Here is a 224,986-nt window from a genome sequence, read left to right as displayed (position 1 = left end):
CCGTAGGCGTGTGACCAGCCCAGTAGGTAGCGGCTGAGTAACGGCAAAATCAATAGCAGCAAACCAAGGGCGAGCAGGGTGCTGGAGGGATGTCGCAGCCAATCGCGGGTAATGCGCACGAGTACTCCTGGGGCAATTGCTATTGTTCAGTAACGGCAATGCCGGATCAGCCGCAAAGTGCGGGCTGTCATGATTCTGAAACAAGGCTGTGATAAGCACCAGAGGATGCTGCGCAAAAGGCCGAACAATTAGTTTCGAAAGGTGAGGGTTAATGCACTGGCCAGCGCCTTGTCATTGCGAGCAAAGCGCTGCGTGGCCAGAAAGCGTTATTTTTTGCCGATGGTGATCTGCTTGGTGGTGCCGTACACCTGGCCGCTTACGCCTTTGGCAATTTGTTGAATTTCCCCGCCGGATTTCAGGAAGGCTTCAATCTGGGTGTCGATTGAGGCGCTGGTTTCCACGGCTGGAGCCGGCTTGGGTTTGCTGTTAGATGCTTTTACGCGCATGACGGCCATAGACCTACTCAAAAATTAATTTGGGCCGCGCATAATACTCGAAATACTTGACAATTGCTTGGCAAATACAGCCCGGATGTATAAGTGTGTTCGGGGATTATTCTGCAGAGGGCCTGGGCGGTTATCAAAAAGACCAGTAAGTAACTGTTTTGTCAGAAATACAATGGGCGGCCGGGCTTTCAGCTTGGTTTTCGGCAGCGCTTGAGCCACTGGTCGGAATACCCTCGAAGCGGCCACTCAGCCAATACTCGCAGCCGCTAGGCCGAGAAATTCAGGGGCGAGTCGGCTAGAATGCCGGCCTGGCATTGAGGGTTGAGCATCATGGCTGTAATTGGACGAATGAATAGTTTGCAGGTCTTGAAGCATACCGACTTCGGCTTGTACTTGGATGGCGGCGCGGAGGGCGAAATTCTATTGCCCAAACGCTATATCCCAAGCGATACCCCAAGTGAAGTGGAAGACTGGTTGAACGTCTTTATTTACTTGGACAGTGAAGACAAATTGATTGCCACCACTGAAACGCCAAAAGTTCAGGTGGGTGGTTTTGCCAGTTTGAAGGTCGTGGATATAAACCGCGTGGGCTTGTTCCTTAATTGGGGTTTGCCGAAAGATTTATTGCTGCCGCACTCCGAAGAAAAACGTCCGCTGCAAGTGGGTGATTATTGTGTGGTGCACGTGTTCCTCGACAAACGCAGCAAGCGTATTACCGCCACCGCCCGCCTGGACCGTTATTTGGACAATGTGCCAGCTAATTACACCGAGGGTGAGGCCGTTGACCTGCTGGTGGCAGAGGCGACCGATATGGGCTTCAAGGCCATCATCAACGGCAAGCATTGGGGCCTGATCCATAAAAATGAGCTGTTCAAGTTTCTGCGCAGCGGCATGCAGGAAAAAGGCTTTATCAAAGAAGTGCGTGCCGACGGCAAAATTAGCCTGAGCCTGCAGCCGGTTGGCCAAGAAGCCGCCAGCAGTTTGGGTGAGCAGATCCTGGCCAAGCTGCGCGAGCACGATGGCGTACTTAAGGTGAATGACAAAAGCTCACCTGAAGAAATTGCCGGGCTGTTTCGGGTCAGCAAAGGCAACTTCAAGAAAGCCATCGGCGGTTTATACAAGCAGGGTCGTATCGTGATCCTCGAAGACCGTATCGAACTGCCCAGCAACTGAATATGAATACCGCCTAATAGATGAGCGATCCGCAATGCATGTGCAATGTCAGCATGCAAAGGCGCGGGGCGGCGACGTGACGCTGGGCAGGTGAGGGCGGTGTTCTAGCTGTATGCGCCGCGCTCAATAAGGAAATTGGCTCGGCAGTTACGGCTCAGCAAACTGTGAAAATGATGCAGGTCGGCTCGGTTTGGTTTTTTGCGGCGCAGAAATTCTGCCGGCGTAGCGCCATTCCCAAGGCGCCACGATAGCTTCAGCGGGTAGCCGCCACAGACCTTTGCCCATATTTCTGGCAAGTGTTTGCGCATCGTTCAGTTTTTCGTCCTTCAGTTGCTGGGTATAGGCCCAGGCGGCGCCTTGTTCGACTAAAACATAATTCACATCAAGGTTGCCGACATAGACGCGCGCCAGCGTGCGACGGTAGCGATCCACCTCGTGTACCTGCAGCACTACCTGCTTTTCAAGCACCAGTTCGGCGAGTGCTTGTCTGGCTTCGGCGCCATAAGGCTGTTTACGCTCGGGAGCGTCGATTTCTGCAAGGCGAACGCGCAGTCGTGCGTTGTCAGTCGTCAGGCAGGTGAAGGTGTCCCCTTCGCTGACAGTGACCACTCTGCAGGTGAGTGAGTCAGCAACGGCCCAGCTTGGCAGGCTGACAAGCAGTAATAAAAAGGTGCGGATAATCATCGGGTGGGCACTGCTCAGTATGCAAACATAGAGCCGGTGATGATAAACAATGCACGCTGTATTAAGCGGGACGGGTATCGCGAAACGTAACAAGGCTGGGTTGTGAATGCCCGAGCATGCGAGGTTAAGATCGGTGCTCGCAACTGCAGGTGTGTTCGTCCTGCCAACACTTCACGTTCGATTCGCGTTAAGAATGCAGAGGTTATGATGATGCTTTGTCGATATGTCGTCGGCTTGCTGGGGCTGTTGTTAGTCGCTCCGTTGTATGCCGAGCCACAAACCCCGCAGACGCTGCGGGTCATCCCTAAAACCTATATCAGCCCCGGTGCCAGTGGCAGTGTCGGCAGCTCGCAAGCCATAGAGAACCACAACCTGTATGGCGGGCAGCGTTTACCTGAGGGGTTGCAGCGTCATGAGCAGCGTTATGGCAGCCAATCGGTAGAAAGCCGTGGCTCGATCAAACAGTCGATTGAGTACCCTAGTGGTTATCGCGTGCAGCAGTACCCAGGTAAAAGCACGCAATACCTAGAGCGCAGCCGCTAACTCAGGCGGCTAGAGCCAAGCCCCAGCGCAGCGCTAAAAAGGCCAGCAAGCCTAGCGGTCCGAACATCAGGGTTAGCACATAGCAAGGCAGCAGTGCCCAGTGACTGATGCCCGCGATAGCGCCTTCGTGGCGGATATACAGCCCCACCACCAGATCGAAAGCCAGGATATGTATCCATGCGGCTAACGCGGCGGTGGGTTGGCGCAGCAATGAAAGCACCCCGCCCAAACTGAAGAAGCCTGGCTTGCCGCTGCCGGGTTCGGGGCGCTGGCGCATGGCGACAAATAACAGCCAGCTATAGACGATGGCCAGCAGCACCACGCTGAGAGCCAATACCAGTTCATCGGTATATGGCCAAAATGGCAAGCAGACCAGCATTAGCCAGCCGCTCAGCGCCAGCAACGACGTCAGTTTGAACAGGGGTTTCAACGGGGCCATAACGCACTCACTGAGGTACAGGTGGGCTTAACCTTAGCGGATAAGGCCACTGCCGCCTTGTTGAATCACCGGCTGAATGCTTGAGCATCAGCCGGCTGCGGGTACCTGCAGGTGCTGGTGGCTAGGGCTTTTTGCCCCAGAGCTGCTCTAAACGTTGGTCGCGGCCGCAGCCATTGCGGTAGTAGGTGTAGCGCAGTGGATTACGCAGGTAATAGTCCTGGTGGTAGTCCTCAGCCGGATAAAAGGTGCTGGCGGCGAGAAGTTCTGTGACCACTGGCGCGGGCAGGCGGGCGGATTTCTGCAGTGCGTCCTTGGAGGCTTCAGCTTGCTGCTGTTCTGCTGCATTGCTGAAGAAGATCGCGCTGCGATACTGCGGCCCGCGGTCGCAGAACTGGGCGTTAGCCGTCACCGGGTCAATGGTTGGCCAGAAGGCTTCTAGCAGTTGCGCGTAGCTGGTTTTACTGGGGTCGAAGCGCACACGCACCGCTTCAATATGGCCGCTGGTGCCGGCGGAAACTTGCTCATAGGTAGGGTTGTCGACATGCCCTCCAATGTAGCCGGAGGTGGTTTCAATCACCCCAGGTACCTTGTCAAAGTCTGACTCTGTGCACCAAAAGCAGCCGCCTGCAAAGATCGCAACGCCGGGGTTCTCAACCGTCTGTGTGCTGGCTTGTGCTTGGGGTTGTGGCTTGGTTGCTTGCGCCGCTGTCGGTTCACAAGCGGCCAATAGGCCCGCAAGGATTAGCACTGAGCTGGCCAACAGGCGACTGCTCAACGTGGTGGTCGCCGTCATATTCAACTCCGCAACTCAGGTAAAGGTTCGCCTACAGGGATAAAGCGCAACGCCACACCATTATTGCACCAGCGCTCGCCACGCGGTTTTGGGCCGTCATCGAAGACATGACCCTGGTGCCCACCGCAACGCGCGCAGTGGTATTCAGTACGCGGGAAGAACAGCTTAAAGTCGCGCTTTTGCCCCATGTGGCCTGCAATCGGTTGGGTAAAGCTGGGCCAGCCGGTACCGCTTTCATACTTATCTTGGCTGGCAAACAGTGGCAGGTAGCAGGCGGCGCAGGCATAGGTGCCCTCGCGTTTTTCTTGATTCAGCGGGCTGCTGCCTGGGGCTTCAGTGTCTTCCTCAAATAGCACGGCATACGCATCCGACGTAAGCAGCTCACGCCACGCACTGTGCGGTTTGTCCAGTGGCGTCACGCTGATGGCGAGGGCTTGCGCCAGGCTGAATGGGGCGTGACTGAGTAGAGGCAGGGCTGGCAACAAAGCTACAGCCTTGAGCAGGGCGCGTCTTTTCATGGCAGTGCTCTCGAGTAGGTGTGGGCAATAGACACAGACAGCACCGAGTTGTTACAGCGCTGTGGGCAATGGGCGTTCATTTTACCCAGTAAGTTTTAAGCGAAAATAAGCAGCGGAGTTAGGCGCTCGGCGTAACGCCTGCGGTTTCGCAGTTGTCGTTGAGTACGATGCAGTTACGCCCCGCGCTCTTGGCGCGATACAAACGTTGATCGGCACGTTGCAGCATCTCTTCCCAGTGCTCACCGCTACGCAGTATGGCGCCACCGACGGACATGGTCACGGCGCCGCCCGGCCCCCGCAGGTGCTGGTTAATGTGTTGGTGCAGGTTTCCCGCTGCAGTCTGTAGGCCGACTCTTTCGGTATTGGGCAAGAGCAGGAGGAATTCTTCGCCGCCGAAGCGGAACAGCCGGTCCTCTCGGCGAGAGGCATTTTTGATCAGCTCGACAAAGTCCACTAACACTTGATCGCCCGCTTTGTGGCCGTAATTGTCGTTAACCCGTTTGAAATGGTCCAGGTCCATAACCAGTGCGCCATAGTTATTGCCGTGACGATTTTTGAGCGAGACTGCAATTTTTAGCTCTTCATTCATCGCGCGGCGGTTGCGTGCGCCGGTCAGTGGGTCATGAATAGCCAGCAGTTGCAGTTGGTCGCGCTGGTTGTTAGTGCGGTAGGCGAAAACGAAGCTGAGGGTGCTGGCCATCATTCCGGTGACCAAAAATGAAACCATCTGATAGTCGCTTTCAAACACCGAGCCGGGCTTTAGTTGGCCATAACCGGCCAGCGTTGTGAGTACCAAGACAGTGGACAGCAACGCCAGACGGGGCGGCACCATGAAAAAGTTGAAAAGAATGACTGGGTAGACCCAGAACAGGCCGTTGACGTTAAGGTTAATGGCGACCAGCGTCGCGCCCGCAGAAAAAATCACAGCCAGGTAAATGCCTGGTTTAACCGTATCCCCTGTGCGCCAGGCGTAAAACACTGCGGTGATGGTGGAGATAACAATGAGTGCGTCAACGGCGCCGACTAGGTAGTTACCGGTGGCTAGCCGGTATACCGCGTAGGGGGTTATACCCATCACGCCGAAAAAGCCCATCAGGGTAATGATGGACAGCTGGAAATCGTTACGCAGGCGACTGATTAACCGCGATATCCGCATAAAGTTAGCCATTCTTTGAGGTTACTTGCGCACAAGCATGCAGAGCTTTGCCCGGCTATAGCAATAGCCACGTTGAGCAAAGTGCCAGTATGGCCAGCTAAGTGCTATGACTGTGCTCGGATAATCAACTGTCAGGGCTCAAGCACCAGGAGGCACTGAGCCAGCGATAAAAGGGCCTCGCGAAAAAGCCGATAAAGGTTTACGGCGCTGATAACGCGCCAGCCGCTCAGCCAATGGCCGAGGTAAATTGCTGCAGGGGGTAAAGCCTTGGCGTAGGTAAAAGTCGTTCAGTGTTGGGTCACAAAACAGCCAAACGGTTGAAGTGCAATCGGCGAGGGCCGTTTCGATCAACTGCCGGGCCACACCTTGGCGGCGTTTTGCCGCGTCCACCAGTAGGCCGGTCAGCCAATAACCGTCGGCGATAGTGTGCAGGCACAGCGCGGCGGTGATGGCTCTGTCCTCAGCCACCCACAGTTGGTCGCTGCCCTTGGCGCGCATATCTGAGCGTTGGCTGCGGTAAAACGCCTCAACAAGGGGTTTGCATGAGCTGGGGAGTTGACGGTAATGCATGGCGGCGGTGGGCGAGGTAGTGGATGAGTGTTTGAGTTGAAGTATTGGGCTCGATTCGGAATCCACACGGCGACTGTTGCGTGTAAAACAAGCCAATCGCTCATATGCAACTCGCACGTGGCCGTGCGGGTTGCTCCGCGCTGTTAAAGCGTCGGCGCTATTAGGCGTTGTTGCCGTTGCTGCCGAACAGACTTTTCGCTCCTTGTTTATCTTTTTTGTCCAAGCGCTTTTCGCTGGCGGTTTTAAGCGGTTTTTTCTTAGTTTGTTTCTTCGAGTCCATGCCTTTGCTCATGATCTTCACCTCTGACAACGTCGTGGTTGAACATTCTGCAGTGCGCCATTGCATCACTTAGCGGCAAGACTGGTCGCTGGAGTTTACGCCCAAGTGGGTCGGATAACTGATGAGTTATCTGACCTATGTTGAGTGTGTCGGGTTCGACTGGTTAACACTTCACTTGCAAAGTCATCGGGCAGCGGTGACAGCCTTCACGTGACCCCGCATCATGGGCATCCATTAGCTGCCTGCTAGAAAGCGCTTTGTGGCGTTTGAACCTTATTCGAGACGTTATGGAACCCACGTTGATCTATGCCGGCCTCAGCGTGCCTGGGCGGGTGCGTGAGCACAATGAAGATGCCTTGTTGTGCTGCCCGCAGTTAAGCCTCTGGGCCATTGCCGATGGCATGGGCGGTCATCAATGCGGCGAAGTGGCCAGTGCTTTGGCGTTGCAGGCGCTTGAGGCTAGCTGTGCCCATGGACTGGACTTGGTCGAGGCTGTGCATGCGGCCAATCGTGAAATTATCGCGGTAGCCAACACCAATGAGCAGCGCGGCATGGGCACCACGTTGGTGGCGGTGCGCGTTGATAACACGGAGTTCAGCATCGCTTGGGTTGGTGACAGCCGCGCCTACCGCGTCAGTGTCGGGCATATCGAACGGCTAACCCACGATCACAGTTGGGTGCAGACGATGATCGATGCCGGGCAGATGAGTGCTGAAGCGGCGCGCAGTCATCCACAACGTAATGTCATCTTGCAGTGCTTGGGGCGTGATGATCAGCCGTTGCAGGTGGGTGTGCAGCATGGATCGCTTGGCGAGCATGAACTGTTATTACTCTGCAGTGACGGCCTCACCGGCGAGCTAGACGATGCGCACATCCAGCAATTGTGCAGCCACGCGCAAACCCTCGATGAGCTGGTCAGCCAGCTGTTGGCGCAGGCTAACGAAATGGGTGGCAAAGATAATATCTCCTGTATCGTGCTTGGCCGTGGTGCGCCCGCGCCCAGTGTTGAAGCCAAGCCGCGTGGTTTACTCAGCCGCCTGTTTACCTCCCGCAAGCCCTAACCTGCCGACCCTCATGACTAAACAATTGCTCGAAATTCCTGGCTATCACGTGCATGGCCGCCTCGGCCAAGGCGGTATGGCTGAGGTGTACCTGGCCACTCAAACGTCGCTGCACCGTAAAGTGGCGATAAAAGTGTTGCTGCACCTGGACGACCAGGCCTTTAGCCAGCGCTTTATCAAAGAGGGTCACATCGTTGCGTCGTTGCATCACCCCTCGATCATCACCATCTATGACATCAGTCAGTTGGCCGACGGGCGCCATTACCTCGCCATGGAGTTTGTGCCCGGCGGTGATTTAGCCCAGCACAAGGGCGAGGTTTTTGACCTGCCGCGCGCCCTGCGCATCGTCCGCCAGGTGGCCAGCGGCTTGGCCGTGGTGCATGACAAGGGGTTGGTACACCGTGATATTAAGCCGGCCAATATTCTCTTTCGCGCGGATGGTACGGCGGTAATCACTGATTTCGGCGTGGCCAAGGAAGTCGAGCTAGACACCGACCTCACTCAGTTCGGTATCGCCGTTGGCAGCCCTTCCTACAGCAGCCCCGAGCAGGCGCAATGCCAAACATTAGATGCGCGCAGTGACATCTACAGTCTGGGTGTGATCTTGCTGGAGATGCTCACCGGCAGTAACCCTTTTCGCGCGGACAATTACACGCAGACGGTGATGAATCACTTACAGATGGCGGTACCGCTGCTGCCTGCGCACTTACACGCCTATCAATGGTTGCTCGAACGCATGCTGGCTAAAGACCCGGATGAGCGTTTTGCCGATTGCCGGGTGCTGCTGGCCAGCTTGGATGAGTTGCTGCAAGACGACCCCGATACTACCCGCATCGCCCCGGCGCTCAGTTTGCCTAACCCTCACAAGGCCGGGGCTGCGCGCCGGCTGCTGGGGGTTTGGCTGCTAGCTGGCGTGTTACTAGTGGTCGCGGCAGCTGGCGGTGGTTATCACCTCTATCAGCAAAAGCAGATCAGCGAATACTTAACCCGTGCCGAGGTGCGCTTGCAAAGCGGCAACCTACTGGAGCCGGCGCACGATAACGCCGATTACCTATTCCGCCAGGTGCTCGTGCTTGACCCTGATAACCCGCAGGCGGCCGATGGACTAGAGCGTGTGCTGCAAGCGCGGATTAACCTTTACCTGCAGCAAGCCGAGCAACGCTTGGCTGAGCAACAGTTGCTGCTGCCTGAAGATGACAGCGCAACGTATTACTTTCGCCAGGTGCTGGCTTGGCAGCCGGATAACTTATTAGCCCTCGCTGGAATCAACCGAGTGGCGCAGCGCTTTATTGAGCAAAGCCAGGCCGCTTATAAGCGCCGCGAGTTTGCCTTGGCATTGGTGTCGGTGCAGCAGGGCTTAGAAGTGGAGCCGGCAAACGAGCAGTTATTGCAGTTGCTTGATGGTCACGAGAGCCGGGTTCGCCAAAGCCTTGCGCCGCGGCGTAAGTCGACGGCGACACAGCAGTCAGCGCCGGTTAACCCGGTCAAACGGCTGTGGAATAACCTTTTTGACTAACCAGCCTTGCCGGCGTATTGCTAGCCGGCAGATTGGCAGGCAGCATGCGCGCCACGTTACCCCAGCCCCTGCGATTTAAAGGGTGCGGGTGCAACGGGCGCTAGCGTGTGATCTGGTTCGCCGGTGGCGGTTTAACTGACTTTGGGGTGCGGCGCAGATGCTCAGGATTCACTTCAGTGATAATCGTCAGGCCCCTATTTGGCTGGTCGACGAACGTTTCACCATCGGTCAAGACAGCCGTAACAGCCTGGTATTGGTCGACCCCAGTATCGGCGCGTTCCACGCGGAAATTCGTCAGGACCATGGCTTCTACTACCTCACGGATGTCGGCAGCCCGGGTGGCTCTTTCGTCAATGACGAGCGCATCAGCACGCGCTTTCAGCTGCGCGCCGATGACCGTGTGCGCTTGGGTTCGGTGGAGCTGCTGTTGGTTGATCCGGCGCGCAGCCAACCTAAGATTGAGCAGGCCGCGCGCTGGTATCTGCAGGTGATCCAAGGCGAGCACGAAGGCAAGAAATTCCATATCAATGGCTCCATGACCTTTGGCCGTTCGGTGAAATGCGAGTTGTGCTTTAGCGACCAGCAATTGTCGCGCCGGCACTGCGAGTTCTACCTCAAGGATAACGTGCTAGAGGTTAAGGACCTGGCCTCAGCCAATGGCTTATTGGTCAACCAGCAGAAGGTAGCAACGGCGGTGCTGCAACCAGGCGATCAGTTAAAAATGGGCTCGGTCAGCCTGCTGGTGATTGGCCCGAAAAGTACCGTGGCAGCAAGTGTGGATGAAGATGCCACGCTGTTTATGCGCGCGGTAGACCTGCCGAAAGCGCTCAAGCCAGCCTCGCTGGCCAGCTCACCGAACAGCCATGCCAACCCGTTGCGCACCGCCGCTCAAGCTAACCCGATGCATGCCGCCGCCACTTCAGTGAGTCAGCCAAAGCGCTTAAATACGCCGCTGCTCGCACTCGCGCTGGTGCTGATTGCACTGCTGGTGGTGGCGGCTGTGTATATCGCCTAGCCGCTGGTTAGGTCTTTGCCGCAAGTGCCAGCGGTGAGCGATCTGCCTGATTAGTGAGTGTGCTGACTTGATACGACAGTGCCCGCCGGCGGCTTTGCCGTTAGGCTGCGGTTTTTGTATTTAGCCGCTGTTGGAGTGCCCGTGAAGCCATTACTGCTGTTGCTATCCGCCTGTTGCTTGGCCTATCAGCCGTTGAGTGCATTGGCGTGGTCCAACCATTCGCTGGGCAGCCAGTTGGCCTTGCAGGGATTGCCGCAGTTACAGCGCACGCTTAACTATGAGCCACTAGAAATATTTCTTGATGATCAAGCATCAGCCATTGAGCAGTTGCTCGATGAGCAAGAAGATTTTGCCCGCGCTAATTTCCCCGATTATCCGGCGCGTCCCGATGCACTGCGCTTTAGCGCGGCGGCCACAGGCGATAAACGCCGCGCTTTTTTACATGCCCTGCGGGTTAATCCACAGATTCGCCTCGCCGGTTTTGTGCAGCAACTGCCCGGCCAGGCTGACGAAGGCCGGGTACGTTTGGCCGCCGAGCAGGTGCTGGTGTTTCGTAAGCTCGGCCCTTGGAGCCACTGGCGTTATCTGGCCTTACAGCCGGGCGAGGCGGTCAATGCGGTGCAGGTGCTCAGCAGTGCGGCGGATGAGCCGGATTATGGCCACGACATCAACTTGTTCAGCGACAACCCGGGCGAGGTAGGCGGGCACTACAATTTTGGCCAGCAGCCATTTGGTGATGCGCGGTTTGAGTATTCCTCGCAAGCGCCTTTCCATATCGGCTACTACCACGAGCCCGCATTAGTTTTCCAAGCAGCGCCCTACCTGCGGCGCACCTTGCCGCACTGGCGCATATACCAATACAGCGGTCTGGCGCGTCTGGCCTTGGCCAGCGGGCATGATTACTGGGGTTATCGCTTTCTCGGCTGGGCGTTGCATTACATGCAAGACCTTACGCAGCCCTATCACGCCAAAACCGTACCCGGTTTCAATACGGCCGAGTTGATGCTGATTGCCCTAAAAGGCGCGGCGGGGTACCCCGAAGATCGTCTGGCGGCCATTGCCCGCGTGGCGGATCGACACACCGCGATTGAGGCCTACCAGCTTGAACGTATGCAGCAACTCATGAATGAGCAGACACCGTCACCCCTTTTGCAGGCCTACACGCAACATCCAGCAGGCCGCTATCCGGCCTATTCGGTGACCTTCGCCCAGCAGGTTGTCGCGGCCGAGTCCTATGCCAGTGCTGATGATTTGGATGCGGCGATCGGTCAATGGCTGCTGCGTAAAACGGCCGCACCCGGCGGTTTCAGTGCGGGTAATCAACTGATCCCGGTTACAGCGGATCCGCTGCTGGAGCAGGTATTGATCGAGCTGTTTAAGCGCTTCGGTGCACACACGCGTAACGTCGTGCAAACCACCCTGGCGCAGCCACCTAAGGCCTCTGAACCGTTGGAGTGAACCACAGTTCGGGCCGCTGCAGGGGCGTGGCGTCTGGCAGTAAAGGGTTATGCAGCTCAATGATCTGACGCTGGTTCAAGTCAGCGCGCCTTAGGCTAGCGGCGAAATGCTGCTGAAATAGGCGCTCGAATGAGCCATCGGCTAAGGCGATTTCCATACCTTGGCGAACGGTCTCCGCCAGGTCTGGCCGTTTGCGCGAGAAGAAGAAATACATCGCCGTGGGGTAGTGCAGCAGCACATGGGTGTCGGCCACCAGCAGTTTGCCGCGTGGGTGCTCCAGCTCATCCCAAATTTCGATGACCGAGCGCGGAAAATAATCGAAGCGCTGTGCGCTCAGCATGCGAAAGAGGCTGCCGTAACTGGACGAGGTGGTTACCGGCAAGTCATTGCTGCGCAGAATTAGGCTGTCCGGCCAGTCATGGCCCTGACCTGCAGAGAATTGACGCAGGTCGTCGCGGGTGCGCACATCCTTTAGCAGCTGCGCACGGTTGCTGGGCAGTAGAGCGATACGCCAGCCGAACAGGCCTTTGTCCAGAGGGATACGGACTGCTAGCAGGCGCTGTTCGCGCTCGATGCTGGTCATGCTCCAGACGACATCGAGGCGTTGATTGCGCGCCAGATTAACCAGCGCGCGTTCCTGCTCCATGCTGAAGTGCGAGGGCTCTAGACACAGCGGGCTGCCGGCTTTATCCAGGGCCAGCTGCAGTTGCGCCAGCGCATAGGTTGCGCGGAACTCATCCCCATCGCCACGGCGAGGGTAGTGAATAACGCCGCTTGCATCGGCGTATTGCGACAGCTGTAGGCCGAGCAGCAGAAAGCCTAAAAACCAGCGCCAGGCTGCTGGCGAGCGCATGCGGAACATTGCAGTGAGCGTCCTTTCAATACTGGCCCAAGGCAATTGCCGGGCTGTGCGGGGACCATTATGCCAGCCTACGGCGGCGCATTTATGCCGCGAATCGTAAGCCCCGCACCTGCCTAGGTATTGCTGGGCAAAAACTGCCCGTAACCGCGTGTGTGCCCAAGGTCTGCGGCGAAGGCGTTGTGCTGGAAGGCAATGCGTCCGTTGATCAATACCGCATCCACTGCTTCGCCGCGATTGACCATACGCTGCAGGCCACCGAAGGCGTCCATGGGCGCCTCTTGGTAGCTGCTCAGTGAGTCGTCCAAGGCGCTTGGATCAATGATCACCAGATCGGCCCGGGCACCTTCGTAAAGCCTGCCGGCGTCGATGTCGAACCACTCGCCAAGCTCACCTGTTAGGCGCCAGATGGCTTTTTCAATCGGCATCACCGGTTGGCCGCGCAGTTCAGCGTCACGCACCAGTTTGAGCAGGCGCACGCCGAAGTTGTAGAACGCCATATTGCGGATGTGCGCGCCGGAGTCGGCAAAGCCGATGAGGGTGCTGGGTTCGCACACCAGCTTTGCCACAACCTCCGGGCGATGATTGGCAATCAGGGTGCGCCAGCGTAGGCGCGGCCCATGCGCCACCAGCAAATCGAGAAACAGATCAGCCGGGTGTTCGTTGCGAGCCTTAGCCAGTTCACCCACGCTTTTACCTACCACGCTGGCGTCTGGGCAATCAACGATCCAGGCGTCATCGAAGTCGCGGTGCCAGACCCGAGGGCCGAACTTCTTCTCGACATCCTGGCGAAAACGCAGGCGGTAGGCTGGGTCTTGGAATAACTGGCTGCGCAGGTCATGGCTGGCCAGGTGCAACGCTGCTTGGCCGGCCGGGAATTCCTCGAACACCACGAATTCCATGCCATCGGCGTAGGTTTCAAACGGCACTGGCAAGGTTTGCCAGCGAAAGTCAGCATGGGTCAGGCGGTTGACCCAGCGGGTCAGTGGGCCGAGCACAGGGGCCAGCCATGGGTCGGCTTTGACGTCCATCAGGGTGATCAGCGTGGTCTTCAATGGCTTGCGCCACCAGCCGCCGATGCTGTCCCAGAGAAAGGCCAGCACATTGAACTTAGTCACCAGGTTCGGTGCCCCCTGGTGGATACGCCCGCGCCGCCTGAGAATTTTGTTCAGCCGCGCATACTCAGCCCACGGCGCATACACCGACGGTAACGATTTGGAGCGCTGGCGGTCGCCGTCCAGCTTGTCCCACGGGTTGGTCATGCTCGACAAGCCAAGCAGGCCGGCATCTAGAGCGTCTTCCAGTAGGCGCTCCATATGCTGCAGCTCGCTTTCGCTGGGGCGCACACTGGCGTCGACGGCACGCTCCAGGCCGAGCACCGCAACGCGCAGGTCCGAGTGGCCGAGGAAGGAGCAAATATTCGGCCCCAGCGGGTGCTGATCGAGAAAGGCGGTAAATTCGCCGGCACTGTTCCACGTTTTGCGCGCCTGCAGCAGCGGCAGCACGTGCTCACGCGGCACCGATTCGACGCGGGTGAACAAGTCGGAGCAGTCCTCCGGGCTGGACAGCACCATGCTGATTGAGCAACTGCCGATCATCACCGTGGTCACGCCATGACGTACCGACTCTTTGAGCGCCGGCGCGGCCACCAACTCGGCGTCGTAATGGGTGTGCATGTCAATAAAGCCGGGCGTCACCCAACGGTTGCTAGCGTCAATCACCTCAGCGCAGCCGGTTTCATCCAGCGCGGTACTGCTGATGCGCTGCAACTTGCCGTCACGGATGCCCAAGTGGCTGAGCACGCCAGGCGCGCCGCTGCCATCGAAAAACAGCGCGTTCTTGATCAGCACGTCAAACATTGGCAGGCTCCTGGGCGATGAGGTTCGGCCAGTTGAGGATAGTCCGCCGCAGGTGTTGGCTGTGAAGGTGTAAGTGAAAAAGTTGGGGCTTATTCGGCCACACCCGCGTGGGCCCCAATAACCGTTTAGGCGTTTAGGCGGCGACGCTGTGCGCTGATTTGCGGCAGGTCCGCGCGGCGCATATAGACGCGCAGGGGTTCGCTGATATTTAGGCGGTCATCGATGTTCTGTTCCAGCAGCAGTTGCAGTCGCGCGCGGTCGAGGTGCATTAAGTCAGCCTCGATGCTGCGCCAAACAAATTCGCAGGTGGGCGTGATGCTCTGCTCGAGTACATCGAGGCCGAATGAGTCTTCAGAGAAACGCACGATGTAGCGCCCGGTCTTGGCATTGAAGCCGACAAAACCCTGCAATTGGTCGGCAGCTGCGCAGATACTGATGGAGGTGGTGCTCATACAAACCTCGTCGATACAGATAGAGGATAAACCCTCGGAACGTTATCGGCACAGGCTACGGCGCTATGGGCGGAGCACCTTGTTCAGGGTCAACAAATGGACTGAGTCGGCGCAATAAAAAACGGCCTGCGGCGAGCCATTGCGGCTCGCAGCTGTTTATTCAATCTTTAGCTGGCGTTGCGAATGCGCTGATCTTGCCGAACGGCGAGCTGTGCATGTCAACCTTGACCGACATCAGCGGCGAGTTATTCACCCACACATCATCGATGACGATGGTTTCACCGAGGTTGTCATTATTGGCCGCCACCAGGAGGTAATAGGTGCCATCTTCTGCCGCTTCACCTTCCCAGCTTAGGCTGATCTGCCCGACCACGGCTGAGGCATGTGAAGGCTTGTCAGCAATCACTGCGCCGTAGGCATCCAGCAGCATGGCGCGCGGCTTCAGGGCGAATTTGCTGACACCCAGGCAGGGTGCATTGCACAGCGAGTGCACGTTAAGCGTGTAGCGTTCGCCTTGCTTCAGTTGCAAGGAAAAGATCCGGTAGTTGGAGATCGAGCTACCAAAGTCCAGGCGCGGCTCGTCTGCACTGATCGGCCATTGCGGCGCCAGCAGACCGGGGTTGAGCGGCAGTGGGATGGCTTGGGTGTTATGAATGGCTTCCAGGGTACTTTTGGCCATCGGGCTGTTGCTGGCTACCACATCGTGCTGGTAGCGCGTCTGCGAGTTGCTGGCGCAGGCGCCGAGTAATAGGCAAGCGGCCAGGGTGAGAAATTTGTGCACGGTAAAACTCCTGTGTGACACCGTCCGTGTGAACACCGGGCGCTGGCGGCGCGGCGGGCGGCGATTCTACCCGCTTTGCGCGCGGCGGGTGGCGATCAATCCACAAAAGCGTGTACCGCCGCCAACCGGCTAGGCATCCGACATGGTCAGTTGGCGGCGCTGCTGTTTAGCCCGAAAGCCCGACATAGACGTTCTGCACGTCATCATGGGCATCGAGTGCCTCGAGGAACGCTTCGACTTCTTCCAGCTGCTCGGCGGTCAGACTGGTCATCGGATTTTTCGGCAGATAGCCAATTTTCGCGGCGTTGACGCTAAAGCCATGCTCTGGCAGCGCCCGACAAACGGCGTCGAGGTCAGTCGGTTCAGTGATAAACAGCGTGGCGCCTTCATCGGTGGGTTCGAAGTCCTGAGCCCCTGCTTCAATCGCGGCCAACTCGGCATCAGCGTCGCCCTCTGGCGAGGCCTCGATCATGCCGACGTGGTCGAAATCCCAGGTTACTGATCCGGAGGCGCCCATCTGGCCCTTGCGAAACAGCACGCGGATTTCTGCCACGGTGCGGTTAATGTTATCGGTTAAGCATTCGATGATCACCGGCACTTGATGCGGGGCAAAGCCCTCATAGGTGGCCGAGTGAAAAGTCACGGTATCGCCTAGCAGGCCGGCGCCTTTTTTGATTGCGCGGTCGAGGGTTTCCTTCGGCATCGAGGCTTTTTTTGCCTGATGAATCGCCAAGCGCAGCTTGGGGTTGAGGTCTGGCTCAGCACCAGTGCGGGCGGCAATCATGATTTCTTTGACCAGTCGGCCGAAGATTTTGCCTCTGGCGTTGGCGGCAGCTTCTCTAGGTTTGGCTTTCCATTGGGCGCCCATGGGATGGTCTCGTGGTTGCGGATTGATAAATAAGTAGGCCGCGATTCTAGCCCTTCAAGAGATCTGCGGCACCTGTGGCGCTGCAATCTGCTGATCGACCCCGAGCTGTATGGCCTCTTTACCGACTTGCTGTATGGGCGTTTTGATCGCGCCGGCCGCTTTAATAAGGCCACATGTTGTTGAGGCGCTGTTATGCAACCCAAAGATTTACTGTTGGCCCTGGTGGTGATCATCGTCTGGGGCATGAATTTTGTGGTGATCAGGATCGGCCTTGATGGCATGCCGCCGATGCTGCTCGGCGCACTGCGCTTTCTCTTGGCGGCGTTTCCTGCGGTGCTGTTTATCAAGCGCCCACAGATTCCGCTGCGCTGGCTATTGGCCTATGGCTTGACTATCTCGTTGGGGCAGTTCGCGTTTCTATTCTCCGCCATGACCATTGGCATGCCGGCGGGTCTGGCTTCGCTGGTGTTGCAGTCGCAGGCGTTCTTTACCATGCTGTTTGCCGTAATGCTGCTGGGTGAGCGCTTTCGGCTGATCAACCTAGTGGGTTTGCTGGTGGCCGCCGGTGGCTTGCTGCTGATTGGCGCGCAGGGTGATGGTTTGATGACGGTGGCCGGATTTGTGCTGACGCTGTGCGCCGCCGCGATGTGGGCGATGGGCAATATCGTCACGCGCAAGCTGGGCAAGGTAAACCTGATTGGGCTGGTGGTGTGGGGCAGCTTGGTGCCACCGCTGCCGTTCTTTGCGCTGTCTTGGTTTCTTGAAGGCCCCGAGGCCATTGAGTCAGCGCTGCGCGGCTTTAACTTCAACAGTATGTTGGTGCTGGTCTATCTGGCCTTTGGCGCGACCATCCTCGGCTATGGCCTGTGGAGTCGCTTGCTGTCGCGCTATCCCGCCAGTCAGGTCGCGCCGTTTTCGCTGCTGGTGCCGGTGGTGGGCATTTCGTCTGCGGCATTGCTGCTGGATGAGCACCTGAGCAACTTGCAGTTGCTGGGCGCGCTGATCGTGATGCTCGGTTTGCTGCTAAACGTCTGCGGCGGCTGGTTGCAGTCTTACCTGCGAGCGCGGCTGGCTTAAGCGGCTGCGCCGGTTCTAACGCTTGCCCATGGCGCGACGAGTACCGCTCGGCGCCGGGCCGATCTTCTTTTCATGAACCGATTTGTTGCCCTTCTGGTGCCAAGGCTGATCGTCCTGTTGGCCAGACAGCGCTTTGGCGGCGCCGAATAATGAGGCAAAGCCGCTGGTTTTTGTGGGCGTGCTGACGGCTGCAGCTGTGTCTGGGGCCGGCACTGCGCTATCCACAGGCTGGGCGGCGAGTGTGGGTTCAGCAACTGGGGTATGGGTCATGGCAATATCCGCGGGTGCGAGAAGTAAAGGCCGGCGAGTATAGCGAGCTACCGCGCGGGAGGAATCACTGTTGCGCAGGCGCAAGGCCTGGCAGATGAGGCGTAAAACGACTGCGTTCGCTGGGCCAATGCGGCCCAACGAACAGGCAGGGTCAGTCCTGGCGGCTGGTCACTTCCAGCAGGTGATAACCGAACTGGGTTTTCACCGGGCCTTGCACCACGTTGATCGGTGCGCTGAACACGACGGTGTCAAATTCCTTAACCATCTGGCCTGGGCCGAACGAGCCAAGGTCACCGCCGCTGCGGCTGGACGGGCAGCTGGAGTTGTCTTTGGCCACCTGGGCGAAGTCGGCACCGCCTTCGATGGCAGTTTTCAGTTCGTTGCACTTGTCTTCGCTGGCAACCAGGATGTGACGGGCAGTGGCGCGAGGCATGGGGAATACTCCATAAAAACAGTAGGGTGGATAAACAAGGGGCAAAGCCTACCGCAATCAACCGGCTATTCAAACGCCAGGCGACTAACGTGCAGCGCTTGGCGGGGTTCGTCGGGCGGCGGGTTAGTCGCGCTGTTCGGCGGCGATGCAGGCGGCTGCGGTAAAGAGCACGTCAGTGGAGGAGTTCAGTGCAGTTTCTGCGGAGTCCTGCACGATGCCGATGATAAAGCCGACCGCCACTACCTGCATGGCCACATCATTGGGAATGCCAAACAGGCTGCAGGCCAGCGGGATCAACAGCAGCGAGCCTCCCGCCACACCCGAAGCGCCGCAAGCGCTGATTGAGGCGAGGAGGCTGAGTAACAAGGCGGTCGGCAGATCGACAGCAATACCCAAGGTGTTAACAGCAGCCAGGGTTAGCACCGTGATGGTGATCGCAGCACCAGCCATATTGATAGTGGCACCCAGCGGGATCGACACTGAATAGGTTTCCTCATGCAGGCCTAAACGTTGGCAAAGCTGCAGGTTAACCGGGATGTTAGCCGCCGAGCTGCGGGTGAAAAATGCCGTCAGGCCGCTCTCGCGCAAGCACATCAGCACCAGCGGATAGGGGTTGCGGCGGGTCTTGAAGTAGACAATCGCCGGGTTGCTGACCAAAGCAACAAACAGCATGCAGCCCACTAACACCAGCAACAGGTGCAGGTAATCGAGCAGGGCACTCATGCCCGACTCAGCCAACGTTGCTGCCACCAAGCCAAATACTCCCAGCGGCGCCAGACGAATCACCAGTTTTACAATGCTGGTCACGCCATTGGACAGGTCAGCGAGCATGTGCTTGCTGCTCGGGTTGGCATGGCGGAAGGCAAAACCGAGGGCGATGGCCCATGCCAGGATGCCGATAAAGTTGCCTTCAAGCAGGGCGTTAACCGGGTTGTCGACCACATTCAGCAACAGTGTTTTCAACACTTCGCCGATGCCGCCGGGAGGTGACAGTTCGGCACTGTTACTCACCAGTGTCAGGCTTGATGGCATGGCATAGCTGGCGGCCACCGCAATCAGCGCTGCGCTGAAGGTGCCGATCAGGTACAGCAACAAAATGGGTTTTATATGGGTGGGCTGGCCGTGTTGATGGTTGGCAATCGACGCGGCCACCAACACAAACACCAACACCGGCGCTACGGCCTTCAGCGCTGAAACAAACACGGTGCCGAGGAAGCTGACGCTATCGGCTGCCTGCGGAAAAAACAGCGCTAAAGCAATGCCGGCCACCAGGCCAATGGCAATTTGCACCACCAAGCTGGTGCGGTTGAGCAGTTGAAGCAAGGGGTGTTGGGCGGTGGTCATCAGGCATCTCTACTTAGCGGGCAGGCCAGCGCTCGTTTGACTGCCTGCTGAGCGAGAAAGGCCGAGCGGCTGGAGGCATGGTTGCAGTGCGCGTTATGAGGGGGTTCGCGGGGATGAAATACATCACGCTGAAAAACAGCGCGCGACTCTAGCACAGCTGCGTTGGTTTACCTGCCTGGTTGCGTGTGCCGGCCTATCAACCTGCAGTTAGGCGGGCTAGGCTAGGGCTTCCCGAGAAGGCGAGGTGGTTATGTCCAATGAACATGCGAGTGATGCTGCGGTTGTCTGCCTGACTGTGGTCGAGGTGCGGGTGCTTGGGTGTCTGATTGAAAAACAATTGACCACCCCAGAAGCCTACCCTCTGACCCTCAACGCCTTAGTCTTGGCCTGCAACCAAAAAACCAGTCGCGAGCCGGTGCTGAGTCTCACACCAGGCCAAGTGGGGCAGGCCTTGCGTAGCCTTGAGGGGCGCGAGATGGCGCGTCTGGTAATGGGCAGTCGGGCGGATCGTTGGGAGCACCGTGCGGATAAAAACTTAGAACTGGTAGCGGCTCAGGTGGTATTGCTCGGTTTGTTGCTGCTGCGCGGCCCGCAAACCATTAATGAGTTGCTGACGCGAAGCAGCCGCATGCATGACTTTGATGATGCTGAGCAAGCCCAACATCATCTTGAACGTCTAATTAGCCGCGATCTGGCCAGCTTAATTCCGCGCCAAGCGGGGCAGCGCGAGGAACGTTATATGCACCTGCTGGGCGATCCTGCGGACTTGCAAGCGGCGCTGGCCGCCAAGGCCAGTGAGCCTACGCGTTCGGTTGCCAGTGCCCAGCACGACGAGCGATTAGACGCTCTGGAGGCGCGTGTAGCGGCGCTGGAAGAGCGCTTGGCGCAGTAAGAGCTCGCGACGCAATAAACAAAAAAGGTGCTCGATTGAGCACCTTTTGTTTTGCACATGGCGTGTGGTCAGCCGATGCGCTGGTTAATCGTGCGCTCTGCGCCGCCTTCAGCTATGCGGTTTAAACCGGTACGCTCGGCGCCACCTTCAGCGACACGCATACGCTGCTCTAACAATCGCTCAGCGCCACCCTCAGCGACACGCATACGCTGTTCTAACAGTTGCTCAGCGCCACCCTCAGCAACTTGCATACGTTCCATTTGCCGTTCGTGTACGCGCTCAGCACCGCCTTCGGTCTGTAGGTTACGGCCCACATCCATGAGGGTTTTTACGCTGCTGTCGTGCATCTCCCCGAGTAGCTGTTGGGGATTTTTTTGGGGCAGGGCAAGGGCGCTTATGGACAGGCTGCTGAGGATCACGGCGGTGAGGATTTGCTTTTTCATGTTCAGGCCCCTCGTAAGGGCGGGTAGTCAGTGGGTAGGGGGCCAATGATACGGATGAAAAATTGATGAAGAAGGGCAGGTGGCGCATGGTAATCATCAACAGTATCGATAATGGTATTAAATGTATTTAAATCAGGTGGTTAATCTATTTTATAAGCGATTTATCGGGTGTTAAATGGCATCTAAAGACGTGATGATTACCATCTAATTAGTTGATCTATTGCCCACTAGAAAGCCAGTTGCGAGCTGTTAGCGCTGCTTTGCTTGAAATATCGAACGCCTGCTGCGTATTTTGTACAGCCCACCGTTGATCACGGTTTTTTGCATCATTAAGGACAACAGCAAATGAGTACCCTCGACCGCAGTGCCTTGGTTGAACTGTTGCGCGGTGTTGACGAAGTTGAATGTGTGACGCCTGATCTAAACGGCGTGCCGCGCGGTAAGGTGATGACGGCGCAAGGGTTCCTTGAGGGGCGGCGGCTGCAATTGGCGCGGGGGGTGTTGTTGCAATGCATCATGGGCGGCTATCCGGCGCCGCGCTTTTATGGCAGCGATGATGGCGACTTGGCCTTGAATGCCGAGCCGAGCCAGATTCACCGACTACCCTGGAGTGAAACGCCGCGCGCGTTAGCCATCTGCGATGCCGATGAACTGGACGGACGCAGTTCGGGTTTGTCCACCCGAGGGTTGCTCAAAAAGGTGGTCGCCCGTTACGCCAGCCATGGTTGGCAGCCCGTGGTGGCGACAGAGTTAGAGTTTTTCGTGTTTGCGCGTAATGCCGATCCGCTTCAGCCATTTCAACCGCCGCTGGGTTTGGATGGTCGGCGTGAAGACGGCGGTTCAGCATTCAGTATCAGCTCCAACAACGGTTTGCGTGGGTTTTTCAACGAGGTCTATCAGTGCATGGCGGCTCTGGGTTTGCCGCGCGACACGTTTATGCATGAAATGGGCGTCAGCCAGTTCGAGATCAACCTGTGGCACGGTGATCCGCTGTTGCTGGCTGATCAAACCTTTTTGTTCAAGCACCTGCTCAAAGAAGTCGCGCTCAAGCATGGGCTTACTGTGGTGTGCATGGCCAAACCGCTGGCGCATACCCCGGGCAGCTCCATGCATATTCACCAAAGCGTGGTGGAGCAGGGCAGTGGCCGCAATATTTTCAGTGCGGCGGACGGCCAGGCGACACCGGCGTTTTATCAATTTATCGCTGGGCAGCAGGCGGCAATGGCTGACTTCACCCTGCTGTTTGCCCCGCATGTGAACTCTTATCAGCGCCTTTGCCATCCCTATGCGTCGCCGAACAACGCCTGTTGGTCAGAGGATAACCGCGCAGCAGGTTTGCGTATTCCGGCCAGTGCACCAGTGGCGCGACGGGTAGAAAACCGCTTGCCAGGCGCCGATGCCAACCCTTATCTGGCGTTAGCCGCAAGCCTTGCGGCGGGCTTGTATGGGATTGAACAGCAGTTGCAACCGACGGCGCCAATTCAAGGTGAGTTTGAGGTGCCGGATGAGTTGGCGCTACCCTGTACCATGCACGCCGCTATCGAGCGTCTTAAGCGCAGTGCACTGGCGTCGGACCTGTTTGGCGAAGAGTTTATCGAAGGCTACATCGCCAGCAAAACCTTAGAACTCACCAGTTTCTTTGATGAAATTACCCCGTGGGAACGCCGTGTATTGGCGGCTCACGCTTAGTACTTGACCGCCGAGTATGGCTTTGGCGGCCCTAAATGGAGTGACACGCGGCCCCATGACGTTGATTCTTAAATCATTCAGTTCGTTGTATTTCGCTACCCTGTTGATGCTGCTGGGTTCGGGCTTGTTGAGCACCTACTTGGCGTTGCGGTTGGCGCAAACGGCGGATGGTTTATGGGTGGGTGCGTTGATGGCGGCCAACTATTTAGGCTTGGTGCTAGGCGGCAAACTGGGGCACCGCTTGATCGCACGAGTGGGCCATATCCGCGCGTATGTTGCCTGCGCCGGAGTGGTCACCGCAGCTGTTCTGGGTCATGGGCTGAGTGACTGGCTGCCCAGCTGGTTGCTCCTGCGGGTGCTGGTGGGTCTGGGTATGATGTGCCAATACATGGTGGTCGAGAGCTGGCTCAACGAGCAGGCGGAAAACAGCCAGCGCGGTCAGGTATTTGCCGGCTATATGGGTGCGTCCTACCTTGGCTTGATCCTCGGTCAGCTGGTGTTGGTCGTGCACCCCACACTCGGCTTGGAATTGCTGATGTTGGTAGCACTGTGCTTCGCTCTGTGTTTGGTGCCCGTAGCCTTGACCCGCAAATTACACCCTGCGCCTTTGCATCCAGCCCCGTTGGAAATGCGCTTTTTTATCGAGCGCGTACCGTTATCGTTGACCGCTATCGTGGTCGCCGGGCTGTTGATTGGCTCGTTCTATGGTCTGGCTCCGTTGTATGCCACGCGCATGGGTTTATCTACAGAGCAGGTCGGTCTGTTTATGGGCAGCTGCATCATCGCCGGCCTGGTCGTGCAGTGGCCCTTGGGCTGGTTATCTGATCGGCGTGATCGGGTGTATTTGATCCGTGCGTGCGCAGCTTTGTTGGTCGTAGCTGCGTTGCCATTGGCAGTTTTACCGCAAGTCAGCCTACCGTTTTTGTTTGCCGGCGGTTTTCTGGTGTGTGCCCTGCAGTTCAGCCTTTATCCCCTAGCGGTGGCGCTGGCCAATGACCATGTCGAGGCCGAGCGGCGGGTATCGCTTACGGCCATGCTGCTGGTGACGTTCGGTGTTGGCGCCAGCATCGGGCCTTTACTGGCGGGTGTGCTGATGCGTTTTTATGGGGCAAATATGCTGTATGCCTTTGTCAGCGCGTGCTCACTGATTTTAGTGCTGTGTGTGCGGCCGGCGAAAGTGACTCACCTGCACCAAGTCGACGATGCGCCGTTGCAACACGTACCGATGCCAGACAGCACCACCAGTTCGCCGCTGACCGCAGCGCTCGACCCACGTGTAGATGAGCAGGTGGTGCATGAGCAAATGCATGACAACAGCGGCGCACAAACTGCAGATGACGCAGCGCCGCAAAGGGCTGAGCAGCCATGACGCCTTTGCTCAGCGTGGTGATCCCCGTACGTAATGAGGCGCAAGCTTTGCCGTTTTTGCTGGACGATCTGTCGGCCTTGGGTGCAGCGGGTGCCGAGCTGATTGTGGTTGACGGTGGTAGTACTGACGGCACCTGTGAGGTTGCGCATGGTCGAGTTGATCAGCTGCTGAAAACTGGCCCCGGGCGAGCCGTGCAGATGAATGCGGGCGCAGCTAAGGCCCGCGGTACCTATCTGTGGTTCTTGCATGCTGATACGCGTGTGAGCGCCGAGGCCATTAGCCGTTTGCAGCACACATTGGCGTCGCGTCCGCTGTGGGGGCGCTTTGATGTGCACTTGTCTCCAGCAGGACCGGCATTACGACTGATTGGCTGGATGATCAATCTGCGCTCACGCTTAACCGGCATCGCTTCGGGTGATCAGGGGATTTTTGTGGATCGTGCGTGTTTTGATGCGCTCGGTGGTTACGCGCATATCCCGTTGATGGAAGATTTGCAGCTGTGTCGTCGTTTGAAGGCGCAGGCTCGGCCGCACTGTTTGCGCCCGCCGTTGATCACCTCTAGCCGGCGTTGGCTGCAACACGGTGTCTGGCGCACGGTGCTGCTGATGTGGTGCTTACGCTTGGCCTATTACGCCGGTGCCAACCCGGAAAAACTAGCCCGCCAATACCGCCGAGGATCGTTGCTATGACGCTGTCTGTTTCTCTGCATATGCTCGCCCGCGCCCCAGTAGCGGGGCAAGTGAAAACGCGGATGATTCCGGCGCTCGGTGCTCAAGGTGCCTGCGACTTGCAGCAATTGTTATTGGAGCATGCCTTGCAGTTACCTGAGCAGGGCTTTAGCCAGCGTTTTTTATGGCTAGAGGGTTTACCCAGCGCAGAGTTGCGGGCACTTGCGCAACGCTTGGGCTGGACGCTGGTTGAGCAACCTGCAGGTGATCTAGGCGAGCGCATGCGTCGCATTGCTACCTTGGGGCTCAAAGAGAGCGCTGCGGTGATACTGATCGGCAATGATTGCCCGGCAATCGACGGCGATTATCTGCAGGCCGCTTGCCGCGCCTTGCACCAGCAGCCTGTGGTGATCGGCCCTGCCGAGGATGGAGGTTATGTACTGCTAGGGTTAGGCCGCGTGGACGCCAGTTTATTCAGTGATATGCCGTGGGGCACTGAGCGAGTCTTCGCTCAGACGCTACAGCGCTTGCAGCAACTTGAATGGACTCCGGCGCTGCTGCCTGCATTGTGGGATGTAGACCGGCCGGAGGATCTCGCGCGCCTGGCGACGCTTAATATCCTGATTTAGCGGCGCTAGAAAAGCCCGTCATTATCAAAGCGGCGCGCTTCACGCTGCAAATGAAAGACGAAGCGTTCGACCAAGCGCTGTTCTTGGCCGTTGATGCGATGAAAGCGTGCGCCAATAAAAGTGGTATTCAAGTTTTCTTCGTACTGCACATGGCGCACCTCGATGGCGGTTGTCATGGCGCCGAACGGGAACTTGGCGGTAAAGCGCTCATACACTTGGCCGGCTTGTAGATTACTGCCAAGAGTGCCGGCGAAGCGCAATTTGCAACCGGTGGCCGAGATGTCTAGCAACTCCCCAGGTAAAGCTGTGCGCAACTTATCGCCTGAAAGCTCTATTTTGATCGATTCGCTTGGTTGCAGTGGCGCGCGAAAAGCGCTGCGCCGTTGGTGATAAACCACTTCAAGTGGCATTGCGCTGAAATAACAACGTGCGCCTCCATGTTCAGCAATGCGCACTGTTTGCTCGCACTTCCAGGCTACGCGCACACCTTCATGGAAGGCTTCAACACTGAACGCTTCGCCATTAACCAAGTAACGTTCACCGTCGCTTGGCATCAGCTCATCGAGAACCAGCAATTTCTTATCGCGATCAACCTCAATGACATAGCTTTGAAAACGTTGATTGCGCTCGTGAAAAGTAATCACCAGCGGATCGTGGTCTTCTTGCAGCTGGCGCAGATTAGCAATTATTTCCATCGGTGCTTTGAGCACCTTGGGTGGCTGCGGGCCTTCTTCCTGGCTAAAAGGGCTGGACACGGTCCGTGACTCTCCGGGCAAATTCTATGGCACTAGCATACTGGCTATATGACAGCATGTCCCTTATGCCTTTTTGGTTTCAGGCCTGACTGAGCGGGCGCTGCTGGCCGATTCTAGCGGCACTGCCACGGCTGTCATAGAGGCTTGGGGTTTCGTTACCGCGCAGGATACCCAACATGCTGTTGGCTGAAGCTTGGCTGGAGCGAATCAGCCGGCCGTTGCGCAGGTTAGCCGCTTGGCAGCGTTCGAGTAGGGCGTTGAGTTGATCGCCGCGCTCCAACAGCTCTTCGCTTTGGCTGGATTGGGCCGCCAACGCTTGAAGGCCGACGCGGTCAGCACTAAGGCCAAGACTGATCAGCAGTTGGCTGCGCTCTTTGCCGTGCTGATCGAGCAGCGTCAGCAGCGGGAGTTTTTCAGTAAGTATGCTTTGCAGGTGCGGCAATTGGCGATCACTGAGGGCTTGGAATTCGCTGTCAATTAATTCAAGCAACTGTTCAGCGCTGCCGATATCGAGGGTGAACAGTTCAAGCAGTCTGATGGCGTGCATTGCGAGCTCTTCGGGGTAACAGATATTTCAGCGCATGGCATAAGGTATCTGTGGGCGACCAATTACCCCAGCATAGCCCTGTGACTAGCGCTGGGATTCGAAATTAAGCAGTTTGCTGGCGACGCGCTGGGTGTCAACTTGATAGCTGCCGTCTTCAAGCGCTTGCTTGATTTGAGCGACGCGACCTTTATCGACGGCAGGCTGGTCGCGCAATTTCTCGCTGACTTTCTGCAGTTGTTGCGCTTCACGACTCAGCTGAACGGATTCTCCGCTCTTGCTGGTTTGTTGCGCCTGCTCGACGGGGTTCGGTACGTTGCTAGTTTGTTTGTTGCCGATGGCTTCTTTTTGCCCGCCTGCCTGCGCACCGCCTACACGCCCCGAGTTAGCTGGGGTTGTGGCATTGTTGAGCCGGTTGATATCGATGACCATGATGCAAAACCTCTAACAGAGTTTGGACGCTTGGCTTGTTGTCGGCATTGCATGGAATAACTTTAGGCCGGAAAAGTGTGCGTCAGCTGACAGTCTAAACACAGTGCGGGTGATCGTCAGCTCACGCACTATACAAATCCTTAACAAAAACCGTGCCTACATCGCCACTTCAACTTGCCCTGGTCCAATTACGCGCGCCCTCACCACCCTGTTGGAGCGTTGATTGCGCACGCTGATCTGCTTGCCAATAATGCCGTCCGATAAGGCCTCGCCAGGCATGCGCACGCTCATGCCGCCGCTGCGCGCGCTAATAACCACCTGGTCGCCTTTGCGTATGGCTTCAGCTATTTGCACGTGAGTCGGTGCGATTACGTGGTCGGGCTGCAGCGGACGCGTCAATTTTTTGCCGAGCGCCTGTTTGAGCGCGGTTAAGTAGCCCTGATTGAGCAGTCCAACATCCCGCTCAGCCATCGCGATATCCATCTCTGTCACTAGGCTGTCACGTTTCATCGGACGGTTGGCGATGACCACCTCGCGGTATAAGCGTACTTGTGCAGGGACAAACACTGTCCACGGTGCCGCACCGTCACAGCGCACCCGCAAGGTGACGCGACCAATAGGCTCGGTTGGGCTTTCCAAGGTTGTAGTCAGCGCTTGCGCACAGGCCGCTAAGCGCAAGCGGGGGTCGAGCCGATTGATTTGAATCTCGTGGCGGCCTGCGATATTGCTACGCTGTAAATAATCGCTCACCGCTTGCTCAAGAAATACCTCAGCAGCGCCGATAAGTTGTTCAGGTCGTGTGGCGTCTGCTGCGGCCAATGCGCTATAGCCGATTGCCAGCAAAGCAGGTACAACTGCCAACCAGTTGCGGCACTTTGCCAGAGAGCGTCGTTTAGTTGTCGTTTCAATGTTCATATGGGTCAGTTAGCAAGGCGCGTGCCGCCTGCTACGCTGACAGCAATCTGTTACTCAAATAAGGAGTTTGGGTATGGCCGGTGTGATGGATTCGGTTAACCAGCGAACTCAGTTGGTTGGGCAGAATCGTTTAGAGTTGTTGCTGTTCCGTCTAAACAGCAATCAGTTGTATGGGATCAACGTGTTTAAGGTGAAAGAGGTGCTGCAATGCCCGAAACTCACCATCATGCCCAGATCCAGTCCGGTCGTCCGTGGTGTAGCCAGTATTCGCGGCGGGACCATCCCAATTCTTGATTTGTCGATGGCGACCGGTAGCGCGCCACTGGCTAATATCGAAAACAGTTTTGTCATCATCACTGAGTACAACACCAAGGTTCAGGGTTTTCTGGTGCAATCGGTTGAGCGCATCGTCAACATGAACTGGGAGTCGATTCATCCGCCGCCCAAGGGCACTGGGCGCGATCATTATCTGACGGCCGTGACCCACCTTGACGACAAGATGGTCGAAATCATCGACGTAGAAAAGATTTTGGCTGAAGTGGCCCCGACCTCTGAAGTCATCTCTGAAGGCGTTCTGGATGCTAAAACTCAAGCACGTGCAGTTACCAAGCGTGTACTGACCTGCGACGATTCATCAGTGGCACGTAAGCAGGTTACCCGATGCTTGGAGACAGTCGGTGTCGAGGTGGTAGCACTCAATGACGGCCGTCAAGCGTTGGATTACCTCAAAGCTATGGTCGCTGAGGGCCGTAAGCCTGAGGAAGAATTCCTTATGCTGATTTCCGATATCGAGATGCCGGAAATGGATGGCTATACGCTGACTGCAGAGATCCGCGCGGATCCGCGCATGCAAAAGCTGCACATCATCCTGCATACTTCGCTTTCTGGCGTATTCAACCAAGCCATGGTGAAGAAAGTCGGTGCAGATGATTTTCTTGCCAAGTTCCGCCCAGATGATCTCGCCGCACGTGTGGCCGAGCGCATCAACATTGCGGAAGGAGACTGAGGGGTTGGCCCTCAGTTAAATCTATGTTTGTCGAGGCCTCGCGAGTGTCTACAGGTAATTTGGATTTCGAGCAGTTCCGGATTTTTCTGGAAAAAGCCTGCGGCATTCTGCTTGGCACTAACAAGCAGTACTTGGTTTCCAGTCGGCTGAATAAGCTGATGGAGCAAAACAGTATTAAAACGTTGGGCGAACTGGTTCAGCGTATGCAGAACCAACCACGCAGCGGGTTGCGCGAGCAGGTGGTGGATGCCATGACCACCAATGAGACCCTATGGTTTCGTGATACCTACCCATTTGAAGTGATGAAAAACCGCGTTTTTCCGGAAATGATCAAAGCCAGCCCCGGCCAGCGTTTGCGTATCTGGTCGGCGGCCTGTTCATCCGGGCAGGAGCCCTATTCGCTGTCGATGACCATCGATGAATTTGAAAAAACTAACCTGGGTCAGCTCAAAGGTGGCGTGCAGATTGTTGCCACCGACCTTTCGCCGACGATGCTGATTAACTGTAAATCGGGTGAATACGACAGCTTGGCGATGGGTCGCGGCCTTTCCCAAGAGCGTTTGCAGCGTTACTTCGACCCGAAGGGCCCTGGGCGCTGGGTGGTTAAGCCGGCCATTCGCAGTCGTATCGAGTTTCGCCCACTCAACTTGCTCGACAGCTACTCTAGCTTGGGTAAGTTTGACGTGGTGTTCTGCCGTAACGTACTGATTTATTTCTCGGCTGAAGTGAAGAAGGACATCCTCACGCGCATGCATGCCATGTTGAAGCCCGGTGGCTATCTATTTCTTGGTGCGTCGGAAGCACTCAATGGTCTGCCTAACCATTTTCAGATGGTGCAGTGCAGCCCAGGGATTATTTACAAGGCTAAATAGTCGTCTGCAGGTATAAAAAAACGGGAGGCCATTGGTCTCCCGTTTTTATTTTCGCGGTTATGGTTTTGAGCTTTTGTCGCTGGAGCGTGCTCGCCTCGCCAGTAAGCACCCGCGATGAATTGTTCGAAAGGCCCCAATCAAGGTCTCAAGCCCGGCAAAAGCTAACAAGTCGCTATCGAGCCTGGGCGTATGCATTCACCGCTGAGGCGTGGGTTGCAGCTCAATCTTGGTTTTGCCACTGGCCAGCAGGTGCTCCGGTAAGTCGAGCAGGTCATCATCGAAGGTTTCCAGCGGCGGCGGTCGCCTTTCAAAGCGCGAGCCAAGCACCAGCAAGCAGGGCGTTAGCAGCAGCGTCAACACGGTGGCGAAACTGAGGCCGCCTGCGATGGCGCTGGACAGCTGCGTCCACCACTGGGTCGATGGCGCGCCAAAGCCTAGGCTTGGGGTTAGCAGGTCGACGTTGACCCCAATGACCATCGGGATCAGCCCCAGCACTGTAGTTACGGCGGTGAGCAATACCGGGCGCAGGCGCAGGCTGCCGGTTTCCAGCGCCGCAGCGTGCGGCTCCAAGCCTTGGCGGCGCAGCTGGTTATAGGTGTCGATCAGAATGATGTTGTTATTCACCACGATGCCCGCCAAGGCGATCAGGCCCATGCCGACCATCACAATGCCGAACGACTGACCATTGACCAGCAAACCCATCAACACACCCGCCGTCGACAGGACGATGGCTGAGAGGACCAACAATGACTGATAGATGCTGTTGAACTGGGTCACCAAGATGATAAACATCAGGAAAATCGCCACCAAAAAAGCTGTGCCGAGGAACGTGGCGGCCTGTTTTTGATCCGCGCCTTCGCCCGCCACGTTAAGGCGCACATCGCCTGGCGGCGCGCCCATGGCTTGTTCCAGTGCGCGTTGCCGCTCTGCCAGCTGGGCGCCTTCGGCTAAGTCAGCTTGTAGGGTGATGGTGCGATTGCCATCGACCCTACGAAGGGTGCCCACCTTGGGCGCTTGCTCAAGTGAGACGAAGTTACTCAGCGGGATTTGCCCGGCCGGCGTATTCAGCGTCAGGCGGCCAAGCTGGTCGAGGGAGCGCCAGTTAGCGGGTAAGCGTACGCGGATATCCACTTCGTCGGTGGCATCCTCCGGTCGATAAGTCGCCAGCTTAAGGCCGTTGGTAACCATCTGCACGGCATTGCCCACGCTGAGCACGTCTGCGCCGAAACGGGCAGCCGCTTCGCGGTCGACCTCGATGCGCCATTCGATGCCGGGCAGTGCTCGGTCATCTTCGATGTCTTTAAAACCGCCAATGCTTTGCATTGCCGCCCGTAATTTGTCTACGTAGAGGTCGGCCTGCTGCGGGTCTTGCGCGCTGATTTGCAGTTTCAGCGGTTTACCACTGCTTGGGCCATCCTCTTGCTTGCGGAACTCCAAAATAATGCCGGGCATATCCGCTGTGCGTGTGCTCATGTCCTCAAGAATTTTGCTCGCTGAGCGCCGCTCGTGCCATTCGACAAACTGGAACTGCAGGGTGCCGATTACATCGGCGCCCAACTGGCCATCGGGTTGCGCCAAGGAGCGGGCATATAGCGCTTTTACTTCACTCATACCGAGCAGGCGGCTTTCCACTTTTTGCAGCAAGGCGTCTTTTTCCTGCACCGACAGATCACCGCGGGCGCGTAGCCAAATTTGTGCGCTTTCCGGCTCGGTCTCGGGGAAGAACTCAACGCCATGGTTGAAGCGGCCGTAAGCGGTGTAGATCAACGCAATCAGCGCGAGCATACCGAGCAGGGTCAGGCCGGGACGTTTTAGCAACGCTCCCAGCAGCCGGCGATAACCGACTGCGCCACGACCGGGCCGGGTTGCTTGCGGCAGCGGCTTACCACCGGTGACGGCGCCGAGTACCGGCAGGAACACCAGTGCCATGGCCAGGGAGGCGAGCAGGCAGACGATCACCGTGGCGGGCAGGTATTTCATAAACTGCCCAACCACACCCGGCCAGAACAACAGCGGCAGAAACACCACCAAGGTGGTGGCGGTGGAGGCAATGACTGGCCAAGCCATCCGCGTAGCGGCATTGGCCCAGGCCTGGCGGGGCGTTTGCCCTTGGTGCAAATAGCGGTCGGCCAGCTCGGAAACGACGATGGCGCCGTCCACCAACATGCCGGCGACCAGAATCAAGCTGAACAGTACGACTATGTTGAGGGTGAAGCCGAGCATCCAGATCAGCAGAATGCCGGTGAGAAAGGCCCCGGGAATGGTTAGACCAACCAGCAACGCCGAACGCATACCCATGCTCGCCACTACCAGGATGAGTACCAAGACGATGGCGGTCATGACGTTGTTGAGCAGGTCGCCAAGCATGCTTTTAACCTGCTGCGACTGGTCCATGATGTAGCTGACTTGCAGGCCTTCGGGCAGCAACGGCTGGGCTTCGACCATCAGCGCTTTAACCTGCTCAATGGTGGCAATGATGTTGGCACCGCTGCGCTTGGACACTTCCAGCACGACGGCGGGTTGCCCATTAATGCGCGCAAAGCCGGTGGGGTCTTTGAAGGTGCGATGGATGGTGGCGACATCGCCGAAGGTCACCACACTGTTACCCACCACCTTGATTGGCAGGGACAGCACGTCTTCGAGGTCTTCAATCACCCCGGGCACCTTCAGGCTCATGCGGCCTGCGCCGGTGTCCAAGCTGCCGGCGGCGACTAAACGGTTGTTGCGGCTGACCAGATTGAACAGCTCGTTGTAATCAATGCCATAGCTGTCGAGCACTTGCGGGTCGACGACGATTTCCAGCAGGTCTTCGCGGTCACCGCCGATTTCCACCGACAGCACTTCGGCGATGCCTTCGACGTTTTCTTTCAGGCGACGGGCGATATACACCAGTTCGGTTTCGGCAATCGGCCCAGACAAGCCAATGGACAACACCGGAAACAGCGCCACGTTAACTTCGTTGACGGTGGGCTCTTCGGCTTCTTCCGGTAGCTTGCTGCGGGCGGTATCGACCTTCTCACGCACATCGGCCAATGCTAATTTGGCATTAAACCCAGCATCAAACTCTAGGGTCACCGAAGCTCGACCCTCATTGGCCATGGAGCGCATTTCCTTGACCCCTTCAAGGCTGCGCAACTCCTGCTCCAACGGACGCACCAACAGCCGTTCGGCGTCTTCTGGGCTGATGCCTTCAAGCGTTACCGAGACATAGATAATTGGGATGCTGACATCTGGGTTGGCTTCCTTGGGGATGACCACATAGGCGGCTACACCGCCGAGCATCAGGAACAGCAGCACCAATAAGCTCGTGCGGCTGCGGTCCAGCGCCGCAGCGATCAGGCTATGCATATCAGTTCACTCCCTTTGCCAGCTGGCTGATCACCTGCTGGCCGGGCTCGACAAAACCTTGGCCGAGGGTGATCAGCGCGACCTTGTTCGGCAAACCGCTGACCCAGGCGCCTTGGTTATCGACGCTGATCAGCTGCACCGCAGTGAACACCACCTGCTGTTGATCGTTGACCCACTTGACGCCGTGGCGGCCGGCTTTATCCAGGCTCAACAGCGCAGGCGAGATGCGCTGCGCAAGAGATTCTCCGGTCTGAATATGCAGCGTTGCACTGGCTCCAGCCAAGCGCAGAGCATCAGGGTTATCGACCTTGACCTCAATGCGAAAACTGCGTGAGCCGGGATCCGCCGCTGCGGCAATAAAGTGCAATTCACCTTGTAATTCACGGCCGTCGAGCAGTTCGACCTTAACCGGCTGACCCAGCTTAAGTTGGGTGACTTCTTGCTGGGCGATCTGCGCGCTGACCTTAAGTTGGCTGATATCGACCAAGGTCAGCAGGCCTTGCCCCGGCTGTACAAAGTCGCCCAGCTCGATCATCCGCTGGTCATAAGTGCCGGCAAAAGGCGCCTTGATCTGTGCATTCGCCAGCTGAATACGCGCTAAGTCCAACTCGGCGCGGGCCTTGGCCAGCTCGCTTTGTAGGCGAATCAATTCGTTGGCGGAAATCATATTGCGCTCACGCAGGCGGAGTGCCGCTTTGGCATCGGCATCGCGCTGGCGCACATCGGCTTCACCCTTGGCCACCTGAGCGGGTCGGTTATCAGCGGACAGGCTGAGCAATAGCTGGCCTTGCGTGACCAGGCTGCCCTTGTCTTGATCGAGTCGATTCACGGTACCGCTGATCTGTGAGCGCAACTCAACCCGGCGCCAGGCTTCAACCTGACCCTGCACCACATGCTGGCGCTGCATGGGGCTGGCCTCTAACCACTGCACTTCAACCTTAGTCAGCCCCGGCTCTGGCGCGGGCGCATCGGCGCTGGCGGTTTCTTGCGCCTGGAATAGCGAACCGCTGAGCAACCACAACAAAAGCAAAAGGCTGATGGCAACAGCGATCAACCAAGGACGTTTGGACAGCTGACTGAACATGGAGGGTTACTCGTGTAAAAGAGGTTGAGCAAGCAGTTCGGCCGCCTGCGTGCGCAGACCGGCAATGATGAAGTCGGTAACGCCGGTGAAATACGCATCCTGTGCAGCAGGCCCCGCCCAATAGGCCGAGCCACCCGAGGCAATGCGCGCCATTACACCGTTAAAGCACGCCTCTACGCCCCACAGCAGTTGCTGGCAAATCGCCTGGGAGAGCTTTTGCCCACCCAAGTTTTGCTCCAACAATTGACTGAATAACGTCAGGTAGTCGCATTCCAGAGCCAGAAACTCTTCACGGTAGGGCGCGTCTAGCCGTTCCCGGAATGCCGGGCGGTCACAGACTTGGCACAGCTGCACCAGCACCGGGTCAGCCAGCATTTGCTCGAACGCCTGACGGATCACCCGGTGCATGGACTGTGCGCCCGGTTGTGAGTCATCTAACTGGCGAAGCTGGTTGAGGTTGTGCCGCGACTGGTCGAGCACCAAGCGAGCGTAGAGCGCCTCCTTGCTGGGGAAGTGCTTGTACACCGTACCTTTACCGATGCCGGCGCTGCTGGCTAACTCAGCGATCGTCACCCGGTCCCAAGGGCCTTGGCGAAAGAGTCGACGCGCCGCATCGAGAAGGGTGATTTGGCGTTGTTCGAACTGAAGATCCTGGTAGCGCATAGGGTTGTCTTAGGGCTTGTGACCGGCGGTCATGCTATGACTGGCGGTCACGAACGGCAAGCCCTGAGTTGTTACGAGCTGTGCTGACTGGGTGCGTGAGTACGGCGGATATGCGTGCATTGGCAAGCGTTTCGGATCTTGATGCGCACGGGCGGGCTTCTAGTAATTGTTCTGAATGCTGCGCAGGAATAAACTGCCCCTCATGAATGCCTTCCGCCGAGCTTATCTGGTGTTGCTGCTGTCGCTGATTCTGCCTTTGCAGAGTGTGGCGGGGATGCTCGAGGCCGGAGAAATTTGCTTGATGGACCACGTCAGCCAAATGCAAATGGAGTGCTGCGACGATGCCGCCATGGCCGCCGCCGCCGGCAGCCAGGCCTGCCCGGACATGCTCAAGTGTTCCTCGGTCAGCTTGCCGTTGCTGAATGCCCAACGGCTTAAGCTCAAAGCACTGCCGAATGAACGTGGCCCGTTATGGCTAACCCAGTCGGTATTTCCCTCACGGCCACAGGCCGCTCCTTGGCGTCCTCCCCGCGCCTGATTCCTGCTCTGTTATGAACGCTACTGCGCGGCTATGGCTGCATGGCAGCTGTTGAGTACCCTTCCTAGGGTGCGATTTCGACAGGAACCACCACTATGTTCACGTTTTTCCCCAGCCCGCTGTGGCTGCTCGGGGCTCTGGCGACTGCTTTGTGCAGCCCGCCGGTTGCCGCCCTAACCTTAAATGAAGCCCTGCGCCTGGCCGAGCGCGAAGCCCCCTCGTTGTCCGCGCAAGCTGCCCAGGTTGAAGCCGCGCAACAGTTGACAACACCTGCTGGCGAGTTGCCCGATCCACAATTGCTGTTGGGGCTGCAGAACGTACCCATCGAGGGCGACAACCGTGGTCGCCTCAACGCTGAACCCATGACCATGCAAATGCTTGGCGTCATGCAGCAAGTGCCCAGCCGCGCCAAGCGTCGTGCACAGGTGGAGGCGGCTGAGGCTGGAGTTAAACGTGCTACCCAGACGCAGCGCGTGGAACACCTCAGGGTGCGTCGGGAAACCGCATTAGCCTGGATTGAGGCACTCGGCGTTGAGCAGAAGCTGGCGTTATTCCAAACCCTTTATGCTGAAAACACCTTGCTGGGCAACGTCGTGCGCGCCCGCATCAGCAGCGCTCGCGGGCCGGCGGCCGACAGCATTGGGCCACGCCAAGAGGCCGCCTTGCTGGCCGAGCAGGAGGACGTGCTGGTGCAGCAGCGCACCCAGCAACGTGCTGCTTTGCGCCGTTGGGTCGGGCCGCGCGGTGACGAGTCGCTGACAGGGCAGCTGCCGAATTGGCCGGTAAAGGCCGAGTTCTACCAGCAAAATCTGCAGCGCCGTCCTGAGCTGGTGCTATTTGATCCGCTGGCCGCTGAGGCGCAGGCCGAGATTCACCAGGCCGTAGCTGAGAAAACCCCAGACTGGAGCTGGCAGCTGGCTTATCAGCAGCGCGACGCCATGTTCGGCGACATGTTGAGTGTGCAAGTCAGCGTTGATTTACCGTTGTTTGCCGCCTCCCGGCAAAACCCGCGCATTGCCGCAAAGCAAGCCCAGCTGAACCAGCTGGAAGCCGAGCGTGCAGACGCCCAGCGCGAGTATGCCCAGCAGTTGGCCACTGACCTGGCCGAGTATCAGCGTTATGACCGGGCGCTACGCCGCAGCCAAGACAGCTTGCTGCCTTTAGCTGAGGAGAAAGTCGCACTGACCCTGGCCGACTATCGATCGGGCGTAAGCGAGTTGGCCAGTGTGATTGCCGCGCGCCGCGAACTGATCGAAACCCGCCTGCAGCACATCGACTTTGCCCAAGCGCGAGCGCTGACCAGCGCCCGTTTGTATTACGCGTATGAAGGGAGTGAGCAATGAGTGCGGCAACAGTAAAGGGCGCGGTGCTGATAAGCCTGCTGCTGGCCGTGGGTGCGGCGGGTGGTTACTGGTATGCGCAGAGGTCGATGCCCCATGGCGCTGATCCCGCCCAGATGGCACCGATGGCGGACAAGGGCAAGGTGCTCTATTGGTACGACCCGATGGTGCCGCAGCAGAAGTTCGATGAGCCGGGCAAATCACCCTTTATGGACATGCAGCTGGTGCCGCGCTATGCCGATGAGGGTGGCGACAGCGCCGCCGTCAGCATTGACTCCAGCATCACCCAAAACCTCGGCATGCGCTTAGCACTGGTCACTCGTGGTGCGGCGGCAAGCAGCTTAGAGGTGGTTGGTAGTCTGGCTTTCAACAGCCGTGATGTGGTCGTGGTGCAAGCGCGCAGTGCCAGCTTCGTCGAGCGTGTATACGCCCGCGCCGCTGAGGATGTGCTGGAGGCCGGCGCGCCGCTGGCCGATCTGCTGGTGCCCACCTGGGTGAGTGCTCAGGAAGATTACCTAGCCCTGCGTGATGCGGGCGATCCGGGTTTGTTGAGTGCTGCGCGCCAGCGTATGCGTTTAGCGGGGATGCCCGCCGCGCTGATCAGCCAGTTCGAGCGCAGTGGCCAGGTGCAGGCGTTGTGGACAGTCACCAGCCCTATAAGTGGCGTGCTGCAGCAACTTGAGGTGCGCGAGGGCATGACCCTGGCGGCCGGACAAACCCTGGCCACTATTAACGGTTTACGCACGGTCTGGCTGGAGGTGGCTGTGCCGGAAGCTGAGGCCAAAGGGCTACATAACGGCCAGCAGGTCGAGGCGCGTTTGCCGGCACTCCCCGGTGAAGTGCTCAGCGGCAGTATTGCAGCCATTTTGCCCCAGGCCAATCTCGATAGCCGTACCCTAATGCTGCGGGTCGAGTTAGCTAACCCCAATGGCCGCTTACGCCCGGGCCTGACGGCTCAGGTGCGGCTGACCCGTCCAGCTGAGCGTGAGGTTTTGTTGGTACCCAGCGAGGCGGTGATCCGCAGTGGTCGTCGCGCCTTGGTGATGCTCGCTGAAAGCCAAGGGCGCTATCGCCCGGTGGAGGTGCGTTTGGGCGCTGAGGCCGAGGGTAAAACCGAGGTACTTGAAGGGTTAGCAGAGGGTCAGCAAGTGGTTGCTTCTGGGCAGTTCTTGCTGGATTCCGAGGCCAGCCTACTGGGTCTTCAGGTGCAAGGCCTGGGGCAGGCCGCCGCCGAGGTGAAGCTGGAAGCGGCGCTGCACGAGGCCGAGGGGCAAATCGATGGCATTGATGAGGATGGCCTGATGCTCAGCCACGGGCCCTTTAAAACCTTAGGCATGCCCGGCATGAGCATGAGCTTCCCGCTGGCCAGCCCAACGCTGTTAGAAGGCTTCAAGGTGGGCGATAAAGTGAAGGTCGGCGTGCGGGCCGATGATGATAGTTTGCTGATTGAACGCATCGAGCATTTGTCGCCAGTGCCAAACCAGCATGACGGCCAGCAGCAGGTGCAGCCATGATTGCCGCGCTGATTCGCTGGTCGGTGGTTAATCGTTTTCTGGTGATATTGGCCACGCTGTTCGCCACGGCCTGGGGTATTTGGTCGCTGCAGCACACGCCGATCGATGCGCTGCCAGACCTGTCTGATGTGCAGGTGATCATCCGCACACCTTATGCCGGCCAGGCGCCGCAGATTGTCGAGAACCAAGTGACCTATCCGCTGGCCACCACCATGCTCTCGGTGCCGGGGGCCAAGACGGTGCGTGGTTATTCGTTCTTCGGTGACAGCTATGTCTATGTGTTGTTCGACGATGACACTGATCTCTACTGGGCGCGCTCGCGGGTGCTGGAATACCTGAGTCAGGTTCAGAGCCGTTTGCCGGCCAGTGCCAAGCCAACGCTGGGGCCGGATGCCACTGGGGTTGGTTGGATTTACCAATACGCCTTGGTCGACCGCACGGGTAAACATGACCTGGCGCAGTTGCGTGCATTGCAGGACTGGTTCCTCAAGTTCGAGCTGAAGACTTTGGCCAATGTCGCCGAAGTGGCGACCATCGGCGGTATGGTCAAGCAGTACCAGGTGCAACTCGATCCGATCAAGCTGGCCAGCCTTGGCATCACCCAGGCTGAGGTTACCGCAGCGATTGGCCGTGCTAACCAGGAAACCGGTGGCGCAGTGCTGGAGATGGCGGAAACCGAGTATATGGTGCGCGCGTCCGGCTACCTGCAGAGCCTTAACGACTTTCGCACCATCCCCCTGCGTTTGTCTGCCGGCGGCGTGCCGGTAACGCTTGGCGATGTGGCGTCTATTCAGCTAGGCCCGGAGATGCGTCGCGGCATCGCCGAACTGGATGGCGAGGGCGAGGTGGTCGGCGGCGTGGTGATCCTGCGCAGCGGTAAGAATGCTCGCAGCACCATTGCGGCGGTCAAGGCCAAGCTCGACGAGCTGAAAAGCAGCCTGCCGGAAGGGGTGGAGATCGTTACCGCCTATGACCGCAGCCAACTGATCGACCGTGCGGTGAAGAACCTTAGCTTCAAACTGATTGAGGAATTCATCGTCGTCGCCTTGGTCTGCGCGGCGTTTCTCTGGCACTTGCGCTCCTCGCTGGTGGCGATTGTCTCTTTACCGGTCGGCGTGCTGATCGCCTTCGCCGTGATGCAGCAGCAGGGCATCAACGCCAACATCATGTCACTCGGCGGTATTGCCATCGCCATCGGTGCCATGGTCGATGCGGCCGTGGTGATGATCGAGAACGCGCACAAGAAGATAGAAGCCTGGCGTGAGCACCATCCGGACGAAGAGCTTAAAGGCGAGCAGCATTGGCGGGTGATTACGGATGCGGCGGTGGAGGTCGGCCCGGCGCTGTTCTTCTGTTTGTTGATCATCACCCTGTCGTTTATTCCAGTGTTCACCCTGCAGGCTCAGGAGGGGCGGTTGTTCGGCCCGCTGGCCTTCACCAAAACCTATGCCATGGCGGCTGCGGCGGGGCTTTCGGTGACCCTGGTGCCGGTGCTGATGGGCTACTGGATTCGCGGGCAGATTCCCGATGAGGCGCGCAACCCGCTAAATCGTTGGCTGATCTGTGTCTACCAACCGGCGTTGGATGCGGTATTGGCGTGGCCAAAAGCCACTCTGGCATTTGCACTGCTGGTGCTGCTCAGCACGCTATGGCCGTTGTCGCAGCTGGGTGGTGAATTTCTACCGCCGCTGGATGAGGGTGACTTGCTGTACATGCCCTCGGCTTTGCCGGGTTTATCGGCGCAGAAGGCCGCGCAGTTGTTGCAGCAGACCGACCGATTGATCAAAACCGTACCGGAAGTCGCCCATGTGTTCGGCAAGGCCGGCCGTGCAGAAACGGCCACCGACCCGGCACCGCTGGAGATGTTTGAAACCACCATCCAGTTCAAACCGCGTGAGCAGTGGCGTGCCGGTATGACCGCTGAGAAGTTGGTGGATGAGCTGGATCGGGTGGTGCAAGTGCCGGGGCTGACTAATATCTGGATTCCGCCAATCCGTAACCGCATTGACATGCTCGCCACCGGGATCAAGAGCCCGATTGGGGTCAAGGTCGCCGGCAGCAACCTGGCGCAGATTGATGAGGCGACCCAAGCCATCGAAAAGGTCGCCAAGGCTGTGCCGGGCGTCAGCTCAGCTCTGGCCGAGCGCTTGACCGGCGGGCGCTATATCGACGTCGACATCGACCGGCCCGCTGCCGCGCGCTATGGCCTGAATATCGCCGATGTGCAGGCCATAGTGGCCGGTGCGATTGGCGGTGAGAATATCGGCGAGACCGTCGAAGGGTTGGCGCGCTTCCCCATCAGCGTGCGCTACCCGCGTGAATGGCGCGACTCACTGAGCAAGCTGGAACAGCTACCGATCTTCACCCCAGCGGGCAGTCAGATCACCCTCGGTACGGTGGCGCGCATCAGAGTCAGCGATGGCCCGCCGATGCTCAAGAGCGAAAATGCGCGGCCTTCGGGCTGGGTTTATGTGGATGTGCGCGGCCGCGACCTGGCCTCGGTGGTGGCCGATCTACGCGCCGCCATCGACGCGCAGGTCACCCTGCAACCGGGCATCAGCCTGAGTTATTCGGGGCAGTTCGAGTTTCTGGAGCGGGCCAATGCGAGGTTAAAACTGGTGGTGCCGGCCACGCTGATGATTATCTTCGTGCTGTTGTACCTGTGCTTTAACCGTTTCAGCGAGGCGCTGTTGATCATGGCCACGTTGCCGTTCGCATTGACGGGCGGCATCTGGTTTCTCTACCTGCTGGGTTATCACCTGTCGGTGGCCACCGGTGTCGGCTTTATCGCCTTGGCCGGAGTGGCAGCGGAGTTCGGCGTGATCATGCTGCTGTACCTGAAAAATGCTTGGGCTGAACGGCAAGCCCGCGGGCAAAACGGTGAGGCTGCGCTGCTTGAAGCCATTCACGAGGGCGCAGTGCAGCGGGTGCGACCCAAGGCTATGACCGTGGCGGTGATCATCGCCGGCCTGTTGCCGATTCTCCTCGGCAGTGGCGCCGGCAGTGAGGTGATGAGCCGCATCGCCGCGCCCATGGTCGGCGGCATGCTCAGCGCGCCGCTGCTGTCGCTGTTTGTGTTGCCGGCGGCCTACCTGTTGATGCGCCGGCGTAAGCTGTAGCCTGGATTAAATCCGGGGAGATGTGGAGTCCACCCCGGATTGCGCCAAGGCTTATTCGGGCTACTGCATCACGAGTCCGCAGGATGGGCTGAGCACAGCGATACCCATCAAGCAAGCGATGGCTAACACCGCCGCGCGGCTAACCCATCCTACGTTGCTGTGCTGACAGTTGGCTTAGCGCGCGACGCTGACACCTTCAAGGTTGGCGAAGGAGGTGTCCTTGGCCGTTAGCAGGAAGTCGCGCATAAACGGCGCGTCGAGCATATCGGTGCGGATACCGGCATACAGGGTGGCGAACAAGCCTCTGTCACCCAGGCGCTTGGCCGTCACATAACCGCGCGAGCTGTACTCATGCAACGCCCAGTTGGGCAGGCCGCAGACGCCACGGCCGCTGGCCACCAGCTGCATCATCATCACCGTCAGTTCTGAGGTGCGCACCTGCGCCGGCTCCACGTCAGCCGGTTCGAGGAAGCGGGTGAAGATATCCAGGCGGTCGCGTTCTACCGGGTAGGTAATCAGGGTTTCGCTGAGCAAGTCCTGCGGCTTAATGCAGGGTTTATTGGCCAGCGGGTGCTGGTTAGCCACTGCCAGCATCGCCTCATAAGTAAACAGCGGCACGTAGGTGATGCCTGCCAGCTCCAGCGGGTCGCTCGTTACTACCAAGTCCAGATCACCGCGCGCCAGGGCCGGCAGCGGGGCAAAGGAGAAGCCCGAGGCCAGGTCCAGTTCGACTTCCGGCCAGGCATCGCGGAACTGGTCGATGGTCGGCATCAGCCATTGGAAGCAGCTGTGGCATTCGATGGCCATGTGCAGGCGCCCTGCGGTACCGCCGGCCAAGCGCGCCAAATCACGCTCAGCGCTGCGCAGCATCGGCAGCACCGCATCGCTCAGCTGCAACAGGCGCAGCCCAGCGCTGGTAAAGCGTACCGGTTTGGTTTTGCGCACAAACAACGGCATGCCCAAGCGCTCTTCCAGCTCCTTGAACTGGTGCGACAACGCTGATTGTGTCAGGTGCAGGCGCTCGGCAGCGTCCACCAAGCTTTCGCTTTCACGCAGGGCATGCAGAGTTCTTAGGTGGCGCAATTCAAGCATTGGGGCTCCGGGGCATTCCGCAGATTAACGTTGGGTAGACGCGAGTTTGATCGCGATGCGGTAACGAACTTGCGTGTCTGCATGCTCGCTAGAGTAAATAGTTCAACAAGCTGTACATGAATGAAACTATAGACCAAGAAGAATAGAATGAGTTTGTTTCATTCGGAAGTGATGCTGAGAATAGTGCCATCTTATTTAGCTGATGGAGCATTTTGTCATGGCCTTGTCCCACTCTCTGGGTTTTCCGCGTATTGGTCGCGATCGTGAACTGAAAAAAGCCCTCGAAGCCTACTGGAAAGGTGAGCTGAATGAAGCGGGCTTACAGGCCGTAGGCCGTGAGCTGCGTGCCACCCACTGGCAAGTGCAAAAAGATGCCGGGATTGAACTGCTGCCGGTTGGCGATTTCGCCTGGTACGACCACGTGCTCACCCACTCGCTGACATTCGGCGTAATCCCTGAGCGCTTCCGCCCGCAAAGTGGCAAGCCAACGCTGGACACGTTGTTTGGCATGGCCCGCGGCGTTAGCCAGAACACCTGCTGCGGCGGCGCGCATGCACAGGAAATGACCAAATGGTTCGACACCAACTACCACTACATGGTCCCCGAGTTCAGCGTGGACCAACAATTCACGCTCAGCTGGGAGCAGCTGTTTGATGAAGTCGCCGAAGCGCGCGCACTGGGCCACATCGTAAAGCCTGTGCTGATTGGCCCGCTGACCTACCTGTGGCTGGGTAAAACCAAAGGCAGCGAGTTTGATCGCCTTGATTTGCTTGAGCGCCTGCTGCCGCTGTATGGCGAAATTCTTCAGCGCTTGGCCACCCAAGGCGTCGAGTGGGTGCAGATTGATGAGCCAATTTTAGCCCTCGACCTGCCGCAAGACTGGAAGAATGCTTTCGAGCGCGCCTACAACATTCTCCAGCGTGAGCCGGGTAAAAAGTTGATTGCCACCTACTTTGCCGGCCTAGAAGACAATCTTGGCTTGGCCGCCAGCCTGCCGGTGGATGGCCTGCATATCGACTTGGTGCGTGCGCCAGAGCAGTTTCCGACCATCCTTGATCGCTTGCCAGCTTACAAAGTGCTGTCGTTAGGCGTGGTCAACGGTCGCAATGTATGGCGCACTGATCTGGAAAAAACCTTGGCTGTTTTGCAGCAGGCTCAAGAACGCATTGGCGATCGCCTATGGGTCGCGCCGAGTTGCTCGCTGTTGCACAGCCCGGTGGACGTGGGTCGTGAAGACAAGCTGGATGATGAGCTGAAAAGCTGGCTGGCCTTCGCGGTGCAGAAGTGCGAAGAAGTGGCCACCTTGACCGCCGCCCTAAATGACCCGCAAAGCGCCCATGTTCAAGCCGCCTTGGCGCAAAGCCGCACCCTGCAGGCCAGCCGCGCGCAATCACCGCGCATTCACAAACCGGCCGTGCAGGCGCGTTTGGCTGCTATTACGGCGGCTGACAGCCAGCGTCTGTCGCCCTTTGTGCAGCGTATTGAGCAGCAGCGCACCCGCCTGCAACTGCCGGCGTTCCCTACGACCACCATCGGTTCGTTTCCGCAAACCGCCTCCATTCGCTTGGCGCGGCAGTCATTCAAGGCTGGCAAGCTCTCAGCGGCTGATTACACCGAGGCCATGCACAGTGAGATTCGTCATGCGGTTGTGGTGCAGGAAAACCTCGGCCTGGACGTGCTGGTGCACGGTGAGGCCGAGCGCAATGACATGGTCGAGTACTTTGCCGAGCAGCTCGATGGCTACGCCTTTACCCGTTTCGGTTGGGTGCAGAGCTACGGTTCGCGGTGCGTGAAACCGGCGGTGATTTTTGGTGACTTAAGCCGCCCGCAGCCTATGACGGTGGAGTGGATTCGCTACGCACAAACCCTCACTAAAAAAGTCATGAAAGGCATGCTGACCGGCCCGGTGACCATGCTGATGTGGTCGTTTGCGCGTGACGATATTTCCCGCGAAGAGCAGGCCCGTCAGCTGGCGCTGGCGATTCGTGATGAGGTGGTGGACCTTGAAGCGGCGGGTATTAAGATCATCCAGATCGACGAAGCCGCCTTCCGTGAAGGTATGCCGTTGCGTCAGGCGCAGTGGCAGGGCTACTTGGATTGGGCCACCGAATCATTCCGCTTGTGCGCCTCGGGCGTGCGGGATGAAACGCAGATCCACACGCACATGTGCTACAGCGAATTTAATGATGTGATCGAGTCCATTGCGGCCATGGATGCTGACGTGATCACCATCGAAACCTCGCGCTCTGACATGGAGCTGCTTGAGGCCTTTGAGGCGTTCGACTACCCCAACGACATCGGCCCCGGCGTGTATGACATCCACTCGCCGCGCGTACCGGACAGCAGTGACATGGTCAAATTGCTGCGCAAGGCGGCCCAGCGTATTCCTGCTGAGCGGCTGTGGGTCAACCCGGACTGCGGTCTGAAGACCCGCGCGTGGCCAGAGACTGAAGCTGCGCTGGTAAACATGGTCGCGGCAGCGCGTCAGTTGCGTACCGAATTGGCCTGAGCGAACTCGCGCTGAGCTGAAATCTCCCTTGTATAAAGGGGCTGCGCCCGCTGCTTATCGTAAAGATAGGCAGCGGGCGCAGTGGTTTCAGCCGGTTGAGTATTAGCGGGTGCCGAGGAAGTCGCGTTTGCCGACGGGCACGCCATTGTGGCGAAGGATGGCGTAGGCGGTGGTGAGGTGGAAGTAGAAGTTGGGCAGCACGTGATCCAGCAGGAACACTTGACCTTCAAAGTGGGTTTCTTTGTCGCGGCGCTTGAGGGTGACGGTGCGGGCTTCGCTGCCGTCGATCTGCGCAGCGCTCAGGCTGGCAAGAAAGCTCAATGTCTGGGCAATGCGCACTTGCAGCTCGGCAAAGGTGGTTTCGTCGTCGGCGTGGCTAGGGGCTGCAACTTCAGCCAATAACGCAGCACCGGCTTTGGCCCCGTCACAGGCAATTTGCACCTGACGGCACAGTGGGAACATATCCGGGGCCAGGCGCGCATTGAGAAAAACGCTCTGCTCAACCTTCTTCTCTTCGGCGTAAGCCGCAGCGATGCCAAGGATGGTCGACAAGTTGTTCAGCTGGCGGGTAAACACCGGAATCGATGCGTGGTACATGGACAGGGACAGGGACAGGGACATAAAAATCTCCAGATACGCCGAAACCAAGTGCGGCGGCGTGATTGTGTAGAAAGGCAGTGCACCGCCCCAGGCAGCAGCCTGATGCAGTCGTTGTTAGCCGATGGTGATCGGCGGCAGCTTGGTCAACTCAACAGTCTGCGCTTTGCGCGGCGCGAGGATTTCCGCTTCTCCGTCCACGACCAGTTCTTCGTTCTGGTTGAACACCCGTGTGGCCACGCGCACGCGGAACTTGGGTAGTTTTTCTAAAATTTCCAGGCGTACGGTCAGTGTGTCACCCAGTTTTACCGGTGCGGTAAAGCGCATGCTTTGGCCTATATAGATAGTGCCCGGCCCCGGCAGCTCGCAGGCTACCGCCGCGCTAATTAGCGCACCACTGAACATGCCATGGGCAATGCGCTGCTTGAACATGGTGGTGGCGGCGTATTCGGCATCTAAGTGCACCGGGTTGTGGTCGCCAGAGACTTCGGCAAACAACTGAATATCGCGTTCGGTGACGGTTTTGCTGTAATGGGCGGTCTGGCCGACCTCAAGCTCGTCGTAGGGCGTGTTGCTGCTTTGGCTCATGGATGATTCTCTTCACTCTGTACGTTGCGCTGGCGCGGTTGGCTGAGGGCCTGGTGCAACCAGTCGATGATGTAAGCGGTCACCTCGTCGCGGTTGCTCTCATTGAGCAGTTCGTGGCGGGCGCCCGGATAGATTTTTACTTGCACATGCGGGTTACCCGCAGCGCGCAAGGCATTGCCCAGGTCTTGTTGACGATGGCCGTCGCTGACCGGGTCACTGCCGCCACCAATCACCAGCAGCGGCAGGCTGTTGTCGATCTGCGCGAGATTATTCAGTGCCGTGATCTGTTGCAGGCCGCCGAGCAGGTCCAGCCATAGCTGGTTGCTGCAACGAAAGCCGCAGAGTGGGTCCTCCACGTATTTATCGACTTCTTGCGGGTCGCGGCTGAGCCAGTCGAAGTCACTGCGATTGGGCTTAAAGGCTTTATTGAATGAGCCAAAGGAGACAAATTCCAGCAGCGCGCTGTGGCCTGTCGGCCCTTGCCGCCAGCGCTCAAAACGCGCCAACAGTTGGCCTGCGCGGTACAACGCGGCGGGCTGGTAGTTGGACCCGGAGAAAATTGCTCCCTGCAGGCTGCAGCTGTGCTGCATTAAATACGCCTGGCTGATGTAGCTGCCCATGCTGTGACCCAGCAGAAAAATCGGTGTTTGCGGGTGGCTTTGACGCATGTGGTGGTTGAGCGTGGCCAGATCACTCACTACCAGCTCCCAGCCATTGCTGTCTGCGTAGTGGCCGAGTTCGCCGTGCTTGGCGGTTTGGCCATGCCCGCGCTGGTCATGTACATACAGCTCAAAGCCCTGCGCCACCAGCGCTTCAGCCAAGCGTGCATAGCGGCCGCCGTGCTCGGCCATGCCGTGAGCCACCATCACCAAGGCGTTGGGCGGTTGCTCGCTGTACCAGTGGTTTACGTAGAGGGGCGCTGCATCGGTGCTGTCTAGCCAGAATGCGTGGTGGAGCATGGCGAATCCCTTAAGCCTGCAAATGCGCGGCATTGTGCACCCCGCAGGGCGTGGAGCAAAGGTACGCGGGGCAGTTTGCCGATGCGTTCGTCTTAAAACCTAGATGCGCACAAGCCAAGGCTGGATATTCCAGCACCGCTGCGGGCTATTTGCGCCGCCACGGCGTTAGGCACATAAGCGGAAACAGAAATCTTCTCGCGCATTTAGCACGGCTTAACGTCGCCACGAGTGCTGAATGCCAATTGCCATGCGGCAGCGCGCAGGATAGCCCCACCTAGAGCGGTAAGATTCGCTAAATCAATGACGCTGCCGGGCTATTTGCCTGCCAGGCGTTAACTGTTACTTTTCAGCCAACTCCGCGCAGCGGGTTGAGATCATTTCAGGGTAAGAGGATAAAAATAATGCAGCCTGATTTTTGGAGCGACAAACGCGCCGCCGGCGTACCCAATGACATCGACATGACGGCTTATAAGTCGGTTATCGAAGTGTTTGAACGCTCCTGCAAAAAATTTGCCGACCGACCCGCTTTCAGCAACTTAGGTGTGACCCTCACCTACGCCGAGCTCGATCGACTGTCGGCAGCGTTTGCGGCTTACCTGCAAAAGCACACAGACCTTCAGCCAGGCGACCGGATCGCCGTGCAGATGCCCAACGTGTTGCAGTATCCGATTGCCGTATTCGGTGCCATGCGCGCCGGGCTGATTGTGGTCAACACCAACCCGCTTTACACCGCCCGTGAGATGCGCCATCAATTTAAGGATGCCGGCGTGCGCGCCTTGGTCTACTTGAATATGTTCGGCAAGCTGGTGCAGGACGTGCTGCCGGATACCGAGATTGACTACCTGATCGAAGCCAAGATGGGCGACCTGCTACCCACCTTAAAAGGGTGGCTGGTGAATACCGTGGTGAAGAAGGTCAAGAAGATGATCCCGGACTATCACCTGCCGCAGGCTGTGTCGTTCAAAGACACGCTCAAGCAGGGCCGGGGCCACGCGCTGAAGCCCGTGCAGATCGATCAAGGTGATATTGCCGTGCTGCAATACACCGGCGGTACCACAGGTGTGGCCAAGGGTGCCATGCTCACCCACGGCAACCTGGTGGCAAACATGCTGCAAGTCGATGCCTGCCTATCGCAGCTCGGCGATGACGGCGCCCCGCTGATGAAGCAGGGCCAAGAAATCATGATTGCACCGCTGCCGCTCTATCATATCTACGCCTTCACCGCGAACTGCATGTGCATGATGGTCAACGGCAACCACAACGTCTTGATCACCAACCCGCGCGACATTCCAGGTTTTGTCAAAGAGCTGGGTAAGTGGCAGTTTTCGGCTTTTCTGGGCCTTAACACGTTGTTTGTAGCGTTGATGGATAACCCGGAGTTCAAGAACTTGGACTTCTCCCATTTTAAGTTGACTAACTCCGGCGGCACCGCCTTGGTTAAAGCCACGGCTGAGCGTTGGCAGGCAATGACCGGCTGCCCGGTGACCGAAGGCTATGGCCTCACCGAAACATCGCCAGTGGCCAGCACCAATGCGTACGGCAACCAGGTGCGCTTGGGTACGGTCGGCATTCCTGTGCCCGGCACGGCCTTCAAAGTTATTGATGACGATGGCGTCGAGCTGGCGCTGGGTGAGCGCGGCGAGCTGTGCATTAAGGGCCCGCAGGTGATGAAGGGCTACTGGAACCGTGAGGAAGCCACGGCCGAGGTGCTCGACGCTGAGGGCTGGTTTAAGAGCGGTGATGTGGCGGTAATCGATCCAGACGGCTTTGTCCGTATTGTTGACCGCAAAAAAGACATGATCATCGTCTCGGGTTTCAACGTGTACCCCAATGAGGTCGAAGACGTGGTGATGGCTCACCCGAAAGTCGTCAGCTGCGCGGCCATCGGTGTGCCGGATGAACGTTCGGGTGAGGCCGTTAAACTCTTTGTGGTGGCCCGCGACAGCAGCCTTACCGCCGAAGAACTGAAGGTCTTCTGTAAAGAAAGCCTGACCGCTTACAAGGTGCCCAAGCAGATCGTTTTCCGTGAGTCGCTGCCGATGACGCCGGTGGGCAAAATCCTCCGTCGCGAGCTGCGCGATATCGCCTGATGGGTTGTGCGCTGCTGCCGTTTCAATCGACATCGCTGGCCGCCATGGGCTGATGATTAGGCAGCAGCAAGCCCACCAACACGCTGGAAACCCGCCTTTTTGAGCGATTTTGTAAAAGTGACCGAGCAGCTTTGCTCAGTCACTTTCGTGACTGTTACGGCGCTTATTGGTGCTAGTCGCTGTTTGGCAAAGCTGCTACTCTCGACCGGATTTTCGCGCTCTGCCCTGCGTGGCGAGGCGCATTTTCTGCCGTTCATGACGCAAGAAAAAACGCGAATTTACAATAAACAGCCGCCTACGCGCGGTGAAGATCAAGCTGTTGCTGAGGAGTGGGCTTCCATGAACGAAAACTTTTGGAAGGATAAGTATCCTGTCGGTATGGCTACCGAAATCAATCCTGACCAGTACCCGAATATTCAGGCGGTACTGAAAGAGTCCTGCCAACGTTTCGCCGACAAACCTGCGTTCAGTAACTTGGGTAAAACCATCACCTACGGTGAGTTGTACGCGTTGTCCGGCGTCTTTGCCGCCTACTTACAGCAACACACCGACCTGCAGCCTGGTGATCGCATCGCCGTGCAACTGCCCAACGTGTTGCAGTACCCGGTTGTGGTCTTCGGTGCGCTGCGCGCCGGCTTAATCGTGGTCAACACCAACCCGCTCTACACCGCGCGTGAGTTGGAGCACCAGTTCAATGATTCGGGTGCCAAAGCTTTGGTCACCTTGGCCAACATGGCCCATTTGGTTGAGCAGGTACTGCCAAAAACCGCAATCAAGACGGTGATTGTTACTGAAGTGGGCGACATGCTATCGCCACTCAAGCGCCTGCTGATTAACAGCGTGGTCAAGCATGTGAAGAAAATGGTGCCGGCCTACAACTTGCCGAACGCCATCAAGCTCACCCGTGCAATGGCCAAAGGTCGCGGTTGTGCGTTCAAAGAGGCGTGCCCAAGCAACGCTGAAATCGCTGTGCTGCAATACACCGGTGGCACCACCGGCGTCGCTAAAGGCGCGATGCTGACGCACCGCAACCTGATCGCCAATATGCTGCAAGTGAAAACGTTGATGGGCTCAGAAATGAGCGAAGGCAACGAGGTGCTGATCGCACCACTGCCGCTTTACCACATCTACGCGTTCACCTTCCATTGCATGGCCATGATGCTAGTGGGCGGGCACAACGTGTTGATCACCAACCCGCGTGACCTGCCAGCGATGACCAAGGACTTAGCCAAGTACAAGTTCACCGGTTTTGTCGGCCTTAACACCCTCTTTGTCGCGCTGTGCAACAACGAGGACTTCCGCAAGCTGGACTTCTCCACCTTGAAAGCCACTTTCTCTGGCGGTATGGCGCTGCAACTGGCGACCGCTGAGCGCTGGAAGCAAGTTACCGGCTGCTCGATCTGTGAAGGCTTCGGCATGACCGAAACCAGCCCAGTGGCGTCGGTTAACCCGTTCAGCAATATTCAGATCGGCACCATTGGTATTCCAGTGCCGTCGACCCTGTGCAAGGTCATCGATGACGATGGCGTTGAGCAGCCACTGGGCTCGATTGGCGAGCTGTGCGTCAAAGGTCCGCAAGTGATGAAGGGCTACTGGCAGCGTCAGGAAGCCACTGAAGAAATCTTGGATGCTGAAGGCTGGTTGAAAACCGGTGACATCGCGGTGATTCAGGAAGACGGTTACATGCGCATCGTCGACCGCAAGAAAGACATGATTCTGGTGTCAGGCTTTAACGTCTACCCCAACGAACTGGAAGACGTGCTGGCCACTCTGCCAGGCGTGCTGCAATGCGCCGCTGTGGGTGTGCCGGATGAGAAGTCAGGGGAGGCGATCAAAGTATTCGTGGTGGTCAAACCGGGTGAAACCCTGAGCAAAGAGCAGGTCATGGAGCACATGCGCGCTAACGTCACCGGTTACAAGGTGCCTAAGGCTATTGAGTTCCGCGACGTTCTGCCGACCACTAACGTCGGTAAGATACTGCGCCGCGAGCTACGCGATGAAGAGCTAAAGAAACTGGGTAAGAAGTAAACGCTCCGTTAAAACGAAACCCCGCCGCGGCGGGGTTTTTTGTGATCGTCTATAAAACCGGTCGTTGAAAACGTAGCGAGCGATGGCTAGGCAAGGCTGCTTTACTCGCATCGCTCGTCCTTCGGATCAGCCTTCGGCTGTTACTCCCATTGGTCGTTGCAACGCTGAATAGCCGAGTGCAGTAGCTTTCAGCGATCGGTTAGCCGGTGCGCCAAGTGATTTCCTCTACTCCATCGGCACTGATGCGCATCCAGCGGTCGGCTTGTTCATCGCTTTCTTCTTCCTGCCAGCCGCCGGGTGCGCAGCGCACTTCGACGTTCAGTGCGGCGAAGGCGGCTTGGGCGCAGGCCAGGTCATCGGCCCAGGGCGTAGCGGTACTTTCCAAGAACAGGCTGTGCCATTTGCCGACCGCTTTGGGCAGCCAGGTCACTGATACGTCACCGGCCAGGCATTTGTAGGTCTGGCCTTTCTGCTGCCAAGGCGTGCAGCTGCCAAGTGCAGCGCTCAGCCATTCACCGATGGCATTGTGGTCGGCGTCTTTTAGGTAAATCTCGATATCCGGTTGGCGCATGGTCATAGCTTCTCGATCCAGTCGTAGCGGATGGCAACGGTCACTGCACAGGGTTGGGCAATCACTGCGGCGCGGCGTTCGGCGCTGGCGCGCCAACCGTGTGGGGTCATGGCCAGCAGGTCGGCACGGGCTTCGCTGCTGTCCAGTTGTAGGTTAAACGTTAAGGTTTCGCTGTGGGCCAGGCGCATGCCTTCTGGGATCAGCTCCAGGTGCTTCTGGTCATCGTAGTCACGCACTTCGTCATAGAGGCTCTGGCGCAGCTCCATCAGGTGGGCGCGGGTCGGGCCCATGCGTAGCAGGCCACCACCGGGGGCGAGCAGGCGTCTGGCTTCCTGCCAGTCGAGCGGGCTAAATACGCTGGCGAGCAGCTGGCAGCTGGCGTCGCTCAAGGGCACGCGAGCCATGCTGGCGACCAGCCAGTTGAGCTGGGGTGCACGTTTACAGCCGCGCTTGATCGCCTCGCGGGAAATATCCAAGGCATAACCGTCTGCGTGCGGCAGGGCATCGGCAATCTGCGTGGTGTAGTAACCCTCACCGCAGCCAATGTCCAACCAGCATGCTGGGCTATAGCCTGCGGCCAGTTCGGCCAACCGCTTCGCCAGTGGGGCGTAGTGCCCTCCATCAAGAAAGCGCCGGCGGGCCTCAACCATAGCGGCATTATCGCCAGGCTCGCGGCTGTTCTTGTGCTGCACCGGTAATAAGTTGAGGTAACCCTGGCGCGCGCGGTCAAAACGATGGTTAGCCGGACACGCGACACCGTTATCAACCGCGCTGAGAGCTGCTTGGCAAATAGGGCAAATCAGCATACGAGCAGATTCACCAGAGTCTGATAATAGATGTCGGTGAGCACATCCAAATCGCTGGCCAGCACGCGCTCATCAATCTGATGGATGGTTGCATTGACAGGGCCAAGCTCAACCACCTGCGTACCCAAAGTGGCGATAAAGCGCCCGTCAGAGGTGCCGCCGCTGGTGGAGGGTTTAGTGTCGCGCCCAGTCACGGTTTTGATGCTGGCCGCCACAGCGTCGAGCAGGGCGCCGGGTTCGGTGAGAAACGGCATGCCAGATAACGCCCAGTCCAGCTGATAGTCCAAGCCGTGTTTGCTGAGAATCGCTTCGACCCGTTGCTGCAAGCCTTCGACCGTGGATTCGGTGGAGAAACGGAAATTAAACACCGTTTTCAACTCGCCCGGGATGACATTGGTCGCGCCGGTGCCGGCATTCAGGTTGGAAATCTGGAAGCTGGTCGGCGGGAAGAAAGCATTGCCCTCATCCCAGTGTTCGGCAGTCAGTTCGGCCAGTGCGGGCATGGCCAGGTGAATCGGATTGCGGGCCAGGTGCGGGTAGGCCACATGTCCTTGCTTGCCGCGCACGGTCAAGGTGCAGCCGAGCGAGCCGCGTCGACCGTTCTTCACCACGTCACCGACCAAGGTGGTGCTCGAGGGTTCGCCGACGATGCACCAGTCCAGCCGTTCATTACGCTCACGCAAGCGTTCGACCACGGCTTTGGTGCCGTGATGGGCCGGACCTTCTTCGTCGCTGGTGATCAGAAAGGCGATGCGACCCTTGTGGTTCGGGTACTCAGTAACGAAGCGCTCAACCGCGATGATCATCGCGGCCAAGCTGCCTTTCATGTCTGCCGCGCCACGGCCACAGAGCATGCCTTGCTCATCAATCAAGGCGTCGAAGGGTTGGTGCTGCCAGCTCTGCAGTGGCCCGGTCGGCACCACATCGGTGTGCCCGGCAAAACACAGCACGGGGCCGTTATCGATGCCATGGCTGGCCCAGAAATTATCCACTTCCTCAATGCGCATCGGCTCGATGCTGAAGCCGCACGCCGCCAAGCGGCGCGTCATCTGCTCCTGACAGCCTTCATCAAGCGGCGTGACGGAGGGGCGGCGAATCAGCTCGCAGGCAAGCGTCAGCGTCGGGGAGAGGGGCGTGGCGTTGGCGGTCATTACGGCTCCGGGCAGCATCAAGCAGAAAGGAGCTCATCTTAAAGCAAAACGGCGACCATTGGCCGCCGTCTGGCATTCCAGATACGTAGGGTGGATCGCGCTTCATCGATCCACCGAGCGCACTCATGGTGGATGTACAAAGCGATATCCACCCTACGGACTGCGGCTACTCAGTTGCTGTGGGCTGGGCTTGCTGTGCGCTTGTTTTAGGCGCTGGCAATGAAGACAGCAAGGCCATAATAAGCGCCGCCAAGTACGGCAGTGACTGCACCAGCAGCATGGCTACCCAGAACTTAACATCGGCGCTGGGCATGCCCTGGACGATGCTAATGCCAATGGCTGAACCCCACAGCAGCAGCATGATAAAGACCTCTTCGCGAGCCTCTGACAACGCCACCATGATGCCGTGATTACTGGCCATTTTTGGCGTGCGGAAGAACGGGATGGTTTTGGTGAACGTGCCGTACAACACCGCCTTGGCGATGGTGTGTGACAACGCCAAACCAGCGATGGCCGCCTGGAACGCGCGCACCAGATCCACGCCCATGGCCTTGCGGTAAAGGAACAAAATCTTACCCAGCTTGAAGAAAAACAACGCCAGCGGCGGGATGGCGAAAATCATCAGCGGCGGGTCAACCCGTTGCGGCACGATGATCATCGCCGCGGACCAGAGCAACGCGCCGGCGGTGAAGAAGATATTCAGGCCATCGGCAATCCACGGCAGCCAGCCGGCGACAAAGTGGTAGCGCTGGCCCGTTTTCAGCTCACTGTCTTTGCCCATAAACAGACTGCGCGCATGGCCTTTCATGATCTGAATGGCGCCATAGGCCCAGCGAAAGCGCTGCTTTTTGTAGTCGATAAAGGTGTCTGGCATTAGCCCGCGACCAAAGCTTTGGTTGGCGTAAGCCGCGCAATAGCCTTTTTCGAAGACGCGCAGGCCCAGCTCGGCATCTTCGCAGATGGTCCAGTCAGCCCACTTCAGCTCATCCATCACCGTGCGGCGGATCATGGTCATGGTGCCGTGCTGGATGATGGCATTACGGTCGTTACGGGTGACCATGCCGATATGGAAAAAACCTTTGTATTCGGCATAGCAGAGCTTCTTGAAGATGTTTTCGTTGCCGTCACGGTAATCTTGCGGTGATTGCACCACGGCAATCTGCGGGTCACTGAAGTGCGGCACCATAAACTTCAGCCAGTTTTTATCCACGCAATAATCGGCGTCGATCACCGCGACCACGTCGGCATCTGGTGCGGTGTGCGGCAGGATGTAGTTGAGTGCGCCGCCCTTAAAGCCGGCGATCGGGGACACATGGAAAAAGCGAAAACGAGGGCCCAACACTTCACAGTAAGCCTGCACCGGCTCCCACACCGCAGGGTCTTTGGTGTTGTTGTCGATGATGATGACTTCGTAATCCGGATAATCCAGCGCGGCCAATGCGTCGAGGGTTTGTTTAACCATCTCCGGCGGCTCGTTGTAGCAAGGCACATGGATTGACACTTTAGGCCGGTAAGCGCTGTCACTTTCTACCGGTTGGAAGGGCCGACGGCGTCCTTGGTTCCAAGCGGTTTCTGCCAGTTCATGGGCTTCAGTGAGCAGCACGATAAACACACCAAAGGCACCGATGCCCAGCAGCAACCCTACAAGCGTACTGAACCAGGTGCTGTATTGCTGGCTGTAGTCGTAGCCGATCCATACCAAGGCTGAGCCTCCGGCGAACGCGACCACAGTCAGGAACGTACGGCCACGCTGGCGCAGCGCGCTGCCGTCAATCAATAACAACGCCAAGCTGAGCAGCGCCAATACCACCGAGCCAATGGCCAGCAAGCGCCACTGCGGAATAGCGACCACCGGGCCTTCGAAGGCAAATTTGGCCTGACGATCGAGGTTGTAAACGCCCCAGTAAGCGCCGACGGCACCCTCATCGCTGGCTTTCCATGGCTGGTCAAAGGCTTCGATGACGAAGTAGTTGTAGCCCTGAGCGTTCAGCGCATTGACCAAGGTGCGCAAGTAGATGGCTTGATCAGCCTGCGAAGCATCGGCGCCGCCGCGCATACGGCCATTGCTTGGCCAGCCAACCTCGGACAGTAACAGCGGCTTTTTCGGGAAGAGCCGCTTCATATCCTTGGCGCGTTCGAGGACGAAGTCGGTGGAGTCCTCCATGGGTACGAATTCCCAGTAGGGCAATACGTGGGCGGCAATTAAGTCGACGTGTTGGGCCAGTTCCGGGTGGTCCTGCCAAATGTGCCACTGCTCTGAGGTGGTCACCGGCACCTTGACCGCCGCACGCACACGGTCGATGTAAGTGATCAGGTCAGCTGGGGTTATCTCACTGCGAAAGAGCGCCTCGTTACCGACTACCACGCGCACCACGCTGCGTGAATCATTGGCAATCTCGATGGCTTTAGTTATTTCGCGCTCGTTGCGCGCAAGGTCTGGGCTGATCCAGATACCCAAGGTCACACGCAGACCGAACTCTTCAGCCAGATAAGGAATTTTGCCCAGCGGGCCGTCCACCGAGTAGGTGCGGATGTTATCGGTATGGCTGCTCAGCAGCTCCAAGTCTTCGCGCATTTGCGCTTCGCTGGGGTAGGTGTCCTGCTGCGGGTTTTGGCCAATGCGAAAAGGCGAGAAGGAGAATCCGGAGATCTGTTCTGGCCAATCGGGGGCTGTCACCGGGCGGTTGTAGAGCGCCCAAATACCAGTAAACAAGGCGGCAATCGCCAGGAACATGACCAGGTTCAGTCCAAACTTACGCGAAGGCATAGTGTGCAGGTCCAGCGAAGGGGCAATGAAGAGTGACGGGCGTCGGGTGGCGCATGCTACGCCGCCGCCATTGGGCTGTATAGCTCGGCCTGTGGGCCTGAGGATGTGACGGTAGCTAGCTTCGAAGGTTCCTCAAGCGGCCATGCGCTGCTGCGTCTTGTCGGCGCAGCGCAGTCTCAGTCAACTCAGCGCTTGGGCGCAAGCGCCAGGCTACCTATAATGCCGCCCGCTTGGGGCGTGTGAGGAATAAGAATGCCTGTTGATGAACAACGCTTTGCCGGAATTGCCCGTTTATATGGCCAGCAAGGGGCCGAACGGCTGGCGGCTGCGCATGTGGCAGTGGTCGGCATTGGCGGCGTGGGCTCGTGGGCGGCGGAAGCGCTGGCGCGCTCCGGGGTGGGTGAAATTTCCCTGTTTGACCTGGATGATGTGTGCGTGAGCAACAGCAACCGGCAGCTGCACGCGCTCGCCAGCACGGTTGGCCAACCGAAGGTTGAGGTAATGGCGACGCGCATTCGCGGGATTAATCCAGCCTGTGTGGTGCATGCCGTGGCAGATTTCGTCACCCGCGAGACCATGGCCGAGTACATCACCGAGCAGCTGGATGCGGTGATCGACTGCATCGACAGCGTCAACGCCAAGGCCGCACTGATTGCATGGTGCAAACGACGCAAAATTCAGGTCATTACCACGGGCGGTGCCGGCGGGCAGATCGACCCCATGCAGATTCAAGTCGGCGATTTGAATAAAACCTGGAACGACCCGCTGGCAGCCAAGGTGCGCTCCACCCTGCGCCGCGACTATGGCTTTTCGCGCACATTAGGGCGCAATTACAGCGTGCCCTGCGTCTACTCCAGCGAGCAACTGCGCTACCCCAAGCCGGATGGCACGATATGCCACGACAAAGGGTTTGTGGGTGAAGGGGTCAAGCTTGACTGCGCCGGTGGTTTTGGCGCGGTGATGATGGTGACCGCGACCTTTGGCATGGTCGCGGCCGCGCGCATCGTGGATAAATTAGTGGCCGGCACGCGGCGACCAGCCGAGCGAAAGCCCGTCGCTTAGAGCTCGCACCGCTATTCAGACGCTTGTAGCAGCTGTTGCATGCGGATCAGCACAGCCTGCAGGCCGTTACTGCGTGAGGGTGACAGATGGCGGGCCAGGCCAAGTTGGCCGAACCAGTCGGTTACATCCAGCTGCGCCAGTTCGCGCTGGTGTATGCCGTTAACCCGAGCCAGCAGCACGGCGAGCAAGCCTCGCAAGAGCCGCGCATCACTGCTGGCGCGAAACTGCCAACGGTCACCCTTGCCCTCCGCCAATAACCAGACGGAGCTTTCACAGCCGTTCACGCGATTAGCTTCGCAGCGTTCGGCCTCGCTGAGTGGGGCAAGTTGATCACCCCACTGTATCAGCAAGCGCGCGCGCTGCTCCCAGCCTGGGCACCCAGCAAAAGCCTGCTGCACAGTTTCAGCGGCGGCGGGGAGGCTCACTGCAGTAGCTCCAAGGCTTGATCGAGGGCGTTGAAAAAACGCTGCAAGTCGCTGGCATCGTTGTACAGCCCGAGGGACACCCGAATGGCGCCACTCAGCCCAAGCCCTTGCAGCAAGGGCATGGCGCAGTGATGGCCGGCGCGCACGGCAATACCCTGCTCGGTCAGTAAATGGGCTATATCGGCAGGGTGCACCGCCTCGACCACAAAACTGGCCAGTGCGACCTCGGGCGTACCGAGCACGCGTAGGCCTCGGCGCTGCTGTAAGCCGAGCACCAGCGCGGTATGCAGGGCCGCTTCATGGCTGCTAACGGCGCTGGGATCGAGGTTGTTCAGATAATCCAAACTGGCACCTAGGGCGATTACTGAGGCAATCGGCGGCGTGCCTGCCTCAAAGCCTAATGGCGCGGTGCGAAAGGTGGCGTGTGTGTAATCGGTGTACAGCAGCATCTCGCCACCGAACTGCCAGTGCGCCAACTGCTCCAGCGCCTGGGGGCGACCATAGAGCAGGCCGACACCGTCTGGGCCGTAGAGCTTATGGCTGGAGCAGATATAAAAGTCGCAGCCCAGCGCCTGCATATCGTGGCGGCCATGCACGGCGCCTTGGGTGCCATCGACAACAGTCAGCGCACCTTGCGCCTGTGCCAACGCCAGCAATGGCTCAAGCGGTTGCCAGCCACCGAGGACATTAGACAACTGGCTGACAGCCAATAAACGCGTGCGCGGGCCGATCAACTGCGCGGCATGGGCAAGATCGATCAGCCCATCATTATTCAGCGGCAGTACCCGGAGTTTGAGCTGACGGCGCCGCGCCAGTTGTTGCCAGGGCAATAGGTTGGCGTGGTGTTCCAAGGCGCTGATGACGATCTCATCGCCAGCTTGAAAGGTCTGCTCCAAGCCGTAAGCCAGTAAGTTAAACGCTTCAGTGGCGCTGCGGGTAAAGATCAATTGCTGGGCATTGTCTGCGTTCAGCCAGCGTGCAGCTTTCTCACGGGTGGCCTCGAAGGCGTGGGTGGCACGCTCGCCGGGCAGGTGCTGCGCGCGATGCACATTAGCGGCGCCACCGGTGTAATAACCGAGCAGGGCGTCGAGCATGGTCTGAGGCTTTTGTGCAGTGGCGGCGCTGTCGAGGTAAGTCTGGCCTTGGGCTTCGAGGGCCAAAATGCCGGGAAAGTCAGTGCGCCAAGGGGAAAGTAGTGACATTGGCTTCGGCATCCAGGAACTGTCTGCTGAGTATAAATAGACAGGCCGGGCATTAGCCCGGCCTGGGGTGACTGCGCTGCGCTTAGTTGTGCGCGTGCAGGGCTTCGTTCAGCTCAATCGCCGATTTGTGGGTTTTACATTCCACGGCGCCGCTTTGCGAGTTGCGACGGAACAGCAAGTCTGGCTGGCCAGCCAGTTCGCGGGCTTTGAGCACCTTGACCAGCTTATTATCCGCATCCAACAGCGCCACCTTGGTGCCGGCAGTGATGTACAAACCGGATTCCACCGTGTTGCGGTCACCTAGTGGAATGCCGATACCGGCGTTGGCACCGATCAGGCAGCCTTCGCCAACGGAGATGACGATATTGCCGCCGCCGGACAAGGTGCCCATGGTCGAGCAACCGCCGCCCAGATCCGACCCTTTGCCAACGAATACACCCGCCGACACGCGGCCTTCGATCATGCCGGGGCCGGCCGTACCCGCGTTAAAATTGACGAAGCCTTCATGCATCACGGTGGTGCCTTCGCCTACATAAGCACCCAGGCGAATACGCGCGCTATCAGCAATACGTACACCGGTGGGCACCACGTAGTCAGTCATTTTCGGGAATTTGTCCACCGAGAACACTTCCAGCAGATCGCCTTTAAGGCGCGCTTCCAGCTGGCGCTCGGCCAGTTCAGCCAGATCAATCGCGCCCTGGCTGGTCCAGGCCACGTTTGGCAACAAGGGGAAGATCCCGGTGAGGTTAAGGCCATGCGGCTTAACCAGCCGGTGCGACAGCAAGTGCAGCTTGAGATAAGCCTCAGGCGTGCTGGCCAGCGCCGTGTCTTCTGCAAGCAGAGTGACCACCAGCGGCTTCTGACTTTCGGCTAAACGCGTCAGCAGAGCGGACTGCACGGCATCTACATTTTTCAGTACTTCGGCCAGGTCGCCGGCTTGGCTGTTGCTGATGGCAATGGCTTGGTTGCCACCCTGATAGCCGACAATACCCACTACGCTGGTGACCAGTTCGGTGGTTGGCTTTAGCAGCGGCTGGGCGTAGAAGACTTCCAGCCACGTGCCTTGGCGGTTCTGGGTGCCAACGCCGAAGGCCAGGCTAAAGAGGGTTGTGCTCATGGTGTTTTCCTTACCGCAAATTCGTCTAGGCCGAGTGGTTTAAACCAGCTCAGCGGCATAGCGGTCAGCGTTAAAGCCGACCAAGGTTTTGTTGCCGAGATCGAGCACGGGGCGTTTGATCATCGACGGTTGGGCGAGCATCAGTTCGATCGCCTTAGGCTGGTCGAGGTCGCTTTTCTGCGCCTCGTCCAGCTTGCGAAAAGTAGTGCCTGCACGGTTCAGGAGGGTTTCCCAGCCATGCTCGTTGCACCACTTTTCCAAGTGGCTGCGTTCAATGCCGCCAATTTTGTAATCATGGAAGCTATAGCTTACCCCGTGCTCATCGAGCCAAGTACGGGCTTTTTTCATGGTGTCGCAGGCTTTAATGCCGTAAAGGGTTTTGTTCATACCGGCAGGCCTTTGACAAAGTCACGGATGCGCTCAGCCGCTGCTACGCATTCAGCCAGTGGAGCAACCAAGGCTAAACGAATGCGATTAGCTCCCGGATTATGCCCATCGACGTGACGCGACAAATAAGAACCGGGCACTACGGTGACATGCTCGTGGGCAAACAGCTCGCGGGTAAATGTTTCATCGTCTATCGGCGTTTTGGCCCACAGGTAAAAGCCACCGTCCGGGTGCTGCACATCCAGCACGTCATGCAAAATCGCCAGTACCGCGTCGAATTTCTCGCGGTACAGGTCGCGGTTAGCTTTGACATGAACTTCATCGCCCCAGGCGGCCACACTGGCCAGCTGGGTTTGCACCGGCATGGCGCAGCCGTGGTAGGTCCGATACAGCAGAAATGCTTGCAAGATCTCAGCGTCGCCGGCAACAAAGCCTGAGCGCAGGCCCGGTAGGTTGGAGCGTTTGGACAGGCTGTGGAAGACCACGCAGCGCTTGAAATCGTGCCGGCCCAGCTCGCCGCAGGCCGTCAGTAAGCCAGCGGGTGGGTTTGCTTCGTCAAAATACAGCTCGCTGTAGCACTCGTCGGCGGCAATCACGAAGTCGAATTTATCCGCCAAGGCGATCAGCTTCTTCAGCGTGTCGACTGGGATTAGCGCGCCCGTCGGGTTGCCGGGTGAGCAGAGAAAAAGGATCTGGCAGCGCTGCCAAATGTCGTCACTGACGGCGTCGAAATCGGGGTTAAAACCATGCGCTTCCAGGCACGGTAAATAGTGTGGCTGCGCACCGGCGAGAAGCGCGGCGCCCTCATAGATTTGGTAAAACGGGTTGGGGCTGACCACCAACCCTGGCCCCTTTGGCGGCGCTACGTCGCGCTTAACCACCGCTTGGGTAAACGCAAATAACGCTTCGCGAGTGCCATTGACGGGCAGCACATGGCGCGCCGGGTCGAACACACCCACCGGCAGGCCAAAGCGTCTGCTGCACCAAGCCGCAATCGTTTCGCGTAGCGCCGGGATACCCAAGGTGGTCGGGTAAACCGCGAGCTGGTCGAGGTTGGCACTGAGGGCCGCGGCGACAAAGTCTGGCGAGCGGTGCTTGGGCTCACCAATCGACAGCGCTATCGGGGCTTTATCAGTTGTTATTTGAACACCGCTAAGCAAGGCACGGAGCTTTTCAAAGGGGTAGGGCTGCAGCTGGTTTAGCGCGTCGTTCATTGTTCGTTCCTGAGGTCATCCAGCGCCTGCCGTTCAACAGTCAGGCGGCTCAAGGGGAGTGGCAAGTGGTTCAGAAGGTGATTGGGTGCGGCTCGCCCTGCGGCTCTTTGGCGTCAGATAGCTGCGCGATCATGGTGGCCTGCAGGCGTGTGCACAGCTGCGGATCAGACAGCGGCTGATTGTGTGCATCCGTGACGAAGAATACGTCTTCCACCCGTTCGCCCAAGGTGGCGATCTTGGCATTCTGCAAGGACAGATCGAACTCCAGGAAGATTCGTCCTATACGTGCCAGCAGACCGGGGCGGTCGGGGGCAATGACTTCCAAAACGGTTACCGGACGGTTGGCGTCATTGTGGATAGTCACCTGCGGGGCAAAGGCAAAGTGTTTGAGTTGGCGCGGCACCCGGCGTTGAATAATGCTGGGGTAGTCGTCAGGGTGCTGCAAGACATCAATCAGGCCCTGGCGAATTTCTTCAATGCGCGCCGGGTTGTCGCCAATCGAGCCGCCCTCACTCTCAAGCACGATGTAGGTGTCGAGGGTGAATTGGCTGGTGGAGGTGAGAATCCGCGCGTCATGGATGTTCAGGTTGAGCTGGGCCATGGCCGCCACCGTTACCGCGAAGAAGTCGTGCTGGTCTTCGGCGTAAATGAAAATCTGTGTGCCGCCCTCAAATTCGCGCTGAGTGGTTTCCTTGATCAGCACCAAGGGGCTGCCATCGTTAGGGTGACGGATAATCGCCAAGGTATGCCAGGCTACATCTTCAGCCGAATGACGGAGGAAGTAATCATCACCCAGCTGCGCCCACAGTTGCTCAGCGACATCGGCATCGGTGCCGCCGCGCACCAATATGTCCAGCGCTGTGCTTTGGGTCAGGCGAATTTGCTCTTCACGGTCCAACGGGTTTTCCAGCCCGCGGTTCAGCGCGCGCTTGGTCTCGGTGTAGAGCTGACGCAGTAAGGTTGCCCGCCAAGAGTTCCACAAGCTGGGGTTAGTGGCATTGATGTCGGCCACGGTGAGCACATAGAGGTAATCCAGGCGCGTCTGATCGCCGACCAAATGGGCAAAGTCGGAGATGACCTGAGGGTCGGAGAGGTCTTTGCGCTGCGCGGTGGTCGACATCATCAGATGACTCTGCACCAGCCAGGCAATCAGCTTGGAATCCCAGCTGGGCAATTGATGACGCACGCAGAAAGCGGCAGCATCCACCGCGCCGAGTTCGGAGTGGTCGCCGCCGCGGCCTTTGCCAATGTCGTGATAGATGCCGGCGAGGTAGATCAGCTCGGGTTTTGGCAGTTTCTCGATCAGTTCACTGGCCAGTGGGAATTTTTCCGCCACCCCAGGTTTGCTCAGCTTGCGCAGGTATTTGATGACGTTCAGGGTGTGCGCATCGACGGTATAGATGTGGAACAGGTCGTGCTGCATTTGCCCGACAATTAAGCCGAACTCAGGCAGGTACAGGCCCAGAATGCCGTAACGGTTCATCCGCCGCAGGTTGCGGTGGATGCCTTCTTTGCACTTGAACAGCTCAATAAACAGGCTGGTGTTGCGGATGTCACGGCGAAAATCATCATCGATAAGGTGGCGATGTTCGCGCAGCAAGCGAATGCTATTGGCGCACACGCCGTTGATCTCTGGGTGCTGGGCCATCAGCACGAAGACTTCCATGATGGCGAATGGCGTGCGCTTAAACACCTTGGGGTGAGTCACTTCGATGTAGCCATCGCGGACCTGGAAGCGGCTGTTGAGCACCGTGGCTTCGCCGATTTCACCGGCGCGCAGGATTTGCTCTTCAAAGTGCTGAACGATCAAGTCGCTGAGCTCAGCAATGGCCATCACCACGCGGTAATACTTCTGCATAAAGCGCTCAATAGCGCGCTTTTTGTCGATGTCTTCAAAGCCCAGCAGGGCGGCGACCCTGCCCTGATGGTCGAACAGCAGCCGGTCTTCGGCGCGGCCCGCGAGCATGTGCAGGGCGTAGCGCACCTTCCAGAGAAATTCTTGGCTGGACGCGAGCAGGGCATATTCACTTTCCAGCAAAAAGCCTTGGCCGACCATGGCGTGTAAGTTGAGGGTGCCAAAATGCCGGCGTGCCACCCAGAGAATGGTTTGAATGTCCCGCAGGCCGCCCGGCGAGCCTTTAACGTTGGGCTCCAGGTTATATTCGGTGTTGTTATATTTGCTGTGGCGGGCGCGCTGCTCTTTGTGTTTAGCCAGAAAGAAGTCTGTGCTCGGCCACATGCATGCGCTGCTGGTGACGGTCTGCATGCGCTGGCGTAGGCACTCGGGGCCAGCGATGGTGCGGCTTTCCATTAGGTTGGTGATGACAGTCAGATCGGCGCGGGCCTCACTGACGCATTCATCCACGCTGCGTACGCTTTGCCCGACCTCAAGGCCGATATCCCAGAGCAGGGTAAGAAAGCGCTCAATGGGCTCGCGGAAGGTTTCGTGGTCAGCGTTATCAAGCAGGATCAGCAGGTCGATGTCAGAGAAGGGGTGCAGCTCGCCGCGGCCATAACCACCAACCGCCAGCAGGGCGATGTCTGCGTCCTCACTCCAGGGCAGGCGATCCCACGCCTCGCGCAAGATCTGATCGACAAACCAGGCGCGGTCTTCAACTAGGCGGCGCACGTCGCGACCACTCTTAAAGCGGCCGTCTAGCACCTCACGGGCATGACGGATGGCTTTTTTAAATGCGGGAATCGGGCTGGCTTTGAGGGCCAACTCTGCTTGGAACTGGCCGCGGTCAAATAACTCGGGGTCTACCTGCGGCATGGTGGTCTTCCTTCATTCTTGTCTAGCAGGCGTTGAGCAAGGTCTCAGGCCGATGTGCGGGCGATGGTGTCATCACTGCGCAGGGTGAAAATTTCGTAGCCATCGGCCGTCACCAGAATGGTGTGCTCCCACTGGGCGGAAAGCTTGCGATCCTTGGTGATCGCGGTCCAGCCGTCGCCTAATGTGCGAGTCTCGGCGCGGCCTTGGTTGATCATCGGCTCGATGGTAAAGGTCATACCTTCGACTAGCGCCATGCCCGTTCCCGCGCGGCCGTAGTGCAGCACTTGTGGCTCTTCGTGGAACACTGCGCCAATGCCGTGGCCGCAGAATTCGCGGACCACCGAAAAGCCGTTTTTCTCAGCATGTTTTTGGATCACTTCACCGATGTCGCCCAAGCGGGTCCCCGGCTTGACCAGTGCGATGCCTTTATACATGCACTCTTGAGTGATCGTGGCCAAGCGCTCAGCCCATTCTGGCACTTTGCCAACCATAAACATTTTGCTGGTATCACCGTGGTAACCATCTTTGATCACGGTGACGTCTATGTTGATCACATCGCCATCTTTCAGCGGCTTGTCATTAGGGATGCCGTGGCAGACCACATGGTTGACTGAGGTGCAGATCGACTTAGGGAAACCTTTGTAGTTAAGCGGCGCAGGAATGGCCTGCTGCACATCAACAATGTAATCGTGGCAGATGCGGTCAAGCGTTTCGGTGGTGACGCCGGCCTTGACGTGCTCGCCGATCATTTCCAGCACCTCAGCAGCCAGGCGACCGGCTACGCGCATTTTCTCGATTTCATCGGGTGTTTTGATGGTGACGGTCATATGCGGCTCTCGAGCGCGAACAGAAAGGGCGTCATCTTAACAGCTACATGCCGCTCGCCATAAGCGCCGCGTGAAAGCCCTGCAAGCCGGGTGCGTGGCGCGTGTTGCGGTTGGTGTGTAGCGTGAGGCGCCGCTTTATGGTATAAAACGCGCCGCTTTACGGGCTGCGTGCCCGAAAGCATAAACCCACACACGTATCGACACGGTTTCCTGGGTGCTTTTCGACGAGATCGAAGGGTTGGAGATCGGGATACGTGGAGGCCTAACCCGACTTATCAAGGAACTACAATGTCCCAAGTCACTATGCGTGAAATGCTGAAGGCCGGTGTGCACTTCGGTCACCAGACCCGTTACTGGAACCCGAAAATGGGTAAGTACATTTTCGGCGCGCGCAACAAGATTCACATTATCAACCTTGAAAAAACCCTGCCAATGTTCAACGACGCTTTGTCGTTTGTTGAAAAGCTGGCTTCGGGCAAAAACAAGATCCTGTTCGTCGGCACCAAGCGTTCCGCTGGCAAGATCGTGGCTGAAGAAGCAGCACGTTGCGGCTCGCCGTACGTCGACCATCGCTGGTTGGGCGGTATGCTGACCAACTACAAAACCATCCGCGCCTCGATCAAGCGTCTGCGTGATCTGGAAGTTCAGTCCCAGGACGGCACTTTCACCAAGCTGACCAAGAAAGAAGCGTTGATGCGCACCCGTGATCTGCAGAAATTAGATCGCAGCCTGGGTGGTATCAAGGACATGGGCGGTCTGCCAGACGCGCTGTTCGTGATCGACGTTGACCATGAGCGCATCGCTATCACCGAAGCCAACAAGCTGGGTATCCCGGTTATCGGCATCGTCGATACCAACAGCAGCCCGGATGGCGTTGATTACATCATCCCAGGCAACGATGACGCCATTCGCGCCATCCAGCTGTACATGGGTGCCATGGCTGATGCCGTGATCCGTGCTCGCAACCATGCCAATGGCGGCACCGACGAATTCGTCGAGCAAGCCCCGGCTGCAGAAGCTGCTGAAGGCTAAGTAAAACGCGCACAGCGTTTGCTTAGTTCGCAAAAAGGGGGCCTGGCCCCCTTTTTGCCACCTTTAAAACCATCGCCGATGTCTTGTTGCAATTGTTTCAAGCTGTGGTCGGCAATGCGTTACGAATTGAGCGCCCGTGTTGAGCGGGTGGAATGGTTAACAACCTATCCAAGAGGAATTTAGAAATGGCAGAAATTACTGCAGCGTTGGTTAAAGAACTGCGTGAGCGTACTGGCGAAGGCATGATGGATTGCAAGAAGGCCTTGACCAAGGCTGACGGCGACATCGAAAAAGCCATCGACGACATGCGTGCTTCCGGCGCGATTAAAGCTGCCAAGAAGGCTGGCAACGTGGCGGCTGAAGGCGCAATCGCTATCAAAGAAGACGGCAAAGCTGCCGTTCTACTGGAAGTTAACTCGCAGACTGACTTCCTGGCTCTGCAAGATGACTTCAAGGCATTCGTTGCTGCCAGCGTTGAGCAAGCCTTTGCTGACAAGTTGACCGATGCTGCTCCGCTGATCGAGGCGCGTGAAGCTGATCGTCTGATTCTGGTGGGCAAAGTTGGCGAGAACGTAAATATTCGTCGTCTGGTTCGCGTTGAAGGTGATGTGGTCGGCACTTACCTGCACGGTAACAAGATCGGTGTCGCTGTTGTTCTGAAAGGCGGCTCTGTTGAGCTGGCTAAAGACATCGCCATGCACGTAGCGGCCAGCAACCCAGAGTTCCTGTTGCCTTCGGAAGTTTCCGCTGAAGCCGTTGAGCGCGAGAAAGCCGTGTTCATCAGCCTCAACGAAGACAAAATCAAGGGCAAGCCGGCTGAAATCGTCGAGAAGATGGTTGCGGGTCGTATCAGCAAGTTCCTGGCTGAAGCCAGCCTGGTTGAGCAAGCCTTTGTTAAAGACCCGGAAATTAAGGTCGGTGCTTTGGCTCAGAAAGCCGGTGCTGAAATCGTTTCGTTCACCTACTTCAAGGTTGGCGAAGGCATCGAGAAACCAGTGGACAACTTTGCTGAAGAAGTTGCTGCCCAGCTGGCTGCCAGCAAGCAGTAAGACGGTTAATAGCTGTCGTCCCGAAGAGGCTGCCCGCTAACGCGCGCGGCCTCTTTGTCAAATTGAGGGCGCAGCTACGCTATTGGGTGATGGGGCTTGGGCACCAATAACTCAGAGCGCTGTCAGAGCGCTCAACAAAAGCGAACCGTGGGTTCGCGCAGAATTCAAACGCCGCAGGAGAAACTCGCAATGGCTCAGCAGATGAGTGGTCGTCAACCGCGCTACAAGCGCATTCTGCTCAAACTCAGCGGCGAGGCCCTGATGGGGTCGGAAGATTTCGGTATCGATCCGAAAGTGCTTGACCGCATGGCCCTGGAAGTCGGTCAGTTGGTTGGCATTGGCGTGCAGGTCGGCTTAGTCATTGGCGGCGGTAATTTGTTCCGTGGCGCAGCCCTGAGCGCGGCCGGTATGGACCGAGTCACCGGCGATCATATGGGCATGCTGGCCACCGTGATGAACGCCTTGGCCATGCGCGACGCGCTGGAGCGTTCTAATATCCCGGCGATCGTGATGTCGGCTATTTCCATGGTTGGCGTGACGGATCACTACGACCGCCGCAAAGCCCTGCGTCATCTGAAAACCGGTGAGGTGGTGATTTTCGCTGCGGGCACGGGTAATCCGTTTTTCACCACTGATTCGGCCGCATGCCTGCGCGCTATCGAAATCGATGCGGACGTGGTGTTGAAAGCGACCAAGGTCGATGGTGTGTACACTGCCGATCCATTCAAGGACCCACACGCCGAGAAGTTCGACCGCCTGACATACGATGAGGTGCTCGACCGTAAGCTGGGCGTGATGGACCTGACCGCTATCTGCCTGTGTCGCGACCATAATATGCCGCTGCGGGTTTTCAATATGAACAAGCCCGGCGCCTTGCTGAACATTGTCGTTGGCGGCGCTGAAGGCACTCTGATCGAGGAAGATAAGCATGATCAATGAGATCAAAAAAGACGGCCAAGAGCGCATGCAGAAAAGCCTAGAGTCGCTGGTCAATGCGTTTAGCCGCATCCGTACTGGCCAGGCGCACCCCAGCATTCTTGGTGGTGTGATGGTCCCGTACTACGGTTCGGACACCCCGCTGAATCAGGTGGCCAACGTCACGGTTAAAGATTCGCGCACCCTGCAAGTTGTCGCCTTTGAGCGCAATATGCTGGGCGCTGTGGACAAGGCGATCCAAAGTTCTGGTCTGGGCTTCAATCCAACCAACTTGGGTGAGCTGCTGCTGATCTCCATGCCTGCGTTGACCGAAGAAACTCGCAAGGGCTTCACCAAGCAGGCGCGTGACGCGGCTGAAGATGGCCGTGTGGCCGTGCGCAATATCCGCCGTGATGCCCTGAGTCAGTTGAAAGACTTGGTAAAAGAAAAGCAAATCAGTGAAGACGAAGAGCGCCGCGCTGCCGATGATGTGCAGAAGTTGACGGACAAGTTCGTGGCGGAAATCGAAGTGGCGGTGAAGCAGAAAGAAGCGGATCTAATGGCCGTTTAACGGTCAGGATATCGTCATGGAAAAGCCCAAAGACGCGAGCCCGCATGCGGTTCCACGGCATGTAGCGATCATCATGGACGGCAATAATCGCTGGGCGAAGAAGCGTCTTCTTCCCGGCGTTGCCGGACACAAAGCTGGTGTTGACGCGGTGCGTGCGGTGATTGAAGTGTGCGCCGAGGCCGGGGTTGAGGTGCTGACGCTGTTCGCCTTTTCCAGTGAAAACTGGCAGCGTCCGGCCGAAGAGGTCAGCTCGCTGATGGAGTTGTTCCTCACTGCCCTGCGCCGCGAGGCGAAGAAGCTCAATGCCAATGACATCAGCTTGCGCATCATCGGTGACCGCTCGCGTTTTCATCCTGAGTTGCAAGCAGCTATGCGTGAGGCGGAGGCGCAAACGGCGGGTAACAAGCGCTTTGTGCTGCAGGTGGCCGCTAACTACGGCGGTCAGTGGGACATCGCCCAGGCCGCCCAGCGCTTGGCGCGTGAAGTTCAGGGTGGGCATTTGCGTGCCGAGGACATTACCCCTGAACTGCTCCAGAGCTGCCTGGTGACGGGTGAGTTACCCTTGCCTGATTTGTGCATCCGCACCGGTGGTGAACACCGCATCAGCAACTTCCTGCTCTGGCAGTTGGCCTACACCGAACTGTATTTCTCCGACCTGTATTGGCCGGATTTCAAACACGACGCCATGCGCAACGCCTTGGCTGATTTTGCTAGCCGTCAGCGTCGCTTCGGGAAAACCAGCGATCAGGTGGTTGCAGAGGCCCTAAGCTGATGCTTAAACAACGAATTATCACGGCTTTGCTGCTGCTGCCATTTGCCCTCGGTGGCTTCTTTTTGCTCGATGGCGCGCTGTTTGCGTTGTTTATCGGTGCGATCGTGGCCTTAGGTGCTTGGGAATGGGCGCGTTTGGCCGGTTTAACGGCGCAGGTGCAGCGCATTGCTTTTGCTGTGTTGGTGGCGCTGTTGTTATTAGCCTTGTACCGGCTGCCCGCTTTAGCGCCTTGGGTGCTGCTGCTGGCGGTGCTTTGGTGGGCCGTGGCGACGTTGTTGGTGTTGAGTTATCCGTCCAGCAGTCGTTACTGGTCCAGCGTCCCGACTAAATTGTTGATTGGCCTGCTGATTTTGCTGCCTGCATGGCAAGGCTTGGTACTGTTCAAGCTGTGGCCTGAAGCCAATTGGCTAATTTTGGCAGTGATGGTGTTGGTGTGGGGCGCCGATATTGGTGCTTACTTTGCCGGTCGCCGCTTCGGTAAACGTAAGTTGGCTCCACAGGTGAGCCCTGGGAAAAGCTGGGAAGGTGTCTACGGTGGTTTGCTGACAACGCTGCTGATTTGTCTTGGCGTCGCCATTTATCGGGACTGGTCGCCTGTCAGCCTCGTGCTGGGTTTACTCGGTACCGCCTTGGTGGTGTTGATCTCGGTGGTCGGCGACCTGACTGAGAGCATGTTCAAGCGTCAGTCCGGAGTTAAAGACAGCAGCAGCCTGCTGCCGGGGCATGGCGGTGTGCTGGACCGTATCGACAGTTTGACCGCTGCAATCCCGGTATTTGCCGCCCTGCTGTGGTTAGCGGGTTGGGGCGCGTTGTGAGTCATTTGCAACAGATTACTGTGTTGGGCGCGACCGGATCGATCGGCCTCAATACCCTTGATGTCATCGCGCGTCATCCTGAGCGTTACCAAGTGTTTGCGTTATCGGGTTTCAGTCGTTTGGCTGAATTAGAAGCGCTGTGCATGATTTATCGGCCGCGTTTTGCGGTAGTGCCGCAAGCGCTACAGGCTCGACACTTACAGCAAGGATTGCACGCTGCGGGGCTGAGTACTCAAGTGCTGCACGGCCCTGAGGGCTTGTGTCAGGTGGCGGCGCATCCTGATGTGGATGCGGTAATGGCCGCCATCGTCGGGGCGGCAGGCTTGGCGCCAACCTTGGCCGCCGTTGAGGCGGGTAAGAAGGTGCTGCTGGCCAATAAAGAAGCGCTGGTGATGTCGGGTGCGCTGTTTATGCAGGCAGTCAGGCGCAGCGGTGCCGTGCTGCTACCGATCGACAGTGAGCACAATGCGATTTTTCAGTGCTTGCCGGGTGACTACGCCCGTGGCCTAAAGCAGGTTGGGGTGCGCCGTATCTTGCTGACTGCTTCGGGTGGGCCCTTCCGCGAAATGCCCCTAGACGAACTGCATGCCGTCACACCTGAGCAGGCGTGCGCGCACCCGAATTGGTCGATGGGGCGCAAAATCTCGGTCGACTCAGCCAGCATGATGAACAAAGGCTTAGAGCTGATTGAGGCCTGCTGGTTATTTGACGCCACAGCTGAGCAGGTTGAAGTCCTGGTGCATCCGCAGAGCGTGATTCACTCGCTAGTGGATTATGTCGACGGTTCGGTGTTGGCCCAGTTGGGTAATCCGGATATGCGCACACCCATCAGCCACGCCTTGGCTTGGCCGGAGCGGATCGACTCCGGTGTTGCGCCACTGGACCTGTTCGCCATCGCCCGTTTGGACTTCCAAGCGCCAGATGAACAGCGTTTCCCCTGTCTGCGCCTAGCGCGCGAGGCAGCGCAAGCGGGCGGTACTGCGCCGGTTATGCTCAATGCTGCCAACGAGGTGGCGGTTGCAGCTTTCCTTGAGCGGCGCATCCGCTTTACCGAGATCGCGAGTATGATCGCAGACGTCCTGCACACTGAGCCCGCTCTGGCGGTTGAAAGTCTGGACACGGTGCTGGAGGCTGATGCCCGGGCGCGTGACCTGGCTGAACAATGGCTAAATCGGCGCTGATCGCCAACTCGGAGAAGAGTAATGAGTGCGCTTTATATGCTGGTTGGCACCCTAGTCGCCTTAGGTGTGCTGGTGACCATTCATGAATTTGGCCACTTTTGGGTCGCCCGCCGTTGTGGGGTCAAAGTTCTGCGTTTCTCGGTGGGCTTTGGCAGCCCGCTGCTGCGCTGGCATGACCGTCAAGGCACCGAGTTTGTGGTTGCGGCCATTCCGCTAGGTGGTTACGTGAAGATGCTGGATGAGCGCGAAGGCGATGTGCCGCCTGAGTTGCTCGAGCAGTCGTTTAATCGCAAATCAGTGCAGCAGCGTATTGCCATCGTGGCCGCCGGCCCTGTTGCGAATTTCTTATTGGCATTGCTGTTTTTCTGGGTTGTAGCAATGTTGGGCAGCCAGCAGGTGCGCCCGGTGATTGGTGCGGTCGAGGCCGGTAGCCTGGCTGATGTGGCAGGTTTACAGGTGGGGCAGGAGATCATTGCGATTGATCACCAGCCAACCATTGGCTGGGCGGCGGTTAATTTGCAATTGGTCAGCCGTCTGGGTGAAAGCGGTCGTCTGGACCTGTTGGTGCGCGAGCCAGGATCTTCTGTCGACAGTCCTCGGCAGATCGAACTGGATAACTGGTTGCGCGGCGCCGATGAGCCCGACCCTATTGGCTCCTTAGGTATTCGTCCTTGGCGCCCTGCGTTACAGCCGGTGTTGGCCCAGTTAGATTCTGCAGGGCCTGCGTTTGCGGCGGGTTTGCAGGTGGGTGATCGATTACTGGCCTTGAATAACCAGCCGCTGGCTGACTGGCAGCAGTTGGTTGATCAGGTTAGAGGGTTGCCGAATAAAAAAATCAACCTGTTGGTCGAGCGCCAGGGTCAGCAGTTGGATGTGCCGTTGACCCTCGCCGCACGTGGCGAGGGGCAAACGCTCACGGGTTATCTCGGTGCCGGTGTGGCTGGCGGCGAGTGGCCGCCTGAGATGCTGCGCGAAGTGAGCTATGGCCCATTGGAAGCTGTCGCGGAAGGGGCCAAAAATACCTGGACAATGAGTGTTCTGACCCTTAATTCGCTGAAGAAAATGCTGTTTGGCGAGCTCTCGGTAAAAAACTTGAGCGGGCCGATAACCATTGCTAAAGTGGCGGGCGCTTCTGCTGAGTCAGGTTTGAGTGATTTTCTTAAATTCCTCGCCTACTTGAGCATTAGCTTGGGGGTTCTTAATTTGCTGCCTATCCCTGTGTTGGATGGCGGGCATTTGCTGTTTTATCTGGTTGAGTGGGTGCGTGGCCGTCCACTATCGGATCGGATACAGGGTTGGGGAATGCAGATTGGCATCAGTCTGGTGGTTGGGGTGATGTTGCTGGCCCTAGTAAACGACTTGGGTCGTCTGTAACCGTAACTGTAATACGCTCTCCTTACGTACCAAAAGTGCCGCCCTGTGCGGCAGATTTTTTATTGTCAGTTGAAATAAGAAAGGACTTCATGAAACGTCTGCTGCTACCTGTGGTGCTTGCCGCACTGATGATCACCGAAGTTCACGCTGAGTCCTTCACCATCTCCGATATCCGGGTCACCGGCTTGCAGCGCGTCTCTGCGGGAAGCGTGTTCGGTGCCTTGCCGCTGAATGTCGGTGCGCAGGCGGATGATCGCGCATTGGTTGAGGCCACTCGAGAACTGTTCAAAACCGGTTTCTTTCAGGACATCCAACTCGGCCGTGATGGCGACGTTCTGGTTATTACGGTGGTGGAGCGCCCTTCGATTTCCGGTATTGAGATCGAGGGCAACAAGGCCATTACCAGCGAAGACCTAATCAAAGGCCTGAATCAGTCTGGTTTGGCCGAAGGCGAGATTTTCCAGCGGGCAACACTTGAAGGTGTGCGTAACGAGTTGCAGCGTCAATACGTAGCCCAGGGTCGTTACTCTGCCGAAATCGAAGCTGAAGTCATTCCTCAGCCGCGCAACCGCGTAGCGTTGAAGATCAATATTAATGAAGGCTCAGTTGCTGCCATTCAGCATATCAACGTGGTCGGCAACTCGGTTTTCTCTGACGAAGACCTGATCGACCTGTTTGAGCTGAAGACCACCAACTGGTTGTCTTTCTTTAAAAATGACGACAAGTATGCCCGCGAGAAACTCTCCGGTGACTTGGAGCGCTTGCGCTCTTATTACCTCGATCGTGGTTATATCAATATGGATATCAGCTCGACGCAGGTGTCCATTACCCCAGATAAAAAGCACGTCTACGTTACGGTCAACGTCGATGAAGGCGAAAAGTTCACGGTGCGTGAGGTCAAACTTAGCGGTGCGCTAAAAGTGCCAGAAGAAGAAGTCCGGGCATTGTTACTGGTTCAGGAAGGTCAGGTGTTCTCGCGTAAGGTGATGACGACCACCTCCGAGCTGATCACCCGTCGCCTGGGTAACGAGGGCTACACCTTCGCCAACGTCAACGGCGTGCCGGAAGCTCATGATGACGGCACCGTGTCTATTACCTTTGTGGTCGATCCGGGCAAGCGTGCTTACGTTAACCGCATCAATTTCCGTGGCAACACCAAGTCGGAAGACGATGTGCTGCGCCGCGAAATGCGTCAGATGGAGGGCGGCTGGGCTTCAACCTATTTGATCGACCAGTCCAAGACCCGCCTTGAGCGCCTGGGCTACTTCAAGGAAGTTAACGTTGAAACGCCGCAAGTGCCGGGGACTGACGATCAGGTTGACGTCAACTACAGTGTTGAAGAGCAGGCCTCCGGCTCCATCACTGCCAGCGTTGGTTTTGCCCAGAACGCTGGTTTGATTCTCGGCGGCTCAATTACTCAGAACAACTTTCTCGGCACGGGTAACAAGGTCAGCGTCGGCCTGACCCGTAGCGAATTTCAGAGCAGTTACAACTTTGGTTTTGTGGACCCTTACTGGACACCAGATGGCGTCAGTTTGGGCTATAACGCCTTCTTCCGTGAAACCAACTTCGACGAGCTGAACACGGATGTGTCCAGCTACTCGGTAGACAGTTACGGCGCCGGTGCCAGTATTGGCTATCCCATTAGCGATACTTCGCGTCTGACCTATGGCTTAACCATTCAGAACGACAGCATCGGTACGGGCGTGTTCACCGTTGACGAGATTTTTGACTTCTTAGAAGCCGAAGGTGACAACTACACCAACCTCAAAGCTTCGGTGGGTTGGTCTGAGTCGACCCTCAATCGTGGCGTGCTGGCTAACCGTGGCCACTCGCAGAGCTTAGTGTTTGAAACTACGGTGCCCGGCAGCGATTTGTCGTTCTTCAAGGTTGATTACCGTGGCCAGATCTTTAAGCCGCTAAGCGACACTTACACACTGCGCCTGCACAGTCAGCTGGGTTATGGCGAAAGCTATGGCTCTACCAGCGAGCTGCCTTTTTATGAGAATTACTACGCTGGTGGTTTCAACTCGGTACGTGGCTTTCAAGACAGCAGCCTCGGGCCGCGCAGCACACCGAGCAAAGGTACTAACCCCGGAACCGCATTCGATCCCGATCAAGATCCGTTGCCATTCGGCGGCAATGTCTTGATTCAAGGTGGTGTTGAACTGCTGTTCCCCATGCCGTTTGTGAAAGATCAGCGCTCGTTACGCACAGCATTGTTCTGGGATGTGGGTAACGTCTTCGACACCAGTTGCGGTGCTTCTCAGGCAGAGTGCAGCAGTATCGATCCCGGCAACTTAGCCAGCTCCGTGGGTGTTGGCCTGACGTGGATCACCGCGCTGGGGCCGTTGAGCTTTAGTTTGGCCATGCCAATTATCAAGCCAGATAATGCAGATACGCAGATTTTCCAGTTCTCTCTCGGTCAGACGTTCTAAGCGTCGGATTATTGAATACCAACAGTTTTGCAGGAGTTGCACCGTGCGTAAGTTGACCCAACTGGTTTTGTTAAGTGTTGCCCTGCTGGCTACCCCAGCGTTTGCCGAGATGAAAGTAGCGGTGCTGAACTATCAAATGGCTTTGCTGGAGTCTGATGCGGCTAAGCGTTATGCCGTAGATGCCGAGAAGAAGTTTGGCCCTCAGTTGAATAAGCTGAAGACCCTCGAGAGCGACGCCAAGCGTATTCAGGACCGTTTGGTTAAAGACGGCGAAAAAATGCAGACCGCTGAACGTGAGCGTTTGGAGCTTGAATTCAAGCAAAAAGCCCGTGATTTCCAGTTCCAATCTAAGGAACTGAATGAGTCGAAGGCAGTAGCGGACCGCGAAATGTTGAAAAAACTCAAGCCGAATCTGGATAAGGCTGTGGAAGAAGTGATCAAGACCGGTAACTTCGATCTGGTGCTGGAGCGTGGTGCAGTGATTGATGTCAAACCTCAGTTCGACATCACCCGCCAAGTTATTGAGCGCATGAATCAGCTGCGCTGATCATGGGTGCTACGGTTTATACCCTTGGCCAGTTGGCCGAGCGCCTCGATGCTATCTTGCAAGGCAACCCCGATCAGCTGATCAGCGGCTTGGCCACCTTGCAGGAGGCGGGCGCTGATCAGTTAAGTTTTCTGGCCAACGCGCAATACCGCAAATTTCTCCCGGGCTGTAAGGCGGGTGCGGTGCTGCTGACTGCCGCGGATGCCGAAGGCTACGCCAGCAATGCGCTGGTCGTCCCCAATCCTTATCTGGCCTATGCCGAACTCTCACACCTGTTTGATCGCAAACCTAAGGCGCTGCCTGGCGTGCATGCCACTGCGGTGGTGGCTGCGGATGCGCACATTGATGCCAGTGCCAGTGTCGGTGCTTATGCGGTGATCGAGAGTGGCGCACAGATTGCTGCGGGTGTCACGGTCGGTGCGCAGTGTGTCGTCGGCGCGCGTTCGGTGATCGGTGAGGGCGGTTGGCTGGCCCCGCGAGTGACCCTGTATCACGACGTACGCATCGGCAAGCGCGTGGTGATTCAGTCGGGCGCGGTGATCGGTGGTGAGGGCTTCGGCTTTGCCAACGAAAAGGGCGTTTGGCAAAAGATCGCGCAGATCGGTGGGGTGACCATTGGCGACGATGTTGAGATCGGTGCTAACACCACTGTCGATCGCGGCGCACTGTCGGATACGCTGATCGGCAACGGGGTAAAACTGGATAATCAGATCATGATCGCGCACAACGTGCAAATCGGCGACAACACCGCCATGGCCGGTTGTGCGGGGATTTCTGGTAGCACCAAAATTGGCAAAAACTGCATGATTGCTGGCGGTGTGGGCATGGTTGGGCATATTGAGGTGTGCGACAACGTGTTCGTCACCGGTATGACCATGGTCACGCGCTCCATCACCGAGCCCGGCTCTTATTCCTCGGGAACTGCCATGCAGCCAGCGGCTGAATGGCGCAAGAGCGCGGCACGCATCCGTCAGTTAGATGACATGGCGCGACGCCTGCAGCAGTTGGAAAAGCGGCTCGCGGTTGTGACATCTGCTGTCGATTCGCCATCTGATGCCTGAGCCGGTTTTGCCCGGCTTCTCTTTTTTCTCTTACAGGCTCCTCTGCACATGATGGACATCAACCAGATTCGCGAATACTTGCCGCACCGTTACCCGTTTCTTTTGGTAGACCGGGTGGCTGAGCTGGATATTGAGGGCAAGCGGATTCGTGCTTATAAGAATGTCAGCATTAATGAGCCGTTTTTTAACGGGCACTTTCCTGAGCACCCGATCATGCCGGGCGTGCTGATCATCGAGGCGATGGCCCAGGCGGCCGGTATCCTTGGGTTCAAGATGATGGATCTGAAGCCCTCCGATGGCACGCTTTATTACTTTGTCGGCTCCGACAAGCTACGCTTTCGTCAGCCTGTGATACCCGGCGATCAGCTGATCCTCGAAGCCCGTTATCTGAGCAGCAAGCGCAGTATCTGGAAGTTTGAGTGCAAGGCCAGCGTCGACGGCAAGGAAGTCTGCTCGGCAGAAATCATTTGTGCGGAACGCAAACTATGAGTTTGATTGACCCTCGCGCCATCATTGATCCCAGTGCCAAGTTGGCTGACGGCGTTGTCGTTGGCCCTTGGTCGATAGTTGGGGCGGATGTGGAAATTGGCGAGGGTACAGTGATCGGTCCCCATGTGATCCTTAAGGGGCCGACCCAGATCGGTAAACACAACCACATCTATCAGTTTTCCTCGGTGGGCGAAGACACCCCTGATCTGAAATACCAGGGTGAGGCCACTCGGCTGGTGATAGGCGATCACAACGTGATCCGTGAGGGTGTCACCATCCACCGTGGCACGGTGCAAGATCGCAGTGAAACCACCATTGGCGACCACAACCTGATCATGGCCTATGCCCACATTGGCCATGACAGCGTGATTGGCAACCATTGCATCTTGGTCAACAACACCGCGTTGGCTGGGCATGTGTGGGTGGATGATTGGGCCATTCTCTCCGGCTACACCTTGGTGCATCAGTTCTGCCGTATCGGTGCACACAGTTTTTCTGGCATGGGTACGGCGATTGGCAAGGATGTACCGGCGTTTGTGACCGTTTTCGGCAACCCAGCCGAAGCGCGCAGTATGAACTTTGAGGGCATGCGCCGGCGTGGTTTCAGTGCCGAGGCCATAGCCGCTCTGCGTCGCGCTTACAAGACGGTTTACCGGCAAGGACTTACCGTTGAGCAGGCAATGGCTGAGCTGGCCGAGCCTGCTGCAGAATTCACCGAAGTCGCGGTCTTCCGCGATTCCATTCAGGCTTCAAGCCGCGGCATTACCCGATAATTTATGACTGACCTGATGCGTGTCGCGCTGGTCGCTGGCGAGGCGTCTGGCGATATTCTCGGTGCGGGCCTGATGCAGGCCCTCAAAGCCCAGTACCCACAGATCGAATTTATCGGCATCGGCGGCCCGCTGATGCAGGCCCAGGGGCTGAATTCTTATTTCCCGATGGAGCGTTTGTCGGTGATGGGCCTGGTCGAGGTACTCGGCCGTTTGCCTGAACTGTTGTCACGGCGCAAGCGGCTGATCAGTACCCTGATCACGGCAAAACCGGACGTGTTTATCGGCATCGATGCGCCGGATTTCAACCTGACCCTTGAGCTCAAGTTGCGTCAGGCCGGGATCAAGACCGTGCATTACGTCAGCCCATCCGTGTGGGCCTGGCGGCAGAAGCGTGTGCTGAAGATTCGCGAGGCCTGCGACTTGATGCTGACCCTGTTTCCTTTTGAGGCGCAGTTCTATCAGGACCATCAGGTGCCGGTGCGTTTTGTTGGTCATCCACTGGCCGATACCATCCCGCAGCAAGCGGATCGTCACGCAGCTCGTGAGGCCCTGAACTTGGCCCACGATCAGCCGGTGGTGGCGTTGATGCCGGGCAGTCGTGGCGGTGAAGTCTCGCGCCTAGGTAACCTGTTTCTTGATGCGGCCGTGCGGTTGCGCACCTTGCGCCCGGGTATTCAGTTTGTCTTGCCCTGTTCCAGCGCGGAGCGTCGTGCACAGCTTGAGCAGATGCTGGTCGGCCGCGATCTGCCGCTGACGCTGCTCAACGGTCGCTCCCATGAGGCGCTAGCGGCGTGTGATGCGGTATTGATTGCCTCCGGTACAGCGACCCTTGAAGCCCTGCTGTACAAGCGGCCGATGGTGGTGGCGTATCGGGTTGCGCCATTGACCTACCGCATCCTTAAGCGCTTGGTCACCAGCGCCTATATTTCCCTGCCGAATCTGCTGGCTGAACGTTTATTGGTGCCGGAAATGATTCAGGACGCGGCCACGCCCGAAGCGCTGGCCCAGTTACTGGCGCCGCTGCTGGATGGTGGCGAGGTGCAGACTGAAGGCTTTGATGTCATTCACCGGGCCCTGCGGCGTGACGCTTCTGTGCAGGCGGCCAAGGCCGTTCTGCAACTGACTGGGCGCGGCTGATGCAGCTCGGGCTGGATTTCACCTTGGTGCAGGAACTGGTGGCCGGCGTTGATGAAGTCGGTCGTGGCCCGCTCTGTGGTGCCGTGGTGACCGCAGCGGTGATTCTCGATCCTGCGCGGCCGATTCTCGGCCTGAACGATTCGAAAAAGCTGACCGAGGCGCGTCGGGAAAAACTCTTCGACGAGATTCGCGAGAAGGCCCTAGCCTGGTGCATTGCCCGTGCCGAGGTGGAAGAGATCGACCAGCTGAATATTCTTCAGGCTACCCTGCTGGCCATGCAGCGCGCGGTTGAGGGCTTGAGTGTCACGCCCAAGCTGGCGCTGATCGATGGCAACCGTTGCCCGGTATTACACGTGCCCAGTGCGGCGGTAATCAAGGGCGATAGCCAGGTGCCGGCCATTGCTGCAGCGTCGATTTTGGCTAAAGTCAGCCGTGATCGTGAGATGCAGCTGCTTGATCAGCAATACCCCGGTTACGGTATTGCTGCCCACAAGGGGTACCCCACAGCCGTTCACCTCGAGGCCTTGCGGCGGTTGGGGCCCACGCCTATCCATCGGCGCTCGTTTGGCCCGGTGCGTGCACTGCTTGAGGAGTAGGGTGGATCACGTCTTATCGATCCACCGAGTGCAGGGGCGGTGGATGTAAAGAGCGACATCCACCCTACGCCGCGATCCCTGATCCACATGCTGCTGTTTGCACCTTGGCCCGGTACAATCCGGGCATTAGCGTTTTTGTTTTTTGTATAGGACTGCCATGACCGCCTCGTTCATTCACCTGCGTTTGCACACCGAGTTTTCCCTGGTCGATGGGCTGGTGCGGGTTAAGCCGTTGATCAAGTCGGTGGCAGCGGCCGGAATGCCGGCCGTGGCGGTCACGGATATGAGCAACATGTGCTCGCTGGTGAAGTTTTATAAGACCGCCATGGCCGGCGGCATCAAGCCGATTTGTGGCGCCGATATTTGGCTGGCCAGCACGGATGATGACGGTCCCCTGAGCCGCATGACTCTGCTGGCGATGAATGCCAAGGGTTATCGCAACCTGACTGAGCTGGTGTCGCGTGGCTGGAGTGAGGGGCAGAGCAACGATCTGGTGATCATTCAGCGCGATTGGCTTAAGGCCGCTGCCGAAGGCTTGATTGTGTTGTCCGGAGCGAAGGAGGGTGAAGTCGGTTATGCCCTGCTGAATGGCGAACCAGCGATTGCCGAAGCCTTGCTGCGTGAGTGGATGGCGGTCTTCCCCGAGCGTTTCTACCTAGAGGTGCAACGCACCAACCGGGTTAACGATGAAGAGCACGTGCATGCCGCTGTGGCCTTGGCAGACAAAGTCGGCCTGCCGTTGGTGGCGACCAACGATGTACGCTTTATTAAGCAGGACGACTTTGCCGCCCACGAAACCCGCGTGTGCATTGGCGAGGGCCGCAGCCTGGATGATCCGCGCAGGCTGCGCACTTATTCCGATCAGCAGTACCTGAAAACGCCGGAAGAAATGGCCGAGCTGTTCAGCGACCTGCCGGAAGCGCTGGAAAACACCATCGAGATCGCCAAGCGCTGCAATATCGAGGTGCAGTTAGGCAAATACTTCCTGCCGGATTTCCCGGTGCCCGCCGGCTTGACCATGGATGAGTACTTCCGTCAGGTGTCTTTCGAGGGATTGGAGGAGCGTTTGGCGGTGCTGTGGCCGAAAGCCACGACGCCGAACTATGAAGAAAAGCGCAAAGTCTATGTTGATCGGTTGAATTTCGAGCTGGACATCATCATCCAGATGGGTTTTCCCGGTTACTTCCTGATCGTGATGGACTTTATCAAGTGGGCAAAAAACAACGGCGTGCCGGTCGGCCCGGGCCGCGGGTCGGGTGCTGGTTCGCTGGTGGCCTACGTACAAAAAATTACTGACCTCGACCCGCTGGCCTACGACCTGCTGTTCGAGCGCTTCCTTAACCCGGAACGGGTATCGATGCCTGATTTCGACGTCGACTTCTGCATGGACGGCCGTGATCGCGTTATCGACTACGTGGCGCAGAAGTACGGCCGTAATGCGGTCAGTCAGATCATCACCTTCGGCACCATGGCGGCCAAGGCTGTGGTGCGTGACGTGGCGCGGGCTCAGGGCAAGTCATACGGCTTGGCCGATCGGCTATCAAAGATGATCCCCTTCGAAGTCGGCATGACTCTTGAGAAAGCCTACGAGATGGAAGAGCCGCTGCGCGACTTCCTTAAGGTCGATGAAGACGCTCGGGAAATTTGGGAAATGTCGCTTAGGCTCGAAGGTATTTGTCGCGGCACCGGCAAGCACGCGGGGGGGGTGGTTATCGCGCCGACCAAGCTCACCGACTTTTCGCCGATTGCCTGCGATGACGAGGGCGGCGGCCTGGTCACTCAGTTCGATAAAGATGACGTGGAATCTGCAGGCTTGGTGAAGTTCGACTTCCTCGGTCTGCGCACCTTGACGATCATCAAGTGGGCGATGGAAACCATCAACCGCGAGCAGGCCAAGCAGGGCTTGCCGGACCTGAACATCGATTTTATCCCGCTGGACGATAAGTTAACCTTCAGTATGTTGCAAAAAGCCGAAACCACTGCGGTGTTTCAGCTTGAATCGCGCGGCATGAAAGAGCTGATCAAAAAGCTCAAGCCCGACTGCCTGGAAGATATGATCGCCTTGGTGGCACTGTTCCGTCCGGGCCCGCTGCAATCGGGCATGGTCGACGACTTTATCAACCGTAAGCACGGCCGCGAGCCGATGTCCTATCCACATCAGGACTATCAATACGCAGGCTTAGAGCCGGTGCTTAAACCGACTTACGGCATCATCCTGTATCAGGAACAGGTGATGCAGATCGCCCAGGTGATGGCCGGTTACACCCTCGGTGGCGCAGACATGCTGCGCCGCGCCATGGGTAAGAAAAAACCTGAGGAGATGGCCAAGCAGCGTGGTGGCTTTATCGAAGGCTGCACGGCCAACGGCATTGATGCGAACCTATCAGGCAACATTTTCGACCTCGTAGAAAAGTTTGCCGGCTACGGTTTTAACAAATCCCACTCCGCCGCTTACGGCCTGCTCTCGTATCAGACCGCTTGGCTTAAGGCCAACCACTCAGCAGCCTTTATGGCGGCGGTGTTGTCGGCGGATATGCACAACACCGACAAGGTCGTAACCTTAATCGAGGAGTGCCGCAGCATGAAGCTGCGTCTCGATGCGCCGGATGTGAACATCTCCGAGTTCAAGTTCACGGTAAACAATGAAGGCTGGATTGTTTACGGCTTGGGTGCAATCAAAGGGGTTGGCGAGGGGCCGGTTGAAGCCATTGTCGAGGCGCGTCAGGCCGGGCCGTTTAAGGATCTGTTTGATTTTTGTTCGCGGGCTGATCTCAAACGCATCAATAAACGCACCCTGGAAGCGCTGATTCGCAGCGGCGCGCTGGACCGCCTCGGCCCGCATTTTCATGAAGAGCTGAAGGCCTACAAAGCCAATATCGACCGTAACCGCGCGGTGTTGTTGGGGGCGATGGAGGAGGCGGTTCAGGCCGCCGAACAAACCGCGCGCAGCCACGACAGTGGCCACATGGACCTCTTCGGCGGGGTGTTTGCTGATACCGAAGCGGACGTTTATCGCCACCACTTGCGTGCTCGCGACCTGACCTTAAAGGAGCGCCTGAAGGGTGAAAAAGACACCCTTGGCCTGTATCTGACCGGCCACCCCATTGATGAGTACGAAGGCGAAGTGCGACGCTTTGCCCGCCAGCGTATCGTCGACCTTAAAGCGTCGCGCGGTGATCAAACCATTGCCGGTCTGGTGGTCAACCTGCGGGTGATGAAAAATAAAAAAGGCGACAAGATGGGCTTTATCACCCTCGATGACCGCTCTGGGCGAATCGAGGCTTCCTTGTTTGCCGAAGCGTTTAACACCGCGCAAGCGCTGTTGCAGACCGATGCCTTGGTGGTGGTCGAGGGTGAGGTGAGCAATGATGATTTCTCCGGTGGCCTGCGTCTTCGCGCCAAACGGGTGATGAGCCTTGAAGAAGCGCGTACTGGCCTGGCCGACAGCCTGCGGCTTAAAGTCTCCAGCAGTGCCCTGCAAGGCGACCGGCTGCGTTGGTTGGCTGAATTGTGCGGGCGTTACCGTGGGTCATGCCCGATCACCGTTGACTACAGCGGCCCTGACGCTAAGGCGCAATTACAGTTTGGCGAAGGCTGGCGCATTGAGCCGGCTGACAGTCTGATTCAGGCATTGCGTGACCAGTTCGGCCGCGACAACGTCTTTTTGCACTACCGTTGATTGGCGAGGCTCAGGCTTTGCTGATCTAACGTGATACCCAATGGATTCTGCAGTGAAGGTTTTCCTGCAGAACCGGGTGTCGACCTGAATGCGCCTGCTGCTATAAGGTAGGGCGCGATAACGGATACAGCTCCCGGCCACTTGGCCGTCGACGCAAGACGGATGACTATGAACCCGAATTTTCTCGATTTCGAACAGCCGATCGCCGACCTGCAAGCCAAGATCGAAGAGCTTCGCCTGGTTGGTAACGACAATTCACTGAACATCACTGATGAAATCGCCCGCCTGCAGGACAAAAGCAGCTCGCTGACCGAAAGCATTTTTGGCAACTTGAGCAGCTGGCAGATCGCCCAGCTGGCGCGTCACCCGCGTCGTCCTTATACCTTGGATTACCTGCAGCATATTTTCACCGAGTTTGATGAGCTGCACGGCGATCGTCACTTCTCTGATGACGCTGCGTTGGTCGGCGGAGTGGCCCGCCTGGATGGTGAGCCGGTGATGGTTATCGGTCATCAAAAAGGCCGAGAGATTCGCGAAAAAGTGCGCCGTAATTTCGGTATGCCGCGCCCAGAAGGCTATCGCAAGGCGTGCCGCCTGATGGAAATGGCCGAACGTTTTAAAATGCCAATTTTGACCTTTATCGATACGCCGGGTGCCTACCCGGGTATTGATGCTGAGGAGCGCAACCAAAGTGAAGCCATCGCCTGGAACCTGCGGGTTATGGCGCGCTTGAAAACGCCAATTATCGCCACCGTTATTGGCGAAGGGGGTTCCGGCGGCGCGCTGGCAATTGGCGTGTGTGATCAGCTGAATATGCTGCAGTACTCCACCTACTCGGTGATCTCGCCTGAAGGCTGCGCCTCAATTCTGTGGAAAACGGCGGAAAAAGCCCCGGACGCCGCAGAGGCAATGGGCATCACTGCCGAGCGCTTGAAAGGCTTAGGCATTGTTGATCAGGTGATCGGTGAGCCGCTTGGCGGTGCCCACAGTGACCCGGCGGCCACCGCTGACTCAGTGCGCCAGGCATTGCGGGCACAGCTGGAAATGCTCAAAACCTTTGATACGGATGCGCTGTTAAAGCGTCGCTATGAGCGTTTAATGAGCTACGGCATCGCCTAGTAAATTGTTGCAAAGCTACCTGCGTTGCCAACGCGCTGTTAGAAGCGGTCTCGGGCGCTACAGCCCATGCAGTCCGTTTTTTCCGCTCCTTCAACCTTGCCTTGGCTGTCTCGGCTCTATGTTTAAACGACCCGCTGTATGACCCTGAGCGCCAGGCTGCTGGAGTCTCTAGCGCCTTGGCGTGATGCGCCGCGCTGGCATCTCGCTCTGTCTGGTGGGTTGGATTCAACGGTGCTGTTGCACCTGCTGGTCAGCCTCGCGCAGCGTGAGGCGCTGCCGCCTATTTGCGCTATCCATATTCATCACGGTTTACAAGCTGCCGCTGATGCGTGGCCAGCGCATTGCCGTGAGGTGTGTGCGGCGTTGTCAGTGCCGCTGCAAATCGAATATGTGCACGTGGCGGCTGGTGCCAGCCTTGAACGGGCGGCCCGCGATGCTCGCTACGCGGCTTTAGCGACGCGTCTTGCTGCTGGTGAGGTGTTGCTGACTGCGCAGCATCGCGATGACCAGGCGGAAACCCTGCTCTTTCGCCTTTTGCGCGGGGCCGGAGTGCAGGGCTTGGCGGCGATGCCGACCAGTCGCGTGTTGGGCCTTGGGCTGTTGGTGCGACCCCTGCTGAGCTGTTCGCGGGCTGAGTTGCAGGCCTATGCGCAGGTGCATGCTTTGCGCTGGGTTGAAGACCCCTCCAATGGTGATGAGCAGTTCTCGCGCAATTATTTGCGCCGCCGCGTATTGCCGATCATTCAGAAGCGTTGGCCTCACGCAAGTGCCTCCATGGCGCGCAGCGCAGCGCATCTACACGAGGCTGGGCAGTTGCTTGATGAGCTGGCGCAACAGGATGTTAGTGCGGGTGCTGAAACGCATGGGCTTGCTTGGCTGGAGCTGCCCTGTTTGGCACTGCCAGCGCTGCAGGTGTTGAGCGATGCTCGTCAGCGTAATGCCCTGCGCTACTGGTTGCGCCCACTGACGGCTATGCCTGACAGCGAGCATTGGGCTGGATGGCGCTCGTTACGCGACGCAGGCGTCGACGCGGTTCCTGTTTGGAAGCTGGCGGCGGGCGAGATGCGCCGCAGTGAGCAGCATATCTGGTGGCTGTCAGGTGATTGGCTGCACATGCCGGCATTATCTAATGCTGCCGTGCAGGGCGATCAAGTCGTGGTGCTGCCGGGTAATGGCAGCGTACGAATTGACGGCATGCTGCCTGCGGGTAATTGGCAGTTGGGCTATCGGCGTGCTGGCGAGCAGATGCTGCTGCCGGGACGCGGGCATCGCGATTTGAAGCGACTGTTGAATGAATTAGGCGTGCCAGTTTTTCTCCGAGATCGCTTGCCGTTATTGCGTTTGGATAATCACGTGGTGGCGATCGCTAACCTGCCAGGGTTGCATGGCGCGCACGACGGCAGTTGGCAATTACAGTGGCAGCCGCCGTCGAGCGATCAAGGTTTGAGCTGATAGGCCCTTTCCAGTAGACTACGCTACCGTCTTACCAGTGCTTTTGTTGACTCCCTTTTGGAATCGGCAGCGCTAGCTTTTTGCAGTGTCTTGCAACAAGTGGCTTGGGTACTCCTTCGCTTTCTCCGGCGGCACTGGCCGCTTAAACGCTGACTTCTAGGGTTCTTCATGACGCGCTACATATTCGTCACGGGTGGTGTTGTTTCTTCATTGGGGAAAGGCATCGCCTCGGCTTCATTGGCGGCTATCTTGGAGGCGCGGGGCCTGAAGGTCACGATGCTCAAGCTGGACCCTTATATCAACGTCGATCCGGGCACCATGAGCCCGTTCCAGCACGGTGAGGTGTTCGTCACCCACGACGGCGCTGAGACCGACCTTGACCTGGGCCACTATGAGCGGTTTATCCGCACCACGATGACCAAGAGCAACAACTTCACCACCGGTCGCGTCTACGAAGACGTGCTGCGCCGTGAGCGCCGTGGTGATTACCTGGGCGCGACCATTCAGGTCATCCCGCACATCACCGATGAGATTAAGCGCCGCATCATCAAGGGTGCTGGTGACGCTGAAGTGGCCATGGTCGAAATCGGCGGCACGGTGGGCGATATCGAGTCGCAGCCGTTCCTTGAGGCGATTCGCCAGCTGCGTGTTGAAGTCGGCGCCAAACGCGCCATGCTGATGCACCTGACCTTGGTGCCGTATATCGCCACCGCCGGTGAAACCAAAACCAAGCCGACCCAGCATTCAGTTAAAGAGCTGCGCTCCATCGGCTTGCAGCCAGACGTGCTGATTTGCCGCTCCGACCACCCGATCGATATTTCCTCGCGGCGCAAAATTGCGCTGTTCACCAACGTCGAAGAGCGTGCGGTGATTGCCCTGGAAGACGTCGATACCATCTACAAAATCCCAGGTGTGCTGCATGCTCAGGGGCTGGATGATTTCGTTATTGAGCGTTTTGGTTTGGAGTGCAACAGCGCCGACCTGTCCGAATGGGACCGCGTGGTGGACGCCAAGCTGAACCCTGAGCACGAAGTCACCATCGCCATGGTCGGTAAGTACATGGAGTTGCTCGACGCCTATAAGTCGCTTATCGAAGCGATGAGCCATGCAGGCATTCAGAACCGTACCAAGGTCAACCTGCGCTACATCGATTCTGAAGACATTGAGAACAAGGGCACTGACCTGCTTGAAGGTGTGGATGCGATTTTGGTGCCGGGTGGCTTTGGCCTGCGCGGCGTCGAAGGCAAGATCAAAACCGTGCAGTTCGCCCGTGAGAACAAGATTCCTTACTTGGGTATCTGCCTTGGCATGCAGGTGGCGGTTATCGAGTTCGCCCGCAATGTACTGGGTTGGACGGATGCCAACTCGTCCGAATTCGACACCACCAGCCAGCACGCTGTAGTCGGTTTGATCACTGAGTGGCAGGACGCAACGGGCGTCACTGAGCAGCGCACCGACACCTCCGACCTCGGCGGAACCATGCGCTTGGGCGCTCAGGATTGCCAGTTGCTGGCCGGTTCGCAAGTGCGTGCCTGTTACGGCAAAGACGTCATCGTCGAGCGCCATCGTCATCGCTATGAAGTGAACAACAACCTGCTGCCGCAACTGGTAGAGGCCGGCCTTAAAGTTACTGGTCGCTCTGGCGACGGTGCCTTGGTTGAAGTGATTGAGGCGCCGGACCATCCATGGTTTGTTGCTTGCCAGTTTCACCCGGAATTCACCTCGACGCCGCGCGATGGTCATCCGCTGTTTACCGGTTTTGTAGTGGCCGCGCTGGCGCAAAAAGCTAGGAAGGCTTAGGCATGACGCAGAAAATAATCAAGGTTGGCGCTATTGAAATCGCTAACGACAAACCCTTTGTGCTGTTTGGTGGGATTAACGTTATTGAGTCCCGCGACCTGGCCATGCGTGCGTGTGAAGCGTACGTGCGGGTTACCGAGAAGCTCGGCATTCCTTATGTATTTAAAGCCAGCTTTGACAAGGCTAATCGCTCATCAGTGACCTCATTCCGTGGCCCGGGGCTGGAAGAGGGCATGAAGGTCTTCGAGGAAGTTAAGAAGACCTTCGGTGTGCCGGTCATCACCGATGTACATGAGCCCTATCAGGCCCAGCCAGTGGCTGATGTGTGCGACATCATTCAGCTGCCGGCATTTCTGTCGCGCCAGACTGACCTGGTCGTGGCCATGGCCAAGACTGGCGCGGTGATCAATATCAAAAAAGCCCAATTCCTGGCACCGCATGAGATGCAACACATCCTTGCCAAGTGCAAAGAGGCGGGCAATGACCAACTGATTCTCTGCGAACGCGGCAGCGCCTTTGGTTATAACAATCTGGTCGTGGACATGCTCGGCTTTGGCATCATGAAGCAGATGAACTACCCGGTATTCTTCGACGTCACCCACGCCCTGCAAATGCCCGGCGGTCGCGCTGATTCTGCGGGTGGTCGTCGCGCTCAAGTCACCGACTTGGCTAAGGCAGGCATGAGCCAGGGCTTGGCTGGCTTGTTCTTGGAAGCGCACCCCGATCCGGATAATGCTAAATGTGACGGTCCTTGCGCGTTGCGTCTAGACAAGTTGGAGCCGTTCCTCACCCAGCTCAAGCAGCTGGATGATTTGATCAAGAGTTTTGCGCCGGTTGAAACCGCTTAAATTAGCGGCTGTTCAGCCAGTACAATTTTTATATCAGCTTGCTCTTGGTCGGTAACACGTTGCAGCTGAGCTCGACCCTTTTCGTCAATTTTCTGGAGTGCTACACGCAATGGCAAAGATCGTCGACATCAAAGGCCGCGAGGTTCTCGATTCCCGTGGCAACCCCACTGTAGAAGCCGATGTAATTCTCGAAGGCGGCATTGTGGGCAGTGCCTGTGCGCCGTCTGGTGCTTCCACCGGTTCGCGTGAAGCCTTGGAATTGCGTGATGGCGATAACAGCCGTTATCTAGGTAAGGGCGTGCTCAAGGCTGTGGCCAACATTAATGGCCCGATCCGTGACGTGTTGCTGGGCAAAGATGCAGTCGACCAGAAAGCCCTCGATTTAGCGATGATTGCCCTCGACGGCACAGAAAACAAAGCCACGCTGGGTGCCAACGCTATTCTGGCGGTGTCGTTGGCCGCTGCCAAAGCGGCTGCGCAGGCCAAAGGCGTGCCGCTGTACGCGCACATTGCTGATCTGAACGGCACCCCGGGTGTTTATTCGATGCCAGTGCCGATGATGAACATCATCAACGGCGGCGAACATGCCGATAACAACGTCGACATTCAGGAGTTCATGGTCCAGCCGGTTGGCGCCAAGACCTTCTCTGAAGCGCTGCGCATGGGCACCGAGATATTCCACCACCTTAAAGCTGTGCTCAAAGCCCGTGGCCTGAGCACCTCGGTCGGTGACGAGGGCGGCTTTGCGCCGAACTTGGCGTCTAACGAAGATGCCTTGGCTGCTATTGTTGAGGCGGTGGCTAACGCCGGCTACACCTTGGGCGACGATGTCACCCTGGCTTTGGATTGTGCGGCCAGCGAGTTCTACAAAGACGGTAAATACGACCTGGCCGGTGAAGGCAAAGTGTTTGACGGCGCAGGGTTTGCCGATTACCTGGCGGGTCTGGCTGAGCGTTATCCAATCATTTCCATTGAAGACGGCATGGACGAGTCGGATTGGGCAGGCTGGAAAATCTTGACGGATAAGATTGGCAAGAAGGTGCAACTGGTCGGCGATGATCTGTTCGTCACCAACACCAAGATACTTAAGCGCGGCATCGATGAGTCGATCGGCAATTCAATCCTGATCAAGTTCAACCAAATCGGCACCCTGAGCGAAACCCTGGAAGCCATCCAGATGGCCAAAGCGGCTGGCTACACTGCGGTTATCTCGCATCGCTCTGGTGAAACCGAAGACAGCACCATTGCTGACTTGGCCGTGGGCACTGCAGCGGGTCAGATCAAGACCGGTTCGCTGTGCCGCTCCGACCGCGTATCCAAGTACAACCAACTGCTGCGTATCGAAGAGCAATTGGCGGGTAAAGCACCCTACAACGGTCGCGCTGAGTTCCGCGGCTAAGCAAGGCTGCAGGCGATGATGCGGCGTTTTCAGTGATCACCCGTGGCATGATAAAAGGGGGGCGGCGTGAGTCGCCCCTCTTTTCGTTCGGAAGCTCTTTTCGCTATGCGTAATAATTTCTACTGGGTGTTTATCGTGCTAATTGCCGTGCTGGCAGGCTTGCAGTATCGCCTGTGGGTGGGTGATGGCAGCTTGGCGCAGGTCACCCAGTTGCAGCAGCAGATTGCCGATCAGCAAGGCGAGAACCAGCAGTTGCAGGAGCGCAATCGGATTCTTGAAGCCGAGGTTCTTGAGCTGAAAAGTGGCATGGAAACGGTTGAAGAGCGTGCACGCCAAGAGCTGGGCATGCTCAAAGAGGGCGAAACCCTCTATCAGTTGGCTGAATGAATACCTCTGCGTTACCACCTTTCTGGGCGTTGCTCCCAGCCGCCGGTATCGGCAGCCGAATGCGCGCTGATCGGCCTAAGCAGTATTTAGCGCTGGCCGGCAAAACGATTATCGAGCACACATTGGCCTGCTTTCTTGAGCACCCGCAGCTGCGTGCGGTGGTGGTCAGCTTGGCTGTTGACGATCCTTATTGGCCGACTCTTGCGTGCGCTCGTGACCCGCGTATTCAGCGCGCTGAGGGCGGGGCGGAACGCGCTGATTCGGTGCTGAGCGGTCTGTTGCGCCTGGGCGAGTTGGGCGCGCAAAAGCAGGATTGGGTGCTGGTGCATGATGCGGCGCGACCCAACCTGGCGCGCAGCGATCTGGATATGTTGCTCACCGAGCTGGCCAATGATCCGGTGGGCGGCCTGCTTGCCGCGCCTGCTCGCGATACGCTCAAGCGTGCGAGCGCCGATGGTCGTGTGCAAAGTACGGTGGATCGCTCAGGCATCTGGCAGGCGTTTACTCCGCAAATGTTCCGCCTAGGTGAATTGCAGCGGGCGCTGGCCGATGCCTTGCTTGCTGGGGTGGCGATTACCGACGAAGCCTCAGCGATAGAGTGGGCCGGGCAAGCACCGCGCCTGATCGAGGGGCGCTCGGATAACCTCAAAGTCACCCGCCCCGAAGATCTATGCCAGCTGGCCAGCCTTTGGCAGCTGAAGAGCTAGCGGTATTCGCTGAAGAGCTAGCGGTATTCACTGCGCTGCGCCAAGCCCTGTTTAAGAAAGTCCACCAACTGCCGGACCTTGGGCGACAGGTGCCGTTGTTGAGGGTAAATCGCCCATACGGCGGTGTCGGGTGGTTGTTGGTTGTCCAGTAGGGATACCAACGCGCCACTGCGCAGATGCGCCAGTACGTAGTAATCCGGCAGTTGGCACAGGCCAATCCCGCGTAATGCCGCCTCCAGCACCGCCTGGCCGCTGTTGCAGCGCCAGTTGCCCTGCACGCGCACAGTGGTATCACGTCCATTGGCTTGGAAGTTCCACAAATCAGAGCTGCCGATCAGGCAGTTGTGTTGGCTCAGTTCAGACAACGAATGTGGCCGACCGTAACGCTGCAGATAATCGGGTGCGGCGCACAGGTACATCTGCCTAGGCGCTAGGCGAGCGGCGACCAAGCGTGAGTCTTGCAAGCGGCCCAAGCGGATCGCCAGGTCTAGGCCATCGTGCAGCAGGTCGAGGGTGCGGTTCGTCAGTTCGATATCCACCCGTAGCTGCGGGTGCTGCACCATAAAATCGGTCACCAACGGCACGATAAAACGTTCCCCGTAGGCCACTGCGCAGGTCATGCGCAGCAGCCCTTTGGGCTCACTACTCAGGTCGCCGACGGCACGCAGCGCTTCTTCGCGGGCATCCTGCAGGCGCTGGCAGTGCTGCAAAAAGGTCTGTCCGGCTTCAGTCAGCGCCACGCGGCGGGTGCTGCGGTAAAACAGGCGGGTTTGCAGGCGTTCTTCCAGGCGTGCGATTTGCCGGCTGACCTGCGATGACGACAGGCCCAAACGTTCAGCGGCGGCGGTGAACTGGCCGCATTCGGCGACGGCAACAAACTCATCAAGGCCCTCCCAGCGATTCATCATGGCGACTCTTGGTGGTGATTGATTATCCCTGTATAGCAATAATATTTTGTTTTTTGGCGGATTATTTATTCTGAGTCATTGATCTACACTCATGCCATCGTCGAATCCGCTGGAGAGCGCCCATGATCAAGTCCCGTGCTGCCGTAGCTTTTGCCCCGAATCAACCGTTGCAAATCGTCGAAATCGACGTCGCCGCGCCCAAAGCAGGCGAGGTGCTGGTGCGGATTGTCGCCACGGGCGTCTGCCACACCGATGCTTACACCTTGTCGGGTGAAGATTCCGAAGGGGTGTTCCCAGCCGTGCTGGGTCACGAAGGTGGTGGCATTGTTGAGGCCATTGGTGAAGGTGTGACCTCGGTGCAGGTCGGTGATCACGTGATTCCGCTGTACACCGCCGAATGCCGCACCTGCAAATTCTGCACGTCCGGCAAGACCAACCTGTGCAGTTCGGTGCGCGCCACCCAGGGCAAGGGTGTAATGCCGGATGGCACCAGTCGCTTTTCCTATAAAGGTGAGCCGATCTATCACTACATGGGCTGCTCGACCTTCTCCGAATACACCGTGCTGCCGGAAGTTTCCCTTGCAGTAATTCCGAAAGATGCGCCGCTGGAAAAAGTTTGCCTGCTCGGTTGCGGCGTGACCACCGGTATTGGCGCGGTACTGAATACGGCCAAGGTTGAAGAAGGCGCGACCGTGGCGATCTTCGGTCTCGGCGGCATCGGCCTAGCGGCGATCATCGGCGCGAAAATGGCCAAGGCCTCGCGCATCATCGCCGTCGATATCAACCCGGCTAAGTTCGAAGTGGCTCGTGAGTTGGGTGCGACCGATTTCGTTAACCCAAAAGATTTCGCCAAGCCGATTCAGGAAGTGATCGTCGAGATGACCGATGGCGGCGTGGATTATTCCTTTGAGTGCGTTGGCAATGTGCAGTTGATGCGTGCGGCGCTGGAATGCGCCCATAAAGGCTGGGGCGAGTCAGTGATTATCGGTGTGGCCGGTGCGGGTCAGGAAATCTCTACCCGACCGTTCCAGTTGGTCACGGGGCGCGTCTGGCGCGGTTCTGCCTTTGGTGGCGTGAAAGGCCGTACCGAACTGCCAAGCTATGTGGAAAAGGCGCAGAAGGGCGAAATCCCGCTGGATACTTTCATCACCCACACCATGCCGCTGGAAGACATCAACAAAGCATTCGACCTGATGCATGAAGGCAAGAGTATCCGCACCGTTATTCACTTCTGAGGTCCGCCATGAGTTTGGAAAATATTTCCTGCCAAAAAAGTGCCGGTGGTTGGCATAAGCGCTATCGCCATCGTTCAGCCGTGCTGGGCTGTGACATGGTGTTTGCTGTGTACCTGCCGCCGCAGGCCGAGCGGGGCGGTAAATTGCCGGTGTTGTACTGGCTGAGCGGCTTGACCTGCACTGATGAGAATTTTATGCAGAAGGCCGGTGCGCACAAGCTGGCGGCCGAGTTGGGGATAATTATTGTAGCCCCTGACACCAGCCCGCGTGGCGCTGAGGTGCCGGATGATCCCGATAAGGGGTGGGATTTTGGCTTGGGTGCTGGCTTCTACGTCAATGCCACCCAAGAACCTTGGGCGCGTCACTACCGCATGCATGACTATGTGGTGCAGGAGTTGCCGGCGCTGATCGAGGCGAACTTTCCGGTATCGGATAGACGTGGCATCAGTGGCCACTCCATGGGCGGGCATGGTGCGTTGGTCTGCGCGCTGCGCAACCCTGGGCGCTATCAATCGCTGTCGGCATTTGCGCCGATCAGCAACCCGAGCAACTGCCCTTGGGGTGAGAAGGCGTTTTCCCGCTACCTAGGTGAGGAGCGTTCGCGCTGGCGCGAGTGGGATGCCTGCGCCTTGCTGGCCGAGGCGACCGAAAAGCTGCCGATTCTGGTTGATCAGGGGGATCGCGATGATTTCCTAGAAAACCAGCTCAAGCCGGATGCCCTCAAAGCCGCTGCGCAAGCCGCAGGGCACCCGTTAACCCTGCGTTTGCAGCCGGGCTACGACCATAGCTACTACTTTATCGCCAGCTTTGTGGATGACCATCTGCGTCACCATGCGGCGGCATTGTGTTCGGCTTAGCCCAGACGAAAATTGATGCATTCCGTTCCCGGATTTCATCCGGGATTCGCGGCAATACGGTTAGAATCACGCCCTGACTTTTGTAGGGCCTGATTTTTATGAGCAGCTTGATGCGTATTGGCCACGGCTACGACGTGCATCGCTTTACCGAGGGTACCTTCATTACCTTGGGCGGCGTACAAATCCCCCACACATTGGGCCTGTTGGCTCATTCCGACGGGGACGTGCTGCTGCATGCCCTGAGCGATGCGTTGCTGGGTGCGGCGGCGCTGGGCGATATCGGTAAGCATTTCCCGGATAGCGATTCCACCTTCAAGGGGGCTGACAGCCGTGTGCTACTGCGCCACGTAGTTGGGCTGATCCACGCAAAAGGCTGGCAGGTCAACAATGTTGACGCCACCATCGTCGCCCAAGCCCCCAAGATGGCGCCGCATATCGACAGCATGCGGGGACGCATCGCCGAAGATCTGCAGGTCAGCCTGGATCAGGTCAACGTCAAGGCCACTACCACGGAAAAACTCGGCTTTACCGGCCGTGAAGAAGGCATCGCCGTGCATGCCGTTGCGCTGTTGGTGGCTCGATGAACGAACATGAATTGTTAGGCCCCTGCGCCTATGGCGAACCTTGCGGCACCGCGGTACTAAAAGCCGTGGCGGAAGATTTCCAAGTCGATGAAGTGTTGGATATTCCGCTGGCTGGCGAAGGTGAACACCTGTGGTTATGGGTGGAAAAGCGCGAGCTAAATACCGAAGAGGCAGCCAAACGTATTGCCCGCGCCGCCGGTGTGCCGCTACGGTTGATCAGCTACGCCGGCCTCAAAGATCGGCAGGCCTTGACCCGCCAGTGGTTCAGCCTGCACCTGCCGGGCAAGGCTGATCCTGATCTGAGCGCCGCCGAAGACGCCAGCCTGAGCATCCTCAAACAGGTTCGGCATACCCGCAAACTGCAGCGCGGCGCCCACGCGGCCAACGGTTTTACGTTACGCCTGACCCAGTTGGTCGTGGATCGTGAGGCGCTGGATAAGCGCCTAAGGCACATCGCAGGCCAAGGCATTCCCAACTATTACGGCTTACAGCGCTTCGGTTTCGAGGGTGGCAATGTCGCACATGCCCGGCATTTTGCGGCTGATAAAACGCTGCCGGAAAAACGCAATGTGCGCTCGCGGGTGCTCTCAGCGGCGCGCAGTTATCTGTTCAATCAGGTGTTAGCCGAGCGAGTTAAAGCTGGAACGTGGGATCAGGCATTGCTGGGGGATTTGCTGGCGTTTACCGACAGCCGCAGTTTCTTTCCCGCCGGTGAGACGGAATGCACGGACCCACGCTTGGCGATTCTTGATCTACACCCCACCGGGCCTCTGTGGGGCGCTGGCGCGTCTGCGGCCGAAGGAGTTGCGCAAACGCTGGAGCAGGATCTGGCTGTTCGTGAGAAGGTCTTGGTCGACTGGTTGGCAGAAGCCGGCATGACCCACGAACGGCGCATCCTTCGCCTCCCCATTGGCGGCCTGTCGTGGCATTATCCCGAGCCTGACATTTTGCAACTGGAATTCGTCCTGCCGGCTGGATGCTTTGCCACCGTATTGGTGCGTGAGCTCGTCGATCTGTTGCCTGCAGGGCAGACGGACAACTCATGCGTATTCTAATTTCTAATGATGACGGCGTTAGCGCGCCAGGGTTGGCGGCGTTGCATGCCGCGCTCGCCGATTATGCTGAGTGCAGGGTGATCGCCCCCGATCAGGACAAAAGCGGCGCGAGCAGCTCGCTGACCCTCGACCGCCCCTTGCACCCAACCACATTGCCCAATGGCTATATCAGCCTCAACGGCACGCCGACCGACTGTGTGCACCTCGGTCTGAATGGGTTGTTGCCGCACGTGGCGGATTTGGTGGTGGCGGGGATTAATTTGGGCGCTAACCTTGGCGACGATGTGCTGTATTCCGGCACCGTCGCCGCGGCCCTAGAAGGACGTTTTCTGGCGCGTCCGGCGTTCGCGTTTTCCTTGCTTTCGCGCCTGCCGGATAACCTGCCCACCGCAGCCTATTTCGCCCGCAAGTTGGTTGAGGCGCATGAGCAGCTCAATCTGCCGCCGCGCACCGTACTCAATGTGAATATCCCCAATCTGCCGTTGGAACACATTCGCGGCATTCAGCTGACCCGCTTGGGCCATCGTGCTCGGGCTGCGGCGCCGGTGAAGGTGGTTAACCCGCGCGGTAAAGAGGGTTACTGGATTTCGGTGGCCGGTGATGCTGAAGATGGCGGGCCGGGCACGGATTTCCATGCGGTGATGCAAGGCTACGTGTCGGTGACGCCGTTGCAACTTGACCGCACCTTTATGGACGGATTTAACAGCCTACAACCTTGGCTGGAGGGGCTGTTGTGATCCGCCGTGAGCAGGACGAGTTGCAGCATCGCGGTATCGGCATGACCTCGCAGCGCACCCGCGAGCGGCTGATTCAGCGGCTTTACGAGGAGGGATTGTCCAACGCCCATGTGCTGGAGACCATTCGTCGTACGCCACGTCATTTGTTCGTCGATGAGGCTCTGGCTCACCGCGCTTACGAAGACACCGCGTTGCCGATCGGTAGTAATCAAACCATCTCGCAGCCTTATATGGTGGCGCGCATGAGCGAATTACTGCTGGCGGCCGGCCCGCTGGATAAGGTGCTGGAAATTGGCACCGGCTCTGGCTACCAGACGGCCATTCTGGCTCAGCTGGTCGAGCGTGTATTCAGCGTTGAGCGCATTCAGAATTTGCAAGAAAAAGCCAAGGAGCGTCTGGTCGAACTGAATTTGCGCAATGTGGTGTTCCGTTGGGGTGATGGCTGGGAAGGCTGGAATGCGCTCGGCCCTTACAACGGCATTATCGTCACGGCGGCAGCCGCCAATGTGCCTCAGGCCTTGCTCGATCAGCTTGCTCCCGGCGGACGCTTGGTTATTCCGGTTGGCGCAGGGGATGTGCAGGAGTTGTTGCTGATTATTCGTGAAGAAGACGGATTCTCACGGCACGTCCTCGATGCCGTGCGCTTTGTACCCTTGCTCAATGGGCCGCTGGCCTGATTGCCTGATCGTTCACGGATGGACCCCATGAAGAAGTATTTTCTGCTCTACGCCAAAGGCATTGCCATGGGCGCTGCTGACGTGGTGCCCGGCGTATCGGGCGGTACCGTGGCTTTTATTACCGGGATTTATGACGAACTGTTGCGCTCGATTGCCAGCGTGCCTTTAGCCCTTGGTCTGTTACTGCGCGGGCGCATCGTCGAGGCTTGGAAGACGGCTAATGCGACTTTTTTGCTGGTGTTGCTGCTGGGCATTTTGACCAGCGTACTAAGCCTCGCTCGCGTCATAACGTACTTGTTGGTTGAGCAGCCGATTCCGGTTTGGTCGTTCTTCTTTGGCCTGATTTTGGTCTCCACGCACTTAGTTGTCCGCGAAATCGGACAGTGGAACTGGACCCGGTTTTTCAGTTTGGGACTGGGCGCGGTATTCGCTTACTGGATTACCGTGGCGTCACCCCTGCAGTTGGGGCAAGACCCACTGAGCCTATTCTTTGCCGGCGCTATCGCTATTTGCGCGATGATTCTGCCGGGTATTTCTGGCAGTTTTATTCTGGTGTTGTTGGGTTTGTACAGCGTTGTGCTGACCGCGGTAAAAAACCTAGATCTTGCGGTTTTGTTGATTTTTGCCAGTGGTTGCTTAGTTGGCATCGTCAGCTTTGCCGGTATTCTGCGTTGGTTGCTAGCACGTTGGCGCGACCTCACGCTGGCATTTCTGACCGGGTTAATGATTGGTTCGCTGAATAAGATTTGGCCCTGGAAAGAAACCCTGACCTGGCGTACCGATAGCCATGGCGAGCCCGTGCCTCTGCTGCAAGCCAACCTCTGGCCCTCGCATTTTGCCGCTATCAATGGCCAAGACCCGCAGTTGCTCTTGGCAGTTACGTTAGCCATTACCGGCGTCATGCTAGTACTTGGCCTGGAATGGTTAGCCGGGCGCAACCCGCAAAGCGCTGGCGATAACTCATAATTGCGGCACAATGCATGCCAGCACGATGAAGCCAGTTTTACCTGAGGGAGATGCGGGTGAGTTTCACAGCCTTTCAATTGCCAATGCACGCCAGCAACGCTCTTAACCTGTTGGGCGGTCTGGTCTTGGGTGCGTTATTAAGTGCTTGTGCGAGCCCGCCAGCGGGTGGCGTCAAGGTGGTTGATCGCACTCATGGCGCAGCGGGCCAAGGGTCGCTACGTCAGCCGGTCACCAATGGCCAATATCAAGTACAACGCGGCGATACCTTATATTCCATTGCCTTTCGCTTCGGCTGGGATTGGAAGGCGCTGGCCGCGCGTAATCGTATTGCGCCGCCTTACCTGATTCGTGTGGGGCAAATTATTCGTTTTGACGGTCAGCCTGCCAGTCGTCCGCCTAGCGTGGCCACTGCACCGGTGATTGTGACGCCGCCCAGCCGGCCGAGCGTGCCAATTCAATCCAGGCCTATCCAAACTCAGCCATCAGCCTCGGTCAAAACTGCGCCAAGTATCACTGCGTTACCGCCCACGCAGCGTTCTGCATCGGGCTGGTTGTGGCCCTCTAATGGCGCGGTTATCGGGCGTTTTTCCTCAAACGGCAGTTTGAATAAAGGCATTGATATAGCCGGTGATTTGGGACAGCCTGTTTTAGCTGCGTCTGATGGTTCAGTTGTCTACGCCGGGAGTGGTTTACGGGGCTACGGCGAGTTAGTAATCATCAAACACAGCGATACCTACGTAAGCGCCTACGGTCATAACCGCAGGCTATTGGTGCAGGAGGGGCAAAAGGTCAAAGCCGGGCAGAAAATTGCCGAAATGGGGTCCACAGGGACCGACCGGGTTAAGCTTCACTTTGAAGTGCGCCGCCAAGGTAAACCTGTAGATCCACTGCAATACCTGCCTAAACGTTGACCTTACGCTGGCCTGTCCCCACACGTGGGAGAACGGGCTCCGGTGCAGCCAGGGAGTTGGTGCGCTTGGAGTTGCTGTCGAACTCAGCAAGGAATAATAAAAATGGCTCTCAATAAAAAAGAAGCGCCGGAGTTTGATGTCGATGATGAAGTGCTCCTAATGGAGCCCGCAATTGTCCTCGACGATGATTCAGACCAAGAAGCGCAATCGCCTACCTCCCGCACTAAATCCAAAGCTTCTGCGTCTAGCAGCAAGCAACACAAATATATCGACTACACCCGCGCGCTCGACGCCACTCAGCTGTACCTCAACGAAATTGGATTTTCTCCATTACTGACGCCTGAAGAGGAAGTATTTTTCGCACGCTTGGCGCAGAAGGGTGATCCCGCTGGCCGCAAGCGCATGATCGAAAGCAACTTGCGCCTGGTGGTAAAGATCGCCCGTCGTTACGTCAACCGCGGCTTGTCGCTGCTGGACCTGATTGAAGAAGGCAACCTCGGTCTGATACGCGCGGTAGAGAAGTTCGATCCTGAGCGTGGCTTTCGATTCTCCACCTACGCCACGTGGTGGATTCGTCAAACCATCGAACGGGCGATCATGAATCAAACCCGGACCATCCGTTTACCCATCCATGTGGTCAAGGAGCTTAACGTCTACCTGCGTGCGGCCCGTGAATTGACGCAGAAACTTGATCACGAGCCTTCTGCGGAAGAAATTGCCAATCTACTCGAAAAGCCGGTGAGCGATGTTAAGCGCATGCTCGGTTTGAATGAGCGCGTTTCTTCTGTCGATGTGTCGCTAGGCCAGGACTCTGATAAAACCCTGCTGGATACCCTGACTGACCATCGTCCAACTGACCCTTGCGAGTTACTGCAGGATGAAGACCTGTCACAAAGCATCGACCAATGGTTGTCGGACTTAACCGATAAACAGCGCGAGGTGGTGATTCGCCGCTTCGGCTTACGTGGCCATGAAAGCTGCACGTTGGAAGAGGTGGGTCAGGAAATTGGCCTGACCCGCGAGCGTGTTCGACAGATTCAAGTCGAGGCCCTTAAGCGCTTGCGCGAGATATTGGAAAAGAATGGCCTGTCGAGCGACTCACTGTTTATGTGAGCTCGGCTGCGCGACCCCAACCCGGCATCTGCCGGGTTTTTTCTGGGACGCCCAGTATGGGTGCAATCTTGTGGGTGCAAGTCCCGCCTTAGGCTGATCACAGACACATGAAGTGAAGCGCAACTGCATAAGAGCGGCCGCGTGTGAAGAATACGCGTGGAGCGAAGCGGCGAGCCGATGAACAATAATCGGGAACAAGGCGCTACCGATTAGGATAGGTGGGCAAAAACGCGAAACCCTTGTGATCAACGGGCGCCAGCGCGGATCCGCGCCTGTGCCGATCACCACCGCTCTTCTACTGAAATAGCTGAATAATTTGGGAAGGCTCGAACTTTTTGCGAGTACCCGTGTAAGCCATCGCTTACACGTTGTGTAAGTGATTGGTGATTATTGAACGAGAGAAACGCTATAAATTTATTTAAGTTATTGATTTATATAATAAATATTAAAAACTAGTGAGTGTGTCGAGCGGGTTAAGTCGTACTTAAGCTGCTTGTTGGCTGGGCAAAGATAGCTAGTATTACACCTGTGCTGACGGACAAGCACAGGTTGCAAGGAAGACAGCTTGGACATCGCATGACGCGATTCATCAGGACGATGAGCTGGGAAATACAGGGACTAGGGACAAAAGAGTGGGCGGTTTATACCGCCCCTTTTTTTGCCTGTAAGAAAGCAAAAACCCGCGCAAGGCGGGTTTTAGTTGCAGTGCAATAAGATGCGACTAACGCTCCAAGTACTGCAGCTTGTCCTTCACGCCGTCCCACTCTTCAGCGTCCGGCAAGGACTCTTTCTTCTCGGTGATATTTGGCCATATTTCGGCTAAATCAGCGTTCAGTTCGGTGTATTCCTGCTGATCTTCCGGCACTTCATCTTCAGAGAAAATAGCTTGTGCAGGGCACTCAGGCTCGCAAAGTGCGCAGTCAATGCACTCATCCGGGTGGATCACCAAGAAGTTCGGGCCTTCGTAGAAGCAGTCCACCGGGCAGACTTCTACGCAGTCGGTGTATTTGCATTTGACGCAGTTGTCGGTAACGACGAAGGTCATGTCTAAGTCTCTCCTCGGGCGCCAGCCTGCACCGTTCTATGCGGGCTTTAGCAGGCTGGTGGTATTGGCCACGGCTCAGGCGTTAAGTCGGGCAATGGTAAAAATGCGCGCGATTCTAACAGTTCGTGCGCAATAGCGTTAGAAGCGTGTCTTCCATGTATATAACAGCTCCAGCGCTTTGCGCGGAGTCAGATCATCGGGATTGATCTTGCGCAATTCTTCCTGCAGCGGGTGCGGCAGGCTGGCGAACATATCGCTTTGCATAGGCGCGGCCTTCTGCCCTGGCTCTATGGCGGGTAATTCATGGGGCAGGCTGTTGGTTTCCAAGCGTGCCAAGTGCTCACGGGCGCGCAGGATAACGTCATTCGGCACGCCCGCTAGTTGCGCCACGGCCAGGCCATAGCTCTGGCTCGCGGGGCCGGGTAATACGTGGTGGAGGAAGACGATGCGCTCATTGTGCTCGGTGGCATTGAGGTGCACGTTGGCCGCGATGGGCTGGCTTTCCGGCAGCACGGTCAGTTCAAAATAGTGAGTGGCAAACAGGGTGTAGGCGCGCAGCTTGGCCAGCTGTTCGGCCGCGGCCCAGGCCAGCGACAGGCCGTCGAAGGTGCTGGTGCCTCGGCCCACCTCATCCATCAAGACTAAGCTGCGTTCGCTGGCGTTATGCAGAATGTTAGCGGTCTCGCTCATTTCCACCATAAAGGTTGAGCGGCCACCGGCCAGGTCATCGCTGGAGCCGATGCGGGTGAAAATACGATCAACCAGTGACAGCTCGCAGCTTTTCGCCGGAACGAAACTGCCGATGTGCGCCAGCAGCACGATCAGCGCGGTCTGACGCATGTAGGTGGATTTACCGCCCATGTTTGGCCCGGTGATGATCAGCATGCGCGTGTCATCGTCCAGATTCAGGTCATTGGCCACAAATGGTGTGGTCAATACTTGCTCGACCACCGGATGGCGGCCCTGATCGATGCGCATGCATGGCTCATCGACAAAGCGTGGGCAATTCAGGTCTAGATTGAGCGCGCGCTCTGCCAGATTACTCAGCACGTCCAGCTCGGCCAGCGCAGCGGCGCTGTCTTGCAGTGGGCCAAGGTGGCTGATCAACCGTTCCAGTAGGGCGTCATAGAGCATCTTCTCGCGTGCCAGGGCGCGGCTTTTGGCTGACAGTGCTTTGTCTTCGAACTCCTTGAGTTCGGGGGTGATAAAACGCTCTGCACCCTTAAGTGTCTGACGGCGGATATAGTCAGCCGGTGCGGATTCGGCCTGTTTGCTCGGCAGCTCAATAAAGTAGCCGTGTACGCGGTTGTAGCCGACCTTGAGGTTGGCCAAGCCGGTGCGAGCTTTTTCGCGAGTTTCCAAGTCCATCAGGTACTGGCCGGCGTTTTCGCTAAGCGATTGCAGTTCGTCCAGCTCGGCGTCATAACCGGTTTTCAGCACGCCACCATCGCGGATCACCGCCGGCGGATTATCATTAATCGCGCGGGCCAGTAGCTCAGCCAGTTCTGGATAGGTGCTGACTTCATTCGCCAGTTCGGCCAAATGCGGCGCTTGCAAGTTGGTCATTGCCATTTGCAACTCAGGCAGCGCGGCGAGAGCATCACGTAGGCGTGCTAAGTCACGTGGGCGCGCGTTACGCAGGCCGATGCGCGCAAGAATTCGCTCCAGATCACCGATTTCCTTGAGCTGTGGCTGCAAGGTTTCAAAGCGGTAGCGTTCCAGCAAACAGGTAATTGATTCTTGCCGCGCTTGCAGCACGCTGCGATCACGCAGGGGACGATTTAGCCAGCGGCTGAGCAGGCGGCTGCCCATGGCGGTTTGGCAGCGATCAACCACCGATTGCAGGGTGTTGTCGCGCCCACCTGCCAGGTTGATGTCCAGCTCAAGATTGCGCCGGCTGGCGCCGTCGAGAATCACCGTATCGTCCAAGCGTTCATGGCGCAGACTGCGCAAATGCGGCAGGGAGGTGCGCTGGGTTTCCTTGGCATAAGCCAGCAGGCAGCCGGCTGCGCCGATGGCCAGCGTTAGGTTTTCACAGCCAAAGCCCTTGAGGTCCTGGGTGGCGAATTGTTGGCACAGGCTTTTATGGGCGGTGTCACGTTCAAAGTCCCATGGCGCGCGACGCTTTGCACCGCGGCGTTTCTCTGCAGGTAAGCCCATCGGCCAGTCATCGGGGATCAGCAGCTCAACCGGATTAAGGCGTTCAAGCTCGGCCAGTAGATTCTCCCAGCCTTTAATCTCCAGCACGCTAAAACGGCCGCTGGTGATATCCAGTACGGACAGGCCGAACAATCGTTCATCCCCCAGAACCGCCGCCAGCAAGTTGTCACGGCGCTCATCGAGTAGCGCCTCATCGCTGATGGTGCCGGGGGTGATAATGCGCACCACTTGGCGCTCCACCGGACCTTTACTGGTGGCCGGGTCGCCGACTTGCTCGCAGATCACCACCGATTCACCGAGTTTGACCAGCTTAGCCAAATAGCCTTCCAGTGAGTGGTAAGGGATGCCACACATGGGTATCGCCTGGCCGGCGGATTGGCCGCGGGCGGTCAGGGTGATGTCCAGTAATTTGGCGGCCTTTTTTGCGTCCTCGTAGAAGATCTCGTAGAAGTCGCCCATGCGGTAAAACATCAGCTGATCGGGGTGCTGATTTTTCAGCCGCCAATATTGCTGCATCATGGGGGTATGACTAGATAAATCTTTAATTTCCATATTAATCAGGGGCTTAGAGATATTTGATAAATTTTGTGGGGCAGATTTGGGGCATTTCACTTACTGCTTTGCATGCCTGACCAGATGTGTAGCAGCTCGTTCGGGGACTCGTCGTCCATCCATTTGGCGTACACCTGGACCAGCATGGTGAAGTCTTTGTGACCCATCTGCTTGGCGATGAACGCAAGATTACCACGGGCTGTCAGGCACCAGCAGGCGTAGGTGTGCCGGGTTTGGTATGGCCGGCGCGGGCGAATGCCGGAGCGGCGCTGGATGTTGCTCCACTTGGTGTTCCATGCGGTTGGCACGAACCACTTATTGATCTGCTTGCGGCGCGCCTGCACGAGCGGGGAGAGCAGTGGGGTGACTGTCTCCTTTAGCGTTTCGTGCCGGGTCAGCTGGATGGTGAGCGGTTGAGGCGGCAGGCCGTGCTCGATGGCCAGCAGTTGTTTGCAGGCTTCAAGGGCTGGCGGCAGCAATAGCACTGTGCGCTTCTTGCCAGTCTTAGGCAGCTTGAAGGTGCCCGTGCTGGTGATGGCCCTGTTTACGTTGAGCAAGCCTTTCTGCAGGTCGATATCTTCCCGCGCGAGTGCGCACAGTTCGCCGGGTCGCAGGCCGGTGTACACAGCCAGCGTGATGGCTGCTCTGTCCATGGGGTGCAAGCAGCCCTTGGTTAGCATCAGTTCCAGCTCGGCTTTGGTGAGTGGGTCTGGGTCGCGGTCGGTCATCTCAAAGCGAATGCAGGCCGCAGCAACCCCGGCTCGGCAGTAGCCGTTGTTCTCGCACCACGCGAGGAAGCCGGCCAGGGTGGCCAGGTAGTGGTTGACGGTTGAGGTGGCGCGGCCGGCGATTAGCTCAACGCGCAGCTGCTGCACATCCTCGGGCAGCAGAATGCTGGCCAAGCGATCGCGGCCGAGCAAGTCCACGCAGATGTCCAGTGCGGCGTTGTAGCGACTCTCTGTTTGCTCGGTGATGTCCACCGCCTTCAACGGTTTGTACCTGGCCAGCAGCAGGTGCAACCGCTCATCACGGTTGCTGCTGTAGTTGCTGGCGTTTTTTGAGTCTGGAAAGTGCTGGGCATAATCGAACTTGCCCATTTTTACGTCATGAAGAACCGCCGCCCTGAGTTGGGCGGCGTGTTTGATGTTGGCCTTAGTGACAGGCAGGCCGAGGGTTTCGCGGTAACGTTGCCTGCGCCACATGAATGTGATGCGCAGGCTGTTGCCGTGGATCTCCACGCCCGTGTGCTTTGCCAGTTCGGCCTCTAGGCCGCTGCTTGTGGCGTGCTCTCGACCCACTTGTCGACCTCCTCGATATTGATGAATACGCGCCCGTCGCGGGCTTTGCGCCAGATGCGACCTTGTGCCCACATGCCACTTTTGGTTTTGTGCTCGATAGCGTTGACGGTGTAGCCGAGCATCTCGGCGGCCTTAGGGATCAGTACCCAGCGTGGTGTGCTCATGCGCGCCTCCGGCTGATGCTTAAGCGGTGCGTATACCCCACGACAGGCTGCGCGTGCGGGCGGGCTTGGGAGCGGAGCGATGTGCTCGGTTTGCGCGCCGGGCGCACGCCTGTCGTAGGGTATGCGAGGGCATTTGTGGCTTGCAGGTCAAGATCATGAATGCCTGCTGCTGCGCAGCAGAGACTTTTTTTAACGCCCCCGCGCTGGCATTGGTGCCCGCCGTGCTGGGGCACGGCCTTGGCGGTTGGGGTGGCGGTGGCTTGGGTCATGCTGCTGCCCTCGCGCGGTGGGTGGTGGCCAGCAACTCTAGGAGCCGGTCGTGGAAGGTTTGGCGGGCTTGCCATGGTGTCCAGGTTGCGAGCACAGTGTTGTGCGGAGTGATGCCTCGCAGGCAATCCCATGCTGCTGGGTGTTCGGGCAGTAGATCGCGGCGTTCGGTGGCAAGGGCGATCATGTCGGCTTGATGAACGCATGCCGGCAGTTCTAACTCTAGATCGAAGCGCTCACAGACAGCGCGCCAAACGTGTTCCTCGATCGCGTCAAACTCTCCGTTGGCTTCCCATAGCAGCAGCTTGAGTGGGCGCACCATGTCACCCACATAGGCTTCGGCGGCGTCATGCAGGAGCGCCTGTAGTTGAATCTCCGGGCTGTGGCCTTGGCTCTGAACGATATCGGCCACCAACAGGCTGTGCTGCGCAACTGAGTAGTGGCGGCTGCAGTGGCCGTTGAAGCGGCAGATGAGGCTGAGTGCGTGGGCGATGTCGAGCGTGGTGATGAGGTCCGCGCGAGCATTGAGCAGGTCGAATTCGCGGGCGGAATGCAGAATGATTCGGCTCATAAGGCGATCTCCTCTTTCAGTAGCGCGGCTTTGGCTTGGTTGCGGGCGATATTTCTCAGCGCTACTAGGGCTTCGTGTCCATGTAGGCTGCTCAGCGCTTGCTCTAGGGCAACCCGCTCGGCCTGCAACTGAATGTGCTTGGCCTGAAGGCGGTCGAAGTCGTGCAACAGCTTGCCGGCTTGCTCCGGTGTTAGGCGTAGCAGGGGGTAGTTGCGCCTCATGCCTGCACTCCTGGCTCAAAAACATTTGGGAGATCATCTGGCTTGATCAGTCGCGTCTTGATCAGGGAGGGGATGTCTATTCGGGCCGTAACCTCATAGCGCGGGTCATCTAGGTAATTGCTCTGCGTGTTCTGATATGCCTTCTGCAATAGGCTCCGTAGATGTTCGGGGCTTTCTATTGGTACTCCATCGTCAAATTCGAGTCCCTCGATGTTGGTGACATTGCGCAAGGTGGCGTGGTTGTTCAGCCATTCGATCAGGGTATTGTCGCTGGGTGTGGCAGCATGCGATGTGGCCTGCTGATCAACGCGGGTATTGGTGATGCGCTCGGCCATGTCTAGTGCCTGGGTTTGAAAGAGCCGCGATGCTTTTGCGTGGTCGTGAGCGTTGAGGCCTGCAAAAGTATCTGCAGCTAGGCCTAGTTTTGCGGCCATAGCTATCAGCACGGCGTAATCTTCATCTGACAATGGACAGGCAGCCGCTAGGCGGTTGAGTAAGCCGCGCTCTACTTCGCCGTGGTCGCGTTGCTCCTCGATGAGACTTTTGCGGAGCTTGCTCAGTGCGCCTTCTCGGGTCTCAAGGGTGCGTTTCACGTTAACAAGATCGGTGGTGAGCTTAGCCAGCGAGTCGCCCAGGGTGCTGTTGTGTTTGGTTAGCTTGCAGGTGAGTTGGTCGGCTGCCTCGCGGCCTGTTCGCAGGCCAATGCAATAGAAGATCAGCCCGGCCAGGGCGCTGACTGAGAGCATGGCGAACATTGCGTACAGCTGTTGGGTGGTGAGGTCCATGGTTTGCTCCTGGTGTGGTGAATCGCTGGTGGTGGCAGCGGGTGGTTATGCGGCTTGTTGGGTGCGTTTTGATTTCCAGCTGGCGTAACAGGCTTTGCAGTAACAGTGCAGGCCCGATGCTGTGTGTGGAGCCGTCCAGAAAAACTCAGTGTCGGCTGGCCAGAAGTCTTCACACTTTGAGCAAAAGCGCTCTAATCCAAGGTCTGTAATGAGGTAGCGCCCAAACTTAAGGCCTTGCTTTAGGGCTGAGGGTTTAGGTATTGGGCAGGTTGGTGCCAGTGCCTCTTTGGCGATGCGTGCCATGGTCAGGCGGTGTCCTTTTGCTCTTGAGGTGTAAGTGCCAGCTCAACGTCCGCGGCGTCTGCCTGAGAGTCGATCAGGATGGCCAAGTGCCGAATGTCGATAAAGCGCGGGCTCTTTGCGCTTTCGTCTAGGGTGGTGACGGGCAGCGCCACGCGGCCGCTGGCTAAGGCGCGTGTGAAGTTGTCCGGGTTTAGGTTGCGAAAGTAGCGCTCGCGCACCTGGTCTACCGGCACGAGCAGGTCTCCAAGGGTGCGGTACAGCAGCTCTACGGTTTGTGAGCGTGGTGCCGGCGGCAGGCGCAGCTCGCGCTGTGGGGCTGTCATGCTGCTTTGGCCTTAGCCACGTGGGGTTTGAGGCTGCTGAGCTTTAACTTACCGGCTGCGCGGGGCGCGGCTGGCTTGGGTTGCGGTTGGTTGCTGGTACGAATATCGCGGTTGATGCCGGCCAGCACGGCGCGCGCGGTGGTGCCGAACGCTACAAAGCGCGGTAGGGTTGAGGTGCTGTCCAGTGGCTCGATCACTGCGCCCAGCTCGACACCCTCAATACCCGTACCGAGGCGCAGCATGGCGCGGGCGCGGTAGTTTGGGCCGAGGTCGGCGGCGAGGTGGTCGAGCGCAGCCGCCAGTTGCAGGTGCTCGATCTGCAGGGGTGCGGCCGTGGTCGTGAGTGATACACCGGCAGCGGTGGCGGCCAGCATGAGGTTGGCCAGGATCTTCTCGGGCGTGCGGCGCTGCTCGGGCAGCTGCAGCAGCTCGATCAGCAGGGCGTCAATTAGTTTGCGGTCCATGGGTGTTCCTTTTTGGTTTGTTCCAGGCGTCTTCAACGTGCGTGCGCACCAAGTCGCGCAGATCCTCCGGCACTTCGGCCAGTGCCGCGCGCCTTGCCTCTTTGGTCGGCATGGCGACGATCTGGCGTGCGAACTGGCGCGGCCACGGCTCTGGGTAACTCTTCACGCGACCTCACGTGGGTCGGCTACGGCAGGTGGTGCTGGGCGTTCAATGCCGAGCTGCTTGGCGAGCCACGGAATGCCGATATCGGTGACCCTGGTGGTGCGTGGGTACTGCATGCCGTACTCGGGGTGCTGGTAGCGATTCTCACGGGTGACCAGAAAGTCCTTGGTCATTACCGGGTTGGCCGGCAGGTTGTGTTTATCGAGCAGGCCCTTGTCGCGCATGCGTTGCATAAGCGTGCGGTGCCCTAGCCCTAGGCGTTCAGCGGCGTTTTTTAGTGAATGGCTCATGGGTGCTCCTCACGCTGCTGCCGCGATACGCGGCGTGGCAGCAATGTGGGTGTGCTCGATGCTGGCCAGCAGGCGCTTTAGGCAATCGGCGTCGGTGCCGCGCACGGTAAAGCAGCTGGTGCGCGGCCTTCTGTTGCCGGTGCTGACGATGGCGGTAATGCCCTTGCTTGTGGCGGTGCGGTGCACGGCTACGTGGATGGGCAGATCGTGGCCGGTTTCAAGCGCCACACTGCCGCCATGGCGCACCATGTACTTGATGCGGCCAAGCTGGTCGGTGCTGAGCAGTTCGTCTGGCTCGGGCAATACCGGCATGCGGGTGACGCGGGCGGGTGCTGGCTCGGCGCTGTCTACCTGGCCGTTGGCGATGGCGTCGATGAAGTCCGCCACCTGCATGTGGCGCGAGTGGTCGTTGTTATAGACGGTGATGCTGTGGCGCTGGCCGCCCATCTCGACGGTTACGGCGCTGATCTCGGTGCTTCGCTCAACGATCAGGCGCAGCATGACCTGCAGGGTGGAGTAAGGCGCGCGCAGTACGTGGTTAAAGGTGCCGGTCAGGTTGAGCTGGGCGTTCAGGCGCACCAGTGAATCTTCGGGGAGGGTGAAGTTCATGCTGCTGCCTCCTGCGCTTTGGCCATTGCTGGCGTCCATGTGTAGAGGGCTAAGTTGTTGGTGTGCTCACAGCGCCGATAGTCAGCGGCCTCAATGGCAAGGTCGGTGAGGCGTTCGAACTCTTCGAGGCTGATCACTTTTAGTGTTAACGCCGCATACACCATGCCCTGGGCCGTTGCGCTGTGATAATCGACGGAGTAGCTGCTGGTAGCTTCGCGGGCCGTATTGATCTCGATTAGCAGGGATATCAAAAAGCGCTGTAGCGGAGTGAATTCAACTATATGGAGACTCATGCTGCGCGCCCCCCATCGTTCGGATCGAGGGGTGCAGGTGCGGTGCTGGCTTTGAGCTTGGGCTTGCTGGGGGTAAAGGTGCAGCCGTGGATCACGGCCAGGTGGCGCACCTCAAAGATGCGGCTAGGTGGGCACGTGGGGAGTACGTGCAGTGTTGCGGTTGTGGTTTGCATGGGTGTTGCCTCGCTCTGTGGTGGAGAGTGAGGCAAGTAAAACGTATTGTTGTTTTTGTTTCAACAACAATTTGTTGTATTCGGCGTTTAGTGATTTATCCGAAGATGGCCTGTTGCCAGTGGTCTTCGCTAATGATGGCTATCGGGCTACCGTTTTCTCGTAACTCGACTGCTTTTTTGATCTTAGTGCCGTAGCTGCTGTGCAGCCATTGTTCGTTACCGATGCTGCCTACTACCAAGAAGTTGACCTTCTTGTTCACGCCAGGGGCAATCAAGCCGCCGCGCTCGGTAACAAGTGCTTCACAGTCTTTGCGGGGGCCGAAGGCCATTACGCCGGTGAATATAAAGGCGCGGCTGGACCACTCAAGGGTCGGCGGTGGCTGGTTGAGGGGAAGTGTTGATGGTGCCTGAAAGGGGATGGCGCTTGATAGTTGCAGGCCAGTGAACTGTTTGAGTATGGCCAGCAATTCGGCCGCTTCTTCAGCATCTAGCTTGTTGTCGCTGAGCATGTCGGCCAGGCGGCGGTAAACGATGTTAACCACGGGGTCGGCCAAGTGATTCAGGTTGGTTTCTATCCAGCCCTTGAGAAACTCGGCTTCTTGCTGGTTTATTGAGTTGTCGGCTGTTATGCCAGCTGCCAGACCGATCAGCGCGTCAGCAGAGCGCCGGTCAATTCGGGCTTCATGAAAAAAGCGACTGTTCTGAAATTCCTGATGCAGGTCGACCATCGCTCTCTTCTCCGTCTGCTTTTTCATCCGTATGTTGGTCTAATATCTTTTTAATATCAGGTGTAAAGGTCACCACCATGCTGGTTTTGGTGCAAGTTATGGTGACTTCTACTGTCGGATCAACATCAAGATTTTCGCCGCGCAGGCCTTGCCATTGCGCGAGGTATTGAAGTGATCCGTATTTTTCAGGCTTCTTAAGTGTGCGGCTCACTCCGCCTTTCCAATTGGTGAGTGGCAGTTCACTCCGCCGCGCGGCTTCGGCCATTTCAGGCTTTGCCTGGGCAAGTTGCCGGCCTACCTCCCAGCAGTTGATAAGGCCTTTATCTGGGCCATTCCAGTTGGTATGTTGGTCGAGGCCGGTGCGTATTGGAGTATCTATGCTGCGGTGGATAGTTGGCATTAAAGCGCTCCTCCGTGCCAGACAACGCGGCCTAATATTTTTATCTGCTCAATGTCAGTATCGCTGATGGGTTGGTCTGGGTATTCCCGCTTGTCTTCGTTGTCGCTGCGAATCATCCATCCGCCCGCTATGGATTGAATCAGGCGCTTGATTATCAGTTCGCCGTCGGGTTTGCGTATTGCGTAAATCCGCCTATCGCGAGGTGTTGTCTGGGTCTCGTCTAGCAGCACAACGTCGCCATCACAGATCGTGGGCTCCATGCTATGGCCCTGAACGTAAATAACGTGCAGGTGCCGCTCGCGTAAACCCATTCTGGTCAGCCAGTCTCTTTTGAATACTAGCCCGCCTTTGACTTCCACGTGGTCGTTGAGTTGGCCGTGTCCAGCGGCACCGCATGCGGTGTACTGCGGCACCAAGGCGTAGTCCGTTGCGGATGGTGAATAGTTGTAGTCGCCGCGGTGCTCTGTTACTGCGCTAGGTGCTTCTTCGAGAAGATCTATAAGGGTTACGCCCAGCGCTTTGGCTAGGGCGCGCAGGTCTGGGAGAGCGGGTTCTCGCTTGTCTTTTTCATAGTTGCCAATGCGAGCTTGGCCCTTCTCCCAACCGCACCTGTTGCCGAGTTCGGTTTGGGAGATTTTTTGAGCGTTACGCAGGCGTGCTATTCGTGAGCCTAAAGTTTCCATATAGCAAAAATATCACGGTGTGTTTATTAGGTTGACGACTAAACGTGTTGTTAAAACAACGTAGTGTTGTTATTGTCTGTTGCGTGAAATCGGAGATCTTCTTATGAACTGCATTTCTAAGATCCGGCGTGATGCTCGGATCTCCCAGATTGCGCTAGCTGCACAGTTAAGTTGGTCTCAGCCGCGCCTGAGTAACTATGAGGTTGATCGGCGTGAGCCTGGTCTTACGGAGTGCCGTGCAATCGTTAGTGCGCTTAATGTACTGGGTGCCGACTGCACCCTTGATGACGTTTTCCCACCTGAACCAGTAGCTCAGGCGGCTTAGAAAAAAGGCGACCCAAGGGCCGCCCAGTCTCTCCCGGCACACACCACCACAGTGCTACCGGGTGATGCAGTAGATAGGCGCGGAGCAAACCAATACCACGCGCCTACCTCTAGCACCTACCAAGGCACGGATGCCTTGGGTTGCCAGGCCCCACACCACAGGGCCTAGCTGTAACGGCGGGGCTCATGCGGAGCATGGGTCTCGCCATTGGGGTGCAGTCGGCTTTTCCACCACAGAGCGACCGACTGCAAATGACCACCTTGTGAGTGACCACGGCGCAACTGTAGCAATACGCCGCGTTGGGGTCACTGGCAGTCTTTCTGGAGTATTGCCATGAGCCGCAACCGGTTCACGTCTATCGAGCGCGCTAAGCGCACGCTGTTAACCCTGCCACAGGCACTGCACCACGCCGCCCGCGATTACCCCGGCGGTGCCACTGCCATTGCTGCCATCGACGGCGGTAACGCCACCACGCTCAACCATAAGCTGAGCCTGACCAACACTAGCCACACACCTAACATTGCCGACCTCGAATTACTGATGGATGCAACGCGCGACCCGCGCATTGTGGACGCCTTGCTGCACCCGATTGGCTGGGTGGGTATTGATGTTTCTGAGCTGAGCGATACCGATACGCCGCAATCTTTGATGGCGGGCATTGGTGCGCTGCTGTCACGCGAAGGGGAGCTGGCCACGCATGTGTCGGCCACTCTGGCTGATGGCGCCGTCGACGGTGATGAGCTGGCTGAGTTTGAGCTGCTAGCCGAGCGCATGGTGCAGGCGGTATTCAAGTTGCGCGCGGTGTTGCGCCAAAAGCATGCGGAGGATTTGGCTCATGGCTGATAACGCAGATTTTGCTGATGGTGTTATCGAGCAGCGCCTTGCTCAAGCCATGGCCGCACGGCCTGTTGGTAACCCCGGCCAGTGCGCGTTGGAATGTGAAGGGTGTGGCTATGCCATCCCTGAAGACCGCAGGCTGGCCGTGCTTGATCGCGGCTGCACGCGTTGCACTGAGTGCCAAGAGCTGGTTGATAGGCGTGGGGTGCGTGCATGAGGAAGTCTATTGAGCGTTGGGCGGCTATTGATCCAAGGCTTGTGGCGAAGGCCGGTCCGGCTTACATCGCCTACTTGGTGGCGGATGCTCAAGCGGATATTGCTGAGCTGGCTGGCCGCAATGCCAAGCCGGCTGTGCGCCTTGATCTGGTCTTTGGCGGTACCTGGCCGGGCTTGCACATTCGTAAGTGGGATAATCTTGCTGGCTTGCAGGCTGGCACACATGTGCTTTATGAAGCCGGCTGCCGAGTCGATCGATTGCCTCCTGATCTGATCGCTCAAGCGCGCTTTGTTTTTGATGGTAACCAGTGCGGACTAGATGCAATTGAGTACCTGATTGCGCTGGTAGATGTGTCCTGTGAGCGCGCTTCTGAGGGTGCTGGCCATGTCTAACCTTAATCTGCTCGATGACGTGCTGGCCCAGTTGCAGGCCGGGGGCCTGAACCCTGAAACGCCGTTGCTGATCGGTAAGCGCGCACGCTGTGAGTGCGAGGGCGATAAGGCCCCGGAGAAAACCGGTTGGTATGTGATTTATGAGCACATGACTGGCGACGGTAAAACCCTGTATTGCGGCTCGTTCGGTGATTGGCGCTCCGGTGAGAAAGGCAGCTGGCACAAGATTAAGCCCAAGGGCGTGCGGCTGAGCACTGAGGATCGCGCGGTGATGAAGGCCCGCGCCGAGGAGGGCCAGCGTAAAGCGGCCTTGGCCGAGCAGTACAAGCATCGCTCTGCCGCCCGGCGTGCTGCGGGTATGTGGAAGTCGTTATCCGAAAAGGGCGGTTCGGTCTACTTGGACGCCAAGCGGGTTGTTGGTATGGGCCTGCGTTACAAGGCGAAGAGCGGCACGGCGTTTGTGCCAATGCGCAATGTGAAGGGCGATATTGTCGGGCTGCAGGTGCTGTACCCCGAGAAGCAGGCGAAAACTGGGCGCAACAAAACCTATTGGCCGTATGGCTTGGAGAAAGAGGGCGCATTCCACCTGATTGGCCCTGAGCCTGAGCCGGGTGATGTGATCCTCATTGCCGAGGGCTACGCCACCGGTGCCAGCCTTCACATGGCAACCTCGCTCACGGTGTGCGTGTGTTTTGATGCGGGCAACCTATTGCCGGTGGCGCAGGCGATGCGCGGGCGGTATCCGGGACGGCAGCTGGTGTTCTGCGCGGATGATGACTGGAAGACGGTGATCAATGGCCAGCCCGTGAATACGGGCGTACTGAAAGCTGGCAATGCGGCACTGGTAGTGGGCGGCCAGGTGGTTGTCCCGGTGTTTGATACCGACCGTGAGGATGGTTGGACGGACTTTAACGACCTGCACGTTGCCGATGGCTTGGATGCAGTGCGCCGGCAGGTGCTGGCCGTGGTGCGCCCGGCCACGGCTGAGGCTTGGCGGGAAAAGCTGCAGTACGCTGAGAAGGGCGGTTTGATCGCGCACCCTTACAACGTGGCGTTGATTCTGGGTAACGATCAGCGCTGGGACGGGGTGATTACCTGGGACTCGTTCAGCTCTAAAACTCGCAAGCTGCGTACTCCACCGTATGGCGGTGCTGCCGGCGATTGGAGCGACCTGGACGATATCAAGGTGACGTTGTGGCTGGCTGATGTGTACGGCTTGCGGGTTAAGTCCACCCATGTGGTGGAGGCCGTTAGTTCGGTGGCAGCGGATAATTCGGTGCACCCGGTGCGTGAGTACTTGAACGGCTTGGAGTGGGATGGGTCGCCACGTCTTGAGCTTTGGCTGCAGGATCGGCTGGGCGTTATCGACACTGAGTACACCCGTAAGGTGGGCAAGCGCTGGATGCTATCGGCGGTGGCGCGGGTGTGCAAGCCGGGCTGCAAGGCGGACTCGATGCTGATTTTGGAAGGGTTGCAGGGTGCGGGTAAGTCGACAGCGGCACGTATTCTGGGCGGCGAATGGTTTATGGATACGTCATTCGACTTGAGCAGCAAAGACGCTTATCAGGCGATCCGGGGCAAGTGGATTGTTGAGATGGCCGAGCTGGATAGCCTGAACAAGGCGGAGTCGACCAAGGCCAAGCAGTTTGTTTCATCCTCTATCGACACGTACCGTGAGAGCTACGGGCGGCGGATGCTCGATGTGCCGCGCCAGAGTGTGTTTATCGGCACCACTAACCAAGACGAATACCTGAAAGACGACACGGGCAACCGCCGTTACTGGCCGGTGATGTGCACCAAGGTGGATCTCGAAGGCCTACGAGCCGACCGTGATCAACTCTGGGCCGAGGCGGTAGCCTGCTTTCGCGCAGGTGAGCCATGGTGGGTTGAGCGCGAGGAGGCTGATATCTTTGCCGCCGAGCAAGACCAGCGTTATCAGGCGGATATGTGGGAGGACCTGGTGATAACTTACCTGGCCGAGAAGCATATCGGGGAGACAGTTACGGGCGCGAACCTGCTTGAGCATGCGCTGAACATAGACCCAAGCCATTGGGGCAAGCCGGAGCAGATGCGTATCGGCAAGATTATGCACCGGCTGAAGTGGCCGCGCCGGCGCAAGGGCAGCGGCCCAGGTGGTGTGCGCAGTTATGAGTACGTGAAGCCAGCTGAGTGGAAGCGCGGGACACCCATTACTCAGCAGGAGAGTGCGTTTTGATTCCCGAGATGGATGAGATGTTGCAGCTATGGGCGCGCGATATGCACGGCGGTGTTGGTGCCGGCGGCTCTGGCAGCAGCATGCTGGGGCAGTTGATGGACTGTAAGGGCGAGCTGATACGTGGCTCGCGCGGCGGGCCGAAAATGCTGCTGAGTTGGAGTGCGGACATTGAGGTGATCGTGAACAAGCACTTAGCCTGGCCATTGGCGCAGGTTGTGCGTGAGCACTATCTGAACCATGAGAGCCTGGAGCGGCAGAAGTGGGCGCACTGCGGGTGTGGTCGCACGCAGTTTTATGCGCGTCTGCATTCGGCGCATCTGGAGATTGCGGGCATGTTGCTGGAGCGTGCGGCGTGATTACGCCTCGCGACCCAGCACGGCCCGCCTGTGTTCTTGCTAGCGGAACGGCTGTATGCCGCGTAGTAGCTGGCGACGGCGCACCGTCCTACCAATTGCCGCCACTCCCGCATAGCACAAGCGCACACCATCACGCGCGCGCATCACGCGCAGCGTTAATTAATTTCTCCCTCTATATGGAGAACTTAATAAATAGTAGGACGGAAGGTCAGCACCTTGATTTTGCGGCGTTGCAAACGTCGCACTTGTCTTTGGTGTGGTAGGGCTGGTGGGGTGCATGCCTGCGGCGCTGGAGCCAGTTACGTTATATGGCCGCTGATTGCCGGTGCGTTGCCGTTGATTGCGGGGGTGGCAGTGTCGCGCCCTTGCTGCCACCGGATTGGAGGGGTATAAATCAGGCACGTTCAGAGAGGTACGCAACTAGAGACCTCACCCAAACCCGGCCACCGCGCCGGGTTTTTTGTTTTTGGCGTTTGGGGTCCCCGCCCTGGTCAGAACGCCATGGCTCATGGATGAGCCGCCTATTTCAGGCCCCGCCACTCGGTGGGGCTTTTTTGTTTCCGGCAGCAGGAGCCCGGTATGTCGACTGAACAGCAAATGCAGCAGGGCTTAGAGAATTTGCCAACGTGGTTACTGGTATTGGTTGCTCTGGCTGGGTTGGTTGGCGAGATGCGCCAGGCTGATCTGCCTGGGGTTGCGATGTCGGAGATCATCAAGCGTGTGCTGCTGCGGTTCGGCAGCTCGGCGCTGTTTGGTATGGCCACGCTGTTGCTGGCTCTGGCGTTTTGGAAAGATCCTTATGTGGCTGGCGCCTTGGCTATTGGCGTCGGCCTGCTGGGTGCTGACATCACCGGCGCCATCTACGCGCGCTGGTTGGCGAAGAAGGTTGGGGTGTGTGACGTGCCCAGTAAGCCTCGGGCTGATGGCGATGCGTAAGCCCAAGAAGCTGAGCAGTTCGGCCAAGGGCTACGGCTACCGCTGGAAGCTGGCTCGTGCTGACTTCCTGCGCCGCAGCCCGCTCTGCCGGTTCTGCCAGAATAAGGACCTGCTGGTTGCCGCCAGCGTGGTCGACCACATCGTTGCTCATAAGCTGGGTGACGCCAAGTTGAGTGGCTGCCCTGACCAGATAGCCAAAGCCTGGAAATTGTTCTGGGATCGCAGCAACTGGCAATCGCTCTGCAAGGTCTGCCACGACTCGACCAAGCAGCGGATGGAAAAGTCGGCCCACCGTGGCTGCAGCGATGAAGGCCGGCCGCACGATCCGCGCCATCACTGGAATCTCCGCGCCCCGGGGTAGGGGGGGTTAAAAACCCCCAATCTGGCGAGTATCGAACGACATATGGAACTCGGTTCGCAACGCCGGGAAAAATGGGGGGTGACCCCTTTCTGGTAGTGCACGTTGCTACGTGAAATCTGAGGTGGTTTATGTCTGGGAATGGCAACTCTGGCCGTACAGCCCAGCCCGCTGTTCTGCATCTGCTCCAAGGTAATCGGAGCAAGCGCAACCCCAAGGATCTGCTGGAAGAGGTGGCCAAGCCCGCCGTTCCGGTTGAGGCACCTGATAAGCCTGATTGGCTCGATGACTCTGCTGGCCGCGAGTGGGATCAGCTGATCCCCGCTTTGCTGGCACTGGGGTTGGTCACTCGCCTGGATGGCCAGGCGCTGGGTCAGTACTGCGAGGCTGTGGCGGAGTATCAGCGCTTCACCCTTGCGATACGCGAGATCAACAACAACGCGCTGACGCCACGCGGCGGCGACGTACAGACATACCGCACGGGTGCGAAGGATCTCTCCATCTGGCGCAAGCTACGCAACGACGCCCAGCGCCGCGCCGATGATCTCGGCCGCCAGTTCGGTCTCACGCCGCTTGCCCGCCGAGGCCTCAAGCCCGCCGCGCCGCAAGGTGAGTTATTTCCCAATGGACCAAGAGACGCCGCCGAGCGCTACTTCACCTGAGCAGGGTGACCGTGTAACCGCGTTCGCCAGTGCGGTATTGGGTGATCAGATCGTTGCTGGCCCGGATATTCGCAACGCCTGCAAACGCCACTTGCGTGACCTGGTTGAAGGTCCGCTGCGTGGGTTGGTCTGGGATCTGGAAGCGGCCAGCCGCGCCATTGGCTTTTTTGAGGATGTGCTCTGCCTCAACGGCGGCGAGTATGAGGGCCAGGCTTTCCTGCTTGCGCCATGGCAGGCCTTCATTGTCGGCTCGCTGTTTGGTTGGTACACCGTCGACGGGTTCCGTCGCTTTCGTATCGCCTACATTGAAACCGGCAAGGGTTCCGGCAAGTCACCACTGCTAGCTGGCATCGGCCTCTATGGCTTGGTGGCTGACGGTGAACAGCGCGCTGAGATCTACGCCGCCGCGACCAAGCGTGACCAGGCCATGATCCTGTTCCGCGATGCGGTGGCCATGGTCAATATGTCGACCAAGCTGGCGTCCCGCCTGGTGCAGTCCGGCCGTGACGAAAAGGTTTGGAACCTTTACTACCCCAGCAGCTTTTCGTTCTTTCGCCCGATCAGTTCCGACGAAGGCCAGTCTGGCCCGCGCCCGCACATGGGGCTGATTGATGAGCTGCACGAGCACAAGAACGCCAGCGCCGTAGACATGATGCGCGCTGGCACAAAGAGCCGCCGCAAAGCGCTGATCGCCATGATCACCAACAGCGGCTCAGACAAAAAGAGCGTTGCCGGTCAGTACCATGACCTGGGCATTCGCGTGTGCAACGGCTCGCAGGAAGGCGACAGCCTCTTTGCATTCATCTGTTCGCTCGATGAGGGCGATGATCCGATCAAGGATGAAAGCTGCTGGGCGAAGGTAAACCCATCGCTGGACTTCATTGCAGAGGGGCAAACAGACGGCATCCCTGGCCGCCAGTATCTGCGTGAGCAGGTGCAGGAAGCACGCGGCATGCCCAGCAAAGAGTCAGTCGTAAGGCGGCTGAACTTCTGCGAGTGGACCCAGGCGACCTCGCCATGGATCTCTTACGACGTATGGACCGAGGCATGCCAGCCGGTGCCCATGCGCATGCTGCGCGACCGGCCTTGTGTTGGTGGGCTCGACTTGGCCAGTACTCAGGATCTGACTGCGTTCGTGTTGGTGTTCTACCCCACGGCGGCTGACCCGCACTGGCGGCTGCTGCCGTACTTCTGGATACCTGATCACGAGCTTGAAGAGCGCGAGAAGCGCGACCAGGTGCCCTACGGCGTGTGGATTCGTGAAGGGCATTTAGAAACAACCCCGGGCCGGGCCATCAGCAAACTGCACGTGCTACGGCGGCTGCAAACAATCTGCTCCTATTTCGATGTTGTCGAGATCGCCTATGACCGCTGGCGTATCGAGGATCTGCTGCAATTGATGGAAGAGCACGACATCAGCCTGCCGACGATGAAGGGCTTCGGCCAGGGCTATCAGTCCATGTCACCAGCGGTGGATGAGTTTGAGCGTCGCCTGCTCGGCATGGCAGGGCAAGCAGAGGTTATAGACCTTGACGCCGCTGAATGGGAGTTGGTCAGTGAGACCTCAGTAGAGGTGGTTGAAACCCTACGCCATGACGGTAACCCGGTGATGACCTGGTGCGCCGGCAACGCGGTGATCACCTCAGACCCAGCAGGCAACCGCAAGGTCGACAAGTCAAAAGCCACCGGGCGCATCGACGGCATTGTTGCTGCTGTCATGGGTACCGGTATTAGCGGCTCTACCCCGACTGGGGGTGGTACCTCAATTTATGATCAAGGCGTCGGTATATGAAACTGCTCATCGCTTCCTGGCTCGCCGGCTTGTTGGGCTTTGGCCTGCTGGTGGCGGGCGTGTATCAACTTAATGCCCCGGCTGCATTCATTGTTGCTGGCCTCGGTTTACTGGCTTGGTCGCGTTTGGCTGATCGAGCTGCCGCCGTGCAGCGTTCTAACTTGGGAGGCTGAGCATGTTCTTTTCCAGCGCTCTCGGCCCCGGCCAGGGTAGTTTGACTGATGTTGATAGCGGCTTTTGGCGCGGCCTGATCGGCTCGGGCCGCAACAGCGCCGGGGTGGTTGTCACGCCAGAGTCAGCCATGGGGCTGCCCATCCTGCAAAACTGCGTCACCTTGCTGGCTGAGAGCATGGCGCAGCTACCGCTTGAGGTGTACGAGCGCAAAGACAAAGGCCAGCGTGAGTCGGCCATCAACCACCCGCTGTACGACGTGCTGCGTTACCAGCCCAATGGGTTTCAAACCCCATACGAATACCTTGAAGGCCGGCAGATCGCCCTCGGCCTGCGGGGCAACGGCTTCAGCTGGATTGACCGCCGTGAAGACGGTAACGTTTCCGCGCTCTGGCCGCTGGATAACGACAAAACTCAGGTATTGAAAGGCGGCGACATGCTGCCCTATTACCGCATTGGCGCCGGTGAGCCGGTGCCGATGCGCATGATTCATCATGTGCGCTGGGGCAGCACTAACAACTACTTGGGTATGTCGCCTATTGAGCTGCATGCCGAGTCCGTTGGGCTTGCCCAGGCCGTGCGGCAGTACACCAACAAATCGTTCGCCAACGGCGTTGCGATCTCGGGTGTGATCGAGCGCCCGCGTGAGGCACCGGCAATCAAGGATCAAGGGTCAATCGACCGCATCCTTGATCAATGGGGTGCCAAATTCGGCGGCATGGATAACGCCAAAAAGGTCGCCATGCTGCAAGAGGGTATGACCTTCAAGCCGGTATCCATGAATAACGTGGATGCTGAGATTGTCGCGATCCTCAAGCTGGCTGCTGCGGACATAGCGCGGATGTACAAGATCCCGCTGCCCATGCTCAACGACCTTGAGAAGGCCAACTACAACACCATCGAGCAGCTGCTGATCCAGTTCGTGGTATTCGGCTTGCTGCCATGGGTTAAGCGCCACGAGCAGGCAATGATGCGCGACTTCCTGCTGCCGCAGGACCGGCGCAAGTACTTCATTGAGTTCAACCTGTCCGGCCTATTGCGCGGTGACCAAAAGAGCCGCTATGAGGCCTATGCCATTGGCCGGCAATGGGGCTGGCTCAGCGTTAACGACATTCGGCGACTGGAGAACATGCCTCCGGTTGCCGGTGGCGATATCTACCTGCAGCCGTTGAACATGGTCGACTCCACCAAAGGTGGTGCGGATCTCACCAACCCGAAAGTCCGGGCACAGCTGGAAGTCCAGCAGCTCGAAATCGAAAGGATGCTTGCCCAATGAAACAGTACCTGAGAGCGGCAAGCCTGCTGTTCAACCAACCGTTACTGGTTGCGCCTGACATGCTCGATCTGGGTGTGCGCTGGGCCAATCAAACGATGAACCTCAACATCATCAACATCGGGCCAGCCGCTGCTGGGGCTGGCCTATGGCGTGACGATGAAGATTATGGCGCCCGCCTGGAGCGGGAGGAACACAACCGCCGTGTGGCCATTGGCAACACGGGCATTGAGGTGATCCCCGTCAGCGGCATTCTCGTGAGCCGTGGTGGCCACATCAACGCTTGCGAAACCATGACAAGCTACGAAGGGCTGCGCGCGCAGATCCGCCAAGCGGTCGCGGACCCGCTGGTTGAGCGCGTGGTGCTTGATATCGACAGCCCCGGTGGCGCCGCAGTGGGTGCGTTTGAACTGGCGGCGGATATCCGCGCTATGTCGTTGCGGAAGCCTATCACCGGCATCGTTAACTACATGGCTTACAGCGGCGGCTACCTGATCGGCTCAGCCTGCAGTGAGCTGGTGGTTAGTCAGACCAGCGGCCTTGGCTCCATTGGCGTGATCGCCAGCCACATGGACCGCTCCAAGATGGAGGAAAACATGGGGGTCAAGGTGACCACCGTGTTTGCCGGGGCACACAAAAACGATCTGAGCCCGCACGAGCCGCTGACAGATCAGTCGCTCAAGTTCCTCAACGACCTGGTGCAAGAAAGCTACCAGTTGTTCGTAGAGGCAGTGGCTGATTATCGCGGCCTGTCCGTGCAGCAAGTCATTGCCACTGAGGCTGGGTTGTTCCGTGGCAAGGCCGGTATTGCCGCAGGCTTGGCTGACCGTATGCAAAGCCCGCAAGACGCAGTAGATGAGCTTTCCCGTGCTGTTGCTCAAAACCGTGCAAACCGCCCAGGCGGCCGCATTGCGCTGCGCGCCCAGGCAATGGATATCCAAACCCGATTCTGACCGCGTTCGCGGCAGCCACCCAACCCGCTCCGGCGGGTTTTTTAATGCCCAGGAGGCACCATGTCCCTTGTACTTCAACTGCGTAGCGAACGCGCCAAGCTCAATGAGAGCCTGCAAGCGTTGGCTAAAATCGAGGCGGGCGGCACTGCGCTGACCGTTGAACAACTCGCCAGCTTTGCGGATCTGGAAACCCAGATCAATTCCATCAGCGACAAGATCGGCCGCGCCGAGACGTCTGAGCGAGTGCAGGCGTCTAGCGCTGTACCCATTAATGAAGGCGCACAGGGTAGCCAAAGCCCGCCTGGCGCTCACATCCATGTCAGCGGTCCCAACAACGCGGCCACCACCAAGCCTGGCGTTGCCATGGCGCAAATGGTGCGCCTCATGGTGCAGGCCGGTGGCAATCAGCACGAGGCTGCCAAGCTCGCTAAAAAGGGTGGCTATGCTGATGATGTGCAGATGGCGCTCTCCACCGTCACGCCGGCATCTGGTGGCGTGTTGGTGCCGGAGAACTTCAGTACCAGTGTGATCGAATCACTGCGCCCTCGGTCAGTAGTGCGCCGTATGGGTGCTGTCAGCTTGCCGCTGAACAATGGCAATTTGACGTTGCCGCGCGTGATAGGCAACACCACAGTCACCTACTTGGGCACCGAGGAAGATATTTCGGTTACCGATATGCAGTTCGGTGACCTCAAGCTCACCGCTAAAAAGGCGGCGGCTATCGTCCCAATCTCAAATGACCTACTGGCACACGCAGGTGTTAACCCGCGCATTGATGCGCAGGTGAGCGCCGACCTCGCTGCCAGCATGGGCCTCTCGGAGGATCTGCACTTTATTCGTGGCGCGGGTACAGGCGATCTGCCGAAGGGGCTGCGTTATTGGGCACCTGCAGGCAACGTGCTAGCTGCGCCTGCGGGTGCAACGCTCGCGATTGTTGATACCTACTTGGGCGGCATGATGCTGCGCTTAGAGGCCGCCAACGTCGACCTCGCCTCCTGCGGCTGGATCATGGCGCCGCGTGTGCTGCGCTGGCTCCAAGCGTTGCGTGATGGCAACGGTAACAAGGCGTTCCCTGAGATCGATGGAGGCTTGCTCAAGGGCTACCCGGTTGCGCTAACTACGCAAGTGCCGGTCAACCTGGGCGCTGGCACCAATGAGACAGAGATCTACTTTGTTAACTTCGCCGACTGCTACATCGGCGAAGACGCCAATCTGGCAATCGCCATCAGTACCGAAGCCTCTTACAAAGACGGCGGCGGCAATGTTGTGAGCGCCTTCCAGCGTGATCAGACGCTGATCCGCGTGATCAGCAAGCACGACTTTGGCCCGCGCCACGTCGAGTCCATCGCGGTCGGTACCGGCATCACCTGGGGTGCTGGCATGTAAACCGCGCGCCCCGCCTCGTGCGGGGCGCACTTTTTGCGTTATGAGGATTCTGTAATGAGCGAATTAAAACCCGTCACCTTTGCCAAAGTTTGGCGCGGCTACAACGTCGCCGAAACCGCCGGTTTCCCGGCTGACGTGGCGGACATGCTGGTGAGCAATGGCACAGCGGTTGAGTACGACCCTGCCGCCGTGCCTGGTGCAAAGCCGAAAAAAGTCCGTGCTGCAGCGCCTAAGTCTGCTGCTAAGCCCGGCCCGGCCGCCGTTACTGATGCTGGCGGCGCGCCTGCTTCTGGTGGCGCTGATGGCAATACCGATATCGATGAGGCTAAGCCCTAATGGCTCGCCGAATTGCCTACTCCGGTGCTGCGGCAATCACCTTAGCCGAGGTCGCCTTGCAGTGCCGGGCTGAGGAGGCTGATCTGGCGCCAGAGCTGGCGCTGATCGAGGGTGTAATCATCCCCGGCGTTACGGCGCAGGCTGAAGAACGCACGGGTGCGGCAATTCGGGTGGCTGAGTATGTTGAGGATTGGCCGGCGCATTACGGCTCTGGTCGTGCTCTAGACGTTGGCCAGGCCACTGAGATTGTCTCAGTGGCCCGCTTGGGCAGCGGTGGCGGCGTGACAACTCTCACCGTGGCCACTGAGCTGCGACAGGGTGGCCGGGAGAGCTTTCTGTATTTCCCCGATGGTCGACCCCCTGGTGAGCTGCGTATCACCTACAAAGCCGGCGTCGACCTTGCTGCCTACCCTGGCGTGCGTATGTGGCTGCTGCTCAATGCGGCCACGGCTTATGAGTTTCGTGAGCGCTTTGTCGTGGGCACGATCCTAGCTGAGCTGCCCTCAACATTCACCGACTCCATGCTGGCCGAGATAACCGTGCCACCGAGGTTCTGATATGCGAGCAGGCCGATTGCGCTACCGCGCCAAGGTGTTGGGGCTGGATGACCAGCTGCAAGCAATTGCGCTGGGTGAGCGCTGGGTAGACATTCGCACCAAGGAAGGTGAAAGCCCAGCACCCCTGGGGCTTCGTCAGCGCTCGCTGGTGGAGATACGCGCCCGCGCTTCTGAGTTGTTCCGCTCTGGTCGCTACTTGGTGCACGGTGCTCGGCTGTTCCACCTGGTTACCCCACGCGATCCGCGCGGTAACGGTGCCGAGGTTGTAGTGTCGGCAGAAGAGCTGATCGGCACGCCGGCTACCTACACCGCCCAGGCTGGTTCGCCACCGCTGCCTTGTCGCGTGTTCATGGCCTATGACGTCGCCCGCCCTGGGCAGTTCGCTGGGGTGGTGGAGCACGTGACGCAGCTGGAGGCTGCGCTGATTGAGGTCGGTCGGCCGCAACCTGGTGCGGTGTTTGAGGCTGCTGGCGTGGCCTGGCGGGTTGCAGGCTTGGTCGAAGGCGAGGATGACCGCATCGTGCGGCGCATGTGGGTGAAGCGTGTATGAACCGTATCGACGTGAGCCTGCCGCAGTTCGAGGGCGGTGCCGCCGCGTTTGGCATCGACGAAAAGCGTTTCGCGCGGATCGAGATCAACTCGACCAACCGGACGGCGCGTTGGGTTAAGCGTGTGCTGCTGGTTGAGCCGTTCACCAAAGCAACAGGGGTGCGGAGGGTGATCTTCAATGATCGCCTTCGCCTTGATCTGGCCAACACGGGCAGGCCTGAAGCCAGCATTGTTCCGTCATCGGCCACTATTCCGGCTCGCAGCTACCGGCACCGGGCGAGCCCGGTTGGCGGCTCGAAGACAAACGCCCGCGTGCTGGTGGACTGGTGGCGCGGCGAGAAGGTAGCGGCCGGCTTCATCAACCCATCCAGCACCCGCAAGCTGCCACTGGCCACCCGCAGTGTGCGCGAGCGCAATGTGCACGCCAAAACGAAGCTGCCGCATATCACCCAGTACCGTTATGACTACCGAGCACCCGAGGACGCCAATGGCCCATCAGCTGCAGCGCTGTTCCGCGTAGCCGTGGATGACAGCACGCGCGAGCAGGCGGCTGACCGTTTGGCCTTCGAGTTCAACCTTGATCTGGATAAGGAGCTGTTCTGATGCAACTGATCGCCACGCGGGTGACTGACTTTCTCGCCGCCCAGTTGCGGCTAGTCGCCCAGGCTAACGGCTATCCGCTCAACCTGGCGGGTGTGCATGTGGGCCAGTTCTATGAGGATCTGCCGCAAGGCGCACCGCTGCCGCTCGCCACACTGGTAGCCGCCTCCACCAGTGATGCCATTACGCCTGCTGGCGTGGTGCTCTCCGGCAAGCGTGGGCGGGCTTATCAGGTTGAGGTGGTTATCAACTTTGAAGACCACCCCGGCATCGAGCGGCATGTGCTGCTGGATCAAGTCGAGTGGGGCATCGGCCGCGCGGTGCGTGTGCGCCCGCCGCCTGACCTGCTCGGCCTGCTGCAGAGCGTCACGCTGGGTGACGTGCAATTTAACTACCCGGCCCCGGGGCATTCCATTGCCATCGTGCAGGCTCAGGTTGCCGCTGTTTTCATCGAGCAATACCAACCCTAGGAGGGTGATATGTCCACCACCAAAGCAGAAAAGGCCTTCACCTTCCGTGAGGGGGGCAAGGTCAAGTTGTACGACAAAGGCGCTGAGCTGAGCGGTGCCGTCTTGGCGCATGCCCAAGCCAACGGCTTTGCGCCCAAGCCCAAAGAAGAAAAGCCCCAGGCCGAGGCCAAGCCGGCTGCTGAGCCGAAGTAAGCCCGCCACTCATCCGCGCTTCACCTGGCCCCGCGCCGCTCTCTGATATCGAGGTAAATCCATGATCACTGTTCCTGACGCCAGCCTTGTAGGCTTTGGCGACCTGTTCACACGCGCCTACCAAACCCAAAAGGCCATGCTGCCACTGGGTAACACCAGCGAGCTGAAGATCGCCCACACTGAAGAGCAAAAGGCTTTGGCCAACTTCATTACCGGTGTAGGCAACCGCAACTCGTTCTCGCGCGTTACTGGCGTAACCTGCAGCTTCACCCTGTATGACGTCAACGCTTGCAACCTCGCGCTCATGGGGCGCGGCACCATCAAGGGTGTGGCATCGGCCCCAGTGGTTGATGAGGTGCATGTCTGCGAAGCGGTGGAGGGCGAGTTGATCCCCTTCAACTCCCTGCCGGATATGTCGGTAACCGTCACCGTCAAAACAGCCGGTGATGTCGCTCTGGCGCCGGGCACCGATTACATTCTTACGCCCTATGGCATTCAGCTCACCAGCGGCACCACCGTCACCGCTGCAGGCGTCAAAGTGAGCTACACCTCGCTCAAGGCCGATGTGGTGCAAATGCTCACCACCGCTCAGGCGGAGCTAGAAGTCTACTTTGCCGGCCTCAACGCCGCTCAAGGTGGCGCGCCAACCCCGGCTCGCCTGCGCCGCTTCAAGGTTGGCCTGGTGCAAGAAATTGCCCTGAGCGGTACTGACTACGCGGCCTATAACGTCACTGGTGAGTTGCTGGCTGACCCGCTGGTGACTGCGCCGGGTATGTCGCAGTTCTACGAGTTGGGCGTGGCTGCGAAAGCGGCGTAGCAACAAAACAAAACCCCGCCAATGGCGGGGTTTTATTGAGGGTCTTAATTGTGAAAACCATCAGCTGTATGTGTATTCCTTCCAAGGGATCTGGGACGGGTGAAGTCCTGCAAGGAATTTGGCCAGATCAGTTCGACCGTGATACCGGAAATTACCTCGGGCGTCCTGCGACGCCAGAACAACTGGCAGCCCTGGAAAGTAACCTTGCAACGATCCGCGAACCTTATCGGCTTCATGGTTAGAGCTTGTGATGTGATGCTTGACGATAGCTACAGCGAACGTAATGCCTTGTTCCTTGATAACTGCGCCTTGAATTTTCATACCTGACACTCCTTGGTTGTGCGCTGTGTAGTGCGATGGCCAGCTCTTTGGTTGCAGCCAAAGGGCTGAAGCTCCATGCAGGCCATACGCTACTACGGAACGCCCAGGTTGGTCGAACGCACGGTGCACTATCACTGCACCGTTGACGCGCCGCCGTTCTGGGTTTACCTTTGCCCGTACCGCTGTATATCCAGCGGCACGGGTTTGGTCGCCCGGTCAGCTATGGCGCACAGCGCCGCGAGAGCGGTTTTTTTGTGCCCGCTTTATGGCGGGCTGTGCGTGGGAGGGCTTCGGCCCTGCCGGGTCCCATAGCCCCGGTCGACCAACCTGCGCACAGTTCGCCACCCTTTCTGTTTGGTCGCAGTGGTGACGAACTCCAGTCCAGCTATGGAGATCCATCATGTCTACTCGCAACCCAATTGCTTCAGCCGTAACCCGTCACCGTGCATTCGGCGATGTGTCGCGCGGCGTATCCGTATTTGCTGTGCAACAAGGCGTGTCGGCTGTCGACGCGCTGGAGTACGCGCTGTGCCTGCTGAGTACGGTTAGCGCCTCGGTGAAAATGGTGGCGGATGCTGCCGATCATGAGGACGATCAGAAAATTAACTGGTCCACCTACTACCTGTTGGAGTCGGTAGAGGCGTTGCTTAGCTCTTCAATCAGCGGTTTGCGGGAGGCGAAGTGATGAGCCTGCCGATGGAGTTTTCGTTTGATGGTGCCGCCGTACGCGTGGTGCTGGTGGACGGCGAGCCATGGTGGGTGGCTGCTGATGTTTGCGGTGCTTTGGCTATCACCAACGCCCGCGATGCACTGAGCCGTTTGGATGATGATGAGAAGGGTGTCGCTTTAACCGACACCCTTGGTGGCAATCAACAACTGAGCATCGTCAATGAGTCCGGTCTTTACTCGTTGATCTTCAAAAGCCGTAAGGCCGAGGCTAAGCGCTTCAAGAAGTGGGTTACCGCTGAGGTGCTGCCGAGCATTCGCAAGCACGGCACCTACGTGATGCCCGCGGTTGAGTTTGAGCAGCCGCCTGCGCCGCTGGCCTCGCACGTTGAGGCGGATGAGATTGTCAGCGCTGGCCGCGTGTTCCGCGCGCTGTACACCACCGGTCGGGCCATGGGCATGGCGCGCCGGCTGGCCGCCACCCGCGCCAACCAAGCCGCCACCCGCACAACGGGTATCGACCTAGCGGCCGAACTAGGTGCCAGCCAATGGCTGGATGGGCCGGATTTGCCAGAGCCGCAACGCAAGCAGTACGAATTGCAGCAACGCATACGGGCTCACCTTGTGGCCAATAACTGGCCACAAGGCTTTAGCGGCCAGCAGCTGATACAGGCCCTGGCCTTGATTAATGACCGGGGCACGCAAATGGCCGTAGGCACCGCGTTGCAGCTGTTGGGCTACAAGCGGGTGCGGCTCTCCACCGGTTGCCGGCCTTATGTGTATGAGCTGACTACGTTGCCGGCTATTGCGTAGTAGTGGTGCCTGCAAGTAGTTCGCGGGCTTTGTCGATGCGCTTGATAAGGTCTTGGTGGGGCTTTGTGTCTTCGAATGCATAGCCTCCACCTTTTTTTACAAACTCCTGGCTTAGGTAAAGGTCCGCTATGTTCAGCCAGCGTTCGCACACCTCTACTTCTGCGACGTAGTTCTGAGCCTTGCGTTGGAGAATGGCCACGCGCTGGAAAAAGATCGGGCGCGGTATCCGCCGTTGCCCGTTGGGGGTATTCCAGAACTCAAGCTCTTCTCCTATGCAGCAGTCGACCATGGTTTCCAGATCGTCTTTGTGGCTATACGAGAGTTCGTATCGGGTTTGGCGTGCCTTTGAGGCTGGGTCTCTGGGTTGGTAAACGGGCTCATCGTATATTTCATCGTCGTCGTCTTCGTCACCTTCCTCACCCTGTATCTGGATTGTCAGGGTGACGCCGTAGAGCTGCCCGTCTTTCCCACCATTTATGGCGTGCACCGTTGCGTCTACGTTGAATTCTTCAAGGTGGGGCAGAATACGCTCGGCTACATCGCGCTTGAGGTAGCCGATCTGGAAACTGGCAACGTAAACCGCCACTGCATTTTCGTCGTGAGGGTTTTCCGGTTCGGGCTCTAGCTGCGCGTACATGCCGGGTTGTACGTGATGTTTGATGATGGTTTGCCGTGGTTCGCCATCTGGGTTGTTGAATGACTCCCCGACTACGGCGCAGATGAAAGATTTCATGCTCTATACCTCTTCCCTGATTTTTGGGCGTAAAGGCTAAAAGCTACTACGTTGCCGGTTGGTTTTGCTAGTCGTTGTCCTTTCCCCCGCTGCGGCGGGTTTTTTATTACCTGGAGAAAAGTCATGGCCTTTGACCGGCTGATCCAACTCACCCTGCGCGCCCGTAACTTCCTGTCGGGTGATGTGCAGCCGGCTACCGACTCTATGCGCGAGCTGGCCGAAGAAGGCCAGCGCCTCAAGGCGAGCATGGAGGATGTGGGCCGTGCCCGCGGGTTTGCCCGCTCGCTGCGAGATAGCCAGCAGGCCACTGAGGGGTTGTCCCGCGCCCAGGCGGATGCCCGCGCCACGCTGGATGATCTGACCCGTGAGCTGGGCGACAACGCCGAAGCCACTGCCGGCCAGCGCATTGCCATGCGCGAGGCCCGGCGCACGCTGGATGAAGCCGAGCGCGCTTATAAGAAAAACCAGAGCGCTATCAAAAACCTGACCACCGACTTAAAACAGATGGGGGTGGATACCGACAACGTAACGGCCGAAGAGAAACGCCTGGCCGCAGAGTTGGAGGATGGCAAGAAGGCGCTGGGCGATAACCGTGACGCCATCAAGCAAAAGCGCGTTGAGGAAAAGAAAGCCGCTGACACAACCAAAGAGCACGCGGATCGGGTGGATGCAGCCCGTGGCTTTATGGCCAACGGTGCCAAGCAAGTGCTGGCGTTCGCCGCTGCCTATGTGTCGCTCAGTGCGGTAATGGGTTTGGTGCAAGGCGGTCTAAGGCTAGTTGCCCAGGGTATTCGCGCTGTCGCCCTGGATGGTTCGGAGAAACAGCAGGCGCTCGGGCAGCTAGAGGCAGCGCTGGCGTCTACCGGGCGTCAGGCTGAGTTCACGGCAAAGCAGCTGCTGGATATGGCGGATGCGGCCGAGGCCAGCTCGATGCTGACTGCTGAGCAGGTGCAGTCTGCTCAGGCGCGCCTGCTGTCGTACACCGATGTGGCGGCCACTGAGTTCCCGCGTGCTATGCAGATCATCATTGATCAGCAGCAGCGCCTTGGTATCAGTGTTGAGCAGTCAGCGGAGATCGTAGGGCGTGCGCTGCAATCGCCATCCGAGGCCATCACCACGCTGGGCCGACAGGGCTTCAAGCTGGAGGATGGGCAGAAGCGCCTGCTGAGGCAGCTAGAGGCCACCGGTAAAACGGCTGAGGCCCAAGCCATCATCATGGATATGCTGAGCGAGGCCTACGGCGGCTCGGCGGCGGCAGCGCGCCTCAACACGGCGGCGGGCTTATGGAAGGGGCTAGGTGATCGCGTTGGTGACTTTGCCAGCCGCGTTGCTAACTCAGGCGCGTTCGACTTCATCCAGCGCAAGCTGGTGGAGCTAAGCGATTACTTGGATGAAATGGCCAATGATGGCCGGCTTGATAAGTTAGCCGAGGCGCTGAGTAATGCATTTATTCAAGGTGCGGAGAAGGTAGAGGAGTTCGCACTAAAGCTTCTGGATGTCGACTTCAAAACCCTGACCGATGATAGCGCTGCATGGTTGAACCAGTTTGGGCGCAACATCGACAAAACTGTTTCAGCGCTGCAGATGATGACGGCGCCTATTCGTATTGCCTCGAACGTGCTGACCGGATTTATGGCCGCTGCTGGTACGGCCTTTACAGCGTTAGCGGGCACGGCGCTTTCTGTCATGGCGACTGTAGCCAAGGCTGTGCCGGATGCACTAGGTGGCAAGGTGCTGGTCGCCGGTATTGAGTCTGCGCTCGACAAGGTTTTTGCCCTGATGGAAGGCCTTGCGGGCCAGGTTGCGCAGGATGGCCGGGATATTACCGACACCTTTTCCGGTATTGGTAGCAGTGGCGAGAGGGCCGCTGAGAAGATTGATAAGTCTTGGAAGAAAATCGACCGCAGCGCAGAAGTAGCCCGCAAAAAATCGGAGGAGCTTGCCGATGCTGTGACGCGGGCGAACTTCAAGATCACAGGTCTTGGCCAGGCAATGGCGGCCATCAAGTTCGCCGACTCCGCTGATGAGTTGCGGTTGATCAAGGTCGCACTGGAAGAGGCCTTTGATAAGAAACTAATCGACCAATCGGGGCTGGAAACAACGCTCGCTGCCGTTGCTGAGCGTATGAAGATCGTCGAGGCTTCTACCAGGGGCGCAACTGCTGCCGATAAAGAGCAGTCGGTTGCCGTAGCCAAGCTGAAGGCTGAGCAGCAGGCGCTGCTTGAGCAGCGTTTGAAAGATGAAATATCGCTGGAGGCATATCAGAAGCGGCATAACGAGTTGGCTGTTGAGATTGCGCAGCTTACTCAAGGGGTGGGTGATGCCACCCTCTCTATTAAAAGTTACCAAGATGCACAGGAAGCATTCAGCTCTGCCGGTACGGTTGCTGAGTTGGAGGCATTAAAGAAAGCGTTATTCAACGCGTACAACAGCAAGGCCATCAGCCTTGAGCAATTTCAAGAGCAGCACAATGCCGCGTCGGTTGCTATCCAGAAGCTGGGTGGTGCGTCACGCAGCATGGGTGATGATGTAAAGGGTGCAACCGGTGAGCTGCAAAACCTGGCTGATGTGCAATCCGCTATCGCCAGCGCCAAAACTGACGTTGAGTTCAACAACATCCGCGCCGCCCTGCGGCGGATGCTTAATGACGGGCTGATTGGCGCTACTGAATACAACAAGGCGCTGGATGAAACCAATACCAAACAGAAGGAGCTGAAGGGCGCTGTCGTAGATACAGGCAACGCCGGTAAGGATGCAGGCGAGAAGCTCACCGACTCTCAAATCGCCTACAACAAAGCGCTTGAAGACGGCATTGTTACCAACGAAGAGCTGCGCCGCATCTCCGGCAAGCGCATGGAAGAAGAGCGCCGCGCCAGTGGCGAGGCCATGGAGCGCAGCCGTAAGGATGGCGACGACACCAAGCGTGACATCAGCGCCTTCGAGGATTTCTTCGGCGGCGTCATCAGCCGCGCCCGTGAGCCCTTGGCGGCGATGAGTGCGGCGGCGTTGGAGTTTTACGACCGCCTGCGCGGCATCTCATCGGTGGATGTGTCTGTCGATACCGGCAGCCTAGACGCCACCCGCGATTCACTGGAGCGCGTGACCAAAGCCCTGGGCGATGTGCAGGCCGAGGCCGCTAAACCGATGATCAGCGGGCTAGGGCGCTGGCAGTTGGAGACGCAACAAGCCAGCCTGAAAACCCAACAAGCCTTCCTCGGGCAAAAAGCGGCGCTGCAAAACCTGACTGAAACCTACGCCCGTGGCGATATCTCGGCCAAGCAGTTTGTGGCCAGTGCCAGCTCGATGCGCCGCGCGCTCAGCCTGCTCGATGACAGCGACCTCAGCGGCCTAGAGTCCGCCATCAGCGCGGCCCAGCAGCGCATGGAACAAATGAACCAATCCACGCGCGGCACGCTGGAAGGGCTGATGGATGAGCTGGACGGCCTGCAAGGCCGCACCGAAGAGATCGAGCGGCGCAAATTCGCCAGCCGTCAGCGCGAGCTGCAAACCCAGCTGGCCGAAGCGCAAGCCGGTGGCGACTCCCAAGCCGTGGCCAATGCCCAACGGGCGCTGGGCATGTTGCGCCAGATCGAGGCCGAAACCGCGCAGCAGCGCCAACGCACCGAGCAAGAGAAACGCATCGAGGCTAACAAGCCCGCCGCCACGGCAGCGCCCGCCACACCGGGCAAAACCATCCGGCTGGAAAATGCCAACGGCAAATCTGTAGACGTGGCCATCAACTCGGCCAGTGATGAAACCAACTTGCTGAGCATCCTCGAAGATGCTGGGCTAAGGGCTCTGTGATGGCATTAACCCTAGGCAGCATCAACCTGGCCGACAACCCCGACTTGGCCGGCGAGCAACTTGAGTGGACGGACGAATGGGACTGGGACCCCGTGGAGCAAAACCAAGAGCGCAGCCTGAGCGGCGCACTGATCGTGCAGGAGGGCCGCAGCAAACTGTACGGCCGCCCCATCACCCTCAGCAGCAACGGTGGCGCGTACTTCACCTTGGCCAAAGTGCGCGAGCTGGAAGCGCTGGCCGCCGTGCGCGTGATCGTGATGCTACTCACCCTGCCAACCGGGGCGCAGCATTACGTGACATGGAACCGCGCCGCCGGCCCATCGGTACAAGCCAAGCCCATGTGGCGCACGGTTAACGCCAGCAACGACTGGCTGCATGAGCTGACCCTGCGGCTCATCACCGTGGCACCCCCTGCACCGCCCGCGCCCTAACCCGCGCTTACCCCAACAACCCTTTAAGCCCGCCGCGTGCGGGCTTTTTTGTGCCCGGAGATAGGCATGGCGATTAACAAAACTGACATCAAGCTGCTCAAATCCCAGCGCCTAACCGATGAGAATGACGGCGGTGGCCGTGCTACCGGTGAGGCCGTGATCGATGCGCAGGTGAATAACCTGTTCCCCGATATCAGCCGGCTCGACCGTACAGCAGGCCGCATCAACCTGCGCAAAGTCTCCGCCGGCGTGATGACCAGCAACGCCGATGCCTACCTAGGCGCGCACGGCATCATCACCGAAGGCCCAGCCGACCCGCGCGTGAGCGTGCTGCTGTTCAACACCGGCAGCCAAACCGATGTGCGCAGCGATGCGCAAAACGCCATTGAGAGTTACGTGGCCGCCGCATCGCCTGCGCAGTTTGAGTTGCTCGGTACCCAGCTGGCCGGCCAGCGCGCCATCGCCTGCGTGCAGCGCGAAGAGCAGCGCATGCCCGAGGTCGGTGACGTGTACCAATTGGCCACCGCCACCCATCAGCAGTACGTGCAACTGGCCGGCGTTGAGGCGCGGTTGGAGCAGTTCACCTATGACTACGGCAACGGCAACTTCATCAACTTCACCCGTCGCCGGTTGGACCTGTCCATCAGCGCGCCGCTGCTGCAAGAGTTCCCCGGTGGCCAGGTCAGCCCGGCCGGTACCGGTGCCACCAGCCTGGACGGCAAAGCCAAGGCCCGCGTGTTGAGCACGCAAATTGCCGATGCCGCGCGCTACTTCGGCATCAGCCCGCTGGCTGAGGCCGTGGCACAAGGTGCGCTGAGCCTGCGGGTTAAAAGCGTGTACTCGCAACTGGTGCCCAGCACCACCAAAGAGAGCGCCCTGGTCGATTTACTCGGCGGTTACCAGCGGCAAATCTACGTGGCCGCTGGCCCGGCACGCTCAGTCAGCCTGACGGTTGCTGCCGGCGCAGTGGCGGGGGAGTCCCGCACGTTCCTCGGTACCGGCTGCGCACCCGGCTCACTGAGCCTAACCGCCAACGGCGGCACCTTTGCCGATGACAGCAAGGGCGGCGTGCGTTTTGTCAGCGGCAGCAACTGGATCAGCAGCGGGCTGGTGGATTACCAAACCGGCGAAGTCACCCTCACGCGCACCGGCACAAGCTGGGCCGGCAGTGCCAGCGCGGTGTACGCACCCGGCGCGGCGGCTACTGGCGAGACTATTACCGGCGAGCTGGAGATTGCCCTGGGCAACCGTGGCTACGTCTACACCCTCAACCTGTCGGGCGCGGTGCCGCGTGCCGGCACCTTGTCGGTCAGTTACATGGCGCTGGGCAAATGGTATGAGCTGCGCGACTACGGCGACGGCCTGCTCACAGGCGAGGGCGCGGGCACCATCAGTTTTGGTTCCGGCACGGTATCGCTCACCCTCAATGCCCTGCCGGATGTGGGCAGCTCGCTGATTTACAGCTACGTCAGCTCAGCCGACAACGCCATTGTGCAGCGCGCGGGCGGCAGCGTGGTGCCCGTGCTTGAGGTGCGCCACACTTTGCCAGAGGGCGGCGTGCTGCCCGGTTCGGTCAGCATCAGCTACACCGCCGGCACGGCGCGCACCCTCACTGATGACGGCAAAGGCAACCTCACCGGCACCGGCGGCACGGGCACCATCGCCTATGCCAGCGGTGAGATTGTCATGCTGCTCAGCGCCACCCCGGCAGGCGGCATCACTTACAGCTACCAGCAGGGCGCTCTGGTCGATACACCGCTAAGTGTTACCAGCGACGGCAGCGGCATGGCCACGTTTACTTTGCCCGGCGCGCCACTTAAACCCGGCAGCGTGCGGGTGGGTTGGCTAACCACCCAACGGCAAGCCGCGCCCGCATTTATCGGCACCGTCGCACTGCCCGTGTATGACACCAATCTCGATGTCGCCCAAGCGGCGTCCGACAACGGTAACGGTGGCTGGCAGGGCGGCCGCACGGGCACTATCAACTACAGCACCGGCGCCTGCACCCTACAAGTGGCGAGGCTCTACACATACGTTGAGCACACCTACGCCAACATCGCGCAAGACGTGCTCGGTGCGCCCTATAGCAGTGGCGCGCCCGTGCTTGTGAAGGTCACGGTGCCGAAACTGGTCACCACCAACGTCCAGCTGCGCGAGCAGTTCGGCGGCACACTCTCAGCGCAAGCCCAAGCAGCGGGCGTGAGCGTAACGCCAAAAACCAGCAGCCAAGCGCAGCCGCCGATCACCGTTAACCTGCTGCCCAGCATCGCCCAGAGCATCGTCCCCGGCTCGCTGTTGTTTAGCTGGAATGGCTCACTGTACTGCGACCGCTCCGGCCTGCTGTACCGCGATGTAGCCAGCAACACCAACGGCGGCGTAGCGGTGGGCACGGTTAACTATGCTGCGCGCACGGCCACGCTCAGCAGCTACATCGGCAACGCCTCAGGCCCGGTCAGTATTCTGGCCTGCCTCACGGCAGCCGTAGGCTTTAGCGTAACCGGTGCAACGTTTCGCACCCCTGGTGCGCCGCTGCGCGCAGCCAGCATGCAAATCACCGTGGTGCGTACGGATACGGCGCAGGTGGTCACGGCTGTGGCCAACCTCAACGGCGAGTTCGCCAGCGGCATCGTGCGTGGCAGTGTCGATGTGGCTACTGGCATTGTGCGGCTGGCGTTTACAACCAACCCGGCGGATGAAACCGGCGCAAGTGACGTGCCCGTCATCCCGCTGTTGCTGCGCTACAACGCTGTGGTGCAAACCCGCTTGCCGCTTAACGCCGGCCTGCTGGGGCTCGACCCGGTGCGCTTGCCATCCGATGGCCGCGTGCCGATCTACCGTGACGGCGAGGTGCTGGTGATCCACCACACCGCTGAAACCTTCATCGCCTCGCCCACGGCGGGCGGCACCGTGCTGCTCGATCGCCAGCAACAGGCCGAGATTGAGGTGGTAGACGGCAACGGCCTGCTGCTGCGCGCGACCTCTTACAGCGTAAACCGCGAGCTGGGCAGCGTGACCTGGGCCAACCCGTTGGTGATGCAAGATGCACAGGCCAACCCACTGAGCCTGCCGCTGATCATCCGTGACCGCGTGGAGCACATGGCCATGTGCACCGACGTGCAAATCACCGGTGTGCTGGGCATCAGCTCACCGCTGCCGTGGGATCTGCCCGCCACTGCAGCGCAGGTATCCAGCGCCGTGGCCTGGGGGGATTTACAAGCGCGGGTGTGGAACTGGTTCACCCAGCAAACGTGGAGCCAAGGCGCACCCAACTGGACGGACCAGGTGCAAGGCAACACCACGACGGCGCAGTACAACAGCCTGAGTTTCCCGCAGGTGATCACCAACGCCGGCGCCATCGTCGGTAAGTGGGCACTGGTGTTCACCAGCGCCACGGCCTTTAACGTGGTGGAAGAAAAGCTCGGCGTTATCAGCGCCGGCAACACCAGCAGCGACTGCTCACCCATCAACGCCCTCACCAACCAACCCTACTTCACCATCCGCAAGGAAGGCTGGGGCAGCGGCTGGGCGGCGGGTAATGCGGTGCGCTTTAACACAGACGCCGCCCTCGGCCCGATGTGGGTTATCCGCACCGTGATCAGCGGGCAGGGCACGGTGGATGACGATCAATTCAAGCTACAGATCAGAGGGGATGCAGACTGATGGCTACTGCTTATCATCGGGATCAGGCTGGGGCGCCGACTTATGCCTTTGGAACAAATGGTGCGGTTGGGTTTGCCGCCTTCAAAGCCATTGCTAAGGCATGTCTTGTAACGGGTTATGCCGGTCGTGCTGCGGCTGGGTGGGAGCTTACTGCGGAGAGCACTAATTACCTCGTTCTTCGAACCGGCAATCATAGTGGCTATGTATGTTTTTCGTGGCCGCAGTCTGCGAACTACATGATGGTGTATTTAGCTGAAACCTACGAAGGAGTCAGTTCAAATGTCATGGTTGGGCAGGGCCTCAAATCTGGTATCGCCTCAGCAAATTCTGCACAGCAGCGCGTGTATCTAGTCCACGCCGTATACGCTACCAACACTAGTTCATGGGTGATGGTCGCAGATGAAAAGACCTTTTTGCTGTGTATGGCTGGGGGCTCCCAGAGCACTCCTCTCACTTATGACACGTACAGCGTGATGCTGTACGTCGGGGAGGATTCTGAAGGCCGGCTGATCTCAATGGGTGGAGTCAACTCAGGAAGCGACACAAATCCCAGATGCTATTTCGACGGGAACAACGGGTTCACTAGCCTGCGTGATCCAGCAACGGGTCTTTTAGTGGGCTCTGGTAGCTTGGTGAATGTGAGTACTCCCGGTCTTGACGCACAAACTAGGACTCCTACATCGAGCATCTCTCTGATGAGCGAGATCAGTCTGTGTCCAGCATATTGGTCTAGCAGCGGGACGGTTTCAGGTAGATTGCGCGGCATCGCCCTCAGTCCTCTTTTTCTGAAAAGCTGGGAGAACCACGCAGCACGATCGCTCGGCGCTCCAAGTGACATCACGCTAAGAACAATGAACACTCTAATAGACTTGGGTGGGGGTGCTTCGTATTTCGTCTCAGCGAAGTCAGGCGCATCCTCGTTTTTCTTGCTGACCGACGCGGCCAGGTTCTGGCAATGACCGCTATAACCGAAGAGTTCATCAGACTGATTCCTTCTTTTGTCGCTGCGCCCCAGGTTTCGCTGCGATTTCGGCTCTTGCGCGAGGGGGAGGTTACAAGTACTGGGAAGCAAATCAGGATGTACAGGTCTGCGGATTCGGTTGGGCAGTTGTCTGCCGTTTTCTCGGCGGAACCGGGAGATGGCGAGCTTACCCGTTTGGGCCGCTTTGACTTAGCCACGATGCAATCACAAGACTGGTTTCTCATTGGCCTTGATGACGCGCCTCCGCCAAGAGTTCGCGCGGCTTACCTCACTCTAACGGAGTCCGGCACCTACACCTTCAACATCACCAGCGGTGAAGGCGGCGGTACCCCAGGTACGCCTGCGGTTGTTCAAGCCCGCGTGCGTGTCGACGGCCTGCTGGCCTCGCGCGAAGTGGTGCTGGTGGAAAAACCCAGTGACGGCCAGTGGCGCATGGCCGGCTACGGGCCAACGCCCGACGGTGAAGGCACCATTGATGTGCGCGTGACCGATGGCAGCCTCTATGCCCTGGGGGTGGATGACTGGGGCACAGCGTTCACCGCTGACCTGGCGGTGACTGCGGGCCAAACCATCCGCCCCAGCCAGTACAGCGGCTGGCTCTACCGCATCACCGAGCCCGGCACCCTGCCAGCCACCGAGCCGCAATGGTGGGCGGCTGAAGGTGACAACGTGCCGCGCCTGCTGGGCACGGCCCGCGCCATTGCCGTGCGCTATTACCAACCCTTGGCCCATGGGCCGGTACCTGTCGAGATACTCTAATGCTCTCAGTACACGTAGGGGGCCGCTGGTCTAAGGCGCGCCCGGTTTCTGCGCGCCCGGCTGTTGCGCCCTGGGGTGCCACGCTGCCGCTGGGGCTGGAGGCGCAAGTGGCCTGGCAGCAGGCGGTGGGCCGCGACCAAAGCAACGCGCTGCGGTGGGATGAGCTGTCCGCCAAGGACATGCTCGCCACCCCAATCTGGGGCGCGGCTGCCCTAGCAGACGGCCACACCCAAGCCGCGCCGTGGAGCGCGGTACCGGCTAAGGATTGCGGCATCAGCGGCCGGTGGGACCACTCCATCCGCCCGCGTGATGTGCGCTTGGTGCTGATCTACAACCCCATGCCGGCCAAGAAGGACGTGCAGGTGGCCACCACCTCACGCCGGGTGGATGCCTACGGCCCGCGCTATGACGCCGCAGCGGCCTTGCAGGCCAGCCTGTATGTGCCGGGTGCCGGGGCGCTGGCGTTCAACTTTGGCGGCCGGCCGTACTTCCCGCCCAGCTCGGCGCAGGTGTTCTTCAACTTCCAGTACACGCCGGCCCGGCCGCGCATACAGCCGGTTGATAGCGGCGGCAGTGTGCGCTGGCAGGACGCCCGCCGCCTCAACCTCAGCGCCCGCTTGCCATGGGGCAAGGCGCGGCGGCTGGACGGCCCGCTCACTGGCATCGTCTACCCGGATTACAGCGGCCCGGTTAAACCGCTGCCGGTACCGCCCACCGACCCTGAACTGCTGGATACCTACATGATCGCCAACACAGTCAACCTGGTGGTGCTGCCCAGCCGCACGCCGCTGGAAGCCAAAAACGTGCGCCTCGGTTGGGACGCTGATTCGTTTAGCTGGAAGTTCAGCGCGGATATTTTCACCCAAGCCGCGCTGGAGCTGGTCAAGCCCAACGCCGCCGGCGCGAAAGAGATCGAGGTCGATATCAACGGCTGGACGTGGGTGGTGCTGGTGGAGCGCTACAGCCGCCAACTCAAATTCGCCAGCGAGGCGTACAACATCAGCGGGGCCACCCGCACCCAACTGCTGGCCGCGCCTTACGCGCCGCTGCGCACCGGCCTCAACGCCGCGCCTATCACCGCGCTGCAAGCGGCCACCGAGCAACTGCTGTACACCGGCTTTACCCTGACCTGGAATGCCGAAACAGTCGGCCCGGCGGACTGGACCTTCCCGGCTGGCACCTTCAGCTACCAGAGCCAAACCGCCATGCAGGTGATTGCCCGCATTGCGGAAACCGTGGGCGCCATCGTGCGCCCGGCGCGTAACAGCGATGCGCTGGAGATTCGCCCGCGCTACCCCGTGCCGCCATGGGAGTGGGGGCAGATCGACGCGCCGATTGATCGCATCATCCCGCCCGCCATGATGACTCAGCTCAACGGCGACTGGACGCCTCAGCCAGCATGGAACGCCTGCTATGTGTCCGGTACCAGCAGCGGTGTATCGATGTTGGTACGCCGCGCCGGCACAGCAGGCGACAACCCAACGGCGGACGTGTTCGACGACTGGCTAACCGGCGAGGCCGCCAACCGCGCCCGTGGCGTGCACGAGCTGAGCAAGGGCGGCAACATCGAGATCGTTGGTTTTACCCTGCCGCTGTTCCCGTTTGCGGATGACAAGGGCGTGGGCCTGGTACTGCCCGGCATGCTCTGCCGCGTGCCGGAGGAAGCAGGTGCGTGGGAAGGGCTGTGCCTGGCCGTGGACATCAGCGCCGAAGGCACCGGCGCAAGCCGCGTGCAGCAGCAGCTCAAGCTAGAGAGGCACCACTGATGGCCACCACCAACCCCTGGAAAAAGTTCATCGGCCTACTACCCGGCGGCGTGCGCACCGTCGCCACCGTCATCAGCATCAACACCAGCGCTGGCATCAGCGAGGTAGAGCTACGCACCGGCACCCGCGTAGCCGTGCGCGGCATCGACGTGCCCACCGGCAGCAAAGCCTACATCGCCGACGGCGTAATCACCGGGCCGGCGCCGAACTTGCTGCATTACGATGTGGATGTGTGAGGGGCTAGGGTTGGTCTTAGTAGCGCTGACATACGCATTCTCCGGCGTGCAGATATGTGCGGAACAGGCCAGCAGACTCAGTTAGCATTGAGTAGCAAATGGTATTGGTTAAGGCTGGTCAGGCAGATTTAGGAGTGAGCGATGGAACTTGCAGATATCCGCGAAGGGAAGCGCGTATGGATCATCAATAGATCCAAGGTTCCTCAGGGGGAGCAGGCGTTCGGGACAGTGCAGCGTGTCTTCCATGAATATGGCGACGTGAAGTTCCTTAATATAAGCGTGTTGCTTGACGGGGGTGGTCATGTAGTTGGCGGCCTTCAGCCAGGAGATTTAGATTTCGAGTAGCTCATACACCAATCTTTGAGCCCGCCAAGTGCGGGCTTTTTGTTGCCTGGAGAAAAGTATGCAAATTACCGAGCAGCAGCTGCTGCACATCATGCCTAACGCCCGCCGATCAGCGGGCGTTTTTGTACCTGCCATCAACGCCGCCGCCAAGCACTGGCAAATCAACACGCCCAAACGCATGGCCGCCTTCCTCGCTCAGGTCGGGCATGAGTCCGGCCAGTTGCAATGGACGCGCGAGCTGGGCAACAACGCCTACCTAGCTAAGTACGACACCGGCACGCTGGCCAAACGTCTGGGCAACACGCCCGAGGCCGATGGCGACGGCCAGCTGTATCGCGGGCGCGGGTTGATCCAAATCACCGGACGGTTCAACTACATCAAATGCAGTGCCGGCCTGTTCGGCGATGACCGCCTGCTGCGCGAACCGCAACTGTTGGAGCAACCCGAATGGGCCGCCCAGTCTGCTGGCTGGTTCTGGTATGTCAAAGAGCTGAACACCTTGGCCGACCAGGGCCAGTTCACGGCGATCACAGGCAAGATCAATGGCGGCCAGAACGGCGCAGCAGATCGCCGCGAACTGTGGCTGCGGGCTAGCAAGGTGCTGGCATGAGCCTGCTCGATCTGATCCCGGCACCACTGCGCCTGTGGTTGGTGGTCGGGCTGCTTGCTGCGCTTGTGGCCGTCTCTGCCTATGCCACCTGGTGGGCGGTCAGTCCGCGTATTGAGCTGCAATCCGACCGTGCTGATCGTGCTGAGCAGGATCTAGCCGCCGAGCGCGAGCTAACAGCTCTGCAGGCGCGAGTGCTTGAAGCGCAGCAGGCCAGTTTCGCTCAGCTGGATGGGGTAGAGCAGCGCATGCAGCAGCTCGGCCAGTCTATCCAGCGCAACGCATCCGTCCAATCTCGCGCCCTTGAGGAGCTGAAACGCAATGACCAAACAATTGCTGATTACCTGGCTCAGCCTGTGCCTGCTGGTCTCGGGCTGCTCTATGCCCGCCCCGAAACCAGCGACCCCGCAGCCTACGTTGCGCCACCAAACCTGCAACCTGGTGCCTTGTCGACTACCGGCCCGCCCGCCACTGCTGATAAATGACCACTGGCGCCAGGCGCTCGATGAGTCGGACGCTGCCCTGGTGAGCTGTGCCGTGCAGGTGCAACGCTGTATTGAGCGTGAGAAGGTGCAGGCGTTTACGCCTGTTCAGGACAAAAACTAAAAGGCCCGGTGCCGCAGGACTTCCTGCTGCACCGGGCCTTTTTTTGTGTCTGCAGCTTGGAGGGCGTGGGGCAAGCTTGGGGCAATCTGTACGCCACCCGATGCCATTCCATGCTGTTTCAGTTTGCGGGCAGTCCGTGTCAAAAGTGTGCTTAGCCCATGTATGGCGGGCCTTGAGCGGGTTTTCAGTCTAATAGAGCTGCACAATGGGGGTGTGAGAACTGAGGTCGCTTTGGCTCATCGTTTTAACTGTCCGGCTGAATCGCAAAAGCGCCTAGTGTACGGTATCGACCTCGCAGGCTTTAACCCCGGAGTGCAGATGACTCGCAACGATGACACCCTGACCCAGTTAGCTGCCGAATTGGGTGTGCACTTGATCACCGCTAAAGCTCAAGTAACCACCGCTGAATCCTGCACCGGCGGTGGTATTGCTGAGGCAATTACCCGAATTGCCGGCAGCTCGGCTTGGTTTGAGGCAGGTTATGTTACCTACTCAAATAGGCATAAGACTAAACAGCTGGGCGTGCCTGAAACACTTTTTGCCACAGTGGGCGCGGTGAGTCAGGGGGTAGTCGAAGCCATGGTGCGCGGCGCTCAGGCGAATAGCGGTGCCCGTTTTGCGGTAGCGGTCAGCGGTGTGGCGGGCCCTGCTGGAGGCTCGCCAGAGAAACCGGTGGGTACTGTGTGGTTGGCTTGGGGTGATGGCGAGCAGCTATTCAGCGTGCGCCGCCAGTTTGCCGGAGATCGCAGCGAAGTTCGCCGACAAACGGTTGAGGCCGCGCTGGCTGGGCTGTTGCGCCTACTGGAGCAAGAAAATCCTAACGCGGGGTAGGCGGGCGACTTGCCCTGTGGAATAATACTGTCTACTTATACAGTTGTTGGTGGCCGCTAGCTGGCCCTTCTTGATTTAGTGAGGACTTAAATGGACGAGAATAAGAAGCGCGCCTTGGCGGCAGCCCTAGGCCAAATTGAAAAGCAATTCGGTAAAGGTGCGGTAATGCGCATGGGTGATCAGGATCGCCAGGCGATTCCGGCCATTTCTACTGGCTCGCTGGGCTTAGACATTGCACTGGGCATTGGCGGCCTGCCACGAGGCCGTATCGTTGAAATTTACGGCCCTGAGTCCTCCGGTAAAACCACCTTGACCCTGTCGGTGATTGCCGAAGCACAAAAGCTCGGTGCCACCTGCGCGTTCGTCGATGCGGAGCACGCGCTTGATCCTGAATACGCCGGCAAGCTCGGCGTGAATGTCGACGACCTGCTGGTTTCGCAGCCGGATACTGGTGAGCAGGCTCTAGAAATCACCGACATGCTGGTGCGCTCCAATGCTGTGGACGTGATCGTTATCGACTCTGTTGCAGCTCTGGTACCGAAGGCTGAGATCGAAGGTGAAATGGGCGACATGCACGTGGGCTTGCAAGCTCGCTTGATGTCCCAAGCGCTGCGCAAGATCACCGGCAATATCAAGAACGCGAACTGCCTGGTGATTTTCATCAACCAGATCCGTATGAAAATTGGTGTGATGTTCGGCAGCCCAGAAACCACCACCGGCGGTAACGCGCTGAAGTTTTATGCTTCGGTGCGTTTGGATATCCGCCGTACGGGTGCGGTGAAAGAGGGCGACGAAGTCGTCGGCAGTGAAACTCGCGTTAAAGTTGTGAAGAACAAAGTGGCGCCACCTTTCCGTCAGGCTGAATTCCAGATTTTGTATGGCAAGGGTATTTACCGTAATGGCGAGATCATTGACCTCGGCGTGTTGCACGGTTTCCTAGAGAAATCCGGTGCCTGGTACAGCTACCAAGGCAGCAAAATCGGTCAGGGCAAGGCCAACTCGGCTAAGTACTTGGAAGACAACCCGGAAGTGGCGCGCACCGTCGAAGGGCTTATCCGTGAAAAGTTGCTGGTAACGGCTGCGCCGGTCAAGGCCAATGCTGCGGCCGCTGACTTGGCAGATGCCGACGCCTGATTGGTTCGGTTATGCCCATCGTTCTGGATAACCCCGTCGCGGTGCGGCGGGTAGCCATGGATCTACTGGCCCGCCGCGAGCATGGGCGGGTCGAGCTGACCCGCAAGCTACGCAGCCGTGGCGCCGCAGATGAGTTGATCGAAACAGCCCTCGACCGTCTGACGCAAGAGGGTTTGTTGTCTGAGGCGCGCTATCTGCAGGCTTTTGTCAGCTACAAAGCGCGTGCGGGCTACGGTCCATTGCGCATCCGTGAAGAGCTAACCCAGCGCGGACTGTTTCGCGGCGATATAGAACAAGCCTTGCGCGACAGCGGTATCGATTGGCGCGAGCAGCTGCAGGAAACTTGGCAACGCAAGTTTGCCGGTTTACTACCGAATGACGCTCGTGAGCGGGCTAAGCAGGGACGGTATCTCAGCTATCGGGGTTATCCGCTTGAGCTGGTCGGGCGCTTGCTGCGCGGCGCGTTAGACGATTAATCCGCGCCGCATGTGTGTCGTGTAGGCCTGATAAAGCCATCCCTAGCCTTCACTTGAGCTAAGCCTATCGGGCATTTATCGCCCAGTTATGCGGTTGATTGACCACGTCGAGCAGTTCGCGCAAACGGCCATGGCTACGGCCGTTAAAGGCAAAGGCTAAGCGAGTTAGGTCGCACAATTCTGGTTCATCTTTCTCCGATTCACAGCGCGCTTGTTGTTGGAAGTCGCCGTGTTTGCACAGGTCGCGAAACTCATTGTTCAGTTGTTGCACGGCGGCCTCGCTCAGCGCGTGGTTGAGGCGGACCACGAAGGCCTCCTTAAGCCAGCGGCTGGAGTGATAGTTACGATAGAACTGGGCGATTTCTTCGGCAGCCTCTTCGGCGCTATGCACTAGGCGCACCAGATGCAAATCGCTCGGCAGGATGTAACCGCTGTCCTGCAGGTGCTCGCGGATAAACGCTAGGGCGCTGGTCCAGAAGATACCGCCCGGTTGGTCTAGCAGTACTACCGGCACCAGCGGGCTTTTACCGGTCTGAATTAAAGTCAGCACTTCAAGCGCCTCGTCCAAGGTGCCGAAGCCCCCTGGGCAGAGCACCAGGCCATCAGCTTCTTTGACAAAAAATAATTTACGCAAAAAGAAGAAGTGAAATGACAGCAGGTTATTACTGCCCTGCACAGTGGCGTTAGCGCCCTGCTCGAAGGGCAGGGTGATATTGAACCCTAGGCTGTTTTCCAGGCCGGCACCTTCATGAGCCGCCGCCATAATGCCGCCACCGGCGCCGGTGATCACCATCAAGTTATGCTTGGCCAGAGTCGCCCCCAAATCACGAGCCAAGCTGTAAATAGGGTGATTAGATGGAGTCCGCGCGGAGCCGAATACCGTGACTTTACGCCGCCGCTTAAATTGCTCCAGCACGCTGAAGGCATGCTCCATCTCGCGCAGAGTTTGCTGCATGATCTTGGCATCCCAGCGGTTACGGTCCGCCTGTGCCATGCGTACGACTGTACTGAGCATGGCTTGGTATAGAGGAGTATTGGGGCTGTGAGGGGGCGTCGCTAGACGGCTTAACTCTTCAACTTTGCTGTTTAGGTCGACGCCACTGATTTGAAAATGCCGGGACAAATAATCGTCCGATTCATCGGGCATGCTATTTCTCCTGATACTGAAGGCCGGGCAGCATCAGCCCAGCCTTAATCTGAGTGAGCCAAGCGCCAGGGCGGTAATAAAGCGTGTCGCTCTCAAGACGAACCCGTCACCGCAGGCGGGGTCAGAGGGCGATTTGCTCTCCCGGTTCTGGAATGGTTGCGATCCAGTTCAGTTGCTGACGCAGGGCGACTTGCAGAGCCTGCATTTTTTCCAGCTCGCCATGCACCAGGTAAAGCGGCGGATGGTGTTCAAAGTGACGCACCCAGTCAATTAACTGCGATTGGCCAGCATGGGCAGAAAAGCCACCGAGGGTATGCACCTTGGCGTTGACCACCACGTTTTGGTGGAAGATTTTGACACTCTGTGCGCCGTCGACAATGTTACGGCCAAGGGTGCCTTTAGCTTGGAAGCCGGGGAACACGACATGGCAATCATTGCGCCACAGGTTGTGTTTGAAGTGATGCACGATGCGCCCGCCGGTGCACATGCCGCTGCCGGCAATGATGATCGCGCCGCTTTTTATCCGGTTGATGGCCATCGACTCATCTGGGGTTAGGGTCGAGCGCAGAATAGGCAACCAATCCTCGATACGTTTTTTGCCACGACCCTGGAAGGCTTCTCGGTCTTCGGGGCTGAACTGGTCCTGAAAGCGCGAGTAGATGGCATTGGCGCGAATGGCCATGGGGCTGTCGAGAAACACGGCTTGCTGCGGTAAGCGGCCTTCCTGATAAAAGCGCCCTAAGTAGTAAATCAGGTCTTGGGTGCGGCCCACCGAAAAGGACGGAATCAGCACGTTACCGCCGTCACGGTGGGCTTGCTGCAGAATATCCGCCAGCTCATCGAGGGTGTCTTCACTGCAGCGGTGATCGCGGTCTCCGTATGTTGATTCCAGTAGCACCACATCGGCCTGCGTCAGGATGCTGGGGTCGCGCATCAAGGGTGAGCAGGTGTTGCCCAAGTCACCGGAAAACACTAGGCGGCGCGTCAGTCCATGGTCGTGCACGTGCAGTTCAACAATCGCCGAGCCGAGTATGTGGCCGGCATCATGAAAGGTAACGTGGACGCCCTTGGCCACTTCACACAGCTCGCCATAACTCACCGGGCGCCGTTGGCTCAGCGCCTGCTCGGCGTCTGCGGTGGTGTAGAGCGGGCTGAGCGGCGGCTTGCCTGCCCGGGCGCGCCAACGGTTTTCCCATTCGGCGTCTTTTTCCTGAATATAGGCAGAATCGAGCAGCATCAGCTCCATCAATTCGCACGTGGCGTCGGTGGCATAAATAGGCCCGCGATAACCCGCGGCGGCCAATTTGGGCAACAAGCCTGTGTGGTCAATGTGGGCGTGCGAAACGACAACGGCATCCAGGCTCAAAGGGTCGAATGCGAACGGTCCTCGGTTGCCTTCGTCTTCTTCGCGACGGCCCTGGCGCATGCCGCATTCGAGTAAAACCTTGGCGCCGTCACGGCTTTCGATTAGGTAACAGGAGCCGGTAACGTGTTGAATCGCGCCGAGGAAGTTGAGAAGGGCCATGGCTAATCCTTGAACGAGTTGAATGGGCAGAGTTAAAGGCTGTCGTATCACGTAACCGAGGGCTTTGATTCAGGTCAGCATCTGTTCATTTCCCGCACTCTAGACTTTATCAAACTATCGGAGTCGCACATGCCCCAGTTATTTCCCAGCGCCACTGAACTGGCCGATCACGCCCGTCTTGAGCCGACCTTCGCTGACTGGCAGCGTGGTTACGGCCCCTTGCAGCACAGCCCGCAAACCTGCGCAGCGGTTTACCGTATGGCCCACCAACTGGTGCAGGCCGGCTTGCAGGCCGACCTGGCCAGCGTGTATCGACACTTTCATGCATTGGACCGACTGACGGCGGCAGGGCTCTGGCTGGTGGTGCACATGACCTATGCCCAGCGTGTGCGCCTTGATGGTGTGGCGCTGGCAGCTGAAGATTTTAAGGTGACGCCTGAGGGTCACACCGGTGGCGCGTTGAATATGGTGCCGGCCTATGCCGGTTATCTGGCGTTGAATAACTTAACCGGGGAAACCCGCGGTTGGTTGATGGGGCAGGGCCATTGCGTAGCGGCCATTGAGGCGCTCAATCTGCTTACGGCCAACCAACATCCTGAGCAGGCCGCACGTTATAGCTGTGACGAGACCGGGATGAGCCACTTGGTGGCAGATTTTTACAGCTACGAGCAGAGCGCGTCGGGCCAAGTCAGTATGCCGTTAGGCAGCCACGTTAACCCGCACACCGCAGGTGGTATCGCCGAGGGCGGTTATTTAGGCTTTGCTGAGCTGCAATATGCCCATTTGCCTTTGCCCGGTGAGAAGTTGGTGGCGTTCCTTTCTGATGGCGCCGCCGAGGAGCAACGTGGCAGCGATTGGATGCCCCGCTGGTGGCGCGCCGAGGATTGCGGCGTTGCGGTGCCGATCATGATCGCTAACGGCCGGCGTATTGAGCAGCGCACTGAGTTGGCCACGCCTGCCGGGCTGGATAACTTCCGCGAGCATCTGCGCCATTGTGGCTTTGATCCTGAGAGTTTTGATGGCCGCGACCCCGCCGCATTTGTCTGCGCCTTGTGGGAAATGGAGCAGCGCTTGAGCCACCGCGTGCAAGAGTTGCAGGACGGCGTGCTGCGCTACCCGCTGCCGATACCTTACGGCATTGCTGAAACGCTAAAAGGCTTCGGTTTCTATGGGGCCGGTAGCAATGCTGCGCATAACTTACCGTTACCGGCGAACCCGCATGATGATGCGGGCGCCCGTGCATTATTCAACCAGTACGCCGCGCTGCTGTGGGTTGAACCGGCTGAGCTTAAGGCGGCCTGTGCGCTGTTTACCGCCCGTGGTGACCGCGTGCTGGAGCGGGATAACCCCTTGGCGCAGCGCTTGCCGGTTCAGCCGCAGCTGCCGGCGCTGCATTACCAGAACAACGCCTGCTCACCGATGCTGGCGCTGGATCGCTTCTTTGTCGATTTGGTCAAGGCCAACCCGCAACTGCGCCCGCGTGTGGGTAACCCCGATGAGCTGGCCAGTAATCGCCTCGGCGGCGTGCTCAAGGCACTTAAGCACCGAGTGACCGCGCCAGAAAGTGAGCTGGAGGCGATTGATGGCGCCATCATTACTGTGCTTAACGAGGAAGCGGTGGTGTCCGCCTGCTTGGCCAACCAAGGGGGCTTGAACCTGGTGGCGAGCTACGAGGCCTTCTGCGTGAAAATGCTCGGTGCGGTGCGACAACGCATCATCTTTGCCCGCCAGCAAAAAGAAGCCGGCCGCCCTGCCGGCTGGCTCGGCTGGCCGCTGGTGGCCACCTCGCATACCTGGGAAAACGGCAAAAATCAGCAGTCGCATCAAGACACCACCTTTTGTGAGGCGTTACTGGGTGAGATGAGCGACATGGTCAGGGTGCTGTTTCCCGCCGACCATAACTCGGTATTGGCCCTGCTCCCCGGTATTTATCAGGCGCGCGGCGAGCTGGCCTGCATGGTGATCGCCAAGCGCGAGCGACCTGCGCTGTTCAGCCGTGAACAGGCCGAACAATTAGCCCGTGATGGAGCCATTGTGCTGGCCGAACAGCCCGGCGACGAGCCTGTGTTGCTGATTGCCACTGGCAGTTATCAATTGGCTGAAATGCAGCGTGCGGCCGCTCGTCTGAGTGAGGTGCGTTGCGCGTGGCGCTTGGTTTACTTGCAAGAGCCGGGACGCTTTCGTGCCCCACGCGACCCGTGGGAGGCAGTCGGCATTACCCATGCCGAGCGGGTTGAACAGATCTTCCCTGCGGCAATTTCACAGCGTGTGCTGTTAACCCACATGCGCCCGGAAGTGGCCCGTGGGCATTTGTGGCCGCTGCTTGGCGATGCTCAACACACCCAAGTGTTGGGCTACCGCAATCGCGGCGGCACATTGGATGAGCCCGGTATGTTGTTCGCTAACCAAGCCAGCTGGGCCCATGTGCTGCAGGCTGCCGCTGGATTGCTGGATAAGCCGCTGAGCGAATTGCTGAATGCCGATGAGCACGCAGCAGTAGAAGGGCGTGGTGATCCGCGTTGCCTGCGTTAACGGCGAGCTGATCGCTACTGCGTACTTTACTGCGTGCGCTTTGGCGATAAGGCTGAGACCTGTAAGGCGTTGATAGCCTTACAGGCCGCAATCAGCTTTGCTGAACCGCTCGGTGGTCACTGGGCGGTTGCTTTTGTATTCGCTGAACTCATAACGCAGCGCAGCTCCGCGTACCAGCAATTGGCGATAGCCAACATTGCGGCACACACTGTTAGCCAGTTGCGCGCGAACCACATCAGGGTTGCCGCGCATCTGAGCGGCGTGCTCGCTGCGCACACTGAGGTGGTTGACCAGCTCGCTGCCGTCAACCGTGTAGCCTTGATCGAGAATGTCTTCATTGACTGCCCTAGGCGTGCCCACACTGCTTTCGCGTGCGACTTTTTCTAAGGCTTTGCTCAGCTCAAAGTCTTTCAAGGTGGCGGCATGGGCAAACAGGGGCAGGCTCAAGGCCAGGGTCAGGCTGGTTAAACGCAGCATACAACGCTCCAAAGTCGATTTGCTCCTCTGACAGGTAGAAGTCATCAGAGGTTCATTGGAGGTCATCTTACTCGCCTGCCTGCACGCGCGCATTTACCTCACTTGCGGTGGCGATTGAATACGCGGCCGCAGGCTTTGTTAGACTGCCGCGCTTATCGACTTAGGATCAGCCATGCCGTTCTATTTTCTGCCTCAGGTAACTGCCTGATGGGCCACGCTGTTGCACGTTTGCGGGCGGCGCGGATTGCCCGCAGCGCTAAACCTTTCCTCGCCCGTGGCAGCCGTTCGGTGCGCTGTGATGATTGCCGTTTGGTTGCGACCCATTGTTTGTGCGCTTGGCGGCCGCGTATCGCAGCAACGTCGGCGGTGTGTTTGCTCATGCATGACGTTGAAGCACTCAAGCCGAGCAACACCGGTTGGTTAATTGCCGATGTGCTGGCCGATACCTCGGCTTTTGGTTGGTCGCGGGTAGCGGTTGATGCTGAGTTGCCGGCATTGCTCAGTGATCCGCAGTGGCAGCCTTATCTGGTATTCCCCGGCGAATATGCCGCCGCCGAGCGGGTGGTCACTGCGGTGCAGCCAGGACCCGGCAAGCGGCCGTTGTTCGTGCTGCTGGATGCTACTTGGAGTGAGGCGCGCAAAATGTTTCGTAAAAGCCCTTATCTCAACAGTTTGCCGGTGCTCAGCTTGCAAGCCGAGCAGTTGTCACGTTACAAGCTGCGCCGCTCTAAACGTGATGACCATTTTTGTACCGCTGAGGTTGCCGCCCTGTGTTTGGAGCTGGCGGGCGACCAGCGCGCCGCTGATGGGCTGAATGCCTACCTAGATGTCTTCAGCCAGCATTACCTCGCCGCCAAAGCACCGCGCACGGTCACGCTGGACGATCCGCTGCATGATCGCCTGCGCGAATTTCTCTAGCTGCCGGTTTTCGCATCGATTGTCGGTAAGGGGGCTAATTTTTTCGGCCACAACTGCGCCAGCAGCATGCCGGCGAACATCAGCGCACAGCCGAAGTAGCCGCGCACTTGCAACAACTCGCCGAGCAGCCAGGCCCCGAAAATGGCGGCAAAGACGGCTTCCAGCGAGAGGATGATGGCGGCATGTGAAGCGATGGCGTGTTTCTGCGCCACCACCTGCAAGGTAAAGCCTACGGCCACACCAATGATGCCGCCGTAAAGAATTGCCGGCCCTGCCGCCATGATTGCCTGCAGCTGAATATCTTCAAAAATCACCGCCAGCACCAAGCTAATGACCGCGCAGGTGACGAACTGCACCAGCGCTAACCGCAGCGGGTCATGCCGGCCAGCAAAGAACCCCACCAGCAATACATGCACGCCCCAGACAAAGGCGCCGGCCAGTTGCAGCCAGTCACCGGAAGCCACCTGAAAGCCATCGCCGACACTGAGCAGGAACATTCCTACCACCGCCAAGCTGGCGCCCAGCCAGATGCCCAGGCCGGTTTTGTGACCGATAAACAGCCCCAGCAGCGGCACGATGATCACATACAGCCCCGTGATAAAACCGGAGTTGGTCACGCTGGTGAACAGTAAGCCGACCTGCTGCAAGTTAATCCCCAGCGCCAGGGCCAAGCCCATCAACACCCCGCCGCGCAGCAATTGACGGTTAAGCGGCACGATGGCGGCACTGCTGCTACGGCCCTCGAGCAGGCGCAGCACCGGTAGCAACATCAGCGCAGCCAGCGCAAAGCGCAAACCGCTATAAAGAAAGGGGCCGATGGAGTCCATGCCCAAACGCTGGGCGACAAAAGAGGAGCCCCAGATCATGGCGGTCAGCAGCATCAACAGGTCGGCGCGCAGGGCGTTACTTCGCATTTTTGGTTCTCGTCGGCAAGGTGGCGAACTGTGCCGCAAAGCATCGCGCTTGACCACCCCGTCAGTGCTCGGCATGCTGTTGTGCTTCCTGCAAGGTCAGCGTGGGTTGCGCTGTAACCCGGCACCTTGCATGCACTGTTCGTCGTGCCTTGGACAAATACCCTCAGCGGGTATCCACATAACAAAAACAGGATTCACCATGGCCGCATTTGAAATCCTCATTGCTGATGACCATCCCTTGTTCCGCAGTGCCTTGCAGCAGGCGCTGACCCTCGGGTTGGGGCCAGATGTGCGGCTGGTTGAAGCCGCCAGCATTGCCGAACTGGAAGCCTGCCTTGGGCAAAAAACCAATTGGGACTTGGTACTGCTCGACCTGAATATGCCGGGTGCTTATGGTTTTTCCGGCTTGGTGCTGTTGCGCGGGCAATATCCACATATCCCAGTGGTGATGATTTCCGCTCAGGAAGACCCGACCATCGTTGCGCGCTCACGTGAGTTCGGTGCCAGCGGGTTTATCCCGAAATCCAGCCCGTTAGAAATTATCCAGCAGGCGGTGCGCTTGGTGCTCGATGGCGAGGTGTGGTGGCCGCAGCAGAGTCAGGCTGCCATTGCCCTGTCGGCCGAAGCCAAAGCCGCCAGCGCCGGCTTAGCCAGCTTGACGCCGCAGCAGTTCAGGGTGCTGACCATGGTCTGCGACGGCTTGCTGAATAAGCAGATTGCTTATGAGCTGAGTGTTTCCGAAGCCACGGTTAAGGCCCATGTCACCGCGATTTTCCGTAAGCTCGGGGTGCGTACGCGCACCCAGGCTGCCTTGCTGTTACAGCAGTTGGAATCGATTCCGTCTAACTAAGTTGGCTTTCTAAGGTGTTTTTTTTGCCGGGCTTGGCGTAGCCTGCCCGGCTTTCCCGCATACGGTCGTGATGATGTCGCCATTTAAAGGTCAAACCGGCTACAAACGTATTCTCAATGCCACGGGTTATTCGCTAGCGGGGCTGCGCGCCGCCTTCACCGGTGAAGCCGCGTTTCGCCAATTGCTGTTGATCAACCTGGTGCTGGTGCCGTTGGCTTTTTTCTTGGATGTCAGCCGCGTCGAACGTGCAATGCTGGTCGCCGTGTGTGTGCTGGCGCTGATCGTTGAGCTGCTCAATTCGGCGATTGAAGCGGCGATCGACCGTATCTCCCTAGAACTGCACCCGCTGTCAAAGAACGCCAAGGACATGGGCAGCGCCGCCCAGTTCACCGCACTCAGCTTAATCGGGCTGGTGTGGGCCATCATCCTGCTGGGTAATCCAGCCTTTTAGGCGATAGGCGGCAGGACGATCTGATCGCTGCGCGTCACCCCTGCGGTCAGCGCGCGGCACAGCTCAATAAACTCACGCATGGCGGCGGTCTGGTATTTTTGTTTGTGCCAGATGAAATAGAACTGCCGGCGCAGGTCCAGCTCGGGTGTTTCCAGCGCCACTAGGCTGCCGCGGCGAAATGCATCGCGCAGCGCCAGGCGGGAAATGCAGCCAATTCCCAGGCCCGACTCTACCGCCCGTTTGATCGCTTCGGTGTGCTCTAACTCCAAACGAATATTCAAGTTACTTGGATGATGGCGCATGGCTTGATCAAACGTCAGGCGGGTGCCGGAGCCTTGCTCGCGCAGTATCCACGCCTCGCGCGTCAGTTCATCCAAGCTCGCTTCGCCGCGTTGCGCCAGCGCATGCTGCGGCGCGCAGAACACCACGAGCTCATCTTCGACCCAAGGCTGCACTTCGATATCGGGGTGCTGGCAGTCACCTTCAATCATGCCCATGTCCAGCTCATAGTGAGCGATTTGCTGCACCACATAGGCGGTGTTGTGCACCTGCAGTTTGACCCGGCATTCGGGGTGGCGCTGCATAAAGCTGCCAATCAACAAGGTGGCCAGGTAGTTGCCGACAGTTAGGGTCGCGCCGACCGTCAGCGAGCCGAAACCACTCTTGCCGCCCAGCAGGCGCTCGATCTCTTTAGCTTGATCGAGCAGGGCGACTGCTTGCGGTAACAGCTGCAGGCCAAGGGCGTTCAGGCACAGGCGTTTGCCCGCGCGATCGAATAACTGGCAGTCGGACTGACGCTCCAATTCACTGAGCGACGTGCTGGTTGCTGATTGCGATAAAGCCAACGAATCGGCTGCGCGGGACACGCTTTCTTGCTGCGCGACCGCGACGAATACTTGCAGCTGTCTGAGGGTAAATCGCATATCTATATAACCGATAACCTATATCTTGATAATCAAGTTAACAGATATTGTGTCGCTCATTACAATGCCGTGCAATGGCGCTCAGGTGCGCTGGCGATATCAATATTCTGCGGAGTCCCGAGCATGAGCAACCTTAACGCTGAGCGCATTCTAAGCGTGCATCACTGGAACGATACGTTGTTCAGCTTCAAGTGCACCCGTGATCCGGGGCTGCGTTTTGAAAACGGCCAGTTTGTGATGATTGGTCTGCAGCAGGAGACGGGCCGCCCGCTCATGCGTGCCTATTCGATCGCCAGCCCGAACTGGGAAGAGCATCTGGAGTTCTTCAGCATTAAGGTGCCAGACGGTCCGCTGACCTCGCAGTTGCAGCACCTCAAGGAAGGTGACGAGATCATCATCAGCAAGAAGCCCACCGGCACCTTGGTTCTGGATGACCTCAACCCAGGCAAACACTTGTACCTGCTCAGCACCGGCACGGGTCTGGCACCTTTTATGAGTGTGATTCAGGACCCCGAAACCTATGAGCGCTTTGAGAAGGTCATCTTGGTGCACGGTGTGCGTTATGTGAACGAAGTGGCTTACCGCGAATTCATCACCGACCACTTGCCGCGTAATGAGTTTTTTGGCGATGCGCTGAAAAACAAGCTGATCTACTACCCGACGGTGACCCGTGAACCGTTTGAAAATCAGGGTCGCTTAACCGACCTGATGCGCAGCGGTAAGCTGTTCCAAGACATCGGCCTCCCACCTATCAACCCGCAAGACGACCGCGCAATGATCTGCGGCAGCCCGAGCATGCTTGATGAAACCAGCGAAGTGCTCAACGAGTTCGGCCTAAAAATCTCTGCGCGCATGCGCGAGCCGGGTGATTACCTGATTGAGCGTGCGTTCGTCGAAAAATAAGCGGTGCGTGAGCCAGCAGCCCGTCAATTGGCGGGCTTTTTTATTGAGGCTCAATGGCGCTGTACGAACAATTACCGCCTTTCTGTTTGGCCTGATACATGGCGTTATCGGCTTGCTGCAGCAGTTGCTGTTCATCCTCTGCATGTTGCGGGTAAAGGGCGATACCGATGCTCGGCAGGATGGTTTGTTGTTGCCCGCTTAGCGCGAAGGGTTGGTTGAGGCTTTGGCGGATTTTTTCTGCCACCACGCTGGCGTGATTGGTCGAGGTGAAGTCTTCCAGCAGCACCACAAATTCATCACCGGCAAAGCGCGCTACCGTATCCGTCTTGCGTAAACAGGCTTGGATGCGTTGAGCGACGCCTTGCAGCAGTAGGTCGCCAGCGGCATGGCCGAGGCTGTCGTTAACCTGTTTAAATTTATCCAGATCGAGAAACAGCAACGCCACGTTGGATTGTTCACGCTGTGCACGCGCCAGCGCCATGTGCAGTCGATCCCGCAGCAGTGCACGGTTGGGCAGGTGCGTGAGCGCGTCGTATTGGGCCATAAACTGCAAGCGGCTGAGCATCTGCTGGCGCTCAATGGCCGTGGCCACTTGGGTGGAAACAAACTGCAGCAGCTCTTGATCGTGTTCGCTGCACGGCGTGTGGTTTTGCACAACCAGCGCGCCAATAACGCCTTTGTGTGAGTTCAACGGGACACCAAACCAACAATAGTTTGCGCTAGGGTGGCAGCAGGTTGTCGCGGGGGCAGCATGCTTGTCTTGCAACAACAGGGCTTTGCCACTGCGAATCACTTCTGTGCTCAGGGTGGCGATGGTGGGGTGGTCATCGGTAGCGAGCTCGGGCTGTGGCTCCACGGGGTAGGGGAAACTCAGCGTGTCTTGCTGCTCGTCGTAGAGCGCCACCGCAAAGCGGATAGCCGGCAGCAACTCAGCCAGCAGTTGGTGCACCTGTTCAAATACCCCGGCCAGATCTTTGGCCGAGTGAGCCGCCTCGGAGATCCCATAGAGCGCTGTTTGCAGCGCTTCACTGCGTTTGCGTTCGGTGATGTCGTGGGCGACGGCGATGCGCACCTGATCGTCCTCGGACCAACGGGCAGACCAGAGAATATGCGCGATGCTGCCGTCTTTGCGCAGGTAGCGATTATCAAAGTGCGGCTTGCTGATGCCGTCCATGACTTCCTTGGCGGCCAGCAGGGTTTTGTGCCGGTCTTCGGGGTGCACAAGATCAATCATGCTTTTGCCGAGCATTTCCTCTGGGCTGTAGCCAAAGATGCGCTGGCAGGCGGCGCTGACGAAAACAAAGCGTCCACAGGTGTCAACCACACAGATGGCGTCGAGCAAAAGATCGACAAGGTTCTCGGTCGGCACGTAGGTGTTGGCTTTCATACACTCACAATACGTTGGCGCGTTATGGCGGTTAAAACAGCGCTTGCTGGCCACTGGACAGCATGCGCCTTGCACCCACCTTACCCGCATAAACCTTATGACCGTGAACGCTTGTTTGTTCTGGGCCGCATTCTGCGGTTGCGCGGGTAGGCAGTTGATCTGATGGTGCGAGCAGTTTAGAACTTAACCGCATTTTTGCTCGTTGCCCCAGCGGCGCGTGCGTAGGCTGAGCGGCCAATAGGCCATTAGTCAGCCGGCACTACCGCCAGCACGCAGATGCAGCCTGGCTGCGGATAGTGCCAGTGCACATCCACATCCCAGAAGCGCACGCCGTAGCGGCGTTCCGGGGTTGGCTGCTGGTAGGCCGGGCGTGGGTCTTGGGCCAGGCACTGCTCAATCAGCTCGGTCAGCGGTTCGCTCAGGCGCCGCCCATGCTCGTGGGCCTGAGCCAGTGCCGCATTCTCCCAGCTGACCTCAATCAATGCCGGGGCACTATCAGCGATGCGGTTGTAGGCGCCGGTAACGCTGTCGGCATAAGGCACGTAGGGTTTGATGTCGAGTACGGGTGTGCCGTCGAGCAGGTCGATACCGGAGAGCCACAACTTGCCGGCTTCGACCTTATCCAGCTTGACGACCGACTGGCCGAGGCCATTGGGGCGGTGGGTGGCGCGCGTGCTGAATACGCCAACTGACTGATTGCCGCCCAAGCGTGGCGGGCGAACTTTCAGCCGCGGCTTGTCTTCCAGCGCCTGATGAAAGACAAACAGCAGCCAGACATGGCTGACCTGCTCCAGCCCTTGTACGGCATCACCGTTATCAAAAGGCGCAAGCAGCTCCAGCACGCCACGCGCTGCCGGAGCCAGCTGCGGCTGACGAGGGATGGCGAACTTCTCCTTGAAGCAGGAGCGGACAAAACCGATGGGTGAAACTGAGTAAGGCATGGCGGCGTGATCAAGTGAAGACGCCGCCATGGAACGCGACAGCGTGTTGGAGGTGAATACCGCTGTCGATGGGGTTGATTGCGCAGGCCATCGCCCCGGCGGTGCCTTCAGCCATAGCGGCTTCGTTGCTGGGGATGTGTTGGCCTACTCGCCGCGAATGCGCAGGGTCAAGCCCTTGAGGAAGTTGCGCAGAAATTGGTCGCCGCACGTGCGGTAGTTGCTGTGGCCAAATTTACGAAACAAGGCGCTCATCTCCGGTTTCGATACGGGGCAGTCGACGCTGTGCATGATCGTGTGCATGTCGTCTTCCTTAAGCTCGAAGGCAACGCGCAATTTCTTCAGCACCATGTTGTTGGTGATCGGCAATTCGAACGGTTGGGCGGGGCGGCTCTCATCTTTGCCACGCTTGAAATACACCAAGCCATCCAGAAAGTGCGCCATCAGCTCGTCGTCACACGGGGTAAAACCGTCTTCATCCTCTTTTTTAAGCATCGCGACGAGGTCGTCGAGGGCGACTTGCTTGCCACTCAGCAGAATGATCTCGGCCATCTGCGCATCGCTGATGTTGAGGGTGTAGCGCAGGCTGCGCAGTACGTCGTTATTAAGCATGGGGTGATCCTGAAAAGGGCTGATGCACAGGATGCATCAGCTAAAAAATTAGAAGCGTTCTTTGCCAGCCAAATAGCGCCATTGCCCGGGTTGCACCTTGGCCATAGGCACGCCGCCGATGCGAATGCGCTTCATGCCCAGCACCTTGAGGTCAAGGCTGTTGCACATGAATACAATTTGCCCAGGCAGTGGGTTTTTAAGGGCGATGCGCAGGCGGGTTTCGTTTTGCCAGCTGACCTTGCAGGGTGGTAAGTCCACACCATTAAACGTCAGGCCATGAGCCAAACGCTTGAGTTGACTGGCACTGAGGGTGCCGATGACCTCGACCACATATTCCTGTTCAAGTTTTTTTAGATCTTCTTTGAGCTTGCGCTCAATGCGCCAATCTTGGGTCAGTACATGCAGGCCATCGGCACCGGCCTGCAACGGCGCGCAGCTTACAAGCCGGTCGAAATGGCTTTTGAGTGGGCGGATAGCGCTGGCGTCCTCGGCCCAATGCGTGGCCGCGCCGATGCTCTCAATGGCGCGATCAGGATACTGTCCGGCAGGTATATTCAGCAGCAATGTAACCGGCTCAATAGGTGTGAGTACCGCATTAGCAAGCAGCTCGACGCGTTGCTCGCTGACTTTGAATTGCGGCTCTTCGACGACCACACCGTCCACTGTGACCCAACCGCCTTCGATATACAGTTCGGCTTCGCGGCGCGAACAGCCAATCACTTCGATCAGGCGTTTGGACAGGCGAGTGGGTTCAGTCATAAAAACAGTCATCGGATAAAAAAGGGCCGCCATTGTAACTGGCCAGAGCCGCCGTGCACTGAACATCGGGCGAACGGCGCGGATAAATCTGCGGTCAGCTGAGTGCAGTGCGGGGCTCCGCTTTGCACCTGTTCATAAAAAACCGCTCCGGAGAGCGGTTTGCCAAAACGTCAGTACCTAGCCGCCGAGATAGGCGTCGCGCACCTTCGGATCATTTAGCAGATCATGGCCGCTGCCTTGCATGACGATACGGCCGTTCTCCAACACATAACCGCGGTCAGCCAGCTTCAGCGCTTGGTTGGCGTTTTGCTCAACCAAGAACACCGTCACGCCGTCTTTGCGCAGCTGCTCGATGATGTCAAAGATCTGCTGGATGATGATCGGCGCCAAACCCAGAGACGGTTCATCGAGCAGCAACAGCGTAGGCTTGCTCATTAACGCACGGCCGATGGCGAGCATCTGCTGTTCACCACCGGACATGGTTCCGGCACGCTGGGCAAAGCGTTCTTTCAGGCGCGGGAACAGGTGCAGCACCTTGTCCATTTGCTCCTGATTGTCAGCCTTGCTGCCAAAAAAGCCGCCCATTTCCAAGTTTTCTTCGACGGTCAAGCGGGCGAATACGCGGCGACCTTCAGGCACTACGGCAATGCTTTTGCGCATGATGCTGGGCGTGTCTTGGCCAATCAGCTCTTCGCCCTGATAACGGATGCTGCCACTGCTGGCTTGCGGTGTGCCGCACAAGGTCATCAACAGGGTGGATTTACCTGCGCCGTTGGCCCCGATCAGGGTCACGATTTCACCCTGACGCACTTCAACATTGATGTCATGCAGCGCCTGGATCTTGCCGTAGAAGGTGGAAACATTCTCGAAGTACAGCATCACGCTTCCCCCAGGTAGGCTTTGATCACGTCCGGGTTTTCGCGGATCTGCTCCGGTGTACCGTCCGCCAGAGGCGTGCCCTGGTTGATCACATAGATATGGTCGGAAATGCTCATGACCAGCTTCATGTCGTGCTCAATCAGCAGCACGGTGACATTGTGCTGGTCACGCAGCACACCAATCAGTGCCTTGAGATCTTCGGTTTCACGCGGGTTTAGGCCGGCTGCCGGTTCGTCGAGCATGAGGATGCGTGGACGCGTCATCATGCACCGGGCGATTTCCAGGCGGCGCTGCTGCCCATAGGCCAGGGTGCCTGCCGTGCGGTTGGCGAATTCGGTCAGGTTGACCTGATCCAGCCAATACGCGGCATATTCCATGGCTTCGCGCTCGCTGCGGCGGAACGAAGGGGTTTTGAACAGCCCGGAAAGGAAGTTGGTGTTGAGGTGGCGATGTTGCGCCACCAGCAGGTTTTCCACTGCCGTCATGTCCTTGAACAGACGCACGTTCTGGAAGGTCCGCACCACGCCTTTTTGCGCGATTTTATGGCCGGGTAACCCTGCAATGGCTTCGCCATCGAGGCTTACGCTGCCCGATGTAGGCTGGTAAAAACCGGTCAGGCAGTTGAACACGGTGGTTTTGCCTGCGCCGTTAGGGCCGATCATCGACACCACTTGTTTTTCATTAACCGACAGGCTTACCCCGTTTACGGCCAGCAGGCCGCCGAAGCGCATGCACAGGCCGCTTACTTCAAGGATAGGGCGGCTCATTGTTTCAGCTCCAAGTGCGGGCGCTGCATGGGCAGCAAGCCCTGTGGACGCCAAATCATCATCAGTACCATCAAGGCACCGAACATCAACATGCGGTATTCACTGAACTCACGCATCAGTTCCGGCAGCAGAATCATCACGATGGCCGCCAGGATGATGCCCAGTTGCGAGCCCATGCCGCCCAGTACGACGATGGCCAGAATGATCGCTGACTCGATAAAGGTGAACGACTCAGGCGTTACCAGGCCCTGGCGGGCGGCAAAGAAGCTGCCGGCAAAACCGGCAAAAGCCGCGCCCAAAGTGAACGCCGAGAGTTTGATCACCGTTGGGTTCATGCCCAGCGCACGGCAGGCAATCTCATCCTCACGCAGTGCTTCCCACGCCCGACCAATCGGCATGCGCAGCAGGCGATTGATCACGAACAGGGTGAGCAACACCAGCACCAGAGCGATCAAATACAGGAAAATCACCTTGTTGATGCCGTTATAGGCAACGCCGAAATACTCGTGGAAGGTCTGCATGCCTTCTGCTGCGCGACGGTCAAACGATAAGCCGAACAAGGTGGGTTTTTCGATGTTGCTGATGCCGTTCGGGCCGCCTGTTAACTCGGTCATGTTGCGCAGCAGGATGCGGATGATCTCGCCAAAGCCCAGGGTCACGATGGCCAGGTAATCACCGCGCAAGCGCAGCACCGGGAAGCCCAGTACAAAGCCGAAGAACGCCGCCATCAGCCCCGCAATCGGCAAGCAAACCCAAAAGCCCAGGCCGTAGTAATGCGACAGCAGTGCGTAGCTGTAAGCACCCACGGCGTAGAAGCCGACATAGCCCAAGTCCAGCAGGCCGGCTAAACCGACCACGATGTTCAGGCCAAGGCCCAACATCACGTAGATCAAGATCAGCGTGGCAATGTCCACGGCACCGCGGCTGCCAAAGAATGGCCAGGCGAGCGCCACCATGATCAGGCCCAGAATGACCCAGCGCTGTGTTGACGGCAGGGTGATGAAGTTGCTGGCTTGCGTGGGCATGCTGGGCAGCTTGGGTGCGTGACTCCAGGCTGCTGTTAGCTGGCTGCGGAACAGTTGCCAGAAGAACATGGCAATCGCGCTGCCGGCGATGGCCCACAGGACGGCCGGGCTGGCGCCGTGCACTTCGAGCTTGATGCCGACGGTGGTGAGCTTCAGGCCAAGCACCGGATAGGCCACAGCCAGCACCAGCAGGGCGCTGAAAAAGGCCGTCTTGAGATTTTTACGGATGGCGAGACTCATACTTTTTCAACCTCCGGACGACCGAGAATGCCCGTAGGACGGAACAACAGAACCAGAATCAGCAGGCTGAAGGCCACCACGTCCTTGTACTGATCACCGAAGATGTCGGCACCAAAGGCTTCAGCAAGGCCTAGCAGCAGGCCACCCAATACTGCGCCCGGAATACTGCCGATACCGCCTAGAACCGCAGCAGTAAAGGCCTTGATCCCGACCAGGAAGCCCACGTGTGGGTTGATCACGCCGTACTGCATGCCCAGCAATACCGCCGCAATACCGGCCAGGGCAGCACCGATGACGAAGGTCAGGGCAATAATGTTGTTGGTGTTGATGCCCAGCAGGTTGGCCATCTTGATGTCTTCGGCACAGGCGCGGCAGGCGCGGCCCAAGCGTGATCGCGAGATAAACGCGGTCAGTGCCACCATCACCACAAAGGTGACGACAAAGATCAGCACCTGCATATAGGAAATCACCACGCCATTCATCGCGCTTTCGCCCAGCACGAAGTTGCCGGGCAGCAGATTGGGGATGGCTTTGTCTTTGGAGTCCTGCGCCAGTAGCACCTCGTTTTGTAAAAAGATCGACATGCCGATGGCGGAAATCAGTGGGATCAAGCGGTTACCGCCACGCAAGGGGCGATAGGCGACCCGTTCGATGCTGTATCCGTACACACTGGCAATAATAATACTGCCGGCAAAGGCGGCGATCATCAGCAGCGGGAGGCTGTCGATGCCCATCATGGTCAGGCCGGCGATCGCGATAAAGGCGACGTAAGAACCGATCATATAAACCTCGCCGTGAGCGAAGTTGATCATGCCGATGATGCCGTAAACCATGGTGTAGCCAATAGCGATCAAGGCATAAGTACTGCCAACAGTCAGGCCGTTAACCAACTGTTGCAGGTAGTGATAATGTTCAGGCATTGCCTAACTCCTGGGTTGCCACGCAAGGCAGCGCTTTTGGCGCAGCATGTAACCGGAATTCTTCTAATAAACAAAACCCACTGCGCAAGCAGTGGGTTTTGGGTTCAGGCTAAGTGGTTACTTGGCTTCGGATTTGGTGCCGTCTTGGTGCCATTCGTAAACTACGAAGTTGAAGTCCTTCAGGTCACCCTTCTCATCAAAGGTCAGGTTGCCAGTCGGCGTATCAAAGCTGTTAGCGCGCAGGGCTGCGGCCACTTTAGCGGTGTCGGTGCTGCCGGCTTTGGTGATGCCTTCAGCGATTACTTGTACCGCGGCGTAGGCCGGGAATACGAACGGACCGCTGGAGTCTTCATTTTTAGCTTTGAATGCATCAACCAGCGCTTTGTTGCGTGGGTCCTGATCGAACGCCTGTGGCAGGGTCACCAGCAGGCCTTCGGACGCGGGGCCGGCAATGGCTGAGATTTCCTTGTTGCCTACACCTTCCGGGCCCATGAACTTGGCGCTCAGGCCTTTTTCAGCCGACTGACGCAGCAGCAGACCCAGTTCTGGGTGGTAGCCACCGTAGTAGACGAAGTCCACGCCGGCTTGCTTGAGCTTGGCGATCATGGCGGAGAAGTCTTTGTCGCCGGCGTTGATGCCTTCGAACATGACAACCTTGGTGCCTTTGGCTTCCAGCGTTTGCTTGACCGCAGTGGCAATGCCTTCGCCGTACTGCTGCTTGTCGTGGATTACGGCAACCGCTTTTGGCTTAACCACATCAGCAATAAAGTTACCGGCGGTAGGGCCCTGCAAGCTATCCAGGCCGATGGTGCGGAACACCAATTCATAGCCGCGAGCGGTAATTTCTGGGCTGGTAGAAGCCGCAGTGACCATCAGGATGCCTTCATCTTCGTAGATGTCAGACGCTGGCTGGGTGGAGCTGGAGCAAAGGTGGCCGACGACGAATTTCACTTCGTCGTTGACGATCTTGTTAGCCACGGCAACCGCCTGCTTGGGATCGCAAGCATCGTCATAGACCACGCCTTCAAGCTGCGCACCGTTTACACCGCCGGCTTTGTTGATCTGCTCGATGGCCATCTTGGCACCGATAAACTGCATTTCACCGTATTGCGCGACGGCGCCGGTGACTGGGCCTGCCAGGCCAATTTTGATGGTGTCAGCCGCTACCGAGTAGCTGGCAACGCCAGCCATGGCCATGGCGGCAAACAGTTTGGAAATCTGCTTAGTAGCCTTGTTCATAGTGCTCCACTCTTATTGGTTTTGATTGTTGTAGTTCTGGCGGCCAAAGCAGCAGAACCGGGTTGTTTCCCCGGCCAGCCCCCCGGCAACTGTATCGGTGCAGTGTAGAGTGCCGCTTCACGCCTTGAAAAGCAGCTTGCTGGGGGCAAAACCCTGGGGTGTCGCTTTAACGCAATAAACGTATAGATAAACGGCGTGTCTTGCACGCTGCGGGCAACGTCGCGACAAGTGTCGCGAATTTGCCAGTCAGCCGGTCAACGCTATCATGGCCGCCGATTTAACAAATGGCCATCCACGACAGGGCAATCCATGACCGAACAACCTAGCACCCTCTATGCCAAGCTGCTTGGTGAAACTGCAGCTATTACGTGGCCCGAGCTGCAACCTTTCTTCGCCCGCGGCACATTACTGCTGGTGGAGGGCACTCAAGACCTGATCGAAGTGGCGCAGGCCGTGGCGCAAAACGATCACGTTAAAGTCGCCGCTTGGCTTGAATCAGGACTTTTGAGTCGGGTGGATGACAGCCGTGCCGAGAGCCTGCTCAAGCGCAATCCAGCATTGTGGGCAGTGGTGGTTGCGCCTTGGGTGCTTGCGCAAGAGCGCAGTGAAAGCGCTCCGCTGCACTGATCTGGCGCTCTAGTATCCGCCCCTTTGAATCTGCGCCCTATAACCTGTCGGAGTTTATCTATGCCCACCACACTGCCCGCTCTGGCCTTTGCCGGTATCGGCCTGATGGGGCTGCCCATGACCCAGCGGTTGCTGGCGGCCGGGTTTGCGCTGACGGTCTGGAACCGCTCCAGCGCCAAATGCACACCCTTACAGGCGTTGGGCGCGTACGCGGTGGCGAGCCCGGCGCAGCTGTGTGGGCAGGCGGATATCGTCATGCTGTGCTTGGCCAATACCGAGGTGGTGCGTGAGGTGGTGTTGGGCCCAGGCGGTATTGTTGAAACGGCCAAGCCAGGGCAGTTGCTGGTGGATTTTTCCAGCTTAGAACCCGCGGCCACCCGCACCATGGCTGCCGAACTGCATGCACGCTGCGGCATGCATTGGGTCGATGCGCCGGTGTCCGGCGGCACCCTCGGAGCTGCCGACGGCACATTGGTGATTATGGCTGGCGGCCGCGTTGAGGACATTGAGCGGATAAGGCCAATACTTGCGCATCTAGGTCAGCGTCTAACGCATATGGGCGATGTAGGCGCGGGGCAGGTAACCAAGGTGTGCAACCAGATGATTGTGGCGTGTAACGCCCTAGTGATCGCCGAAGTAGTGGCCTTGGCGGAACAAGCCGGTGTGGAGGCCAGCTTGCTTGCGCAAGCGTTGGCTGGCGGCTTTGCCGATTCCAAACCGCTGCAGATTTTGGCCCCGCAAATGGCGGCAAACCAGTTTGAGCCGGTCAAATGGCATGTGCGCACCTTGCTTAAAGATTTGGATACGGCGGTGAGCCTCTCCCAGCAAATGGGCTCAGCCACACCGCTAAGCGGGTTGGCGGCGCAGTTGCTGCGCCAGCACGCCAGCCAAGGCAACCTAGAGCGCGACCCAGCCACCTTGGTGCATCTTTACCGGGGGCCACAGCATCAGGAGTCACCGCCATGAAAGTCGCCGCCAATCTGTCGCTGCTGTTTACCGAAGTGCCGCTTGTTGAGCGCGTGGTTGCGGCGGCCGCTGCGGGTTTCGACGGCGTAGAAATTCAGTTCCCCTATGAGCTCGCCGCCATTCGTTTTAAGGAAGCGCTAGAGGCTGCCGGCATGCCGCTGGTGCTGATTAATCTGCCCGCCGGTGATCTGCTCCGGGGTGGCGCGGGTTTAGCCGCCGTACCCGCGCGGCAGGCTGAGTTTGATGCGGCGCTGCAAGAAGCGCTGAGCTATGCCGCTATGGTGCGTCCGGCTCGCGTCAACGTGTTGGCGGGGCGGTTGGCACCGGGGCTTGAGCCTGAACAAGCCCAGGCCTGCTTGATCAGCAATCTGCGCAAAACTGCTGAGGCCTTTCAGTTATTAGGTATTGGCGTGCTGGTGGAGGCGATCAACCCCATCGACATGCCGGGCTTTTTGATCAACACCCCAGCTCAACTGGATGCGCTGCTCTCGGCAGTCGGCCACCCCAATTTGGCCGCGCAATACGACCTCTATCATATGGCGCGTCAGGGTTTGGATGTGCAGGCCGGTATGGCATTGCTGGCAGGGCGCATCGGCCATGTGCAGTTTGCCGATAACCCAGGCCGCGGTGCGCCGGGCACGGGCGAGTTACAGTTCGCACCATTACTCAAGGCCCTGCATGCCAGCGGTTACAGAGGTTGGCTGGCGGCCGAGTATCGACCCGGCGAGGCGGGCACGGTAGCCGGCCTTGGCTGGTTGAGCGAATGGCGGATGTGGTGGGCGCGCAGCTGAAAAATCAGCCTACCGCCCGCCGCGTTAGCGTCGAGCAACAGGCTGGTTGGTGTTATTCAGGCGTGTCGTCGGCGTATTTGTTAAGCGAGATGACCCGAGTCTTGCCGATACGGTGGCGATAAATCTCGCGCAGGTACTTGATGGCTTTCTTGACACTGTCGCGTGACAAACGGATGTCGTTAATCGAGACGAATTTGTCTTGATCGTGGATCAGCTCGCGGTACTTCTTCTCGTACATCGGCTTGATCGCGTACCAGTTGGTGTCGAGGATTTTCGCCGGGTTCTCGTATTCGTTAAGCATGGCGTCCACCCGCGCTTCGTCAAATTCATCGCTGGTGATGAAGTCGAGAATGGCGTTGTCCAAGCTTTCATCAAAACGGTGCGGGTCGCGGGCAAAGCAGCGCTTGATGAAGGCCACAATCAAGGTCAAAAAGTCATCCGACAGGCATGGGCTTTTAGCGATCAAGGTGGTCAGTGACAAATTGGCCGAAGCACCGATAACCAGCGCATAACGCTTCAGGGTGGTGTTGGGGAACATGCTGTTGAGGTGTGTCTTGAGCCGGTTTAGGTCCATGTAGGACAGCTTGTAATCTTTCGGCAGCGAGACAATCGACACCACTGAGGAGCAGTTCTTGAAGAAGTGCAGGTCACTCAGTTTGGCGGCGTCGTAATTGGACTTCTTGTACTCATCCAGCGCTTCGCGGTAGCGCTTAGACTCGATCGGCAACAGGCTGATGCCTTCGATGGCCTGGGTGACTTTGTTGAAGTGTGGCAGGTCGATGGAACGGAAGAACAGGTCGTCAATGTTCAGCCGTGACGGCTCTTTTTCCAGCACACGGAATTTATCCAGCGCTGCAGCGCTTTGTTCCGGCACCACCGATTCGGCATAGGCAATGGCCACCGGCCCGGCCAAGCTCATAAACAGGTCGTTGGCATCGAGGCGAATGGTCTCGCCGATGTCGATGCCGGCGCGGCGGAAATAGTTTTGGTCGTAGTCGGTGGTTACCGCTTGCGCGGTGAGGATGTTGAAAATCTGCTGGGAGATGTACTGGTTAGCGTGACGCTCCATGGCGTTCACGTCGATGTTCTGGATGTTACCGTCATCGCTTTCTTCGGCGTAACGCATGATGTCGTTGGAGATCAGCATCATCGCGTTCCACGGGCGAATGCGGCGCATCACACTGGCTTCGCTGTTCTCTTCATTGTCGAAGTTGTAAGAGAAATCCCACTCCTCAGCGAGGTACTTACACAGCAGGCGACCAGCGTTGATGTGCAGCGCTTCAGACATCTCACTGCGCTGCCCGGAGATGTTTGGCAGGATGCAGATGCCGCTGGTGAAAATGGGCTCGAAGACAAAGCTGTGGTCGCGGTTCTCCGGGCTGTCATCGAAATTTTTAGTGTCGAAGGTTTTGCTCATGTAGGCGAATTGCTGGGCCAGGCCAAATTCTGAGGCCATGCCCGAGCCCGTGCCGCCGCCAGCACTGAATATGTAGAAGTACAACCGCGACTGGTTGGCCTTGATGCCGCAGGAGTCGATCAGGTAGCTGTGGATGAACTTCCAATCTTCGTTGGTAAAACGCTGGGTGTCTTTGTTGAGGATGATCTTGGCTAAATACTGACCGAGGATCGGCGCGTTACCTGCACCACCGGCATGCACCTCGGAAAGGTCCATGATCTTCATCTTGCTGTAGTCGCTGAGGAAACCGCTGGTTTCTCCCTTGCGTGAGAAGCGGATGCGCCCCTCGATGTCTTTGTCCAGGTCGCCGAGCATCACCAGCGGCTCGATCAAAAAAACCGGCTTGCTACTCTTGTTCGGTGCGCGAAGCAGGTTGCTGCGGATCCAGCGGGTCGGGCGAAAATCTTGTTCGGTAACGGATTTTTCTTCGTTATTAAATTCGCTTAAGTAGAACTGCCGGGCGTTGTACACCAGTGAGGCGACATCAAGCGCGATGTTCGAGCCGCAGCGGCCAAGGCCAATCAAGCAAACAGAGGGGAAGTGCTGAACCCGGCGTTCGCTGTCGTCATCTTGCGGCGCTGGAGGAAACACCAAGCTGCGCAGGCCGTCGAGGTTATCGAGGATGCGATCAATGTCGCGCTCGGTGAAATACATGTAGCGCTCGCCGTTGCCGTCAACTTGCACTGGGGCTGATAGCGGCGCCGGTGTTAACAGGTTGTCGGCTAAATCAGCCATGGTGGCTTCAGTCGCGGAGGAGGTTGCAGCGTCTTTTTTTGTTTTCATATAGAGGCAGTCCGGCGGCTAACGAGGTCGGCTTGGCAAATGGCCATATTTGCGTTCAACAGGCTCGTTTGTAGCATGAAAAATAGAAAATCTCGCGGTTTTGCATAGTTTTACTCAGGTGATACCAGTGCTTTAGTAGGGTCAATGGCGGTCTGAGCAGTTGCGTGCGAACTCATTAGCCTGCATACACAGCGCAAATAGTCACAGACAGCCCAGCGGCAAGCCCCTAGATTGCTCTAGCACTCAGGACCTTGGCTGACGGCCAAGCAGTGCTGATGTGCTCCGATAACAACAATTAGAGATGGATTCCATGCAGCAGTCCCTCCAAGCCACGAATGCCTGGCGCATTCTGTTTCTGCTTTTTCTCGCCAACCTGTTCAACTTCTTTGACCGCACCATTCCCGCGATCATTATTGAACCCATCCGGATGGAGTGGGACCTCAGCGACCTGCAGTTGGGCATGATTGGCACCGCATTCACCATCGTTTACGCCATTGCTGGGGTTCCGCTGGGGCGTATGGCCGACACTGGCTCGCGGCGCAAGATTATGGGCTGGGGCTTGGCTGCCTGGAGTGGTCTGACGGCTCTTAACGGTTTTGCTTGGAATTTTTGGAGCTTTCTGCTGATTCGCATGGGTGTTGGCATCGGTGAAGCCAGCTATGCGCCGGCGGCCAACTCGCTGATCGGCGACCTGTTCCCCGCACATAAACGTGCTCGTGCCATGGGCATCTTTATGCTCGGGCTGCCTCTTGGCCTGTTGCTGGCGTTCTTCACCATTGGGGCGATGGTTGAGGCGTTCGACAGTTGGCGCGCGCCGTTTTTTATCGCGGCAGTTCCTGGGCTGCTCTTGGCAGTGTTTATGTTTTTCATCAAGGAACCTCAGCGCGGCGCCGCAGAGCAGGTGAAATCGCGCACCAGCAAGGTGGAAAAGCCTCTGCGAAAAGTGCTGGCGATCCGCACATTCTGGTGGTTGGTGATGGCTGGGTTGGCCTTTAACTTCGCCACTTATGCCTGCAACTCCTTCATGGTGCCGATGCTGCAGCGCTATTTTCTCTTGCCGCTGGAGCAGGCCGCGATGGCCACGGGTGTGATTGTCGGGTTGACGGGTTTGGTCGGCTTGACCCTCGGCGGCTGGTTGGCAGATAAAATCCATCAGCGCTGGCAGACCGGTCGCCTGGTTTTCGCGGCCGTGAGTATGTTGATTGCCTCGCTAGCCACCGGTTATGCCTTGCTGGCTGGGCGGGTTGAAGTGGCTGTGTTTGTGGCGTTGTTCAGCATCGGTTGGCTGTTTTCCTACAATTTCTACACCTGCGTCTATACGGCCATTCAGGATGTGATCGAGCCGCGCCTGCGCGCCACGGCCATGGCGCTGTTCTTTGCTGGCCTATACCTGCTGGGTGGTGGGTTTGGCCCATTAGCCGTCGGCATGCTATCGGATCATTACTCCAATGCAGCCATGCTCGCGGCAGGCGCCACTGAAATGAACGAAGCCTTTAAGGCCGTCGGTTTACATAACGCCATGTATTTGATCCCTGTGGCGTTATTACTGACCATGCTGGCGCTGTTGCAGGCCTCGCGTTGCTTTGTTGACGATGCCGCGAAGATGCAACGGGGCATGAATGACGTTGCAGCGGATTGAGGATTTACAGCCGCACAGCAAGAGGCCCGCGATTGCGGGCCTCTTGCTGTGCGGGGCAAACCTAAACGTTAGCCGGCAACCAATACGCGGATGGCTTCAAGCCGCAGCGCTGCTTTGTCGAGCATGGCCATGCCTTGCTCGCGTAACTGACGCAGGGCGTTGAGTTCGCTGTCACGCACGCTAGGGTTAACGGCTTGCAACGCGATCAAGCGCGCCAGCTCCTCGTCAGTTTCGGCCGCTAGGCGGCGCTTGGCTTCATCGACGCGCTCGTTGTGACGAGGCGCTACCATGCCTTCACCCGCATTAATCAGCGGGTTAAGGCTGTCACGCTGGGCCTGCACAAACTTGTTGGCGCTGGCTCGCGGCACAGCTTCCAGCTGTTCGTTTAGCTTCTCGAAAGAGACTTTGCCAGCCAGGTTGTTGCCGTTAGCATCGAGCAGGCAGCGCAGAGCGATCGGCGGTAGGTAACGGCCCAGTTGCAGCGCGCGCGGGGCCACCACCTCACTGACATAAAGCATTTCCAGCAGCACGGTGCCGGCTTTCAGGGCTTTATTCTTGATCAGTGCAACACCGGTGTTACCCATCGAGCCGGAGCGCACCAGGTCCATGCCGCCCTGCACCATGGGGTGTTCCCAGGTCAGAAACTGCATATCTTCGCGGGCCAGGGCCATGTCGCGGTCGTAGGTGATGGTCACGCCTTCGTCATCGCCAAGCGGGAAGCTGGCATCCAGCATTTTTTCGCCAGGGCGCAGGATCAAGGCGTTATCGGAATGGTCTTCGCTGTCGATGCCAAAGGCGTCAAACAGCTGCTCCATGTAGATCGGCAGCGCGAACTGATCATCCTGCTCAAAAATGGCCTCGACCAACGCTTCACCTTCGCCTGCACCGCCGGAGTTGAGTTCCAGTAAGCGATCGCGGCCGGCATGCAACTCATCTTCTAAGCGCAGGCGTTGCACTTTGGCTTGGTCAACCAGCGTTTGCCATTCAGCATCATCGCCGCTTTCCAGCAATGGCAGCAGGCGAGCGCCGAACTGGTGTTGCAAGGCGTTGCCAGTCGGGCAGGTGGCGAGGAAGGCGTTCAGCGCGTGGTGATACCACTGGAACAGGCGCTCCTGCGGGCTGTTTTCCAGGTACGGCACATGCAGTTGGATACGGTGCTTCTGACCGATACGGTCGAGGCGGCCGATACGCTGTTCGAGCAAGTCTGGGTGCGCTGGCAGGTCGAACAGTACTAGGTGGTGCGCAAATTGGAAGTTGCGGCCTTCCGAACCGATTTCCGAGCAGATCAGCACTTGGGCGCCAAACTCTTCATCAGCAAAGTAGGCGGCGGCGCGGTCGCGCTCAAGGATGCTCATGCCTTCGTGGAACACCGTGGCCGGGATGCCTTTGCGCTTGCGCAGGGCGTCTTCGAGGTCCATGGCGGTTTCGGCGTGGGCACAGATCACCAAGACCTTGAATTTCTTCAGCATCTTCAGGGTGTCGAACAGCCACTCAACGCGCGGATCGAACGTCCACCAGCGCAGCTCTTCATCAACCTCTGGCTGCGCTTGGTAGCTGACCTCCGGGTACAGGTCAGCGTGTTCACCAATCGGCAGCTCCATGTATTCGTCGGGGCTGGCCAGCGGGTAAGGGTACAGTTCGCGGTCGGGGAAGCCTTGCACGGCGGCGCGGGTGTTACGAAACAGTAAGCGGCCGGTGCCGTGGCGATCAAGCAGCTCACGGACCAAGCGCGCGGAAGCTTCGCTGTCGCCTGAATTCACTGCGCTAAGCAGCTCTTCGCCGCCTTCACCGAGGAAGTCATGAATGGTTTGATGCGCCGCGTCAGACAGGCGGCCTTTATCCAGCAACTCCTGAACGGCTTCGGCTATTGGCTTGTAGTGGGCGCTTTCGGCGCGGAAGGCGGCCAGGTCATGGAAGCGGTTCGGGTCGAGCAGGCGCAAGCGCGCAAAGTGACTGTCTTGGCCCAGTTGTTCCGGGGTGGCAGTTAGCAGCAGCACGCCGGGGATGATCTCAGCCAGCTGTTCAACCAGCGCGTACTCGGCGCTGGCACGCTCCGGATGCCAGACCAAGTGGTGCGCTTCATCGACGACCAAAAGATCCCAGCCAGCGGCAAATAGCGCATCTTGGGCGCTTTCGTCTTCGCACAGCCATTCCAGAGCGACCAGCGCCAACTGGCAATCTTCGAAGGGGTTGCTGGCGTCGCTTTCGATAAAGCGCTCGGCGTCGAACAGGGCGACATCCAAATTAAAGCGCCGGCGCATCTCGACTAGCCACTGGTGCTGCAGGTTCTCGGGCACCAGGATCAATACGCGGTTGGCGCGCCCGCAGAGCAGTTGGCGGTGGATGACCAGACCTGCTTCGATGGTTTTACCCAAGCCCACTTCGTCGGCCAACAATACCCGCGGCGCAATGCGATCAGCGACTTCACGGGCAATGTGCAACTGGTGCGCAATCGGTTGTGCCCGCACACCACCCAAGCCCCAGAGGTTGGACTGTAACTGGCGGCTGGTGTAATCAAGGGTGTGATAGCGCAGGGCAAACCAAGGCAGTGGATCGATCTGCCCGGCAAACAGGCGATCGCTGGCCAGGCGGAACTGGATAAAGTTCGACAGCTGGGTTTCTGGCAGGGTGACGCTTTCATGCTGCGCATTAAGGCCGTGATAGACCAGTAGGCCGTCGACATCGTCGACTTCCTGCACGGTCAGTTTCCAGCCATCGAAATGGGTGATTTCATCGCCCGGCGAGAAGCGTACGCGGGTCAAGGGCGCGTTGCGGGTGGCGTACTGGCGGGTTTCACCGGTGGCCGGGTAGAGCACGGTGAGCATGCGGGCGTCTTGCATCAGAACGGTGCCCAACCCCAGCTCCGCTTCGCTGTCACTGATCCAGCGTTGCCCCGGTTCATACTGCGCCATGCGTGTCTCCCGTGTGAAAAAGCCGACAATTGTAACGGAACCCTGCACTCAGGCCCAAGACGCATTGCTGCGCAGCGCGTACTTTGTCTGCTGAGGTTAAGTAAAAGTGTAGCGAGGCGGCGCTCAAGTCGCGGCTTGCCTGGCCGACAGTCTGACCAAAGGAGGGTTTAAACATGCTGCCGCCGATCCCCCATAGCTTGGCTCCCATCACCACGCAGAATGATGTGGTCAAACCACGCCCGGAAATTCCGCCGGTAACCGCGACTGCCGAAAGCGCTAAGGAAAGTGGCGTGAGCCTGGACAAGCGGCACCCGCAGGAAGCCGCAGAGTTGCTGCGCGAAGAACAACGCCGGCGCCAGCGCAGGCAGGGTTATAGCCCTGAGGAATTGGCCGAAGGCGATGTTGATGAGGCGGATGCAGCTGTATTAGATGAGTTGCCGCGGCAAGGGCTGTGGGTGGATGTAGAAGTCTGAGGCGTGCACACTGACGCTTCAGCCCGATCGAGCTCTATTCGTGGATCTATTTGACGACAGCCCATTGCCGCTAGCTAACGCCGATTTGCGGTTGCATGCGCAGTGGCTGGATGCCGCGACAGCCGACAGCTGGCTTAGCGAATTACTCAAACAAACGCCTTGGCAGCAGCCGCATGTGCACCTTTACGGGCGCAAACTCCCCGTGCCGCGACTAGTGGCTTGGTACGGCGACGCCGAGGCCAGCTATCGCTATTCCGGCTTGACCCATCAACCCCTGCCTTGGACGCCTTTGCTGGCGCACATTCGCGCGCAAGTGGCCGCAGCAGTTGGGCAGTCGCTCAATGGCGCGCTGCTCAACTATTACCGCGACGGCCAGGACTCCATGGGTTGGCACAGTGATGACGAGGCGGAGTTGGGCGCCAACCCGCTGATCGCCTCGCTTAATCTGGGTGGCACTCGGCGCTTCGATCTGCGGCGCAAGGGGCAAAACCGCATTGAGCATTCATTGCCTCTGCAGCACGGCTCGCTGCTGGTCATGCGCGGGCCAACTCAGCATCATTGGCAGCACCAAGTGGCGAAAACGCGCAGGCCCTGCGCGCCCCGCCTTAACCTGACCTTTCGATTGATCAAGCCGAGCCCATGAGCAAAGACGATAAGCTGATTGATTTCGCAGCCGAGCGCGACAAGCGTATCCATGACCTGCGCGACAAAAAACTCAACGAAATGCGCGATGCGTTCGCGCAAGTCCTGCCGCTGCCCCCAGCTAAGAAAAAGCCCAAAGGCAAACCAAAAAAGCCGTGAAACGCTCTGCGTTAGGCTGATTACTTGATCTAGGTCAGTGATTGACCGCCTGGTTGTTCTCGCCGCGGTCAAGGGTTGATCTGGATCAATAATACCTCTGCATCGCCTGCTACCTTGAAGCCATACCCACACAGGCTTCACGCAGGAGGCAACCATGTTTATCGATGTCGTAGTACTCGCCGGTATCGGCACCGTTGGTCTTATGGTCGCCTTCTTCGTCGGCTTCAGTTATTTCATCTGGCAGGATTCGCACAAGCGTAAGCAGAGCTAAACCCGTTAGAGCATGAGCAAGCAAGGCAATTTGGGCGACTTCGGTCGCCTTTTTTATGCCTGAAATTTGTACCTATTAAGCTGCATAAGCCTAAGCACTCGGTCAACATACGTTGCGCGGCTGGAAACGCTGCTGCAGTGGCGCGTCCACTGCAGGACTATCGATTATCAGTTCGCTACCAGCGAAGCCAGCGCGGCCCGAGTAGCGCGCCCATAAGGGTCGGTACCAACATGCCCAGCAAGTACCAGGTGCCCCAAAATGGAACCTCCATCTCAGGGCAATGCAGACAATAGGCAAGGGTAGCCATCGCACCGGCCAGCAATCCGCCGCAGGCACCTGCCAGCCTGAGGCGCGTGGGTGCCAGCCCGCTTAGCGCCCAGAAAACACCAATGAATCCTGGAATCGAAAGCAAGATAATGTTCAGGGCGCACACCTGCCACGTCTTGCCGAGGATCATCGCGAGGCGCACATCGGGTGCTGCTGCCATGAGGACATAGAAGGCGCCGGCCCACACCGCGGCGACCGCTGCGACAATCAGGAGTTTTCCGGAGCCCGGCGTTATTCCAGGTCTTGCCAGCCGCATAACTACGCTCAGCGCCCCGATCATCAGACTCAATGGCAAGGCGATTTTCGCCCAGAAGATCGGTGTTACCGCCACCTGAGCCAGATCGGGACGAACGCCCAGTATCGTCATTACCAGCAAGGTGGCGGTCAGCAAGCCGACTAACACCACGACGCCGAAGCGCTTAGCGAGCGCATGCCGGTCGATCTGGGTGACCCCAGACGCAAGCATGCTAATAAAATCATCAGTCTTCATCTTGTACCTCTAATCCTCTGCGCCAGCGCTTTAAGCCCACGATGTACGCCTATTTTTACGGCTGATTCCGATAATCCCGTCATCTGCGCGGTTTCAGTCACGGACAGTCCTTCAAGCTTCACATGCACGATGGGCAGGCGCTGATGCTCAGGTAATTGCTCGAGTAGCTTGTGCAGGTCGCGGCTGGCCTGTGCAGGTTCAAGATAGGGCAGGGCAAACATCTCAGCCGCATCGTCAAGAGAATCGTTGAAGACCTCATGGCGTGACCTGCCTCGAAAAAAATCCGTGAGCTTGTAGCGGGTGATGGCAAAAATCCATGCCGTAAGTGGCTGATCCACCCGGTACGTATGGCGACTGTTGTGAACGGCTAGCAAGACCTCCTGCAACAAATCCTCGACTTCATCGGGTTGTCGTTGAAGTCTCGCCCGCAAAAAACTGCGTATATGGCCGCTTAACTCCGATAGGAATACGCGATAAGCCCGTTCGTCACCGTCCAGGCATGCGAGAAACAGGGCCTGAAGATGTATTTCTCGGCTTCGCAACGCGTCGTTAGGAGTAGTTCGTTCCATCGTCTGCCTTGGTTACACGAAGGGTAAAAATATTTCGTAGCTACGCCTGGATGATGACGCCAGCGCTAATTACGGGCAGCGGAGCATGATTGCGTTCAAGGGCATAAGGCAACCAGCAGATTTATTTTGCGACTCTGAAAAATATTTTGCGATTGCTGTAACCGAATAGGAAAAATCAGCGAACTACCTTTCGGACCTCAAGCACAGCGCACTCCTGCACTGATGCGACGAGCCATCATTATTCTCCCGGAGAAATAACCATGAACAGTCTGAAACTTGCCGCCATCGCCGTTGCTTTCTCTTCCTTCACCGCCGGTGCTATCGCCGCAGAGACCCCGGCCGCAGCAGGTGCAATGGAAAAATGTTACGGCGTTTCCATGGCCGGTAAAAACGATTGCAAGGCTGGCGCCGGGACCTCCTGTGCAGGCACCTCCAAAATGGACTACCAGCCTAACGCTTGGGAATATGTTCCAGCGGGTACGTGCACCAGCATCAAGACCCCAAACGGCATGGGTACGCTCGCACCCAAGTAATCTCCACACCTCGGGGCACACGCTAACCATGAAGAATTTATCCCAGATCGGGGCCGGACTCAGCCTCAAACCGAACCACTATGAGGACGCCCTCGACTGCGCGGTTGAGGGTCTCTGGTTCGAAGTTCATCCGGAAAATTACATGGTTGGTGGTGGCCCCCGTTTGGCGTGGCTGGAGGCAATTGGCAGTCGACACCCTCTGTCGCTGCACGGTGTATCACTCTCGCTGGCGGCCGATTGTCCGCCGGATGCAGAGCACTTGAAGCGCCTGAAAAAGCTCGCGGATCACGTTCAACCCGTATTGATTTCCGAGCACTTGGCTTGGTCAGCCTGGCGCGGGCAGTATCATCCCGACCTGTTGCCCTTTCCCCGAACAGGCGAGGCATTGCGGCGTATCGCAAGCAATATCCAACGCACACAAGATGTCCTTGGACGGCGTATCGCGATTGAAAACCCAACCCACTATTTGCAATTGGATGGCCATGACTACAACGAGCTCGATTTTCTGACCGAGTTGAGTGAGAGGACTGGCTGCGGCTTACTGCTAGATGTCAATAATGTGCACATCAGTGCCCATAACTTGGGTTTCGATGCGGCAACCTACTTGGACGCTTTTCCAGCCGTGGCAATAATGGAGATTCATCTGGCTGGACACGCCAATGATCCTGGCGATTCATCGTTACTTATTGATACTCACGACGCGCCTATCGCTCAAGATGTCTGGTCTTTGTATCAACGTTTAATCGAACGGATCGGTATGCGTCCGACATTGATTGAGCGTGACGACCATATACCGGATTTCGATATTTTACTCGCAGAGCGCGACAGGGCGCAGATGCTGTTGAAACGTGGGCAGAACCCGCAATTGGGGGTTGCGATATGACGCCATCACTCGACCAGTTTCAGGATGCATTCGTCGATGCGCTATACGGCGCCGAGTCACTCGAAATGACGATGCTTACCCAACAACCCGGTTTTGCGGTTTATCGCAATACGGTACTCAAAGGTGCAACCGATGCGTTGCTCGCCAATTTTCCGACCATAGAGCGCTTGGTGGGCACCGACTGGCTGCTGGCCGCGGCCGCAATCCACGCGCGGCGCTCGCCGCCAACTGATGCACGTTTGCTGCACTATGGCGCCGACTTTCCCGGTTTTCTCGACAGTTTTGAGCATGCCAGAGAAATGCCCTACTTGGGCGACGTCGCCCGCCTGGATCGGCTCTGGACACAGGTGCATTGCGCGGCTGATGAGCCAGGCTTTGAGATGAGCGCCCTAGCGCACCTGTCCCCGACGGAGCTTGCCAGTAGCCGGCTTACACCGCGGGCCGCATGCCGCTGGGTTTGGTTGCCAGACTGTCCGGCCTACACGATCTGGCGCGTCAATCGTGAACAGCTGCCAATGCCTGACGAACTCAACTGGCAGGGCGAAGGCGCGCTGCTGACTAGAAAGGCCGGTGGGGTGCACTGGCATGCCGCCAGTGCTGCCGACTGTGCCTTTCTCGACGCTTGCGCGGTACATCTGCCCCTCGAACTGGCAGCAGACCATGCCATTGCAGTCGAGCCAACCCTGGATCTGGAAAATCTCATCATCCGCTTGGTGAGTGCTGACGCGTTCTGCGTTGCGAACCCAGGTCGACCTTCCTGAAAACGTGTTACTTACGTCACTAATGGAGCACACCATGAACGTTATCCGAAACCGCTCATCCACCGCCGACAACGCCCTGAGTAGAATCTGGAATCGCGTTGCAAGCCGACTGGACTCACTGATCAGCGATTCGTTCTTAGCGCTGGTGGCTCGTATCGCCATCGCCGCCATTTTCTTTATGTCCGGGCGCACCAAGGTCAGTGAATTTCTGACGATTACGCCGAGTACCTATGAGCTGTTCCGTACGGAATACGCATTGCCTTTGATCTCTCCAGAACTGGCTGCGCACCTTGCCACCTACAGCGAGCACGTGTTTCCTGTACTTCTGGTGCTAGGTCTATTTACCCGTTTATCGGCGTTGGCGCTGCTGGGTATGACCTTTGTCATCGAGGTCTTTGTTTACCCCGATGCCTGGCCGACTCACCTCGCTTGGGCGGGCCTGCTCCTGCTTATCGTCGCGCGTGGAGCAGGAGCATTTTCGCTGGATCGACGACTGGGCATCCGATAATCCCTCACTTAATAGGGCCATGAAAAACGCCAGTTTGAGCTGGCGTTCAAGTGCGTGGACTGTGTGCCCTCAACCTTGGGCGCGATCTATGATGCACGCGGCACTGACATCGGTTCCGCGTAACGATCCCGCAGGAAAAAGTACAGGATACTGCTCGAGCTGAGTGGGTTACAGGTGGTAGGGCCGCTTTCACTGTTGCGTTGTTTTTAGCACGCTCTGGCTGCACTAATACAAGCTCAGATAACAATACATAACTATTCGATTTATGACCGCCGGTACGGGTTTGATTTATCTGTAGATACCCGCAGACATCCAATCTACTGATGAGTCGTAAAACTGTACGGTCACTAACACCACAAGCTTGGGTAATGTCAGTTTGATTGTCGAAATATAGTTATTCTTTGTCTTTGAAATTTTTTAGCGATCAAAAATGTAGAATCAAACAATTTTTTCTGCACGTAGTTTAATTGTCTCGCCAGTGTGAAGGTTTACAAACCCAACAGCAGATATGATGTTCTTATGGGCTGGAAGGTAGGTGTCGAACTGTTCTTAAGTTTGTGTGAATATTTTAGTTGCCATGGTGTCGATATTCCTATTTTAGTAGGTCTACGAAACTAGGGGCGATTCAGTCGTAGTGCTCGCCGGTATCGGCACCATTGGCCTTATGGTCGCCTTTTTCGTCGGCTTCAGTTATTTCATCTGGCAGGATTCGCACAAGCGTAAGTAGAACTAAACCCGCTAGAGCATGAGCAAGCAAGGCAATTCTGGCGACTTCGGTCGCCTTTTTTATGCCTGTGTCTCAATGCTATTTAGTGGGCTTATGTTTTATTGCGCGCATTCGCTTGGATGGCTATTTCGCTCAGTGGCGACGATAGGTAGCGTTAATGTGACAGTGACGCCGGCCGCAGTAGAATGCCATAGAACTTCAGCGCCTATTGAAGCAGCACGGCGTAGCTGGTTCTTAAGGCCTTTGCCGCTAAAGTATGCGGAATGCTCTTCCGTAAATCCTTGGCCATTATCGACGATAATGACTCTGACATGAGTCGCGTCATAGGATGTGGTAATGCGAATTTCTGTGGCGTTGGTGTGTTTTATAATGTTGGAGAATGTCTCTTGTAGGATCCGTAAGATATGTAATGCATTGCGGGGGTCAAGCCAGTCAAGTGCAGGCACGTTCTGAATATCCCAGCGCAAGTGTATTCCGGCGCTTTCCAAGCGGGGCGTTAAGCGGAATCTTAACGTTGCCATTAATAGCAATAAGTCGGCCTCTACTGGCTCCATCGAATCGATGGTTAGTTTCAGGTCTTCGATGCAGTTTTTCAGGACGTCGGTCAGTGAAGATGCATCAAGATGACCTTTCTCAGCCTCAAGCAATGCAATGATAAGCGATGAGCCCATACCATCATGCATGTCTTGCATGAGCCGTTGGCGTTCATTGCTGAGTGTCTGGCGATGCTCTATTGCGCGCAGACGCTGATAGCTTTTCGTTAACTCATCTTCGCGCTCGTTCAGGCGAAAGGCCAAGCTGGCGTTGATTTTTTTGACATTCTCATTGGCCTTGATAAAACGCCGAAAAATAATGTGCATTACAATTAGAAAAGCGCCAATGTTGCTATAAGGACCAAGATAAATAGATTCAATAGTTAAATAATTATTTTGCAGTAGCCAGTCATGGCAGCCCAGCAGCATGCCTGCTATTGCCCAGCCGCTTAACAGCAAACCATCATTGCAGCGTGCCTGCCAGGACTGATAGGCACCAACCCCTGCCACTAAAGAACCTGTAGTAATCAGTGCGCAGTAGATCAGTGGCGACAGGGCATAAGCATTCAGTACCCCGGAAAGCATTGGCAGCGTTAGCACACCGGCCAAAAGCGTAACTAGAATGACAAACGCGCCCAGCCATCCGGTCGGGCGATGGTGAAGGCTGCGTAGGAAGAAGTGAGTAACCAGTACCATCCAGAACAGAGCGTTTATTGTTAGCCAGCTGAACCAGGACTCCGGTATGGGTAGTTCAGTTTCGCCAACATAATAGTGCAGGGTGCGAATAAAGGATGCAGTTGAAATAAAGAAAAATAGTAGGTATGAGTATTCTTTTCGCGATTTAAACCACACAAAAAATGAGAATAAGCCGACGGCTAAAAATACCACGCTGCTGGTATAGGGCAGTTGCACCTGAAGCAAATAGCGTATTCGGTAACGCCAGTTCAGACCGCTGCTTTCTTGAACCCATATCGATGAAATGCCACCGCCCGAATCGCTTGGGCGTTGGATGCGCAAGAGGATGGAGCGTGGGCGTGGAGTATCGGCTGTTGCGTTTAATGAAATACTAAGGGGGATATTCCAGCCATTCCAGTACACACCGCTGTGTGACATATAAATCAGCTGGCCGTCTGCGTAGATGGCGAGGTTGCCATCGGTTTTCCAACGGGGAATGTAGAGTTGTTGTTGTGTTGCTGACGTCGAAGCGGGTAGTTGCAGGCGATACCAGGTTTCTATTGTCGGTTTTGTAGCGTTCCCATGCTCGGCTGAGGTGGGGATCAATTGCCGGGTCAGGGCGTGTGGTAGATCAACGGTCGTCCATTTGTCAGGCAGCAGTTGTTCGTTAATTACTTGGGGTGGGGCGCTAAAGCCTTGGACGGGGATGTTTAATAGTTGCGCGCGGGTAATGTGTAAGGCTGATTCTGTTGCGGCCACTGCCGGAATACATAGCGTTAGCAGTGCAGTTGTCAGGAATAAGATCCCCGGCCATTGCTTAAGCACCCAGTAATCCTTGGCTGCGCGCTTCATAGATGGCTTCTGTTTTCGAGCTCACTTCAAGCTTCTTGTAAATTCGCCGTACAAAGGTCAGCACCGTATGGCGTGAGACGCCCATCAGCCCGGCAATCTCATCCGAATTAAAGCCTTTGGTGATGTACTCCAGCACTTGTTGTTCGCGGGCAGACAACCGCGCGCGTGACGCGTTTGCTGTGCTGGGTGCCAAGGCCTGCGTCGCGTCAGGCTGGCGAAAGCGCATCAATATCTGCCGGGCGATCAGGGGGCTTATCGGGCTGCCGCCTTGGTGCAGGCTGCGGATTTCCGTGGCAATGCTGGCGGTACTGCTGTCTTTAAGCAGGTAACCCGCCGCCCCAGCCTCAAGCGATTGCATGACGTGCATCTCATCGCCAAACGCGGTGCTGACCATGATATTGCACTCGGGCCATTTGGCATGTGCGGCACGGATAACATCGATGCCCGAGCCGTCCGGCAGGCCTAGATCAACTAAGAGAACATCTGCCGGCGCATGTTCGAGGATGTTTAAGCCCTCAGCGCGCGTGCTCAACACGGCCACCAGTTGCATATCGGTTGCTGTGATGAAGGTCTGGCGCAGTGCTTGCTGAAAGGTTACGTCGTCCTCAACCAAGATCACTCGAATCGGCGTGCTGTCATTTTCGCTGCGCATCTTGATCCTGAATGAGGCCCGTTCACGGCCACGATAGTAGCGCAGCTTTTTAGGCGGTATAGCCTTTATGGCGCAAGGCGACAGGCTTATCTGTACCTATAACGGGGGACATACGGCGCGATGGGTCTTTGGGTAGGATCGGGATGTAATTCAGGGCTCTTGAGCCAGACGCTGATCATCGGCGGCGCACTAAACTCAACTGCAGCGCCCTCTTTATCCAACGTACACACGCCATCTCAGAGGAAGCACCATGTCCATTAAGTCGCGCGCTCGTCAGTTGGGCCAAGGCATGACCGAATACATCATCATCGTGGCCTTGATCGCAATCTCCGCGATTGTGGTTTACAACCTGTTCGGCAGTACCGTGCGCGAACAAGTTGGCGACATGGCCGCCGAGCTGGGCGGCGGTGAAGCAACGCAAGCCGCGGCCACAACAGGCGGTGAGGCGCAGACAGCAGCCGGCGTCAAATCCAACCTGAGCAGTTTCAAACAAGACGAACGTAAGTAATAAGCGCCCGATCCTTAGCTTGTGAACGCGCATAGGCAGTCTGGGCAGGCCATGGTTTTTGGCCTGTTCTTTATCGGCATCGCGTTGATCGGGCTGATTCTGATGTACAACCACGGGATCATGACCCGTGACCGCGTCCAGGTTGAGAACGCCGCCGATGCGGCAGCCTATTCGCAAGCCAAGTTATTTGCCCGCCACCAGAACCTGATTGCCTACACCAACCGTGCCATCGTCGCCAACGAGATGTCCGTAGGTCAGGTGGTGGCGCTGATGTCCTGGTCCAAGCGCTACGCCAATATTCCGCGCTGGGTGAACAGCTTTCCGGCGTATCAGATCCCTATCGTACCGGCACCCAAACCGACAGTCGGGGATGTGCTGTCCACCATCACCCTGCCTTATCAGATACTGGGCACTTTGACGGGGGCAGTAGCCAAACCGTTGCTCAGCATCTATCCCGATGTGATTTCCAGCTTCAACTTGGTGATGGGCTTCTTTCAAAAGATCTTTGCGGTAGCGACGCTGGAAGCGCAGTTCACCACCCCAATAAGCATTGTCAACCGGCATGAAATGCCGGACACCAGCGACGACCTAAAAGTGGTCACCCTTAGCCATCTGTTGCTGGTGCAGAACTTTGTTCTCACGTACTTCGCCAGCGATTTGAATTTGAGCAGCCTGACCAGCCAGGCGAAAAGTGCCAGCACGGCGGCCGGCGGCAGCGCCGCCTCATCCGATGATTTTGTCGCCGACTTTCTAGGTAGCCTGGCGCCCTCGACCATGCTGGTCAACACCTCACCGGAAAAGCACAGCGACAGTAACGGTCAGAACGCCGAAAACAGCGCCGCACGCACGGCTGGCCGCCAGTACGCCGCGATCATGAACAGCAACCGTAATGACTGGCTGGATGCGCGCAATTTTAATGCAACAGCCAAATTGGGCATTCCGGAAATTTCGATAACCCTCTACCCACTGAAGCTGACCTTTAGCTTCAACCTTGAAGTTGGTGTGTTTAACAACGGCGGTACGGCCTATGTCTATAACCCGCAGAGCACTGCGGCCACTGGCAAAGGCATCCCGCGCTATGGCTGGAGCTCGGTCGACTTCAGCTCGATGGGTTTTAAAATAGCCGTACCACTGAAGTTGGAGCTCTGCCTGCCACAACCCATTGGCTGCTTAACCATTCTCAACACGACCATCGGCTTCGGCCTAGGGCTGCCACTGGGCGGCGGCACGCACCAGATCGTGGCAAAGGCGGGTGACCAGTTCTTGATTGGTCCACAGTGGGGTAGCCCCACGCAAAATTCGCCGCCAGGCAGCTCAAGCCCCTATGGCGAAGCCATGCAATCGGTACATGCGACGACTTGGGCATGGGGAAACACCCTGGCTGCCTTCGGTGCCAACCAAGCAGAAGACGTCAGCACCGGCTACGGCGGTGCGCCCTCATTTTTCAGCCTCGGCCGTGACTATCAGGCCCGTGGCACCAGCAACGAATTTACTGTGGCAGTGGCCAAGCCACTGAGTAGCCTGCGCACCAGCGACAACCCTGAAAGCCTGGGCCTGGATACCGGTAAGTTTGCCCTCGACACCCAGGGCGTAACAGACAACGCGCTGTCGTCGCTGTGGGGTGGCCCCGACCACATGATGACCATCGCCTCGGCGGAATCTTACTTCGCCCCGCCGCCGGGCCGGGTAGAAAGCCCCAATCAGTTCAGCCCTTTCTGGGATGCGCGGCTGCGCGAACCCAGCCGCGTGGTGCAAATGATCGCTGCCGGACAGATCGACCTGATGGCTGTGCTGGGCATACAACCGGGTGCCAGCACCTCGGCCATTGTGGGTGCGGTACTCGATTTGGGGCTGAAAAAACTGATTGAGCCGGGCAAGGATCGGGTGCTGGAAAAATTACCGTCGGTTATCAGCGGCCCGGTTAAGCCGGTACTCGACAAGTTCGTCGACACGGTCACCGGTACCGCCAGCGGCGCCGTCTCCGAGCTGGTGAAATAAGCATGACTACGCCGACTTACAGCGTGCGCCTGCGCGGGCAGGCCATGGCGGAGTTCGTGGTCATGGTCGCCGGCGGCGTGCTGCTGCTGTTTGTGCTGGTGCCGGTGGTAGCCAAGCTAGCTGACATGGCCTACACCGCCCAACAGGTGGCGCGCTATGTGGCCTGGGAACGCACCGTCTGGTTCGACACCAACAAGACGCCGGGCGAAACCGACAACGGTGATACCGCCCAGCGCGGCAACGAAGCGGTATTGAAAAGCGCGGAAAAGCGCCTGATGTCCTACTCCGCCGCCATCCAGCCGTTCACCGCCGCTGACATCGACGGCAGCGCCAATACTGCCAGCAATCACAGCCTGTGGCGCTGGACGCATGGCAGCGCGGGCAAGCCGATGACGGCCACCGGCAGCATGCCGAGCCACTCCAACCTGAGCGCAGAGGACACGCCGTCCTACAGCTACGACGTTATCGGCATTTACAACGACGCCATGGGCGGCGTGATGAAAGTGCTGAGTTTTTTGAAAATCGCCAAAGATGACGATTTTCTGCAAGTCGCCCACGAGACCGAGAACCTCTACAACCCCACGGTGGTGATTCCCGTGGCCATGGCCGGCAGTCGGCTGGGCAGTAAGCCGTTGTTCGGCGGCACCCTTGATAAACAGCTGAACATTCGCGCTCAGTCCGCGGTGCTCGCCGATGGCTGGAACGCCCAGGGCGATGAGCACTTTAAGGAGCGGGCCGACGATTTTGCCGTTGGCACCATGCTCAGCAATCCGCTGATTGAAACCATCATCTCAACCATCGGCATCTTTGAACCCTCGTTTAAGGATGTCGAGTTTGACTATGTCGGCATCGAGCCTATTCCGGATAAGCCGGCCAAATGCACCAACAGCACGGGGTTCTGCTACTTCGAGTAAGCCTATGAAAATAATCCCGTTGCTCTTAATCACCGTGTTACTGGCCGCCAATGGAGCGCAGGCTGAGTGTGACTATGATGATTTCCCGCTGATGCCTGACATGTTGGTTGCCACTATCGGCAGCAACATTCAGTGGAACCATACCCCGATGGCGGGCCGCAGTTTTCGTGTGCCGGCCAACCTGGCAACCGTCAAAGACTTTTACGCCAAGGCCTGGGCCGACGAGGTCGACTTCTCGGCATTCAACGGCTGGGAGCAGATTCTGCACATCAATCAACAGTGCATGATGATGATCCAGGTAAAGCGCCAGAACGAGCGCTTCAGCTTTGGCCAGATGGTCATCACCAACCCACCGGGGAGCGCTGTAGCCGCTCAAGTGTTGGGTGATGGCATGCCCGTTCCACCAGGCGCTCATGTAGTCAGCGATATGCGCAGTGATGACGATATTCGCCAAGGCCGCCTGGTGTTGTTGCTCAATGAAGAGGACATGCACACCACCGCCCGCTGGTACGAAACCGATCTCAAACAACAAGGCTGGACCCTGGACCAGCGCAGCCAACAGACCAATGGGATGGTGCTCAGCTACAGCCGCGGGCGTGAATTGATGACGGTCGGTTTGTTACGCCATCAGGACAAAACCCAGATTCTGCTCAACCGGATGGATCGCTGATGAAGAGCCAGCGCGGACAATCCATGACCGAGTATCTAGTCGTGCTCGGCGTTACCGGTGCGGCACTGCTGCTGGCGGGCAACGATGTTGAGCGCCTGTTCGATAACGTGCGTAGCAGCTACAAAACCTACTCCAGCGAAATGAATAAGGTTCAGCTGTATAACAATGAAGCGGTGCGCATTCTCGATCCCAGTCCCGAGCCGCCGTTCGATGACGGCAAGCCCGTGCCACCGCCGCCCGAGCCGGAGTCCCCAGCGAACGACAGGCTCGGCGAACAGAACGAGGTGTATGACGTTAACGGTCTATTGCTAGGCCGCTTGCTCGATAACCAACTGCTTGATGCCAGTGGCAATGTAATCGCCTCCTATGCCTTCGACGCGCAGGGCAACAGCAGCCTGATTGATGCCGATGGCAAGGTTATCTATCCCGGCTTCAGCATCAGCCGGGTCTTCGTCGACAGCAATGGTAAGCCCTTGGTGCTGCAAGCACTGGCCAACGCCAACGGTGAAGTACTGGGTTTCGCTTACCTGGACCGCGACACGTACTACAACGCCTTTACCGGCAACGCATTGGTCAAACAACCTCAAGGGCTGACGCCTATCCCCACCCGTGACGTACTGATGAGCGACGACAAGGGCAAAACCTTCGTCATCAGCTACGAGGCCGCTGGTTTGGTGTATGCCCGAAGCGATGCGCTGGGTATGGACAGCAGTACCTTCACCACCCCGCTAAAAATAACCGGCGAGCTGGTCAGCCTGTACCTCACCCCGGAAACCGAGGCCGCTTGGAGCAAGCATTCACGGTGCATCGTACGCAGCCATAACTGGGCAGCCGGAGCCGTCACTTCACTGCCTGCAAAAGGCGCAAGCGTACCCATTGGTTCCAGCGTGTACACCCAGTTCAGCGCACCCAGCAACCCGCTCAGTTTTGTAGACAGCACGGCGGATGCCTGCAATGCACGCTTCTCCGTGCTGCAAACCAACGATCCAGTCATAGGAGTGCAGTGGGCGTTACGCCGCAACTAATGCGCGCCTGCGAGCCAGGCCAGACACGCTGCAACGTATAGAAAAACCATAAGAGACACCGATAGCCATCGCGCGCCCGCGCGGACAGCACTTTTTGCACTGGGGAGCACCATGTCATCTGTATCAGGAAAGAAACTGCTGATCATCGCGGTGGCGTGTGGCGTACTCGCCGGCGCCATGGGCTGGATGTACCTGAAAGCCAAGGAGGCTCAATACCGCGACGCTTATCGCCCGCCGGTTGAACAGAAAGTCACGGTGGTTGTGCCACAGGCTGACATTGGCAAATCTCAGGTGCTAACCCCAGAGCTCGTCGCCACCCTGGATGTGCCCAATGACTACCTGGCCTCCAATGTCGTCCTCGCCGAGGACTGGCCCAAGCTTGAAGGGCGCATGACAATTGCCCCACTGCAACGCGGCCGCCCCATCAGTTGGGATGCCGTGGAGCAGGAGCGCGTCTCGCGCTTCTCGGAGAACGTCGAGCTGGGCAAGCGAATCAAGACGGTCAAAATCAGCAAGATCAATTCCTTTGATGGCATGCTGCGCCCCGGTGACCGCATCGACCTGCTGGGCAGTTTTGCCGCCGGTGACATCGGCCTGCAAAAGCAGCCCAACTATGCCGACGACGTGGTGATCAGCATCCTCGAAGACGTCATGGTGCTGGCCGCGGGTCGCGAAGATGCGAGTGGTCACAAGTACGAGAATTACTACGACCAGAGCACGCCCGACGGCTTCAACATGAACTTTTCCACACTGTCGCTGATGCTCACACCGGCGCAGGTGGCACGGGTGGAGTTGGCGGAAAAGGCCGGTGAAATGGTTGCCGTCCTGCGCCACCCTAAAGACACCAGCATGGCCACACTCGGTCAAGTCACCGTCGCCAACCTGCTGGACCCGCCACCGCAAGAGCTGATTGACGTGGTGGTGGATGCCGACGGCAATCTGATTGGGCGCATCGTCGGCGACAACATTGTCGGTGCCGACGGACGCATCCTTGGCAAGATCGTCGATGGTCAGGCCGTAGGCTTCGATGGCAACGTGATTGGCAATATTGTTCGCGGCCTGAATGCCGACGACCCGCTGCTGCGTATGCATGAACGTGCCACGGTGGTGCGCGATGAGCAGGGCAATGTGATCGGCCGTGTGGTTGATGGCAAGGTCATCGATGCCAACGGCAACCCCATCGGCACCGTCGTCGATGGCAAGGCCGTCGGCGTGGATGGCAAGTCGTTGGGCAAGGTGCAAGCCAATGCTGTGCTCGACAGTCAGGGCCGCGTAGTCGACATGAGCCGCTCGCGGGTGCAGAGCCAGGCGGCACCCGCGAATCAGGAGCGCCAGGTCGTGCGTGATGCGGCTGGCAATATTCTTGGCTGGGTGGATGGCGACAAAATCGTCGATGCCCAAGGCAAGGTGATCGGCAGCTATCGCGACGGTAAAGCCTACGACCTCGACGGCAAGCTGCTCGGCAGTATCAGCACCGTGGTGCAAGACGCCCAAGGCAAGATCGTCGGCGAGATGGGTCAAGTGGCGCGCGATGCCGACGGCAAGATCATCGGCCGCGTGATCAACGGCCAACTGATCAATGCCGAGGGCAAAGTGCTCGGCAGCGTTAAAGACGGCAAGGTGCTCGGCCGCGATGGTCAGGTGCTCGGTCAGGTCGAGAACATTCAGCTCGACAGCAATGGTCGTCCCGTTGAGGGCAACGTGCGGGTGGCGCGCGATGCCAACGGCAAGGTGCTCGGCACCTTGGTGGGCGACGATATTATCGATGCTCAGGGCCGCAAGGTCGGTAGCGTCAAAAATGGCGAAATCCGCGATTTGGCCGGGCAGGTGGTGGCGGGTGCCCAAGTGGCGGTCCAGGGTGACGCTAAGGTTGTGGTGCGCGATGCCGAGGGCAACGTCATTGGTACCTTGCGCGGCGACACGGTGTTCGATGCTGACGGCAAGGCCACGGGAAAATTGCTCAACGGCAAGCTCGTCGATAGCAACGGTAACGTGCTGGCCAGCGGTCTTGCGGTAGCCGCCGAACAGGCCGCCAACCTGCCCGGCGAACAGTCGGGTAAAGCGCGCAACAAGCGCTTGGAGCCCGCCCGCATGATCCAGTTCATTCCGGGTGGCACAGGCACCGCCGGCATTATTCCCGTGCAGACCCTGCGCCTTGAATAACCCTTTCCATTGTGCGCGGGCTGTGTCCGCGCCGATTCACTTTACTGCACACGCTGGGGCGACAATGAAAAGGTTAGGAGTGTTATCGATAGTGTGCGGCGCCGTCATGGCCCTGCAGGTTCAGGCCGACGAGATTCCGGCGGCGATGGTGCTGTACGACGGTGATGTGCATGTGATCCTCGCCCCCGGCGTTGAACGCGTGGCCGTGGGCAATGTGGCGATCATCAGCGCCACCCTGCTGAAGAACGAAGAAGTGGTGATCACCGCCGAAACGCCTGGGGAAACCACGGTGCAGTTGTGGTTTGAAGGCGACCAGCGCAAGCAAATCAGCGTGGTGGTCGCCAAGGCCAATGGCTACCGCCAGGTCGGTGAATTGCGCGCCTTGTTGTCGGATATTCCGGGGCTGCGCATCCGTACCGTGGGCCGCCAGGTGGTGCTCGAGGGTCGCCTGAGCAGTGAGTACCTGGCGCGTGTTAAAGAAGCCGCCAAGTTCTATGAAAATGTGTTGGTACTGGCCGAAGAGCAGATGGGCGCTGCCACCAAAGCCGACTCAGCCCAAGTGCTGCAAGAGGTTAAGGCCATGCTCGGGCAGATCCCCGGCATCAAGATCAACGCCGTTGGCCGGCAGATTGTCATCGACGGCGATCTCGATGCTATCGACATCACCCGCATTGAGCTGCTCAAGGAGCGCTACCCGGATCTGCTGGTGCTGGCACAGCCGATGTCCAAGTTCCTCGCGCCGATGATCTATTTTGATGTGCGCATCACCGAGTTCGCCAAAGACGATGTGGAAGAGCTGGGCGTCAACTGGAGCACCAGCATCAACGGTCCCACGTTCGCCTTCAACGCCGACGGTGGCACCAACAACCTCTACCGTGGCCAGTTCCCCAGCGCGTCCGGCACCTTTGACGACCTCAATGATGCCGTCGGCAATGTCGGTTCCCATGCGTATTGGGGGGTGGCCAGTGAGATCACCTCACGGATCAACCTGCTGGAGAAAAATGGTTCGGCCCTGACTCTGGCCTCACCCCGGCTCAGCGCCCGCAGCGGCGGCAAGGCAGAGCTGACTGTCGGCGGCCAGGTGCCGGTGGTCACCAGCAGCATCAATGGGCCTTCGGTGGAGTACAAAGACTTCGGCATCCTGCTCAATATCGAGCCGCAACTGTATGGCAGCGAAACCATCGCCACCAACGTTAAAGCGGAAATCAGCCAACTGGACAAAGCCAATCAGGTGGGCGAATACCCGGCCTTCAAAACCCGCCGCACCGAGAACGAAGTGCAGCTTAAAGTCGGAGAAACCCTGGTGCTTTCAGGCTTGGTGACAGAAGACAGCCAGTCAACCATTGAAGGCATCAAGTGGCTGATGAACATCCCTTACGTCGGCGCTCTGTTTCGCAACAAAAGCTATAAGGGCAATCGCACCGAACTGGTGATTTTCATCACCCCGCGCCTGCTCACCGAGGGCGCCGACTCGCCGAACGTCAAAGAACTCGCCCGCGAGAAACAGATGATCGAGAAATACGCCAAAACCGTTGGCAATCTCGAACTGATTGATTGAGGGCTGAGCATGTTTGAAGTTGTCGTGACCTACAAAGGCGGCGAGCCGCTCGACACGCTCACCTGCACCTCGGCGCAATGCGAGGTGGGTAAGGCGCGTACCGGGCTGGTGCGCTTGCGTGGCTGGAAGGTGGCCCCCAATCACGCGCGCATTGAGCAATCGCTGGGCGGCCTGTTTGTGGAAAACATCAGCCGTGGCAACGAGCTGCTGGTGAACGGCAAACCGGTGGAGCGCTTCGGTCCGCTCAGCCCCGAAGACCTTATCGGTATCGGTGCTTACAACCTGCAGGTGCGCGCGTTGGGGCAGACCGCAGCCGAGGCTGATGCACCGCTGCCGCCAGCAATAACGGCCAGCGGCGAAGACAACACGGTCTATATGGAGTGGTCACAGTACGTGCAGGCCGAGCTGTTCCGCGCCATGGACCTGCGCCGCATGAACCTCGACAGCATGGGCCCGCAGGAAGTGCGCAACAGCTTGTCCGAGTTGATCAACGGCATCACCGAGCAGATCGCCCACCGCCTGCCGGCCAATCTCAGTCGTGAGATTCTGCACAAAATCGTGATCAACGAGGCTGTCGGTCTTGGCCCGCTAGAAGACCTGCTCGCCGACCCCAGCGTGTCGGAAATCATGGTTAACCGTCACGACGATATTTACGTGGAGCGCTCGGGCCGCCTGGAGCGCACCGGCATCAGCTTCAGCTCCGACTCGGCTGTGCTGTCGACCATCGAACGGATCATTTCGCCGCTGGGCCGGCGTATCGATGAAAGCTCGCCGATGGTCGATGCCCGGCTCAAGGATGGCTCGCGGGTCAACGCTATCATCCCGCCGCTGGCGCTGCGTGGGCCGTGCCTGACCATCCGTAAATTCTCAGAGAAGAAGCTCACCACCGATGACTTGCTGGGCTATGGCTCGATCAATGAACCCATGGTCGAGTTCCTGCGTATCGCCGTTGAGCAACGGATGAACATCGTCGTTTCTGGCGGTACCGGCTCGGGCAAAACCACGCTGCTGAACATTCTCTCCAACTTCATTCCGCTGGATGAGCGCGTGGTGACCATCGAAGACGCCGCCGAGTTGAAGCTGGTGCAACCCCACGTGGTCTCCCTCGAAGCGCGCCCGGCCAACATGGAAGGCAAAGGCCAAGTGACCATTCGTGATCTGGTGCGTAACTGCCTGCGCATGCGCCCCGACCGCATCGTGGTCGGCGAGTGTCGCGGCGGCGAAGCGCTGGACATGCTGCAGGCGATGAACACCGGCCACGATGGTTCGCTAACCACCGGCCACGCCAACTCGCCGCGCGACATGCTGCGCCGCTTGGAAGTGATGGTGCTGATGGCCGGCATGGATTTGCCCGTGCAGGCCATTCGCGAGCAGATTTCCTCGGCCGTGCAGTTGATCGTGCAGCAAACCCGCTTTGGTGACGGTTCGCGGCGCATCATCAGCATCACCGAAGTCACCGGCATGGAGCAAAGCACGATTCTGCTCAACGAGATTTTTGCCTACCAACAGCAGGGCTTCGACGAGCAGGGCCGGGTCAAGGGCCATTACCGCGCCACCGGGCAAATACCCGAGTTCTATGAGGCGCTGAGCAAGCGCGGGATTGGCGTCAATATGGACATTTTCCTCACCCCGGAGCGCCTGTAAGTGGCTGTCGTGTGGCTGGTGCTGTGTGCGCTGTTGCTGGCCGTTTCGGTCTGCGCCCTGGCCTTGCTGATCAGCCGGCGGGTGGCCGACAACCTGGACCACTACCGCCGGCAATTTTCCCGCCGTGCCGAGCTGGAAATGGCCGACATGTTCATTTTCACCAGCGGCCGGCAAGTGGTGATCCTCACCCTGGTGCTGTTGTTGCTGGTGCCGGTGCTGCTCGAACTGCTGTTTCAACTGCCGGTGGTCACGGCGGCGGGCATTGTCGTGACGCTGTTCGCTCCGCACCTGATGTTCAGCCACCTGCGCAAAGCGCGCCTGAAAAAGTTCGAAGAGCAGTTGCCTGATGCCTTCATGCTGCTGTCCAGCAGCCTGCAATCCGGTGCCAGCCTGAACATGGCGTTGGAGAACGTGGTGCATCAATCGCCGGCGCCGCTGAATCAGGAGTTCGGCCTGCTGATCAAGAACATCCGCCTCGGTGTGACCCTGGAAGAGGCGCTGATCAAGCTGGAAAAACGCCTGCCCTTGCCCTCGTTCATCATGGCCAGTTCGGCCATTCGTATCAGCCGCGAAGTGGGCGGCAATCTGGTGGAAACCATCAACGGCATGGCCGCCATGCTGCGCCGCAAGAAAGTCATGGAGGGCAAGATCGACAGCCTCACCGCCCAGGGCCGCGCCCAGGGCACGTTTATGGCCATGCTGCCGATCATGTTGGCCATCATCCTCAGCTTCATTGAGCCGGAAGCCATGCGCCAGCTCTACACCACCCGCAACGGCCTGATGGTGCTGGCGGTGATGGTGGTGATGGAAGTAATGGGCTTTATGTTTATCAGAAAAATCACCCGGATTGACGCCTGATCATGAGCGAACTTCTTGTCCTGTTCAGCAGTGCCAGTTTGGGGGTGACCGTCACCTGCGTTCTGCTCGCGGTGTTGTCGCTATTCACCTTGCTGCCTGCGGAAAACCGCACCTACATGGACCCTGTGCCCGGCTGGATACGCCCGGTCTGGCCGCTGGTGCGCCTGGTCAGCCACTTTGCCTGCAGCAACCTGCCGCCTAAATTGATGGACTGGCTGGACGTGCGCATGCAACGCACCGGGGCGCTTTATGTGCTCACCGCCGAAGACTTTCTCGCCCTGTGCATGACCACGGCGCTGCTGTTTCCGGTGCTTGCGATCCTGCCGATGGCCAGCGGCAAGAGCGGCATCCTCTGGTCGGTGGTGTTGCTGATGCTGCTGATGGGCGCCGCCTTACCCGTCATGTGGATCAGCGATACGCACAAACGCCGTGACCGCGACATCGTGCGCAACCTGCCGGTGTTTCTCGAATACCTGTCCATGTGCGTCGACGCCGGCCTGAACTTCCTTGGCGCCCTGCAGCAGGCCGTGGATAAAGGCCCCGACGGCGCCATGAAAAACGAGTTCCGCATCGTGCTGCGCGATATCCGCTCGGGCCTGCCGCGCGCCGAGGCGCTGGCGCGCATGGAGCAACGCATCAACTTGAAGGATGTCACCACCTTCGTGCGCTCGGTGGTGCAGGCCGAGAAGATGGGCAGCAGCTTGCGCAATACCCTGCAGATTCAGGCCCAGCAACGCCTCGAAGAGCGCTTTCAACGCGCCGAGAAAACCGCTATGCAGGCCCCCGTGAAGCTGATCATTCCATTGATCATGTTCATCTTCCCGCTGACCTTCGTGATTTTGCTGTTCCCGATTGTGGTCAAGTTCATGGGGCAAACCTGATGCCTGAAGCCCTCGTCCTACATGCGGATGGCCATCGCCCAGCGAGCCGCTTGCAGCTGCAACTCGCCCATACGCCCTGGGCGCGACTGCGCGGCTTGCTCGGCTACAAAACCCTGCCGGCCGGCCACGGCTTGTGGCTGCGGCCGTGTAATTCCGTGCATTGCTGGTTTATGCGTTTTGTCATTGATGTGATCTACCTGGATAAGCAGCAGCGAGTGCTGCAGATCCGCGCACAGCTGCGGCCCTGGCAACTGAGCCTGTGCTGGCCGGCCAACAGCGTTATCGAAATGGCCGCCGGCGAATGCCAGCGGCTGAACATTACAGCGGGGGACCAGATCCAATGCGTGGCTTAATTATCATCGCCCTGAGCGTCTTGTTGCAGGGTTGCGTCGGGCTTGGGCTCGGCAGCTCCAACGACCTGCTCGACCTTGAGCGCCAAGCGCAGCAGGCCTACGCCAAAGGCAACTACGCACGCTCCAGCGAGTATTACGGGGAGCTGGCGATGCGCATGCCCACCGATGCTGACACCCGCTATCGCTTGGCCAATAGCCTGGCTCGCGAAGGCAATCATGGCCTGGCGATCCAGACCTATCGCGAAGCCTTGCTGCGCGACCCGCAACTCGCTGGCGCTTGGTACAACTTGATGCAGCTGCAAGCGCAGGAGCTGACTCTGACAGCCATGGAGGCGCGCCGTTATCTGGACAGGAAAAATCCCAGGGCACGTTCAGCTCTGGAGCGCGCCGAGCAACTGATCGAGGTGTTCGATGAGCACGCTCCCGCCAGCACCGAGTAGCCGTAAAGATCGTGGCCAGGCCATGGTTGAGTTTCTGATTATCATCCCGGTGTTGATCCTGCTCATCTTTGGCGCGTTTCAGGCGACGTTGATCTACTCGGCAAAAAGCGGGCTGAACTACGCGGCCTTCCAGGCAGCCCGCCTTGGTGCAGTCAACAATGCCCAATACGAAAGCATGCGCCGTGGCCTGCTGCGCGGCATGTACCCGATGTTTTCGCAGTACCCGGAAACCGAGCGGATGGACAAAACCGCGGAGGAGGTCGACAACTATGTGCTGATCACCCGCATCAGCCCGGCGCTCAACAGCTTTAGCGCCTGGCAAACGCCCCATGCCGGATTGCTAAGCAGCCGCCAAACCGCTCAAGCCATTCCCAATGACAACCTGATGTACCGCTCGGCCCAGCAGAACCCGGTGTCGATTCAAGATGCCAACCTGCTGAAAATACGCGTGCAGTACTGCGTGAAACTGATCGTGCCGATGGTCGAGCACCTGCTCAGCAGCGCCTCAAAATTTAATCAGCGCCAATCGGGCGGTAGCTTCAGCGAAAACTCCAAACAGTCATGGGACCAGTACGCTGCCATCTGCGGCGCACGTAAGGGCTTTGTTCTCACTGCGGAAGCAACGGTGCGCATGCAGTCAGCCGCCGTCCATGACGCGGAAAATTGCGGCGCGGGCAAGAAGATGCTCTGTCCCTGAAACAGCCATTTATGCCGTGTGAGCATCTTCCGGGCTGCGCGGTGATTCAATACGCAGGTAGCTGTTGAGTTTGGCTTGCTGCGCCGGGGTGGTGAACAGGCCAAGCTTACTGCGCCGCCAGAGAATATCGTCAGCCTGCATGGCCCACTCTTCCTTACACAGGTAGTCGACTTCGAGGGTGTACAAACCACCGCCCAGGTGTTCGCCCAGGTCGCTGAGGTTGCTCACGCCTTTGAGCAGCACCCAGCTGCGGCTGCCGTAGCTGCTGGCCCAGCGCCGCGCCAGTGAGGTGGGCAGCCAACCAAAGTGTGCGCACAGCGCTTCAATCAGCGCGCTCTGGCTGTCCAGTTGCTCTGCGCCGGGCAGCAGGCTGCTGGCGGTCCAGCTTGGGCCGATTTTGGGGAAGAAGGGCGCCAGTTGCGCCAGCGCTGATTCGGCCAGCTTGCGGTAGGTGGTGAGTTTGCCGCCAAACACCGAGAGCAGCGGGGCTTCGCCCGGATTGCCGGACAGCGACAGGGTGTAGTCGCGGGTGACTGCCGACGGGTCGTCCGACTCGTCGTCACACAGCGGTCGCACGCCGGCGTAGGTGTGCAGGATGTCGCTGCGCTGAATCTGCTTTTTGAAGTGCGCGTTGACCACTTTCAGCAGGTAATCGGTTTCTTCGTCGCTAATCGCTACCTTGGCCGGGTCGCCCTGGTATTCCCGGTCTGTGGTGCCGATCAGGGTGAAGCGCTCTTGATAGGGGATGGCGAAGACAATACGACGGTCTTCGTTTTGCAGGATGTAGGCTTTTTCGCCCTCGAACAGCCGTGGCACCACAATGTGGCTGCCCTGAATCAGGCGAATACCGTAGGGCGATTCCTGCTTTAAGTCCTCGCGAATAAACCGCGCCACCCAAGGGCCTGCGGCATTGACCAAGGCGCGGGCGCGAATCGAAAGCAGGCTGCCGTCGCTGCGTTCTAAATGAATATGCCACAGGCCTTTGCTACGTCGGGCGCTGACGCAGCGGGTTCGGCTGTGCACGTGCGCGCCGTGTTCGCGGGCGGCCATGGCGTTGAGCACCACCAAGCGAGCGTCGTCGACCCAGCAATCGGAATATTCAAAGCCTCGACTAATCTGCGCCTGTAATGGGCTGCCGGCGCCAAAGCGTAAGGTGCGTGAACCTTCAAGCTTCTCGCGTTTACCCAAGTGGTCATACAGAAACAGTCCGGCACGAATCATCCACGCCGGGCGCAAATGCGGTCGATGCGGCAGGATAAAACGCAACGGCGTGACGATATGTGGGGCTTTGCTCAGCAACACTTCACGCTCGGCCAATGCTTCACGCACCAAGCGAAACTCATAGTGCTCGAGGTAGCGCAGGCCGCCATGGATCAGCTTGCTGCTGGCCGATGAGGTGTGTTGCGCCAGGTCGTCTTTTTCACAAAGGAACACTGACAGCCCGCGACCAGCCGCATCGGCGGCGATCCCGACACCGTTGATGCCGCCGCCAATTACAGCAAGGTCATAGACTTCAGCGAGTGGGGTGTGGCTAGCAGGTTGGGTAGGCATAACGTCACCGAAAGTCAGTATTGAACTTTAAATGTTCACTTTCGAAAATATGCTAGTTGAATAAGCGCGGCGGCGCTACCTCGTTGTGCGCTTTCGAGCACACCGATCGTTGCCGTGTATGACAAGCGGTTGGCTTACGCCAGATCGAGGTGAATTTTGTGCTCAGCGAGCAGGCGATTGATTGCGGCGGATGGCGCGGCATCAGTAAACAGGCGATCAACCAGTGCAATTGAGCCCAAACGGACCACGGCATTGCGGCCAAATTTGCTTGAGTCAACGGCCAAAAACACCTGGCGTGCATTGCTGATAATGGCTTGGGATACACGAACTTCCTGATAGTCGAAGTCAAGCAGGCTGCCGTCTTCATCAATGCCACTGATGCCAACTAGAGCGAAATCAACTTTGAATTGCTCGATGAAATCCACTGCGGCTTGGCCCACTACGCCGCAGTCACTGCGCACAGTGCCACCGGCCAGTAGCACTTCGAAGTCAGCCTTGGCGCTGAGTTGCGCGGCCACATGCAGGTTATTGGTAATGATCTTTAAGCCTTTGTGGCCCAGCAGTTCGCGGGCAATCGCCTCGGTGGTGGTACCGATGTTGATAAACAGCGAAGCATGGTTAGGGATTTGCGCGGCAATGGCGGCGGCGATGCGTTGTTTTTCATCACGCATCAGGCCGGCGCGCATGCTGTAGGCGGTGTTCTGAGTGCTCGAACTGTCACTCGCGGCGCCGCCGTGGGTACGGCGCAGCAAACCCTGCTCAGCCAGTTGGTTGATGTCGCGGCGAATGGTCTGCGGCGTCACGGCAAACGCTTGGGCCAGCTCATCAATGCTGACATAGCCGCGCTCGCGGGTAAGTTCGAGAATGTCGTGTTGGCGGGACGGCAGGGTCATGAAAGCTCCTCGGAAGTGCGCACCATTATAGGCTGCCGTCGCGGATTTTATGGCCTGCCATCCATGGCGGCCACCCTGCGGGCCGTCGCTGCGCGACGTTAAAAACTGCTCCCGGCGTTTTTGATGGCCTGCCATCCATGGCGGCCACCCTGCGGGCCGTCGCTGCGCGACGTTAAAAACTGCTCCCGGCAGTTTTTTTCGGCTAAGGTACGCCAACTTTGTCAGATTGTTTTCACATTCGAACATGACCCCAGCCATCGACCTACTGAAAAAAGCCAAAGCGGTGCATCAGGTGCACAGTTATCACCATGATCACAAGGCGGCGTCCTATGGGCTGGAGGCCGCTGAAAAGCTAAATCTTCAGCCCGCTCAGGTGTTCAAAACGCTACTGGCGGCCAGTGAAAAGGGCGAGTTGTTGGTGGCGGTGGTGCCGGTGGTGGGTACGCTGGATTTAAAAGCTTTGGCTCAGGCAGCGGGCGTGAAGAAAGCCGATATGGCTGACCCGGCAGCGGCGCAGCGCGCTACAGGGTATTTGCTCGGTGGCATAAGCCCATTGGGGCAGAAGAAGCGGCTGCGCACCTTTATTGATGAATCTGCTCAGCAGCTCCCCAGCATCTTCGTCAGCGCTGGGCGGCGTGGACTCGAGGTGCAGTTAGACGCTGTTGTTCTGGCGCAATTGACTCAGGGATTATTTGCCCCCATCGGTCGCGGCTAATCGTCGTTCAATAACCTATAAAAACAAGGAAATCTGCATGCCGCATTACCTGCTTGCCATCGACCAGGGCACGACCAGCAGCCGGGCGATTATTTTCAGTGACCAAGGTTTGCCCGTGGCGCGCGCGCAGGAGGAGTTCAAACAGTATTTCCCTCAAGATGGTTGGGTTGAGCATGACCCTGAAGAGCTATGGCAGAGCACTCTGCACGTTTGCCGCGAAGCGCTTAAGCAAAGCGGTTTAGCCGCCCATGAGGTGGCAGCCATTGGTATCACCAATCAGCGCGAAACCACCTTGGTCTGGGATGCGCAGACCGGTAAGCCGATCCACCCGGCGATAGTCTGGCAGGACCGCCGTACCGCGGATTACTGCGCTGAACTGAAAGACGCTGGCCATGAAGCCACGGTAGCGGCCAAGACTGGCCTGCTGATTGATCCGTATTTCTCCGCGACCAAGTTGCGCTGGATTTTGCACAACGTAGCCGGCGCCCGTGAACGTGCCGAGCGCGGTGAGCTGCGTTTTGGCACTGTGGATTGCTTCTTGCTGTGGCGTCTGACGGATGGCCAATCGCACAAGACCGATGCCAGTAACGCCTCGCGCACGTTGCTGTTTAACATCCACAGCCAGCAGTGGGATGAAGACCTGCTTGAGTTGTTCGATATTCCGCCGAGCATGCTGCCCGAGGTGCTCGACTGCGCTGCTGATTTCGGCACAACCGAGGCCGCTCTGCTCGGCGCTGCAATTCCGGTATTGGGCATGGCGGGTGATCAGCAGGCCGCATTGATCGGCCAGGCCTGTTTCGAGCCAGGTATGGTGAAAAGTACCTATGGCACCGGCTGTTTTATGATCCAGAACACCGGTGATACGCCGGTTGCCTCGCAAAACCGGCTGCTCACCACTGTCGGCTATCGCCTGAATGGCAAGGTCACTTATGCGGTGGAGGGCAGCATCTTCGTTGCCGGTGCTGCCGTGCAGTGGCTGCGCGATGGCATCAAGCTGATCAGCCACGCTCGTGAAACAGAAGCCCTAGCCGAGCAGACAGGTGATGCTTGCGGGGTTTACCTCGTGCCTGCGTTTACTGGCCTGGGTGCGCCGTACTGGGACCCGAAAGCCCGCGGTGCAATTTTTGGTTTAACCCGTGATACCGGGATCAAAGAAATCGTGACTGCCGGCCTGCAGTCGGTCTGTTACCAAACCCGTGATCTACTCGAAGCCATGCGCCAAGACGGCGCAGCTGAGCCCAGCGCACTGCGGGTAGACGGCGGCATGGTGGAAAATAATTGGGTTATGCAGTTTCTCGCTGACATCCTCGGCGTGCCAGTGGAGCGCCCTGACGTGACTGAAACGACGGCGTTGGGTGTGGCTTATCTGGCAGGTTTGCAACTCGGAATCTTTAAAGACCTGGCTGACATCGCGCAGCATTGGCATCGCCAGCAGCGGTTTGAGCCGTGTATGGCTGATAGCCATCGCAGCAAGCTGTATGACGGCTGGCTGGATGCGGTGAAGCGGGTGCGCAGCGAAGGTTGAGTAAACCGACACTGGCTCGGCTCAGTCTCGTGAGGGGTGTGTCATGCAGCGGGGCAATCCTTTGGTTGCTTGATGGGTATCGCTGCGCTCAACCCATTCCAGTGGCCTGTGCGGCTAGTTCAATTAGTCAACCCCGGCGCCGGTGGCCCTGATACTGCGTTGCCGCTCCTCGCTATAGTCAGCTACGACTCGTCGCAGCGCTTTGTCTCAGTACCTCAGTCATCCGTACTTGAGTTAACCAACTGGCCGCACAGGCCGCTAGGTTTCAATTATTACCACTGCGAAGCCTGAATAAGCCTTAGCGCAATCTAGGAGTCAGGCAGCCCCGACTGTGTTGCACTTATCCAGGTTTCGAGGTTGATTTGGAGACTGCAGTTATCGTCTGCGCCCAGTAGGGGATGTTTTCAGTTTTCTGCGTGCATCACTCCTTCGTACTGACTGGTCAGCTCATGCATCTGCCACAGCAGGGTTTCGGTGGTGGTGGAGATGATTGTCGGCACATAACGTGAGTCGCTGGCGAGCTTGAAGCCTGCGCGGGTAAATCGCCATTGCGCTTCGGCCTGGGTTACGCCTTGGCTGATCTGCGCAGTGTTCTGACTGGCTTGCTGCAACTCGTCTAACGCGACTTCGAATTCGCCGACGGCCTGCTCAGAATTCTGCAGCAGGTTGGCTACAGGTAAGCGTCAGCGCATGGCCAGATCCAGCTTGGCAATGCGCTGGCTGAGCATGCGCTGCATGCCGGACAGGTTCATCGATTCGGCGGCGCTGATAGTTGCCCAACAGGCTGACGAATATGGATTTGAGCATGGTTGGATCACCTTGAGACCCACCGCAAGGTTACTGCGGGCACAACGGAAATGGCCCCGCATGCAGGCTACATAGCGGGGCTGCTCGTCAGTAGGTGTACTGCAGCTGTACCCACAGCTTGTCGGTATCCACCGCAAAGTCGTCGGCATCGTAGCTGGCGTACTTGACCAAGCCGACCAAGCCTTGCACGCCTGGTATTGGATGGGCATAGGAAACGTCAATTTCCTCGCCGTACTGGCTGCTGCCTTGCTCGGCGCGGAAATCGTGGTACCAAGCCTGCAAGCTGCCGCCCAGCAGAGGTGCGGTAAAACCGACGTAGGCATCCTCGATACCAGCAGCCGGGGTGGTGAGAAACACGTCGGCCCAGCCCTGGAATGCATGCTTAGTCGCAAGCGGAGTCTGGAAGGCGCGGTTGCCTGGGCCATCGTCGCCCTCCAGCACTTCGTAGCCGGCCTTCATCACGAGGCCCTTGAGTACGCCGGCCTTGAAGGTGTAGCCCAGCTCGCCCAAGTAGTAATCGCTGTCCAGTTCCTGCGGGTTGTCGGCATAGTCCTCCTGGTGGGCATACTCGGCGACGACGCTGAAGTTGCCGATGGCAGCGTTGGCGCGCAGGCCATTGGTGCGACTGGACAGGCTACCCAGCGCGGCGGCTCCGCTCACCGCGATGTTGTCCAGGCCGAGCAGGTAGCTGTAGCCGGTCAGTGTTAGTTGTGGACCGCCGCGAGAGTCACGCAGGAGCACGTACTGGGCATTGAGCAGGTGGCTGTGACCTTCGATGTTGGCCGGGTTTGTCTTATTGTCGAACCGGCCGTTACCTGGACCGAAGATGCTGTTGATGTTGTCGATATAGCTGTAGGTCAGAGTAAGGCCGGTGATTGGTTTGATCTGGCCGAGCACGCCGTCGTAGGTCTGCTCGTTCTGCCGCCAGCCCACACCGCCGATGAAGCGTTGGTTGTCGAGGTTGATGCGCTGGCGACCGAGGACTGCGTTGCCTTTTTTAAAGTCGTAGCGCAGCAGGGCCTGATTGACTTCAGTACCGTCCGGGTCGGCGACTACCGAGAAGTCCCTCTGGCCGTTACGCGTGTTGTTGTAGCTTGCATCGCCGATGCGGCTGACGTTATCGGCTTCGAGCAGCGCGGAGAGGCCGTACCATTTGCCCGTTTGATAGCCGATCCGGGTGCGGACGGTCTGAGTGTTGGCATTGTTCAGGGCGTTGTCCTGGTCGACGTGCTCATAGCGGTAGCGGACATCGACGGTGGGCTTGCCCTGAGTGAAAAGGTTGCTCAATGCCTGTTCGGCGAAGGCGGCGTGGCTGAGGGTGGTGCTAGCAATGGCCAGCGACAGCAGAGACAGATTAATCATGCGCATAGCGGTCTTCCTAATTAGGCCCAAAACGCAAAAAAAAACGTCACGGCGCCCACATCTCCAAATTAGGAGGGGGTGCCATGACGTCGTTGTCGGATGTGCGGCAGACACGCCTTTGTGCTGACCGGTGGACGTAGAGCAGGCAGCGTGCCAAGCTTTTTAAGTTACTGAATTATTTATGTTTAGTGAATTTATAAGGACGGTTGGCGATTAATCAGTGCACCGTCGCTGCACCCGATGCATTGAGATGGTGCAGCTGTATCGGTGCAAAAGTCGACCGCTGTAGTGCATGCCGATGAGCGCGCTGCGCCATGCTCTGCTCTCTTCATCAATTGGATGGCAATAAGTTGGAGAACCACTTCATGCAGCTTGAGTTTCACCAAGTCGATGCCTTCGCTTCGCGACCTTTTACCGGTAATCCGGCGATGATCTATCGCCTCGATAGCTGGCTAAACGCAGCACTAATGCAGCAGATCGCCGCCGAACATAACCTGGCGGAAACCGCCTTTGTGGTGAAGGAGGGCGCGGCTTGGCATATCCGCTGGTTTACCCCCAGCGCTGAAGTACCGCTGTGCGGCCATGCCACACTGGCGGCGGCTCATGTCCTGTTTGAGCAGTATGAGGAGCCCGGCGAGGTGATCGACTTCACCTGCTTGTCCGGTGCGCTGCAAGTTAGCCGCGCGGGTAGCCAGCTGGTACTGGATTTCCCGGTACGCCGGGCGCAGCCGTGCGAGTGGCAGGCCGAGGTTGAGCAGGCGCTGGGTGTGCCGGTGCAACGTGTATTGGCGTTGCATGAAGGGCAGGGCATTCAGGAGTTATTGGCCATTTTACCGAGCGAGGCGGCTGTACGGGCTTGTCAGCCATATCTCGCGGCGGTAGCCAAGTTGCCAGGCCTAGGGTTGCTGATCAGCGCAGTTGGCGAGCGGCATGACTTTGTTTCGCGCTACTTCGCCCCGGCGATTGGCATCGATGAAGACCCCGTTACCGGCTCGACTCACTGCATGCTCACCCCGTATTGGGCGCAGCAGCTCGGCAAGAATGCCCTGATTGCTTACCAATGTTCTGCACGCGGTGGCGAACTGCAGTGTGAGCTGCAGGGCGAACGGGTGAAAATTGCTGGCCAGGCACTGCTGATTGCCAGTGGCCGGCTTATGTTGCCGTGAGAGGTTTAGCTGTCGCTGCTGCAGCGGCGCACGCCTGATTCACTCAAGCTAACCTGGGCGGCAATGCTCCCCGGTGCGGGGAACAGTACCAAGTGGTCGGCCGCCACCCGAATGCCAACGTGCTGACCTGGTTGGTGATCGGCGTGGCTGGGGAAGATCGCCTCTAACTGGCTGCCGGTGGGCAGTTGCAGGCGATAGAGGGTGGCTGCACCCAGGAAGGTTTTGCCGACGATCAAGGCTTTTTGTGAGCTGTCTGGGTCATACACGATGTCATCTGGGCGCAGCAGTACGTCCACTGCGCTGCCGGTTGGCCAGTTATAAGCGCGATTACCGTGAATCAACCCCAGCTCGGTTTGCACCGACTCTGGGCTGAGCATTTGCCCACGGATGAAATAACCTTGGCCGATAAAGCTGGCCACAAATGGCGTGAGTGGTTCGTGGTAGAGGTTAAAAGGCGTGTCCCATTGTTCCAGTTTGCCTTCTTTGAACACGCCGACTTGGTCGCTGACGGCAAACGCTTCTTCTTGATCATGGGTGACCAAAATCGCGCTGGTGCCGCGTGCTTTGAGAATGTCGCGCACTTCGTGGCTCAAGCGCCGGCGCAGTTCGCCATCAAGGTTGGAGAAGGGCTCGTCGAGCAACAGCAACTGCGGCTCCGGGGCCAAAGCGCGGGCTAAGGCCACGCGCTGTTGCTGACCGCCGGATAGCTCGTGTGGGTAGCGCGCGCCCAGGTGGCTGAGCTTAACCATGTCCAGTAGCTCACCGGTAATACGCTGACAGTTAGCGTGCTTGCGGATACCGAAGGCAACGTTCTCGGCCACGCTGAGGTGCGGGAACAGCGCGTAATCTTGAAACACCATGCCAATCCGGCGTTTTTCCGGGGCTAAGGTGTACCCCGCCTTGGAGATAACCTGATCGGCCAGCTGAATCTCGCCTTCCAGCACCGGTTCGAAACCGGCAATGGCGCGTAGCGTGGTGGTTTTGCCGCACCCCGAAGGGCCCAGTAGGCAGCCGATGTCACCGGCATTTAGGTGCAGGTTGAGGTGCTGCACCACCTTATGTTCAGGGTAGCCGCAGCTCAGGTCGCGAAGGTTTAGCAGGGCTTGGCTCATGCGTGGTGGTACGCCGGATCAACGAGGAATTCGAGCAGCGCTTTTTGCGCATGCAGGCGATTTTCGGCTTGGTCCCAGGCCACTGAGCGGGGATCGTCAAGCAGGTCGAAACTGATCTCCTCGCCGCGGTGTGCGGGCAGGCAGTGCATAAACAGCACGTCATCGGCGGCTGCATCGAGCAGGGCGCGGGTGACTTGATACGGCTGGAACTGGCGCATGCGCTCAGCCGCTTCTTCTTCCTGACCCATGGACGCCCAGACATCGGTGCTGACCAAATGAGCGCCGGCCACGGCCTGCTGCGGGTCACGCAGTACCTGCACGCGTTCGTCAGCGAGTGCCAATAGGCTGGCGCTTGGCTCGTAGCCCTCGGGGCAGGCCACGCGCAGTTGGAAGTCAAACTGCATGGCCGCCTCTATATAAGAGTTGCACATGTTGTTGCCATCGCCGACCCAGACCACGGTCTTACCTTTGATGCTGCCGCGATGTTCGTGAAAGGTTTGCATGTCGGCCAGCAACTGGCAGGGGTGCAGATCATCGGATAAACCGTTAATCACTGGCACCCGTGAATGGGCGGCGAATTCAGTCAAGGTGCTGTGGGCAAAGGTGCGGATCATCACCGCGTCGAGCATGCGCGACATCACGATGGCCGCATCGCCAATCGGCTCGCCACGGCCCAGCTGGGTGTCGCGCGGCGAAAGAAAAATAGCCTGACCGCCGAGTTGGATCATGCCGGCTTCAAAAGAGATGCGGGTACGCGTCGAAGCTTTCTCAAAGATCATGCCCAGCACGCGGTTTTTCAGCGGCTCGAACAGTACGCCGCGGTTGCGCAAGTCCTTCAGCTCCATGCCGCGACGGATCAGGCTCACCAGTTCATCGGGTGTGCAATCCATCAGCGAGAGAAAGTGTCTTGCGCTCATCGTTAACTACCTTTTAACAGCGGGGCGCAGGTTCAATGGCCTCAATAAATAGAAGAAACAGCAGAACCTACGGCTGGGGGCCGCACCATGCGACGAAACGGGGAAGGCGCGATCTTATAAGCAAACGCCAATCAGGCGCAAATTGCCAAGGCGTCTTGCGCGTGCAGGGCGAGGCAGCTCTTGCGGATGCACGTGTACATCGACTGACCTGATGCAGCGCAATTCACGCGGCGAACCCTGCTGGCGTGGCCTGCAACCAGTCGCCATAGTCCAACGCTTACGGTGCTGTGCGCATCGAACATAACAAGAGGCCCGGCCATGACTAAGACCCTCCACCACCGTGCGTGCCATCTGTGTGAAGCCATTTGCGGCCTAACCATTGAAACTGAAGCCATGGACGATGGCAGCACGCAGATCCGCTCAATCAAAGGCGACGCTCAGGATACGTTCAGTCGTGGCCATATCTGCCCTAAGGCCGTGGCCCTGCAAGATATCCAGAGTGACCCCGATCGACTGCGCCAGCCGATGCGCCGTGTGGGCAGCGAATGGCAGGCGATTGACTGGGATGCAGCGTTTGAGCTGGTGGCCGAGCGCTTCAGTGCAATCCAAGCGGCGCATGGGCAGAACGCCGTAGCGGTGTATCAGGGCAACCCCAGCGTGCATAACTATGGGCTGATGACCCACAGCAACTACTTTCTTGGTCTGCTGAAGACCCGTAATCGGTTTTCTGCCACCTCGGTCGATCAGTTGCCGCATCACCTGACCAGCCATTTGATGTACGGCCATGGCTTGTTGATTCCGATTCCAGACATCGACCACACCGACTTTATGCTGATTTTGGGCGGCAACCCGCTGGCGTCTAACGGCAGCATCATGACCGTGCCGGATGTCGAGAAACGCCTGAAAGCCATTCAGAAGCGCGGTGGTAAATTGGTGGTGGTCGACCCACGACGCAGTGAAACGGCGGCCATTGCCGACCAGCATCTATTCGTGCGGCCGGGGCAGGATGCGGCGCTGTTGTTTGGCCTACTCAATACCCTGTTTGAAGAAAACCTCGGTCGTGCCAGCCATTTAGCCATCACTGGGCTGGATGAAGTGCGTCAAGCCATCGCCGGGTTTAGTGCTGAAGCCATGAGCGCACGCTGCGGGGTGCCAGCGATGACTATTCGCCAGTTAGCGCGTGATTTTGCCAGCGCTGAATCGGCGGTGTGTTATGGCCGTATGGGCGTATCGACCCAGGCCTTTGGCACCTTGTGCCAGTGGCTGGTGCAGTTGATTAACCTGGTGACCGGTAACCTAGACCGGGTAGGCGGAGTGCTGTGCACAGAGCCTGCGGTGGACATTGTCGCCTCGACCTCAGGCGGTCATTTCAACCGCTGGCAGAGCCGCGTCTCCGGTTTGCCGGAGTACGCCGGCGAATTGCCGGTGTCGGCCTTGGCTGAGGAAATGCTCAGCGCCGGCGAGGGGCAAGTGCGTGCATTGGTCACTGTGGCCGGCAACCCGGTGCTGTCCACGCCCAATGGTCGTCAACTGGAGCAGGCGCTGGATGGCTTGGAGTTTATGCTCAGCATTGACTTCTACATCAACGAAACTACTCGCTATGCCGACTTGATCCTGCCGCCAACTGGGCCGCTGGAGCATGATCACTACGACACCACCTTTAATATGTTCGCGGTGCGCAATGTCACCCGCTTCAATGAAGCGGTGCTGGCTAAACCTGCAGGCGCGCTGCATGACTGGGAAATCTTTGTTGGCCTGGCCAAGGCGTTTGCCGCCAAGACGGGCGCCGCACTGAAGCCGACCATGGCCCCCGAGCAGATGATTGATATGGGCCTGCGCTTTGGTACTTACGGCGATAAATCCGCCCATAAGCTATCCCTTGCCACACTGCGTGAGCACCCGCATGGGCTCGACTTAGGTGCGCTCAAGCCCAACTTGGCGGCAAGGCTGAAAACCAGTAACCAGCAGGTGCAGGCTGCGCCAAGCGTGATCATGGCTGACCTGCAACGCTTTGCTGCAGAGCCAGCGGCTATGGTCGGCGAATTGCTGCTGATTGGCCGTCGCCATGTGCGCAGCAATAATTCGTGGATGCACAACTACCATCGGCTGGTGAAGGGCAAGCCGCGTCATCAGCTGCTGATGCACCCGGCAGACCTTAGCCAGCGCGGGCTCAGCGACGGCCAGTTAGTGCGCGTGCGTTCGCGGGTTGGGGTGATTGAGGTGCAAGTAGCGGCCAGCGACGAGATGATGGCGGGCGTGGTCAGCCTGCCGCATGGCTGGGGGCATGCGCGCCCGGGCGTGCAGATGAGCATTGCCAGTGCGCAACCGGGCGCCAGCGCCAACGACCTGACCGATGAGCGGCAACTCGACGCATTGTCGGGTAACGCCGCGCTCAACGGCGTGCCGGTACAGGTGGAGGCGGCCTGACAGCGGTTTGCTGAGGCGTGCAAAGTCACCGGGAAGACCGAGCATTACGCTCGGCTTTTCGCTACAATGCCGCCACCGTGCCGACCCGAGAGTCGGGTAAGTTAAGCCCTGAGGTGCCCAATGGATATCATCGAAACCATCAAAGAGCAGATCGCTAACAACACCGTTCTGCTGTACATGAAAGGCTCACCGAACGCTCCGCAGTGCGGCTTTTCCTCCAAAGCGTCACAGGTTGTGATGGCGTGTGGTGAAAAGTTCGCCTTTGTCGACATTCTGCAAAACCCAGAAATTCGCGCCAACCTGCCAAAGTACGGCAACTGGCCAACCTTCCCGCAACTGTGGGTGGGTGGCGAGCTGGTCGGCGGCAGCGATATCCTTGCGGAAATGTTTGATAAGGGCGAGCTGCAGACCCTGATCAAAGACGCCACGCAAAAAGCTGACGCGTAAGCAGGCTGCATAAACAACAAACCCCGCCAAGTGCGGGGTTTGTTGTTTATGGCGCAGGCGTTTATTCGGCCATTTGCGATTGCAGGTAATTCTGCAGGCCGACTGATTTGATTAGGCTGAGCTGAGTTTCCAGCCAATCAATATGGTCTTCTTCAGCGCAGAGGATGTCTTCTAATAGCTCGCGGCTGGCGAAGTCACCGGTGCTTTCGCAATAGGCAATCGCTGCTTTCAGGTCGATGTGCGCTTTGTGTTCGATTTTCAGGTCGCATTCGAGCATTTCTTGGGTGTTTTCACCGATCAGGATTTTGCCAAGGTCTTGCAGATTAGGCAGGCCTTCGAGAAACAGAATGCGCTTGATCAGCTTGTCCGCGTGCTTCATCGCGTCGATGGACGCGTGGTACTCATGCTCGCCGACTTTCTTCAGGCCCCAATCTTCATACATGCGTGCGTGCAGGAAGTACTGGTTGATCGCGACCAGCTCGTTACCGAGGATCTTGTTCAGATGCTGGATGACCTTCTTGTCGCTTTTCATGTCTGCGTCTGCCTTGCAGGGGAATTAGCGCCTGATTCTGGGCTGCAGGTTTTCGACTGTCAAACCTAAGCGGTTGAAATCAAAGTTAAAATCAGTCTGAGTAAGTATGTTTAAGGTGTGCATTTTAGCGCTAACGTGTTGATTTGCCGGCACATAGGAAGGCCAGAGACTATGAGCGCTGGCGCTGGCGCTGTCACGGGCTTAAGCCGCGTTGCGAGTGTGGGTGTGTGGCGCTATAAACAGCGGGGCATAAAAAACCGGACGCAAGGTCCGGTTTGTCAGTGCGTCGCTATCAAGCCGCTACAAAGTTGGCCGGGTAGGCCATGGCCGCCTGACTGCTTTGCACTTCGCTCAATGTTTCGCGTACCACTTGCTTGGCCAGGCAGGCGCACTTGCCGCATTGGCTGGCAACACCCAAGGTTGATCGCACATCACGGTAGCTGCAGCAGCCTTCGTAGATGGCTTCGCGGATCTGACTGTCAGTAACACCTTCGCAAAGACAGACATACATGGTGAGCACTCATGGCAGGGCAGTGGCTGGTGCTAAAGATACTAATGTTAATGAGAATGCTTGTCAAAGTTAAATGTTATTGCGTGATGCTCCCTGGTCGGCAACCTGTTGCGCGTGACGTCGGCCTTGCGTTGCCAGCGCCTTGCCGCCTGCTTGCCGAGGGCGGAAAGCGCTTGCCGCTTTGCCGCTTTTATTAACGCATCTACAGCTTAAGTGACTGATAAATATGCAATAAATAAAATGGCACAGGCTTTGCTTATGGTCTTGTACGCAAAACAGTACCGCCAACGAGCAAAGGTTTCTGACCATGAGCATCAGTTTCGACAGAGCACTCGGCATTCACGAAAAAGCCCTCAGCTTCCGCACCCAGCGCGCTGAAGTGTTGGCCAACAACATCGCCAACGCGGACACGCCCAACTTCAAGGCGCGTGATCTGCAGTTTGCCAGCGTTTTGGCTGAGCAGAGTGCCAAGGGCTCGCGCGGCGCGGTCAGCCTGAATCGAACAGACAACCAGCACATTGCTGCTGAAGGCCTGTCAGCCGGTGACGCGGGCCTCGCCTATCGCACGCCAATGAGCCCATCGATCGACCAGAACACCGTTGATCTGCAAATCGAACAATCCAATTACGCGGAAAACTCGGTGCAATTCCAGGCCAGTTTTACCCTGCTCAACAGCAAGTTCAAAGGGCTGACCAGTGCCCTGCGCGGCGACTAATAGGAGCCTGAAGCCATGTCACTTAGCAGTGTTTTTAATATCGCCGGGATGGGTATGAGTGCCCAGAGCACTCGCCTTAATACCATCGCCAGCAACATCGCCAACGCCGAGACTGTCTCCTCAAGCATTGACCAAACCTACCGCGCGCGGCACCCGGTGTTCGCCACCGTTTATCAGTCCGCGCAAGGCGGTGACCGTGGTTCGCTGTTTGCCGACCAAGACAATGCCGGTGCCGGGGTTCAGGTGCTGGGCGTGGTTGAAGACCAGAGCAGCCTGATGCCGCGCTATGAACCTAACCACCCAGCGGCGGATGAAGGCGGCTACGTCTATTACCCCAACGTCAATGTGGTGGAAGAAATGGCTGACATGATTTCCGCCAGCCGGGCCTTCCAGACCAACACCGAATTGATGAACACCGCCAAACAGATGATGCAGCGCGTATTGACCTTGGGTCAGTAAGCCAGCGAATAAGGAGTGCAGGGTTATGAGTACTGTTGGCGATGTCAGCCTTTCGACGATGGATCAATACCAGATCAAACAAGACAGCAACCAGAAGAAGGAACTCGGCAAGAACGAGTTCCTCAATCTGCTGGTGGCCCAATTGAATAACCAGAACCCGCTGGAGCCGCAAAGCAACGGTGAGTTTATCGCCCAGCTGGCGCAGTTCAGCCAGGTTGAGGGCATTGAAAAATTGAATACCAGCATGGGTTCGCTGGTCACCGGCTATCAGTCTTCTCAGGCGCTGCAGGCCTCGTCACTGGTGGGCCGCAAGGTGATCGTGCCGGGCGACAAAGCTGTGGTTGATACCAGCGAGAGCTTCAAAGCTAGCCTGATTTTGCCAACCAGCAGCAGTAACGTCGCCGTCAATATTTACGACAAGTCCGGTGCTGCGGTAAGCCGCATCAACCTGGGTGAGCAAGCGGCCGGTAACGTCAGCTTTATTTGGGATGGCAAAGATGCCAGCGGCAATCTATTGCCGCCGGGCACCTACAAATTTGAAGCGCAGGCATCTTATGCCGAGGGCACTAAGGGCCTTTACACCCTGCTACCGGCCAACGTTGACAGCGTGACCTTGGGCGGCAGTGAGCTGATGTTGAACCTTGCCGGGCTTGGTAGTGTGCCTATGTCGCAAGTGCAGATGATCGGTCAGTAACCAACAGCTTTTAGCCAGGTTTTAGCTGCCGGCTGTCCGGCAAAGGAGTCTTCCATGGGTTTCAATATCGGTCTTAGCGGTCTGCGTGCCGCCACCAGCGACCTCAATGTGACCGGCAACAACATCGCCAACGCGGGCACTGCAGGCTTTAAACAATCACGCGCCGAGTTCGCCGATGTATATGCCGCGTCTGTTTTGGGTTCTGGTAAGAATCCTCAAGGCAGCGGTGTATTGCTCGCCAACGTGTCGCAGCTGTTTAACCAAGGCAACATTAACAACACGCAAAACGCCCTAGATTTAGCAATCAACGGCAATGGCTTCTTTCAAACCAGCAATAACGGCGATGTGAGCTACACCCGTGCTGGCTACTTCGGTACCGACCGTGACGGCTTTATGGTCAATAACTTTGGCTACAAACTGCAGGGTTATACGGTGGATGCTAATAATAATTTGCAGAATGGTGTGGTGGCTGACCTGCAAATCCAGACGGCCAGCCAAGCACCGTTACCGACCAGTAATCTGGACCAAACGTTTAACCTTAACTCCACCAACTTAGTGCCGACCACGGTGCCATTTGATCCGGCTGACCCCACGTCTTACAACTCATCAACGTCGACCAATATTTATGACACTCAGGGTAACTCCCATGTGTTTACCCAGTACTTTCTCAAGACCGGGCCAAACAACTGGCAGATGAACGTGTTGATTGATGGCCGCAGCCCGGACAACCCAGCCCTGACCACGCCTTCTTCGGTTGACCTGCAGTTCACCTCAGCGGGTCAGCTAGATATCCCCGCTCTTATTGCTTCTGCTCCAACCGGGTTTAGCGTGGGCGCAGACGGCACCATCGACCTCACCACCTGGGTGCCGGCAGCGCCAGACACAGCGATCCCGCCGGTATGGTCAAGCAACGGCGCAACCGCGAGTGCGACCGGGGTGAATGTTGATTTACGTCAGGCCACTCAATTTGCCAGCACCTTCGCGGTCAATAGCGTCAGCCAAGATGGTTACACCACTGGCCAGTTGGCAGGGCTTGAAATCGACGATACCGGGGTGATTTTTGCCCGGTACACCAATGGCCAGTCGAATATTCAAGGGCAGGTTATCTTGGCCAACTTCGCCAATGTGCAAGGGCTGACGCCAGTGGGTAAAACCGCTTGGGTGCAGTCTTTTGAGTCAGGTGAGCCGGTACGAGGCACGCCGCGCAGCGGCACCTTAGGTGCGTTGCAGTCTGGCGCGCTGGAGGACTCCAACGTTGAGTTGTCCGATCAGCTGGTCAACTTGATCGTCGCTCAGCGTAACTACCAGGCCAACGCCAAGACCATCGAAACTGAGAGTGCGGTGACTCAGACCATTATCAACCTGCGTTAATCGGGTTGGCCGGCGGTAGGCACGTGCCTGTCGGCGGCGGCAAAAATACGCCACTTGATTGTTTGTAAGGCTCCATTCGGAGCCTTTTTATTTATTAAAATTCATATAAAACAATTAGTTATCTTTATTTTTTGAGTGCTGGCACAAGCATTGCTTTATACCTTGTATAGAGCAACGGGCGACACGCCCAACTCGGAGAATAACCATGGACAAGATGCTGTACGTTTCCATGACTGGCGCCCACAACAACACCCTGGCCCAGCGTGCCCACGCCAACAACCTAGCGAACATCACCACCAATGGCTTTCGCCGGGATTTCGAGCAGGCGCGCTCCATGCCGATCTTCGGTGACGGTTTACCGTCGCGGGTCTATGCCATGAGTGAGCGCCCCGGCACTGATTTCACGCCAGGCTCGCTGCAAGAAACCGGTCGCGATCTGGACGTGGCGATTGGCGGCAAAGGGTGGTTGGCGGTGCAGGCTCCTGACGGCACCGAAGCCTATGTGCGCACTGCCAGCTTGAACGTTGATGCGCTGGGTGTTTTGCGCACCGGCAATGGCTTGCCGGTGATGGGCAACGCCGGACCAATTGCCGTGCCGCCTGAGCAGAAAATCGAAATCGGTAAAGACGGCACCATCAGCATTCGTGCGCTGGGTGAAGCGCCAAATGTGTTGGCTGAGGTTGACCGCTTAAAGCTGGTCAATCCGGACCTCAAACAAATGGAGAAGGGCACCGACGGTTTGGTTCGCTTCAAAGGCCAAGGCCCGGTGCAGGCCGATGCAACTACGGAAATCACTTCGGGATTTCTTGAGTCAAGCAACGTCAACGCCGTGGAAGAGATGACCGCGATCCTCTCGCTGTCTCGCCAATTTGAATTACAAGTGAAGATGATGCGCACTGCCGAAGACAATTCGGCAGCCATGGCGCGCGTCTTGCAAATGACCTAATTACCAGCACGCGGCGTCGGTAATACGACGCCCGAGGAGAATCGATATGCTTCCGGCACTGTGGGTCAGTAAGACGGGTTTGTCCGCTCAGGACATGAACCTGACCACCATTTCCAACAACTTGGCCAACGTCTCGACCACCGGCTTTAAACGTGATCGCGCCGAGTTTGAAGACCTGCTGTACCAAATTCGTCGTCAACCGGGCGGCCAGTCTAGCCAAGACAGCCAACTGCCGTCTGGCTTGCAGCTGGGTACCGGGGTGCGAGTGGTGGGCACGCAAAAAATCTTCACCGCCGGTAGCCTGCAAACCACCGAACAACCGCTAGACATGGCGATTAACGGTCGCGGTTTCTTCCAAGTGTTGCTGCCAGACGGCACGGTGTCTTACAGCCGCGACGGCAGTTTCCACCTCAACTCCGATGGCCAGGTGGTGACCTCTAACGGTTATGCATTGGAGCCGGCCATTGTTCTGCCCAATGAAGTGCGCACCTTTACTGTCGGCGAAGACGGCACCGTATCCGTCACCACTGCCGGCAACCCGCAGCCGCAGATCGTTGGTAACTTGCAGATTTCCGATTTCATCAACCCGGCGGGGCTGGAGGCTATCGGTAATAACCTGTTCTTGGAAACTGCATCCAGCGGGGCGCCGCAAGTCGGCACACCGGGCCTGAATGGCCTAGGTACCACCCTGCAAAACACCTTGGAAAACTCCAACGTCAGTGTGGTGGAGGAGCTGGTGAACATGATCACCACTCAGCGCGCCTATGAAATGAACTCCAAAGTCATTTCCACTGCGGACCAGATGCTCGGCTTTATTTCACAGAATCTTTAATGGCGTAGGGCGGGTTAGACGCGAAGCGGCGTAACCCAACAAGGTCCTCACCTAGCAGAATGCAACAACTGAGGTAATCGATATGAACCGGCTAATTATTCTAAGTGCACTGCTTGGCCCTCTGGCATTGAGCGGCTGCATGGCGCCCGCGCCTAAGCCGGACGATCCCTATTACGCCCCGGTAATGCCGCGCACGCCGCTGCCTGCCTCGCAAAATAATGGCTCCATCTACCAAGCTGGTTTTGACAATGGCTTGTTCGGTGACCGCAAGGCTTACCGCGTGGGCGACATCATTACCATTACCCTCAATGAGCGCACCCAAGCCAGCAAGAACAGCAACAGCCAGGTCAGCAAAGACAGCTCGGCCAACCTCGGCATACCCAACCTGTTCGGCATGGCGGTAACGCCGAAAAATCCGCTGGCCTCCATCGGTGCGCTGGGCCTGAACAATGACACCTTAGGTCTGGACGCCAGCTTCGATGCAGCGCGTTCAGCGGATGGTTCTGGCGCTGCTGGGCAAAGCAACAGCCTTACCGGCTCAATCACCGTATCGGTGGCCGAAGTGATGCCCAATGGCATTCTGCTGGTGCGCGGGGAAAAGTGGATGACCCTTAATACCGGCGACGAACTGGTGCGCATTGCCGGCTTGGTCCGCTCCGATGACATCGCCACTGACAACACCGTGTCCTCGACCCGCATCGCCGATGCTCGCATCACCTACTCGGGGACCGGTGCCTTTGCTGATGCTTCGCAGCCGGGCTGGATGAGCCGTTTCTTTCTTAGCCCAATGTGGCCGTTCTGAGGATGGTCACCATGACGCTTAGTAAATACCTCATCGCCGCTGCCGCTGTGTTACTGGCTTCAATGGCTCAGGCCGAACGGCTGAAAGACCTTGCCAGCATCCAAGGTGTGCGCAGTAATCAGTTAATTGGTTACGGCTTGGTGGTTGGCCTTAACGGCAGCGGTGACCAAACCACCCAGACGCCGTTTACCGTGCAAACCTTCAATAACATGATGGCGCAGTTCGGTATCAAGGTGCCGGCGGGTGGCAACGTGCAGCTGAAAAACGTCGCGGCGGTGTCGATCCATGCTGACCTACCGGCGTTCGCAAAGCCCGGGCAGACCATCGACATCACCGTATCCTCCATCGGTAATGCGAAAAGCCTGCGTGGCGGCAGCTTGCTGATGACCCCGCTTAAAGGTATCGACGGCAACGTATACGCCATCGCCCAAGGCAACTTAGTGGTCGGTGGTTTTGACGCCGAAGGCGGCGACGGCTCACGCATCACCGTCAACGTGCCATCGGCAGGGCGTATACCCGGCGGGGCAATGGTCGAGCGGCCGGTACCGAGCGGTTTTGATCAAGGCAACAGCCTGACGCTCAACCTCAATCGTCCAGATTTCACCACTGCAAAAAATATTGTTGACCACATCAACGAGCTGCTTGGCCCAGGTGTGGCCCAAGCGCTCGATGGAGGTTCGATCCGCGTCAGCGCGCCCCTCGACCCGGGTCAGCGGGTGGACTACTTATCCATTCTGGAAAACCTCGAAGTTGAGATCGGCCAGGCTGTGGCCAAGGTCATCATCAACTCGCGTACTGGCACCATCGTGATTGGCCAAAACGTGCGCGTGCAGCCGGCTGCAGTCACCCACGGCAGCCTGACAGTGACCATTACCGAAGATCCGATTGTCAGCCAGCCAGACGCTTTGTCCGGCGGCCAGACGGCTGTGGTGCCGCGCTCACGGGTCAATGCTGATGAAGAAGCCAAGCCCATGTTCAAGTTCGGCCCCGGGACCACGCTGGATGAAATCGTCCGCGCGGTGAATCAGGTGGGCGCTTCGCCTTCCGACCTTATGGCCATCCTGGAGGCGCTTAAGCAAGCCGGCGCTCTGCAGGCTGACCTGATTGTGATTTAAGGGAGGGCACGCCCAAAATGGACTCTCGACTCTCAGCCGGTTTACTCGGTGGGGCTAAAAGCCCGGTAGACAGTGGCGCCTATAACGACCTAGGCCGCTTGCAGCAGTTCAAGGTGGGCGGCGACAGCGAAAAAAACATCAAGAAAGTCGCTCAAGAATTTGAGTCGCTGTTTCTCAATGAAATGCTCAAAGCCATGCGCTCGGCTAACGAGGCGTTTGGTGAGGGCAACTTTATGAACAGCAACGAGAGCAAAACCTACCAAGACATGCACGACCAACAACTGTCGGTCACCTTGTCCAACCACCAAAACGGTATTGGCTTGGCCGACGTGTTGGTGCGGCAGATGTCCAAAATCAAAGAAGCCGACAGCCGGCCCAATCCGTTTGCTCAGGTGAACGAGGCGGTCCCAGCTGCGCCGGTTAAACCATTGGCTCAGGTTGAAAGCAGCCGCGATGACAGCTCCTTGCTCAACCAACGGCGCTTGTCCCTGCCCAGCAAACTGACAGACCGTTTGCTCGCGGGCATCGTGCCGACCGCTACGGCGGCGGACGCACAGCCACTGGCGCAAAACGATTGGATACCCGCCAAGACGTTTGCTGCCCCTGCAGACACAGCACTGGCTTTGAGTGGGATGGACGCCATTACCGGGCGGCGTATTGCCCAGCCGCCACTGGCGCCTGGCAAAGCAGCCTTTGGCTCGAAAGATGAATTTATTGCCGCCATGTTGCCGATGGCTGAACAAGCCGCCGAGAAGATTGGCGTCGACCCACGCTATTTAGTGGCACAGGCCGCGTTGGAAACCGGCTGGGGTAAATCAATTATTCGTCAGCAAGACGGCAGCAGCAGCCATAACCTGTTTGGCATCAAAACCCACAACACCTGGGAAGGCGACTCAGCGCGCGTGCTGACCACTGAGTTCAAGGGCGGCAAAGCTGTTAAGGAAGCGGCCTCATTCCGCGCCTATGAGTCCTTCGCCCACAGCTTTGATGATTACGTGAGCTTCTTGCAGAACAACGGTCGTTACGAAAAAGCCTTAGCCACTACCGACAAGCCCGAGCAGTTTGCCCGCGAATTGCAGAAGGCCGGCTACGCCACCGACCCGCAATACGCCAGCAAAATCGCCCAGATCGCTCGGCAAATGCAGACCTACCAAACAGTCGCGGCCGTCAGTACGCCGTCCACCAACGGATGATGAACCATGGCTGATCTCCTCAATATTGGCTTGTCTGGGCTGTCAGCGAACAAAACCTCGCTGGCGGTCACCGGCCACAACATCACCAACGTCAATACGCCCGGCTTCTCGCGCCAAGAGACGATACAGGCTACGCGTATTCCGCAGTTCAGCGGCGTCGGTTACATCGGCTCAGGTACAACGCTGGTCGATGTAAGACGTATCTACAGCGAATTTCTCAATACGCAGGTGCGCAGCAGCACAGCACTTAATAGTGATACCCAGAGCTATCTGGGCCAGATCAATCAGCTGGATTCCTTGCTGGCAGGTACTACCACTGGGGTCAATCCTGGGTTGCAAAAAGTATTTGCTGCGCTGCAAACCGCTGCAGAAGACCCTGCCAATATTCCAGCTCGGCAATTAGCGTTGTCTGAGGCTGAAGGTTTGGCCAAGCGTTTCAATACTGTCTACGACCGTCTATCCGAACAAAACGCATTTATCAATAAACAGCTTTCTGCAGTAAGTGACCAAGTCAATCAACTGGCAACATCAATAGCGGGTTACAACGATGCAATCGCAGTGGCTGCAGCCAACGGCAAGCAGCCTAATGATCTGCTTGATGCGCGTGAAGAGGCTGTGCGCAAGTTGTCGACTTTTATTGGTGTAACCGTGGTTTCCCAAGACGACAACAGCTACAACCTTTTTGTCGGTTCGGGCCAGCCCTTGGTAGTAGGCAGTACCGCGTCACGACTTGAAGTGGTCCCCGGCTTGTCCGATCCGCTGCGCAGTGAAGTGCAGTTTGTCAGCGGCAATTCGCGCCAAGGTATTACCTCGTTAATCACTGGCGGCGAGATGGGCGGGCTGATCCGCTACCGCGAAGACGTGCTGGATACCACGCTTAACTCAGTCGGGCGACTGGCGCTGTCGGTCACCGATCAAGTCAATCGTCAGCTTGGGCAGGGCTTGGATCTCAATGGTCAGTTCGGTAATGGTTTATTTCGTGAGCTGAATGATCCGTTGCTAATTGGTCAACGCAGTTTGGCGCGTGTGGGTAACAGTGACACCACAGCCAACCTCAACGTGTTGATCGAAGACACCACCCAGCTCAGCACAAGCGACTATGAGATTGAGTTCACCACTGCTACAGATTTCACCGCGCGACGCATCAGCGACGGTACCAGTTTTGGTCCTTTTGATATCACGGCGGTTCCGGCTGCGCAGTTCGAAGGCATCTCACTGAACGTGGCCAGCGGTACGTTTGCTGCGGGTGATCGCTTTCGGGTTATGCCGGCGCGTAATGCCGGCGAGTCTATGCGTGCCGACATGAAGCGGCCAGAGGAGCTAGCCTTTGCTGCTCCGCTGAAATCGCAAACCAGCCCAGCGAATATTGGCACTGGCGTGATCAGCCAGCCGACACTGAAAACTGAAATCGATATCTACGACCCGGTGGCTCAAACTAATCTGGAAACCAGCCTACGCAACGCACCGCCACTGCGCATCGTGATGGGGGCAGTTACAGCAGGTGTACAGAGTTATGAGGTGTTTAACCTTAGTGGCGGTCCTGCTATTGATACCGGTGTCATCGTGCCGGGGCAGAATAATAAGTTGACCATTACTGTGCCCGCCTCAGCCGGGCCGCCTCCTGTACCGGTGCCTTTTGATTACGAAGTGAGTGTCAGTGGTCGGCCTCAGAGCGGCGATAATTTCTCTGTATCGTTTAACACCAATGGTGTATCCGATAACCGTAACGCTTTGAAGCTAATCGACCTGCAGAATCGAGCGGTCATTGGTATCAATCCCCTAGCGCCTGCAACCACAGGTTCAAGCTTTACTGACGCTTACGGAGATTTAGTGGAGCGGGTGGGCACACTGACCAGTCAGGCGCGGGTTGATGGTGAGGCCACTGGGGCTATCCTCAAACAGGCTACTGATAATCGCGATTCGATTTCGGCGGTCAACCTTGATGAAGAAGCCGCTAAGCTGATCCAATTCGAGCAGTATTACCAAGCCTCAGCACAGATTATTCAAGTTGCCCGCAGCCTGTTCGATACACTGATTAACACGTTCTGACGCACCAGTTGCGTGCGGTCTAGAACCTCGAGGTTAGTTTTATGGTTATGCGCATCTCTTCAATCCAAGCGTTCAATAACGGTGTTAGCGGCCTGGGGCGTAACTATGCAAATCTGATTCGCACTCAGGAGCAGATTAGCAGCGGCAATCGTATTCTTACTCCGGCTGATGACCCGGTAGCCTCGGTGCGCCTGCTGCAACTCGAACAACAACAGGCAGTGCTTGGTCAGTACAAGGAAAACCTCACCGCTGCAAAGAACAGTCTGGCCCAAGAAGAAACCACCATCACTTCGGTAGTCAATGTACTGCAGCGTGTTCGCGAATTGGCGGTGCAAGCTGGCGGCGGTGCGTTATCGGCTGAAGACCGCAAATCACTTGCCAAAGAGCTAAGTGAGCGTGAGGGCGAGCTGCTGAACTTAATGAACAGTCGCAATGCTCGCGGTGAATACCTGTTCAGCGGTTTTCTCGGGAAAACTGAACCCTTCCAGCGCAACCCCGACGGCACCTATTCCTACCAAGGTGATGAAGGGCAGCGCACCCTTCAGGTTGCAGGCTCCAGCAATGTAGCGATCAATGACAACGGCAAGCGCCTTTTCGAAGAGGTGACTAATGCCAACCGGGTTGTGAATACGCTCGGTGTCAACAATCCGGCATTACCGACACCGCCTTTGCCAGCCACTACCGTTCCGGCATTACCTGCAGCGGATCAGCGGATCTTTATGTCGCCAGGGCTGGTGCAGGACAACCAAGCGTTTAACAGCAATTTTCGCTCCGGTGAGCCTTATTCGCTGGCATTCGTCAGCGGTAAAGAGTTCCGTATTTATGACAGCGCTGGCGCGGACGTAACGTCGGAGGTGCCGGGTGCTGGATTGATTGACCCACTGACTAACAACGGTACCGCCATTACCTTTCGAGGGATGCGTTTCCAGCTAGATGTCGTGCTGAAGCCCGGGGATAACGAACTTGACCTGAATAACCTTCTGGCAGATACCGCCACTGCCGGTGCGCCTGGTATCAATACCCACACTTTTACGTTGCAGTCGGCGCCAACGGATTTTGCGGTGAATCGCTCATCGACCAATAATTCCACTGCGATCATTGCGCCTGCGGGTATCAGCAACCAAGCGACCTTCGATAGGCAATTCCCGACCTCCGGCGTGGTGCTGCGGTTCACTGATGCCAGCAATTACGAGGTCTATTCCCAGCCGGTAGGGCCGGGTAGCCCAGTTCTTAGCACGGGTTCTGTTGGTGGTCCATATCCCGCAACCTTTAGCGTGTATGGCGCCAACTTCACTTTGTCTGCGCCTGCCGCTGCCGCCGGTGGCGATGAATTCGGCGTGCAGCCGCAATTCAAAGAGCAGATCAGCATCCTAAACACCATCAGCCGTCTACGTCAGGCGCTGGAGTCTTCCCCGACCTCACCTGCGGGCAACCTGGGGGTTCGTAATGAGGTCGCGATTGCGCTGACCAACCTAGACAACGGGTTGGGCAAGGTGCTTGAAGTGCAAACGGAGATCGGCGCACGGCTCAACTTGATCGAGACGACTGAAATCGATAACGAAGATGTCACCCTGATCAACAAAGCCGTCCAAGCTGACCTGCGCGAATTAGACTACGCAGAAGCACTCTCGCGCCTGTCATTTCAAACTATCGTCCTTGAGGCAGCGCAGCAGAGCTATGTGAAGATTGCTGGGCTGAATTTGTTTAATCAGTTGCGTTAATAGGTAGTTTTATTGCTCTAGCAGTGGGGCAGTGCGGCATGTTCAATTTTGAAGGAATCGACGAAAAACATGACCGATCAGGCACTGGCTTTTTCCACCAAAGCGGGAACGCTCGCACTGCTGGCTGGCCGTTTGCAGGGCGCTATTGTATTGCCCCAAGTGTTGTTTACTGTAGCTGACTGGCGACTGAATGCCGGAGCTTGCTTGACGCGTTTACATGAGGCGGATTGGCCCTACATGGCCGTGCGCAGTAGCAGCGCTCGTGAGGACGGTGAGCAGGCCTCGGCAGCGGGTGAGTACGAGTCCTATCTGAATGTCACCCACGATGAGGTCGAGGCCGCCGTCGAACGCGTGCTTGACTCCATGGGCGGTCAGGCCGCATGGCCGGATGATCAGTTTTTCGTGCAGCCGATGGTCACGGATGTGAGCCTTGCGGGCGTTGGCTTTGGGCTTGACCCAGCCACCTTGGCCCCTTATTTCGTGATTAATTATGATGAAAGTAGCGGCCTAACAGACAGCGTAACGTCGGGGCGCTCCAACGAGCTCAAAACCTTTTACGCCCACCACTCCGCGACCCAGGTTCCGTTGGATCTGGCACCGGTGGTGGACGTGTTGCGAGAGTTGCAGAACCTGTTTGGTCGACAGGCCATCGACATCGAATTTGCCATGGATAAGCAGGGGCGGTTGTTCCTGCTCCAGGTTCGCCCCTTGGTGCTGACTGGCGAGCCGACAGATACGCAAAGCCACGCCAAGCTGGTTCGTTTGATTCATGAGCGCATCGCCCAGGGAATTCGGCCGCAACCTTTTTTGCATGGCGAGCGAACGGTGTTCGGCGTGATGCCGGATTGGAACCCGGCAGAGATTATTGGTGTGCGCCCTCGGCCATTGGCATTGTCGCTGTATCGCGAGCTGGTCACCGATATGATTTGGGCCTACCAGCGCAATAATTACGGTTATCGCAACCTTCGCAGTTTCCCGTTAATGCTGCACTTCCATGGCTTGCCGTATATCGATGTGCGCGTCAGCTTCAACTCGTTCATCCCCCGTGATATAGAAGGGGCGCTAGCTGACAAGCTGGTCAATTATTACATTGAGCGCTTGCTGGCTGCGCCGAACCTGCATGACAAGATCGAGTTTGAAATCGTTTTCTCCTGCTACACATTGGACTTGCCACAACGTTTGCAAGCCTTGCAGAACGAAGGATTTACTGAGGCCGAATGCGAGCGGTTGGCAGACAGTCTGCGTAATCTGACCAATCGTATCGTGCACAATGAAACGGGGTTGTGGCGTACGGATCGGCAAAAGCTCGATGTTCTATTGGCGCGTCGTGATGAAATACTTGGTGCGGACACCGACCCGGTCACCCGCATCTATTGGTTGCTGGAAGATTGTCGCCGCTACGGCACTCTGCCGTTTGCAGGCTTGGCACGCGCCGGATTCATTGCGGTGCAATTGCTGCGCTCGCTGGTCACTGTCGGTGTGCTCAATCAAGTCGAATACGATGCTTTTCTCAGTGGTTTGTCCACTGTCAGCGGGCAGATGACACAGGATTTTGAGCAGCTCAATCGCACGACCTTTCTCGCTCGTTACGGGCATTTGCGTCCCGGAACCTACGACATCCTATCGCCGCGCTATGACGAAGCCCCTGACTTGTATTTCGACTGGCAGCGCATGGCTGTTGAACCTCGCCCCGATGAGGCGCGTTTTGCCCTGTCATTGGCGCAGATGCGTGAGATCAGCCGGCTGCTAAGCGAGCATGGGTTGTCTCACGATGTGGTGGGATTGTTCGATTTTCTTCAAGCAGGCATCGAGTTGCGTGAGTACGCCAAGTTCGTCTTCACACGCAACCTGTCGGATGCGCTCACGCTATTTCGTGAATTGGGCCAAGACCTGGGCTTTA

Annotated in this window: 226 protein-coding genes (2 of these 226 cut by a window edge); 137 read left to right on the top strand and 89 right to left on the bottom strand. The window is 58.0% G+C overall.

Going from position 1 to position 224,986, the window contains the following annotated elements; all coding sequences use genetic code 11:
• Positions 1-119: the beginning of an LTA synthase family protein gene (locus WF513_RS12715; RefSeq protein ID WP_339079751.1), read on the bottom strand. 2,104 nt of this gene lie to the left of the window's left edge; only the first 119 of its 2,223 coding nucleotides appear in the window; its start codon is at positions 117-119; its stop codon lies beyond the left edge, outside the window.
• A gap of 207 nt (positions 120-326) precedes the next feature.
• The gene (locus WF513_RS12710) at positions 327-515 is read right to left on the bottom strand and encodes a hypothetical protein (protein ID WP_208598674.1); all 189 of its coding nucleotides are present in this window, start codon (positions 513-515) and stop codon (positions 327-329) included.
• Between the two features lie 321 nt (positions 516-836).
• Here WF513_RS12710 and WF513_RS12705 point away from each other — a divergent pair, with 321 nt between their 5' ends.
• Positions 837-1,679, top strand: coding sequence for a S1-like domain-containing RNA-binding protein (locus tag WF513_RS12705; protein ID WP_339079750.1), 843 nt, complete (start codon positions 837-839; stop codon positions 1,677-1,679).
• A gap of 147 nt (positions 1,680-1,826) precedes the next feature.
• On the opposite strand, the gene WF513_RS12700 is transcribed toward WF513_RS12705, so the two are convergent.
• Positions 1,827-2,363, bottom strand: a complete 537-nt coding sequence (locus tag WF513_RS12700) for a thermonuclease family protein (protein WP_339079749.1) — start codon at positions 2,361-2,363, stop codon at positions 1,827-1,829.
• Positions 2,364-2,570: 207 nt separating this feature from the next.
• Here WF513_RS12700 and WF513_RS12695 point away from each other — a divergent pair, with 207 nt between their 5' ends.
• Complete coding sequence (locus WF513_RS12695) at positions 2,571-2,906, top strand: hypothetical protein (RefSeq protein WP_339079748.1); 336 nt, start codon at positions 2,571-2,573, stop codon at positions 2,904-2,906.
• A 1-nt stretch (position 2,907) separates the two neighbouring features.
• Here the strand turns inward: WF513_RS12695 and WF513_RS12690 are convergent, their stop codons facing one another.
• The 6 genes from WF513_RS12690 to WF513_RS12665 form a co-directional block, all read right to left on the bottom strand.
• On the bottom strand, positions 2,908-3,345 hold the full coding sequence (locus tag WF513_RS12690; RefSeq protein WP_339079747.1) for an abscisic acid-deficient protein Aba4 family protein: 438 nt from the start codon (positions 3,343-3,345) through the stop codon (positions 2,908-2,910).
• A 121-nt stretch (positions 3,346-3,466) separates the two neighbouring features.
• Positions 3,467-4,138, bottom strand: a complete 672-nt coding sequence (gene msrA / locus WF513_RS12685) for a peptide-methionine (S)-S-oxide reductase MsrA (RefSeq protein WP_339079746.1) — start codon at positions 4,136-4,138, stop codon at positions 3,467-3,469.
• Positions 4,139-4,140: 2 nt separating this feature from the next.
• Complete coding sequence (gene msrB, locus WF513_RS12680; RefSeq protein WP_339079745.1) at positions 4,141-4,656, bottom strand: peptide-methionine (R)-S-oxide reductase MsrB; 516 nt, start codon at positions 4,654-4,656, stop codon at positions 4,141-4,143.
• Positions 4,657-4,774: 118 nt separating this feature from the next.
• On the bottom strand, positions 4,775-5,824 hold the full coding sequence (locus WF513_RS12675) for a GGDEF domain-containing protein (protein WP_339079744.1): 1,050 nt from the start codon (positions 5,822-5,824) through the stop codon (positions 4,775-4,777).
• Positions 5,825-5,950: 126 nt separating this feature from the next.
• Entirely contained in the window at positions 5,951-6,382 is a 432-nt protein-coding gene (locus WF513_RS12670; RefSeq protein WP_339079743.1) for a GNAT family N-acetyltransferase, read from the bottom strand.
• Positions 6,383-6,542: 160 nt separating this feature from the next.
• Positions 6,543-6,674, bottom strand: a complete 132-nt coding sequence (locus tag WF513_RS12665) for a hypothetical protein (protein WP_339079742.1) — start codon at positions 6,672-6,674, stop codon at positions 6,543-6,545.
• Between the two features lie 275 nt (positions 6,675-6,949).
• Between WF513_RS12665 and WF513_RS12660 the strand changes: the two genes are divergently transcribed.
• From WF513_RS12660 to WF513_RS12645, 4 genes are all read left to right on the top strand, one after another.
• Positions 6,950-7,723: a protein phosphatase 2C domain-containing protein gene (locus WF513_RS12660; RefSeq protein WP_339079741.1), complete on the top strand. Its 774-nt coding sequence runs from the start codon at positions 6,950-6,952 to the stop codon at positions 7,721-7,723.
• Positions 7,724-7,736: 13 nt separating this feature from the next.
• The gene (locus WF513_RS12655; RefSeq protein WP_339079740.1) at positions 7,737-9,239 is read left to right on the top strand and encodes a serine/threonine-protein kinase; all 1,503 of its coding nucleotides are present in this window, start codon (positions 7,737-7,739) and stop codon (positions 9,237-9,239) included.
• Positions 9,240-9,396: 157 nt separating this feature from the next.
• The gene (locus WF513_RS12650; RefSeq protein ID WP_339079739.1) at positions 9,397-10,254 is read left to right on the top strand and encodes an FHA domain-containing protein; all 858 of its coding nucleotides are present in this window, start codon (positions 9,397-9,399) and stop codon (positions 10,252-10,254) included.
• 153 nt (positions 10,255-10,407) lie between these two features.
• Entirely contained in the window at positions 10,408-11,712 is a 1,305-nt protein-coding gene (locus WF513_RS12645; RefSeq protein ID WP_339083564.1) for a phospholipase, read from the top strand.
• Here WF513_RS12645 and WF513_RS12640 read toward each other — a convergent pair.
• From WF513_RS12640 to WF513_RS12620, 5 genes are all read right to left on the bottom strand, one after another.
• Positions 11,687-12,574: a hypothetical protein gene (locus WF513_RS12640; RefSeq protein ID WP_339079738.1), complete on the bottom strand. Its 888-nt coding sequence runs from the start codon at positions 12,572-12,574 to the stop codon at positions 11,687-11,689. The genes WF513_RS12645 and WF513_RS12640 overlap by 26 nt on opposite strands.
• A gap of 113 nt (positions 12,575-12,687) precedes the next feature.
• On the bottom strand, positions 12,688-14,430 hold the full coding sequence (locus WF513_RS12635) for an amidohydrolase family protein (RefSeq protein WP_339079737.1): 1,743 nt from the start codon (positions 14,428-14,430) through the stop codon (positions 12,688-12,690).
• A gap of 125 nt (positions 14,431-14,555) precedes the next feature.
• Positions 14,556-14,882 (bottom strand): DUF2025 family protein, encoded by a 327-nt coding sequence (locus tag WF513_RS12630; protein WP_339079736.1) that lies wholly within the window; start codon positions 14,880-14,882, stop codon positions 14,556-14,558.
• A 160-nt stretch (positions 14,883-15,042) separates the two neighbouring features.
• The gene (locus tag WF513_RS12625; protein ID WP_339079735.1) at positions 15,043-15,663 is read right to left on the bottom strand and encodes a hypothetical protein; all 621 of its coding nucleotides are present in this window, start codon (positions 15,661-15,663) and stop codon (positions 15,043-15,045) included.
• 166 nt (positions 15,664-15,829) lie between these two features.
• Complete coding sequence (locus WF513_RS12620) at positions 15,830-16,531, bottom strand: YebC/PmpR family DNA-binding transcriptional regulator (RefSeq protein ID WP_339079734.1); 702 nt, start codon at positions 16,529-16,531, stop codon at positions 15,830-15,832.
• A 192-nt stretch (positions 16,532-16,723) separates the two neighbouring features.
• Between WF513_RS12620 and WF513_RS12615 the strand changes: the two genes are divergently transcribed.
• Positions 16,724-17,608, top strand: coding sequence for an EamA family transporter (locus WF513_RS12615; RefSeq protein WP_339079733.1), 885 nt, complete (start codon positions 16,724-16,726; stop codon positions 17,606-17,608).
• Positions 17,609-17,623: 15 nt separating this feature from the next.
• Here the strand turns inward: WF513_RS12615 and WF513_RS12610 are convergent, their stop codons facing one another.
• The 3 genes from WF513_RS12610 to sstT form a co-directional block, all read right to left on the bottom strand.
• Positions 17,624-17,878: a hypothetical protein gene (locus WF513_RS12610; RefSeq protein ID WP_339079732.1), complete on the bottom strand. Its 255-nt coding sequence runs from the start codon at positions 17,876-17,878 to the stop codon at positions 17,624-17,626.
• Between the two features lie 151 nt (positions 17,879-18,029).
• Positions 18,030-18,311: a peptidylprolyl isomerase gene (locus WF513_RS12605; protein ID WP_339079731.1), complete on the bottom strand. Its 282-nt coding sequence runs from the start codon at positions 18,309-18,311 to the stop codon at positions 18,030-18,032.
• 123 nt (positions 18,312-18,434) lie between these two features.
• Positions 18,435-19,655, bottom strand: coding sequence for a serine/threonine transporter SstT (sstT, locus tag WF513_RS12600; RefSeq protein WP_339079730.1), 1,221 nt, complete (start codon positions 19,653-19,655; stop codon positions 18,435-18,437).
• 250 nt (positions 19,656-19,905) lie between these two features.
• On the opposite strand from sstT, the gene WF513_RS12595 reads away from it, so the two are divergent.
• On the top strand, positions 19,906-20,547 hold the full coding sequence (locus WF513_RS12595; RefSeq protein ID WP_339079729.1) for a DUF480 domain-containing protein: 642 nt from the start codon (positions 19,906-19,908) through the stop codon (positions 20,545-20,547).
• 68 nt (positions 20,548-20,615) lie between these two features.
• Here WF513_RS12595 and WF513_RS12590 read toward each other — a convergent pair whose 3' ends face one another.
• A complete protein-coding gene (locus WF513_RS12590) occupies positions 20,616-20,990 on the bottom strand; it encodes a phage infection protein (protein ID WP_339079728.1) in 375 nt (124 codons plus the stop codon).
• A 447-nt stretch (positions 20,991-21,437) separates the two neighbouring features.
• On the opposite strand from WF513_RS12590, the gene WF513_RS12585 reads away from it, so the two are divergent.
• Genes WF513_RS12585 through WF513_RS12570 form a run of 4 tightly spaced genes read left to right on the top strand, consistent with a single transcriptional unit; the run spans position 21,438 to position 25,345 of the window.
• A complete protein-coding gene (locus WF513_RS12585; protein ID WP_339083562.1) occupies positions 21,438-22,679 on the top strand; it encodes a glutamine synthetase family protein in 1,242 nt (413 codons plus the stop codon).
• A gap of 55 nt (positions 22,680-22,734) precedes the next feature.
• Positions 22,735-24,048, top strand: coding sequence for an MFS transporter (locus WF513_RS12580; protein ID WP_339079727.1), 1,314 nt, complete (start codon positions 22,735-22,737; stop codon positions 24,046-24,048).
• Positions 24,045-24,737, top strand: a complete 693-nt coding sequence (locus WF513_RS12575) for a TIGR04283 family arsenosugar biosynthesis glycosyltransferase (RefSeq protein WP_339079726.1) — start codon at positions 24,045-24,047, stop codon at positions 24,735-24,737. The genes WF513_RS12580 and WF513_RS12575 overlap by 4 nt, the downstream gene beginning before the upstream one ends.
• Positions 24,734-25,345, top strand: a complete 612-nt coding sequence (locus tag WF513_RS12570) for a TIGR04282 family arsenosugar biosynthesis glycosyltransferase (protein ID WP_339079725.1) — start codon at positions 24,734-24,736, stop codon at positions 25,343-25,345. Before WF513_RS12575 ends, WF513_RS12570 begins: the two co-directional genes overlap by 4 nt.
• Before the next feature lie 5 nt (positions 25,346-25,350).
• Here WF513_RS12570 and WF513_RS12565 read toward each other — a convergent pair whose 3' ends face one another.
• From WF513_RS12565 to flgA, 4 genes are all read right to left on the bottom strand, one after another.
• On the bottom strand, positions 25,351-26,100 hold the full coding sequence (locus WF513_RS12565) for a flagellar regulator YcgR PilZN domain-containing protein (RefSeq protein WP_339079724.1): 750 nt from the start codon (positions 26,098-26,100) through the stop codon (positions 25,351-25,353).
• 79 nt (positions 26,101-26,179) lie between these two features.
• Positions 26,180-26,647 carry a flagellar export chaperone FlgN gene (gene flgN, locus WF513_RS12560; protein ID WP_339079721.1) on the bottom strand — a complete coding sequence of 156 codons (468 nt, stop codon included), beginning with the start codon at positions 26,645-26,647 and terminating at the stop codon, positions 26,180-26,182.
• Between the two features lie 84 nt (positions 26,648-26,731).
• A complete protein-coding gene (gene flgM, locus WF513_RS12555; RefSeq protein ID WP_339079720.1) occupies positions 26,732-27,076 on the bottom strand; it encodes a flagellar biosynthesis anti-sigma factor FlgM in 345 nt (114 codons plus the stop codon).
• A 156-nt stretch (positions 27,077-27,232) separates the two neighbouring features.
• Positions 27,233-27,991 carry a flagellar basal body P-ring formation chaperone FlgA gene (gene flgA / locus WF513_RS12550; RefSeq protein WP_339079718.1) on the bottom strand — a complete coding sequence of 253 codons (759 nt, stop codon included), beginning with the start codon at positions 27,989-27,991 and terminating at the stop codon, positions 27,233-27,235.
• 73 nt (positions 27,992-28,064) lie between these two features.
• Here flgA and WF513_RS12545 point away from each other — a divergent pair, with 73 nt between their 5' ends.
• On the top strand, positions 28,065-28,997 hold the full coding sequence (locus WF513_RS12545; RefSeq protein WP_339079717.1) for a chemotaxis protein CheV: 933 nt from the start codon (positions 28,065-28,067) through the stop codon (positions 28,995-28,997).
• A 44-nt stretch (positions 28,998-29,041) separates the two neighbouring features.
• Complete coding sequence (cheR, locus tag WF513_RS12540) at positions 29,042-29,869, top strand: protein-glutamate O-methyltransferase CheR (protein WP_339079715.1); 828 nt, start codon at positions 29,042-29,044, stop codon at positions 29,867-29,869.
• A gap of 195 nt (positions 29,870-30,064) precedes the next feature.
• On the opposite strand, the gene WF513_RS12535 is transcribed toward cheR, so the two are convergent.
• Genes WF513_RS12535 through WF513_RS12525 form a run of 3 tightly spaced genes read right to left on the bottom strand, consistent with a single transcriptional unit; the run spans position 30,065 to position 34,964 of the window.
• Complete coding sequence (locus WF513_RS12535; protein ID WP_339079714.1) at positions 30,065-33,217, bottom strand: efflux RND transporter permease subunit; 3,153 nt, start codon at positions 33,215-33,217, stop codon at positions 30,065-30,067.
• 1 nt (position 33,218) lies between these two features.
• Positions 33,219-34,301, bottom strand: a complete 1,083-nt coding sequence (locus WF513_RS12530; RefSeq protein ID WP_339079713.1) for an efflux RND transporter periplasmic adaptor subunit — start codon at positions 34,299-34,301, stop codon at positions 33,219-33,221.
• Positions 34,302-34,307: 6 nt separating this feature from the next.
• Positions 34,308-34,964 (bottom strand): helix-turn-helix domain-containing protein, encoded by a 657-nt coding sequence (locus tag WF513_RS12525; RefSeq protein ID WP_339079712.1) that lies wholly within the window; start codon positions 34,962-34,964, stop codon positions 34,308-34,310.
• A gap of 202 nt (positions 34,965-35,166) precedes the next feature.
• Here WF513_RS12525 and WF513_RS12520 point away from each other — a divergent pair, with 202 nt between their 5' ends.
• The 4 genes from WF513_RS12520 (at position 35,167) to WF513_RS12505 (ending at position 41,475) form a co-directional block, all read left to right on the top strand.
• On the top strand, positions 35,167-35,502 hold the full coding sequence (locus WF513_RS12520) for a hypothetical protein (protein ID WP_339079711.1): 336 nt from the start codon (positions 35,167-35,169) through the stop codon (positions 35,500-35,502).
• Positions 35,503-35,597: 95 nt separating this feature from the next.
• On the top strand, positions 35,598-36,845 hold the full coding sequence (locus WF513_RS12515; RefSeq protein WP_339079710.1) for a TolC family protein: 1,248 nt from the start codon (positions 35,598-35,600) through the stop codon (positions 36,843-36,845).
• On the top strand, positions 36,842-38,356 hold the full coding sequence (locus WF513_RS12510) for an efflux RND transporter periplasmic adaptor subunit (RefSeq protein ID WP_339079709.1): 1,515 nt from the start codon (positions 36,842-36,844) through the stop codon (positions 38,354-38,356). The genes WF513_RS12515 and WF513_RS12510 overlap by 4 nt, the downstream gene beginning before the upstream one ends.
• Positions 38,353-41,475, top strand: a complete 3,123-nt coding sequence (locus tag WF513_RS12505) for an efflux RND transporter permease subunit (protein ID WP_339079708.1) — start codon at positions 38,353-38,355, stop codon at positions 41,473-41,475. The genes WF513_RS12510 and WF513_RS12505 overlap by 4 nt, the downstream gene beginning before the upstream one ends.
• Positions 41,476-41,649: 174 nt before the next feature.
• Here WF513_RS12505 and metR read toward each other — a convergent pair whose 3' ends face one another.
• Positions 41,650-42,567, bottom strand: coding sequence for a transcriptional regulator MetR (gene metR, locus WF513_RS12500; RefSeq protein ID WP_339079707.1), 918 nt, complete (start codon positions 42,565-42,567; stop codon positions 41,650-41,652).
• A 217-nt stretch (positions 42,568-42,784) separates the two neighbouring features.
• Between metR and metE the strand changes: the two genes are divergently transcribed.
• Positions 42,785-45,076: a 5-methyltetrahydropteroyltriglutamate--homocysteine S-methyltransferase gene (metE, locus tag WF513_RS12495; RefSeq protein WP_339079706.1), complete on the top strand. Its 2,292-nt coding sequence runs from the start codon at positions 42,785-42,787 to the stop codon at positions 45,074-45,076.
• Positions 45,077-45,178: 102 nt separating this feature from the next.
• Here the strand turns inward: metE and WF513_RS12490 are convergent, their stop codons facing one another.
• The 3 genes from WF513_RS12490 to WF513_RS12480 all read right to left on the bottom strand — a co-directional run bounded on the left by WF513_RS12490 (position 45,179) and on the right by WF513_RS12480 (position 47,220).
• Positions 45,179-45,685, bottom strand: coding sequence for a DUF1993 domain-containing protein (locus WF513_RS12490; protein ID WP_339083560.1), 507 nt, complete (start codon positions 45,683-45,685; stop codon positions 45,179-45,181).
• Between the two features lie 105 nt (positions 45,686-45,790).
• Positions 45,791-46,261: a MaoC family dehydratase gene (locus WF513_RS12485; protein ID WP_339079705.1), complete on the bottom strand. Its 471-nt coding sequence runs from the start codon at positions 46,259-46,261 to the stop codon at positions 45,791-45,793.
• Positions 46,258-47,220, bottom strand: a complete 963-nt coding sequence (locus WF513_RS12480) for an alpha/beta hydrolase (protein WP_339079704.1) — start codon at positions 47,218-47,220, stop codon at positions 46,258-46,260. The genes WF513_RS12485 and WF513_RS12480 overlap by 4 nt, the downstream gene beginning before the upstream one ends.
• A 401-nt stretch (positions 47,221-47,621) precedes the next feature.
• On the opposite strand from WF513_RS12480, the gene fadD2 reads away from it, so the two are divergent.
• Positions 47,622-49,310, top strand: coding sequence for a long-chain-fatty-acid--CoA ligase FadD2 (gene fadD2 / locus WF513_RS12475; RefSeq protein ID WP_339079703.1), 1,689 nt, complete (start codon positions 47,622-47,624; stop codon positions 49,308-49,310).
• A 339-nt stretch (positions 49,311-49,649) separates the two neighbouring features.
• The gene (gene fadD1, locus WF513_RS12470) at positions 49,650-51,338 is read left to right on the top strand and encodes a long-chain-fatty-acid--CoA ligase FadD1 (protein ID WP_339079702.1); all 1,689 of its coding nucleotides are present in this window, start codon (positions 49,650-49,652) and stop codon (positions 51,336-51,338) included.
• A gap of 199 nt (positions 51,339-51,537) precedes the next feature.
• Here the strand turns inward: fadD1 and WF513_RS12465 are convergent, their stop codons facing one another.
• The 4 genes from WF513_RS12465 to WF513_RS12450 form a co-directional block, all read right to left on the bottom strand.
• On the bottom strand, positions 51,538-51,909 hold the full coding sequence (locus WF513_RS12465) for a hypothetical protein (protein ID WP_339083558.1): 372 nt from the start codon (positions 51,907-51,909) through the stop codon (positions 51,538-51,540).
• 2 nt (positions 51,910-51,911) lie between these two features.
• Positions 51,912-52,715 (bottom strand): putative RNA methyltransferase, encoded by an 804-nt coding sequence (locus WF513_RS12460; RefSeq protein WP_339079701.1) that lies wholly within the window; start codon positions 52,713-52,715, stop codon positions 51,912-51,914.
• Positions 52,709-53,866 (bottom strand): succinyl-diaminopimelate desuccinylase, encoded by a 1,158-nt coding sequence (gene dapE, locus WF513_RS12455; protein ID WP_339079700.1) that lies wholly within the window; start codon positions 53,864-53,866, stop codon positions 52,709-52,711. The genes WF513_RS12460 and dapE overlap by 7 nt, the downstream gene beginning before the upstream one ends.
• A 166-nt stretch (positions 53,867-54,032) precedes the next feature.
• Entirely contained in the window at positions 54,033-56,633 is a 2,601-nt protein-coding gene (locus tag WF513_RS12450) for a glycosyltransferase (protein ID WP_339079699.1), read from the bottom strand.
• Positions 56,634-56,885: 252 nt separating this feature from the next.
• On the opposite strand from WF513_RS12450, the gene tcdA reads away from it, so the two are divergent.
• Complete coding sequence (gene tcdA / locus WF513_RS12445) at positions 56,886-57,695, top strand: tRNA cyclic N6-threonylcarbamoyladenosine(37) synthase TcdA (protein WP_339079698.1); 810 nt, start codon at positions 56,886-56,888, stop codon at positions 57,693-57,695.
• An 11-nt stretch (positions 57,696-57,706) separates the two neighbouring features.
• Here tcdA and WF513_RS12440 read toward each other — a convergent pair whose 3' ends face one another.
• The 7 genes from WF513_RS12440 to map form a co-directional block, all read right to left on the bottom strand.
• Positions 57,707-58,120, bottom strand: coding sequence for a SufE family protein (locus WF513_RS12440; protein ID WP_339079697.1), 414 nt, complete (start codon positions 58,118-58,120; stop codon positions 57,707-57,709).
• Complete coding sequence (locus tag WF513_RS12435; protein WP_339079696.1) at positions 58,117-59,322, bottom strand: cysteine desulfurase; 1,206 nt, start codon at positions 59,320-59,322, stop codon at positions 58,117-58,119. Before WF513_RS12435 ends, WF513_RS12440 begins: the two co-directional genes overlap by 4 nt.
• A gap of 82 nt (positions 59,323-59,404) precedes the next feature.
• Entirely contained in the window at positions 59,405-60,439 is a 1,035-nt protein-coding gene (gene dapD / locus WF513_RS12430) for a 2,3,4,5-tetrahydropyridine-2,6-dicarboxylate N-succinyltransferase (protein ID WP_339079695.1), read from the bottom strand.
• A gap of 39 nt (positions 60,440-60,478) precedes the next feature.
• Entirely contained in the window at positions 60,479-60,826 is a 348-nt protein-coding gene (locus WF513_RS12425; protein ID WP_339079694.1) for an ArsC family reductase, read from the bottom strand.
• The gene (gene dapC, locus WF513_RS12420; protein ID WP_339079693.1) at positions 60,823-62,040 is read right to left on the bottom strand and encodes a succinyldiaminopimelate transaminase; all 1,218 of its coding nucleotides are present in this window, start codon (positions 62,038-62,040) and stop codon (positions 60,823-60,825) included. The genes WF513_RS12425 and dapC overlap by 4 nt, the downstream gene beginning before the upstream one ends.
• A 70-nt stretch (positions 62,041-62,110) precedes the next feature.
• Positions 62,111-64,813: a [protein-PII] uridylyltransferase gene (locus WF513_RS12415; protein WP_339079692.1), complete on the bottom strand. Its 2,703-nt coding sequence runs from the start codon at positions 64,811-64,813 to the stop codon at positions 62,111-62,113.
• Between the two features lie 44 nt (positions 64,814-64,857).
• Positions 64,858-65,640: a type I methionyl aminopeptidase gene (gene map, locus WF513_RS12410; protein WP_339079691.1), complete on the bottom strand. Its 783-nt coding sequence runs from the start codon at positions 65,638-65,640 to the stop codon at positions 64,858-64,860.
• A gap of 288 nt (positions 65,641-65,928) precedes the next feature.
• On the opposite strand from map, the gene rpsB reads away from it, so the two are divergent.
• The 23 genes from rpsB (at position 65,929) to ispD (ending at position 91,781) form a co-directional block, all read left to right on the top strand.
• Positions 65,929-66,672: a 30S ribosomal protein S2 gene (rpsB, locus tag WF513_RS12405; protein ID WP_339079690.1), complete on the top strand. Its 744-nt coding sequence runs from the start codon at positions 65,929-65,931 to the stop codon at positions 66,670-66,672.
• Between the two features lie 185 nt (positions 66,673-66,857).
• Complete coding sequence (tsf, locus tag WF513_RS12400; RefSeq protein ID WP_339079689.1) at positions 66,858-67,721, top strand: translation elongation factor Ts; 864 nt, start codon at positions 66,858-66,860, stop codon at positions 67,719-67,721.
• A 189-nt stretch (positions 67,722-67,910) separates the two neighbouring features.
• The gene (gene pyrH / locus WF513_RS12395) at positions 67,911-68,660 is read left to right on the top strand and encodes a UMP kinase (RefSeq protein WP_339079688.1); all 750 of its coding nucleotides are present in this window, start codon (positions 67,911-67,913) and stop codon (positions 68,658-68,660) included.
• Positions 68,650-69,207 (top strand): ribosome recycling factor, encoded by a 558-nt coding sequence (frr, locus tag WF513_RS12390; RefSeq protein WP_339079687.1) that lies wholly within the window; start codon positions 68,650-68,652, stop codon positions 69,205-69,207. Before pyrH ends, frr begins: the two co-directional genes overlap by 11 nt.
• Before the next feature lie 16 nt (positions 69,208-69,223).
• On the top strand, positions 69,224-69,979 hold the full coding sequence (gene uppS, locus WF513_RS12385; protein ID WP_339079686.1) for a polyprenyl diphosphate synthase: 756 nt from the start codon (positions 69,224-69,226) through the stop codon (positions 69,977-69,979).
• Entirely contained in the window at positions 69,979-70,794 is an 816-nt protein-coding gene (locus WF513_RS12380) for a phosphatidate cytidylyltransferase (RefSeq protein ID WP_339079685.1), read from the top strand. Before uppS ends, WF513_RS12380 begins: the two co-directional genes overlap by 1 nt.
• The gene (gene ispC, locus WF513_RS12375; RefSeq protein ID WP_339079684.1) at positions 70,791-71,975 is read left to right on the top strand and encodes a 1-deoxy-D-xylulose-5-phosphate reductoisomerase; all 1,185 of its coding nucleotides are present in this window, start codon (positions 70,791-70,793) and stop codon (positions 71,973-71,975) included. The genes WF513_RS12380 and ispC overlap by 4 nt, the downstream gene beginning before the upstream one ends.
• Positions 71,976-71,996: 21 nt before the next feature.
• Positions 71,997-73,349 carry a sigma E protease regulator RseP gene (gene rseP / locus WF513_RS12370; protein ID WP_339079683.1) on the top strand — a complete coding sequence of 451 codons (1,353 nt, stop codon included), beginning with the start codon at positions 71,997-71,999 and terminating at the stop codon, positions 73,347-73,349.
• Positions 73,350-73,438: 89 nt separating this feature from the next.
• Positions 73,439-75,787 (top strand): outer membrane protein assembly factor BamA, encoded by a 2,349-nt coding sequence (gene bamA, locus WF513_RS12365; protein WP_339079682.1) that lies wholly within the window; start codon positions 73,439-73,441, stop codon positions 75,785-75,787.
• Positions 75,788-75,830: 43 nt separating this feature from the next.
• Complete coding sequence (locus WF513_RS12360) at positions 75,831-76,334, top strand: OmpH family outer membrane protein (protein WP_090248384.1); 504 nt, start codon at positions 75,831-75,833, stop codon at positions 76,332-76,334.
• A 2-nt stretch (positions 76,335-76,336) separates the two neighbouring features.
• Complete coding sequence (lpxD, locus tag WF513_RS12355) at positions 76,337-77,395, top strand: UDP-3-O-(3-hydroxymyristoyl)glucosamine N-acyltransferase (protein ID WP_339079681.1); 1,059 nt, start codon at positions 76,337-76,339, stop codon at positions 77,393-77,395.
• 48 nt (positions 77,396-77,443) lie between these two features.
• Positions 77,444-77,884 carry a 3-hydroxyacyl-ACP dehydratase FabZ gene (gene fabZ / locus WF513_RS12350; RefSeq protein WP_339079680.1) on the top strand — a complete coding sequence of 147 codons (441 nt, stop codon included), beginning with the start codon at positions 77,444-77,446 and terminating at the stop codon, positions 77,882-77,884.
• Complete coding sequence (gene lpxA, locus WF513_RS12345) at positions 77,881-78,657, top strand: acyl-ACP--UDP-N-acetylglucosamine O-acyltransferase (RefSeq protein ID WP_339079679.1); 777 nt, start codon at positions 77,881-77,883, stop codon at positions 78,655-78,657. Before fabZ ends, lpxA begins: the two co-directional genes overlap by 4 nt.
• Positions 78,658-78,660: 3 nt before the next feature.
• On the top strand, positions 78,661-79,794 hold the full coding sequence (gene lpxB / locus WF513_RS12340; RefSeq protein ID WP_339079678.1) for a lipid-A-disaccharide synthase: 1,134 nt from the start codon (positions 78,661-78,663) through the stop codon (positions 79,792-79,794).
• Positions 79,794-80,390: a ribonuclease HII gene (gene rnhB, locus WF513_RS12335; RefSeq protein ID WP_339079677.1), complete on the top strand. Its 597-nt coding sequence runs from the start codon at positions 79,794-79,796 to the stop codon at positions 80,388-80,390. Before lpxB ends, rnhB begins: the two co-directional genes overlap by 1 nt.
• 157 nt (positions 80,391-80,547) lie before the next feature.
• On the top strand, positions 80,548-84,069 hold the full coding sequence (dnaE, locus tag WF513_RS12330; protein ID WP_339079676.1) for a DNA polymerase III subunit alpha: 3,522 nt from the start codon (positions 80,548-80,550) through the stop codon (positions 84,067-84,069).
• Positions 84,070-84,237: 168 nt separating this feature from the next.
• Positions 84,238-85,188 carry an acetyl-CoA carboxylase carboxyltransferase subunit alpha gene (locus WF513_RS12325; RefSeq protein WP_339079675.1) on the top strand — a complete coding sequence of 317 codons (951 nt, stop codon included), beginning with the start codon at positions 84,238-84,240 and terminating at the stop codon, positions 85,186-85,188.
• A gap of 138 nt (positions 85,189-85,326) precedes the next feature.
• Complete coding sequence (gene tilS / locus WF513_RS12320; protein WP_339079674.1) at positions 85,327-86,640, top strand: tRNA lysidine(34) synthetase TilS; 1,314 nt, start codon at positions 85,327-85,329, stop codon at positions 86,638-86,640.
• A gap of 168 nt (positions 86,641-86,808) precedes the next feature.
• Positions 86,809-88,440, top strand: coding sequence for a CTP synthase (locus WF513_RS12315; protein ID WP_339079673.1), 1,632 nt, complete (start codon positions 86,809-86,811; stop codon positions 88,438-88,440).
• 2 nt (positions 88,441-88,442) lie between these two features.
• Entirely contained in the window at positions 88,443-89,288 is an 846-nt protein-coding gene (gene kdsA / locus WF513_RS12310) for a 3-deoxy-8-phosphooctulonate synthase (RefSeq protein WP_339079672.1), read from the top strand.
• 109 nt (positions 89,289-89,397) lie between these two features.
• Positions 89,398-90,687 (top strand): phosphopyruvate hydratase, encoded by a 1,290-nt coding sequence (eno, locus tag WF513_RS12305; RefSeq protein ID WP_339079671.1) that lies wholly within the window; start codon positions 89,398-89,400, stop codon positions 90,685-90,687.
• A 105-nt stretch (positions 90,688-90,792) separates the two neighbouring features.
• The gene (gene ftsB / locus WF513_RS12300; protein ID WP_339079670.1) at positions 90,793-91,074 is read left to right on the top strand and encodes a cell division protein FtsB; all 282 of its coding nucleotides are present in this window, start codon (positions 90,793-90,795) and stop codon (positions 91,072-91,074) included.
• Complete coding sequence (ispD, locus tag WF513_RS12295; RefSeq protein ID WP_339079669.1) at positions 91,071-91,781, top strand: 2-C-methyl-D-erythritol 4-phosphate cytidylyltransferase; 711 nt, start codon at positions 91,071-91,073, stop codon at positions 91,779-91,781. The genes ftsB and ispD overlap by 4 nt, the downstream gene beginning before the upstream one ends.
• A gap of 17 nt (positions 91,782-91,798) precedes the next feature.
• Here the strand turns inward: ispD and WF513_RS12290 are convergent, their stop codons facing one another.
• Positions 91,799-92,686 carry a LysR family transcriptional regulator gene (locus WF513_RS12290; RefSeq protein ID WP_339083556.1) on the bottom strand — a complete coding sequence of 296 codons (888 nt, stop codon included), beginning with the start codon at positions 92,684-92,686 and terminating at the stop codon, positions 91,799-91,801.
• A gap of 125 nt (positions 92,687-92,811) precedes the next feature.
• Between WF513_RS12290 and WF513_RS12285 the strand changes: the two genes are divergently transcribed.
• The 9 genes from WF513_RS12285 (at position 92,812) to rpoS (ending at position 100,824) form a co-directional block, all read left to right on the top strand.
• Positions 92,812-93,924 carry an S-(hydroxymethyl)glutathione dehydrogenase/class III alcohol dehydrogenase gene (locus WF513_RS12285; protein ID WP_339079668.1) on the top strand — a complete coding sequence of 371 codons (1,113 nt, stop codon included), beginning with the start codon at positions 92,812-92,814 and terminating at the stop codon, positions 93,922-93,924.
• A gap of 8 nt (positions 93,925-93,932) precedes the next feature.
• Positions 93,933-94,781 carry an S-formylglutathione hydrolase gene (fghA, locus tag WF513_RS12280; RefSeq protein ID WP_339079667.1) on the top strand — a complete coding sequence of 283 codons (849 nt, stop codon included), beginning with the start codon at positions 93,933-93,935 and terminating at the stop codon, positions 94,779-94,781.
• 110 nt (positions 94,782-94,891) lie between these two features.
• Positions 94,892-95,365 (top strand): 2-C-methyl-D-erythritol 2,4-cyclodiphosphate synthase, encoded by a 474-nt coding sequence (gene ispF / locus WF513_RS12275; RefSeq protein WP_339083554.1) that lies wholly within the window; start codon positions 94,892-94,894, stop codon positions 95,363-95,365.
• Entirely contained in the window at positions 95,362-96,420 is a 1,059-nt protein-coding gene (gene truD / locus WF513_RS12270; protein WP_339079666.1) for a tRNA pseudouridine(13) synthase TruD, read from the top strand. The genes ispF and truD overlap by 4 nt, the downstream gene beginning before the upstream one ends.
• On the top strand, positions 96,408-97,157 hold the full coding sequence (gene surE / locus WF513_RS12265; protein WP_339079665.1) for a 5'/3'-nucleotidase SurE: 750 nt from the start codon (positions 96,408-96,410) through the stop codon (positions 97,155-97,157). The genes truD and surE overlap by 13 nt, the downstream gene beginning before the upstream one ends.
• A 41-nt stretch (positions 97,158-97,198) precedes the next feature.
• On the top strand, positions 97,199-97,834 hold the full coding sequence (locus tag WF513_RS12260) for a protein-L-isoaspartate(D-aspartate) O-methyltransferase (RefSeq protein WP_339083552.1): 636 nt from the start codon (positions 97,199-97,201) through the stop codon (positions 97,832-97,834).
• Between the two features lie 27 nt (positions 97,835-97,861).
• A complete protein-coding gene (locus WF513_RS12255; protein ID WP_339079664.1) occupies positions 97,862-98,800 on the top strand; it encodes a DUF368 domain-containing protein in 939 nt (312 codons plus the stop codon).
• An 83-nt stretch (positions 98,801-98,883) separates the two neighbouring features.
• The gene (locus WF513_RS12250; protein ID WP_339083550.1) at positions 98,884-99,711 is read left to right on the top strand and encodes a peptidoglycan DD-metalloendopeptidase family protein; all 828 of its coding nucleotides are present in this window, start codon (positions 98,884-98,886) and stop codon (positions 99,709-99,711) included.
• Positions 99,712-99,813: 102 nt separating this feature from the next.
• Entirely contained in the window at positions 99,814-100,824 is a 1,011-nt protein-coding gene (gene rpoS / locus WF513_RS12245; RefSeq protein ID WP_339079662.1) for an RNA polymerase sigma factor RpoS, read from the top strand.
• Positions 100,825-101,545: 721 nt separating this feature from the next.
• Here rpoS and fdxA read toward each other — a convergent pair.
• The 17 genes from fdxA to WF513_RS12160 all read right to left on the bottom strand — a co-directional run bounded on the left by fdxA (position 101,546) and on the right by WF513_RS12160 (position 112,316).
• Positions 101,546-101,869, bottom strand: a complete 324-nt coding sequence (gene fdxA, locus WF513_RS12240; protein WP_090238784.1) for a ferredoxin FdxA — start codon at positions 101,867-101,869, stop codon at positions 101,546-101,548.
• Positions 101,870-102,007: 138 nt separating this feature from the next.
• A complete protein-coding gene (gene mutS, locus WF513_RS12235) occupies positions 102,008-104,575 on the bottom strand; it encodes a DNA mismatch repair protein MutS (RefSeq protein WP_339083548.1) in 2,568 nt (855 codons plus the stop codon).
• Between the two features lie 62 nt (positions 104,576-104,637).
• Complete coding sequence (locus WF513_RS12230) at positions 104,638-105,879, bottom strand: site-specific integrase (protein ID WP_339079660.1); 1,242 nt, start codon at positions 105,877-105,879, stop codon at positions 104,638-104,640.
• Complete coding sequence (locus WF513_RS12225) at positions 105,846-106,043, bottom strand: excisionase (RefSeq protein ID WP_339079659.1); 198 nt, start codon at positions 106,041-106,043, stop codon at positions 105,846-105,848. Before WF513_RS12225 ends, WF513_RS12230 begins: the two co-directional genes overlap by 34 nt.
• Before the next feature lie 265 nt (positions 106,044-106,308).
• Entirely contained in the window at positions 106,309-106,881 is a 573-nt protein-coding gene (locus WF513_RS12220; RefSeq protein ID WP_339079658.1) for a phosphohydrolase, read from the bottom strand.
• Positions 106,878-107,102, bottom strand: a complete 225-nt coding sequence (locus WF513_RS12215) for a hypothetical protein (protein WP_339079657.1) — start codon at positions 107,100-107,102, stop codon at positions 106,878-106,880. The genes WF513_RS12220 and WF513_RS12215 overlap by 4 nt, the downstream gene beginning before the upstream one ends.
• A complete protein-coding gene (locus tag WF513_RS12210; RefSeq protein WP_339079656.1) occupies positions 107,099-107,887 on the bottom strand; it encodes a hypothetical protein in 789 nt (262 codons plus the stop codon). Before WF513_RS12210 ends, WF513_RS12215 begins: the two co-directional genes overlap by 4 nt.
• A gap of 305 nt (positions 107,888-108,192) precedes the next feature.
• A complete protein-coding gene (locus tag WF513_RS12205; RefSeq protein ID WP_339079655.1) occupies positions 108,193-108,513 on the bottom strand; it encodes a pyocin activator PrtN family protein in 321 nt (106 codons plus the stop codon).
• Positions 108,510-108,977 carry a hypothetical protein gene (locus tag WF513_RS12200; RefSeq protein WP_339079654.1) on the bottom strand — a complete coding sequence of 156 codons (468 nt, stop codon included), beginning with the start codon at positions 108,975-108,977 and terminating at the stop codon, positions 108,510-108,512. Before WF513_RS12200 ends, WF513_RS12205 begins: the two co-directional genes overlap by 4 nt.
• Positions 108,958-109,143 (bottom strand): hypothetical protein, encoded by a 186-nt coding sequence (locus WF513_RS12195; RefSeq protein WP_339079653.1) that lies wholly within the window; start codon positions 109,141-109,143, stop codon positions 108,958-108,960. Before WF513_RS12195 ends, WF513_RS12200 begins: the two co-directional genes overlap by 20 nt.
• Complete coding sequence (locus tag WF513_RS12190) at positions 109,140-109,430, bottom strand: phage antirepressor KilAC domain-containing protein (RefSeq protein ID WP_339079652.1); 291 nt, start codon at positions 109,428-109,430, stop codon at positions 109,140-109,142. Before WF513_RS12190 ends, WF513_RS12195 begins: the two co-directional genes overlap by 4 nt.
• A 9-nt stretch (positions 109,431-109,439) precedes the next feature.
• Complete coding sequence (locus WF513_RS12185; RefSeq protein WP_339079651.1) at positions 109,440-110,039, bottom strand: hypothetical protein; 600 nt, start codon at positions 110,037-110,039, stop codon at positions 109,440-109,442.
• A complete protein-coding gene (locus WF513_RS12180; RefSeq protein ID WP_339079650.1) occupies positions 110,036-110,332 on the bottom strand; it encodes a hypothetical protein in 297 nt (98 codons plus the stop codon). Before WF513_RS12180 ends, WF513_RS12185 begins: the two co-directional genes overlap by 4 nt.
• A complete protein-coding gene (locus WF513_RS12175) occupies positions 110,329-110,505 on the bottom strand; it encodes a hypothetical protein (protein ID WP_339079649.1) in 177 nt (58 codons plus the stop codon). The genes WF513_RS12180 and WF513_RS12175 overlap by 4 nt, the downstream gene beginning before the upstream one ends.
• 95 nt (positions 110,506-110,600) lie before the next feature.
• Positions 110,601-111,233, bottom strand: coding sequence for a BRCT domain-containing protein (locus WF513_RS12170; RefSeq protein WP_339079648.1), 633 nt, complete (start codon positions 111,231-111,233; stop codon positions 110,601-110,603).
• Positions 111,187-111,633 (bottom strand): hypothetical protein, encoded by a 447-nt coding sequence (locus WF513_RS12165; RefSeq protein WP_339079647.1) that lies wholly within the window; start codon positions 111,631-111,633, stop codon positions 111,187-111,189. Before WF513_RS12165 ends, WF513_RS12170 begins: the two co-directional genes overlap by 47 nt.
• A complete protein-coding gene (locus WF513_RS12160; RefSeq protein WP_339079646.1) occupies positions 111,633-112,316 on the bottom strand; it encodes a LexA family transcriptional regulator in 684 nt (227 codons plus the stop codon). Before WF513_RS12160 ends, WF513_RS12165 begins: the two co-directional genes overlap by 1 nt.
• Before the next feature lie 103 nt (positions 112,317-112,419).
• Here WF513_RS12160 and WF513_RS12155 point away from each other — a divergent pair, with 103 nt between their 5' ends.
• From WF513_RS12155 to WF513_RS12055, 21 genes are all read left to right on the top strand, one after another.
• Positions 112,420-112,641, top strand: coding sequence for a helix-turn-helix transcriptional regulator (locus tag WF513_RS12155; RefSeq protein WP_339079645.1), 222 nt, complete (start codon positions 112,420-112,422; stop codon positions 112,639-112,641).
• 333 nt (positions 112,642-112,974) lie between these two features.
• On the top strand, positions 112,975-113,484 hold the full coding sequence (locus WF513_RS12150) for a phage regulatory CII family protein (RefSeq protein WP_339079644.1): 510 nt from the start codon (positions 112,975-112,977) through the stop codon (positions 113,482-113,484).
• Positions 113,477-113,695 carry a TraR/DksA family transcriptional regulator gene (locus tag WF513_RS12145; protein ID WP_339079643.1) on the top strand — a complete coding sequence of 73 codons (219 nt, stop codon included), beginning with the start codon at positions 113,477-113,479 and terminating at the stop codon, positions 113,693-113,695. The genes WF513_RS12150 and WF513_RS12145 overlap by 8 nt, the downstream gene beginning before the upstream one ends.
• Positions 113,692-114,087 (top strand): hypothetical protein, encoded by a 396-nt coding sequence (locus tag WF513_RS12140; protein ID WP_339079642.1) that lies wholly within the window; start codon positions 113,692-113,694, stop codon positions 114,085-114,087. The genes WF513_RS12145 and WF513_RS12140 overlap by 4 nt, the downstream gene beginning before the upstream one ends.
• Positions 114,088-114,094: 7 nt before the next feature.
• Positions 114,095-116,302 carry a VapE domain-containing protein gene (locus WF513_RS12135; RefSeq protein WP_339083546.1) on the top strand — a complete coding sequence of 736 codons (2,208 nt, stop codon included), beginning with the start codon at positions 114,095-114,097 and terminating at the stop codon, positions 116,300-116,302.
• Positions 116,299-116,658: a hypothetical protein gene (locus WF513_RS12130; protein WP_339079641.1), complete on the top strand. Its 360-nt coding sequence runs from the start codon at positions 116,299-116,301 to the stop codon at positions 116,656-116,658. Before WF513_RS12135 ends, WF513_RS12130 begins: the two co-directional genes overlap by 4 nt.
• Before the next feature lie 579 nt (positions 116,659-117,237).
• Positions 117,238-117,594: a phage holin family protein gene (locus tag WF513_RS12125; protein WP_339079640.1), complete on the top strand. Its 357-nt coding sequence runs from the start codon at positions 117,238-117,240 to the stop codon at positions 117,592-117,594.
• Positions 117,581-117,955 (top strand): HNH endonuclease signature motif containing protein, encoded by a 375-nt coding sequence (locus tag WF513_RS12120; protein ID WP_339079639.1) that lies wholly within the window; start codon positions 117,581-117,583, stop codon positions 117,953-117,955. The genes WF513_RS12125 and WF513_RS12120 overlap by 14 nt, the downstream gene beginning before the upstream one ends.
• Positions 117,956-118,083: 128 nt before the next feature.
• Complete coding sequence (locus tag WF513_RS12115) at positions 118,084-118,614, top strand: P27 family phage terminase small subunit (RefSeq protein WP_339079638.1); 531 nt, start codon at positions 118,084-118,086, stop codon at positions 118,612-118,614.
• The gene (locus WF513_RS12110) at positions 118,577-120,406 is read left to right on the top strand and encodes a terminase TerL endonuclease subunit (RefSeq protein WP_339079637.1); all 1,830 of its coding nucleotides are present in this window, start codon (positions 118,577-118,579) and stop codon (positions 120,404-120,406) included. The genes WF513_RS12115 and WF513_RS12110 overlap by 38 nt, the downstream gene beginning before the upstream one ends.
• Positions 120,403-120,579 carry a hypothetical protein gene (locus tag WF513_RS12105; protein ID WP_339079636.1) on the top strand — a complete coding sequence of 59 codons (177 nt, stop codon included), beginning with the start codon at positions 120,403-120,405 and terminating at the stop codon, positions 120,577-120,579. The genes WF513_RS12110 and WF513_RS12105 overlap by 4 nt, the downstream gene beginning before the upstream one ends.
• 2 nt (positions 120,580-120,581) lie before the next feature.
• Positions 120,582-121,853 carry a phage portal protein gene (locus tag WF513_RS12100; RefSeq protein WP_339079635.1) on the top strand — a complete coding sequence of 424 codons (1,272 nt, stop codon included), beginning with the start codon at positions 120,582-120,584 and terminating at the stop codon, positions 121,851-121,853.
• Complete coding sequence (locus tag WF513_RS12095; protein WP_339079634.1) at positions 121,850-122,803, top strand: S49 family peptidase; 954 nt, start codon at positions 121,850-121,852, stop codon at positions 122,801-122,803. Before WF513_RS12100 ends, WF513_RS12095 begins: the two co-directional genes overlap by 4 nt.
• 60 nt (positions 122,804-122,863) lie before the next feature.
• The gene (locus WF513_RS12090; protein WP_339079633.1) at positions 122,864-124,189 is read left to right on the top strand and encodes a phage major capsid protein; all 1,326 of its coding nucleotides are present in this window, start codon (positions 122,864-122,866) and stop codon (positions 124,187-124,189) included.
• A gap of 54 nt (positions 124,190-124,243) precedes the next feature.
• A complete protein-coding gene (locus tag WF513_RS12085; protein ID WP_339079632.1) occupies positions 124,244-124,525 on the top strand; it encodes a hypothetical protein in 282 nt (93 codons plus the stop codon).
• The gene (locus WF513_RS12080; RefSeq protein ID WP_339079631.1) at positions 124,525-125,082 is read left to right on the top strand and encodes a hypothetical protein; all 558 of its coding nucleotides are present in this window, start codon (positions 124,525-124,527) and stop codon (positions 125,080-125,082) included. The genes WF513_RS12085 and WF513_RS12080 overlap by 1 nt, the downstream gene beginning before the upstream one ends.
• A gap of 1 nt (position 125,083) precedes the next feature.
• On the top strand, positions 125,084-125,632 hold the full coding sequence (locus WF513_RS12075) for a hypothetical protein (RefSeq protein ID WP_339079630.1): 549 nt from the start codon (positions 125,084-125,086) through the stop codon (positions 125,630-125,632).
• A complete protein-coding gene (locus WF513_RS12070) occupies positions 125,629-126,234 on the top strand; it encodes a hypothetical protein (RefSeq protein WP_339079629.1) in 606 nt (201 codons plus the stop codon). The genes WF513_RS12075 and WF513_RS12070 overlap by 4 nt, the downstream gene beginning before the upstream one ends.
• The gene (locus WF513_RS12065; RefSeq protein WP_339079628.1) at positions 126,234-126,701 is read left to right on the top strand and encodes a hypothetical protein; all 468 of its coding nucleotides are present in this window, start codon (positions 126,234-126,236) and stop codon (positions 126,699-126,701) included. The genes WF513_RS12070 and WF513_RS12065 overlap by 1 nt, the downstream gene beginning before the upstream one ends.
• A 9-nt stretch (positions 126,702-126,710) precedes the next feature.
• Positions 126,711-126,893, top strand: a complete 183-nt coding sequence (locus WF513_RS12060) for a hypothetical protein (protein WP_339079627.1) — start codon at positions 126,711-126,713, stop codon at positions 126,891-126,893.
• A gap of 61 nt (positions 126,894-126,954) precedes the next feature.
• Positions 126,955-127,710 carry a hypothetical protein gene (locus WF513_RS12055; RefSeq protein ID WP_339079625.1) on the top strand — a complete coding sequence of 252 codons (756 nt, stop codon included), beginning with the start codon at positions 126,955-126,957 and terminating at the stop codon, positions 127,708-127,710.
• A 60-nt stretch (positions 127,711-127,770) separates the two neighbouring features.
• On the opposite strand, the gene WF513_RS12050 is transcribed toward WF513_RS12055, so the two are convergent.
• A complete protein-coding gene (locus tag WF513_RS12050; protein ID WP_339079624.1) occupies positions 127,771-128,031 on the bottom strand; it encodes a hypothetical protein in 261 nt (86 codons plus the stop codon).
• Between the two features lie 400 nt (positions 128,032-128,431).
• Between WF513_RS12050 and WF513_RS12045 the strand changes: the two genes are divergently transcribed.
• Positions 128,432-128,716 carry a hypothetical protein gene (locus WF513_RS12045; RefSeq protein ID WP_339079623.1) on the top strand — a complete coding sequence of 95 codons (285 nt, stop codon included), beginning with the start codon at positions 128,432-128,434 and terminating at the stop codon, positions 128,714-128,716.
• Positions 128,716-129,510, top strand: coding sequence for a Bro-N domain-containing protein (locus WF513_RS12040; RefSeq protein ID WP_339079622.1), 795 nt, complete (start codon positions 128,716-128,718; stop codon positions 129,508-129,510). Before WF513_RS12045 ends, WF513_RS12040 begins: the two co-directional genes overlap by 1 nt.
• Here the strand turns inward: WF513_RS12040 and WF513_RS12035 are convergent.
• A complete protein-coding gene (locus tag WF513_RS12035) occupies positions 129,500-130,243 on the bottom strand; it encodes an HIRAN domain-containing protein (RefSeq protein WP_339079621.1) in 744 nt (247 codons plus the stop codon). The two genes, WF513_RS12040 and WF513_RS12035, sit on opposite strands and share 11 nt — an antisense overlap.
• Positions 130,244-130,366: 123 nt before the next feature.
• Between WF513_RS12035 and WF513_RS12030 the strand changes: the two genes are divergently transcribed.
• The 12 genes from WF513_RS12030 to recX all read left to right on the top strand — a co-directional run bounded on the left by WF513_RS12030 (position 130,367) and on the right by recX (position 145,880).
• Positions 130,367-134,047: a phage tail length tape measure family protein gene (locus WF513_RS12030; RefSeq protein ID WP_339079620.1), complete on the top strand. Its 3,681-nt coding sequence runs from the start codon at positions 130,367-130,369 to the stop codon at positions 134,045-134,047.
• A complete protein-coding gene (locus WF513_RS12025) occupies positions 134,047-134,478 on the top strand; it encodes a hypothetical protein (protein WP_339079619.1) in 432 nt (143 codons plus the stop codon). The genes WF513_RS12030 and WF513_RS12025 overlap by 1 nt, the downstream gene beginning before the upstream one ends.
• 66 nt (positions 134,479-134,544) lie before the next feature.
• Entirely contained in the window at positions 134,545-138,138 is a 3,594-nt protein-coding gene (locus WF513_RS12020; RefSeq protein WP_339079618.1) for a hypothetical protein, read from the top strand.
• Between the two features lie 1,180 nt (positions 138,139-139,318).
• A complete protein-coding gene (locus WF513_RS12015) occupies positions 139,319-139,879 on the top strand; it encodes a hypothetical protein (protein WP_339079617.1) in 561 nt (186 codons plus the stop codon).
• The gene (locus WF513_RS12010) at positions 139,879-141,645 is read left to right on the top strand and encodes a hypothetical protein (protein ID WP_339079616.1); all 1,767 of its coding nucleotides are present in this window, start codon (positions 139,879-139,881) and stop codon (positions 141,643-141,645) included. Before WF513_RS12015 ends, WF513_RS12010 begins: the two co-directional genes overlap by 1 nt.
• On the top strand, positions 141,645-141,881 hold the full coding sequence (locus tag WF513_RS12005) for a hypothetical protein (protein ID WP_339079615.1): 237 nt from the start codon (positions 141,645-141,647) through the stop codon (positions 141,879-141,881). The genes WF513_RS12010 and WF513_RS12005 overlap by 1 nt, the downstream gene beginning before the upstream one ends.
• A 141-nt stretch (positions 141,882-142,022) precedes the next feature.
• The gene (locus WF513_RS12000; protein WP_339079614.1) at positions 142,023-142,226 is read left to right on the top strand and encodes a hypothetical protein; all 204 of its coding nucleotides are present in this window, start codon (positions 142,023-142,025) and stop codon (positions 142,224-142,226) included.
• Between the two features lie 58 nt (positions 142,227-142,284).
• On the top strand, positions 142,285-142,836 hold the full coding sequence (locus WF513_RS11995) for a glycoside hydrolase family 19 protein (RefSeq protein ID WP_339079613.1): 552 nt from the start codon (positions 142,285-142,287) through the stop codon (positions 142,834-142,836).
• The gene (locus WF513_RS11990; RefSeq protein ID WP_339079612.1) at positions 142,833-143,318 is read left to right on the top strand and encodes a hypothetical protein; all 486 of its coding nucleotides are present in this window, start codon (positions 142,833-142,835) and stop codon (positions 143,316-143,318) included. Before WF513_RS11995 ends, WF513_RS11990 begins: the two co-directional genes overlap by 4 nt.
• Before the next feature lie 439 nt (positions 143,319-143,757).
• A complete protein-coding gene (locus tag WF513_RS11985) occupies positions 143,758-144,270 on the top strand; it encodes a CinA family protein (RefSeq protein ID WP_339079611.1) in 513 nt (170 codons plus the stop codon).
• A gap of 90 nt (positions 144,271-144,360) precedes the next feature.
• On the top strand, positions 144,361-145,404 hold the full coding sequence (gene recA, locus WF513_RS11980) for a recombinase RecA (RefSeq protein WP_339079610.1): 1,044 nt from the start codon (positions 144,361-144,363) through the stop codon (positions 145,402-145,404).
• 11 nt (positions 145,405-145,415) lie between these two features.
• Positions 145,416-145,880, top strand: coding sequence for a recombination regulator RecX (gene recX / locus WF513_RS11975; protein ID WP_339079609.1), 465 nt, complete (start codon positions 145,416-145,418; stop codon positions 145,878-145,880).
• Between the two features lie 64 nt (positions 145,881-145,944).
• On the opposite strand, the gene WF513_RS11970 is transcribed toward recX, so the two are convergent.
• Positions 145,945-147,027, bottom strand: a complete 1,083-nt coding sequence (locus WF513_RS11970; protein WP_339079608.1) for an LOG family protein — start codon at positions 147,025-147,027, stop codon at positions 145,945-145,947.
• A gap of 121 nt (positions 147,028-147,148) precedes the next feature.
• On the bottom strand, positions 147,149-148,552 hold the full coding sequence (locus tag WF513_RS11965; protein ID WP_339079607.1) for an MBL fold metallo-hydrolase: 1,404 nt from the start codon (positions 148,550-148,552) through the stop codon (positions 147,149-147,151).
• Between the two features lie 129 nt (positions 148,553-148,681).
• On the opposite strand from WF513_RS11965, the gene WF513_RS11960 reads away from it, so the two are divergent.
• On the top strand, positions 148,682-151,084 hold the full coding sequence (locus WF513_RS11960) for a xylulose 5-phosphate 3-epimerase (protein WP_339079606.1): 2,403 nt from the start codon (positions 148,682-148,684) through the stop codon (positions 151,082-151,084).
• Between the two features lie 78 nt (positions 151,085-151,162).
• On the opposite strand, the gene WF513_RS11955 is transcribed toward WF513_RS11960, so the two are convergent.
• On the bottom strand, positions 151,163-151,561 hold the full coding sequence (locus WF513_RS11955; RefSeq protein WP_339079605.1) for a quorum-sensing-regulated virulence factor family protein: 399 nt from the start codon (positions 151,559-151,561) through the stop codon (positions 151,163-151,165).
• A 207-nt stretch (positions 151,562-151,768) separates the two neighbouring features.
• On the opposite strand from WF513_RS11955, the gene WF513_RS11950 reads away from it, so the two are divergent.
• Positions 151,769-152,479 (top strand): tRNA-uridine aminocarboxypropyltransferase, encoded by a 711-nt coding sequence (locus WF513_RS11950; protein ID WP_339079604.1) that lies wholly within the window; start codon positions 151,769-151,771, stop codon positions 152,477-152,479.
• Here the strand turns inward: WF513_RS11950 and WF513_RS11945 are convergent.
• The gene (locus tag WF513_RS11945) at positions 152,476-153,393 is read right to left on the bottom strand and encodes a DMT family transporter (RefSeq protein WP_339079603.1); all 918 of its coding nucleotides are present in this window, start codon (positions 153,391-153,393) and stop codon (positions 152,476-152,478) included. The two genes, WF513_RS11950 and WF513_RS11945, sit on opposite strands and share 4 nt — an antisense overlap.
• Before the next feature lie 199 nt (positions 153,394-153,592).
• Here WF513_RS11945 and erdR point away from each other — a divergent pair, with 199 nt between their 5' ends.
• Positions 153,593-154,243, top strand: a complete 651-nt coding sequence (gene erdR, locus WF513_RS11940; protein WP_339079602.1) for a response regulator transcription factor ErdR — start codon at positions 153,593-153,595, stop codon at positions 154,241-154,243.
• 67 nt (positions 154,244-154,310) lie between these two features.
• Positions 154,311-154,694 (top strand): diacylglycerol kinase, encoded by a 384-nt coding sequence (locus WF513_RS11935; RefSeq protein ID WP_339079601.1) that lies wholly within the window; start codon positions 154,311-154,313, stop codon positions 154,692-154,694.
• Here the strand turns inward: WF513_RS11935 and WF513_RS11930 are convergent.
• Complete coding sequence (locus tag WF513_RS11930) at positions 154,691-155,617, bottom strand: LysR family transcriptional regulator (RefSeq protein ID WP_339079600.1); 927 nt, start codon at positions 155,615-155,617, stop codon at positions 154,691-154,693. The two genes, WF513_RS11935 and WF513_RS11930, sit on opposite strands and share 4 nt — an antisense overlap.
• 123 nt (positions 155,618-155,740) lie before the next feature.
• Here WF513_RS11930 and fpr point away from each other — a divergent pair, with 123 nt between their 5' ends.
• On the top strand, positions 155,741-156,520 hold the full coding sequence (gene fpr, locus WF513_RS11925; protein ID WP_339079599.1) for a ferredoxin-NADP reductase: 780 nt from the start codon (positions 155,741-155,743) through the stop codon (positions 156,518-156,520).
• Positions 156,521-156,560: 40 nt separating this feature from the next.
• Here the strand turns inward: fpr and WF513_RS11920 are convergent, their stop codons facing one another.
• The 9 genes from WF513_RS11920 to WF513_RS11880 all read right to left on the bottom strand — a co-directional run bounded on the left by WF513_RS11920 (position 156,561) and on the right by WF513_RS11880 (position 165,286).
• The gene (locus WF513_RS11920) at positions 156,561-157,907 is read right to left on the bottom strand and encodes a diguanylate cyclase (RefSeq protein WP_339079597.1); all 1,347 of its coding nucleotides are present in this window, start codon (positions 157,905-157,907) and stop codon (positions 156,561-156,563) included.
• 245 nt (positions 157,908-158,152) lie between these two features.
• Entirely contained in the window at positions 158,153-158,848 is a 696-nt protein-coding gene (gene tsaA / locus WF513_RS11915; RefSeq protein ID WP_339079594.1) for a tRNA (N6-threonylcarbamoyladenosine(37)-N6)-methyltransferase TrmO, read from the bottom strand.
• A 144-nt stretch (positions 158,849-158,992) separates the two neighbouring features.
• Entirely contained in the window at positions 158,993-159,457 is a 465-nt protein-coding gene (locus WF513_RS11910) for a DUF1456 family protein (RefSeq protein ID WP_339079593.1), read from the bottom strand.
• 48 nt (positions 159,458-159,505) lie between these two features.
• Positions 159,506-160,216 (bottom strand): rRNA pseudouridine synthase, encoded by a 711-nt coding sequence (locus tag WF513_RS11905; RefSeq protein WP_339079592.1) that lies wholly within the window; start codon positions 160,214-160,216, stop codon positions 159,506-159,508.
• Positions 160,217-160,393: 177 nt separating this feature from the next.
• Positions 160,394-161,095: an ABC transporter ATP-binding protein gene (locus WF513_RS11900; RefSeq protein WP_339079591.1), complete on the bottom strand. Its 702-nt coding sequence runs from the start codon at positions 161,093-161,095 to the stop codon at positions 160,394-160,396.
• Positions 161,095-161,862 (bottom strand): high-affinity branched-chain amino acid ABC transporter ATP-binding protein LivG, encoded by a 768-nt coding sequence (gene livG, locus WF513_RS11895; RefSeq protein WP_339079590.1) that lies wholly within the window; start codon positions 161,860-161,862, stop codon positions 161,095-161,097. The genes WF513_RS11900 and livG overlap by 1 nt, the downstream gene beginning before the upstream one ends.
• On the bottom strand, positions 161,859-163,115 hold the full coding sequence (locus tag WF513_RS11890) for a high-affinity branched-chain amino acid ABC transporter permease LivM (protein ID WP_339083544.1): 1,257 nt from the start codon (positions 163,113-163,115) through the stop codon (positions 161,859-161,861). Before WF513_RS11890 ends, livG begins: the two co-directional genes overlap by 4 nt.
• Before the next feature lie 8 nt (positions 163,116-163,123).
• Positions 163,124-164,047, bottom strand: coding sequence for a high-affinity branched-chain amino acid ABC transporter permease LivH (livH, locus tag WF513_RS11885; RefSeq protein WP_339079589.1), 924 nt, complete (start codon positions 164,045-164,047; stop codon positions 163,124-163,126).
• A 117-nt stretch (positions 164,048-164,164) separates the two neighbouring features.
• Positions 164,165-165,286 (bottom strand): branched-chain amino acid ABC transporter substrate-binding protein, encoded by a 1,122-nt coding sequence (locus tag WF513_RS11880; protein WP_339079588.1) that lies wholly within the window; start codon positions 165,284-165,286, stop codon positions 164,165-164,167.
• Between the two features lie 309 nt (positions 165,287-165,595).
• On the opposite strand from WF513_RS11880, the gene WF513_RS11875 reads away from it, so the two are divergent.
• From WF513_RS11875 to WF513_RS11865, 3 genes are read left to right on the top strand one after another with little or no spacing between them, the layout of a single operon-like run.
• Positions 165,596-165,913 (top strand): DUF2288 domain-containing protein, encoded by a 318-nt coding sequence (locus WF513_RS11875; RefSeq protein ID WP_339079587.1) that lies wholly within the window; start codon positions 165,596-165,598, stop codon positions 165,911-165,913.
• Positions 165,914-165,973: 60 nt separating this feature from the next.
• A complete protein-coding gene (locus WF513_RS11870; protein WP_339079586.1) occupies positions 165,974-166,879 on the top strand; it encodes an NAD(P)-dependent oxidoreductase in 906 nt (301 codons plus the stop codon).
• Positions 166,876-167,670: a TIM barrel protein gene (locus WF513_RS11865; protein ID WP_339079585.1), complete on the top strand. Its 795-nt coding sequence runs from the start codon at positions 166,876-166,878 to the stop codon at positions 167,668-167,670. The genes WF513_RS11870 and WF513_RS11865 overlap by 4 nt, the downstream gene beginning before the upstream one ends.
• 52 nt (positions 167,671-167,722) lie before the next feature.
• Here the strand turns inward: WF513_RS11865 and WF513_RS11860 are convergent, their stop codons facing one another.
• Complete coding sequence (locus WF513_RS11860) at positions 167,723-169,780, bottom strand: hypothetical protein (protein ID WP_339083542.1); 2,058 nt, start codon at positions 169,778-169,780, stop codon at positions 167,723-167,725.
• A gap of 439 nt (positions 169,781-170,219) precedes the next feature.
• Here WF513_RS11860 and WF513_RS11855 point away from each other — a divergent pair, with 439 nt between their 5' ends.
• Positions 170,220-171,548, top strand: coding sequence for an MFS transporter (locus WF513_RS11855; RefSeq protein WP_339079584.1), 1,329 nt, complete (start codon positions 170,220-170,222; stop codon positions 171,546-171,548).
• A gap of 68 nt (positions 171,549-171,616) precedes the next feature.
• On the opposite strand, the gene rapA is transcribed toward WF513_RS11855, so the two are convergent.
• Entirely contained in the window at positions 171,617-174,460 is a 2,844-nt protein-coding gene (gene rapA, locus WF513_RS11850; protein WP_339079583.1) for an RNA polymerase-associated protein RapA, read from the bottom strand.
• Between the two features lie 173 nt (positions 174,461-174,633).
• Here rapA and WF513_RS11845 point away from each other — a divergent pair, with 173 nt between their 5' ends.
• From WF513_RS11845 to ccoM (WF513_RS11830), 4 genes are all read left to right on the top strand, one after another.
• On the top strand, positions 174,634-174,933 hold the full coding sequence (locus WF513_RS11845) for an aspartate-semialdehyde dehydrogenase (protein WP_339079582.1): 300 nt from the start codon (positions 174,634-174,636) through the stop codon (positions 174,931-174,933).
• A 40-nt stretch (positions 174,934-174,973) separates the two neighbouring features.
• Entirely contained in the window at positions 174,974-175,576 is a 603-nt protein-coding gene (locus WF513_RS11840) for an alpha-ketoglutarate-dependent dioxygenase AlkB (protein ID WP_339079581.1), read from the top strand.
• Positions 175,573-175,734 carry a hypothetical protein gene (locus tag WF513_RS11835; protein WP_339079580.1) on the top strand — a complete coding sequence of 54 codons (162 nt, stop codon included), beginning with the start codon at positions 175,573-175,575 and terminating at the stop codon, positions 175,732-175,734. Before WF513_RS11840 ends, WF513_RS11835 begins: the two co-directional genes overlap by 4 nt.
• 154 nt (positions 175,735-175,888) lie before the next feature.
• Positions 175,889-176,005 (top strand): cytochrome c oxidase subunit CcoM, encoded by a 117-nt coding sequence (ccoM, locus tag WF513_RS11830; protein WP_339079579.1) that lies wholly within the window; start codon positions 175,889-175,891, stop codon positions 176,003-176,005.
• Positions 176,006-176,180: 175 nt separating this feature from the next.
• Here the strand turns inward: ccoM (WF513_RS11830) and WF513_RS11825 are convergent, their stop codons facing one another.
• Complete coding sequence (locus tag WF513_RS11825; RefSeq protein ID WP_339079578.1) at positions 176,181-176,822, bottom strand: DUF1109 domain-containing protein; 642 nt, start codon at positions 176,820-176,822, stop codon at positions 176,181-176,183.
• Positions 176,819-177,391, bottom strand: coding sequence for a sigma-70 family RNA polymerase sigma factor (locus WF513_RS11820; RefSeq protein ID WP_339079577.1), 573 nt, complete (start codon positions 177,389-177,391; stop codon positions 176,819-176,821). Before WF513_RS11820 ends, WF513_RS11825 begins: the two co-directional genes overlap by 4 nt.
• Before the next feature lie 260 nt (positions 177,392-177,651).
• On the opposite strand from WF513_RS11820, the gene WF513_RS11815 reads away from it, so the two are divergent.
• The 5 genes from WF513_RS11815 to ccoM (WF513_RS11795) all read left to right on the top strand — a co-directional run bounded on the left by WF513_RS11815 (position 177,652) and on the right by ccoM (WF513_RS11795) (position 180,803).
• Positions 177,652-177,924 (top strand): DUF2282 domain-containing protein, encoded by a 273-nt coding sequence (locus tag WF513_RS11815; RefSeq protein WP_339079576.1) that lies wholly within the window; start codon positions 177,652-177,654, stop codon positions 177,922-177,924.
• Positions 177,925-177,952: 28 nt separating this feature from the next.
• Positions 177,953-178,807, top strand: coding sequence for a DUF692 domain-containing protein (locus WF513_RS11810; protein ID WP_339079575.1), 855 nt, complete (start codon positions 177,953-177,955; stop codon positions 178,805-178,807).
• Positions 178,804-179,568 (top strand): DNA-binding domain-containing protein, encoded by a 765-nt coding sequence (locus tag WF513_RS11805; RefSeq protein ID WP_339079574.1) that lies wholly within the window; start codon positions 178,804-178,806, stop codon positions 179,566-179,568. The genes WF513_RS11810 and WF513_RS11805 overlap by 4 nt, the downstream gene beginning before the upstream one ends.
• A 34-nt stretch (positions 179,569-179,602) precedes the next feature.
• Positions 179,603-180,076, top strand: coding sequence for a DoxX family protein (locus tag WF513_RS11800; protein WP_339079573.1), 474 nt, complete (start codon positions 179,603-179,605; stop codon positions 180,074-180,076).
• Positions 180,077-180,710: 634 nt separating this feature from the next.
• On the top strand, positions 180,711-180,803 hold the full coding sequence (gene ccoM, locus WF513_RS11795) for a cytochrome c oxidase subunit CcoM (protein WP_339079572.1): 93 nt from the start codon (positions 180,711-180,713) through the stop codon (positions 180,801-180,803).
• A gap of 98 nt (positions 180,804-180,901) precedes the next feature.
• Here ccoM (WF513_RS11795) and WF513_RS11790 read toward each other — a convergent pair whose 3' ends face one another.
• A complete protein-coding gene (locus tag WF513_RS11790; protein ID WP_339079571.1) occupies positions 180,902-182,863 on the bottom strand; it encodes an ATP-binding protein in 1,962 nt (653 codons plus the stop codon).
• Positions 182,829-183,515, bottom strand: a complete 687-nt coding sequence (locus tag WF513_RS11785) for a response regulator transcription factor (protein ID WP_339079570.1) — start codon at positions 183,513-183,515, stop codon at positions 182,829-182,831. The genes WF513_RS11790 and WF513_RS11785 overlap by 35 nt, the downstream gene beginning before the upstream one ends.
• A gap of 250 nt (positions 183,516-183,765) precedes the next feature.
• On the opposite strand from WF513_RS11785, the gene WF513_RS11780 reads away from it, so the two are divergent.
• The 13 genes from WF513_RS11780 to WF513_RS11720 all read left to right on the top strand — a co-directional run bounded on the left by WF513_RS11780 (position 183,766) and on the right by WF513_RS11720 (position 197,224).
• Positions 183,766-184,023: a hypothetical protein gene (locus tag WF513_RS11780; protein WP_339079569.1), complete on the top strand. Its 258-nt coding sequence runs from the start codon at positions 183,766-183,768 to the stop codon at positions 184,021-184,023.
• A gap of 21 nt (positions 184,024-184,044) precedes the next feature.
• Positions 184,045-186,021: a hypothetical protein gene (locus WF513_RS11775; protein WP_339079568.1), complete on the top strand. Its 1,977-nt coding sequence runs from the start codon at positions 184,045-184,047 to the stop codon at positions 186,019-186,021.
• Between the two features lie 2 nt (positions 186,022-186,023).
• Positions 186,024-186,935 (top strand): hypothetical protein, encoded by a 912-nt coding sequence (locus WF513_RS11770; protein ID WP_339079567.1) that lies wholly within the window; start codon positions 186,024-186,026, stop codon positions 186,933-186,935.
• Positions 186,936-186,939: 4 nt separating this feature from the next.
• Positions 186,940-187,605, top strand: coding sequence for a hypothetical protein (locus WF513_RS11765; RefSeq protein ID WP_339079566.1), 666 nt, complete (start codon positions 186,940-186,942; stop codon positions 187,603-187,605).
• Positions 187,605-188,630, top strand: a complete 1,026-nt coding sequence (locus WF513_RS11760; protein ID WP_339079565.1) for a hypothetical protein — start codon at positions 187,605-187,607, stop codon at positions 188,628-188,630. The genes WF513_RS11765 and WF513_RS11760 overlap by 1 nt, the downstream gene beginning before the upstream one ends.
• Positions 188,631-188,741: 111 nt before the next feature.
• Positions 188,742-190,793: a Flp pilus assembly protein CpaB gene (gene cpaB, locus WF513_RS11755; RefSeq protein WP_339079563.1), complete on the top strand. Its 2,052-nt coding sequence runs from the start codon at positions 188,742-188,744 to the stop codon at positions 190,791-190,793.
• Positions 190,794-190,899: 106 nt separating this feature from the next.
• Positions 190,900-192,351 carry a pilus assembly protein N-terminal domain-containing protein gene (locus WF513_RS11750; RefSeq protein WP_339079562.1) on the top strand — a complete coding sequence of 484 codons (1,452 nt, stop codon included), beginning with the start codon at positions 190,900-190,902 and terminating at the stop codon, positions 192,349-192,351.
• A 9-nt stretch (positions 192,352-192,360) separates the two neighbouring features.
• The gene (locus WF513_RS11745; RefSeq protein ID WP_339079561.1) at positions 192,361-193,995 is read left to right on the top strand and encodes an ATPase, T2SS/T4P/T4SS family; all 1,635 of its coding nucleotides are present in this window, start codon (positions 192,361-192,363) and stop codon (positions 193,993-193,995) included.
• Positions 193,996-194,853: a type II secretion system F family protein gene (locus WF513_RS11740; protein ID WP_339079560.1), complete on the top strand. Its 858-nt coding sequence runs from the start codon at positions 193,996-193,998 to the stop codon at positions 194,851-194,853.
• Between the two features lie 2 nt (positions 194,854-194,855).
• Positions 194,856-195,734 (top strand): type II secretion system F family protein, encoded by an 879-nt coding sequence (locus WF513_RS11735; protein ID WP_339079559.1) that lies wholly within the window; start codon positions 194,856-194,858, stop codon positions 195,732-195,734.
• Positions 195,734-196,087 carry a DUF192 domain-containing protein gene (locus tag WF513_RS11730; protein ID WP_339079558.1) on the top strand — a complete coding sequence of 118 codons (354 nt, stop codon included), beginning with the start codon at positions 195,734-195,736 and terminating at the stop codon, positions 196,085-196,087. Before WF513_RS11735 ends, WF513_RS11730 begins: the two co-directional genes overlap by 1 nt.
• Entirely contained in the window at positions 196,075-196,527 is a 453-nt protein-coding gene (locus WF513_RS11725) for a hypothetical protein (RefSeq protein ID WP_339079557.1), read from the top strand. The genes WF513_RS11730 and WF513_RS11725 overlap by 13 nt, the downstream gene beginning before the upstream one ends.
• The gene (locus tag WF513_RS11720) at positions 196,499-197,224 is read left to right on the top strand and encodes a TadE/TadG family type IV pilus assembly protein (RefSeq protein ID WP_339079556.1); all 726 of its coding nucleotides are present in this window, start codon (positions 196,499-196,501) and stop codon (positions 197,222-197,224) included. Before WF513_RS11725 ends, WF513_RS11720 begins: the two co-directional genes overlap by 29 nt.
• A gap of 9 nt (positions 197,225-197,233) precedes the next feature.
• On the opposite strand, the gene glpD is transcribed toward WF513_RS11720, so the two are convergent.
• Together glpD and WF513_RS11710 are read right to left on the bottom strand one after the other, a co-directional pair.
• Positions 197,234-198,775 (bottom strand): glycerol-3-phosphate dehydrogenase, encoded by a 1,542-nt coding sequence (glpD, locus tag WF513_RS11715; RefSeq protein ID WP_339079555.1) that lies wholly within the window; start codon positions 198,773-198,775, stop codon positions 197,234-197,236.
• Between the two features lie 134 nt (positions 198,776-198,909).
• On the bottom strand, positions 198,910-199,668 hold the full coding sequence (locus WF513_RS11710) for a DeoR family transcriptional regulator (protein ID WP_339079554.1): 759 nt from the start codon (positions 199,666-199,668) through the stop codon (positions 198,910-198,912).
• Between the two features lie 244 nt (positions 199,669-199,912).
• On the opposite strand from WF513_RS11710, the gene ybaK reads away from it, so the two are divergent.
• Positions 199,913-200,383: a Cys-tRNA(Pro) deacylase gene (gene ybaK / locus WF513_RS11705; RefSeq protein WP_339079553.1), complete on the top strand. Its 471-nt coding sequence runs from the start codon at positions 199,913-199,915 to the stop codon at positions 200,381-200,383.
• A 37-nt stretch (positions 200,384-200,420) separates the two neighbouring features.
• A complete protein-coding gene (gene glpK / locus WF513_RS11700) occupies positions 200,421-201,908 on the top strand; it encodes a glycerol kinase GlpK (RefSeq protein WP_339079551.1) in 1,488 nt (495 codons plus the stop codon).
• 404 nt (positions 201,909-202,312) lie between these two features.
• Here the strand turns inward: glpK and WF513_RS11695 are convergent, their stop codons facing one another.
• From WF513_RS11695 to WF513_RS11685, 3 genes are all read right to left on the bottom strand, one after another.
• Positions 202,313-202,519, bottom strand: a complete 207-nt coding sequence (locus WF513_RS11695) for a hypothetical protein (protein ID WP_339079550.1) — start codon at positions 202,517-202,519, stop codon at positions 202,313-202,315.
• A 72-nt stretch (positions 202,520-202,591) separates the two neighbouring features.
• Positions 202,592-202,726, bottom strand: a complete 135-nt coding sequence (locus WF513_RS11690) for a hypothetical protein (RefSeq protein ID WP_339079549.1) — start codon at positions 202,724-202,726, stop codon at positions 202,592-202,594.
• A 76-nt stretch (positions 202,727-202,802) separates the two neighbouring features.
• Complete coding sequence (locus WF513_RS11685) at positions 202,803-204,083, bottom strand: hypothetical protein (protein WP_339079548.1); 1,281 nt, start codon at positions 204,081-204,083, stop codon at positions 202,803-202,805.
• 359 nt (positions 204,084-204,442) lie between these two features.
• Here WF513_RS11685 and WF513_RS11680 point away from each other — a divergent pair, with 359 nt between their 5' ends.
• Positions 204,443-205,243 (top strand): PhzF family phenazine biosynthesis protein, encoded by an 801-nt coding sequence (locus WF513_RS11680; RefSeq protein WP_339083540.1) that lies wholly within the window; start codon positions 204,443-204,445, stop codon positions 205,241-205,243.
• A gap of 5 nt (positions 205,244-205,248) precedes the next feature.
• On the opposite strand, the gene WF513_RS11675 is transcribed toward WF513_RS11680, so the two are convergent.
• Both WF513_RS11675 and argF read right to left on the bottom strand, forming a co-directional pair.
• On the bottom strand, positions 205,249-206,355 hold the full coding sequence (locus WF513_RS11675; protein ID WP_339079547.1) for an ABC transporter ATP-binding protein: 1,107 nt from the start codon (positions 206,353-206,355) through the stop codon (positions 205,249-205,251).
• Positions 206,352-207,272, bottom strand: a complete 921-nt coding sequence (gene argF, locus WF513_RS11670; RefSeq protein ID WP_339079546.1) for an ornithine carbamoyltransferase — start codon at positions 207,270-207,272, stop codon at positions 206,352-206,354. Before argF ends, WF513_RS11675 begins: the two co-directional genes overlap by 4 nt.
• 318 nt (positions 207,273-207,590) lie before the next feature.
• Here argF and WF513_RS11665 point away from each other — a divergent pair, with 318 nt between their 5' ends.
• Positions 207,591-209,699 carry a molybdopterin oxidoreductase family protein gene (locus WF513_RS11665; RefSeq protein ID WP_339079545.1) on the top strand — a complete coding sequence of 703 codons (2,109 nt, stop codon included), beginning with the start codon at positions 207,591-207,593 and terminating at the stop codon, positions 209,697-209,699.
• A 120-nt stretch (positions 209,700-209,819) separates the two neighbouring features.
• Positions 209,820-210,146: a Grx4 family monothiol glutaredoxin gene (grxD, locus tag WF513_RS11660; protein ID WP_339079544.1), complete on the top strand. Its 327-nt coding sequence runs from the start codon at positions 209,820-209,822 to the stop codon at positions 210,144-210,146.
• Between the two features lie 61 nt (positions 210,147-210,207).
• On the opposite strand, the gene bfr is transcribed toward grxD, so the two are convergent.
• Positions 210,208-210,678 (bottom strand): bacterioferritin, encoded by a 471-nt coding sequence (bfr, locus tag WF513_RS11655; RefSeq protein ID WP_339079543.1) that lies wholly within the window; start codon positions 210,676-210,678, stop codon positions 210,208-210,210.
• A 292-nt stretch (positions 210,679-210,970) separates the two neighbouring features.
• A complete protein-coding gene (locus tag WF513_RS11650) occupies positions 210,971-211,189 on the bottom strand; it encodes a bacterioferritin-associated ferredoxin (protein WP_339079542.1) in 219 nt (72 codons plus the stop codon).
• Between the two features lie 307 nt (positions 211,190-211,496).
• Here WF513_RS11650 and flgB point away from each other — a divergent pair, with 307 nt between their 5' ends.
• The 12 genes from flgB to WF513_RS11590 form a co-directional block, all read left to right on the top strand.
• Complete coding sequence (gene flgB / locus WF513_RS11645) at positions 211,497-211,904, top strand: flagellar basal body rod protein FlgB (RefSeq protein ID WP_339079541.1); 408 nt, start codon at positions 211,497-211,499, stop codon at positions 211,902-211,904.
• Between the two features lie 15 nt (positions 211,905-211,919).
• Positions 211,920-212,363 (top strand): flagellar basal body rod protein FlgC, encoded by a 444-nt coding sequence (gene flgC / locus WF513_RS11640; protein ID WP_339079540.1) that lies wholly within the window; start codon positions 211,920-211,922, stop codon positions 212,361-212,363.
• Positions 212,364-212,388: 25 nt separating this feature from the next.
• The gene (gene flgD / locus WF513_RS11635) at positions 212,389-213,057 is read left to right on the top strand and encodes a flagellar hook assembly protein FlgD (RefSeq protein ID WP_339079539.1); all 669 of its coding nucleotides are present in this window, start codon (positions 212,389-212,391) and stop codon (positions 213,055-213,057) included.
• Positions 213,058-213,111: 54 nt separating this feature from the next.
• Positions 213,112-214,428 (top strand): flagellar hook protein FlgE, encoded by a 1,317-nt coding sequence (gene flgE, locus WF513_RS11630; protein WP_339079538.1) that lies wholly within the window; start codon positions 213,112-213,114, stop codon positions 214,426-214,428.
• 205 nt (positions 214,429-214,633) lie between these two features.
• Positions 214,634-215,374, top strand: coding sequence for a flagellar basal body rod protein FlgF (locus tag WF513_RS11625; RefSeq protein WP_339079537.1), 741 nt, complete (start codon positions 214,634-214,636; stop codon positions 215,372-215,374).
• Positions 215,375-215,420: 46 nt separating this feature from the next.
• A complete protein-coding gene (flgG, locus tag WF513_RS11620) occupies positions 215,421-216,206 on the top strand; it encodes a flagellar basal-body rod protein FlgG (protein ID WP_339079536.1) in 786 nt (261 codons plus the stop codon).
• Positions 216,207-216,288: 82 nt separating this feature from the next.
• On the top strand, positions 216,289-217,008 hold the full coding sequence (gene flgH, locus WF513_RS11615) for a flagellar basal body L-ring protein FlgH (RefSeq protein ID WP_339079535.1): 720 nt from the start codon (positions 216,289-216,291) through the stop codon (positions 217,006-217,008).
• An 11-nt stretch (positions 217,009-217,019) separates the two neighbouring features.
• A complete protein-coding gene (locus tag WF513_RS11610; protein WP_339079534.1) occupies positions 217,020-218,123 on the top strand; it encodes a flagellar basal body P-ring protein FlgI in 1,104 nt (367 codons plus the stop codon).
• 17 nt (positions 218,124-218,140) lie between these two features.
• Positions 218,141-219,316 carry a flagellar assembly peptidoglycan hydrolase FlgJ gene (gene flgJ / locus WF513_RS11605; protein ID WP_339079533.1) on the top strand — a complete coding sequence of 392 codons (1,176 nt, stop codon included), beginning with the start codon at positions 218,141-218,143 and terminating at the stop codon, positions 219,314-219,316.
• 6 nt (positions 219,317-219,322) lie between these two features.
• Positions 219,323-221,365: a flagellar hook-associated protein FlgK gene (gene flgK, locus WF513_RS11600; protein WP_339079532.1), complete on the top strand. Its 2,043-nt coding sequence runs from the start codon at positions 219,323-219,325 to the stop codon at positions 221,363-221,365.
• A gap of 41 nt (positions 221,366-221,406) precedes the next feature.
• Complete coding sequence (locus tag WF513_RS11595; protein ID WP_339079531.1) at positions 221,407-223,086, top strand: flagellar hook-associated protein 3; 1,680 nt, start codon at positions 221,407-221,409, stop codon at positions 223,084-223,086.
• A 69-nt stretch (positions 223,087-223,155) separates the two neighbouring features.
• On the top strand, positions 223,156-224,986 hold the 5' portion of the coding sequence (locus tag WF513_RS11590; RefSeq protein ID WP_339079530.1) for a PEP/pyruvate-binding domain-containing protein. It continues 497 nt past the right edge of the window; only the first 1,831 of its 2,328 coding nucleotides appear in the window; its start codon is at positions 223,156-223,158; the stop codon falls past the right edge of the window.

The organism is Pseudomonas sp. TMP9 (genome assembly GCF_037943105.1).
Taxonomy (GTDB): Bacteria; Pseudomonadota; Gammaproteobacteria; order Pseudomonadales; family Pseudomonadaceae; genus Aquipseudomonas.
The sequence above is the reverse complement of the archived record's forward strand: the minus strand, read 5'-3'. Positions and strand labels throughout refer to the sequence as shown.

Bases quoted from the DNA above. Each gene is read 5' to 3' on its own strand.
- WF513_RS12710 (WP_208598674.1), bottom strand. From the start codon at position 515: ATGGCCGTCATGCGCGTAAAAGCATCTAACAGCAAACCCAAGCCGGCT.
- WF513_RS12705 (WP_339079750.1), top strand. From the start codon at position 837: ATGGCTGTAATTGGACGAATGAATAGTTTGCAGGTCTTGAAGCATACC.
- WF513_RS12700 (WP_339079749.1), bottom strand. From the start codon at position 2,363: ATGATTATCCGCACCTTTTTATTACTGCTTGTCAGCCTGCCAAGCTGG.
- WF513_RS12695 (WP_339079748.1), top strand. From the start codon at position 2,571: ATGATGCTTTGTCGATATGTCGTCGGCTTGCTGGGGCTGTTGTTAGTC.
- WF513_RS12690 (WP_339079747.1), bottom strand. From the start codon at position 3,345: ATGGCCCCGTTGAAACCCCTGTTCAAACTGACGTCGTTGCTGGCGCTG.
- msrA (WP_339079746.1), bottom strand. From the start codon at position 4,138: ATGACGGCGACCACCACGTTGAGCAGTCGCCTGTTGGCCAGCTCAGTG.
- msrB (WP_339079745.1), bottom strand. From the start codon at position 4,656: ATGAAAAGACGCGCCCTGCTCAAGGCTGTAGCTTTGTTGCCAGCCCTG.
- WF513_RS12675 (WP_339079744.1), bottom strand. From the start codon at position 5,824: ATGGCTAACTTTATGCGGATATCGCGGTTAATCAGTCGCCTGCGTAAC.
- WF513_RS12670 (WP_339079743.1), bottom strand. From the start codon at position 6,382: ATGCATTACCGTCAACTCCCCAGCTCATGCAAACCCCTTGTTGAGGCG.
- WF513_RS12665 (WP_339079742.1), bottom strand. From the start codon at position 6,674: ATGAGCAAAGGCATGGACTCGAAGAAACAAACTAAGAAAAAACCGCTT.
- WF513_RS12660 (WP_339079741.1), top strand. From the start codon at position 6,950: ATGGAACCCACGTTGATCTATGCCGGCCTCAGCGTGCCTGGGCGGGTG.
- WF513_RS12655 (WP_339079740.1), top strand. From the start codon at position 7,737: ATGACTAAACAATTGCTCGAAATTCCTGGCTATCACGTGCATGGCCGC.
- WF513_RS12650 (WP_339079739.1), top strand. From the start codon at position 9,397: ATGCTCAGGATTCACTTCAGTGATAATCGTCAGGCCCCTATTTGGCTG.
- WF513_RS12640 (WP_339079738.1), bottom strand. From the start codon at position 12,574: ATGTTCCGCATGCGCTCGCCAGCAGCCTGGCGCTGGTTTTTAGGCTTT.
- WF513_RS12635 (WP_339079737.1), bottom strand. From the start codon at position 14,430: ATGTTTGACGTGCTGATCAAGAACGCGCTGTTTTTCGATGGCAGCGGC.
- WF513_RS12630 (WP_339079736.1), bottom strand. From the start codon at position 14,882: ATGAGCACCACCTCCATCAGTATCTGCGCAGCTGCCGACCAATTGCAG.
- WF513_RS12620 (WP_339079734.1), bottom strand. From the start codon at position 16,531: ATGGGCGCCCAATGGAAAGCCAAACCTAGAGAAGCTGCCGCCAACGCC.
- WF513_RS12615 (WP_339079733.1), top strand. From the start codon at position 16,724: ATGCAACCCAAAGATTTACTGTTGGCCCTGGTGGTGATCATCGTCTGG.
- WF513_RS12610 (WP_339079732.1), bottom strand. From the start codon at position 17,878: ATGACCCATACCCCAGTTGCTGAACCCACACTCGCCGCCCAGCCTGTG.
- WF513_RS12605 (WP_339079731.1), bottom strand. From the start codon at position 18,311: ATGCCTCGCGCCACTGCCCGTCACATCCTGGTTGCCAGCGAAGACAAG.
- sstT (WP_339079730.1), bottom strand. From the start codon at position 19,655: ATGACCACCGCCCAACACCCCTTGCTTCAACTGCTCAACCGCACCAGC.
- WF513_RS12595 (WP_339079729.1), top strand. From the start codon at position 19,906: ATGTCCAATGAACATGCGAGTGATGCTGCGGTTGTCTGCCTGACTGTG.
- WF513_RS12590 (WP_339079728.1), bottom strand. From the start codon at position 20,990: ATGAAAAAGCAAATCCTCACCGCCGTGATCCTCAGCAGCCTGTCCATA.
- WF513_RS12585 (WP_339083562.1), top strand. From the start codon at position 21,438: ATGACGGCGCAAGGGTTCCTTGAGGGGCGGCGGCTGCAATTGGCGCGG.
- WF513_RS12580 (WP_339079727.1), top strand. From the start codon at position 22,735: ATGACGTTGATTCTTAAATCATTCAGTTCGTTGTATTTCGCTACCCTG.
- WF513_RS12575 (WP_339079726.1), top strand. From the start codon at position 24,045: ATGACGCCTTTGCTCAGCGTGGTGATCCCCGTACGTAATGAGGCGCAA.
- WF513_RS12570 (WP_339079725.1), top strand. From the start codon at position 24,734: ATGACGCTGTCTGTTTCTCTGCATATGCTCGCCCGCGCCCCAGTAGCG.
- flgN (WP_339079721.1), bottom strand. From the start codon at position 26,647: ATGCACGCCATCAGACTGCTTGAACTGTTCACCCTCGATATCGGCAGC.
- flgM (WP_339079720.1), bottom strand. From the start codon at position 27,076: ATGGTCATCGATATCAACCGGCTCAACAATGCCACAACCCCAGCTAAC.
- flgA (WP_339079718.1), bottom strand. From the start codon at position 27,991: ATGAACATTGAAACGACAACTAAACGACGCTCTCTGGCAAAGTGCCGC.
- WF513_RS12545 (WP_339079717.1), top strand. From the start codon at position 28,065: ATGGCCGGTGTGATGGATTCGGTTAACCAGCGAACTCAGTTGGTTGGG.
- WF513_RS12535 (WP_339079714.1), bottom strand. From the start codon at position 33,217: ATGCATAGCCTGATCGCTGCGGCGCTGGACCGCAGCCGCACGAGCTTA.
- WF513_RS12530 (WP_339079713.1), bottom strand. From the start codon at position 34,301: ATGTTCAGTCAGCTGTCCAAACGTCCTTGGTTGATCGCTGTTGCCATC.
- WF513_RS12525 (WP_339079712.1), bottom strand. From the start codon at position 34,964: ATGCGCTACCAGGATCTTCAGTTCGAACAACGCCAAATCACCCTTCTC.
- WF513_RS12520 (WP_339079711.1), top strand. From the start codon at position 35,167: ATGAATGCCTTCCGCCGAGCTTATCTGGTGTTGCTGCTGTCGCTGATT.
- WF513_RS12515 (WP_339079710.1), top strand. From the start codon at position 35,598: ATGTTCACGTTTTTCCCCAGCCCGCTGTGGCTGCTCGGGGCTCTGGCG.
- WF513_RS12510 (WP_339079709.1), top strand. From the start codon at position 36,842: ATGAGTGCGGCAACAGTAAAGGGCGCGGTGCTGATAAGCCTGCTGCTG.
- WF513_RS12505 (WP_339079708.1), top strand. From the start codon at position 38,353: ATGATTGCCGCGCTGATTCGCTGGTCGGTGGTTAATCGTTTTCTGGTG.
- metR (WP_339079707.1), bottom strand. From the start codon at position 42,567: ATGCTTGAATTGCGCCACCTAAGAACTCTGCATGCCCTGCGTGAAAGC.
- metE (WP_339079706.1), top strand. From the start codon at position 42,785: ATGGCCTTGTCCCACTCTCTGGGTTTTCCGCGTATTGGTCGCGATCGT.
- WF513_RS12485 (WP_339079705.1), bottom strand. From the start codon at position 46,261: ATGAGCCAAAGCAGCAACACGCCCTACGACGAGCTTGAGGTCGGCCAG.
- WF513_RS12480 (WP_339079704.1), bottom strand. From the start codon at position 47,220: ATGCTCCACCACGCATTCTGGCTAGACAGCACCGATGCAGCGCCCCTC.
- fadD2 (WP_339079703.1), top strand. From the start codon at position 47,622: ATGCAGCCTGATTTTTGGAGCGACAAACGCGCCGCCGGCGTACCCAAT.
- fadD1 (WP_339079702.1), top strand. From the start codon at position 49,650: ATGAACGAAAACTTTTGGAAGGATAAGTATCCTGTCGGTATGGCTACC.
- WF513_RS12465 (WP_339083558.1), bottom strand. From the start codon at position 51,909: ATGCGCCAACCGGATATCGAGATTTACCTAAAAGACGCCGACCACAAT.
- WF513_RS12460 (WP_339079701.1), bottom strand. From the start codon at position 52,715: ATGCTGATTTGCCCTATTTGCCAAGCAGCTCTCAGCGCGGTTGATAAC.
- dapE (WP_339079700.1), bottom strand. From the start codon at position 53,866: ATGACCGCCAACGCCACGCCCCTCTCCCCGACGCTGACGCTTGCCTGC.
- WF513_RS12450 (WP_339079699.1), bottom strand. From the start codon at position 56,633: ATGCCTTCGCGTAAGTTTGGACTGAACCTGGTCATGTTCCTGGCGATT.
- tcdA (WP_339079698.1), top strand. From the start codon at position 56,886: ATGCCTGTTGATGAACAACGCTTTGCCGGAATTGCCCGTTTATATGGC.
- WF513_RS12435 (WP_339079696.1), bottom strand. From the start codon at position 59,322: ATGTCACTACTTTCCCCTTGGCGCACTGACTTTCCCGGCATTTTGGCC.
- dapD (WP_339079695.1), bottom strand. From the start codon at position 60,439: ATGAGCACAACCCTCTTTAGCCTGGCCTTCGGCGTTGGCACCCAGAAC.
- WF513_RS12425 (WP_339079694.1), bottom strand. From the start codon at position 60,826: ATGAACAAAACCCTTTACGGCATTAAAGCCTGCGACACCATGAAAAAA.
- dapC (WP_339079693.1), bottom strand. From the start codon at position 62,040: ATGAACGACGCGCTAAACCAGCTGCAGCCCTACCCCTTTGAAAAGCTC.
- WF513_RS12415 (WP_339079692.1), bottom strand. From the start codon at position 64,813: ATGCCGCAGGTAGACCCCGAGTTATTTGACCGCGGCCAGTTCCAAGCA.
- map (WP_339079691.1), bottom strand. From the start codon at position 65,640: ATGACCGTCACCATCAAAACACCCGATGAAATCGAGAAAATGCGCGTA.
- rpsB (WP_339079690.1), top strand. From the start codon at position 65,929: ATGTCCCAAGTCACTATGCGTGAAATGCTGAAGGCCGGTGTGCACTTC.
- tsf (WP_339079689.1), top strand. From the start codon at position 66,858: ATGGCAGAAATTACTGCAGCGTTGGTTAAAGAACTGCGTGAGCGTACT.
- pyrH (WP_339079688.1), top strand. From the start codon at position 67,911: ATGGCTCAGCAGATGAGTGGTCGTCAACCGCGCTACAAGCGCATTCTG.
- frr (WP_339079687.1), top strand. From the start codon at position 68,650: ATGATCAATGAGATCAAAAAAGACGGCCAAGAGCGCATGCAGAAAAGC.
- uppS (WP_339079686.1), top strand. From the start codon at position 69,224: ATGGAAAAGCCCAAAGACGCGAGCCCGCATGCGGTTCCACGGCATGTA.
- WF513_RS12380 (WP_339079685.1), top strand. From the start codon at position 69,979: ATGCTTAAACAACGAATTATCACGGCTTTGCTGCTGCTGCCATTTGCC.
- rseP (WP_339079683.1), top strand. From the start codon at position 71,997: ATGAGTGCGCTTTATATGCTGGTTGGCACCCTAGTCGCCTTAGGTGTG.
- bamA (WP_339079682.1), top strand. From the start codon at position 73,439: ATGAAACGTCTGCTGCTACCTGTGGTGCTTGCCGCACTGATGATCACC.
- lpxD (WP_339079681.1), top strand. From the start codon at position 76,337: ATGGGTGCTACGGTTTATACCCTTGGCCAGTTGGCCGAGCGCCTCGAT.
- fabZ (WP_339079680.1), top strand. From the start codon at position 77,444: ATGATGGACATCAACCAGATTCGCGAATACTTGCCGCACCGTTACCCG.
- lpxA (WP_339079679.1), top strand. From the start codon at position 77,881: ATGAGTTTGATTGACCCTCGCGCCATCATTGATCCCAGTGCCAAGTTG.
- lpxB (WP_339079678.1), top strand. From the start codon at position 78,661: ATGACTGACCTGATGCGTGTCGCGCTGGTCGCTGGCGAGGCGTCTGGC.
- rnhB (WP_339079677.1), top strand. From the start codon at position 79,794: ATGCAGCTCGGGCTGGATTTCACCTTGGTGCAGGAACTGGTGGCCGGC.
- dnaE (WP_339079676.1), top strand. From the start codon at position 80,548: ATGACCGCCTCGTTCATTCACCTGCGTTTGCACACCGAGTTTTCCCTG.
- WF513_RS12325 (WP_339079675.1), top strand. From the start codon at position 84,238: ATGAACCCGAATTTTCTCGATTTCGAACAGCCGATCGCCGACCTGCAA.
- tilS (WP_339079674.1), top strand. From the start codon at position 85,327: ATGACCCTGAGCGCCAGGCTGCTGGAGTCTCTAGCGCCTTGGCGTGAT.
- WF513_RS12315 (WP_339079673.1), top strand. From the start codon at position 86,809: ATGACGCGCTACATATTCGTCACGGGTGGTGTTGTTTCTTCATTGGGG.
- kdsA (WP_339079672.1), top strand. From the start codon at position 88,443: ATGACGCAGAAAATAATCAAGGTTGGCGCTATTGAAATCGCTAACGAC.
- eno (WP_339079671.1), top strand. From the start codon at position 89,398: ATGGCAAAGATCGTCGACATCAAAGGCCGCGAGGTTCTCGATTCCCGT.
- ftsB (WP_339079670.1), top strand. From the start codon at position 90,793: ATGCGTAATAATTTCTACTGGGTGTTTATCGTGCTAATTGCCGTGCTG.
- ispD (WP_339079669.1), top strand. From the start codon at position 91,071: ATGAATACCTCTGCGTTACCACCTTTCTGGGCGTTGCTCCCAGCCGCC.
- WF513_RS12290 (WP_339083556.1), bottom strand. From the start codon at position 92,686: ATGAATCGCTGGGAGGGCCTTGATGAGTTTGTTGCCGTCGCCGAATGC.
- WF513_RS12285 (WP_339079668.1), top strand. From the start codon at position 92,812: ATGATCAAGTCCCGTGCTGCCGTAGCTTTTGCCCCGAATCAACCGTTG.
- fghA (WP_339079667.1), top strand. From the start codon at position 93,933: ATGAGTTTGGAAAATATTTCCTGCCAAAAAAGTGCCGGTGGTTGGCAT.
- ispF (WP_339083554.1), top strand. From the start codon at position 94,892: ATGCGTATTGGCCACGGCTACGACGTGCATCGCTTTACCGAGGGTACC.
- truD (WP_339079666.1), top strand. From the start codon at position 95,362: ATGAACGAACATGAATTGTTAGGCCCCTGCGCCTATGGCGAACCTTGC.
- surE (WP_339079665.1), top strand. From the start codon at position 96,408: ATGCGTATTCTAATTTCTAATGATGACGGCGTTAGCGCGCCAGGGTTG.
- WF513_RS12260 (WP_339083552.1), top strand. From the start codon at position 97,199: ATGACCTCGCAGCGCACCCGCGAGCGGCTGATTCAGCGGCTTTACGAG.
- WF513_RS12255 (WP_339079664.1), top strand. From the start codon at position 97,862: ATGAAGAAGTATTTTCTGCTCTACGCCAAAGGCATTGCCATGGGCGCT.
- WF513_RS12250 (WP_339083550.1), top strand. From the start codon at position 98,884: ATGCACGCCAGCAACGCTCTTAACCTGTTGGGCGGTCTGGTCTTGGGT.
- rpoS (WP_339079662.1), top strand. From the start codon at position 99,814: ATGGCTCTCAATAAAAAAGAAGCGCCGGAGTTTGATGTCGATGATGAA.
- fdxA (WP_090238784.1), bottom strand. From the start codon at position 101,869: ATGACCTTCGTCGTTACCGACAACTGCGTCAAATGCAAATACACCGAC.
- WF513_RS12225 (WP_339079659.1), bottom strand. From the start codon at position 106,043: ATGAGCACACCACGCTGGGTACTGATCCCTAAGGCCGCCGAGATGCTC.
- WF513_RS12220 (WP_339079658.1), bottom strand. From the start codon at position 106,881: ATGAGCCGAATCATTCTGCATTCCGCCCGCGAATTCGACCTGCTCAAT.
- WF513_RS12215 (WP_339079657.1), bottom strand. From the start codon at position 107,102: ATGAGGCGCAACTACCCCCTGCTACGCCTAACACCGGAGCAAGCCGGC.
- WF513_RS12210 (WP_339079656.1), bottom strand. From the start codon at position 107,887: ATGGACCTCACCACCCAACAGCTGTACGCAATGTTCGCCATGCTCTCA.
- WF513_RS12205 (WP_339079655.1), bottom strand. From the start codon at position 108,513: ATGACAGCCCCACAGCGCGAGCTGCGCCTGCCGCCGGCACCACGCTCA.
- WF513_RS12200 (WP_339079654.1), bottom strand. From the start codon at position 108,977: ATGGACCGCAAACTAATTGACGCCCTGCTGATCGAGCTGCTGCAGCTG.
- WF513_RS12190 (WP_339079652.1), bottom strand. From the start codon at position 109,430: ATGAGCCATTCACTAAAAAACGCCGCTGAACGCCTAGGGCTAGGGCAC.
- WF513_RS12185 (WP_339079651.1), bottom strand. From the start codon at position 110,039: ATGAACTTCACCCTCCCCGAAGATTCACTGGTGCGCCTGAACGCCCAG.
- WF513_RS12180 (WP_339079650.1), bottom strand. From the start codon at position 110,332: ATGAGTCTCCATATAGTTGAATTCACTCCGCTACAGCGCTTTTTGATA.
- WF513_RS12175 (WP_339079649.1), bottom strand. From the start codon at position 110,505: ATGCAAACCACAACCGCAACACTGCACGTACTCCCCACGTGCCCACCT.
- WF513_RS12170 (WP_339079648.1), bottom strand. From the start codon at position 111,233: ATGGTCGACCTGCATCAGGAATTTCAGAACAGTCGCTTTTTTCATGAA.
- WF513_RS12165 (WP_339079647.1), bottom strand. From the start codon at position 111,633: ATGCCAACTATCCACCGCAGCATAGATACTCCAATACGCACCGGCCTC.
- WF513_RS12160 (WP_339079646.1), bottom strand. From the start codon at position 112,316: ATGGAAACTTTAGGCTCACGAATAGCACGCCTGCGTAACGCTCAAAAA.
- WF513_RS12155 (WP_339079645.1), top strand. From the start codon at position 112,420: ATGAACTGCATTTCTAAGATCCGGCGTGATGCTCGGATCTCCCAGATT.
- WF513_RS12150 (WP_339079644.1), top strand. From the start codon at position 112,975: ATGAGCCGCAACCGGTTCACGTCTATCGAGCGCGCTAAGCGCACGCTG.
- WF513_RS12145 (WP_339079643.1), top strand. From the start codon at position 113,477: ATGGCTGATAACGCAGATTTTGCTGATGGTGTTATCGAGCAGCGCCTT.
- WF513_RS12140 (WP_339079642.1), top strand. From the start codon at position 113,692: ATGAGGAAGTCTATTGAGCGTTGGGCGGCTATTGATCCAAGGCTTGTG.
- WF513_RS12125 (WP_339079640.1), top strand. From the start codon at position 117,238: ATGTCGACTGAACAGCAAATGCAGCAGGGCTTAGAGAATTTGCCAACG.
- WF513_RS12120 (WP_339079639.1), top strand. From the start codon at position 117,581: ATGGCGATGCGTAAGCCCAAGAAGCTGAGCAGTTCGGCCAAGGGCTAC.
- WF513_RS12115 (WP_339079638.1), top strand. From the start codon at position 118,084: ATGTCTGGGAATGGCAACTCTGGCCGTACAGCCCAGCCCGCTGTTCTG.
- WF513_RS12110 (WP_339079637.1), top strand. From the start codon at position 118,577: ATGGACCAAGAGACGCCGCCGAGCGCTACTTCACCTGAGCAGGGTGAC.
- WF513_RS12105 (WP_339079636.1), top strand. From the start codon at position 120,403: ATGAAACTGCTCATCGCTTCCTGGCTCGCCGGCTTGTTGGGCTTTGGC.
- WF513_RS12100 (WP_339079635.1), top strand. From the start codon at position 120,582: ATGTTCTTTTCCAGCGCTCTCGGCCCCGGCCAGGGTAGTTTGACTGAT.
- WF513_RS12095 (WP_339079634.1), top strand. From the start codon at position 121,850: ATGAAACAGTACCTGAGAGCGGCAAGCCTGCTGTTCAACCAACCGTTA.
- WF513_RS12090 (WP_339079633.1), top strand. From the start codon at position 122,864: ATGTCCCTTGTACTTCAACTGCGTAGCGAACGCGCCAAGCTCAATGAG.
- WF513_RS12085 (WP_339079632.1), top strand. From the start codon at position 124,244: ATGAGCGAATTAAAACCCGTCACCTTTGCCAAAGTTTGGCGCGGCTAC.
- WF513_RS12080 (WP_339079631.1), top strand. From the start codon at position 124,525: ATGGCTCGCCGAATTGCCTACTCCGGTGCTGCGGCAATCACCTTAGCC.
- WF513_RS12075 (WP_339079630.1), top strand. From the start codon at position 125,084: ATGCGAGCAGGCCGATTGCGCTACCGCGCCAAGGTGTTGGGGCTGGAT.
- WF513_RS12070 (WP_339079629.1), top strand. From the start codon at position 125,629: ATGAACCGTATCGACGTGAGCCTGCCGCAGTTCGAGGGCGGTGCCGCC.
- WF513_RS12065 (WP_339079628.1), top strand. From the start codon at position 126,234: ATGCAACTGATCGCCACGCGGGTGACTGACTTTCTCGCCGCCCAGTTG.
- WF513_RS12060 (WP_339079627.1), top strand. From the start codon at position 126,711: ATGTCCACCACCAAAGCAGAAAAGGCCTTCACCTTCCGTGAGGGGGGC.
- WF513_RS12055 (WP_339079625.1), top strand. From the start codon at position 126,955: ATGATCACTGTTCCTGACGCCAGCCTTGTAGGCTTTGGCGACCTGTTC.
- WF513_RS12050 (WP_339079624.1), bottom strand. From the start codon at position 128,031: ATGAAAATTCAAGGCGCAGTTATCAAGGAACAAGGCATTACGTTCGCT.
- WF513_RS12045 (WP_339079623.1), top strand. From the start codon at position 128,432: ATGTCTACTCGCAACCCAATTGCTTCAGCCGTAACCCGTCACCGTGCA.
- WF513_RS12040 (WP_339079622.1), top strand. From the start codon at position 128,716: ATGAGCCTGCCGATGGAGTTTTCGTTTGATGGTGCCGCCGTACGCGTG.
- WF513_RS12035 (WP_339079621.1), bottom strand. From the start codon at position 130,243: ATGAAATCTTTCATCTGCGCCGTAGTCGGGGAGTCATTCAACAACCCA.
- WF513_RS12030 (WP_339079620.1), top strand. From the start codon at position 130,367: ATGGCCTTTGACCGGCTGATCCAACTCACCCTGCGCGCCCGTAACTTC.
- WF513_RS12025 (WP_339079619.1), top strand. From the start codon at position 134,047: ATGGCATTAACCCTAGGCAGCATCAACCTGGCCGACAACCCCGACTTG.
- WF513_RS12020 (WP_339079618.1), top strand. From the start codon at position 134,545: ATGGCGATTAACAAAACTGACATCAAGCTGCTCAAATCCCAGCGCCTA.
- WF513_RS12015 (WP_339079617.1), top strand. From the start codon at position 139,319: ATGCAATCACAAGACTGGTTTCTCATTGGCCTTGATGACGCGCCTCCG.
- WF513_RS12010 (WP_339079616.1), top strand. From the start codon at position 139,879: ATGCTCTCAGTACACGTAGGGGGCCGCTGGTCTAAGGCGCGCCCGGTT.
- WF513_RS12005 (WP_339079615.1), top strand. From the start codon at position 141,645: ATGGCCACCACCAACCCCTGGAAAAAGTTCATCGGCCTACTACCCGGC.
- WF513_RS12000 (WP_339079614.1), top strand. From the start codon at position 142,023: ATGGAACTTGCAGATATCCGCGAAGGGAAGCGCGTATGGATCATCAAT.
- WF513_RS11995 (WP_339079613.1), top strand. From the start codon at position 142,285: ATGCAAATTACCGAGCAGCAGCTGCTGCACATCATGCCTAACGCCCGC.
- WF513_RS11990 (WP_339079612.1), top strand. From the start codon at position 142,833: ATGAGCCTGCTCGATCTGATCCCGGCACCACTGCGCCTGTGGTTGGTG.
- WF513_RS11985 (WP_339079611.1), top strand. From the start codon at position 143,758: ATGACTCGCAACGATGACACCCTGACCCAGTTAGCTGCCGAATTGGGT.
- recA (WP_339079610.1), top strand. From the start codon at position 144,361: ATGGACGAGAATAAGAAGCGCGCCTTGGCGGCAGCCCTAGGCCAAATT.
- recX (WP_339079609.1), top strand. From the start codon at position 145,416: ATGCCCATCGTTCTGGATAACCCCGTCGCGGTGCGGCGGGTAGCCATG.
- WF513_RS11970 (WP_339079608.1), bottom strand. From the start codon at position 147,027: ATGCCCGATGAATCGGACGATTATTTGTCCCGGCATTTTCAAATCAGT.
- WF513_RS11965 (WP_339079607.1), bottom strand. From the start codon at position 148,552: ATGGCCCTTCTCAACTTCCTCGGCGCGATTCAACACGTTACCGGCTCC.
- WF513_RS11960 (WP_339079606.1), top strand. From the start codon at position 148,682: ATGCCCCAGTTATTTCCCAGCGCCACTGAACTGGCCGATCACGCCCGT.
- WF513_RS11955 (WP_339079605.1), bottom strand. From the start codon at position 151,561: ATGCTGCGTTTAACCAGCCTGACCCTGGCCTTGAGCCTGCCCCTGTTT.
- WF513_RS11950 (WP_339079604.1), top strand. From the start codon at position 151,769: ATGGGCCACGCTGTTGCACGTTTGCGGGCGGCGCGGATTGCCCGCAGC.
- WF513_RS11945 (WP_339079603.1), bottom strand. From the start codon at position 153,393: ATGCGAAGTAACGCCCTGCGCGCCGACCTGTTGATGCTGCTGACCGCC.
- erdR (WP_339079602.1), top strand. From the start codon at position 153,593: ATGGCCGCATTTGAAATCCTCATTGCTGATGACCATCCCTTGTTCCGC.
- WF513_RS11930 (WP_339079600.1), bottom strand. From the start codon at position 155,617: ATGCGATTTACCCTCAGACAGCTGCAAGTATTCGTCGCGGTCGCGCAG.
- fpr (WP_339079599.1), top strand. From the start codon at position 155,741: ATGAGCAACCTTAACGCTGAGCGCATTCTAAGCGTGCATCACTGGAAC.
- WF513_RS11920 (WP_339079597.1), bottom strand. From the start codon at position 157,907: ATGAAAGCCAACACCTACGTGCCGACCGAGAACCTTGTCGATCTTTTG.
- tsaA (WP_339079594.1), bottom strand. From the start codon at position 158,848: ATGCCTTACTCAGTTTCACCCATCGGTTTTGTCCGCTCCTGCTTCAAG.
- WF513_RS11910 (WP_339079593.1), bottom strand. From the start codon at position 159,457: ATGCTTAATAACGACGTACTGCGCAGCCTGCGCTACACCCTCAACATC.
- WF513_RS11905 (WP_339079592.1), bottom strand. From the start codon at position 160,216: ATGACTGAACCCACTCGCCTGTCCAAACGCCTGATCGAAGTGATTGGC.
- WF513_RS11900 (WP_339079591.1), bottom strand. From the start codon at position 161,095: ATGCTGTACTTCGAGAATGTTTCCACCTTCTACGGCAAGATCCAGGCG.
- livG (WP_339079590.1), bottom strand. From the start codon at position 161,862: ATGAGCCGCCCTATCCTTGAAGTAAGCGGCCTGTGCATGCGCTTCGGC.
- livH (WP_339079589.1), bottom strand. From the start codon at position 164,047: ATGCCTGAACATTATCACTACCTGCAACAGTTGGTTAACGGCCTGACT.
- WF513_RS11880 (WP_339079588.1), bottom strand. From the start codon at position 165,286: ATGAACAAGGCTACTAAGCAGATTTCCAAACTGTTTGCCGCCATGGCC.
- WF513_RS11875 (WP_339079587.1), top strand. From the start codon at position 165,596: ATGACCGAACAACCTAGCACCCTCTATGCCAAGCTGCTTGGTGAAACT.
- WF513_RS11870 (WP_339079586.1), top strand. From the start codon at position 165,974: ATGCCCACCACACTGCCCGCTCTGGCCTTTGCCGGTATCGGCCTGATG.
- WF513_RS11865 (WP_339079585.1), top strand. From the start codon at position 166,876: ATGAAAGTCGCCGCCAATCTGTCGCTGCTGTTTACCGAAGTGCCGCTT.
- WF513_RS11860 (WP_339083542.1), bottom strand. From the start codon at position 169,780: ATGTATTTCACCGAGCGCGACATTGATCGCATCCTCGATAACCTCGAC.
- WF513_RS11855 (WP_339079584.1), top strand. From the start codon at position 170,220: ATGCAGCAGTCCCTCCAAGCCACGAATGCCTGGCGCATTCTGTTTCTG.
- rapA (WP_339079583.1), bottom strand. From the start codon at position 174,460: ATGGCGCAGTATGAACCGGGGCAACGCTGGATCAGTGACAGCGAAGCG.
- WF513_RS11845 (WP_339079582.1), top strand. From the start codon at position 174,634: ATGCTGCCGCCGATCCCCCATAGCTTGGCTCCCATCACCACGCAGAAT.
- WF513_RS11835 (WP_339079580.1), top strand. From the start codon at position 175,573: ATGAGCAAAGACGATAAGCTGATTGATTTCGCAGCCGAGCGCGACAAG.
- ccoM (WP_339079579.1), top strand. From the start codon at position 175,889: ATGTTTATCGATGTCGTAGTACTCGCCGGTATCGGCACCGTTGGTCTT.
- WF513_RS11825 (WP_339079578.1), bottom strand. From the start codon at position 176,822: ATGAAGACTGATGATTTTATTAGCATGCTTGCGTCTGGGGTCACCCAG.
- WF513_RS11820 (WP_339079577.1), bottom strand. From the start codon at position 177,391: ATGGAACGAACTACTCCTAACGACGCGTTGCGAAGCCGAGAAATACAT.
- WF513_RS11815 (WP_339079576.1), top strand. From the start codon at position 177,652: ATGAACAGTCTGAAACTTGCCGCCATCGCCGTTGCTTTCTCTTCCTTC.
- WF513_RS11810 (WP_339079575.1), top strand. From the start codon at position 177,953: ATGAAGAATTTATCCCAGATCGGGGCCGGACTCAGCCTCAAACCGAAC.
- WF513_RS11805 (WP_339079574.1), top strand. From the start codon at position 178,804: ATGACGCCATCACTCGACCAGTTTCAGGATGCATTCGTCGATGCGCTA.
- WF513_RS11800 (WP_339079573.1), top strand. From the start codon at position 179,603: ATGAACGTTATCCGAAACCGCTCATCCACCGCCGACAACGCCCTGAGT.
- WF513_RS11790 (WP_339079571.1), bottom strand. From the start codon at position 182,863: ATGAAGCGCGCAGCCAAGGATTACTGGGTGCTTAAGCAATGGCCGGGG.
- WF513_RS11785 (WP_339079570.1), bottom strand. From the start codon at position 183,515: ATGCGCAGCGAAAATGACAGCACGCCGATTCGAGTGATCTTGGTTGAG.
- WF513_RS11780 (WP_339079569.1), top strand. From the start codon at position 183,766: ATGTCCATTAAGTCGCGCGCTCGTCAGTTGGGCCAAGGCATGACCGAA.
- WF513_RS11770 (WP_339079567.1), top strand. From the start codon at position 186,024: ATGACTACGCCGACTTACAGCGTGCGCCTGCGCGGGCAGGCCATGGCG.
- WF513_RS11765 (WP_339079566.1), top strand. From the start codon at position 186,940: ATGAAAATAATCCCGTTGCTCTTAATCACCGTGTTACTGGCCGCCAAT.
- WF513_RS11760 (WP_339079565.1), top strand. From the start codon at position 187,605: ATGAAGAGCCAGCGCGGACAATCCATGACCGAGTATCTAGTCGTGCTC.
- cpaB (WP_339079563.1), top strand. From the start codon at position 188,742: ATGTCATCTGTATCAGGAAAGAAACTGCTGATCATCGCGGTGGCGTGT.
- WF513_RS11750 (WP_339079562.1), top strand. From the start codon at position 190,900: ATGGCCCTGCAGGTTCAGGCCGACGAGATTCCGGCGGCGATGGTGCTG.
- WF513_RS11745 (WP_339079561.1), top strand. From the start codon at position 192,361: ATGTTTGAAGTTGTCGTGACCTACAAAGGCGGCGAGCCGCTCGACACG.
- WF513_RS11735 (WP_339079559.1), top strand. From the start codon at position 194,856: ATGAGCGAACTTCTTGTCCTGTTCAGCAGTGCCAGTTTGGGGGTGACC.
- WF513_RS11730 (WP_339079558.1), top strand. From the start codon at position 195,734: ATGCCTGAAGCCCTCGTCCTACATGCGGATGGCCATCGCCCAGCGAGC.
- WF513_RS11725 (WP_339079557.1), top strand. From the start codon at position 196,075: ATGCGTGGCTTAATTATCATCGCCCTGAGCGTCTTGTTGCAGGGTTGC.
- WF513_RS11720 (WP_339079556.1), top strand. From the start codon at position 196,499: ATGAGCACGCTCCCGCCAGCACCGAGTAGCCGTAAAGATCGTGGCCAG.
- glpD (WP_339079555.1), bottom strand. From the start codon at position 198,775: ATGCCTACCCAACCTGCTAGCCACACCCCACTCGCTGAAGTCTATGAC.
- WF513_RS11710 (WP_339079554.1), bottom strand. From the start codon at position 199,668: ATGACCCTGCCGTCCCGCCAACACGACATTCTCGAACTTACCCGCGAG.
- ybaK (WP_339079553.1), top strand. From the start codon at position 199,913: ATGACCCCAGCCATCGACCTACTGAAAAAAGCCAAAGCGGTGCATCAG.
- glpK (WP_339079551.1), top strand. From the start codon at position 200,421: ATGCCGCATTACCTGCTTGCCATCGACCAGGGCACGACCAGCAGCCGG.
- WF513_RS11685 (WP_339079548.1), bottom strand. From the start codon at position 204,083: ATGCGCATGATTAATCTGTCTCTGCTGTCGCTGGCCATTGCTAGCACC.
- WF513_RS11680 (WP_339083540.1), top strand. From the start codon at position 204,443: ATGCAGCTTGAGTTTCACCAAGTCGATGCCTTCGCTTCGCGACCTTTT.
- WF513_RS11675 (WP_339079547.1), bottom strand. From the start codon at position 206,355: ATGAGCCAAGCCCTGCTAAACCTTCGCGACCTGAGCTGCGGCTACCCT.
- argF (WP_339079546.1), bottom strand. From the start codon at position 207,272: ATGAGCGCAAGACACTTTCTCTCGCTGATGGATTGCACACCCGATGAA.
- WF513_RS11665 (WP_339079545.1), top strand. From the start codon at position 207,591: ATGACTAAGACCCTCCACCACCGTGCGTGCCATCTGTGTGAAGCCATT.
- grxD (WP_339079544.1), top strand. From the start codon at position 209,820: ATGGATATCATCGAAACCATCAAAGAGCAGATCGCTAACAACACCGTT.
- bfr (WP_339079543.1), bottom strand. From the start codon at position 210,678: ATGAAAAGCGACAAGAAGGTCATCCAGCATCTGAACAAGATCCTCGGT.
- WF513_RS11650 (WP_339079542.1), bottom strand. From the start codon at position 211,189: ATGTATGTCTGTCTTTGCGAAGGTGTTACTGACAGTCAGATCCGCGAA.
- flgB (WP_339079541.1), top strand. From the start codon at position 211,497: ATGAGCATCAGTTTCGACAGAGCACTCGGCATTCACGAAAAAGCCCTC.
- flgC (WP_339079540.1), top strand. From the start codon at position 211,920: ATGTCACTTAGCAGTGTTTTTAATATCGCCGGGATGGGTATGAGTGCC.
- flgD (WP_339079539.1), top strand. From the start codon at position 212,389: ATGAGTACTGTTGGCGATGTCAGCCTTTCGACGATGGATCAATACCAG.
- flgE (WP_339079538.1), top strand. From the start codon at position 213,112: ATGGGTTTCAATATCGGTCTTAGCGGTCTGCGTGCCGCCACCAGCGAC.
- WF513_RS11625 (WP_339079537.1), top strand. From the start codon at position 214,634: ATGGACAAGATGCTGTACGTTTCCATGACTGGCGCCCACAACAACACC.
- flgG (WP_339079536.1), top strand. From the start codon at position 215,421: ATGCTTCCGGCACTGTGGGTCAGTAAGACGGGTTTGTCCGCTCAGGAC.
- flgH (WP_339079535.1), top strand. From the start codon at position 216,289: ATGAACCGGCTAATTATTCTAAGTGCACTGCTTGGCCCTCTGGCATTG.
- WF513_RS11610 (WP_339079534.1), top strand. From the start codon at position 217,020: ATGACGCTTAGTAAATACCTCATCGCCGCTGCCGCTGTGTTACTGGCT.
- flgJ (WP_339079533.1), top strand. From the start codon at position 218,141: ATGGACTCTCGACTCTCAGCCGGTTTACTCGGTGGGGCTAAAAGCCCG.
- flgK (WP_339079532.1), top strand. From the start codon at position 219,323: ATGGCTGATCTCCTCAATATTGGCTTGTCTGGGCTGTCAGCGAACAAA.
- WF513_RS11595 (WP_339079531.1), top strand. From the start codon at position 221,407: ATGGTTATGCGCATCTCTTCAATCCAAGCGTTCAATAACGGTGTTAGC.